Below are 227419 nucleotides of genomic sequence, written 5' to 3'. Positions count from 1 at the left end.
CTCCCGCAACCGGGTCGGATTGACGTTCACCTGCTGAACGGCAACCGTTGAAATGGCCCTCACGCGCTGTCGGATAACCGGATGTTGCAGCCACTCGACCAGATACTCGGGCAGGAGCTTCTCACTGTCCGGATTCAGTCGAACGAGATACGAGGCGAAGCTGGCGGTAGGCAGCTCTTCCCGCCATAGCGCTGCTTTCCCAACATGGTCAATGCTGTTCGTTCGGTTGAACAGAACGTCGCCACGCTTCAGATAGAGGCGCTGCGGGATGGAGACAGGACAGTACCTGAGGTCCGTCACATCCGGTTGCCCATTCTGAAGGTTGTTCATCCGCAGCACTGGAACCCCTGACGGATCATTCACCAACGCTTCCGAGATGCCGTACTCGGTGGAAGGAACCACGTCCTTGAGCGGGACACGAGACCACGACTTAGAGGCAACACCGTGCGCGTCCACTGCCGACATGAGAGACAGGTGAGCGCCTCGTCTCAAGATTCGGAGCTTCGAGATGGAGCCTTCGAGGGCTCGCTCTGCCTCAGCGAACGCAGCAAGCGCCTCAACGATTCGCTGCTGCTCCGTGAGCGATCGCACAGGGAAAAGGAGCTTCGCAAACCGATCCCCTCCTAGATGCGCAATACTTGTGGTCTTCTTGGCGATCGACGCGAACACACCTGTACTCAGCCATCGACTAAAAACAGCCTGGGCATACTCAGGAAGAACCAAATCACGAGCCCGAAACCGCACAAGCGTGTTCTGGAAGAAGAATGCCGCGGCGGGCCCCCGGTAGATGGCACTACGCCCAACGAGTTCGAGACTCTGCCCCTCATTCAGCAGAATATCTCCTGGCTGCAGCGCATACGCCTCGCGTTCGCTCTGCGTAAAGCCCATCAACTTGACGTCGGAATAGTCGATACGGCCGTCAAGCACATTCGCGACCCTCAGATAGGGAAACTGCTCACCGTTGGCCCGACTCGTCGGCGAAAGCTGCTTCCCCATGCGCACATCGCCGACCTCACCCACAGGGAGCCAGCGAATCGAGTCCTCAGCCGACATACCCAAGCTCCTTCAGGAACCCGTCCAACGCCTCCGCAGCCTTCTTCCGCCGCCCCTCAATCTCCCGCAGCGAAACGGCGTACTTCCCCTCCCAAACCCGATACACCTCAGCCAACTCCCGCTGCCGACGCACCACATGCCCACCCAGCTTCCCCGCCAGGTCATCCCGCAAAATCCCGAGCACCACGTCCCACTCCCCCGCGTCCTCGGCCAGCTTCTTCCTGGCCCGCATGAGGCGCGCCTCCTTCACGACGCCGCCGTCACCAGGGCCATCACCGTCGCCGCCGCTCTCCGCATCCGCACCCTCAACCGGGACCGGAACCGGAATCTCCAGCAGCGCCCCCTGCCCAGCCTCCTCCGCAGCCAGAGCCCGCCGCCCCTTGCCTGCGCCCCCAGCCCCCGAACGACCGCCCCTCACCTTCTTCTTGGCCTTCTCTCGCTGTTCGGCCTTCTTCCGCTGGACCGCCGCGACCGGCCAGAAGTCGTCCTCCAACTCCTCGATGGCCTTCTTCGCCTCTGCCCGCTGCTTCGTCAGCTCCCGCATCTCGGCCTTGCTGAGCACCGCCTCGATCAACGCCGGGTCGATCTCGGCAGGCCCCTCCGAGTCGGCGTCCGGTGACTCCGCCGCGGCCCGGGCCTCCGCCAGCGCGGCCTCGGCCTCCTGCGCGGCCTTCACCTTGGCGTCCAGGTCAGCGTGGGTACGCTCCGCGGAGGCCAGGTCGTCCAGGAAGTCGGGCGCGATGGCCGCGACGACCTTGTGGTCGTAGGCCTGCCGCCGCTCCGCCGCCGTACGGTCGCGGGCACCGCCCGTGCGCGGGTCGGGCTCGGGGGCGAGCATCGTCAGGACGGTCTCGACCCAGCCGTCGACGACGCCGCCGAAGCCGTTGACCGACAGGGCCTTGAGGTCGTTCTTGGCTTCGTGCCACCAACCGGCGACCGCACCCGCTAGCGCGTACCGGTCCAGGAGGCCGACCGCGAGCAGACGCTGCCGGAAGGAGTCGATCAAGTCGGCGCGCAGACGGGCGAGTTGGGCCTTGCGTTCGTGCTCCGTGCGTTCGTCGCCCTCGACCGGCTCCAGGTTCGCGATCTGGTCGGCCTCTGCCTTCCACCACTCCTCGAAGGCGGTCCAGAGCTTCTGCTCCCGCCCGCTTGCCAGTTCGGCCAGGCGGGAGGCGTCCGGTCGTTCGCCCTCGGGCAGGAAGTCGACGTACTCAGGATCGTCGGCCCGTACGGCGAACAGGTCCGGCACCTTGATCTCGTACGCGTCGAGGAGTTCCTTCTTCGCCTCGATCTCGGCGACCGGGACACCGCCCACCAGGTGGGCCCGTACGTCCTGCGGCTCGGGCGGCGGGGTGTTGTCGACGTAGCGACGGATGTTGAGGTTGTAGCCGTTCTCCGCCAGGTCGTCGCGCCTGACCGCGCGTGCGAAGCCCTCTACGTCCTCGAAGGTCTCGTCGTCCTGAAACGCGCGGAACGTGGAGACGATCTTTTCGATGTGCTCGGGAAGCAAAACGTTCTGGGCGCGCTCCGCGTGAAACTCGCGGTCCGCGTTGATGAACAGCACCTGGTTACGGCGGTCCGGACGCCTCTGGGCCGGCGGGCGCAGCGCGATCACGCACGCCGGGATGCCCGTCCCGTAGAACAGGTTCGGCGCGAGCCCGATCACCGCTTCGATCAGGTCGGCACCCAGGAGCTTCGCACGGATTTTCTGTTCCTCGCCGCCGCGGAAGAGCACGCCATGCGGCATGACGGTGAAGACCGAGCCGTCCCGCTGCTTCACCATGTCCAGCATGTGCTGGAGGAACATCAGGTCGGCCTTGCCGCGCTCGGAAGTCTGGCCGTGCGGCATGCGGCTCAGCAGGTTCGGTACCTCGGACTGTTTGTAGTCCATGGAGAAGGGCGGGTTGCTGAGCACCAGGTCGAAGTCGCGCTCGGGATGGAGTGGGTTGGTGAGCGTGTCGCCCGTTCTGAGGGAGAAGTGCTTGGCCCCGTGGAAGAGCATGTTCATCGTGGCCATGACCCAGGAGCCACTGTTGGCGTCCTGTCCGGCCAGCCTCAGGTCCTTGGAGTCCTCGCCGTGCTCGTCGACGTACTCCATGGCGTGGATAAGCATGCCGCCGGAGCCCACACACGGGTCGTAGATCCGCATACCGCCGTGGGGGCGCGCCAGCTCGACCATCATGCGGACGACCGCACGCGGGGTGTAGAACTCGCCGCCCTTGCTGCCTGCCGTGTCCGCGAAGTCCTTGATCAGATACTCGTACGCGGCGCCGATCATGTCGGGGAACTCGAAGTCCTCGCCACGCAGCCGGATGCTGCCGAAGTGCTCGATGAGTGACCGGAGCCGGTTGTCGGCCAGGGCGGCGGCTGAGCCCTTGCCGCTGCCTCCACCGCCGATGCGGTTGAAGTTGACGTGCGCGAACAGGCCGCGCAGCTCGCTGTTGCCCTTCTGGCGCTCCAGCGCGTCGAGGGCGGGCTGGAGGTGCTCCGTGGCGACGTCGTCGACGGCCCCGGCGAGCTTCTCCCAGCGGGCCTCCTCGGGCACGAAGATGACTCCGCGCGGGCCGTACCACTCGTACTGCTCTGCCTCGTCCTTCGCGTCCTCCGGGCTGTCGCCGGCCTCCAGCCGCTCCTTGATGATCGCTTGCTGGGCGGCCTCGAACTCGTCGTTCACCCGCTTGAGGAAGAGGAGTACGAAGATGAAGTCGCGGTACTCGGCGGCGTCCATCGTGCCGCGCAGGATGTCCGCCGCCGCGAAGAGATGGCGTTCCAATTGCGCGAGCGTGAGCTTGGCCACGTACGGCACTCCCTGTGGTGACTGACTTGTCCGGCTGCATCGGGAAGCCTACGGCTTCTCGCGAGCCAGGGATCACCACATCCCATCAAGTGCGCATTGTGACCGGATGTGCCTTTCCGTAATCGCGAGATTCTTGGTCCCGTACGTCAACCGGCACCAGATCAGCTCACAAAACCGACCGAGGTCCGGTCGGATTCCAGGTCCTTCATCATGGTCCGCTTGATCAGGTCGATCTTGGCCAGCTGAGCGTGTCGCAGTTCACGCTGATCGGCGAGTGCGGTCACCGCATCGACGATGCGCTGCTGTTCCTCAAGACCCGGCAGTTCGATCTCCACGTTCAGCAGTCGGCCGGCAGGCAAGTCGTACAGCTCGTCGCGACTCTCACGCGCCTGCGCGTAGAGACGGGGGTGCACCGAGCGGTGTGAGAGCCAGGCCGCCAGATATCCCGGCAGGACGCGCGTGGTGTCCGGCGAGAGCCTGAGGACGCTTCCGCCGTATGTGGCGTTGGGAAGCTGCTCATTCCAGACGATCGCACGGTATCCCCGGGCTGCCGTGACACGAGCTGCCAGCAGGACGTCGCCGGCGGTCAGGATCTCCGAGAGTCTCGGTGGGGAGTCGGCACGTCGGTAACGGAGCCCGGCCGCCGCGAAGCCGCGCTCGGTGAGGTGACGAGCCTCGACTGCGGGGACACCGCTCGGCTCCTCACTCAGGCGACCGGATGTTCCGGTCCTGGCGGTCTTGATGACCTCTCCGAGGGTGCGGCGATCAACTCGGCCGTCGGTCTGGGACGCGGCGTCGAGCTCCGGTAGCAGAATCATCAACTCGTCCACGTCCAACTTGGCCAGGGCCCCTTCGACAGTCTTCTCCGTGTCTGTCAGGGCATGGACGCGCTGTGCGGTCTGGCGCCGTCTGTCCGCCACATCCGCGCCGGCCAAGGAGGAGAGATCCCACGCGCTCTGCTGGGACCACGGGTTGTTCTGGAGGAAGCCGGCGCTCGGGCCGGTCAGCTGGGACTCGATCTCACGGAACGACAGCCCGTACTTCTCCTGCCACCTCTCGTACGTATCGACAAGCTCCCTTCGCCTCGACGCGACGAGGGCATCGATCCTGCTCGTCAGACCTTCCCGAAGCGCGGACAGGTCCTCCTCCGGCGGCAGCGGACAGCCACGTCGCGCCAGGGTCCTGAGATGGGGTCCGACCTCACGCCACCAGTCCGTGAATGCCCCGGAGAGGGCATGCGGAGCCAGGATGCTCGGCGCTTCCGTCAACTCGGCGCACGCCTTGAGTAGTTCGCGCTTCACAAGACCTGTCCGGCTGTTGGCCGTCTCACCTCCCCTCTGGGCTGGTGCAAGCCCTGCGATGTGCCTCTGTGCCAGCCCCCACCACTGATCAAAGGCGGTGAGCAGGCGCTGCTCGCTGTCTCGGGCCAGTTCTGTCAGCGTTCGGGGGTCCGGCCGCTCGGGCGGCGGCAGGAAATCCATGTAGGCCGGATCTCCGTATCGCGCGGTGAAGAGCTGTCGTGGCGCGATTCCGTAGGCTCCCAGCAGCGCTTCTTTGTCAATGATCTCGGCTACCGGCATTCCACCGCTCATGTGGGCCTGTATGTCCTGCGGTTCCGGTAGCGGGGCGCTGTCAACGTACCTGCGGATATTGAGACTGTCGTCATTCTCGGAGAGATACGACCGGTCCACGACCCGAGCGAAACGGTGGACGTCTGCGAAACCTCGAACTGCGGAAGCGATCTTCTCGATGTGTTCCGATCGCATCAGGTTCTGCGCGGGCCCACGTTCGTATTCACGAGAGGCATCGATGAACAGCACCTTGCCGCGCCGTTCCGCCGTCTTCTGTCCGGGGGCCCGCAGCAGCAGCACGCAGGGCGCGATCGCCGTCGACGAGAAGAGGTTCGGCGCGAGACCGATGACAGCCTCGACCACGTCGGCGTCCAGCAGTGCCGCGCGCGTGGCCTGGTCTCGCCCGCCACGGAACAGTGGACCGTGCGTAACCACCGTGCAGACCGATCCCCCACGCCGGGTCACCAGTCCGAGCATGTACTGGAGCAAGCCCCAGTCCGCCGGACCCCTTTCGGAAACCGGTCCGTACCGTGCGTACTGTCCCACCGCCTGTGCCTGGTCCGCCCGAAGGGACAGGCCGAACGGCGGCACACTGAGAACGAGGTCGAACTCACCTGACTTCGACGGAGCCGACAACAGGGAATCGCCGCGCTCAACGGCAGGGTCCTGGATCTGGTGAAAGTACAGGTTCAGGCTGGCGAGTTCGGCGGTCGAGGCGTTGATGTCCTGCCCGGCGAGCGCCAACTGTTGGGCATCTACCCCCTGCTCAGCCACGTGCTGCTTGGCATGTAGGAGCATGCCCCCGTCCCGCAGAAGGGGTCATAGATCCGCATGCCCGCCTGCGGCTGGACGACTTCAGTCAGCAGGTGGACCAACTCGCGAGGTGTGTAGTGCTCTCCCGAGTGGCGCATCGACGCCTCGGTCGCCTTGAGGAAGGACTCCACCGCGTCGCCGAGCATCTCCGGATAGGCAAGAGCTGCGAAGTCGAGTCGGACTCCGCGGAATGCCTCGACCAATCTTTCTTGAGCCGCGTCATCCATCCGTCCGACGACGGAGGCCGCCCGTCGAAGGAGTTCGGCGATCAGGGGAGGACGATCGCCCTGCTCGCCGGTCGCGCCCAGCACCCTGAGTGCCTGGTCTTCCAGCATGCGACGCAGAGCACCGCCCGCGCCCGTCCCCCTCGCCCCGGTGATGCGGCGCCGGGACTCAGCCGATCGCTCCTGGTCGAACTCATCGAGCGCGTGCTGCGAGAAGAGCATCGCGAGGACCACGTCTCGCCGGTCCCGGTGATCACTGACAATGCGGGGCACTGCTTCCATGGCGTTACGGAGAGCACGCTCCACGTCATTCGGCACAGTGAAGTTCAAGGCCATGCTTCCCGCCGTCTCTCGCTTCTCCCACGGCGCGGCGCCCCCACCACGCTCGAAGACAGTTGGCTCAGTAGTCGACCACGTCCAGGCCTTCTTCAACGAAGCGCCAGACGTCGGTATAGGGATCCCAGTGGTTCTGGTCAGAGCCGGTGTGCACGGAGTTGATCTGCTGCGCGTACTGGCGAGCCTTCTTGTAGTTGCGCGCCAGCTGCCCCGGTTTGATCCGCTTGGCGTCCTCCGGAGAGACAGTCCGGCAGTTGGGGCCGTATGTCTGGAGAAAGCCGGGCTGCCGCTTGAGGCGGCCGGCGGCGTCGTCGCAGACACCGCCGAAGGTGCTCGTGTAGTTCTGATAATGGAGCAGGCGCCACAGCTCGAAACAGGGGTGAGAGTAGGCGACGTGCACCCCTGCCTTCTTCGCCCGTGAAAATGCCGTGGGGATGTCCTTGTGCTGATCCCGGTCGAACAGACACCAGACCTGGGGCCAGTTCCAGTCCTCGGGTTTCAGGCCGGCCTTTTTGGCGGCCCTCTGCACTTCGATCAGCTTGTCGATGGCGTCTTCCACGAGAGGCAGCGGCTTGCGGCGGCTCGACGAAACTGCGGCGTTCTCGATGTAGTGATTGATCCTGCGCCCCTGCTGCGCGCGGGTCCCGTGCTCCATCACGTACTCGACGAACTCCGGCTCGGTGACCTCGCCCTCCGTGAAGACGTACACCTCACGAGGCCGGTCACCGGCTCGTGGTTTCTTGCCGCGGCTAACGCCGTCCCGCCCCTTGACCCTCGCCATCAGGAACGCTCTGCCTCCCCTGCCAGTGCTGTCAGCACCCTGCGGCCGATTTGCCCTTGAGTCACACGCGGGACCGCGCCGAAGGCGCCCGCGAGGTAGGAGTCGCTCAGGTCTTCTTCAGGCCCAGGGTCGACATCGCTGAGCGGATAAAGCTCCGTGGCTCCGCTGTCGTCCTTCTCCGTCAGCCAGACCTGCCCGGGTTCCAGTGGGCGACCGCCCCTTGGGCTCTTGAGCAGCGACGGGTCGTGTGAGGTGAAGACGAGCTGTGCGCCCTTGGTGTTGACCCACGGAGCTTGGAAGAGCCGAACGACTTCGGCCGCAAAACGGGGGTGGAGGCTGGCGTCCAGTTCATCGATGAGCAGGACAGCACCTCGGTCCAGCGCGAGCAGCAGAGGTCCGATCAGCGCGAACCAAGAGCGCGTGCCGAAGGACTCCCGCTGCCAGTCGAAGGCGACAGGCTCACCTGCGTCGCTTCCGTGGAGAAGACGAACCCGTGGGCTCTGTCCCGGCTGTTGCTCCACTTCGGCGCCTCGAATGCCGAGATCGGCTACCCGGAGCAGTTCCTCGATACGGTCACGGGACGTCTCATTGAGGAGCTCACGAGCCGTGAAGGCTTCGCGCTGAGTGCGCTCGGTCTCCGGGGTGATATCCCACAGGTTCTGGTTGAACCAGCTGTAGATCTGAGTGAGTTGAGGGTGGTTGTCGTTGGCGGCTCTGCTGAGCAAGAGAGCATTGGGCCGCGTCGTACGGGCCAAGAGGGCACGGTCCTGGATGCGGTCGCCCGGGAACTCGAAGACGTTGCCGCGCGTGGCGTCGCGATCCAGCCACACCTGACGTCGTCCCTTGGGATACGAATGCAGCCACTCGGACTCCACCCTCGTCGAGCCGAGCTCGAACCCGTAAGTCCACCGAACCCCGTCTTCCTGGACGAAGTCGGCCTCATAGAAGGTGCTTTCGGCGGCCGACTTGGGATCCAGCGCGAACTCCTCCCTGGGGATTCCCTGGTAGGACGTCCATCCCCCATAGGACCCAAGGACCGCTTCCTTCATCTTCATCAGAGCGGTGATGACGTTCGACTTGCCAGATGCGTTAGCGCCGAAGATGCCGAGCACCGGGTAGACCTGGAGTGACTTCCCGTCGGAGAGTGTCAGCGTGCGCGCCGCGTCCGACTCTTCGCCCTGCGGAACCACGAAGGACAGCTCTTGCTCGTCCCGCAGTGATCGCACATTCGCCGCGCGGAATCTCAGCAGCATGCTGCCCTCCTCTCGTCGCGCACAGCGTAACCGGGTGATCGCGCACGCACCTACCGGATGGTCACACCAGGCGCCGTGCCGTAGCCCACCGGGTCAGCTCGTGCCGGTTGGACAGCTGGAGCTTCCTCAGGACAGCCGAGACATGGGACTCGACCGTCTTGACGGAGATGAAGAGCTGCTTGGCGATCTCCTTGTAGGCATAGCCCCGCGCGATCAGCCGCAACACCTCCCGCTCGCGCTGAGTCAGCCGGTCGAGGTCCTCGTCGACCGGCGGCGCGTCCGTCGACGCAAACGCATCCAGCACGAACCCGGCAAGGCGCGGCGAGAAGACCGCGTCGCCCTCCTGGACCCGGAAGATGGAGTCGACCAGATCGGTGCCGGTGATCGTCTTCGTCACGTAGCCGCGCGCACCACCCCGGATCACCCCGATCACATCCTCCGCCGCGTCCGAGACGGACAGCGCGAGGAAGCGGACGGGCTGCTCGGCGTCCGCCATCAACGGGGCGCAACGGCGCAGGACTTCGACCCCGCCGCCACCGGGGAGGTGCACGTCGAGGAGGACGACCTCGGGCCGGGTCGCGGTGATGACCGTGACCGCCTGGTCGACGTCCGCGGCCTCGCCGACGACCTCGACGCCGGTCTGCTCGGTGCGGCCGATCTCGGCCTGGACTCCCGTACGGAACATGCGGTGGTCGTCGACGAGGACCACGCGCGCGTGCCGCTCGCCCGCGCTCCCGCCGGTCGACTCCACAGGCTCGTTCGCCTCGGTCGGGTCGCTCATGACGTCTTCTCCGCCCTCTCCATCTCCAGCTCGACCTCCGTACCGCCGCCGGGTACCGCCCTCAGCCGGGCCGTACCGCCGTTGCGCTCCATGCGGCCGATGATCGATTCTCTGACGCCCATGCGGTCGGCGGGTATCGAGTCCAGGTCGAAGCCCGGACCGCGGTCCCGGACGGACACAAAGACGGTCTTCCCCTCCACCTCGGCGTAGACCTGCACGGCGCCGCCCTCGCCACCGTACTTCGCGGCGTTCACCATCGCCTCGCGCGCGGCCTGCATCTGTGCGCCGATTTTCTCGTCGAGCGGGCAGTCGCCGACGACGACGACCTCTATGGGGGCGCCGTGCTTGTCCTCCACCTCAGCGGCGTTGCGCCGGACCGCGTCGGCGAGGTTGGCGGGTTCGTCGGCCTCGTCCTTGCCGGTGCCCTCGGGTTTGTAGAGCCAGGTGCGCAGGTCCCGCTCCTGGGCGCGGGCGAGGCGACGCACTTCGTTCGCGTTCTCCGCGTTGCGCTGGATCAGGGTCAGGGTGTGCAGCACCGAGTCGTGGACGTGCGCGGCGACCTCGGCGCGCTCCTGGGCGCGGATGCGCATCAGACGTTCCTCGGAGAGGTCCTGGGTCATCCGGACCAGGTACGGGCCCGCGAGGAGCGTTATACCGACGAGGACCGCCAGGGCCGCCTGCAGGACGGAGCCGAGGTGAGCGGCGGAGCCCTGCAGGACGAAGATGCCGGAGACGCCGGCCGTGACCAGGACGACGCCGCCCGCGGCGCGCAGCAGGGTGAGCGTGCGCCGACGCCGCCCGGCCTCCATCCAGCGGGCCCGCCGCGCGTTGTCCGCCTGTCGCCAGACCAGGGCGACACCCGCGCCGACGAGTACGGCGGGCAGGAGGTAGGCCTTGGCGCCGCTTCCCAGGTCCACGCTGCCGACGAAGACCATCGCCACCACGACCATGAGGAGCAGCGCGACGATCTGCCCCTTGTCCGGCTTGCGGGCGACGAGTCTGCGGCGACCGTCGGCCGCGGTCTCGGTGGCGAAGGGAGAGGGTCTCTGCGCGCCGACGCCGCCGACGCCGAGCGGTACGAAGAACCAGAACGCGGCATACAGCAGCGCGCCGAGGCCGTCCGCCATGAACAGGCCGACGAAGACGAGCCGCACCCAGATGACGGGCAGGCCGAGATGCCCGGCGAGCCCCCGCGCCACGCCCCCGAGCCAGCGTCCGTCGCTGCTGCGGTAGAGCTTGCGCGGCGGCCGCGGTTCGACGAGTGGCGCTGCTGCGGCTTCCGGCATGCCATCGATGTTCACACGGCCGGAGCAGCAGGGCATCAGGGTCGACCCCCGAGACTCCCCTGATCTTCGAACCCCGCCGCGTCGAACGCTTCCCCAGACCCCCGTCAGGGACCGATATCAGGGTCCGACCAGGGTCATTCCGACTCCCGCCACGCCGATCCGCCCGTCACCATGGACACATGACAGATCACCAGCCCGCCGCGGACTCCGTGCCCGAGCCGGACGCCGTGCCCACCGCGGGCACCCCGTCCGGCCCGGCACCCGCGAGCGCCGCGGGTGAGGAACCGCGCGCGCACGCGGGCGCAGAAGCAGGGGTGTCCGCCGAAGCGGGTGCACTCGACCCGCCGCGCAAGTTCCGGCGCAACCGGCGGTACAAGATGCTGGCCGGCGTGTGCGCTGGGCTCGGGCGGCAGTGCGACATGGACCCGGTGATCTTCCGGATCACCCTCGCCGTGCTCTCCGCGACCGGCGGCATCGGCCTCATCTTCTACGGCTTCGCCTGGCTCTTCGTCCCGTACGACGACGAGGACGAGAACGAGGTGCGCAAGCTGCTGACCGGCCGCGTGGACGGCCAGGCGCTGACGGCCGTGCTGTTCGCGCTGGTCGGCTGCGGCGTGTTCCTGACGCTGCTGAGGAACGGCGGTGTGCTGGCCTTCGCCGTCGTCCTGTCCCTCCTCCTCGCGGGCGCCGGCTACTGGTCGCGGCACCGCAGCACCCCCGACCCCGACCCCCTCGCCGCCCAGGCCGTCGCCGACGCCCCACCCGAGGCCCAGGCACCGCCGGTCCCCACCGCCTACCCCTCCTGGTGGCGGGACCCCATCGTCAAGGACGGCACGCACGACGGCGGCACGGGCTATCTCTGGGGCCCGCGCGACTCCCGCGACCGCGACATCGCAGCGGCCGTCAACATCGGCCTCGGCGCCACCTGGAGCAGCCGCCAGGACATACGCACCCGCCGCCCCCACCAGCCCAAGCCACGCGGCCCCCGCTGGATCGGCGGCTGGGTGTTCCTGCTGGCCCTGCTCGCGGGCGCCCTCGGCACCAGCGCGACCTGGGAGGACCACGCGCTCGGCACCAGCCTGCAGACCGGCCTGTCCTGTGCGCTGCTCGTCTTCGGCCTGGGCATAGCGGTCAGCGCGTTCCTGGGCCGCACAGGAGCGGGCTCCATATTCCTGGCGGTCATCACAGCAGGCCTGCTTGCCGCCTCGGCCGCGCTGCCCAAGGACATCGGCACGCACTGGGTCGAGCGGAACTGGCGACCGGCGGCCGTGGCGGACGTACAGCCGCGGTACGACCTCGGCACCGGCGTCGGCACCCTGGATCTGTCCCGGTTGAAGCTCACCGAGGACCGGACGGTGACGACGAGAGCGGACGTGGGCGTGGGCCGACTCAAAGTGATCGTCCCCAAGGACGTGACCGTGGAGGTGAGCATCGACGTGGGGGTGGGAGACATCCAACTGCCGGGCGACGACGAGCAAGACGTGGACGTGGCACCGGGCAAGCACAAGGAGCTGACCCTGACAACAGCCCCGGGCACCAAGGATGCGGGCACCCTGGACCTCGACCTCAGCGTCGGTGTGGGACAGGCGGAGGTGAGCCGTGCTACGTCATGAGTTCCAGCCCGGCAGGCTGGTCGCCGGCACCACCCTGACCCTCGCGGGCATCATCTACGCCGGTGACGCGGGCGGTGCCTGGGAGACACCGTGGTTCGTGGTGATCCCGCTGGTCGTGGGCGGCCTGTGCCTGGCAGGCGCGGTAGCGGTCCTGACCCGGGCGATACGCAGACGCCACCGATCGCCCGGTGAAACGACCCCCGCTCCCCCGGAGCCCCAAACCGACGCACACCCCTGACCCACGGGCCGGCCCCGGCACACACCACCAGCAGCCCCGCCGACTGGACCGGAGCTACCGATAGCCTCCCGTCCGCTGCCTTCGCCGCGTGCGAAGCGCGGCATCCAGGGACAACATGGGGGCGCCCGCAAGCACGAGGGGCAGCCAGGCCATCAGATAAGCCAGGTCATTGCCGTAGTAGTACGGGTCAGAGGCCCAGCTCACCGTCAACCACAGACTCAGCGAGATGAGCGCACCGCCGAGTGCCGCCACCCGGGCGAGCAGCCCGACCAGGGTGCCGATACCGACGGCCAGCTCGCCGAAGGCGATGGCATAGCCGAAAGCGACGGGGTTCTCCAACGACAGGTCGACCATGGCCGGAATGGCCGCCGAGTCACGAACGGCACGCATCATGTCGCCGATCGACCCCGAGCCGGCTTCCTTCATGAAGGCGCTGTCGGTGAGTTTGTCCAGGCCGGCGTAGATGAAGGTGACGCCGAGGAAGACGCGGAGCGGCAGTAGTGCGTACCTGCTGGCGGTATCCCGCCAGTTGCGGTCGCCGTCTAGGTAAGGGGAGTGCGTGCCCGTGTGCATACCGTGAGTCATCGCCCGTAGCCGCCTCTCGCCCGCCGTGCCGTGACCCCTCAGAAGACCATACGTACGCAACGCCGCCGCGGCTCAATCCTGTCCCGCCCGCTTTTTCTGTCTTGGCCCGGCTGGGTGTGCGTTTCAGCCTTCGGTTCCGGTCCCGGGACAAGACCGGTGGCCCCACCGGCCCGCACCCGCGTACGGCGGGAAGGGGACGTGCCGGGGGTGTCCGCCCGCAGCGGCCGGCGTCAACACACAGCACCTCCTGCGCAACCGAGCCGCCGGACCGAGGACGGACACCCCCCGGCACGGCCCCGACCCACCCACCGACCCGCAGGCGCAACGCGAACCCCCACCCCACCCGCACAGGCCGCCGCAGGCACCCCCGCCCCACCGCCGGAGGCACCCCCGCCCAACCGCCGGAGGCCCCGTCACTCAGTCACATCAATGCCGTACCGGTTGGTCTCCACCCCCGCCGCAGTAACCACCTGCACCTCCACCCGCCCCGGCTCCACGTCCGCCGGCACGGGCACCCTCAGCACCGCATCCGTCGGATTGCTGAACCCCCCGCTCACCGGCACCAACGGCACATGCACATGCACCGCCCCGATCCGCACCACCATCCGCGACAACCGATCCGCCGCCTGCGCCCCGGGCGGCACGAACCCAGCCCCCCGGATCTCGATGTCGTCCCCCGTACGGATCGGCCCGTCCAGGTCACCGGCCTCCCGTGCCCGCACCACAGAGAGGATCACCGGCCGACCCCCCTCCGCATACTTCCCGGCCAGATACGTCGCCGCCGAGATCAGCACCACCACAGCCAACCCCCACGGCAGATCGGGCAACTGATCCGGCCGCCGCCCCAACCGCACCGCCGCGAACAGCAAGGCAACCCCGCCGATCACGACGTACTGAATGTCCGCGAACGTCCCCCGCCCCGCATCATCCGTCAGCAGATCCGCCGCCCGAGGCCGACCCGCCCGCACCTTCTGCAGCCGCTGCCCGAACACCCGCACCCCGACCACCCGCCGCACCAGCACCGCGATCGCACACACCACGGCGAGCACGGTCACCACACCGGCCCCCCGCCCGAGTTCAAGACCGGCGATCAGCGCATCGCGCTCCCCGTGCCCGGACGCCGCCACCAGCTGCCCCACCAGCACCAACACGGCGTACGCCACGAACAGCACCCACGCCCCGGCCACCGCACGCGACGTGGACAGCCGGTTGTCCTCACCGATGACCGGCGCCAGCGCCCCGCCCCGCGCCCGGTGGAACCAGGACGCCGCGGTCAGCGCCCCGGCCGTGAGCAGCGCCGCCAGCAACCCGGCCGTACGCGCCGAAGTCCACCCCGCCCCGATCGCCGTGAGCGCCTGCACCAGCAGCAGCACCACGACCAGAACCCAGACCACCGACGTCGTACGCCACCACAGTCGCGCCAGCCACGCCTCGCCCTCGGCCCGCCCTCGCTCGGCGACCAGTTCCGCCGACTGCGTCAGCTCCTCGGAGACCCACTGCCGGGAGGCCGAGGCCGAGTGGGCCACCGCGGCCGGCAGCCCCTGCCCGGCCGCGAACGCGTCCCGTCTCAGCAGGAATTCGGCGACCGCCCGCCGATGCCCCGCACGCGCCCCGTGCGGACAGTCCCCACAGGTGCAGCCGCCCCCATGCGCGCCCACAGCCGCGCCGCCCTGCCCAGCCTCCTGCACCGCCACGCCCGATGCCCGCCTTCCGTACAACGCTCACGACCTGGTACCCCAGCGGCCAGATGGCCTCATAGCCTCATGGCCCTATTGCCTCACGGCACTATCGCCTCATGGCCGTATTGCCTCATGGCCTTATAGCCGCACGACCCCACGACCGGCACCCGGGTCTCACATACCGGCCACCGCACATCGCGGCCGCCGTCCGCACCACCGACAACTCCCTTACGACGACAGCGAATTGTGCCGTACACCGCCCGCGCCCCATCCCGCAGGTCCGGTCGGCGCGGGTGATGAGGGGGCCGTCGTGTTGACCCGGCTGCGAGAATTTCCCTATGGCCGAGATCATCCAGCGCGACGGGACCTGGGCCTTCGACGGCACAACGGTCCGGATCACGCCGGGACTCCATCGCTCCGTACCGCTGTTCCGGCAGACGTACGGGGAGATCGCCGTACCTCTCGAAGCCGTCGCGAGCATCGTCTTCGAGCCCGAACGAAAACGCGGACGACTGCGCATGCGGCTGCGTGAGGGCGCCGACCCGCTGCTCCAGGCGACGGGCGGCCGACTGCCCGACCCGGCGGATCCGTACCGGCTGACGGTGGACATCGACCGTGCCGGGGTCGCCGAGTACGTCGCCGAGGAGATCCGGCACGCACTGCTCCTGGACCAGATCCCCAAGGAAGCGACGAAGACGTATCTTCTGCCCGGCCCGCCCGTCCCCGTCTCCGTCCGCTCCTCCGACGGCACGGTCTCCTTCGACGGCACCCAGGTGCGGATCGACTGGTCCGACACCTCGGACCGGGTCAAACGGGCGACCGGCCCGCGCATCATCAACATCCGCGACCTCGTCCAGGTCGAGTGGCTGCCCAACTCCGGCTACGAGGACGGCTTCCTGCGCTTCGTGACCCGCGAGACGGTGTTCTCCAAACTGCCGCCGGAGAAGGACCCGTACGCCCTGGACCTGTGGGGCAGCGCCCGGCGCGACCTGCTCACGGCCCTGGTCGCCACCGCGGTCACCGCCCGCCTGCCACACCCGTCCACCCGCCCCGGCGTCGACCACGCCGACCGCCCCCAGCTGGCGGCGTCCGTGCCACCCCCGGCCGACCACCACGACGTACTGCTGCGCCGCCTGCGGGAGTTGGGCGAGCTGCACCGGGACGGGGTGCTCACGGACGAGGAGTTCGCGATGACGAAGGCGGTCGTCCTCCGGGGCTTCTGACCCCCAGCCCCCTCAGCCTCTCGGCCCCCTCAGCCCTCCCAGCCCTCCCGGTCCTCCCAGCCCTCCCGGCCTCCCGGCCTCCCAGCCCTCCCGGCCTCCCGGCCTCCCGGCCTCCCGGCCCTCAGCTCAGCAGATCCGGCTCGCTCCGGCTCACGTCCTGCCACAACGGCTGATAGTTGATCCACGCCACCAGATCCCCGCCCAACTGCTCCCGCGTGGCCACGGCCTGCCGATGCTCGATGAGCACCGGACGCCCCGCGGCCTTCGCGGTCAGCTGCACCTGGCAGGACCGTTCCATGGACAGGAACCACCAGGCCGCCGCGTCCACCGAGTCACCGACGGTCAGCAGCCCGTGGTTGCGCAGGACGAGCGCCTTGCGTGAGCCGAGCGCGGCCGCGATCCGGCGGCCCTCCAGGGCGTCGACGGCGACCCCCGAGTAGTCGTCGTAGAGCGCGTGGTCCTCGTAGAAGGCGCAGCTCTCCTGCGTGATCGGGTCCAGCAGTTCCCCCAGCGCCGCGAGCGCCCGCCCGTGGACCGAGTGGCAGTGGGCGACCGCGACGACGTCCGGGCGGGCGGCGTGGACCTGGGAGTGCACGGTGAAGGCCGCCTGGTTCACGTGGTAGCGGCCCTCGATCACCTGGCCCTCGGAGTTGGCGAGCACCAGATCGCTGACGGTGACGTGCTTGAACGGCATCCCGAACGGGTTCACCCAGAAGCAGTCGCTGAACTCGGGATCGCGTGCGGTGATGTGCCCGGAGACCCCGTCCTCGAACCCGAGCCGCCCGAAGAGCCGCAGCGCGCCCGCGAGCCGTTCCTTGCGATGCCGGCGCTCGTCCTCGACCGACTCGTGCATCGGTGGCATCGCGAACTGCAACCGGTCGGTCGGCAGCGGTGAGGGCGGAGTGGGCCCGAGGGGCGTCCCGTGCATGTGTCCTCCCGCACTGGGGTGCTTACGGGGCGGAAGTTACCGTCGGTCAGCGCAGGAGAACAGAGATGTTCTGTAAAGATCCCGCCCTCGTCACGGTCTCCTCACGTCCCCCGGGGTCGCGGAAACCAGACAGCAGATGTCCGGTATCGGCGCCACACTCGCCGTATGACAGTGAACTGGGCAGCCTTCACCGAGGCCGAACCGGACCTCGCCCGCACCGCCGAGGAGCGCTTCGGCGCCTTCACCCACCACGTCCTCGCCACCCTCCGCAAGGACGGCTCCCCGCGCACCACCGGCCTGGAGGTCCGCTTCCTGGGCGGCGAGCTGTGGCTCGGCATGATGCCGAACTCGCTCAAGGCGCTCGACCTGCGCCGCGACCCGCGCTTCGCGCTCCAGGCGAACCCCGGGGAGGGGCAGTCCATGGGCGGCGGTGACGTACGGATCTCCGGGCGGGCGGTCGAGGTCGAGGACCCGGAGGTGAAGGCCGCATACGGCGAAGAGGTGGAACCGCCGGAGCCGTTCCACCTCTTTCGTACCGAGCTGACCGAGGTCGTGAGGACCTACGTCGAGGGCGACAAGTACCTCGTCGTCCAGGTCTGGCAGCCCGGCGAGCCCGTGCGCACGATCAAGCGCACCTAGGGCCTGCCCCACGCGCCCGTGGGGCCTACTCCCACTCGATCGTCCCCGGCGGCTTCGAGGTCACGTCGAGGACGACACGGTTGACGTCATTGACCTCGTTGGTGATCCGGGTCGAGATCCGCGCCAGGACGTCGTACGGCAGCCGCGACCAGTCGGCGGTCATGGCGTCCTCGGACGAGACGGGCCGCAGCACGATCGGGTGGCCGTACGTCCGCCCGTCACCCTGCACACCCACGCTGCGGACGTCCGCGAGCAGGACCACCGGGCACTGCCAGATGTCCCGGTCGAGGCCGGCCGCCGTGAGCTCCTCGCGGGCGATGGCGTCGGCCTCGCGCAGCAGGTCCAGGCGCTCCTTGGTGACCTCGCCGACGATACGGATACCGAGGCCGGGGCCCGGGAACGGCTGGCGCTGGACGATCTCGTCCGGCAGGCCGAGTTCCTGGCCGACCATCCGGACCTCGTCCTTGAACAGCTTGCGCAGCGGCTCGATCAGCTTGAATTCGAGGTCTTCCGGCAGGCCGCCGACGTTGTGGTGGGACTTGATGTTCGCGGTGCCGGTGCCGCCACCGGACTCGACCACGTCGGGGTACAGGGTGCCCTGGACGAGGAACTCCACGGCCGGGCCCTCGTCCGCGATGATCTCGGCCTGGGCCTGCTCGAAGACCCGGATGAACTCGCGGCCGATGATCTTCCGCTTCTCCTCGGGGTCGCTGACCCCGGCGAGCGCCTTGAGGAACCGCTCCTCCGCGTCCACGACCTTCAGCTGTACGCCGGTCGCGGCCACGAAGTCCTTCTCGACCTGCTCGGTCTCGCCCTTGCGCATCAGACCGTGGTCGACGTACACGCAGGTCAGCTGGGAGCCGATGGCCTTCTGGACCAGGGCCGCCGCCACCGCGGAGTCCACGCCGCCGGACAGACCGCAGATGGCGCGCTTGTCGCCGACCTGCTCGCGGATGGCCGCGACCTGCTCCTCGATGACGTTGCCGGTGGTCCAGCTCGGGGTCAGGCCCGCGCCGCGGTACAGGAAGTGCTCCAGCACCTGCTGGCCGTGCGTGGAGTGCATGACCTCGGGGTGGTACTGGACGCCGTACAGCTTCGCCTCGTCGTTCTCGAAGGCGGCGACCGGGACGACGTCCGTGGAGGCCGTCACGGAGAAGCCCTCGGGGGCGGCGGAGCAGGCGTCGCCGTGCGACATCCACACGTGCTGCTCGGCCGGGGTGCCCTCGAAGAGGGTGGAGGACGACTTCGACACGTGCAGATCCGTACGGCCGTACTCGCGCGCACCGGTGTTGTCGACCGTCCCGCCCAGGCTCTGCGCCATGAGCTGGAAGCCGTAGCACATGCCGAAGACGGGGACGCCGGCCTCGAAGAGCGCGCGGTCGAGGCGGGGGGCGCCCTCCTCGTACACGGACGAGGGGCCGCCGGAGAGGATGATCGCCGCCGGGTTCTTGGCGAGCATCTCGGCGACCGGCATGGTGCTCGGCACGATCTCGCTGTAGACCCGGGCCTCGCGGACGCGACGGGCGATGAGCTGGGCGTACTGCGCACCGAAGTCGACGACCAGAACGGTGTCGGGGGCGGCTGCGGGGTTCGCTGATGACACGGGTTGCCTTCCGGCGGTGAGCGAGGTGTGTGTGAGGCCGAGTCTACCGGGCTCGGCGGGAGCCCCCCGGGGCCGAAGCCCGTCTCAGGATGCGAACCGTCTTGGACACCGCTCTCCCCCACGGCATACTGACCCCATGCTCACGCACCCGACCTTCCTCTTTACCTATGGCACCCGGCCCGCCGGCTGCCATGGTCGTGCTGCTTGAGCAACTGACAAGCGACTTCCCAGGCGCCCCGGGCCGACAGGCTCCGGGGCGTCTTGCGTTTCCGGGTCCTGTCGCTCCGGGGCGGCCCCACCCATCCAGCGAGGAGCCCCCGAGATGACCACCACCTCCGCAGCGACCCGGACCCCAGCAGCTGACGCCGGATGCGGCGCACACACCGCCGAGGCCGCCGGCGTGATCACCGGCGCCCGTGAACGCATCGACGCGCTCGACGACCGGATCATCGGCCTGATCCAGGAACGGATGGCCGTCTCGGCCGTCATCCAGGAGGCGCGGATCACCTCCGGCGGACGGCGTGTGAACCTCTCCCGCGAGATGGAGATCCTCAACCACTACAGCGAGGCGCTGGGCAAGCCGGGCACGGCGCTCGCCATGACGCTCCTCGAACTGTGTCGCGGTCGCATCTGAGTTCGGGCCCCCTCTCACCCGTCCGGTGCGTGACGCCTTCCGGACCCCTTCGTTGGTACCGGTGTCCGTGCCAGCCAGGGGCGGGCCCGAAAGAACCACGCGTGGCTCGCTGGAGCGATGAGGCGTACGGATCACCCGTGCGCCGTGGGACCTCGCTCCAGGTAAGTGACCGGACGGCAGGGGACAGCAGCCCGGTCACCCAAGAGAACGGTCGGCTCCGGGGACGCCCGGGGCCGACCGGCGGGAATGCCGGAACGGAGTACAGGGCCGGGTCGAGCGGTTGCGGCGGTCGCGCCCATCCAGCACGATGCGAGAAAGCTCCAAGTCCCGTCTCGGACAGCGGCATTTTTGTTCGTCCTGCCAGGGTCGAGACCGACGGGACCAAAGGACCACACAGGACCACAGACCAGCGGCGCAACCCCCCGGCGCCGCTCCCCAGGCACCGACGCTGCCCTGACGTCGGTGCTGACGAAAGAAGGGCCCCGCGGCTCCGCCCTGCGGGGCCCTTCTCATGTCCGTCGGGCTGCCTGTCTGCCGGGCTACGGCGTCGTCAGGTGCGCGAGACGGTGCCGCACTCGCCCTCGGCCCGCTCCAGTTCCCTGCTGCGGTCGTACGGGTCGAACACCTCGCCGGAGGGCCCGGGACTGGCGTACAGATCGGCCTGGAACAGCGGCTGGATGAGACCGTCACCGTCCCGGCAGTTGTCGTTGGAGATCTCACCGTCGAGGTCGTACACCCAAATGCGCCCCTCGGTTCCCTGGAATTTGGCGGGATCCGAGACGTCCACCTCGACGACCCGGCGGACGATCGTGCGGGCGACCTCGTTTCCGCCGCCGGCCTTGGCCAGCGGATACACGAAGGTGTAGTCGGCCCGGATCCGCGCCTGCCCGGCGTTGTCACCGGGTTCGACGGTCATACGGCCGCGGACCCTGACCTCGGTGCCCACGAGTTCGACCTTGTCGGGGTCGAAGCGGGTGAAGGTCCACGTGGGGTCGTTCTTCGCCGTGGGGTGGCGCAGGGCGGACCGCAGGTCGGACAGGTAGTCCTGCTGCAGCGGGTCGACGAGCGCCAGGGCCTTCTTCGGTTCGGCGCCGTAGAGCGCGTCGCGGTCGAGGTTCGAGGCGACGAGGAAATCCTTGGTCAGCCCCAGTGCCCTCGTGATCCGCGCGGCGGGGACTCCGCCGACGGCCTTCGACACCTTCGGCACCTCGAGGGCGTCCGCACCCGCGGCCCAGCGTTCGGCCGGGGAGCCGGTGAAGGGCCGCTTCCGCGTCGGCAGACCGGCAGCGTCGGCGGGCGCGCCGCTCGGCCGGCTCGTCTCCGGGGCCGGCGGCGACGCCGGAGCGGACGCCCCCGCCGCATCCTGCGAACCGCCGGGCAGCAAGGACAGTGCGGCGGAGGGCTTGAGGGCGATCACGGCCACCGCGACGGCGAGCAGCACGCCGAGGGCGCTCCAGACCTTCCGTCGGCGTGCGCCCCGGCCGTTCCTCTCCTGCCAGGCGGGCCCGGTGCGCCACCCTTCGGGCTGCCAGGGCTCGGCGGGGGTCTTCTTCCTCCCCCAGCGGTGTCCGGCACGCGACTTGCGGGCCTCCGCCTCGTCCAGCGCGCGCAGCCGTTCGGTCACCATCCGCGCCCGCGCCGACGGCTCCTTCGGGGCGGAGGCGCGATCGCGCTCGGCGTCCTGGACGAACTTCTCCCATGCCTCGTCAGATATGGACGAGCCACCGGAGTCACGGTCGGACGTGGATTCCGGTCTGGGCCCTTCGGACGGCTTGTCGGTCACGGCGGTGTGCGCTTCCTCTCAGCGAGTTGTCGGCCGGCTGAGCGTACGTCAGCTCCGGGCCGCCGAGCAGAGCCTCCCGGAATGTGACGCAGGACACATAAGAAACCTGTTAGTGCGGGCACAACCATTCACTGCCGTCGCCGATCAAACCCTGCGTATCAAGGGCCACACCCGCGCCCCACACGCGGAAGCCTTCCTGCCATACGCGTGTTGCGAGGTCGCAGCACTCCGGACTTTCGAGGTCTTCATGAAGCTTCGCCGTGCCCTGGCCGCCGCAGCCACGACGGCTGTCATAGCGCCGATCGCGCTGCTGTCCGCGCCGGCCGCGTTCGCCACGGACGAGACCACCGCGTCGCCGACGGCGTCGGAGACGACGCCGTCTCCCGAGCAGCCGACGCCCACCGAGGAAGTGACCACGCCGGCCACCGACGAGCCGACGCCCACCGAGGACGAGAGCACGCCGGCCACCGAAGAGCCGACGCCCACCGAGGACGAGAGCACGCCGGCCACCGACGAGCCGACGCCCACCGAGGAGCCCACGACCTCCGCCTCCCCGTCGCCGAGCCCCAGCGAGAGCACGCCCGAGGAGGTCGACTACTGCGAGGACGCGGACGAGGAGGCCATCGGCCTCAGCGAGGACCTGCACAGCGGTCTGTCGGGCCTGCCCGAGACGATCGTCGCCGGCAGCGGCTGGACCAACTTCTCGTTCGACGTCTCCAACTCCGGTGACCAGGACATCAAGAACATCAAGCCGCTGATCGGCGTCGCAGCGCTCGGCTGGGACGACGTCGACTACTCCGGCCAGATCAAGGTCCAGGTCTTCAACAAGGAGACCGGCAGCTGGCAGACCCTCGCGGACGCCGCCGGTGAGGGCGCGACCTTCACCGCGTTCGCGCTCGACGCCGGCCAGTCCACCTCGTTCAAGCTGCGGCTGAGCGTCAGCGGCAAGGTGCCGGACTCCATCGGCATCACCGGCGGCTTCGCCACCTACTCGGACGCGGACGGCTGCTGGATCGCCGACGACCCGAACGGCTGGATCTACTTCTTCGACATCCTCGCCGCCGGCTCCGACCCGGGTAACCCGGGCGACGCCAAGCCGCAGACCGGTGGCCAGTCCCCGATCTCCGACGTCAACGAGGTCGACGTCGACGGTGCGCTCGCCGAGACCGGCTCCAGCTCCAACCTCCCGATCATCGCCACCGTCGGTGGCGTCGCGATCGTCGCCGGTGCCGGCGTCGTGTTCGCGATGAGGCGTCGTCGGAGCGGTGTCGAGGCGTAGGTCTCACCAAGGCTCCACCTGAAGCTCTACGCAAGACAGAGAAGGACCTGCGCTCGGAGGGGGGTGCAGGTCCTTCTCTGTTGTTCGTTCGGCCGCGTGGCCTACTTCTGTGGCCTACTTCTTAGGCGGCACCGCCGGCATCCCCAGGAACGGCAACCGCAACGCCCCGAACGCCTCCGCCGGGACCGCCGGTGACTGCGGCTCGACCGGCTTCAGGCGTTCGTATGCCGCCCCCTGCGCCGGGCGCGGGTCGGCCTCGCCCTTGTTGGGCCAGTACGACATCGCCCGCTCGGCCTGTGCGGTGATCGTCAGGGACGGGTTCACGCCGAGGTTGGCAGAGACCGCCGCCCCGTCCACGACCGAGATGCCGGGGTGGCCGTACAGGCGGTGGTAGGGGTCGATCACGCCGGTTTCGGGTGAGTCGCCGATCGGGCAGCCGCCGAGGAAGTGGGCGGTGAGCGGGGTGCCCATCAGCTCGCCGACGTTGGAGCCGGCGAAGCCGTTGATGTCGGCGGCGATCGACGACGCAGCCTCCGAAGCCGCCTTGATCTGCTTGGGGTTGGGGGCACCGTGGCCCTGGCGGGCCGTCAGCAGGCCCTTGCCCACGCCGTCCGGCTTCAGGTACGTCGTCAGCGAGTTGTCCAGCGACTGCATCACCAGGCCGATGATGGTCCGCTCCGACCAGCGGCGGTTGGAGAGGGAACGCAGGACCAGCAGCGGGTGCCGGGCGGCATTGCGGACCCAGGCGGCGACACGCGAGGAGCCCTCCGCGTACGGGACCTGCAGGATCGACAGGCCGCCCATCGAGTTGGAGCCCTTGCCGTAGCGGACCGGCTCGATGTGGGTGTTGGCGTCCGGGTGGATGGACGACGTGATGGCGACTCCGCGCGTGAAGTCGACCTTCGGCTCGCCCGTCACCTTGCGGTAGCGCCGGTTGTCGGTCTGCGCGCCGACCAGTGCCTCCGAGTTGGTGCGGGTCAGCTCGCCCAGCTTGGAGGACAGGTAGGGCAGTTGACCGCCCGCCTTCATGCCGTGCAGCAGGGTCTGGGTGCCGTACGTACCCGCCGCGATCACCACCCGGCGGGCCTTGAACAGCCTGGCCTCGCCCTTCTTCCCGCGGTCGGTCGGCAGCGTCGCCACCGCGTAGCCGCCCTGTGAGTCGTCCGTGACGGAGACGACCGTCGTCAGGGGGTGGACGACCGCGCCCGCCTTCTCGGCCAGGTAGAGGTAGTTCTCGTTGAGGGTGTTCTTCGCGCCGTGGCGGCAGCCGGTCATGCACTCGCCGCACTCCGTGCACGCCTTGCGCGCCGGGCCCGCCCCGCCGAAGTACGGGTCGGACACCTCCTGCCCCGGCGTGGCCCGCGCCGCCCCCTCGGCGTCCTTGCCGTCGCCGAAGAAGACGCCGACCGGCGCCATGTGGAAGCTGTCGCCGACGCCCATCTTCTCGGCGGCCGCCTTCAGGTGGACGTCGGAGGGGGTCATCGTCGGGTTGAGCCGTACGCCGAGCATGCGCTGGGCCTGGTCGTAGTACGGCTTCAGCTCCTCCTGCCAGTCGGTGATGCCACGCCACTGGGGGTCGTCGAAGAAGGCCTTCGGCGGTACGTAGAGGGTGTTGGCGTAGTTGAGGGAGCCGCCGCCGACGCCCGCTCCCGCCAGCACCATGACGTTGCCCAGCAGGTGGATGCGCTGGATGCCGTACATGCCGAGCTTGGGGGCCCAGAGGTAGTTCCTGAGGTCCCAGGAGTTCTTCGGGAGGGACTCGCGGGTCCAGCGGCGGCCCGCCTCCAGTACGCCGACGCGGTAGCCCTTCTCGGTCAGGCGGAGCGCCGTGACGGAACCGCCGAACCCCGACCCGACGACGATGACGTCGTAGTCGTACCCGTCCTCGTCCCCGGTCTGGACAGACTTCTCCTGTGACACGTGCTCTCCTCGTTGAGAACGGGTGGTGCTGACTAGCGGAAGCGGAACGCCTTCATCAACCTCAGGCTCCGGCTCATGAACTGCGCGTACTTCTCGTCGTCCATCCCCAGCGACGGCGCCATCGGCAGCAGCCGCTGCTGGGCGACCGTCTGGGCCTCCGTGTACTTGAGGATGCCCTCGGAGCCGTGGCGGCGGCCGAGGCCGGAGTCCTTCATGCCGCCCATGGGCGACTGGACGCTGCCGTAGGCGGGGGCGTAGCCCTCGTTGACGTTCACCGTGCCGGTGCGCAGGCGGGCGGCGACCGCGCGGCCGCGGCTGCCGTCCTTCGTCCAGACGGAGGAGTTGAGGCCGTACGGCGTGGAGTTGGCGTGCTCGATCGCCTCGTCCTCGGTCTTGAAGCGGTAGATGGAGACGACCGGGCCGAAGGTCTCCTCGGTGCAGACGGTCATCTCCGGCTCGACGTCGTCGAGGATCGTCGGCTCGAAGAAGTACGGGCCGATGTCGGGGCGGGCCGTACCGCCGGCGACGAGCTTCGCGCCCTTGGCGACGGCCTCCTCCACATGCCGGGTGACCGTCTCCAGCTGCCGCTCGCCGACCAGGGAGCCCATGTCCGCGCCGTACGCGAGGGACTTGCCCAGCCGCATCGCCTTGGTGCGGGCGGCGAAGCGCTCGACGAAGGTGTCCGCGACGGACTCGTGGACGTACAGCCGCTCGATGGAGATGCAGAGTTGGCCCGCGGAGGAGAAGCAGGCGCGGACGGCGCCCGCGGCGGCCTTCTCGACGTCCGCGTCCTCCAGGACCAGCATGGCGTTCTTGCCGCCGAGTTCGAGGGAGACGCCGACCAGGCGGGCGGCGGCACCCTGGGCGACCTGGCGGCCGGTGCGGGTGGAGCCGGTGAACGAGACGTAGTCGGCGTGCCTGACGACCTCGGGGCCGACGACCGGGCCCTCGCCGAGGACGACCTGGAAGACGTCGGCGGGCAGACCGGCCTCGATGAGCAGGTCACGGGCCCACAGGGCGGTGAGGCAGGTCTCCGTGTCCGGCTTCATGACGACCGCGTTGCCCGCGACGAAGGCCGGCAGCGCGTCGCCGACGGACAGCTCCAGGGGGTAGTTCCAGGGGGCTATCTGACCGATGACGCCGCGCGGGTGGCGCAGTTCGGTGACCTTCGTGAGCGTGGGCATGGCGCCCGCGTGCCGCTTCGGCTTGAGGTAGGCGGGTGCCTTACGGCCGTAATGGCGGGCCGCGACGGCTACGGCCTGCACTTCCTCGTGGGCGTGCAGACGGGCCTTGCCGGTCTCCAGCTGGATGAGGTCGAGGACCTCGGCCTGGCGTTCGAGCACCAGGTCGTGGAAGCGGAGCAGGACGGCGGCACGCTGCCGCACGGGGACCTGGGCCCAGACGGCCTGGGCCGTGCGGGCCGCCTCGAAGGCCTTCTGCACGTCCTCCGGTGTGGATTCGGGCAGGTCGGCCAGCTTCTCGCCGGTGAACGGCGTGTGGTTGGCGGTACGACCGGAGCCGACCACGCCCTTGGTGAGCTGGGCCACCAGCTCGGGGGTGACCACGTCGGCGGCGGTACGGGCGCCCTCCGGAGCGGGGGCGAGAGGGTTTGTGCCGGTCTTGGCCGGGGCCTGCGCGTCCGTCATGAGCCGCAGGGTATGCCGGAGCGGAGGCTTTGTGTACCCGTCGGTAACGCGGATTCACCGAGTGCTCACACGACGCCAGTGTCCACTGGCAACAAACGCGCTGATCAGGGCGTTGCCGAGTCAGTGCCGAGCCAGTGCCGAGTCACTCGATCTCGAGTCGGTCACGGGCGCCCTTGAAGACCGCGGTGCCCTTCTTCTCCGAGGGCGTGCCCTTGGGCATGTCGACGCGCAGCTCGTACATGCGGTCGTCGCCGGTGACCACGATCAGCTGCATGACGCGGGTCGGGGACTCCTCCTTGTCGTAGGTGGTGTCGACGAGGACGGCGTCGTAGCCCTTGAAGGTCGTGCGTGTGGAATGGCCGCTCGCGTCGTGGTTGTAGCTGTCCCACGTTTCCTGCGCGTCCTGCGCCTGGTCCAGCAACGGGCGGGGCGCCTTGTCCCACTGGGTGAGGCGGACCTGGACGAGGCCGATGTCGTAGACGACGAGCCGGGGCTGGTCGGTGGCACCGCCCTCCCGCGCGGACTCCTTGTACTCGGTCGGGAGGAAGAGGACGGCGTCCATGTCCTTCTCCCGGTGCGCGATCCAGGTGCCGACGGTGGGAGTGGGGCTGGGGGTGGTGGTGCTCGGGGCCAGGGGGGCCGAGGTGTAGACGGGGTTCATCTCCTTGAGGTCGTCGCCCTTGTCGACGAGGAAGGAGGAGGTGGCGAACCAGGTACCGCCGACGAGGAGGACGCCCAGCAGCGCGACGGGAATCGGGCGGAGGAGGAAGCGGCCCTTGTGGTCCGGAGTCGCAGAGGTGAGGTCGGATGTCTCAGCGGGCGACCCGGCGGCCGATCTGGAAGTCGGCTCGGCTATCGGCTCCGGCGTCGCCTTGGCCGGTGGCTCGGGATCCGGGTCACCGGCCGGTTCGGACGCCGCCGCACCTCCCAGCCGTACCGTCCCCGAGTCCTCCGCGAACTCCCGCAGCCCCGAAACATCCTGTGGCCCCGCCGCTGCCGAACCCCCGGCGGGAACCGGCACCGGCCAGCCCTCCGCCACCGCCTCCAACACCGCCCCGGCCTCCTCAGCGCCGGGCCGTGCCTCGGGATCCTTCGCCAGCAGCCGTACGATCAGCGACCCCAGCGGCCCCGCCTGCTTCGGCTCGGGCGGATCGGCGGCGAGGATCGCGGCGAGCGTGGACTCCAGGGTCGTACGGCGGAACGGCGACCAGCCCTCCACGGCGGCGTACAGGAGCACACCCAGCGACCACAGGTCGGAGGCGGGCCCGGCGGCGCCGCGGCCGGACATCCGCTCGGGGGCGATGAACTCCAGGGAGCCGATGAACTCGCCGCTGACGGTGAGGGATTCCTCGCCCTGGATGTGGGCGATGCCGAAGTCGGTGAGGACGACGCGGCGACGGGGGTGCCCGCGCTTGAGCGAATGCGACAGTGGGGCAGGGCCGAGCAGGACGTTGGCGGGCTTGACGTCCCGGTGGACGATGCCGACGGCGTGCGCGGCGCGCAGGGCGCCGAGGACGGCGACGCCGATACGGGCGGCCTCGGCCGCGTCCACCGGGCCGCGCTGGAGGGCCTCGTGCAGGGACTCGCCGCGGATCAACTCCATGACGATCCAGGGCAGTCCGTCCTCGACGACGACGTCGTGGATGGCGACGGCGGCCGGGTGGTCGACGCGGGCGGCAGCGCGGGCCTCACGGTAGAGCCGGTGGGCGGCGCGCTGATGGGCGGCGTCCTCGGGGTCGCCGGGCAACCTCGGCTGCTTGACGGCGACTTCGCGCTCCACCAGTTCGTCGAGCGCTCGCCAGACGGTGCCCATCCCGCCGGAGCCGATGCGCTCGACCAGCCGGTAACGCCCGCCGATCACACGCTCCTTGTGGCCGGTGCCGCCCCCGTCGTTGCTCATGTCCCATGACTACCTTGCGAGGCCGACCCTTGGCCAGTTCAGAGCTTGTCGATCTCCACGTTGTCGATGGCCGTCTGCGCCACTTCACGTCCCCGGCCCGTGAAGTCGCCCTTGCCCGGGTAGCCGATGGTGAGCTTGTACATGTCGCCGGCGGAGGTCTTGTAGTAGAAGATCCGCAGCTCGCGGGGGCGGGGGTTCTGGGTGTCGGTGGTGGTGTAGATGACGGTGTTCTCGGCGGACTTACGGCCCTGGTACGTGGTCTCGTCGGGCGCCGTCTTCGGGTTCGCCGGCATGCTGACGTCGTAGTCGCCGGTCTGCTTGAAGTCGCCGTCGTCGTCGTACATCTCGGCGGCCGCGGAACCGGCGATGTCGCTGCCCGTGTCCTCGGCCTTCTTATCGAGCTTCAGGCCGATCACGATGGCGCCGCTCTCGTCGGTGTACGTCACCCAGTGGCCGTCGTCCGCGTCCTCGGGCACGCCCCGCTTGTAGCCGTCGGGCACCGCCAGCGAGGCGGCGAGGGCCTTCTCCTCGCGGATCTTCCAGTGGTCCGGCAACGGCCCCGCGAACGGGTCGGCGATCACCAGATACGCCGCCACCGCGGCCGCGACGACCGCCGCACCGAGCCCGAGCAACGCCTTGCGCCCCAGCCGGACGCCCCCCTTGACGCCCTCGACGTCCCCGGGGATCCGCACGACCTGCGTGGCGGCCGGCGCCGGCGGGTTGGCGGTCTGTTCCAGCAGCGCGCGCGTCTGCGCGGCGTTCGGGCGGTGCGCCGGGTCCTTCTGGAGCAGGCCGTTGATGGCCTCGGCGAGCGGGCCCTGGGCCGAGGCGGGCGGCGCGGGCGTGGCGTTGAGGACCGACTGGAGGGTCGCCGGGGTGTTGCTGCGGCGGAACGGCGAGACACCCTCCGACGCCGCGTACAGGACGACACCCAGGGACCACAGGTCGCTCGCCGGTCCCGGCCGCTGACCCAGCACCCGCTCGGGCGCGATGTACTCGGGCGAGCCGACGAAGCCGCCGGTGTCGGTGAGGTTGGTCTCGCCCTCGATCTGGGCGATGCCGAAGTCGGTGAGGACGACGCGGTCATGGCGGCCGAGAAGGACGTTGTCCGGCTTGACGTCGCGGTGCAGGATGCCCGCCGCGTGCGCGGCCTCCAGCGCGCCGAGCACTTCGAGGCCGATTCTCGCCGCATCCCGGGCGCCGAGTGTGCCCTCCTGCAGCGCGTCGCCCAGCGAACGGCCCTGCACCAGCTCCATCACGATCCAGGGCTGGCCGTCCACGACGGCGACGTCATGCACGTTCACGACCGCCGGATGATCGAGCCGGGCTGCGGCGCGTGCCTCGCGGCGCATCCGTTCGAAGGCGTTCGCGCGTTCGCGCTCGGGAAGGTGATCCGGTATGCGGGGCTCCTTGACGGCGACCTCGCGGTCCACCGTCTCGTCCTTGGCCCGCCAGACCGTGCCCATGCCTCCGTGCCCGAGCTTGGCGAGCAGCCGGTATCGGCCCGCGATCAGCCGGCCGGTGCCGGGGTCCGGGGCGGTGGTCCGGTCGCCGGGCGCGGCAGGCCGACCGGGCACGGACTTTTGCGGTACCGACTGTTGCGGTACGGCCCGAGTGGGCGCCGCGTACGGGTTGTCGGGGTGGGGAACAGGTCCGGGCGGGTTCGGCTGCGGCGGTTGCAGTTCGAAACTCGTCGGCTCGTCGGACCGGTAAGGGACTCCCCCGTTGTTGCTCATGGTTCCATCAATATCGCGGCAAGCGCTTCGGCATCCAGCGGGAATGCTTTCCAGTCACAGAGCCGTGACTCAGGTCGCCACTTATCTCCCCTTTATTCGGAGTTGGTGGGCGAAAGAGTCGGAGTGCCCGGTGAGGGAGACGTATTCGACGAGGAAGACGTACTGGGCCGCGGGGAAGACGTACTGGGCGCGAGAGACGTACTCGGCGAGGGAGACGTACTCGGCGAGGGAGACACATTGACCCCACCGGACGAACCTGCTGTACCGGACGAACCTGCCGTACCGGACGGCCTCACCGAGTCCTCGGGCACCGAACTGGTCGGCACCACACCCCCTTCCCCGCCCCCGTTCGCCAGCAGCGCCGCCGCCGACACCCCCGCCACCGCCATCGCGGCGACCAGCATCGCGGTGGCCAGCATGCTGCGCGTGGAGTACCGGCGCTCCGCGCTGCCGAACCGTTTCGGCACAGGCAGCGGCGCGAGCCCCGTCTCCAGAAACTCCCGCAGCATCCGCTCCGCCCCCGCCGCGTCCAGCCGCAGCGCCGGATCCCGCTCCAGCAGCCCCTGTACGACGGGCAGGATCGGCCCCGCCTGCGCGGGCGGACGTATCTCGTCGGACACCACGGCGAGCACGATGCCGCTCAACGAGTCGCGCCGGAACGGTGATTCGCCGCTCAGCGCCGCACACAGCAGCGCACCCACCGACCACAGGTCGGCCGCGGGACCGGTCCTGGCCCCGGACATCCGCTCGGGCGCGGTGTACTCCGGCGAGCCGACGAAGGACCCGGACTCGGTGAGCGTGGAAGTGCCCGGCACCTGGGCGATGCCGAAGTCGGTGAGCACGACCCGATCGGTGCCGTCCTCGATGAGCACGTTGGCCGGCGTGATGTCACGGTGCAGGACCCCGGCGGCATGGGCCGTGCTCAGCGCGCTCAGTAGGTCGACGCCGATCCGGGCGGCCTCGTACGCGTCGACGGGTCCGTGCGCGGCGATGCGGTCGGCGAGGGAGTCGCCGTCGATCAACTCCATGACGATGTACGGGCGTTCGTCGTCCTCCAGGATGTCATGCACGACGATGACGTGCGGGTGGCTCAACTGCGCCACCGCCTGGGCCTCGCGCAGTGTGCGCTCGCGCTGCCGCCGGGCCTCGGCCGCGGAGAGCGTCTCGTCGAGGGGGAGCTCCTTGACGGCCACCTGACGTCCGAGCAGTTGGTCGGTCGCCCGCCATACGACGCCCATGCCGCCGCGACCGAGCTTCGCCTCGATGCGGTAACGCCCCGCGATCACACGGAAGTTGGAGCCCTCGGTCCCCATGCGCCCCATCATGCCGCACCGGACGGATCGACTCCGGGGCGCCGATCAGCCAACTATGCAAAGCCGCAAAGCCTCCGCAACACGGCAAAGAGCCTCAGGAGCCGCCCGGCTGCCAGCCCTTCAGCACCGCCGTGAACTGCTTGCGCGTGGCCGCCCAGTCCGTCTCCGGCGAGGACATGTAGATCGCGTACTCCGTGCCGTCCCGGTCGATGTACGCCTGGTCGATGGCGCGGCGCGGCCCGGGGAAGGCTGTGTCCTTGGCCTGCGCGGTCCAGGTGTACTCCCACAGGGAGCCCTCGCGGTCGCGGTAGAGGTTCTTCTTCAGGTACACCGTCTCGTACGCGACCAGCCGCCGCCTCACCTGCTGCTCCAGGTCGCTCTGGTGGTCGTAGGCATTCGCGAAGTCCGGCGAGGTGTCGACGGCGATACGGACGAAGTGCTCGCCGCCGTCGGGCGTGTAGTCGATCTGCTGCAGGCCGTCGACCTCCTTGCCGACCACCTTCCGGTCCCAGCCCTTGGGCAGGTACAGGCTGAACCCCAGGGGGTCGACGACCCGCTCCCAGGAGGCGGGCACGCCACCCTCGGGCCTCTGGTCGTCCGTCGCCGAGGCGCTCGGCGAGGGCCTGGTCGAGCCGGACGTGCCGTCATCGCTCTGCGGCCCCCACCGCTGCAGCACCACCGCGGTGCCCCCGCCGATGATCGCGGCGAGCACGACGACGAGGGCGAGCGAACGCAGCCGACGGCGCCGCCGGGGCGGCCCGGCGGGCGCGGCGCCGGTGCCCGCGATGTCGTACAGCGAGCCGCTCGCCGCCGGACCGCTCATCGGCGGGTACGGCGTTCCGGTCGGGGTCTGGCCGGTCATCGGCGGATACGGCGTGCCCGTCGGAGTCCGGCCGGTCATCGGGGGATACGGCGTGCCGGTCCCCGCCGCCGCCCCGCCGTGTGCGCCCCCCGTGCGCCCTTCCGGCTCGTACTGGGTGTACTGCGTCGGGACGTATGCCTGCGCCGTGCTGGGCCGCCGCCCCTCCGCCGCCTCGGCCAGCATCTGCTCGGCCTCGGCCGCGTCGGGCCGGGTGGCCGGATCCTTGCGCAGCAGCGCGGAGATCACGGGCCCGAGCGGGCCGGCGTGCTGCGGCTGGGCGGGCTCCTCGTCGACGACCGCCTGCATGGTGCCCAGCGGCGAGGTACGGCGGAACGGTGAGCGTCCCTCCACTGCCGTGTACAGCGTCGCGCCGAGGGCCCACAAGTCGGAGGAGGCGCCCGGGTCGTGGCCGCGGATGCGCTCGGGGGCGAGGTAGTCGACCGAGCCGACGACCTCTCCGGTGCGGGTGATGGTGGTGTCGCCCTCGATCTGGGCGATGCCGAAGTCGGTCAGCAGGACGCGGCCGTCCTCGGAGATCAGGACGTTGCCGGGCTTGACGTCGCGGTGCAGGACTCCGGCGGTGTGCGCGGCGCGCAGCGCCCGCAGGACCCACAGGCCGATACGGGCGGCCTCGGTCGGCTCGACGCGTCCGCTCTCCTTGACCGCGTCGGCCAGCGAGTACCCCTCGACCAGCTCCATCACGATCCACGGCCGGCCGTCGTGCTCCAGCACGTCGTGCACGGTGACGACGGCGGAGTGGTTGATGCGGGCGGCGGCACGGGCCTCGGCGCGCGTGCGTACGAGCAGCCGCTCCAGGTCGCTCTCGGAGACGTAGAGCGCTGCGGTCAGCTCCTTGATCGCGACGGCCCGGTGCAGCACCTCGTCATGGGCACGCCAGACACGGCCCATACCGCCGCTGCCGATCGCGTCGGCGAGCCGGTAGCGCCCGGAAACGAGCTGGCCCTGCATCTGATTCACGTTGCCCCGCAATGCTCTTGACAGGGTCAGATTAGGGACCGGCGGAGGGGACGGGAACCGCGGGGGTGCCAAGGAGACCGCACTGTGATGGTTGTCGCTTTCGGGAACGGGACGCAACCATCACGCAGGGTCGACAGGCGCGTTCATCCCGTGACCTGGTACGTCGCCGACGCCTGCTCGAACAGCCGCGTCACCTCGTCCCGCTCCGCCTCCGGCCCGCGCAACTGCACCACGTGGTACCGCCCGCCGATCAGGATCGCGACGTTCCGCACGAACAGCTCGCGCCCCTGGTCGTCGGTCCAGGTGAACTGCCCCTCGGCCATGGTCCGCTCGCCGACCTGAATCGTCTTCAGCCCGCCGGACGAGGCCCAGCTGGAGTCCCGGTACGGCTGCAACTCACGCTCGTGCTCCCGCTGGTAGACCATCGGGTCGTTGCCGTACTCGTCCGCGGTGTCCCGGCCCGGCACGACGATGAGGTCGAAGTCGCCGTGCGCGTACACGACCTGCCCGCGTCCGTTCTCCGGTGTGCGGTTCCAGCCGTTGGCCACGGCGATCTGGAAACCGGCCGCGTCCTCGCGCAGGGTGAAACCGTCGGGGACCTCGGGGCCGGTGGTCTGCGTCTCGGTGGAACCGGCCGACTTCGAGGGGCTGTTGCCGGACTCGGGGGAGGTCTGGTCGGGCCGCGGCTCACTGCTCGCGTCGGCGGACTGCTCGGGCCCCGCCTGAGTGGCCCCGCCCGCGGCTCCGGTGCGATCGGCGTCGGCGGTACTGCCGTTGCTGCTGTCGGCCTTCGGCATGAACAGCATGGCGTACGCGATCGCCGCGGCCATGCCGAGCATGACGAGCAGCAGCAACGTACGCCCGAGTCTGCGTGGCGAGGCGCTCTCCTGCTTGGCCCGCTTGTGCCGCCCGTGATGCGCGGGCAGCCCGGCCCGCCGCCGACGCACCAGCTCGCCCCGCCGCCGTACGATCGGCAGCCGGTTCGGGTCGGCCGGCGGAGCGGCGACGACATGCGCGCCGGCCTCCGGCTCGGGCGCCGACCGCACCAGCGAGCGCAGCCAGCCCCTCAGCTCCTCGAAGTCCAGGCGCTCGGTGGGGTCCTGCCGCAGCAGCGACTCCACGACCGGCCTGAGCGGCCCGCACTCCTCGGCGTAGGCGGGCGGCTCCGCGCAGACCAGCTGCACCAGCTCGGCCGTCGACTCCTCCGGATACGGCGCATGCCCCTGCACGGCCCGGAAGAGCAGCGCCCCCAGCGCCCACAGGTCGGTCGCGGGGCCGATCGGCGCGGCGAGCTGCCAGTTCTCATGCACGGGCCCGGCCTGCTCCGGCGCCCACCGCTCGGTCACGGGCCCGACCACGGCCATCCGAGCCTGCCGTGCCCGCTCCGCGGCGAGCGCGCTGGCGGGGCCTCGGGTGGGGCCTCGGTGACCGGGGGTGCCTGCTACGAGGTCGTCCCAGCGGGTCGCGGCGGGGACGGCCGGGGGTGGGGTGGGGGTGCCTGTGGCGGAGGTGGTGCCGGGCGCGGGGCGGCCCTGAGTGGGGAGGAAACCGCCCTGGCCCGCCGGAGGCAGTGCCGTGCGCTCGGGGCCTTCTTCCGTCGGTGCGCCGCCGACCCCGACGCGCGGCGCGGCGCCGTGCCAGGGTGAGGCCTGCACGCCGTACGGGTCGGCGATCTGCCCCGAGGACGTGGTGACGCCGTTGCCGGAGGGGTACGGCTGCTGCGCCGCGCCGTTGGTCCGGGACGCGGGGTCGCCCTCGGGCGCCGGGCGGGCGCCGGGCAACGCGACGCGCCCGTTCTCCTGGCCCTCCTGCACCCGGGCCGCGGCACGGGCGCCCGCCCGATACGCGGCGATCGCCCCGGCCCGCGCGGCCCTGATGTCCCCGCCGGTCTCCAAGGCACCGCGCGGCGCCGCCGAGTCCGCTGTCCCGTTGTCGGCGTCGGCCACGGGCACCGGCAGCCCCCCGGCCGCACGCGCCTCGATGGCGGCACGCCGAGCGGCCTCGGGATCCGTACCACCGACGCCGGGCCCCTCGCCCGCGGCCGCACCCGTGGGTCGACCGGGAGCCCCGAGACCACCCGCGCCGCCGAAGCCGCCTCCCGGAGCCGGCCCGCCACCCTGGGTCGGCCCGCCACCGAACGCGGCGGTCCCGCCGCCCCCGTCACCGTCCTCGGCCGGCACCGGGTCATACCCGCACAGCGCCTCCTCCGCGGCCCCGACCGCGAGCCCGGTCAGCATCACCCGGCCGTCGTCGCAGACGAGCACCGTACGGGCGGTGATGTTCCGGTGGACCCAGCCATGCGCGTGCAGCACCCGCAGCGCCATGAGGACGTCGGAGGCGACCTCGGCCGCCCGATACGGCGTCAACGGCTGCTCGGCGAGCAATGCGGCCAGCGAACGCGCGGCCACGAACTCACTCACTATCCACAGCGAACCGCCCTCGGCGAACACGTCGAAGACCTGGTCCAGCCGGGGATGGTCGGGGATCCTCGCCGCGGCCTGCGCCGCCTCGACCGCCCGCCGTACGGCGGGATCGCTGGGCCGACGTGTACTCGACCGCGTCGAGGACCGGCGCCCCGCCCCACGCTCCCGCGCGTCCCGGGCGGTGAACCCGTCGGGCAGTCCCTCGGCGTCGAGCACCTCGGCCTCGACGACCTCCGGCAACGGCACCTGCCGGACGAGGACTTCCTGCCCGCTGTAGGTGTCGAAGGCCCGGGTCTCGGTGAGTTCGTACTCGTCGGAGGGCGGCAGCGGCAGGCGGTAGCGGTCGGCCAGTACCCGACCCGCGTAGTCGTCCACGTTGCCTCCCCCGGCCGCCCGGTTGGTCAATTCCGTTCGCCTTGCGTCCCGTTCCGGACGCACGACCAAATGCGTTCGGTCCGCAAGCACTCACGATACGTGCCGGAGGCAACTCACAAAGAGGGGTTGCCGGATCTCACGCCTCAATCCCGGCCGTCACGAACCCAAACCGAATTCCGCTCACTTCACGACTTCGGCTTGAACGAATCCGTCAGCGTCTTCCATGTGTCCTTGCGCAGCTCACTGTCCCAATTCGAAGCTTTCGCGGTGTACATCAGAGCATGTCCGAGTTGGTCGTTCACGACGAACCCCCGGTCGATCGCCCGGTACTTCGTACCGCCCTCGACATAGGTGAACTCCCAGTCGGCCGTGTTCCAACTTCGGTAGTCCACCTCCTCTATGCGGATCCTCTTGTACTGCGAGCGCACCATGCCCCGCTCCTGGTTCTTCCAGTCCGCCACCGGGTCGTCCTTCGGCGTGGACGTCCAGGCGACGAGCAGCTTCTGCCCGTCGGGCCCGGTGAACCGGTCCCCCGCCGACCCCGCGGACTGGAACTTCCACCCCTTGGGCAGCCCGATCGAGTACCCCTGACTCCCCTTGTGGGTCGACGCGGCACCGCTACCGCTCCCGGACCCCGCCTCGGCACCGCTCCCGCCGGTCGCGCTCGCCCCGGCACTCGGCGTACTTTCGGTCTCCTTGCCGGATCCCGACCCCGCACCGGTGTCCGTGGACGCGGTCGCCTCACCGTCCGTGTGCGTGCCGCCCTTCTCGTCCTGCTTGGTGCCCGCGCCCGCGCTCGCCGAAGCTTTGGGCTTGTCCCCGCTCGCGGACGCCTTGGACCCGTCGCCGTCCCCGTCGAACACGAAGGCCAGCACCACTCCGATCACGGCCAGCGCCACGACCACCGCGATGATCACCAGTGTCCGCTTCGGCACCACATCGGTCAGCGGCGCTCTCGGCACCGGCCGCGGCGGCAGATCCGGCGGCGGCACCACGGGCCACCCCGAACTCCGCGCGCCACTCTGCCCGTTCGCCGTCCGAGCATCCCGCTCTGCGGCACCGGAACCGGCCTTGCCACCGGCACCGGCACCGGCGCTGCTGTCGGCCCCGGCAGAGGAGCCGGCAGCCGCTCCGTCCTTGGCCCCGGAAGTCCGGCCCGAACTCCCTGCCGCCGCCGACGACGCCCCGGCCCCGCCCACTCCCGTGGACGAACCCCCGGCCGCGCCGCCGCCGGACCCCGAGACAGCCGTCTCACTCCCGGACTTGGTACGAGCCGCAGCCGCCGCCCCTGCCGCCCCCGCACTCACCGCGGCCTTCCGCACGGAACGCAGCGCCCCGCGCAACCGCTCCCCGGCCTCCTCGGCCCGCTTGCCCCCGGACCCGGCACCGGAACGGCCCTTGTCCGCAGGCGCATCCGGCTGCGGCGCCAACGGCACGACCCTCGTCGCATCCAGCGCCGGCTCCGGCTCGTCCTTGGGCTCGGGCGCATGGATGACGGCGTTGAGCATCGCCCGCGCACCGGCGTCGTCGAGCCGCTTGGCGGGGTCCTTGGTGAGCAGGCCGTAGATGACGTCCTTCAGCGGTCCCGCGTTCTTCGGCTCCTCCAACGGCTCGGTCATCACCGCCGTCAAGGTCGCGATCGCGGAGCCCTTGTCGTACGGTGGTACGCCCTCGACCGACGCGTACAGCAGCCCGCCCAACGACCACAGATCGGCTGCGGGGCCCGGCTTGTGACCGCGGGCCCGCTCCGGGGAGATGTAGGAGGGCGCGCCGACGAGCATGCCGGTCGAGGTGATGGAGGGGTCGCCCTCGACCTGGGCGATGCCGAAGTCGGTGAGCACGACCCGGTCGGTGTCGGACTCCAGCAGGACGTTCGACGGCTTCACGTCGCGGTGCAGGATGCCCTCGCGGTGCGCGGACCGCAGCACGTCGAGGATCGCCAGGCCGACCTCGGCCGCACGCTTCGGCTCGAGCAGGCCGTCCTCGCGGATGACCTCGGCGAGCGACTTGCCCTCGACGAGCTCCATCACGATCCACGGCCGGTCGTCCTCTTCGACCACGTCGAAGACCGTCACCGCACTGTTGTTGCGGATTCGCGCGATCGCCTTGGCCTCACGCAACGTGCGCGTGATCAGGCGCCGCTTCTCCTCCTCGTCGATGTTCGACGGGAACCGCAGCTCCTTGACGGCGACCGTCCGTCCCAGGGTCTCGTCCTCGGCACGCCACACCGTGCCCATGCCGCCTCGGCCCAGCACATCGCCCAGCCGGTACCGCCCGGCGAGGAGACGCTCCCGGTTGTCCTGACGAGTGTCCTGACGAGATGTCCCCGCCCGCTCCGCCTCCGACATGCGTCCCCTCATACAACCCGCCCTGACAGAGGCTCCATTGTCTCTCACCCGACAAGTGCCCAACGCCCAGGGTGCCCGTGACACCCCCACGCCACCGCACGACCCGAACCTCCCGGCCACTACGCACCCGAGCCCAGCTGAATCGAACATTCCGCCGCCCGGCATGATGAGCCGCGACAAGGAAAGGAATCCGCATGGCGCGACCGACGATGCCGCCGTTTCGGACGCTACTGGGCATTCCTGTGTCCTTGTCCCTCCTCGTCCTGCTGTCCGTGGCGCTCCTCGGCCTGGCCCCCATCGCCTCCTCGGCGCCCCCGGTCTGGGCCACGGGCGCCCTCCTTCCGCTGCTCGTCACCCAGGGCGAGGTCCCCGCCGCGGCCCTGCTGGCCCTCGAGGAGACCGGCACCCGCTACGCCCAGGCCGGCCAGGGCATCGCCCCCACCGACCACTTCCGCGCCGGCAGCGTCACGAAGACCTTCATCGCGACGGTCGTCCTTCAACTGGCCGCCGAACGACGACTGTCCCTGTCCGACACGGTGGAGCAGCATCTGCCGGGCCTGGTACGCGGGGCGGGCAACGACGGGCGCGCGCTGACCCTTCGTTCCCTGCTGACCCACACCAGCGGCCTGCACGACTTCACCGCCGAGACCGGGGGCACCGTCCCCGTCACACCGCTTCAGGCCGTACGCATCGCACTCACCCACCCCCCTGCCGATCACGGCAGCTTCTCCTACTCGAACACCAACTACGTCCTGCTCAGCCTGGTCATCGAGCAGGTCACCGGCCGCTCCTACGCCGCCGAGGCCGAGCGCCACATCATCGCTCCGCTGGGCCTGACCGGCACCTCCTTCCCTGGGTCCCGCACCTCTCTTCCCTCCCCGCACGGCCGCGCCTACGCCACCGACGGGACCGACGTCACCGAACTCGACCCGCGGGTGGCCGGCGCCGCGGGCGAGCTGGTGACCACGCTCGCCGACCTCGACCGCTTCTACGCCGCACTGCTCGGCGGCCGACTGCTGCCCCCGCGCTGGCTGCGCGAGATGCTCGACACCCGTGCCGCACATGGCTCGTACGGCATGGGACTCATTCCCGTGAAACTGCCGTGCGGCACCGTCGTATGGGGGCACAACGGGCGCATCTCCGGCAGCTACGTGCGCTCCGCGGCCACCGTCGGCGGTCGTCGTGTCCTCACATTCCGGGTGAACACGACGGCGATCGCAGATCCCGGCCTCGAACCCCGGCTGCTCGCCGCCGAGTTCTGCCCTCGCACCTGATAGAACGGCCGAGGTTCGAGCAGAGATCCCAGCTCCGGCCACTCGTTCGAGTGACGTTCTGCGGCGCGCTACAAGCGGTGCACTACAACGGCACGATGTCCGGCGCCCCCAACCGCGCCGCGTCCGCCGTCAGATCGTCCGGCTGCCGCTGCGACTCCCGCTCGGCCTCCACCCGCTTCCGATAGTGCTCGATCTCGCGCTCGATGTGGTCCTTGCCCCAGCCCAGCACCGGCGCCATCAGTTCGGCGGCCTCGTGCGCGCATCGCGTCCCGCGGTCGAACGTCTCGATCGAGATGCGCGTCCGCCGCGTCAGCACGTCGTCCAGATGCCGCGCCCCCTCGTGCGAAGCGGCGTAGACGATCTCGGCGCGCAGATAGTCGTCGGCGGACTGCAGGGGTTCGCCCAGAGCGGGATTGTCGGCGATGAGTTCAAGCACCTCCTCCGCCAGCGATCCGTACCGGTTCAACAGGTGCTCCACCCGCACGACATGAAGCCCCGTCCGCGCCGCGATCCGCGCCCGCGCGTTCCACAACGCCCGATACCCCTCGGCGCCCACCAGCGGAATGTCCTCCGTCACGCACTCGGCGACCCGCATGTCGAGACCGTGCACGGCGGCGTCCACCGCGTCCTTGGCCATCACCCGGTACGTCGTGTACTTACCCCCGGCCACGACGACGAGCCCGGGCACGGGGTGCGCCACGGTGTGCTCGCGCGACAGCTTGCTGGTGGCGTCCGACTCGCCGGCGAGCAGGGGCCGCAGTCCCGCGTACACGCCCTCCACGTCGTCGCGCGTCAGGGGCACCGCGAGCACGGAGTTCACGTGTTCCAGCAGGTAGTCGATGTCCGCGCTGGACGCGGCCGGGTGGGCCTTGTCGAGGTCCCAGTCGGTGTCGGTCGTGCCGACGATCCAGTGCCGGCCCCAGGGGATGACGAACAGCACGGACTTCTCGGTGCGCAGGATCAGCCCCGTCGTGGAGTGGATGCGGTCCTTGGGTACGACCAGGTGGATGCCCTTGGAAGCGCGTACGTGGAACTGACCGCGCTCCCCCACCATCGACTGGGTGTCGTCGGTCCACACACCGGTCGCGTTGACGATCTGCTGGGCACGGATCTCGTACTCCCCGCCCCCCTCGACGTCCTGCACCCGGGCCCCGACGACGCGTTCGCCCTCACGCAGGAACCCGGTCACGCGCGCGCGGTTGGCGACTTTCGCGCCGTAGGCCGCCGCCGTGCGCACGAGGGTGGCCACATAGCGGGCGTCGTCCATCTGGGCGTCGTAGTACTGCAGCGCCCCGACCAGCGCGTCCTTCTTCAGGGCGGGGGCGACGCGCAGGGCGTGACGGCGGCTCAGGTGGCGGTGCAGGGGCAGGCCGCGCCCGTGGCCGCGGGCCATCGACATGACGTCGTAGAGCGCGACGCCCGAACCGGCGTACAGGCGCTCCCAGCCCTTGTGCTGCAGGGGGTACAGGAACGGAACCGGCTTCACCAGATGCGGGGCGAGCCGCTCCAGCAGCAGGCCGCGCTCCTTCAAGGCCTCCCGGACGAGCACGAAGTCGAGCATCTCCAGATAGCGCAGGCCGCCGTGGATCAGCTTGCTGGACCTGCTCGATGTGCCCGATGCCCAGTCACGTGCCTCGACCAGGCCGGTGGACAGTCCGCGAGTGGCCGCGTCCAGGGCGGTGCCCGCGCCCACGACGCCGCCGCCCACGACCAGTAGGTCCAGCTCGCGCTCGGCCATTGATGCCAGTGACTCGGCGCGCTCCGCCGGCCCCAGTGTCGCTGTCCTCACCGCTGCCTCCCGCTCATCGGTCGCGTAGGCCGCACCCGTCGGGCGAAGCCCGGTTCGTACCCCCCATGCCCAAATTCTGACCGGGTTGCCCGACTTCAGCCACCACGCGCCCCCAGCCTGTGGACAACACTCACGGAAACGCCAACATCCAATCCCGCAAATCGGTCATATTTACTCCTAGTCTGACATTGCGCTCCCTCGTCCTGTCCACAGGGCTTGCGCACCTGCCCCACATCGGTTATCGGGAAGGACGGCCCACGCCATGCCCGCAGATCTCGCCGTCATCGGACTCGGCTTGTACGGCCTGCCCCTGGCCCAGGCCGCCGTCGCCGCCGGCATCCCCACGCTCGGTTACCGGACCGGGCCCGAAGCCGGCTCCCTGAGCCCCGCCGAGCTGCGCCGGATGCTCGCGGGGGGCTTCCGGCACGCCACCAGCCCCGCCGAGCTCGGCCGTGTGCGCACCGCCGTCATCTGCGCGCCCACCCCGCGCGAAGCGGACGGCGGGCTCGACCTGAGCCAGGTGGAGGCGGCCGCCCGCACCCTGGCCGGACGCCTGCGCCCGCACACCACCGTCATCCTGGAGTCGCCCGTCCCCCCGGGCACCACCGAGAACGTCCTGCGCCCGCTCCTCGAAGAGGGCTCGGGGCTGCGCGCCGGCCGCGACTTCCACCTGGCCTACTCCCCCAGCCGCGTCGACCCCGGCAACCGCGACTTCACTCCCGCCAACACCCCCAAGGTGATCGGCGGCCTCACCCCCGCCTGCACCGAGTCGGCCGCGGCCTTCTACGGCCGCCTCACCGACAAGGTGGTACGCGCGCGTGGACCGCGTGAGGCGGAGACCGTGCAGGTGCTGGAGACCAACTTCCGGCACGTCAACATCGCCCTCGTCAACGAAATGGCCGTCCTCTGCCACGACTTGGGCGTCGACCTGTGGGACGTCATCCGCTGCGCGGAGACCAAGCCGTTCGGCTTCCAGACCTTCCGCCCCGGCCCCGGCGTCGGCGGACACGCGGTCCCGCAGGAGCTGACCTCGCGCGGCCGCACCTTGCGGATGGTCGAACTGGCCCAGCAGGTCAACAGCCACATGCCCCGTTACGTCGTCCAGCGCTCCGCCACCCTCCTCAACGAGCACGGCAAGTCCGCGCGCGGCGCCCGCATCCTCCTCCTCGGCGTCACCTACAAGCCCGACGTCGCCGACCAGCAGTCCACGCCCGCCCAGGAAGTCGCGATCCGCCTGATGGAACTGGGCGCCTCCGTGAGCTTCCACGACCCGCACGTCGCGTCCTGGAACATCCTGGACCGCCCGGTGCCGCGCGCGGACTCCCTCTACGACGCGGCCGCCGACGCCGACCTGACGATCCTGCTCCAGCAGCACCGCACCTACGACCTCCAGGGCCTGTCGGTGAAGGCCCAACTCCTGCTGGACACGCGGGGGGCCACGCCGATGGGGGCGGCGCACCGGCTCTGACCGCCGGTGCCACCGGCCGCCCCGCGAAAACACTGGCGAACCGGGGCGGCCGGCCTGTTACTCTTCGGCGTCTCGTCGCACAGTCGTGCGCAGTCACACCGCTCATTCAAGGTCCCGTGGGGGGACCACAGTCCCGTGGGGGGATTCCTGTCATGACCCAGTCAGTTCCGCCGCAGCCCACCGACGGCAACCCGTTCGCCCAGAAGCCGGACGCCGTACCCCCGGCCCCGCCCGCGCGCAACAACATCGCCCTCGGCATCGTCGCCGCCGTCGTCGCGGCCCTGGTCACCGCCGGTATCTACGGCGGCATCGTCGGCGCCACCGAGTACGAGATCGGCTACGCCGCGGTCGGCGTCGGCTTCGTCATCGGATTCGCCGCCGGCAAGATCGGCGGCGCCAACCCGGCGCTGCCCATGGTGAGCGCGATCCTCTCCCTGGGCGCTGTCTACCTCGGCCAGCTCATCGGCATCGCGGCGCTCGGCGCCGACGAGCTCGGCGTCTCCGTGACCACGGTCTTCACCGACTACTTCGACGTGGTGACCAAGGTCTGGAGCGAGGATGCGGACGCTCTGACCTTCGTCTTCCTCGGCATCGGCGCGTTCGCCGCGTTCTCCGGCGCCAAGAAGGCCGCGGCCTGAGCCGTCCCGCACGCATGCGAAGGGGCCCGGAACACCTCTCGGTGGTCCGGGCCCCTTTCGTTCGGGCCGGGCGCGGCGTCAGCGCTGGTGCTGCGAGTCCGCCACCGTCACCTCGACGCGCTGGAACTCCTTGAGCTCGCTGTAGCCGGTGGTGGCCATGGCGCGGCGCAGGGCGCCGAAGAAGTTCATCGAGCCGTCCGGGGTGTGGGACGGGCCCGTCAGAACCTCCTCGATGGTGCCGACCGTGCCGAGGCCGACCTTCTTGCCGCGCGGCAGCTCCTCGTTGACGGCCTCCATGCCCCAGTGGTGGCCCTTGCCCGGCGCGTCGGTCGCGCGCGCGAGCGGAGAGCCCATCATGACCGCGTCGGCGCCGCAGGCGATCGCCTTGGGCAGGTCGCCGGACCAGCCGACACCGCCGTCCGCGATCACGTGCACGTACCGGCCGCCGGACTCGTCCATGTAGTCACGGCGGGCCGCCGCCACGTCCGCGACCGCCGTCGCCATCGGCACCCGGATACCCAGCACGTTGCGCGTGGTGTGCGCGGCGCCGCCGCCGAAGCCCACCAGGACGCCCGCCGCGCCGGTGCGCATCAGGTGCAGCGCCGCGGTGTAGGTGGCACAGCCGCCGACGATCACCGGGACGTCGAGCTCGTAGATGAACTGCTTCAGGTTCAGCGGCTCGTGCGCACCGGAGACGTGCTCCGCCGAGACCGTCGTACCGCGGATGACGAAGATGTCCACGCCCGCGTCGACGACCGCCTTGGAGAACTGGGCGGTGCGCTGCGGGGAGAGCGCGGCGGCGGTGACCACGCCCGAGTCGCGCACCTCCTTGATGCGCTGCCCGATCAGCTCCTCCTTGATGGGGGCGGCGTAGATCTCCTGGAGACGGCGCGTGGCGGCCTCCGTGGGCAGCCCGGCGATCTCGTCGAGCAGCGGCTGCGGGTCCTCGTACCGCGTCCACAGCCCTTCGAGGTTCAGTACGCCGAGGCCGCCGAGCTCGCCGATGCGGATCGCGGTGGCCGGGGAGACGACCGAGTCCATGGGGGCGGCCAGGAAGGGCAGCTCGAAGCGGTAGGCGTCGATCTGCCAGGCGATCGAGACCTCCTTCGGGTCCCGCGTACGGCGGCTCGGGACGACGGCGATGTCGTCGAAGGCGTACGCCCTGCGGCCGCGCTTGCCGCGCCCGATCTCGATCTCAGTCACGTCTGTGGCCTTTCCCTGATGCGTTTCAGCGTCTTCCAGTATCGCCGACGGGTATGACAAGAGCGGCCCCGGAGGTTCCGGGACCGCCCTTGAGCGAGCCTCACGCGTGCGTGGCCGTCACTTGCGGCTGTAGTTCGGCGCCTCGACGGTCATCTGGATGTCGTGCGGGTGGCTCTCCTTGAGACCGGCGGAGGTGATCCGCACGAAGCGGCCCTTGGTCTCCATCTCGCCGATGGTCGCCGCGCCCACATAGCCCATGGTCTGGCGCAGACCGCCGACGAGCTGGTGCAGCACGTTGGCCAGCGGGCCGCGGTAGGGCACCTGGCCCTCGATGCCCTCGGGCACGAGCTTGTCGTCGGAGGCGACCTCGGCCTGGAAGTAGCGGTCCTTGGAGTACGACCGGCCCTGGCCGCGGGACTGCATGGCGCCCAGCGAGCCCATGCCGCGGTACGACTTGAACTGCTTGCCGTTGATGAACAGCAGCTCGCCCGGGGACTCCTCACAGCCCGCCAGCAGCGAGCCCAGCATCACGGTGTCGGCGCCGGCGGCGAGCGCCTTGCCGATGTCGCCGGAGTACTGCAGGCCGCCGTCGCCGATCAGCGGGATGCCCGCGGGGCGGGCGGCGAGGGAGGCCTCGTAGATGGCGGTGACCTGCGGGACGCCGATGCCGGCGACCACGCGGGTAGTGCAGATGGAGCCCGGTCCGACACCGACCTTGATGCCGTCGACGCCCGCGTCGATCAGCGCCTGGGCGCCGTCCCGGGTGGCGACGTTGCCGCCGATCACGTCGACGCCGACGCTGGACTTGATCTTCGACATCCAGCTGAGGGCGTTGCTGTTGTGGCCGTGCGAGGTGTCGACGACCAGGAAGTCCACCCCGGCCTCGGCGAGCGCCTGGGCGCGCTCCAGGGCCTCGGGGCTGGCGCCGACGGCGGCACCGACGAGGAGTCGGCCCTCGGAGTCCTTGGCGGCGTTGGGGTACTTCTCCGCCTTGACGAAGTCCTTGACCGTGATGAGGCCCTTGAGGATGCCCGCCTCGTCGACCAGGGGAAGCTTCTCGATCTTGTGGCGGCGCAGCAGCTCCATCGCGTCGCCGCCGGAGATGCCGACCTGGCCGGTGACCAGCGGCATGGGCGTCATGACCTCGCGCACCTGACGGCTGCGGTCGCTCTCGAAGGCCATGTCACGGTTGGTGACGATGCCGAGGAGCTTGCCGGCCGGGTCGGTGACCGGGACGCCGCTGATGCGGAACTTGGCGCACAGGGCGTCGGCCTCGGCGAGGGTCGCCTCCGGGTGCACCGTGATCGGGTCGGTGACCATGCCGGACTCGGACCGCTTCACCAGGTCGACCTGGTTGACCTGGTCCTCGACGGAGAGGTTGCGGTGCAGCACACCGACGCCGCCGAGGCGGGCCATCGCGATGGCCATGCGGGACTCGGTCACCTTGTCCATGGCCGCCGAGAGCAGCGGGATGTTCACCCGAACGTTGCGGGAGATGCGGGACGAGGTGTCGACCGCGTTGGGGAGCACCTCGGATGCACCCGGCAGCAGCAGCACGTCGTCGTAGGTCAGCCCGAGTGTCGCGAATTTTCCGGGCACTCCGTCGACGTTGGCAGTCATGACACCTTCCCCAAATGGCCTTGATCGGTGCGGATGTCCATGCTAACGGGAAGCATGGCTGACTCATTCCACGGTTCCGGGCGGCTTCAGGCTTCGTATGTTCGTACGGAACCGCGGAGAAGCCTGTTCATTTGGGGCGCGCTCAAGGGAGCTCTACTGCTCGGCCAGCGCGCGCAACCTGCTCAGAGCCCTGTGCTGGGCCACCCGCACTGCGCCGGGTGACATTCCCAACATCTGGCCCGTCTCTTCCGCGGTCAACCCCACCGCGATCCTCAGCAGCAACAGCTCCCGCTGGTTCTCAGGCAGGTTGGCCAGCAGCTTCTTGGCCCACTCGGCGTCGCTGCTCAGCAGCGCCCGCTCCTCCGGGCCCAGGGAGTCGTCCGGGCGCTCCGGCATCTCGTCGGACGGCACGGCCGTCGATCCGGGGTGGCGCATCGCCGCCCGCTGCAGGTCCGCCACCTTGTGCGCGGCGATGGCGAAGACGAACGCCTCGAAGGGGCGGCCGGTGTCCTTGTAGCGCGGCAGCGCGAGGAGGACCGCGACGCAGACCTCCTGGGCGAGGTCCTCGACGAAGTGGCGGGCGTCGCCCGGAAGGCGGGACAGCCTGGTGCGGCAGTAGCGCAGGGCCAGGGGGTGGACGTGCGCGAGCAGATCGTGCGTGGCCTGCTCGTCCCCGTCCACGGCGCGGTGGACGAGTGCACCGATCGCCCCTTGGGCATAAGCCGCCTCGTCGTCGCGCATCGGTCCATGGTGCCCTGCGGCCGTACGGTCCGCGGCATCACGCCCGATGTTGTGCACTGAAGCGTTATGAGCAGGTGCGCCGGCACTCATCCCCTGCGCCCTCCCCTTCCGCTCGACCGACTCGTCCCCGAGAGACTCCACACCTCAAGGATGCGGCATCCGCGCCGAAACGAGCAGCGGGCACCCGGCAGGCCGCTTTGCCACCACCGCTCACCTTGCGGTACACGCGCCGACCCGCGCTGTGAAAAGCAGCCCCGCCCACCACGCGGCGGGCGGGGATCCCCGTGCCCCCGCTGAGGTCCACCTACCGGACCAGGCCCCACCGGAAGCCGAGCGCCACCGCGTGCGCCCGGTCCGATGCGCCGAGCTTCTTGAACAGGCGTCGGGCGTGCGTCTTGACGGTGTCCTCGGAGAGGAACAGCTCGCGGCCGATCTCGGCGTTGGAGCGGCCGTGGCTCATGCCCTCCAGAACCTGGATCTCACGCGCGGTGAGCGTCGGCGCGGCGCCCATCTCGGCGGACCGCAGTCGACGCGGGGCCAGCCGCCAGGTGGGGTCGGCGAGGGCCTGCGTGACGGTGGCGCGCAACTCCGCGCGCGAGGCGTCCTTGTGCAGATAGCCGCGGGCACCGGCGGCGACCGCGAGGGCCACGCCGTCCAGGTCCTCGGCGACGGTGAGCATGATGATGCGCGCACCGGGGTCGGCGGACAGCAGCCGCCGCACGGTCTCGACGCCGCCCAGACCGGGCATGCGTACGTCCATCAGAATCAGGTCCGAGCGGTCGGCGCCCCAGCGGCGGAGGACTTCCTCGCCGTTGGCCGCCGTCGTCACGCGCTCGACGCCGGGCACGGTCGCGACCGCGCGGCGAAGCGCCTCTCGGGCAAGCGGGGAGTCGTCGCAGACGAGGACGGATGTCATGGCCGCCCTCCGCAGCTGATGCACGTCACCTTGAGCCTCCAGGCTGGTACGAAATCGTCACCTGTGCGGTCGACTGTCTCGGACGCCTGCCCGAGCGCTTGTTCCTTCAACCGCCTCCGCCCTCTCAACGACGGTCACTCGAAAGAGTTACGGGGCCGTATGCCATCTTCGGCACTCTACGTGAGGGGTCGGACACGGGGCAGACATGCACGACGGACCCTCAATGTTTCATCACAACCCATGCCCCATTCAGCCCTTTTTCTTCCCATTTATTGGCGTCTGAGGCTAGATTCGCAATGAGTCATATTTTCATCTCCTTAGATCGTAGATGTACGGTCGTGGACACCGTATCCGCCCAGAACGGCTACAAGGGGTCACGCAATGGCAGATTTCTCCCGCCTTCCCGGACCGAACGCGGACCTGTGGGACTGGCAGCTGCTGGCTGCCTGTCGCGGGGTGGACAGCTCGCTCTTCTTTCATCCGGAGGGTGAGCGCGGTGCGGCCCGGAGCGCTCGTGAGAACTCGGCCAAGGAGGTCTGTATGAGGTGCCCGGTGCGCGCGCAGTGCGCGGCGCACGCGCTGGCCGTACGCGAACCGTACGGAGTGTGGGGCGGCTTGACCGAGGACGAACGCGAGGAGCTCATGGGGCGGGCGCGCAACCGGCTGGTCTCGGCATCGACGACCAGCGGAGAGGCCGGTCCCCCCAACTGAAGGAACGTTTCTTCAAACGAGGGCACGCGCACGCGTGCCCTCGTTTTTTCGCGGTGCCCTCGCCTTCGCCAGGCGGTGCCCTCGCCTTCGCTAGCGGGCAGCCGCCCGCGTCAGCTGTTCGAGCGTCGCCGCCACCGCCGGCACCTGCGCGAGGTCGGGAAGGGTGAGGGCGACGATCTCCCGCCGCACCGCCGGCTCCAGCGTCACCATGCGCGCGCCTCGCGGCCGTACGGACTCGACGGCGAGCTGAGGCAGGACGGCCACGCCGAGGCCGGCGCTCACGAGGCCGACGACCGCCGGGTAGTCGTCGGTGGCGAAGTCGATACGGGGCGTGAAGCCCGCGCTCTCGCACACCTCGATCAACTGCCCCCGGCAGCGCGGGCATCCGGCGATCCACGGCTCGGCCGCGAGTTCCCCGATGGCGACAGACCCCGAGGCCGCGGTGCGCGCGAGCCGGTGCCGTTCGGGTACGAGGGCGACGAGACGGTCCGTCAGCAGCGGGCGTACGACAAGGTCGTCCCACTCGCCTTCCGGGGCGCCCGCGGCACCCTCGTACCGGAAGGCGAGGGCCACGTCGCAGTCGCCCTCGCGCAGCAGCTCGACGGACTGCGGCGGTTCGGCCTCCTCCAGGGAGACGCGGGTGCCGGGATGCGCGGCACGCAGGGCGGCGAGGGCGGTGGGGACGAGGGTGGAGCTGCCGCTGGGGAAGGAGACGAGGCGGACGCGCCCGGCCCGCAGCCCGGCGATGGCGGCGACCTCCTCCTCGGCTGCGGTGAGTCCCGCCAGGATCCCGGCGGCGTGCCGCACCAGCGCCGCGCCGGCCTGGGTCAGCCGCATCTCACGCCCGCTGCGGACCAGCAGCGGCGTGCCGACGGACGCTTCCAGGGCCTTCATCTGCTGGCTGACGGCTGGCTGGGTGCAGCCCAGTTCGCGCCCCGCCGCGGAGAAGGAACCGGTGGTGGCGACGGCGCGCAGCACACGGAGATGACGAGCCTCGATCACCCGTCGAGCATAAGCGAACCTTGGACATCGCGCCGAATAATGCATGGACGCTTTGGCTCATGGTCGCCTACCGTGCCGCCATGAAGCTTCTGTCTGTGAACCTGGGCCTCAGGAAGCACGTGCCGTACACCGATCACCCGGACGGCGTGACCGGGATCGACAAGCGGCCGGTGCAGGGGCCGGTGCGGGTGGCGGCACCCGGGCCCAAGGGAATCGGGGCCAGCGGGGTGGCCGGGGACGAGGTGTGCAGCATGCGCCACCACGGCGGCGACGACCAGGCCGTGTACGCGGTGGCGCGCGAGGACCTGGACGACTGGGAGCGCGAGCTGGGGCGGCCGCTGGCGAACGGCGGGTTCGGCGAGAACCTCACGACTTTTGGCCTGGACGTGTCCGGCGCGCTGATCGGCGAGCGCTGGCGGATCGGGTCCGGGGTGGTGCTGGAGGTCACGTGCGGCCGGATTCCCTGCGCCACCTTCCAGGGCCATGTGGGTGAGAAGCAGTGGGTGAAGCGGTTCACGGCGAAGGGCGCGCCGGGCGCGTATCTGCGAGTGATCGAGCCGGGCGAGGTCCGGGCGGGCGATCCGATGGAGATCATCCACCGCCCGGATCACGACGTGACGGTGGCGCTGCAGTTCCGGGCGGTCACGACGGAGCGGACACTGCTGCCGCGGCTGCTGGCGGCGGGTGAGGCGCTGCATCCGGAGTCGCTGGACGCCGCCCGGAAGTACGTGTCACAGCACGGGGCCTGACGGTACGTCAACCGACGATCGGCCGAGCCGATGAGGTGGCGGTCGCCCAGGCCCTAGGGGGAAACCCCGGACGAGCGGCGGGGGTTGACTCGGGGTGGTTCGGGGGACGACCCGGATGTTCGGCGGGCGGCGGACAGGGACGCTCGAAGCATGTCTCGCTTCAAGCGCGTCCTCATCGTTCTCGGCTCTGTCGTCACGGTCCTCGTGCTGGCGGTCGGCGGCCTGTTCGCCTGGCTGTGGACCGGCGCCGACGTCAGCACGGTCGGCAAGGCGTCGTTCGACAACGCGCTGGCGATACCGCCCCTGGCCGAGTCGTCCGTCGACAAGGACGGCACCCGCGTCTTCGACCTGCGCATGCGCGCGGGCGAAACGGAGTTCGAGGCCGGCCGCAAGACGCCGACCTGGGGCTTCAACGGCTCCTACCTCGGCCCGACGCTGCGCGCGGCCCGCGGTGAGAAGGTCCGCGTACGCATAACGAACGGGCTCGACGAGGCGTCCGGCGTGCACTGGCACGGCATGCACCTGCCCGCGCGGATGGACGGCGGCCCGCACCAGATGATCGCCCCCGGCGGCACCTGGACTCCGCACTGGACCGTGGACCAGCCCGCCGCGACGCTCTGGTACCACCCGCACCCGCACGGCGTGACCGAACGGCATGTGCGCAAGGGCCTGGCCGGCATGTTCATCCTCGACGACCAGCGGTCCACGAAGCTCGCCCTGCCGAAGCGGTACGGCGTCGACGACCTGCCCGTCATCGTGCAGGACGTGCGTTTCGACGGCGCGAAGCTCGACGGCGACCACAAGATCATGCAGAACGTGGGCTTCCTCGGCGACCGGACGATGGTCAACGGCACGCTGCGTCCCTACCGGGAGGTCGGCGACGAGCTCATACGGCTGCGGCTGCTCAACGCCTCGACGGCACGCACCTACTCCTTCGGATTCCCGGACGGCCGTGCCTTCTCGCTGACAGCGACGGACGCAGGCCTGCTGGAGCGGCCCGAGTCCATGGACCGTGTCCAGCTGTCGCCGGGCGAGCGAGCCGAGATCGTCGTACGGATGCGGGCGGGTGAGCGCGTGATGCTGCGCAGCTTTCCGCAGGACAACTACGGGGACAGCTGGAATCGGCGGTTCGGTGGGGGCGACGACTCCTTCGACGTACTGGAGCTGCGGGCAGCCGGACAGCTCCGGCCGTCGCCCGCGATACCGCCCGTACTCGGCGAGTTGGAGACACCCGACGGCACTGATGCGGTGCGCGGGCGGCACTTCGACCTGAAGCGGTCCGGTATCAACGGGCGGTCGATGGACATGGGCCGCGTCGACGAGACGGTCACGCGCGGGACCACGGAGGTGTGGACGGTCCGCAACAGCAACGGCATGCCGCACAACTTCCATGTGCACGACGTGCAGTTCCGGGTGCTGGCGGTGAACGGTGAAGCACCGCCGCCGGCGCTGCGCGGGCCGAAGGACACGGTGTTCCTGCCGAACGGGACGACGATGAAGCTGGCGCTGCGCTTCACCGGACCGGCGGATCCGGACACGCCGTACATGTACCACTGCCATCTGCTCTACCACGAGGACGAGGGGATGATGGGTCAGTTCGCGGTGGTGGAGAAGGGGCAGCGGGCGCAGGCGCCGTCGGGTGGCGGCAGGGCGCTCGGTCACTCGGGGCACCAGAACGGCTGAGCAAGGAGCGGAAGCGCGCAGTCCGGGTCACTAACCTTGCGCCATGACAACGGCATTGATTACGGGATCGACCGCGGGCATCGGCGCCGCGTTCGCGCGGCGGCTGGCGGCCGACGGGCATGACCTCGTCCTGGTGGCCCGGGACACCAAGCGGCTGCGGGAGCAGGCCACCGAACTGCACGACCGGCACGGCATCGAGGCGGAGGTGCTGACGGCCGACCTGGCACAGGACAGCGGCATCGAGGCCGTCGCCGCCCGCCTCGGCGACCGCAGGAACCCCGTCGACCTGCTGATCAACAACGCCGGCTTCGGCAACAAGGGCCGCTACCTCGACGTCTCCATGGCCGACGAGCTGATGATGCTCAAGGTGCACTGCGAGGCGGTACTGCGGCTGACCTCGGCGGCGTCGGCGGCGATGCGGGAGCGGGGGCGCGGGGGCGTCGTCAACGTCGCGTCGGTCGCGGCCTTCGTGCCGCGCGGGACGTACGGCGCGTCCAAGGCGTGGGTCGTGCAGTTCACGCAGGGGGCGGCGCGGGATCTGGCCGGCAGTGGGGTGCGGTTGATGGCGTTGTGCCCGGGGTTCGTGCGGACGGAGTTCCATCAGCGGGCGGGGATGGGGACGGACAACATTCCGGGGTGGATGTGGCTGGACGCGGACAAGGTGGCGGCTGCGGCGCTGGAGGATCTGGCGCGGGGGAAGTCCCTGTCCATTCCGGATCCTCGGTACAAGGTGCTGATGGGCGCGACGAAGCTGGTGCCTCGGGGGTTGCTCGGGGGGATCAGTTCGAAGACGGGGCGGAAGTACGGGCCGCAGTAGAAGTACGGGCCGCAGTAGGAGCAGGCTCGTCCGCCGGGCGGCGGCGCAGGAAGCCGACGGCCGGCGGGACAGTGCGGGGCGCGACGCGGATCAGGGCGGGCAGGACCTGCCGGCGGCTCATGCGCTGCGCGGCCCGGGCGGCGGGGATCCGGCCGCGAGCGGGTTCCGCCGCGGGGGCGAGGACATGCCGGAGGCGAGGGGCCGGGGCGTCTGCCGATCGCCCGGATCCTCGACGCGGCCGGCCGGGCGGGACCGTTTTCCGCGCCAGATGGCGGCCGGTTCGTTCAACTCGGCTGTGCCGAGCGGTTCCGGCGGAGGCCGCCCTCATGTCCCGCCCAGCGGTCACCGATCGCCGCCTCCCTCACCGGCGCATGGCGTCATGATGCCGACGCCGACAGGCACAGCGCCCCTGCGGCGGGGAGAATGGTGCTGTTCGGTCGCACCCAGGGGGGCCGGGAGGCGATGACGTCATGACCTTCGTACAGCTCATCGACTGCAGGACCAGCCGCTTCGACGAGATGAACCGGCTGATGGACAGGTGGGTCGAGCAGACCAAGGGGAAGCGGACGGCGACGCACGACATCATCGGGAAGGACCGGTCGGACTCGTCGCACTTCATCGAGATCGTGGAGTTCGCGTCGTACGACGAGGCGATGCGGAACTCCAATCTTCCCGAGACCGATCGGATCTTCCAGGAGATGGTCGCGCTCTGTGACGAGACGCCGACGTTCACCGATCTCGACGTCGTGCGGGACGAGCAGCTGAACGTCCTGGCCGCGCAGACCTTCTTCAAGGCCATGGGCAGGATGGAGCCGGAGGGGATCGGCGAGCACCTCACGGACGACTACGTGGATCACGATCCGTCGTATCCGCAGCCCGTGCAGGGCATCGACGGGGTGCGCGAGCAGTACGCGGGGTGGCGTGCCGCCTTCGACTTCACGTTCCGGATCGACGATCAGCTGGCCCAGAGCGACCAGGTGTGCACGCGGTGGACCTGGACCGCACGGCACAAGGGCGAGTTCCTGGGGATTCCGGCGACCGGGCAGGACGTGGCCATGCAGGGCATGACCTGGCAGCGGTTCCGGGACGGGAAGATCTGCGAGAGCCACTGGCTCTACGACCGGGCGGGGCTGCTGGAGCAGCTGGGGGTACTCGGTCAGTGACCCGGCCGCGAGAAGGCCGGTGAATCGCCCGCGAAGGGAGAAGCCCCCCGATGCGACAGCAACGGGGGGCTTCTTCGGGTGGTGCGTGCCTCAGTGGGCGTGGCCGTGGCCGTGACCAGCGGCGGCCGGCTCTTCCTCTTCCTTCTTCTCGACGACCAGGGTCTCGGTCGTGAGGAGGAGGGAGGCGATGGAGGCGGCGTTCTCCAGGGCGGAGCGGGTGACCTTGACCGGGTCGATGACGCCGGCCTTGACCAGGTCGCCGTACTCGCCGGTGGCGGCGTTGAAGCCCTGGCCCTTGTCGAGCTCGGCGACCTTGGAGGTGATGACGTAGCCCTCCAGGCCGGCGTTCTCGGCGATCCAGCGCAGCGGCTCGACGACCGCGCGGCGGACGACGGCGACACCGGTGGCCTCGTCGCCGGTCTTGCCGAGGCCGCCCTCGAGCACCTTGGCGGCGTGGACGAGCGCGGAGCCACCACCGGAGACGATGCCCTCCTCGACCGCGGCGCGGGTCGCGGAGATGGCGTCCTCCAGACGGTGCTTCTTCTCCTTCAGCTCCACCTCGGTGGCGGCGCCGACCTTGATCACGCACACGCCGCCGGCCAGCTTCGCGAGGCGCTCCTGGAGCTTCTCGCGGTCCCAGTCGGAGTCGGTGTTCTCGATCTCGGCCTTGATCTGGGCGACGCGGCCCGTGACGTCCTCGGCCTTGCCGGCGCCGTCGACGACGGTCGTGTCGTCCTTGGTGACCGTGACACGGCGGGCGGAGCCCAGCACGTCCAGGTCGGCCTGGTCGAGCTTGAGGCCGACCTCCTCCGAGATGACCGTGGCGCCGGTGAGAACCGCCAGGTCCTGCAGCATCGCCTTGCGGCGGTCACCGAACCCGGGAGCCTTGACGGCGACCGCGTTGAACGTGCCGCGGATCTTGTTCACGACCAGGGTCGACAGGGCCTCGCCCTCGACGTCCTCGGCGATGATCAGCAGCGGCTTGGAGGCACCCGACTGGATGACCTTCTCAAGGAGCGGCAGCAGGTCCTGGATGGAGGAGATCTTGCCCTGGTTGATGAGGATGTACGGGTCCTCGAGGACGGCCTCCATGCGCTCCTGGTCCGTCACGAAGTACGGCGACAGGTAGCCCTTGTCGAAGGCCATGCCCTCGGTGAAGTCCAGCTCCAGACCGAAGGTGTTGGACTCCTCGACGGTGATGACACCGTCCTTGCCGACCTTGTCCATCGCCTCGGCGATGAGCTCGCCGACCTGGCTGTCCTGGGCGGACAGGCCGGCCACGGCGGCGATGTCGGACTTCTCGTCGATCGGGCGGGCCGAGGCGAGCAGGTCCTCCGACACGGCCTTGACCGCGGCGTCGATGCCCTTCTTGAGGACGGCCGGGGAGGCGCCCGCGGCCACGTTCTTCAGGCCCTCGCGCACCAGCGCCTGGGCGAGCACGGTGGCGGTGGTCGTACCGTCGCCCGCGATGTCGTTGGTCTTGGTCGCCACCTCCTTCACCAGCTGGGCGCCGAGGTTCTCGTACGGGTCCTCGACCTCGACCTCACGGGCGATGGTGACGCCGTCGTTGGTGATGGTGGGCGCGCCGAACTTCTTGTCGATGACGACGTTGCGGCCCTTGGGGCCGATCGTCACCTTGACCGTGTCGGCCAGCTTGTTGACGCCGCGCTCGAGGGCGCGACGGGCGTCCTCGTCGAACTTCAGGATCTTCGCCATGACAGCGGGAGCCCTCTCGGAATGTGGGTGAAAAAGGCACTGCGCCCCGGGCGCCCGGCTTCTTTAAGTGGTCGCGGGGGCCAGGGGCGCAGCTGGAAGCAAAATGTGCTTCGGAGTGAACTACTTCTCGATGATCGCGAGCACGTCGCGAGCCGAGAGGACGAGGTACTCCTCGCCGTTGTACTTCACCTCGGTGCCGCCGTACTTGCTGTACAGCACGATGTCGCCGGTCTTGACGTCGAGCGGCAGGCGCTCGCCGTTCTCGAAGCGGCCCGGGCCCACGGCCAGGACGACGCCCTCCTGGGGCTTCTCCTTGGCGGTGTCCGGGATGACCAGGCCAGAGGCGGTGGTCTGCTCCGCGTCGAGCGGCTGGACCACGATGCGGTCCTCAAGCGGCTTGATGGCAACCTTGGAGCTGGTGGTCGTCACGATCCGACCTCCCCCTTCGGAGATCTCACGGGGTTAACTGTCTGAGGTGGCGACCAGGTGGATCCGTCGTCGCGGGTGCCGGACCTGCCCGTCGCGTAGTTGGCACTCTCCAGTGGGGAGTGCCAGAGCCGAGACTATGACCGCGATTAGCACTCGGTCAAGCGGACTGCTAATTCGCTGCGCTGACTGAGCCGCGTTCCTGGTCACGTGGCGTTGCCGTGAGCGGGCCGAGATATGCGAACCGGCGCCGGAAGTTCCGTCAGACGTAGTCCTCCAAACGGCCCACCGTCAGCCCCCTCCCCTGGATCCCCCGCAGCAGCCTCGTCGTCCGCTCCCTCAGGCTCAGACCGGTCGGTTCACCCGAAGGGACGGAGACGATGTCGCCGGCGCGCAGCCGGCGGGGCCCCTTCGCATACGTCAGCTCGCCGTCGCCCTCCATCGCCGCCCGCCACAGCACCACCGCCGTCACGCCGCAGTCGGCTGCAGCGCGGAGCGTGGTGGTGTCGTACGTGCCGTAGGGGGGCCGGAAGAGCCGGGGCCGGATGCCGAAGCGGGCCCGGAGTTTGTTCTGCTGGCCGCAGATCTCGGCGCGCTGGCCGGCGTACGGCAGACCGCGCAGGGCGGCGTGGTCCAGGGTGTGGTTCTGCATCGACGCACCCACCGACCGCAGGCGGGCGAAGTGGCCGTAGCCCGGGCCGACCACGCTGTCCGTGAGGAACATGCTGACGGGCAGCCGTAGCTCACGGACCATGTCGACGAAGCGGGGGTCCTTCTCGGCGCCGTCGTCGTAGGTGAGGAACACGACCTGGTCGCGGGTGAGGATGCGGTCGACGACGGGCAGCAGATCGCCCCCGGACGGCCGATCACCCCCGGGCGACACCTGCCGCTGGGCGGGCGGGGACGGGGGCGCGGGCAACGGGGCGGTGAGCCCCCATCGGCGGTACGGCTGTGCCGAGGGCGTCGGGCCTTTCGCCGACCGCGCCCCTTGCACCACCCTCCCGCCGGGACCTCCGCCGGGCTCGACCGACCCGGACGGCTGGGCGCAACCGGCGAGCACGACGGACGCCAGGACGACAGCTGCCAGAGCACGTACGGCCGACAGACCACGTACGGCCGACAGAGCACGTACGGCTGTGAGAAGCCCCGGCTCGGGCGCCGGCATCGGTGCCGGCGCCGGCCTCACAGGTAGTCCTCCAGCCGGGCCACCGCGTACCCCTCGGCCGTCACTTTGTTCAGGAATCGGCGGATCATGTCGGGCATTGTGCCCTTCCAGTCGTCCCTGCCCCGGAAGTGACTGAGGACGATGTCACCCGGGCGGATCTTCCGGTCCCACTCGCGGTAGTCCCAGCGGTCGACGAAGACCTCCTCGTTCCACAGGGGGACGTACTCGATGCCGCAGGACTTCGCGGCGCGCAGGCTGTTCCTGTTGTAGTTGCCGAAGGGCGGGCGGAAGAGCAGCGGGCGCTTGCCGTAGCGCCTCTCGATCACCTCCTGCATGCCGCAGATCTCATGCCTCTGGCGGTAGTAGGAGAGGGCCGGGAGGTAGGGGTGGTGGAGGGTGTGGTTGTTCAGGACCACGCCGCCGCGCTGCATCCGTTTGAAGTAGCCGTAGTCCTCCTTGATCAGGTAGTCGCTGAGGAAGGCGGTGTACGGCACCTGCAGCTCACTCATCATCCGCAGGAACGCCGGGTCCTTCTCGGCGCCGTCGTCGATGGTGAGGAAGACGACCCTCTGCTTGGTGGGGACGGTCGTGAAGACCGGCGGAAGGCCGAGTTCCTCGTGCCCGTCGACCTCGAAGCCGTCGCGGGTGGTGATCTCCGGCTTCCTGGCGGGTGGCGGCGGGGGCGTGAGCGGGACTCGCGCCAGGCGCCAGCGCCTCGCGGCGGCGACCCGGGCGGCGCGGGCGGCCTGGGCGGACCGGAACTTCTTGGCTTGCGGGTCCTTGCCCTGCGGGTGCCTGGCGTGCGGGTCTTCGGCAGGCGCGTCCGAGGTTCCGCCCGGGGGCGGGGCCTTGAGGGGCTGCCGGCTCGGCGTGGGGCGTACGGCCTCATGTCCGCCTCCGCCGCCCTGTCCGCCCCCGCCTCCGCCACCCTGCGCACACCCCGAGGCGATGGCGGCGACGGTGAGCGCGGCGATTCCGCCGCGGATCCGCGAACGCCCGACTGCCCGCCCGACCCGCCCGGCTGCCCGATGACCGCGCCCCGCGGCTACCCCATTGCGGCGACTTTTGTCATTTTGTCGTACTACTCGCATGGAGCCGGATCCTCGCAGGCACCCGCCCCGAAGATCGGCCGACACCGCCGCCGGAAGCGGACCATCCACCGACTGGCCGACAATGACCCGGTGAACGACCTCGCCTCCTTCTCCCGCCTCCTCACCCCCGCGGGCCGCGCCCTCCTCGACGCCGTACGCGACACCGACCCCGCCGACGAACTCGCCGTCGCCACCCGGCTGCGCCGCGAGCACCCCGCCGAGCTGGTGTCGGCGGCGCTCGGACAGGCACGGCTGCGTCAGCGGGCGGTGGCGAAGTTCGGGGCGGCGGACGCGGGGCGGATGTTCTTCACGCCGAACGGGGTCGAGCAGTCGACGCGGGCGAGTGTCGCGTCGTACCGGGCCGGGCGGATGAAGGAACTCGAGGTCGGGTCGGTCGCCGACCTGTGCTGCGGGATCGGGGGCGACGCGATCGCGCTGGCCCGGGCCGGGATCCGGGTGCTGGCGGTGGACCGGGATCCGGTGACGGTGGCGGTGGCCCGGGCGAATGCGGAGGGTCTCGGCCTTGCCGACCTCATCGAGGTACGGGAGGCCGACGTCACCGAGGTGGACACGAACGGCTACGACGCCGTGTTCGTCGACCCCGCCCGCCGGGGCGGTCGCGGGAGGATCTTCGACCCCGAGGCGTACTCGCCCCCGCTGTCCTGGGCCCTCGATGCCGCCCGCAAGGCTCCCCACGCCGCGCTGAAGATCGCGCCCGGCATTCCGCACGAGGCCGTTCCGGGCGAGGCCGAGGCGGAGTGGATCTCGGACGGTGGGGATGTGAAGGAAGCGGTGCTGTGGTTCGGTACGGAGGCCGGGGCGGTCCGGGCCACGCTGCTGCCGGGGCCGCGTTCGCTGCTCTCCCGGGGGCTGCCCGACCCCGAAGTCCGCTCCGTCGGGCGGTACTTGTACGAGCCCGACGGTGCCGCCATCCGGGCGCATCTGGTCGCCGAGGTGGCGGACCAGCTGAACGGCGGGCTGCTCGACGCGACCATCGCGTACATCACCGCGGACGAGTTGCGCGCGACGCCGTATGCCACGGCGTACGAGATCACCGACCAACTGCCCTTCAACGTCAAGAAGTTGAAGGCCCTGCTGCGTGAGCGGGAGGTCGGCACGCTGACGGTGAAGAAGCGCGGGTCGGCGGTCGAGCCGGAGGAACTGCGCAAGAAGGTCAAGCCGCAGGGGCCCAACTCGGCGACCGTGTTTCTGACGCGGGTGGCGGGCGCGCCGACGATGCTCGTCGGGCGGCCGGCCTAGCCGGCCGAGGGGAGCGGGACGATCGTGTGGTCGGGGAGGACTCGGACTCTGGCGCGGCGGCTGACGGCGTAGGCGGCGGAGTGGGCCGCGTCGTGGGGGAACGGCGGCTCCAGCGCCGGATCGATGAACCGCAGCAGCCCGGCGACGGTCTCGGCGTCGTCCGCGACCCCGGCCACTGACCTCAGGAGTGCCTCGTAGGTGTCCGCGGCCACTGGGGAGCCGGCCTCCAGATTGTCCAGGCCGTAGCGCAGGACGGCATGCGCGCGCGAGCGTGGAACCTTGGGAGGAAACGACCCTTCGAGGGCCTGAGTATCCTCTCTCAGCCGGAGAAGACAGGCATCCATCGCGGCTTCTGGAGCGAAGGCCTCCAGCCAGTACGCAGCGTGCCCGTCATGGAATCCCCCGCGGCCCGTGGCGGCCCGGTCGAAGAAGTGCTGTACGACACCGAAGTCTCCATAGGGGGACAGCGTCGTGCCGAGACGGCGGGAGATCCGGCCTCTCCAGGCCCAGGAATGCGACCGGCCGCGCTCGTAGTCCAGGTCCGGGGAGAAGGCGCCGCTCAGGATCGCACGACGGACGGTGTGGAGCCGGAGCGGTGTGCCCCAGGCCGCCGAGGTGGCCGCGGCCGCCGCACAGATGTGCGGGTCCGGGCTGTCGAGGAGCGCTTGCAGCTCCGCGGTGGAGCCCGGGCTGTGGTCGAGGCATTCCAAGGCCAGCCAGCGCAGCTGCCATGCCGCGGCAGTGTCACCGGCGACCGCGAGCAGAGCGTCACGGTGCGCCCAGCCGTGCCCCTGACCGGCGAACACCACGAGCGCGGCCATCATCGGCATCTTCTGGAACTCCGTCACCTGGTCCGACCGGATCAGGTCGAGCAGCGCCCCTGCCCCTCGGTCACCGGCGATGTCCAGATAGACCTCGGCCAGGGTCTGGCGTTCGAAGTACCAGTCGTCGTCCCGTGTCAGGAGCTCCAGCAACCGCTCCTCCGTGTCGGAGTCCCCGACGTCAGGGAGGGAGTCGCGTACCGCCTGTCGGGCCTGCCATCCGCCGAACTTCTCGACGACCGCCCGGAGGAGGACGTCGGCGGGCCCTCCCGCGGCGCCGAGTGCGCGGACGAGCGTGCAGACGTGCTCGATCTCTTCGGAGCCGGTCGGATTCGGACCGGCCATGAGGTCCGTCAACTCCTGGAGCAGTACGGGAACGGCGGCCTCCACGTGCAGTGTGCCGAGGGCCTTGATGAGGTGCCCCCGCACGCGGCCCGACAGGGCCGGCTGCAAGGTGAACACCCCCAGCAGCCGCTCCCCCACCTTCCGGCCGCCGTGCCCCGCCAGCGCGTCGACGAGTGCCGCTCGCACGTCCGGCCCCTTCTGGTCGTCGCCGATGTAGCCGACGACCTCGCTCAACTGCTGCTCCGAGCCCAGCACTCCCACGATCGCCTGGGCCGCCCGCAACCGCTCCTCCTCGTACGGCGACGACTCCAGCAGTTGCCACACGGTCCGGACGATCTGCCGTCGCAGTGCCACATCGGCCACCCGCGGGCTGCCCGTCAGACACCTCGCCGCCAGCAGCAGATCGGTGTGGAACAGATCGTCGTGCGGCAGGTGCAGCAGTTCGGCGTCCGCCTCGCGCCCCTCCGGCTGCAGCACCCCCGACAACAACGGCGTCGCGTCCGGCAACGCCCCGGCCAGCAACAGGATCACCTCCTCCCACCACGGGTCGTACCGTGACGCCACCGCCCGCTCGATCCCGGCCGCCCCCTGCTCCAGCAGCGCTGTGGCCGCGAAGTGCTCCTGCAGGGTCAGGTGCAGGAAGCCGTACCAGCCGTGGGCCTGCGCCTTGAGCAGGCCGTACTGGGCGGCGATCTCGTCGAGGATCGCCCGGCTGTCCGTGCGGGGCAGGTCGATGGTCGGCAGGAAGTCCCCGATCAGGCCCAGCAGATCGTCCTCGGGGAAGTAGCGCCGGCCACGCTGGTGGTAGTGCCAGGCGATCTGCTTGAGCAGGTCCTGTTTGCGGTCAGTCGTGAAGCGGCTGTAGCGGGTGACCTTGCGGTGCGCGTCCCACTCGCGGAGCAGGACCTCGACGCAGCGCCGGTAGAGTGCCGCCCGCCGCTCGGGAAGCTCCAGGTCACGCTCGTAGACGATGGCGATCAGGCTCAGCAGCAGGGGGTTGGCGGCCAGCGTCTGGAGGCGGCCGTTGCCGGACAGGGCGCGGACCAGGCCGCTGCGACGCCGGTCGCGCTCCCCGAACCAGTTGGCGATGAAGGTCTCGATCTGCGCCCACTCGAAGTCCAGCGCCTCCAGGACCTGGAACTGCTGCAGTCCGCCCTGCCAGCCGTGCCGACGGCAGGTGGTGGCGATCAGTGCCCTCGGGAAGCGGGTCGCAAGGCGGGCGATCTCGTCGGTGACGCGGCCGTACGCCCCGGCCGCGTCCTCCGCGCTCTCCCCGCCCAGGACCTCGTCCAGGCCGTCGAGCAGCAGGGCCGCGGTGCCGTCGGCCAGTTTCTCCGCCACGTACTCCCTGGCGTCCGCGAAGCCGTACTGGTCGGCCCAGTGCTCGGCGACGTAGTCGAGCAGCGAGTCGTGGCCGCTCTCGACGAAGCGGAACAGCTCGATGTACGCGGGGAGTTCGGGGAGCGCCTCGCCCTCCGACTGGCTGGCCATGCGCAGGGCCAGGTGGCGGAGCATCGTCGTCTTGCCGGCGCCCGGGTCACCGACGACGACGATGCGCTGGTAGCGCTGGAGTGCGTCGATCGGGGCGTAGGTGTGGGACGACGAGGTGGCCGTGTCGGTGGCCAGGGATTCCCTGCGCGTGCCGTCGCCCGCACGATTGCGGTCCCGCTCGCCGAGTTCCTCCTCACGCACGAACCTGAGGGGCTGCTGCTCCTGGACCCGGACCTGGACGTAGAGACGGTCCAGGCGCAGCGGCCGGGACATGTCCAGGATCTTCAACGTCGACAGCTCCTGCGCGAGCCGCGCGCAGTAGGTGTCCGCCTCGGTGACGAGGCTGCTGCGGCGAGCGGCCGACTGGTCGGCGGCCCGGGCCTGTTCCTGTTCCTCCTCCTGGGCGCGTGCGCGGTCCTCGCGCTCCCACTCGTGCTCCTTCAACCGCCTGTTGGCGGCCTCCTGGAGCTCGATCTTCTCCCGCTCCAGCCTCCTGTTACGGCGTGTCTGCCAGATCGCGAATGCGCCCGCCACCAGCGCGGCAATGACCGCCCCGCCCGCGGTGACGACCGGCGTGTTGATGATCGGCGTGCCGGAGCCCGCCGCGACGACCGCACTCAGCACCGAACCCCCCGTGCCCCGTTTCCTGACCGCCAGTCGATTCTGGCAGCGGCCACTGACACAGGCGGCCTTTTCGCCCTAGGCCCTGTCGTCAAATTCCCGTCGTCCGCCCGGAGCGCAGCAGGCGGGAATTTGACGACAGGGCCTAGGAGACCTCTGCCGCCCGGCGCAGCAGCATCTCCCGCTCCCGCTCGTTGCGGGTCAGCCCCGCCGCCCGCTCGAACTCCGCGCGCGCCTGCGCCGTACGGCCGAGACGCAGCAGCAGGTCGCCGCGCACGCTCGGCAGCAAGTGGTACTCCCGCAGGGCCGGTTCGGTGGCGATCGCGTCGACGATCTCCAGGGCGGGTTCCGGGCCGTCCGCCATCGACACGGCGACCGCGCGGTTCAACTCGACCACGGGGGAAGGGGATCGGGCGGACAGCAGGCCGTACAGGGTGGCGATGGTCTTCCAGTCCGTCTCCTCGTACGTGTACGCGTGCGCGTGGCACGCGGCGATCGCGGCCTGGAGGGCGTACGGGCCCGGGGCACCCGTGGCGGCGGCATCGGCACGGCCCAGCGCCTTGATGCCGCGGGCGATGAGCATGCGGTTCCAGCGGCGGCGGTTCTGGTCCTTGAGCAGGATCGGTTCGCCGGCGGGGCCGGTGCGGGCTGCCGCACGCGACGTCTGGAATTCGAGAAGGGCGGTCAGGCCGTGCACCTCCGGCTCCTTCGGCATCAGTGCCGACAGCACGCGGGCCAGGCGCAGCGCGTCCTCGCACAGGGCGGGGCGCAGCCAGTCGTCGCCGGCCGTGGCGGCGTAGCCCTCGTTGAAGATCAGGTAGATGACGTCGAGGACGGAGCCGAGGCGGGCCTCGCGGTCGGGGCCGCAGGGGACCTCGAAGGCGACGTTCCTCGTGGCGAGCGTGCGCTTGGCGCGGACGATGCGCTGGGCGATCGTCGGCTCCGGGACCAGGAACGCGCGGGCGATCTCCGGTGTCGTCAGGCCACCGAGAAGGCGGAGGGTGAGGGCGATGCGCGCGTCGGGAGACAGCACCGGGTGGCACGCCGTGAAGACGAGCCTCAGCAGGTCGTCGTCGATGTCGTCGGGGTCGGCGGGCTCCTCGGGCGGGGCCGTCGTCTCCAGATCCCGCCCGATCTCCGCCAGCTTGCGGGCGTAGTTCTCGCGGCGGCGGATCAGGTCGACGGCGCGGTGCCGGGCGGTGGCCATGAGCCAGGCGCCCGGGTTGTCGGGGACGCCGTCGCGGGGCCACTGCTCCAGGGCGGCGACGAGTGCGTCCTGGGCGAGTTCCTCGGCGATGCCGATGTCGCGGACGATGCGGGCGACGCCGGCGATGATGCGGGGGGACTCGATACGGAAGACGGTTTCGACGGTACCGCGCGGGTCGGCGGTGGGCTGTGGTTCCACAACCCACCATCGAACACCCCACGCGGCCCCGGGCAAAGGAAGGCTCAGCCCTCCGCGATCTCCCGCACCTCGCAGGTCACCGTCCAGAACTCCTCGTGCACCTTCAGGAACCGCTTGGTCCACTCCAGCGCCTCGGCCTTGTCCTTGCACTGCATGATCGCGTAGCCGCCGACGACCTCCTTGGCCTCGGTGAAGGGCCCGTCGGTGACGGAGATGCTGCCGCCCTCCCAGCGCACGCGGGTGCCCTGCGCGGACGGGGTCAGCCCGGCGGTGTCGAGCATGACGCCGGCCTTGGTGACCTCCTCGATCAGCTCGCCCATGCGCTGCATCAGCTCGGGGCTGGGGCCCTCGGCGGGCATGGTGTTCTCGTCGATCTGCACGAGCGACAGATAGCGGGGCATGGTGACTCCTCGGGTCGGATCGGATGGGCCGGTCCTTCCCGGCCTCTCACCTGTGCGTCGAACGGGAGACACCCGGATCGACACGCTCGCCGGGATTCTTTGAATCTTTTTCTCCGGCGGGCGTTTCCGCAGGCAGGGCCCCCTTCCCATGCAAGGCACCGGCGGCCAGGGCGGCTGCGGCGAGCAGCCCCGCCGCCACCCAGTACGCCGCTGCGTACCCGTCGACGAGTCCCTGGGCCCCGTCCCCGCCGGCACTCGCCGCCACCGTCACCAGCACCCCGAGCCCCACCGCCCCGCCCACCTGCCGCGAACTGTTGAGGAGCCCGGACGCCATCCCCGTCTCGTGCGGCGCGACCCCTTCCGTGGCCGCCGTGCCCAGCGGTACGAAGCACATGCCGATGCCGACCGAGGCGACCGCCGACGGCCCGAGGACGGAGAGCAGGAACCCGCCGTCCACCGCCACCGCCGCCGCGAACCACGCGATCCCGGCCGCCCCGAGCAGCCCACCGACCAGCAGCAACACCCCGGACCCGACCCGCCCGACGGTGCGCGCGGCGATCACCGATCCGACCACGACCCCGACGCAGAACGGCAGGAAGGCACTTCCGGCGGCGGTGGGACCGTACCCCAGCACCTGCTGCATGTAGAGGGAGGTGAAGTAGAAGGCGGCGAACTGGCCGGCCGACATCAGCAGCGCGAAGACGTTCGCCGCGAGCACCGGCCCCTGGGCCAGGATCCCGAGCCTCAGCAGTGGCTGCCGTACGCGCGTCTCCACCACGGCGAAGACCGCCAGCAGGACGACGCCCGCGCCCAGCACCCCGCCGGTCTGCCAGGCCGTCCAGCCGTGGGTCTCGGTCCGCACCAGCCCGAGGACGAGCAGCGAGGTTCCGGCGGTGACGAGGAGCGCACCGAGGGCGTCGAGCCGCGGTCGGCTCCCGCTCCCCCGCCGGTCATCGGCGGGTACACCGGGCCGTACGAGGGCCAGGACGGCGACCACGACCGGCACGTTGACCAGCATGACGGCCCGCCAGCCGAACCAGTCGGTGAGCAGCCCGCCGGCGAGCACCCCGACCGCCCCGCCGGCCGCACCGGCGGCGCCCCAGAGCCCGAGGGCCCGCGAACGGGCGCCCCCCGCCGGGAAGTTGACGGTGATCAGGGCGAGCGCGACCGGCGACAGCAGGGCCGCGCCCATCCCCTGCACCGCCCGTGCCGCGACCAACTGCCACGGCGCCTGGGCGAGTCCGCCGACGAGGCTCGCGACCCCGAAGACGACGAAGCCGACCACGAGCACCCGCCGCCGCCCGGCGACGTCGGCGAGCCGCCCGCCGAGCATGAGCAGCCCGCCGAAGGTGAGGGCGTAGGCATTGACGACCCAGGCCAACGACTCGGCGTCGAACCCGAGCCCGCCGCCGATGTCGGGCAGGGCGACGTTGACGACGGACATGTCGAGGGAGACGAGGAACTGCACGGCGAGCAGCACCGGCAGTAACCAACGGGCGCCCGGCTTCGATGAGTTGACGGTATCCACCATGCCAAGCAGATTAATATACGCGTACATAAAATAACCAGGGCCCGACCCGACCGACATGACCACGAGACAATGCCTCCCGTGGCACCACAGACAGCGAACTCGGAGAGTCGTAAGCGCGGCCGCCCGCCCCGCATCGCGGCGGAGCAGATAGTCGACGCGGCCCGGCGGATCATCCAGGAGGAGGGCGTCGAGGCGGTCAGCATGCGCCGGGTGGCGAAGGAGGTCGGCGCCACACCGATGGCGCTCTACAACCACGTACGCGACAAGGACGAGCTGCTCCTGCTCACCCTGCGGGGCATGGCGGCGGCGTTCCCGCGCCCGCCGCTGCCCGCCGACCCCCGCGAGCGCATCCTCACGACCGCCGTCCACATGCACGCGATCCTCAGCGAGGTGGTCTGGGTCATCGACGTACTGAGCCTCGGCGACCTCACCGACAAGGACGCGCTGTGGATGCCTGAGGAGATCATCGCCTCGGCCATGTCCTGCGGCCTGACTCCCACCCAGGCCCTGCACGCCTACCGCACCATCTGGTACGTCGTCTACGGCGCCCTGGTCTTCCAGCGAGCCGACGCCCGCCGCTCCGCCGACCCCGAACGCCGGCCGTTCTTCCCGGCTCTCCTCACGGAGGAGGACGCGGTGGCGCTGCCGCGCATGACCGCGTTGGCGGCGAACTGGGAGGAGATCAAGGGGCGTTACGACATCGCCGAGCAGTTGGAGGCGGTAGTGGACGGGCTGCTGCGGAAGGGGCGCTGACCCGCCTCACAGCCCATGAACTCCCGTTCGCTCCAGTCGCGCCCAGCCGCTCCCCGCCGCTCCCCGCCACGTCGAAGTCACGACAGGTCACTGACATCCCACACGCGAACGGTCCCGTCAGCACTGCCGGTGGCCAACCAGCGGCCGTCCGAGCTGAAGTCCATGGAGGTGACCGCGGCCATGTGTCCGTGGAGGGTTTTCAGTCGCGCCGGTCTCGCCGAGATCGACCACAGCTCGACCGTCCCGTCGGCCCCCGCACTGAGGGTGTCCTCCACCAGCGGACCGTAGGCGAGCACGGATGCCGTCGGATGGAGCGCGGCGCTGTGCATGCCGGGGAACATCGCGAGGGGCGCCCACCGTCCCTCGGCTCCGAGCCGCCGCAGCTCGCCGCCCCGCTCACTCCACACCAGCAGGCAGTCACCCTGAAGGTTGGCGATCATGGCGGCGTCCGTGTTTTCGAGCCCCTTCCCAGCAGGTTGGAAGAGGTTCCGGGCCTCCGAGAATCCTGGAACCGGGTGCCCCCTGACGCGTTCCCAGTCGAGGACGGCCAAGTCGCCCCCGGAGAGGAAGGCGGCGGCTCGGGCCGGCATCCGTTCCCAGTCCTTCCGGTGCTCGGTCCGCTCAAGCCGGCCTTCGGCGTCGACGCGTCTCAGGAAGAACCTGACCTCGGAGTCGTCCTCGTCGCGGAAAACGGGACCGGCAAGGTAGTCCCCGTTCCGGCTGAACACGAGAGAAAAGGGCGAGTAGACCAAGGCCTCGGCGTGCGACAGCCGCGGTGATCGTCCTCGCACGTCCCAGACCCGCAGCCCCTTCGGGCTCCTGACGGCGAGGAATCCGCCGACTGGATGGAAGGCCATGGATTCGCTGCCCTGGTCCATGAAGTACTCGTCGCTGTCCCGAACCGGGGGCGGCGGTTCGAGCAGCAAGTGCTGTCCCCCGAGCCGGCTGCCCCACCAGACGCTGCCGTCCAAGTCCCCCCAGAACACCTCGCTCGTCCTCGGCCGGAACACCACCGCGGCCACATAGGCCTCCGCAGGCCCCGAAAACGTCACCACGCTCTCGTCCCGGTGATGCCGGACCACCGCCCCCGTCCCGGCAACCGCGGCCGCCGCCCCCGCCGCCAGCACCACGCGACGCCGTACGACCGCCGGCTCCGGCCGACGTGGCGACGTCGGCCGGGGTTCCTCGTACGTCGGTCGGCCCGCGAGTGCCTCCTGGAGGCGGATGTGGCGGAACTGGTAGGCGCCGCCCGACTGCCGGAGGATCTCCCGGCGCCGGGCGTCCGCGAGGAAGGCCATCAGCCGCCATGGCAGCCTGCCGCTGGCCGCGAGCCAGATCCGGGTCAGGAGGAAGCGGGGCCATGCGCGGGACAGCAGGACGAGGAGGGCGAAGAGCGTCGCGGGCAACAGGTACGGCACACCGAAGCCGAACGTCTCCAGGGCGTACTGCTGACCCGACCGCCGCCAGTCGGCCGCGGCGAATTCCTGGGCCTCACCGTCTCTCGGCCAGCCCGGCCAGCCGTTGACCCAGCGGAACACCAGGCCGCCGCCGAGCAGCCCCACTTGAAACCCGGGCAGCGCCGTCGCGCCCATGACCAGGCCGGCCACCAGCGCTCCGGCCAGCGCCGAACGCCGGTCCTGCGCCAGGGATTTCGCGGGGCTCACCTGGGTGGCCCTGGACGGCGGCGCGTTCAGCCAGTTGTGCGCGGCGAGAGAGAGCCCCATGACGACACTCAGTGCGAGGCAGACCATGACCAATATGGCGACCGCCTCGGCGCTCTGCAGTGTCCCCGGCCCCAGCGTGGTACCGAGGATGGTGACGAGGGTGATGGCCGTGGCCACCGGGCCGATGAAGGCCAGGCACAGCACGACACCGTTGCGGAACCCTCGTCGCAGCCGCCCCGCCGAGCCGCGCAGCGACCAGGACAGGCGCCCGGGCAGCGGATCTCCCACCATGTACCAGACGATGGAACCGAACAGCGCGAAGCCCGCGCCGACCGCCAGTGTCAGGCCGGCCACGTCACTGAACGCCTGGGAACCGTCGAACCCCTCCGTCGCGGCGACCCACACCGAGGCCCCGAAGGCGAGTACGAGCCCCAGCAGGAGACCGGTGACCGGTCCGACCCAGGTCGGCAGGAGCCGCCCACCCATCATCCACCAGGCCAGATCACGTTCCCGGTGGTCATGGAGATAGCCGGCGAGGAAGGTCAGCCAGCGCCGCGCCTGTTCGGGTCGCCAGCGCCGCCGTACCGCCGCACCCTCGGGCAGCCTCGGGTCCGGGGCGTACGCCGCGTCCACCACCTGGTGGGTGAGGTGGTCCTCGACCGCGTACCGGCAGTCGAACCGGCCTCGGTCGAGGAGCTCAGCCGGATCCCCGCCGTCCGTGCCACCACGCTGGTACACGAGGCGGGCCGTCGTCACCATCAGCGGTGTGGCCAGAGCCTCCGCCAGCGGGCCGTCCGGCTCGGCGTGCAGGCGGGCGAAAACCCCGTCCCACACCACCCCTTCCGGCCACTGTGTGTCCCGCAGATACGAGATGACGTCCGCGGGCGGTACCGGCAGTACTTCCACCACCGGCGCCCGGCGCAGCCTGGGAGCGCCGCCGCGGATGAGTTCCTCGTATTCCACGGCGCGGCAGGTGACGACGACGGGCCGCTCACCGCCGATGGCGTGGTTGATGCCACGGATCGCGCCGCGCCGCGCGGACTCGGGGATCTCGTCGAGCCCGTCGAGTACGGGGAGCAGCAGGCCGTGGGCCAGGAGGGTGCGCGGGATCTCCTGACGGCCGCTGTAGTACGGGACGGCGAGGGAGCGCACGATCCAGTCGTCCAGGCGCTCCCGCAGGGGGTCCCAGGAGGAGACCGGGAGCAGCACGGGGACGGGTGTGCCAGGCGCGCGGGCTTGCAGGAGGCCCAGCGTCAGCAGCATCGCGAGCACGGTCTTGCCCGCTCCGGGCTCACCGATGACGACCAGTCTGCCCTGCGCCAACTGGCCGTATCCTTCGGCGAGTTGGGCGGTGACGTGCTCGAATCGCCCGGCGAGGCGGCCGTCGAGACGGACCCGCACCACCCGGCCGCCCGTCGGCCCGGGGGCACCCGTGCCCAGCTCGTCGGCGACCTCCCGGTCCGTCGTCGTCCAGGCGAGCGGCAGTACCCGGGGGTCGCGCAGTCGCCTGGCCTCCGCTTCGTCCAGCCACTGCGCCCTGAGCGTCCTGGCGAGGTCGTCCGCGTACTCCACCGGATCGGGCGCCGCCGGCTCCTGGCGGAAGAAGTCCGCGAGGGCCAGCAGCAGCGAGGCGATGCCCACGAAGAACCCTGCCACCGTGGCCAGGTGATCGGCCTTCCCGCCCACCACCATCCACCCGGCGAGACCGGTCGACCCCGCTCCGACGCCGGCGAAGAGGGCGTGGCGGAGGAGGCGCCGACGCGCACGCGCCCGTATCAACGGCCCCCGAAGCACAGCTCGATTATGGGCGTACGCAACTCTCCGCGTCCCTCCGCTCACGCGAGGAAGGAGGGCTCACTGTGAGCGCACGGAGTCATCTCGGGCGCACGGGGCCCCCGGCAGCCCCGGCAACCCGTGCACTCCTACTGCAACGACTCCCACAGCTCGCTCGCCTCCGGCTCGTCCGCCACCACCCGGTTCGCGTCCGATGCCGCCGTGACCACCGGCATCGTCACCGTCTTCACCTCGCCCGCCGACAAGCCCTTCAGGCTCTCGCCGAGGGACATCAGCTCGCTCAGGGAGTCCAGGCCGGTGTCGGTCGTCAGGCTGCCCGTCACCGCGCCGGCGACCTTGTAGAGCTTGGTGGGGTCGGTGAGGAGGTCGGTCGAGGAGATCTGCTCCAGCAGCGCCTTCACCAGCTTCTGCTGCAGGCCTATGCGGCCGAGGTCGCTGCCGTCGCCCAGGCCGTGTCGGGTGCGCGCCAGGGCGAGGGCCGTCTTGCCGTCGAGGTGGTGGGTGCCCGCTTCCAACGTCAGGTGGCTGTCCTGGTCGTCGATGTCCTCGTCCGTCGTGACCGTCACGCCGCCCAGCGCGTCCACCAGCTTCGCGAAGCCCGAGAAGTCGATCTCGATGAAGTGGTCCATGCGGACGCCGGTGATCGACTCGACCGTCTTGACCGCGCATACGGGGCCGCCGATCGCGTACGCGCTGTTGAACATGGTCTGGTACGCCACCTCCGTCGAACCCCCCGATGACAGCGGGCAGGACGGACGCGTGACCAGGGTGTCGCGCGGGATGCTGACGACCGTCGCCTTCGTACGGCCCCCGTCGATGTGCACCACCATCGCGGTGTCCGAGCGGGCTCCGGTGCTGCTGCCCCCGCCGAGTTCCTGGTTCTCCTCGCCGCTGCGCGAGTCCGAGCCCAGGACCAGGATGTTCAGGGACCCCGTGGGCAGGGGGGACGCGGAGGCCGACGGCGACGGTGGGGTGACCGCCTTCGCGGGGCGGTCGTCGCCGAGCGCGTTGTTGATGTCGACGCTCTTGATGTTGGCGTTCAGGTGCCAGAAGGCCCAGCCGGCGGCCCCCACGCCCAGCACCAGGGCGCCCGCGAGGAGGAGGCCGACGGTCTTCAGCGCTCTCGACCGCCGGCCCCTTCGTCTGCCGTCGTCCCCGTTCTCGTCTCGCCCAGTCACGGAGAGGAACGTAAGTCCGAATTATTACGGGCAGGAACGTCAGACCGGGTTTTCTTCGGGAAATCTCATACTTCCCGGCCCGATCCGAACCCCGCGCTCAGCCCAGCGTCACCGTCGGCACCGGATTGCTCCCGCTCCACGACCCGTTGAACCCGAAGGTCACCGAACCGCCGTCGGGAACCGCCGCGTTGTACGAAGCGTTGGAGCAGGTGACCGCCGCCCCCGACTGCACACACGTCGCGTTCCAGGCCTGGGTGATCTGCTGGCCCGCACCGAAGGTCCAGCCGGCCTTCCAGGACGACAGCGCCGCACCCGAGCAGGCGATCTTCACCTGCCCGGTGAAGCCGGTGTTCCACTGGCTGGTGACGCTGTAGGTCGCCGTGCACGCGTCCGTGGGAGGCGGGGTCGTCGTGCCGCCGCCCAGCGACTCGGCGATCGCGTGGTACGCCGGTTTCGGCGCGTAGTTCTCGTCGTACGGCGTCGCCGCGCCCTGTCCGGGGAAGGTGCTCGGGATCCAGGAGTCGGAGTCGGTGAAGCCCCAGACGGTGACGCCGGCGCACCGGGACACCGCGAGGCAGGCGTTCATGACCGCCTTGTAGTCGGCGGCCTGCTGCGTCAGCTTGGCGCTGTCCGAGGGCAGTTGCATACGGATGTCCAGCTCGGTGATCGCCACGTCGACGCCGAGATCGGCGAACCGCTGGATGTTCTGCTGCATGGTCGACGGCACCTGGCCGAGGATCAGGTGGGCCTGGAGTCCCACGCCGTCGATCGGGACGCCGCGCTCCTTCAGGGACCGCACCAGGTTGTACAACGCCGTGCTCTTCGCGCCCACGCCCTCGACGTTGTAGTCGTTGATGTACAGCTTGGCGCTCGGGTCGGCGGCGCGGGCGGCGGTCAGGGCCTGGGCGATGTAGTCGGCGCCGAGGCCGTTGTACCAGAGGGTCTGCCGGTAGGTGCCGTCCTCGTTGAACGGCTCGTTGACCACGTCCCAGGTCGCCAGCCTGCCCTTGTAGCGGCCGACTTCGGTGGCGATGTGGTCGTTCATCAACTGGCTCAGCTCGGCCGGCGTCCAGTTGCCGTTCGTCAGCCAGCTCGGGTTCTGGCTGTGCCAGACCAGGGTGTGGCCGCGCACCTGCTGGCCGTGCGCCTCGGCGAAGGCGACGATCTGGTCGGCCTCGGCCCAGTTGAAGGTGCCACGCGTGGGCTCGACCGAGCCCCACTTCATGGCGTTGCCGGGGGTCAGCGCGTTGAACTCCCGGCCGGCGAGGTCGCCGTAGGTGCCGGTGAGCTTGGAGCCGGTGACGGCCGTACCCATGACCTTGCCCTTGGCGGCGGCGAGGTCGCGCAGCGGTGTGTCAGCGGCGTGCGCCGCGGGTGCCGTGAGCAGAAGGGCCCCGATCGTCGCGACGCCGGTGAGAAGTGAACCGAGGGATAAGCCTGTTCTCAGAGATCTCATGTGCGGGTGCCTCCGAAAGTTTCGGTTGAACAACCGACTGGCTTCGGTGCAGTGTGGGGCGCCGCGGAACACCCGTCAATACAGCAACAGGCCTCTCCCCGCTAAACCGCCGGAGGCTCCCCCGTGCTGCTGCGCACCACCAGGCTGGTCGCCAGCTCCACCCGCGTCGCCGCCGGTGTCCCCTCCTCCCGCGCGAGGTCGAGGACCAGCTTCGCCGCCGCCTCCGCCATCTCCGTCAGCGGCTGTTTTACGGTCGTCAGCGGCGGCCCCACCCAGCGCGCGATCGGCAGATCGTCGAAGCCGACCACGCTCAGGTCCTCCGGGATCCGCAGCCCCAGCTCGCGCGCGGCCTCGTACAGCCCGAGCGCCTGCAGGTCGTTGCCGGCGAAGACGGCGGTCGGCCGGTCCGGGCGGCGCAGCAGTTCCAGGCCCTGCCGGTAGCCGGTCTCGTGGTGGAAGTCGCCGGGCCGGATCAGGTCCTGGTCGACCGGGAGCCCGGCCGTCTCCAGGGCGGCACGGTAGCCGTCGACGCGGGCGCGGCTGCACATCATCCGGGAGGGCCCGGTGATCGCGCCGATCCTGCGGTGCCCCAGCTCGACCAGGTGCCGGGTGGCGGCGAGCCCGCCCTGCCAGTTGGTCGCCCCGATGGACGGCACGTCGGCACCCGGGTCGCCCGCCGGGTCCATCACCACGAACGGGATCGACCGGCTGGTCAGCAGCGCGCGCTGGGACTCGTCGAGGCCGGACAGCACCAGGATCACGCCGTGCGGGCGCCGGGCGGCGACCTGGTCGGCCCAGGTCCGGCCCGGAGTCAGCCGACCGGCGCTCTCGCTCAGCACGACGCTCAGGCCGGCATCCCGGGCGACGTTCTCCACGCCCCGGATGACCTCCATCGCCCACGCGCTCTCCAGCTCGTGGAAGACCAGGTCGATCAGGGGCGAGCGGCTGGCCTCGGCGCGGCGGCGCCGGTAGCCGTGGGCGCGCAGGAGTTCCTCGACGCGGCTGCGGGTGGCCGGGGCGACGTCGGCCCGGCCGTTGAGGACCTTCGAAACAGTCGGTGCGGACACGCCGGCCTCGCGGGCGATCTCGGCGAGTGTGGCGGTCTGCGTGGACCGCCCGGCCGACGGCGATGTCGTCCGGGTTTCACTCTGTGTCGTCCGGGTTTCCCCCGGCGATGTCCGGCTTTCAGCGGGCTCACGGGCAGTCATGGCGGCGATCGTATCCCTGCGCGACCTCTTGACGAACCCTTCTCACCGCGCCTAGGTTCCCGGAACATTCGAGGTGAACAACGAAACATTCGCGAGTGGGCCATCGCCCCGACAGGAGTTTCATGACCACCGCCCCCTGGCGCGACCCCGCCCTGCCCGCCGCCGCCCGCGTCGACGACCTCCTCTCCCGGATGACCCTTCAGGAGAAGACCGCCCAGCTGTACGGCGTGTGGGTGGGCGCCGCCTCGGACGGCGAGGGAGTCGCCCCGCATCAGCACGACATGACCGCCGACTCCTCCGACGAGGAATGGGACGAGCTGATCACCCTCGGTCTCGGCCAGCTCACCCGCTCCTTCGGCACCGCCCCCGTGGACCCGGCGCTGGGCGCGCAGGCACTGGCCCGCGCCCAGCGTCGTATCGCCGCCGCCGGCCGCTTCGGCATCCCGGCGGTCGCCCACGAGGAGTGCCTGGCGGGCTTCACGGCCTGGCAGGCCACGGCCTACCCGGTCCCGCTCGCGTGGGGGGCCACCTTCAACCCCCCGCTCGTCGAGGAGATGGCCCGGCGCATCGGCCAGGACCTGCGCTCGGTCGGCGTCCACCAGGGGCTGGCGCCGGTCCTGGACGTCGTACGCGATCCGCGCTGGGGCCGGGTCGAGGAGACCGTCGGCGAGGACCCGTATCTGGTCGGCACGGTCGGCGCGGCGTACGTCCGGGGCCTGGAGTCGGCCGGCGTCGTCGCGACGCTCAAGCACTTCGCCGGGTACGCGTCCTCGGCCGGTGCCCGCAACCTCGCGCCCGTACGGGCGGGCATCCGCGAGTTCGCGGACGTCACCCTGCCGCCGTTCGAGATGGCGCTGCGCGAGGGCGGGGCGCGCTCGGTGATGGCGGCGTACAACGAGACGGACGGCGTGCCGGCCTCCGCCGACCCGGCGCTGCTGACCGAACTCCTCCGCGAGCAATGGGGTTTCACGGGCACGGTGGTCGCCGACTACTTCGGCATCGGATTCCTTCAGACCCTGCACCGCGTGGCGGGATCACCGGCCGAGGCGGCGCACGCGGCGCTGGCGGCCGGCATCGACGTGGAACTCCCGACCGTGAGGTGCTACGGGAAACCGCTGGTGGAGGCCGTCCGGTCGGGCGAGATCCCTCAGGAGCTGGTGGACCGCGCGGCCCGCCGGGTCCTGCTCCAGAAGTGCGAGCTGGGCCTCCTGGACGAGGGCTGGACGCCGGAGCCGGCCGCGGCACGCATCGACCTGGACTCCCCCGCGAACCGGGCGTTGGCCCGCCGAGTGGCCGAGGAGTCGGTGGTCCTGCTGGACAACCCCGACGGCGTCCTCCCCCTCCCCCCGGACGCCCGTATCGCGGTCGTGGGCCCGCGCGCGGCGGACGCCCTGGCGATGCTGGGCTGCTACTCCTTCCCGTCCCACGTCCTCACGCACCACCCCGAGGTGCCGATGGGCATCGAGATCCCGACGGTCCTGGAGGCCCTGCGCGCCGAACTCCCCGACGCCAAGGTGACGTTCGCGCAGGGCTGCGGCGTCCTGGACCCCGACCCGGCGGGCTTCGAGGAGGCGGTGGCACGGGCGTCGGAGGCGGACGTGTGCCTGGCGGTGCTGGGCGACCGGGCGGGGCTGTTCGGGCGGGGCACCTCGGGCGAGGGCTGCGATGTGACGGACCTCCGGCTGCCGGGTGTGCAGGGAGATCTGCTGGACGCGCTCGTGGCCACGGGCGTCCCGGTGGTGCTGGTCCTGCTCACCGGCCGCCCGTACGCGCTGGGCCGCTGGGACGGGCGGCTGGCGGCGGTGGTCCAGGCGTTCTTCCCGGGCGAGGAGGGCGGCCCGGCGGTGGCGGGAGTGCTGTCGGGGCGGGTCAACCCGTCGGGACGGCTGCCGGTGAGTGTGCCGCGGGTGCCCGGGGGCCAGCCGTGGACGTACCTCCAGCCGCCGCTGGGGCTGGCGGGCGAGGTCAGCAACCTGGATCCGACACCGCTGTACGCGTTCGGGCACGGGCGGTCGTACACGTCGTTCGCGTGGGAGTCCGTGGATTCCGTGGATTCGGCAGAGACGGAGATCGGCACGGACGGGTCGTACGACGTGTCGGTGACGGTCCGCAACACGGGCGAGCGCGCGGGCGCGGAGGTGGTCCAGCTGTACCTGCACGACCCGGTGGCGTCGGTGACCCGGCCGGACGTGCGGCTGATCGGCTACCAGCGGGTGGAGTTGGCGGCGGGCGAGGCGAGCCGGGTGACCTTCCGGTTCCACACCGACCTGTCCTCGTTCACGGACCGCTCGGGCCGACGGGTGGTCGAACCGGGTGTGCTGGAGCTACGGCTGGCCGCCTCCAGCGCGGACGTACGGCACACGGCACGGCTGAAACTCACCGGCCCGGTGCGGGAGCCGGGGACGGACCGGAGGCTGCGGTGCGTCACGGAGGTGTCGGCAGCACCGGAGTGACGCGCGGTGTCCCTCCTGGGAGCTCTTGAGAGCTCCCGAGAGCTCACACCGTCCCCGGCGGAAAGCCATGGTGCTCACCACCGCGGACGAACGCCCGCCAGGCCTCCATCTTGCCCGAACAGTCCGGGAAGGCCTCCAGGCGGAACTCGGGGTCCCAGGTCACCGTGAGGGACCCCGCCGGGCCCACGGTCACGGCCGTGACCGTGGGGTGGGCCTGGGCGAGGGCTTTGTTCAGGGTGCCGGCGCGCCCGTCGTAGACCGTGGCGAACCGGTCGAACGCGTCGGGGCCGGCACCGGGCTGGTCGTACCTCATGTCACGGGAGCCCAGCACCAACCGCCCCGACCACACGATCCGGAACGGGCACTGCAGGTGGACCATGGCGACCTCGCCGTGCGGCCCGGCGAACTCGATCACGCCCATGTCCGCCGCCCGCCCGACGGAGACCACCTCCGCCCCCGTCAGGAGGCGGCCGACCTCCGGCATCGCTTCCTCAGCAGTCGGCACCACCGAACAGCCCCTTACCCTCTTCGACGATGCGATGGTAGCCGTACCCCTGCCCGGTGATCCGGTCGTGCAGGGCACGGCGCTCCGCGGGCGTGATGTCTCGGCCGAGGTTGCGTTCGATCTCCCGCAGGGCGTCCTTGAACTCCCGGTTCTCCGCCTGGTTGCCGCGCGGCGCGTGGTAGCCGTCGTCGTCCAGGTCGCCCGGGTCCCACTCCCCCGAGAGCTCCTCCCAGCGCTTGTCCCAGTCGAATCCGCCCTCGTCGTTGTGGGCCAGGAGGGTCGTGGAACCTGCCAGCACGTAGTACGAGTGGAGGTCGGCGACAGTGAGGTTGTAGACGGTCGCGGGCCGGGCCGAGTGGCGCACGGCCGTGATCTGGACATGCGTTCCGGCGGACGTGCGCAGCCACTGACCGGTGACGGTCTGCTTCTCACCGTCGACGGTCAGGGTGAGGGTGACGAGGTGCTTGGCGCCGGTGCCCGTGATCTGTGCGGTGACCTGTAGGCGGTCGTGGTCGTACGGCCGTCGTTGCGCGCGGTCCGGGTCAGCGTGCCGGACTTCACCGCCACCGTGCCGCTCAGGTCGTTGGTGGTGAGCCCTCGGCCGTAGGTGTCGTAGGTGTGGCTGGTCTCCGTGTACGTGGCCGTGGTGCCGTCGTGGGACTTCAGTATCGCGGTGCGCGTGGCGTCGCCCTTGGTGGGGGCGGCGTCGTAGCCGAGGCCGTCGTAGGCAGTGCGGACGTCGGAGATGACGTCCTTGGAGCGGTCCGTGGTGGCGTCGCAGGCCTTGGCGACCGTCTCGGCCCGGGACGGCAGGGCGAGGATCGCGCCGGCCGCCGGGTAGGCGGTGCGGGTGCACTTGTCGTCGGCCGCGGTCGAGTCGTCACCGCGGTCGTCGACCGTGGTGATCCGTCCGGCAGTGGTCTCGAAGCTGTTCGACGTCGTGGTCGTACGCCACCGGTCGCCCGCCCCGCCGTCCAGCGACGTCCAGGTCCTGGTCTCGCCCGTGCCCGTGAGGCTGGCCGTGATCGTGCCCCAGTCGCGGACCCGCTCGGCGGTCTCGTGGTGCCAGGGCCGGCTGACCGTCTTGGACAGCACCGAGCCGCCGGGACCGGAGTAGTTGACGGTCCGGTACTCGAAGCCCGCCGCCGACTCGTGGTCGGTGATCGCGTCGCCCTCCCCCGAGCCGGGGGAGACGCTGACGCTCTTCGTGCCTCCGCTCGGCGTCTCACGGTCGCCGTGCATGCCGCGCAGGAAGTAGCTGTCGTTCTGCGAGCGCATCGCGGACGCGCCGCCCTGGCCGCCGGTCGTGACGCGGACGTGGCCGTAGCCGCGCCACTGCGACCAGGTCTTCTCCTTCTCCTTCGTCAGGCCGTCATCGTCGTCGTAGTGCCAGGCCGCGCCGTCCAGGTACTCGTACGCGGTGACCTGGTCGGGCGTCCCGCCGGTGCGGTCGGTCAGGGTGACCGTCGAGGTGACGTACTTGTTGAACCAGTGCAGGTCCGGGGCGTCGGTGTCACTGCCGCCGAGCGGAGGGGTGAATTCCATGCACCTGATTGACGAACTCAACTGCGGCTCAGGTGACGGAAAACGAAAGAAGTGGTGAAGGAGTCAGTCCGCCGCCACCGACTCGAACCGCCACCGATGCACCGCCCGAGTCACCAACTCCCCCGTCGGCTCCGGCAGTTCAGGCAGTTCGGCGTCGAACTCCGCGTCCCACCACGTGATGACGAGCACCCGGTCCTGCGGGGCCCGCAGGACCTCCCGGCGCAGGGGCCGTACGGCCAACTCCTGCGCCCGGGCCCAGGCGAGCAGCTCCTCCCCCCGCCCGGGAACCGCCCGCGCCTCCCACATCAACGCGACCGTCACGAGTACAGGTTCTCCTTGCTGACCTCGTGCACATGGTCGTGGTCATGCGAGTGGCCGGTGCCCGGCACATGAGGATCCGTCACCGGCAGCGAGGAGTCCGCCGACAGGTCCCAGCTGGAGGCGGGCCGGCCCCGCGCCACCATCTCCGCGCCCAGCGCCGCCACCATCGCCCCGTTGTCCGTGCACAGCTTCGGCCGGGGCACCCGCAGCCGGATCCCGGCCGCCTCGCACCGCTCCTGGGCCAGCGCCCGCAGCCGGGAGTTGGCCGCCACGCCGCCGCCGATCATCAGGTGGTCGACGCCCTCGTCCTTGCAGGCGCGAACGGCCTTGCGGGTCAGCACGTCCACGACCGCCTCCTGGAACGAGGCGGACACGTCCCGCACCGGCACCTCCTCGCCCGCCGCCCGCTTGGCCTCGATCCAGCGGGCGACCGCCGTCTTCAGACCCGAGAAGGAGAAGTCGTACGCCGGATCGCGCGGCCCCGTCAGACCGCGCGGGAAGGCGATCGCCGCCGGGTCGCCCTCGCGCGCGTACCGGTCGATGACCGGGCCGCCCGGGAAGCCCAGGTTCAGCACCCGGGCGATCTTGTCGAAGGCCTCGCCCGCCGCGTCGTCGATGGTCGCGCCCATCGGGCGGACGTCGGAGGTGATGTCCGACGACAGCAGCAAAGAGCTGTGCCCGCCGCTCACCAGCAGCGCCATCGTCGGCTCCGGCAGCGCGCCGTGCTCCAGCTGGTCCACGCAGATGTGGGAGGCGAGGTGGTTGACGCCGTAGAGCGGCTTGCCCAGCGCGTAGGCGTACGCCTTCGCCGCCGACACGCCGACCAGCAGCGCGCCCGCGAGCCCGGGGCCGGCGGTGACGGCGATACCGTCCAGATCCCTCGCGCTGACCCCCGCTTCCTTCAGCGCGCGGTCGATCGTCGGGACCATCGCCTCCAGGTGCGCCCGGGAGGCGACCTCCGGCACGACGCCGCCGAAGCGGGCGTGTTCGTCGACGCTGGAGGCGATGGCGTCGGCGAGCAGGGTGGTGCCGCGGACGATGCCGACGCCGGTCTCGTCGCAGGAGGTCTCGATGCCGAGTACGAGCGGCTCGTCTCGTGAGTCAGCCATTGATCTCGGTTCCTTGTACGGAAGTTGAACCCGCGGCGGAGCCGCCATCGGGTTTCGTGGTCAGTCTCATCACCAGGGCGTCCACGTTCCCCGGCTGGTAGTAACCGCGCCGGAAGCCGATGGCCTCGAAGCCGAAGCGCTCGTAGAGCTTCTGCGCGCGGACGTTGTCCACCCGGCACTCCAGCATCACTTCGGCGCACTCGAAGGCGGAGGCGGCCTGCAGCAGTTCGGTGAGGAGACGGCCGCCCAGACCCGTCCCCCAGTAGTCGCGGGCGACGGCGATGGTCTGGATGTCGGCCAGGTCCCCGGCGGACGCGAGGCCGGCGTAGCCCACGAGCCGTTCGCCCTCCTCGGCGACGATGTAGCGCCGTGTCGCCTCGGACCCGCGCGAGTGGGCCAGCTCGGACCAGAACATGCCCCGGGACCAGGCGTCCTCGGGGAAGAGCTCCTTCTCCAGGCTCAGTACGCGGTCGATGTCCCACCAGCGCATCTCGCGCAGCACAGGAGTCACGGGCGGCCCGGTCTGCGGTCCGGTCGGCTGTCCTGTCACTTGGGGGTGACCACCTTGTAGTTCTTGGGGACCTGGGCGTCGGGCCGGCGCAGGTACAACGGCCGGGGGGCGGGAAGTTCCTCACCCGCCGCCAGCTTCTCGGCGGCCAGCCCGGCGAGGGCCGCCGCCGACACGTGCTCGGGCTCGTGGGCGCTTGGGAAGGTGTCGGGGTACAGCAGCGCGCCCGCGCCGACGGCGGGCAGGCCGGCGACCTGGTCGGCGATGTCGGCGGGCCGGTCGACGGCCGGGTCGGTCAGGCGCGTACGGGAGTCGGCGTAGCGGGCCCAGTAGACCTCCTTGCGCCGGGCGTCGGTCGCCACGACGAAGGGGCCCTTCTCGATGTCGGCGGCGTACGCGAGGCCGTCGAGCGTGCACACGCCGTGCACGGGGACGCCGAGGGCGAGTCCGAAGGTGTCGGCGGTCATGAGACCGACGCGCAGCCCGGTGTAGGGGCCGGGACCGATGCCGACGACGATGCCGGTGACGGCGTCGAGCTTGAGGCCGGTCTCGGCGAGGATCCGGTCGACGGCCGGCAGCAGCAGCTCGCCGTGCCGGCGCGCGTCCACCTGGCTCGACGAGGCGATGACGTCCGTGCCGTCGTGCAGCGCGACGGTGACGGCGGGGGTGGCGGTATCCAGAGCGAGCAAGAGCACGCAAACAGCCTACGGCGCTCTCGCCCCAGGAAGCGCCGCCCCGGCGGCACGCCTGACGGCTGCTACGGTCGGGCTTGATCACGACGTACGACGCGAACGACGGAGGTGGGCGACGGTGGCAGGCAGCAGCTCCTCATTCGTGGCGGGGCTCACCGTGGCCGCCCTCGCGACCGTCGGCTTCCTCGCCTACCAGGCCCAGGCCGGCGTCCCCGCCGGCCTGGGCAAGCCCCGAGCGAGCAGCTCACCCGCGGTGAGCGCCGCCAAGGGGCCGCGCGAGGGGACGGGCCCCGGCGCGCTGCCCGCCGGGTCGGGTACGGGTGTGCGGGTCGTGTACGCGCTGGACGACGACCGGGTGTGGCTGGTCGGCGAGGGCGACACGGTCAAGCGCACGTTCCGCGTCACCGCCGGAACGGTCGACCCGGCACCGGGCGTCTACTCGGTCACGTCCCGCTCCAACGCGGTCACCGGCACCGACGGCGCCGCCATCGAACACGTCGTCCGCTTCACCAACGTGCAAGGCGTCACCATCGGCTTCAGCGCAGCCGTCGACGGCTCGACCCCCCGACCCAACCCGACCGTGAGGACGGGCGGCATCCGCGAGTCCCGAGCCGACGGAGCCGCGATGTGGGACTTCGCGACGATCGGCCGAACGGTCGCAGTACTCCGCTGACCCAGCACGAGCGAAGCACCCTGAAGGGGCGCGGGGCTCTATCACTACGCGGCTCTACCGCGCGGACGCGACACGACGACGCCACACACGAACGACAACACATCGCGGCTCCACCAGCGGAGCGCTACGCCGCTTCGCGATGCCCGTGATCGGCAGCCGGCCGCGGCGCCTCCGGCTCGGGAAGGCGCGGCGGTGTCGAGATCACGTCCGCGGCGGCACCGGCCGCCAGCAGATCACGCATGGACACCCCGGCGACCACGTGCGGCCGCTGCTGGACCTTGTTCTCCGAAGCCGACATGAACGCCTCCTGGGGCCGGGAGGGGGCGTAGTTAGGTAGACCTAACTACGAACTGGATACCATGTGACCACGCGCAAGACCGCAAAAGCAATATCTTGCCGACGTCTTGTCGGAATGTTCACCCAGCGCCGACTCACGTGGACAGCACGCTGAGGTCCACCGCCGCCCACCGCTCCCCGAGCCCGGTCACGATCACCTGCCGCACCTCGTCGGTCTCCGGGGGTCCGGGGGTCGCCCCCCGGGAAGATGCAGTCCCGACGGCCCGGTGGATCACGACCTGCAGCCGTTCCTCCGTCAGCTCCTCGACCTTGCCCTCGCCCCACTCCACGACGATCACCGACTCGGGCAGCGAGACGTCGAGGTCGAGGTCCTCCATCTCGTCGAGGCCGCCGGACAGCCGGTAGGCGTCGACGTGGACGAGCGGCGGACCGTCGCCGAGGGAGGGGTGCACGCGAGCGATCACGAAGGTCGGGGACGTGACCGCTCCCCTGACTCCCATCCCCTCGCCGAGCCCCCGGGTGAGCGTCGTCTTGCCCGCGCCGAGCTCCCCGCTGAGCATCAGGAGGTCGCCCGCGCGCAGCAGCTTGGCGAGGCGGCGGCCCAGTTCCCGCATCTGGTCGGGAGAAGTGACGGTCAGCTCGAGGTCACCCGCGTTGTGCGGTGCTGCTGGTGCTTCCATAGCCACTTACGGTAGCCCCTGCCGGCACGGCACCCGAGCGGGTGAGCAGGTCGGCCAGGCGGTCGGTGACCACTTCCGGATGCTCCAGCATCACCAGGTGCCCGGCGTCCGGCACCAGGACCAGCTCGGCGTCCGGCAGCCGATCGGCGATCGCCTCGCTGTGCTCACTGGGCGTGACGAGGTCGCCCACACCGGCCAGGACGAGCACGGGCATCTCCGTGAAGAGCCCGAGCGCCTCGGTCTTGTCGTGGTCGGCGAAGGCCGGGTAGAACTCCGCGACCACGTCGATCGGCGTTCCCTCGATCATCCGCTCGGCGAACCGGGCGACGGCCGGGTCGACGTCCCGTGACGAGAACGAGTACCGCTTGATGATCCCCGCGAACAGGTCGGCGGTGGCCCGACGCCCCTTCTCCACCAGCTCGGCCCGCTGCCCCAGCGCCTTGAGCACGCCCGGCAACACGCGCCGTACCGCATTCACACCGGCGACGGGCAGCCCGAAGTTGACCTCGCCGAGCCGTCCGGACGACGTACCGACGAAGGCGGTGGCGACGACCCGGTCGCGGATCAGCTCCGGGTACTGGTCGGCCAGCGCCATCACCGTCATGCCGCCCATGGAGTGCCCGACCAGCACGATCGGCCCCTCGGGCACGGCGGCGTCGATGACGGCCTTCAGGTCGCGCCCGAGCTGCTCGATGTCGACCGGTACCCCGTCCTCGACCTGGGCCACACCCCGGCCGGACCGGCCGTGGCTGCGCTGGTCCCAGTGCACGGTGCGGACGACGCCCCTCAGCGCGGCGCGCTGGAAGTGCCAGGAGTCCTGGCTGAGGCAGTAGCCGTGGCTGAAGACGACAGTGACGGGAGCCGGCGCCTTGCGCCCGAAGAGCCGTCGCCGGCGCGGGGTGAGGGCGGGGGCGGCCTCGGGGTCGATGTCGTCGACCTCGTAGTACAGCTCGGTGCCGTCGTCGGCGTACGCCTTGCCGGGCATGCCGCGCAGCGAGCCGTACGGGCCGGTTGAGTCGAGGGCGAGGCGGGCCTTCTGCCGCATGCCCCGGCCCACGGTCATCCGCTCTATGGCGACGCCGGCGGCCGCCCCCGCCGCGATCACGCCTATCGCCGCACCGGCGATACCGGTCGCCCTGCGCCAGTTCGCGGCCGCCCCCGTGGCGGAGGCGACGGCCGCGATGGCCTCCGCGCTGCTCTCGCTCACGTACCGCTCCTCGTCGCTGGGTCTGGTGGTGCCGGTGTGGCATGAGTGCTGGATGGTGCAGGTGTTGTTCGAAACGGTGTTCCGCTACGGGTTACCCGTCTTGTTCCTCATTCACCTGGATGCATTCGGATAGACGCATCACATGGAGGCATCACAGGGACGCATCACACCGACGCATCACACGGACGCATTCCTATAGACGCGTGGAACGCGCGTTCCGATCCGCGTGACGATTTCGTAGGAGATGGTGCCCGCGGCCTGTGCCCAGTCCATGGCGGTGGACTCGCCCCGGTCGCCGGGCCCGAACAGGAGGGCCTCGCTGCCCGCCGGGGGCTCGTCGCCGCCCAGGTCCAACACGAACATGTCCATGGCGACCCGGCCGGCGATCGTCCGCAACTTGCCGTCGACCAGCACCAGGCTGCTGCCCGAGGCCTGCCGCGGAATGCCGTCCGCGTAGCCGACCGGCATCAGGCCGAGGGTGGTCTCGCCCGGGGTGATGTAGTGATGGCCGTAGCTGACGCCGTGGCCGCCGGGGACGCGCTTGACGAGGGACAGCGAAGCGCTGAGCGTCATCACCGGGCGCAGGCCGAAGTCCGCCGGGGTGCCCAGCTCCGCGCTGGCCGAGACGCCGTACATGGCGATGCCCACGCGGACCATGTCGAAGTGGCTCTCGGGCAGGGTGAGGGTGGCCGCCGAGTTGGCGATGTGCCGCACCTCGGGCCGTACGCCCTGCTGCTCGGCGTAGGCCGTCATCTCCCGGAACAGGGCGAGCTGGGCGGCGATGGACGGGTGCCCCGGCAGGTCGGCACACGCGAGGTGCGAGAACACGCCGACGATCCGGACCAGCCCCTCGGCCTCCGCGCGCAGCGCCGCCGCGACGACTTCGGCCCAGTCCTCGCCGGGCTGGCAGCCGTTGCGGCCGAGGCCGGTGTCGGCCTTGAGGTGCACGCGCGCGGGGCGTCCCGCCGCCCGGGCGGCCTCGGCGACCTCCCGCACGTCCCACATGCTGCCGAGCGAGACGTCGATGTCGGCCTCGATCGCCTGCTGCCAGGGCGCGCCCGGCACCCACAGCCAGGCCAGGATGCGACCGGGAAGCCCGGCCGCGCGCAGTTCGAGGGCCTCTTCGACCGTGGTGGTGCCGAGCCAGCTCGCGCCCGCGGCGAGGGCCTCACGGGCGCAGGTCACCGCGCCGTGGCCGTACGCGTCGGACTTGACGACGGCCATCACGGCGGCACCCTGGGCACGGGCGCGCAGGTTCTGCACATTGGCGCGCAGGGCGCCCAGATCGATCTCGGCGCGTGCGCGCACGGCAGCGGTCGGCACAGCAGCTGTCTCACTCATCGCGTCCCCTAGTCTCTCAGAGGCCGCCAGTCTCTCAGAGGCCGCGAACGGCCCCCGGGCACTTCCCCCCTACGAGCCCTCGGGCGCGCTCAGGCACTGGGCCGCCGCCCCCACACGTAGACCTTGTCGTTCTTCTTCAGCACCCGCCACAGCTTGCGGGCGTCGTCCAGGAGCATATTGACGCAGCCCATCGAGCCGACGGGGGTGAAGATGCTGGCGTAGACGCCGTGGAAGGCCTGTCCCCCGCTGAAGAACTGGGAGTAGGGCATGGGGCTGTTGTACAGCGACGAGACGTGGTTCTTGTGCCGCCAGTAGACCGCGTGCCACCCGGTGCGCGTCCCGTACCCCTCCCGTCCGCTGCGGATGGGCACGGGCCCGAACACGACGTCCTTGCCGTCCTGCACCCAGGTCAGCTGCCGGTCGAGGTCGACACAGGCGACCCGGTACCGCCGTACCGGGCACTTCTTGTCGGCGTTCGGGTTCTTCCCGGCGGTGACGAGCTGCATGGTGGCCCAGGTCACCGGCCCGGCGAACCCGATGGCGGGCTTGATCTTGTGCTTTTCCTGAAAGTCGCGGATGGCCCGGCAGTCGGCGGCCGACTGCTCCCCGTCCACCGGCAGCTTCAGCCACTGCTCGACCTGCCGCTGCCGCGGGCCCGTCTCCTCGCTGCACTTCACGCCCCCGAGGGTGTCGATGGGGTCGACGTACTCCACGCGGTCGTACGCCTCCTGCGGCGCGTCCTGCGGCTCGACGGCGTCCTCCTCGGCGCTGGGCGTGTACACCTCCGGCGCCACCGCCTGGTCGGGCGTGTCCATCTGCCACAGCGGGAGCAGGTCCAGGGGGATCCCGGGCACGAGCTCGGTCTGCGGTGCGGAGTCCGGGGGGACGGGGTCGGCCGACGCGCTGCCCACGGGCAGCAGGGTGGCCGCGGCGAGTACTACGGCCATGCTCCGACATGCGATACGTCCGCTGATCATGCGCACAGGGAAGCGTGAGGGCCCGCCGGGCGGGAGGTGCCGCGCGGCGGCGTCACCCTAACGAGGAGCGGGAGGCCGGCATCGGTGAGCGGGAGGCCGACCGTAAGGTGCTCGGCATGAGCATCATCGGGGTCGGTATCGACGTGGCCGAGATCGACAGGTTCGAGGCGGCGCTGCAACGCACACCTGCGCTGGCCGAACGGCTGTTCCTGGAGAGCGAGTTGCTGCTGCCCAGCGGTGAACGCCGGGGCATCGCCTCGCTCGCCGCCCGCTTCGCCGCCAAGGAGGCCCTCGCGAAGTCACTGGGCGCACCCTCGGGCCTGCTCTGGACGGACGCCGAGGTCTTCGTCGAGGACAGCGGCCGGCCACGCCTGCGGGTGACGGGGACGGTGGCGGCACGCGCGGCCGAACTGGGCGTACGGTCCTGGCACGTGTCGCTGAGCCATGACGCCGGGGTGGCGTCGGCGGTGGTGGTGGCGGAGGGCTGAGCCTGCGCCACCACGCACTCGGCGGTCAGCAGATCGACTGGCTCGTGTTCACGCGGGTGATGTTCCGGAACGTGGTGTTCTCACCACAAGGGCTCTCCCTGATGGCCGAGTTGGTCACGGTCAGGTTCTGGACGGTGATGTCCCGGTTGTTCGGGAACTCCGACCGCGCCGCCAGCCGCAGCTCACCGCCGCCTGTGACGGTGCCGCTCTGGGCGGCGAGGCTGACGTTGTAGCAGTTCTCGATCAGGACCGAGTTGTTGCCGGTGTTGGAGAGGGTGACCCGGTCGATGACGGCCCCGCCGCTCTCGGACACGCAGAACACCCCGCGCCCGCCACCGCGCGCGATGACCTCGCCCACCCGGATGTTGGTCGGATAGGAACTCCCCACCCGCCCGTTCCGGTTGGCCATGCGGAAGGCGGCGTATCCGGTGCCCGCCCCCGCGTTCTCGGCGTCCACCTTGGTGACGGTGGCGTTGATGGTCTGGTTGAGCAGCAGACCCGACTCGCCCACGTTCCGCGCGGTCACCGTCCCGATGGTGAGGCCGTCGACGCCGTACGTCTCCACGGCGTGGCTGGAGGCCCCGGAGACGTACACGTTGTCGATCCGGACGTTCCGCGTCCACTGGCTGGTGTCGCCCCGGTTGTCGATCCGCACGCCCAGCCCCGCGGACAGCCGCATGTCGATCTGCCCGAGAACGACGTTCTGCACGTTCCGCAGGAAGATCCCGTACAGCGGGCTGCCGGTGAGGTTCAGGTGCTGCACCTCGACGTCCCGGGTGCCGCGCGAGTAGACGGGCGCCTGGTCGCCGGAACCGCTGCCGGTGACGTTGATGGTGCCGCAGACGTCGAGCGCGGTGTAGCTCGGCAGGGAGATGCGCGACCCGGCGGACACGGCTCCCGAACCCCGCACCACCACCCGCTCCTTGGCGGTACGCCCGGAGGTGAGGCTGTTGACGGCCGCCTGGACGGCGGCCCGCATGTCACCGCCCGTATAGACGGTGCTGCTGCCGCGCCGCGCGGTCCAGGTGCTGCCGCTGAGGACGGCTTCGGCCTGGTAGGAGCCTTCGCCGCAGGCGGCGGCCACGGCGGGGGCGGGGGCGGTGAGGGTGCCGACGACGGTGAGGACAGCGGTGGCACCGGCGACAGCGAGGAGGGCGGCTCTGCGTCCCATGAATACGGCTCTGCGTCCCATGAGGGGCTTCCTCTCATAGAACCGATCTCATCGAATCCGTTTCGACTGAATCGATTCATCCTGTGGGGGCCGGAGAGTTTGGCAAAGGCACGGCAAAGCGTCAATGGATGCGACGGGCTTCGCCGGGTACGGGAGACTCGGTCGCATGCGGACTGCGTACAGCGTGGAGACGGTAAGGGCGACCGAGCGGGAGCTGATGGCACGGCTTCCGGACGGGGCACTGATGCAACGGGCGGCGGCCGGACTCGCCGCCGCCTGCGCGGATCTGCTGGGCCGGGTGTACGGCAGCCGGATCGTCCTGCTGGTCGGCAGCGGCGACAACGGCGGCGACGCCCTGTACGCCGGGGCCCGACTGGCCAGGCGCGGGGCGGGAGTTACGGCGATCCTGCTGAACCCCGAGCGGGCGCATGCCGGGGGGCTGGCGGCGTTGCGCCGGGCGGGCGGCCGGGCGGCGGGTGTCGATACCGCCGAGGAGTTGATCGAGCGCGCGCATCTGGTCGTCGACGGGATCGTCGGGATCGGCGGCAAGGGCGGGCTCCGTCCGGAGGCGGTACCGCTGGCCGCCGCGGCCGAGCGCTCGCGGGCCGCCGTGGTCGCCGTGGACCTGCCGAGCGGCGTGGACGTGGACACGGGCGAGGTACGCGGCGCCGCGCTGCGGGCCGACCTCACCGTCACCTTCGGCACGCACAAGCCGGGGCTGCTGATCGATCCGGCGCGGGAGTACGCCGGGGTGGTACGGCTGGTGGACATCGGTCTGGCGCTGCCGAACGACGCGGTGGAGCTGGAGGCGCTGCAACACGACGACGTGGCACGGCTGTTGCCGAGGCCGGCGGCGGAGTCGGACAAGTACCGCCGGGGGGTCGTCGGCATCGCGGCCGGTTCGGCTCGCTATCCGGGCGCCGCCGTGCTCGCGGTCGCGGGGGCGCTGCGGGGCGGGGCGGGGGCCGTACGGTACGTCGGTCCGGCCGGGGACGCGGTGATCACCCGCTTCCCCGAGACGCTGGTGTCGGACCGGGGACCGAAGAAGGCGGGGCGCGTGCAGGCCTGGGTGGTCGGCCCCGGCGCCGGAGACGACGCGGCGACGGTGGCGGAGGTGCTGGCGACGGACGTCCCGGTGCTGATCGACGCGGACGGGCTGCGGCTGGCGGACGCCGAGGCGGTACGGGGCCGTACGGCACCGACCCTGATGACCCCGCACGCCGGGGAGGCGGCGGCGCTGCTGGGGGTGGCACGGGAGGAGGTCGAGGGGGCTCGGCTGGCTTCGGTGCGGGAGTTGGCGGCGCGTTATGCGGCCACCGTGCTGCTGAAGGGGTCGACGACGCTGGTGGCCGACGCGGGGGGCACGGGGGCGGTACGAGTGAATCCGACCGGCACGTCCTGGCTGGCCACGGCCGGCAGCGGGGACGTGCTGTCGGGATTGGCGGGATCGCTGCTGGCGACGGGGCTCCCGGCGCTGGATGCTGCGAGCGTGGCGGCGTATCTCCACGGCCTGTCGGCGAGATTCGCGGCGGACGGGGCGCCGGTGGGGGCGCATGACGTGGCCGAGGGGATTCCGGGGGCCTGGCGGGATGTACGGGGCTGAGCAGAGGGCGATACGGCGGCGTTCTGTCTCACGGGGCCGGTGTCCCGTCGGGGGCGTCGCATGAGGGCGATCGTGGTCGGAGCAGGCATCGGAGGACTGGCCGCGACACTGAGCCTGCGCCGCGCGGGTGTCGAGGTGACGCTGGTCGAGCAGACGGCGCGCTTCACGGACGTGGGCGCCGGAATCCAGCTCGCCCCCAACGCCACGCGGGAGTTACGCCGACTGGACGTGCTGGACGCGGTCGCCGCCCGGGCCGCCCGCCCTGCCCACGTGAGCTTTCGCACCTGGTCGGACGGGTCGGAGATCTGCCGCTACGCGCTGGGCCGCGAGGCGGAGGAGGAGTTCGGGGCGCCGTATCTGGTGGTCCACCGGGCGGACCTGCACGGCGCCTTGGCCGCCGCGGTGCCACGGGAGGCGGTACGCCTGAACACGACGGTCGTCGCGATCGGCCAGGACGACGACTACGCCCAGGTGATGACGGCGACGGGCGAGCGCCTGACCGCAGACCTCGTGGTGGCGGCGGACGGCATCCGATCCGCGGCTCGCCAGTGGCTCTTCGGCAAGGACGAGGCGGTCTTCTCGGGAACGGCGGCATACCGGGCCCTGTTGCCGGCCGAGGAAGTGACCGACCTGGGCCTCCCCCCACTCGCCGTCTGGCTCGGCCCGGACCGCCACTTCGTCCACTACTGGGTGCGCCGCGGTGAACTCCTCAACGTCGTGGCCGTGTTCAGCACGAAGGCGCCGGCCCAGGAGTCGTGGACGGCGAAGGCGGATCCCGGCGAGCAAATGCGCGAGTTCGCCGGCTGGGACCCCCGGGTGCTGAGCGTCCTCGAACGCGCGGGCCAGGTGTACCGCTACGGCATCTACACCCGCACCCCGCTCCCCCGCTGGAACGTCGGCCGGGTGACCCTCCTCGGCGACAGTGCCCACGCGATGGTTCCGTTCCAGGCGCAGGGGGCGGCCCAGGCGATTCTGGATGCGGCGGTATTGGGCGATGTCCTGGCGAGGGTGACCCCGGCCGAGGTGCCCGACGCACTCGACGGGTACGTCCGCCGACGGCTGGCGGGGGCCACGGGCATGCAGGCCCGCTCCGCGCGGGCGGGCGGGGAGTTCCATCTGCCGGACGGGCCGGAGGCCGAGGCACGGAACGGGCGTATGGCGGCGTATGCGGCCGAGCACAGGTTCATGCCGCAGGCGTCGGCTTGGCGGGTGGACGTACTGGAGGAAAAGCAGGCGCTATGAGCAGCGCGTGATCGTCAACAGCTCCTCGGCCGTCGTGGCCGTCAGCGATCGGTCGAACCAGAGGGCGAGCGTATCGAGGTCAGTGCACGAGGTGATGCGCTCCCGCGCACCCTCGGGGACGGGGATGCCGTGCTTCTCCAGGACGCGCAAGATCCCCGAGACGCGGGCTTCGGCCAGACCTTCGGCGTACCCGGCGGCCCACTCCTCGGCGTATCCCGGCGGCCAGTTCTCGATCTTGCCCCGCAGATACGCGATGTCCCAAGGAGACAGGCTCTCCCGCTTGAGGATCTCCTTGTACCTTCCGTGAAGTTCGGCCATGGCCTTCTCAGGCGCGAGCCCCAAGGCCATGGCTGCCATAAGCGAAGTGAAAATACCTGCGATTTCCTCTCGCAGTTCCGGGTTCATGTCTTGCTGACTGCCTTGCAGTTCTGTCAATGCTCAGGCCTGTTCAGGACTGGTCCCCGGAACCTCCGGGTCCTCGGCGAACAGGTCCTCGGCCCGCTCGACCGTACGGGACCGCTCCAGCCAGGCGTCCATGCGATCGAGGTCGGTGCAGTTGGTGATGCGCTCACGCACACTGTCCGGTACGGGGATGCCACGTACCTCCAGGACGAGCAGGATTCCCTTGGCCTCGCCTTTGGCCTCGCCTTTGGCCTCGCCTTTGGCCTCGCCGTCGGCCTTGCCTTCCAGGTAAGCCGTCTCACGGACCGTTCCCCGACCGGGGAAGTAGCTGACGAACGTCGACATGATTGCCTTCCATTTCTCTCCGGCTGGAGTCTTACCCAGGGTGACTTCGAGGAAGTCGAAGAAGTACTTGGCGGTGGCAGGATCGGTATCAAGGAGTTCCTGAAGGGCTCTGCTGATGGCCTCCAGTATGGCGTCGCAGTCGCGGCTACGGGCGTGTGCCAAGGCGGAGAGCACTGCCAGTGGGAGGTTCTTCGCCGCGGTCCGGGCGTCGGTGATCACCGGTAGGTTGTCCGGTCCGGCGACCAGCGGATACGTCCGCAGAGCCGTCCAGCCGCTCGTGCCGCAGTCGAAGGGACCGGCCGCCCACTTGGCCGTGGCTCTGTCCTGGCAGACGACGAGAAGCAGTACGGGTAGCCCGTACTTCGCCTGGAGGTAGCCGATGTAGTACGCCCAACTCCACTCCTTGCCCGCGACCTTGCCCGACTGCGCCTCGACGGCAAGCAGGAAGTCCTCGCCGTCGGACGGGCCGATGCGCAGCACGGTGTCCACGCGTCGTTCCAGCGGCCGGGTCTCCGTCACGTCCGTCGTGACGGCGTCCACGGTCGCCTTCGCGGATAAGGGGACGCCCAGCGCCCCGAACACGGGAGCCAGGATCTCGGGCCGCTCCTGAAAGATGCGGTGCATGCCCTCGTGAGCTGATGTGACCATGTGTGCAACCTTGATGGCGTGTTGGACCGTAGATCCAGATGATCGGGATACGTTCACTCTTTCGAGCGGCGAGCAAACGTTCACGCAACCGAGGTCAACTCGCACCACACGTACTTGCCCCGGTTGGCGTCCCTGGTCAGCGGCTGCCACCCCCACAGGTCGGCACACGCCCGGACCAGCGCCAGCCCCCGCCCCTCCTCGACCTCCCCAAGCTTGACCAACTCCCTGGGCGGCTCAGGCGGTTCCGGATCCGCATCCCACGCCCCGATCCGCAGCACACCGGCCGACCAGCGCACGCGCAGGGCAGCAGGGCAGCAGGGCGCCCTTAGTGTGAAGTGAAAGCAGTATCGCTAGGCCCTGAACGGTCGCGTGACTTCATCAACAGCCTGACGAAGGAGCTGTGAGGCACCCCATGGACAACTGGCGGAAGTCGTCCTACTCAGGTCCAGATGACGGCAACAACTGCGTGGAGATCGCAACCTCCCCCACCCACATCGCCGTCCGCGACTCCAAGACCCCGGCCAGGGCAACCCTCACCTTCCCGACCGGAGCCTTCGCCCCCTTCCTCGACGCCCTAAAGTCGGCTCACTCCACCGTCACCGACTTCGCCAGGTTCCGAGGCTGATCCACCTCGTTCCCCCGAGCCGTGGCCAACTCACACGCGAACACCTGCAACGGCACCGTCGCCACAAGCGGCTGGAGCAAGGTCGGCGTAGCCGGAATCCGGATCAGGTGATCCGCATACGGCGCCACCGCCTCGTCCCCCTCCTCCGCGATCACGATCGTCCGCGCACCCCGAGCCCGGATCTCCTGGATGTTGGAGACGATCTTGTCGTGCAGGACGGACCGCCCCCGGGGCGAGGGCACCACCACGACCACCGGCAGGTCGTCCTCGATCAAGGCGATCGGCCCGTGCTTCAGCTCCCCCGCCGCAAACCCCTCGGCGTGCATATAGGCGAGTTCCTTCAGCTTGAGCGCGCCCTCCAGCGCCACCGGATACCCCACGTGCCGGCCCAGGAACAGCACCGTGTTCTTGTGGGCAAGTGACCGGGCCAGCTCCCGCACCGGCTCCATGGTCTCCAGCACCCGCTCGACCTCACCACCGATCTTCGCCAGGTCCCGCACCACCGCGTGGATCTCGTCCCCCCACTTGGTGCCCCGCACCTGCCCCAGATACAGCGCGACGAGATAGCAGGCCACCAACTGCGTCAGGAACGCCTTGGTGGACGCAACCGCAACCTCGGGACCGGCATGCGTGTACAGCACCGCATCCGACTCCCGCGGAATCGTCGACCCGTTGGTGTTGCAGATCGCCAGCACCCGGGCCCCCTGCTCACGGGCGTGCCGTAGCGCCATGAGCGTGTCCATGGTCTCGCCGGACTGGGAGATCGCGATCACCAGGGTCTGCTGATCGAGAATCGGATCCCGGTACCGGAACTCGCTCGCCAGCTCCACCTCGCACGGAATCCGGGTCCAGTGCTCGATGGCGTACTTGGCGATCAACCCGGCGTGAAAGGCCGTACCGCAGGCGACGATGACGACCTTGTCGACCTCCCGCAGCTCGGAGGCGCTGATCCGGACCTCGTCCAGCGTCAGGGAGCCGGCGGTGTCGATGCGCCCCAGCAACGTATCGGCGACCGCCTTGGGCTGCTCGGCGATCTCCTTGAGCATGAAGTAGTCATAGCCCCCCTTTTCCGCCGCGGCGGCGTCCCAGTCGATGCGATACGACCGCACATCCGCCGGCCGCCCGTCGAACCCGGTGACGGTCACCCCGTCCCGCCGCAGCTCCACCACCTGGTCCTGCCCCAGCTCGATCGCCGACCGCGTGTGGGCGATGAACGCGGCGACGTCCGAGGCGAGAAAGGCCTCACCCTCCCCAACGCCCACCACCAGCGGCGAGTTCCGCCGCGCCCCCACCACCACATCGGGTTCGTCCGCGTGCACGGCGACCAGCGTGAACGCCCCCTCCAGCCGCCGGCACACCAGTCGCATGGCCTCGGCGAGGTCGGCACAGGCCGAGAACTCCTCGGCGAGCAGGTGAGCCACGACCTCGGTGTCCGTCTCGGACCCCAGCTCATGCCCCCGCTCCTCCAACTCGGCGCGCAGGCAGGCGAAGTTCTCGATGATCCCGTTGTGCACGACGGCCACGCGCCCGGCGTTGTCGAGGTGCGGATGCGCGTTGGCATCCGTCGGTCCGCCGTGCGTGGCCCACCGCGTGTGCCCGATGCCCGTCGTCCCGGTCGGCAGCGGCCGCTCCGTCAGTTCCTTCTCCAGATTGACGAACTTGCCGGCCTTCTTCGCGGCCGCCAGCCCCCCGTCCGCCAGCACGGCGACACCCGCCGAGTCGTACCCCCGATACTCCAGCCGCTTCAGCCCGGCCATCACGATCTCAAGGGCCGACTGCGACCCCACGTATCCCACGATTCCGCACATGCGCGGCAGCCTACGACCGAACTCCGCTCAGAAAAGGCCGTTGCGTGCCCGATTTCGGAAATTCCCACCTCACTTCGGTAGGGCGGCGGCAGGCCACACGGCCCCTGCTCGCCGCCGGGCATCGATTGCCCGGCCCGGTCGGTCGGTGGTTCGGGCGACCGACCGACCCACGCAGCCTCACGCCTTGGCCCGATAAGCCCTCATGGCCAGCGGATAGAACACCATCGCGATCCCCGCAGCCCACACCAACGACCACAACACCGGCTCCGCCACCGCCCCGCCCAGCAACAGCCCCCGGAACGCGTCGGACAGATGCGTCACCGGATTGACGTCGCTCCACGCCTGCAACCACCCCGGCATGGTGTCCACCATGACGAACGCGCTGCTGGTGAAGGTGATCGGGAAGATGATCGTGAAGGCGAACGCCTGCACCTTCTCCGCATCCCCCGCCAGCATCCCGATCAGCACCGCGCTCCAGGACACGGCCGCGGCGAACACCACCACCAGCAGGGTGCCGAGCAGGAACCCGCCGAGCCCGCCGGTGATCCGGAAGCCGAGCAGCAGACCGAGGCCGATCATCAACAGCAGCGCCCACACGTGCTTGGCGAGATCCGCGGTGATCCGGCCGATGAGCGGGGCGGAGCGGGCTATCGGCAGGCTGCGCAGCCGGTCGAAGACGCCCTTGGTGAGGTCGGTGTTGAGGGCCATCGCCGTGTACATCGTCATGAACAGGGTGTTCTGCACGATGATCCCGGGCAGCGCGTACTTCAGATACGCCTCGGGCGATCCGGCCATCTGCCCGCCCAGCACATACGTGAAGAGGAACACGAACATGATGGGCGTGATGCTGTAGTCGACCAGCTCCAGCGGGTTGTGCTTGACCGCGACCAGGCTCCGCCAGGCCATCGTGAAGGTCTGCCGCAGCCCGTCGAGCGGCCGCACCCGGCCCGACTTGGTGACCGGAGCCGTGACGGTCGTACTCGCGGTGGTGGCGGTCATGGCCGAGTCACCGCCTTCTGAAGCTCGGCGTCCTCGTCCCGTACGGCCGCTCCGCCGTTGCCCTCGGGCGCGCCGGGCTCGGCGCGGTGACCGGTCAGCGCGAGGAAGACCTCGTCGAGCGACGAGCGGCGCAGGGCGAGTTCACCGACCGCTATCCCCTCGCGGTCGAGCGTGCGTACGACCGCCGGCATCAGCTCGGGGTCCTTCACCGGGGCGGTGATCGTCTCGCCCTCGATCCGGGCCTGCGGACCGGCGGCCCCGGCCACCAGCAGATGCGCCCGCGCAAGGTCCTGCTCCGCCACCGGCCGCAGCTCCAGCACCTGCCCCCCGACCTGGGACTTCAGCTGATCCGGGGTGCCCTCGGCGATCACCCGGCCCTTGTCGATCACGACGATGTCGTCGGCGAGTACGTCGGCCTCGTTCAGATACTGCGTGGTCAGCAGGGCGGTCGCACCGTCCGCGACCAGGCCCCGCAGCAGGTCCCACAGCTCACTGCGGCTGTGCGGGTCCAGGCCGGTGGTGGGCTCGTCGAGGAAGAGGATGCTGGGCCGGCCCACGAGGCTGGCCGCGAGGTCCAGGCGCCTGCGCATGCCGCCGGAGAAGGTCTTCACGGCCCGCCCGGCCGCCTGAGTCAGGTGGAAACGCTCCAGCAGCTCACCCGCCCGCGCCCTGGCCGCCCGCCTCGGCAGTCCCAGCAACCGCCCGATGAGCAGCAGGTTCTCCGTGCCGGTCAGGTTCTCGTCCACCGCCGCGTACTGCCCGGTCAGCCCCACCATGGCGCGTACGACCCCGGCCTCCCGGACCACGTCGTGCCCGGCCACCCGCGCGCTGCCCCCGTCGGGCCTCAGCAGCGTGGCGAAGATCCGCACCGCCGTCGTCTTCCCCGCACCGTTGGGCCCCAGCAGCCCGAGCACCGAGCCTTTGCGGGCCCCGAGATCGACACCCGCCAGCGCCTCGGTCTCCTTGAACCGTTTGACCAGACCTTCCGCCTCTATCGCATACGTCATGGGTCGCCCCTCGGGGGTTCGGTTCAGTGGACCCCGGCCCGGGCCCACCCTCCCCACAACTGTGACGCACGCCACTGACATTCCCCTCCTTGTCCCATTTCCTCCCGAAAATGACCGAGACGAGGACCCGCGTGACGGATCCCACCTCACCGCCTGTTCGTACTCCCGTAACAATGGACTGTGATCTCTCCGGTCTCCTCGATGCCCCGGAGCGCCCACCGGCAGCGGCCGGAGGCGACTCCTTACGTCGACCTCACCCGCGCCGAGTGGAGCGCGCTGCGCGACAAGACCCCGCTGCCGCTCACCGCGGAAGAGGTCGAGAAGCTGCGCGGCCTCGGCGACGTCATCGACCTCGACGAGGTCCGCGACATCTACCTCCCGCTCTCCCGCCTCCTCAACCTCTACGTAGGCGCCACCGACGGCCTGCGCGGCGCCCTGAACACCTTCCTCGGCGAACAGGGCTCCCAGTCCGGCACCCCGTTCGTCATAGGAGTCGCCGGTTCGGTCGCCGTAGGAAAGTCCACGGTCGCCCGCCTCCTGCAGGCCCTGCTCTCCCGCTGGCCCGAGCACCCGCGCGTCGAGCTGGTCACGACGGACGGCTTCCTGCTCCCCACCAAGGAGCTTCAGGCCCGTGGCCTGATGTCGCGCAAGGGTTTCCCCGAGTCGTTCGACCGCCGCGCCCTGACCCGCTTCGTCGCCGACATCAAGGCGGGCAAGGACGAGGTCACGGCCCCCGTCTACTCCCACCTGATCTACGACATCGTCCCGGACCAGAAGCTCACGGTCCGCCGCCCCGACATCCTGATCGTCGAGGGCCTGAACGTCCTGCAGCCCGCCCTCCCCGGCAAGGACGGCCGCACCCGGGTCGGCCTCGCGGACTACTTCGACTTCAGCGTGTACGTCGACGCCCGCACCGAGGACATCGAGCACTGGTACCTCAACCGCTTCAAGCGCCTGCGCGAGACCGCCTTCCAGAACCCCTCCTCGTACTTCCGCAAGTACACCCAGGTGTCCGAGGAGGAGGCCCTCGACTACGCCCGCACGATGTGGCGCACCATCAACAAACCCAACCTCGTGGAGAACATCGCCCCCACCCGAGGCCGCGCCGCCCTCGTCGTCCGCAAGGGCCCGGACCACAAGGTCCAGCGCCTGAGCCTGCGCAAGCTGTAGGACCATCGGGGCGTGAGCCCGTAACGCGGGCCTGTTAAAAAGGCGTCATGCTGCATCTGCGCCTGATCACCCCGGCCGACAGGACCGACGACGTGGTCCGCCTGATCGAGAAGACGGTCGGCACCACACACCTCGTCGTACTGCCGGACGCCGCCCGCAACCCCGCGGGGGACCTGGTCCTGTGCGACGTCGCTCGCGAGGCGGGCGACGAACTCCTCACCGGGCTGCAGGAGTTGGGCATCCAGGAGCGCGGGTCCATCGCCGTCGAGAACATCGACCTGTCGCTGTCCAAGCGCGCCGACAAGGCCGAGACGGAGGCGCCCGGCGAAGGCGCGGACGCGGTGCTGTGGGAGCACCTGACCGATGCGACGCACGAGGAGTCGACGCTCTCCATCACCTACCTCGCCTTCATCACCCTCGCCACGATGATCGCGGCCTGCGGTGTCGTCCTCGACAACGCGATCCTGATCGTGGGCGCGATGGCGGTCGGCCCGGAGTTCGGGCCGCTGGCGGGCTTCAGCACGGCGGTCGTACAGCGCCACCCGCGCCTGGCGGTGCGCTCGCTGATCGCGCTGATCGTGGGCTTCGCGGTGGCGATGGCGGTGACGGTCGGATTCAGCCTCTTCATGGACGCGATCGACCTGTTCCACGAGTCCGACCTGGAGGGCGAGCGCCCCAACACCGCCTTCGTCTACGCCCCGGACGCCTTCTCCTTCGTGGTGGCGGTCCTGGCGGGCATCGCGGGCACCCTCTCCCTGACCTCGTCCAAATCCGGCGCCCTGGTGGGCGTGGCCATCTCGGTGACGACGGTCCCGGCGGCGGCCAACGCGGCGGTGGCCCTGAGCTACGGCGACACCAGCCAGACGATCGGCTCCACCAACCAGCTCCTGCTGAACCTGCTGGGCATCGTCCTCGCCGGCACGCTCACGCTGCTGGCCCAGAAGTGGCTGTGGTCCACCCAGCGCGAGCGTCCGGCGAAGACGGGCGGCGTCTAGAAGCGCGATTCGCAGTCCGCGGCGATGATGTCACCGACGTCGCGTTGGACGATGTCGGAGCCGCCGTCACAGGACACCGTGTCGTTGCCGGCCACGCCGTCTCTCACACCGATCGTGTCGTTGGCGCTACCCGTCCTCACGATGTCGCTTCCCGCCCCTGCGTCGACGACAGTGCGGACCGCGAGGCCCTGCCCCCGGAACCTGTCGCTCAGGTCACCCAGCCCGATCGAGAGCCGGACGGTGTTGGCGAGGGAGCCGCATTCGACGGTGGTGGCGGACACCGGAAGACAACCTGGTCCCGCCGCGATACCCGAGGTGTCCGTAAGCCGCAGCCGGCCGTTGACGACGGTGGCCGTCACATCGTTCACCGCGCCGGCGCGCGCACTGAGGATGGCGTTGCCGAAAATATGGAACGCAGTGGAGCCGGGGGTCTGCGCCGCGGCCGGAGTGGCGAACGAGGTGACGAGGAGACCGGCGGCCAAGGCCGGCACGGCCGCGCGTTTCAGGGTGCTGCTCACTGTCTTCATGCTGCGTTTCTCACTTCCGTCGAGGGGCACGCCGCGCAGGGGCGGCCTCGACGCCAGTGAAACAACGCGTGATCATTCCGGCACTCTTTGTTACGGCCATGGGGTGACGGACATCTCGTCGCAGCGGCATGGGGCATCCGGGGCAGAAAGCGGACCTGCCCCGGACGACGTTCCGCGGAACTAACCCAGCGCCGACTTCACCGCATCGGCAAGCCGCCCGGCGACCGACCGTGCCTGGTCGATGTCGGCGGCCTCGACCATCACGCGCACCAACGGCTCGGTCCCCGAAGGCCGAAGCAGCACCCGCCCGGTCTCCCCCAGCTCCCGCTCCGCCTCGGCGACGGCGGCGACAAGGTCGGCCGACGTCTTCACCCGCGCCCTGTCCACATCCGGCACATTGATCAGCACCTGCGGCAGCCGCTCCATCACCGCCGCGAGGTCCCGCAGCGTACGCCCGGTCTCCGCGACTCGCGCGGCCAGCATCAGCCCGGTCAGCGTGCCGTCACCGGTGGTGGCGTGATCCAGCACGATCACATGCCCGGACTGCTCGCCGCCCAGCGCGAAGTCCTTCTCCTTCATCTCCTCCAGCACATACCGGTCGCCGACCGCGGTCTGCACGAGGTGGATCCCCTCGCGCTCCATCGCCAGCTTGAAGCCGAGGTTGGACATGACGGTCGCCACCACGGTGTCGGACCGCAGAACGGACCGCTCCCGCATCGCCAGCGCGAGCACGGCAAGGATCTGGTCGCCGTCGACCTCCGCACCGGTGTGGTCCACGGCGAGGCAACGGTCGGCGTCACCGTCGTGCGCGATACCGAGGGCGGCACCCTGCTCGACGACGGCGGCCTTCAGCTTGTCCAGATGCGTGGACCCGCAACCGTCGTTGATGTTGAGCCCGTCCGGCTCGGCACCGATGGTGACGACCTCGGCCCCGGCCCGCGTAAACGCCTCCGGCGACACGCGCGCCGCAGCACCGTGCGCCTCGTCGAGGACGATCTTCAACCCGTCCAGCCGGTTGGGCAGCACGCCGAGGAGGTGGGCGACGTAGTCGTCGAAGCCTTCCTCGTACGACCGCACGCGCCCGACCGCCGCACCCGTCGGCCGCTCCCACGGCTCACCGTGCCGATGCTCGTCGTAGACGAACTCGATACGGTCCTCCAGTTCGTCCGCGAGCTTGTGGCCACCGCGGGCGAAGAACTTGATGCCGTTGTCGGGCATGGCGTTGTGGCTGGCGGAGAGCATGACACCGAGGTCGGCGCCGAGCGATCCGGTCAGGAAAGCCACCGCCGGCGTCGGCAGCACACCGACCCGCAGCACGTCGACACCCGCACTCGCCAGACCGGCCACCACGGCGGCCTCCAGGAACTCCCCGGACGCACGCGGGTCCCGTCCGACCACCGCCTTCGGCCGGTGGCCCTCGAAGGTGCCCGCCTCGGCCAGTACGTGCGCTGCCGCCACGGACAGACCGAGCGCCATCTCGGCCGTCAGATCCGCGTTGGCGACGCCACGCACGCCGTCCGTGCCGAAGAGTCGTCCCACTTGTCCTCCTGAGGAAGCATCAGTTTCCGGAGATCGTCCGATCATCCCATCGTCCGATCACACGAGCCCACAGGCACACGAGCACATCAGCCTTTGAACACCTTGTGCCGTTATACGCCCAAGCCTGTGAGAAAACGAACGCCCCGGCGGCACTGTGGCGTGCCGCCGGGGCGTTCGGACGTACAGGCAGCGAGGCTTAGCGCTTGCTGTACTGCGGAGCCTTGCGGGCCTTCTTCAGACCGGCCTTCTTGCGCTCGACCGCACGGTCGTCGCGCTTGAGGAAGCCGGCCTTCTTCAGCGGGCCGCGGTTGTTGTCGACGTCGGCCTCGTTCAGGGCGCGGGCGACACCGAGACGCAGCGCACCGGCCTGACCGGAGACACCGCCACCGGCGATGCGGGCGATGACGTCGTAGCGGCCTTCGAGCTCAAGCACCTTGAAGGGCTCGTTGACTTCCTGCTGGTGCACCTTGTTGGGGAAGTAGTCCTCAAGGGTGCGACCGTTGATCTTCCACTTGCCGGTGCCCGGAACGATCCGGACGCGGGCGATGGCGTTCTTGCGACGGCCCAGGCCGGCGGCCGGCTGGGGCTCGCCGAAGCGGGACGCGAGCGACTCCGAGGTGTACTCGCCCTCGACGGGCACCTCGGACTCGGTGGTGTAGCTGTCGATGTCGACAAGCTCAGTCTCTTCGACCGGCTGCTCAACGGTGGTCTCGGCCACGATTCTCCTCAGATTCTCTTCAGTCTTAGGGGGTGGCCGGACTTACTGCGCGACCTGGGTGATCTCGTACGGCTGCGGCTGCTGCGCGCCGTGCGGGTGCTGGTCACCCTTGTAGACCTTCAGCTTCGAGAGCATCTGACGGCCCAGAGTGTTCTTGGGGAGCATGCCCTTGACGGCCTTCTCGATGGCCTTCTCGGGGTTCTTGTCGAGGAGCTCGTCGTAGCGGACGGAGCGCAGACCACCCGGGTAGCCGGAGTGGCGGTACGCCATCTTCTGGGTCCGCTTGTTGCCGGACAGGTGCACCTTGTCGGCGTTGATGATGATGACGAAGTCACCGGTGTCGACGTGGGGCGCGTAGATCGGCTTGTGCTTGCCCCGCAGGATGGAGGCGGCGGTGCTGGCGAGACGGCCCAGGACGACGTCCTGAGCGTCAATGACGTGCCACTGGCGCGTCACATCGCCGGGCTTGGGGCTGTACGTACGCACGGTTCGTAGCCTTCGCTTCGAGTGAATGGTCCTGAACAGGTCACCGAAACGATCACGACAGCCTGAGCCACTGCGGCGACGCATACCGCGTACGTGGGGTTGCTGGTCATCGGCCCGGTGGACCGGTGTAAGGGCCCGTCCCGTGAGAATGAGCAAGCCAATACACAACGAACATGCAGGATACCTGCGGCGCCCGGGCCGGGTCAAAATGGCTTGGCTGCGGCTGGCCCTCGCTGTCCGGTAACCAGCGTAGACGCTCCATCCGGGGGCTGCCGCCCGCAGGCGTGCGGGAAGCGGCCCGCGGGCACTGTGAGGCGACACCGACGCTCATTCCCCCGCCCCGCGCACCCCCGGGGGCCTGGAGGCGGAGCCCCCGGCGGGGTCCAGGGGCTGAGCCCCTGTCGGGGTCGAAGGGGCAGCGCCCCTGGAGGACGGGACGGGTAGGGGCGGCGGGGGCGAGGAAGCCCGGCCGGACCCGAAACAGCGCACCCCCACCGTCACCGCCAACCCGCACAACGTCACCGCATCCCGGAAAGCCCGCCGCTGAACCATCTCCAGATAAGGCCAGGTCACACCGGGAAGCTGCGGCACCAGCGCAAGCCAGAACCAGACCCCCCGGGCAACCGCCCCCTCACACGGCAGCCCCGCAAGCAGCACCGGCACCACGACGAGCAGATAGTGGTCGTACGACGGCCTGGAGACCAAAAACGCCGAGAGCATCAACATCGCCGCGGTCTCCGCGAGACACAGCGAACCGCTCGGACCACTCGGACCGCTCCCCTCACACCCCCGGCGCCACCGCCGATACGCACACCCCACCCCCAGCCCCGCCGCCGCCATCGCGATCCCCCCGGCCACCGCCCCCGGCACCCCCACCCTCGGCAGCACCGCAACCAGCGACGCCTCATACAGCCGCACAAAGCCGTCGTCGCCACGCAACAGAAACGGCAGCGTGCGAGTGAAGAACCCCACAGGATCCGGCAGCAGCAGCGCCGCCCCCACGGATGCCACCACCGGCACCCCGACCATCACCACCAGCCCCCGCCACCGCCCCGCGAACACGAACAACAGCCCCACCGGCGCCAGCAACGGCTTCAGCGCGACCGCCGCTCCGATCACCACCCCCGCCGCCACCCACCGCCCCCGCCCCGCCAGCAACAACCCCAGCGGCAGGGCGAGCGCCGCCGTCGCCGTCCAGTTCCCCAGCAGAACAAGGTGGGCGAACGGCGCGAACCCGACCGCGAGGCCGATCAGACCAAGGACGGCGAAGCGGCTGCGCAGGCCGACGCCGTGCAGACGCAGCGCGCAGCCCCAGCCACCCACCAGGCACCCGGTCACCACCACCGGCACCGCCACGGCCAGCACACTCCGCTCGATCACCGCCTGAGGAGCCGCCGCCAGCACCGCGCTCGGCAAATAGAGGAAGTGGGGGTCGTCATACGGCGAACCCCCGGCCAGCCAGACCCGTGCCGCCCGCACGACGATGGCGTTGTCCATCCCTCCGTCCGAGGTCACACGCGCCGTACGCATCACAAGAGCGCCCAGTACGGCCCCGAGCACCACCCACAGATGCCAGGTCGCCCGCCGCACCAACCACCCAGAGATGTCGCTTTTGTACTCGCTCACCGTGTGAACGCTAGGTGCGCATGGGCCTCTTGAGGCAGACCGGCACGCCCTCGGCCCGTCTAAGATGCGCCCCATGAGCTTTGGGCAGCAGGGGGGACCCCAGTCCCAGTGGGATCCCTGGACACCGCATTCCCAGCAGCCGTGGAACGGCGGCGCCGACGAGACCCCGGACTGGGCCGCGCTCGCCGAGGCCTCCGAGACCCGCAACAAGCGGCGCCGGCTGCTGTTCATCGGCGGCGGCGCACTCGCCACCGTTGCGATCGGCGCGGCCGTCGCCGTGGCCGTGGTGTCGGCGAACGACGACAACTCCGCCTCGAACAAACCGGCTTCCGGGATCCCCGCGACCGGGAACGTGCCGGGCGAGACCACCGGCCCGGCCCCGTCGTTCGCGTCGACGAGCGCTCCGCCGCCGCTGGATCCGAAGGACTTCATCTCCAGCAAGAGCAAGGACACCGCCCCGCTCGGTGCTCAGATCCTCTTCCCGGGCACCCAGCTGACCGTGGCCGACAACACGGTGTACAAGAAGGGCGCCACGGACGACACCAAGAGCTGCTCCGCGGTCACCAAGGGCGGACTCCCGAAGATCCTCACCGACAACGACTGCACCCGCTTCATGCGCGTCTCGTACGCCAAGAACGGCATCGCGACGACGATCGGCGTGGCCGTCTTCGACACCGCGGCGCAGGCCACCAAGGTCAAGAGCCAGGTCGACACCGACGACGACATCATCAGGTCGCTCTCCGGCAAGGGCATCAAGGACTTCTGCACCGCCGCCGTCTGCCTCTCGACCTCCAACTCCTACGGCCGTTACGCCTACTTCACCATCACCGGCTTCACCAACGGCAAGGACATGACGGAGAAGGACACGGACGCCTACCAGGTCAGTGACAACCTGGAACACTTCACGTTCAGTCAGATCCGCAGGCGGGGCGAGACACAGGCGTCGGCGGCGGCCAACGAGTAGCGGCGGCCGACGAACAGCCGGCCGCCGCCGCGGGCTCACCTGTGCTTCAGGCGCAGCCGGATCGGCACGACCGCCGACTCCAGCTGCGTCCTCAGTGTCATCTTCGACACACCCTCGGTCCGTTCCTCGAAGCGGATCGGGATCTCCACGGCGCTGTGCCCGGCCCGTACGGCCTTGTACTTCAGCTCGACCTGGAAGCTGTAGCCCGCGCTGTCCAGGGTGGCCAGGTCGATGTCGCGCAGGGTCGCCGCCGACCAGAGGTTGAAGCCGGCCGTGATGTCCCGGATCTTCGTGCCGAGCACGGTACGGGCGTAGCGGTTGGCGAACCGGGACAGCAGGACGCGGTGCATGCCCCAGTCCTCGTCGAGCGAGCCGCCCTCGACATACCGGCTGCCGACGACCAGCCCCACCCCCGAGGCCACGGCCGTCCCCAGCATCCGCGGTACCGCCTCCGCCGGGTGGCTGCCGTCGGCGTCCATCTGGACGACGTACGCGGCGCCCTCCTCCAGCGCGGCGCTCATGCCCGCGACGTACGCCCGCCCCAGACCGTCCTTCTCGGTGCGGTGCAGCACGCTCATCCGGGGCCGCCCGGCCGGCTGGTCGGCGTTGTACTTCTCGGCGAGCTCCTCGGCGATCCGCCCCGTCCCGTCCGGGCTGGAGTCGTCGACGATCTTCAGGTGCAGCCCGTCGACCGGCAGCCCGAGCACCAGCTCGGCCATCCGCGGCAGGTTCGCGGCCTCGTTGTACGTCGGCATCACCACGGTGACCGGTACGCCCGGGTATCTGTCGTGGCCGTCACGTCCGTCACGTCCCGTCATGGCTTTCTCTTTCCCTCCCCTAGGAGCCCCTACCGAGGCCCCTCCCCAACGGGCGCGGACCTTCCCAGCGCCCGGAACCGCCAGCCCGCCGCGGTCCAGCGGTCCGCGTCGAGCACCCCCCGCCCGTCCACGATCCGCGGACGGGAGACCAGCGACCGGGCCCGCACCGGGTCGATCTCCCGGAACTGCGGCCACTCGGTCAGATGCAGCACGAGATCGGCGCGTTGCAGCGCCTCCTCGGCCGACAGCGCATAGCCGAGGAGCGGGAACGCCTTGCGGGCGTTGTCCATCGCCTCGGGGTCGTAGACCGTGACGTCGCCACCGTCGAGGCGCAGCCGCGCGGCGACATTGAGCGCCGGCGAGTCACGGATGTCGTCGGAGTCCGGCTTGAAGGCGGCGCCGAGTACGGCGATACGGGCGCCCAGCACCGCTCCCCCGCACAGCTCCCGCGCCAACTCGACCACCTTGTCGCGCCGCCGCATGTTGATCGCGTCCACCTCGCGCAGGAACGCCAGCGAGACCCCCAGTTCGTCGGCGCGGTGCGCGAAGGCACGGATGTCCTTGGGCAGACAGCCCCCGCCGAAGCCGACGCCGGCCCGCAGGAACTTGCGCCCGATCCGGTCGTCGTACCCGATCGCCTCGGCGAGTACGCCGACGTCGCCGCCGGCGGTCTCGCAGAGCTCCGCCATGGCGTTGATGAAGGAGATCTTGGTGGCGAGGAAGGCGTTGGCGGCCGTCTTGACCAGTTCGGCGGTCGGGAAGTCGGCGGTGACGAGCGGGGTCCCGGCGGTGAGGACGGGGGCGTACACCTCCCGCAGAATCGTTTCGGCTCGCTCCGACCGCACCCCGAACACCAGCCGGTCCGGCCGCAGCGTGTCCTCGACGGCGAAGCCCTCCCGCAGGAACTCCGGGTTCCAGGCGACCTCCACGCCGTCATGCGCGTCCGCGAGCCGCCCCGCCGTGCCCACCGGCACGGTCGACTTGCCCACCAGCAGCGCGTGCGGCGCGGCGTGCGCGGCGATCGCTGCGAAGGCGGAGTCGACGTACGTCAGCTCAGCCCCCTCGGACCCCTTGAGCTGAGGCGTCCCGACACACACGAAGTGCACGTCGCCGAAGGCGCCGGCCTCCGCGTAGTCGCTCGTGAACCTGAGCCGCCCGCTCGCCGTATGCTTCGCGATCAGCTCGGGCAACCCGGGCTCATGAAACGGCACACGCCCAGCCTGCAGCGCGGCGACCTTCTCGGGATCCACGTCGACACCGAGCACCTCGTGGCCGAGCTCCGCCATACAGGCGGCGTGGGTGGCACCGAGGTAGCCGGTGCCGATGACGGTGAGCCGCATGGGTACGGCCTTTCTTGCTTCAGCGCGGACGCGCTCAGGAGGTCTTGATCCAGATGCGGTACTCGCTCGTGCCGTTAGCGTTGCGGAACGGGATCTCGGCCAGCAGCCGGTAGTGCGAGTTGCCCTTGGTCGCGGCGGCGACGATGTCGTCCACCCTCGGGTTGGTGAGCCCGTCGAGGACGATCAGGTCGAACTTGCCGGCCTTCACCGCCGCCTTGTAGGCCTCGTCACCGCCGTAGTACTTGCCCTTCGCGTCCTTGTACTCCATGCCGAAGAGGCTGTGCCACTGACGGTGGCTCGACCTGTCGTACAGGTAGTAGACGGGCACCTCGGGCGTCGAGGCGAGGTACTCGCCCTTGGAGTCCACATGGGACTCGATGGCGTTGATCATCTTCGTGGAGTCCGGCCAGATGTCGAAGCGCCAGTCCGCCTGCTGAATGCCCAGGCACAGCACGGCGGTCCAGAGCATGATGCCGAGCTGGGGATAGCGGAAGTGCGCGCCCACCAGGCGGGTCACTCCCACACCGGCCATCGGCGCGGCGAAGAGCAGACCGAAGCCGACGTGCTTGAACAGCGAGACCACGGTCCCCAGATGGATCTGGTACGCCGGTGCCAGCACGGCCGTGCCGCACAGCACCAGCCCGAGCAGGGCCCGCCAGCGCCAGCCGGGGCTGCTGAGCCGCAGGGCCAGCGGCGACTCGTTCATACGGCTGCGCCGGACGTACGAGACGGCGCCGCCGACTGCGGCGAGGAACATCAACCCGCCCCACTTGGCGGTCTGCTCCAGCAGGAACTCGACGGAGTCGGTGCCATGGGGACGGTCCGTGGTGGTCTGCCGCACACCGGCCATGAGGTCGGTGGTGTACATCCCCGCCGCCATCAGGCCGCCCATGCCGAGGGCGAGCACCACCATCCGCATGAAGGCCTTGCCGCCCTTGTGCGGCCACGCGGTGAGCAGCGCGAGCACGACGATGGTCGGCAGGTACAGCGCGGACGCGTACTTCACCCCGACCGCCAGCACACCGACGGGCGCGGCCAGCAGCACGGCGACCACGGGCGCCCGGTCGGTGCGTACGACGATCCAGGTGGTCAGGGCCAGCAGGAACACCGCGGCCGCGTCATAGGTGGCGAAGTAGCCCATGACGACGGTCGACTGGAGCACCGCGAACAGGGCGGCGGCGGCCAGCGCGGCCCGCTCGTTGAACAGGCGCCGGCTGAACGAATACAGCAGCCCGGTGGTGCAGAGCATGAAGAACAGGCTCAGGGTGCGCGCCCCGGCGAGCCCGAACTTCGCGTCCACGATCGCGGCGAGCACGGGGTAGAGCTGCGGTGAGCCGGAGAAGTACGCGGCGTAGTCGCGAGGCAGCTCGGTGCCGTTGAGCATGTGGTCCAGGTGGGCATGGCCGGCCGCCAGGTACAGCGCCTCGTCCTGGAACGCGGTGTTCGACAGACGCAGCGACAGCGCCGCCTGGATGGCCATGATGCACAGCAGCACGGCCCGGCTCACCCAGGCCCGCCGCCTGCTCGCCGCCATCTCCCAGCCGGCTTCCGGCGTCTTTGGGATGTGGTACTCGGGCTCGTCGTCCGGCACCTGCTGGTAATGGACCGTGCGCAGCGCGTACGTCGGCTGGTCCTCGTGCTGCCCCTGCGGTTGTTGCGGGACGGCGCCGGCGTACTGCTCGTGCTGCTGGTAGCCGTAGTTCTGGTCGTCGTACCCGTACCCGTACCCGTACCCCTGCCGCGCCTGCGGTGCCTGGCCGTCGGAGTTGAACCAGGTGGAGTCGTCCTCGGCATACGGGTCATAGGGCTGAGGCGTGTAGTGATCGCGTCGGGAGGTCATCACGGCTTCCGTACGTCGAAGCCGAAGCTGTCGTCGGCGGCCAGGCGCTTGAACTCCTTCAGCGCCAGCGGACTCGCCTCCAGCCGCCAGTCGGCACGCTTTTTGTGGTTGAACCAGACGAAGCCGAGCATGTCGTCGTCCGCCGCGACGCCCGCGAACAGATTGCGGATGTCGGCACGGCGCCGCTCACCCGCCATCGCGGCGGTCTCCAGCAGGATCATCGGCTTCTTGGTGAAAGTGCGGACCTGGTCCCGGGTCGCCCCGAAGACGCTGTCGAAGGCGTTGTCCTCCGCGATCGTCCAGTAGCCGATCAACCCGACCCAGTCGACGTAGGCGTCGCCGGGGTAGTACGGCTTGAGCTTCACGCTCTTGACCGGGTTGACGATGTTGGGCGACCAGGCCCAGATGACGTTCGAGGCGCCGACGTCGATGAAGGTCTCGTGGAGGTGCCGCCAGGCGGCCACGTAGTCCTTGGGGGTCACGTTCTTCGTGCCCCACTTCTCCCAGTGGCCGTTGAACTCGTCGGCGAAGGAGATCACGACGGGCAGGTTCAGCTTGCGGACCGCCGTCGCGTACTCCTTGATGTACGCGTCCGACTTGCCCGCCGCGATGTCCGCGATCGGCGTGTCGAAGGGCTCCCACGACATCAGCGTCATGGCGCCCTCACGCCAGGCGTTGCGCACACCGGTGGCGTCGAAGCCGTCGCCCCAGGCGGCGTAGTACTCGATGAGGTTCGGCTGCTTGCCGACCATCTTCGTGTACGTGTCGACGCCCTTCATGGAGATCGGCGCGCCGTCGACAGCGGCGCCGAAGTACTTCTTGCCCGGCTTCAGGAGCGATACGACGTCGTAGGGCACGTCGGCCTCGGAGCCTGCCCCGGCATCGGCGCCGGCCTCGTCCCGCTGCCTGCTCTGCGAGGAACCGTCCGACTCCTCGCCGAGGACCGAGCAACCGGTGAGGGCGAGCGCGCCGGCGAGCAGGCAGGCCGCCAAAGCCGTACGGATACGGGTGAACGACCGCATCAGGCAGCCACCGCCTTCTCGCGGGGCTGGACCAGGACACGGCCCACGACGAGAGCGTAGAAGAGCCCGGAGGACAGGATCAGGGCGAAGTCCGGGGCGTCCATGGTGAAGGTGCGGTAGACCGCTCCCACGACCCAGATCAGCGCGGTGCCGCCGCTCCAGATCCACATGCCGAGCCAGAAGCGCCGGGTCTTGTTCTTCTTGGCGCCGGAGGAGCCGGTGGGCTGCCAGCCCATGCGGTTCTTGCGGAGGATGTCCCAGATGGCGAAGACGTGCGCCCAGCCGTACATCATGCGGGCGGCCCAGGCCTCCAGGCGGTAGGGCGCCTTGTGCCACATCGGGAAGACGATCGTGGTGTAGACGATGCTGGGCAGCACCAGGGCCAGGTGCTCGACCATGAGCTTCTCCGGCATCATCAGCAGCAGCACGATCGGGATGACCGGGGCGGCGAAGGTGAACAGCGCCGTGTGGATGTAGTAGAAGAACCCGGACATGTAGCACAGGCGGCTGGAGAGCCTGATCTTCGCCTGCCAGAACTTCCGGCTGCCGAGCAGGCTCATCGAGCCGGAGCACCAGCGGTACTGCTGGTTGAAGAAGGCGCCCGCGGTGTCCGGGCACACCCCCGTCGACACCGCGACCGGCACGTACCGCAGATCCCAGCCGAGCCCTCGCAGGTCGAAGCCTGTGTGCACGTCCTCGGAGTGCTCGATCAGCGTCGTACCGCCGTTGGTCTCCAGGGCCGCGCGCCGGTACACCGCGCAACTGCCCACGCAGATCGCACCGTCGCTGCCCTGCCTCGACACCTGCACGGACCGGTAGAACAGCTCCTGCACCGCACCCGCGCCGCGCTCGATCCAGTTCTGCGAGTCCAGCACCCGGAAGTACTGCGGCGACTGGACGATCCCGATGCGCGGGTCCGCCTCCATGTACGGCAGCAGCTCCTGGAGCAGGTCGGCGCGCGGCGTGAAGTCGGCGTCCAGGATCAGGATGTACTGACCGTCGGACTGCCCGAACCCGAAGTGCAGGTTGCCGGCCTTCTTGAACCAGCCGCGGTTCTCCCGGGTGCCGTAGCGGAAGCCGAAGTCCCGGGCCATGGCGGCCAGTTCGGGACTGCCACCGTCGTCGAGCACGAAAGGCATGCACACACCCGGATACCGGTCGGCCATCTCCCGCACATGCCGCCAGGTGTTGTGCAGCACCTCGATGGGCTCACCGCACACCGGCAGGAACACATCCACCGTCGGGTACACCTCGGGCCGCCAGTTGTGCACCAGGCGCTTGTGATGCGCGATGTCGAAGTCCCGGGTGAACCCGTTCACCCGCAGCGACACCAGGTAGTAGATGACCGTGAAGACCAGCAGCGGCGTGTAGATCCACAGCACCGGCGTCGACTGGGCCAGCTTGAACTGGCTCATCACCAGGCAGCAGAAGCTGATCAGCGAGCTGATCGTCAGGATCCACAGGTTCCGGCGCGCATAGGAGTACTTCTCCTTGTCCGTCGGCGGCAGCGGCAGCAGCCCCGACGGGGCACCCTCACCCCGCCCCGCCTTCCGCCGTCCACCGGCATTGTTCTGACGCGCGGTTCGGCGCCCCCCAGTCCGCGCAGGACCAATTGAACTCATGCAAAACCCACCCCCGGGCCCGGATACGGCCCGCCGACCCCCACCCCTACTCGGCCCTCCCCATGTCGATTTCTCGAACAACGGCCGAGCAACTCGAACCAGCGATCGAGCGACGAAAGGCTATACGAGAGGTAAGAAGGTCGTAAGGGGGATCAAGAGACTTACGCCTAGTAAGTCCCGACATGGGCACTATCTGCCGTCAAATGTCGGGTAACTAACAGGTTTCGCATCCGGACGTCCCGGGCAAGGACCGCCGGTTTCGCGCTTCCTTGCTCCGCGCCGCGAGCAACTCGTCGGCGGGATACCCGACCTCTTCGAGGGTCAGCCCATGGGGCCGTACGACATGCACGGCCGAGTCCCGTACACCGGCGGCGAGCACCTTGCCGGGCCAGTCGGTGGGGCGATGCCCGTCCCCGACGAACAGCAGCGCCCCGATGAGCGACCGCACCATGTTGTGACAGAAGGCGTCGGCCCGAACCGTCGCGGTGATGATCCCGTCCTCCCCCCGCACCAGGCTCAGCTCCTGCAGCGTGCGGATGGTGGTCGCCCCCTCCCGCTTCTTGCAGTAGGCAGCGAAGTCGTGCTCACCGAGCAGCCGCCGCGCCGCCTCGTTCATGGCGTCGACGTCGAGGGGCCAGTCGTGCCAGAGGACGTGACTGCGCAGCAGCGGATCGACACCGCCGGGATTGTCGGTGACGCGATACGCGTACCGCCGCCAGACGGCGGAGAACCGCGCGTTGAACCCGCTGGGGGCCTCCCTCAGCGCCCACACCCGCACGTCCTTGGACAACCGCCCGGCGAGCCGCTTGAGCAGCTTCTCGTGATGTTCGCGCCAGACCGACTCCGGCAGATCGACATGCGCCACCTGCCCCCGCGCATGCACCCCGGCATCGGTGCGCCCCGCCACGGTCAGCTCATACGTCGTGCCCCCCGACCGCGTGACGGTCCGCAGCGCATCCTCGACCTCCCCCTGCACAGTCCGCCGCCCACCGGCCTGCTTGGCCCAGCCGTGAAACGCGGCACCGTCATAGGACAGATCAAGACGGAGACGGACGTAACCGGCTGCTACTTCATCACTCACACACAGATCCTCTCAGGTACACAAAAGCGGGCCCGCTCCTCGAAAGGAACGGGCCCGCAGTCGCCCCTTCAGGGGCGCGGGGAACTGCGCGAACAACCACGACGAAGCCGCAGCCGCAATACGGCAGCCACCCGGCAGACGCTTAGGCGTCCTTCGACTCCTCGGCGGGAGCCTCAGCAGCCTCGTCGGCCTTGGTCGTGTCGACCTTGGCCTCGGCAACCTCGGCAACCTCGGCGTCCTTGGCGGCACGCTTCGTGGCCGCCTCGGCCTCACCCGTGGCCTCCTGCGCGACCGTCAGCGCCTCGACCAGCTCGATGACAGCCATGGGCGCGTTGTCGCCACGGCGGTTACCGATCTTGGTGATACGGGTGTAGCCACCCGGACGGTTCTCGTACCGCGGGCCGATCTCGGTGAAGAGCGTGTGGACGACGCTCTTGTCCGTGATGACCTGGAGCACCTGACGGCGGTTGTGAAGGTCGCCCTTCTTCGCCTTGGTGACCAGACGCTCGGCGTACGGCCGCAGACGGCGGGCCTTCGCCTCGGTGGTGGTGATACGGCCGTGCTCGAACAGCGCCTTCGCGAGGTTCGCGAGAAGCAGCTTCTCGTGCGCGGCACTGCCGCCCAGACGGGCACCCTTGGCGGGCTTCGGCATGGTGTTTCTCCTCAGTGTCTGCCCCGGCCGTATCAGGTACCGGGGTCAGTATCCGAGCAGGCGGGTTTGCCTGTCGGAGATCCGGGGTCCGCTGACGCGAACCCCGGAGGTGGTGGAGATCAGTACTGCTCGGTCTCCACGAAGCCCGCGTCCGCGTCGTCGTCGGCGCCGAAGGCGTCGGCAGCGGCGGTCGGGTCGAATCCGGGCGGGCTGTCCTTCAGGGCCAGGCCCATGCCGGCCAGCTTCGCCTTGACCTCGTCGATCGACTTCGCACCGAAGTTACGAATGTCGAGCAGGTCGGCCTCAGAACGAGCGACGAGCTCACCCACGGAGTGGATGCCCTCACGCTTGAGGCAGTTGTACGACCGAACGGTGAGCTCCAGCTCCTCGATCGGCAGCGCCAGGTCGGCGGCGAGGGCGGCGTCCGTGGGGGACGGGCCCATGTCGATGCCCTCGGCGTCGATGTTCAGCTCACGGGCCAGACCGAACAGCTCGACCAGCGTCTTACCGGCCGACGCCATGGCGTCACGCGGACGCATCGCCTGCTTGGTCTCGACATCGACGATCAGCTTGTCGAAGTCGGTGCGCTGCTCGACACGCGTGGCCTCGACCTTGTACGTGACCTTCAGCACGGGGCTGTAGATGGAGTCGACCGGGATACGACCGATCTCCTGGCCCACCTGCTTGTTCTGCACGGCCGAGACGTAACCACGGCCACGCTCGACCGTCAGCTCCATCTCCAGCTTGCCCTTGCCGTTCAGCGTGGCGAGGACCAGATCGGGGTTGTGCACCTCGACACCGGCCGGGGGCGCGATGTCGGCGGCGGTGACCAGACCCGGACCCTGCTTACGCAGGTACATCACGACCGGCTCGTCGTGCTCCGAGGAGACGACCAGCTGCTTGATGTTGAGGATCAGGTCGGTGACATCCTCCTTGACGCCCGGCACGGTGGTGAACTCGTGCAGCACACCGTCGATACGGATGGACGTGACCGCCGCACCCGGAATCGAGGACAGGAGCGTACGACGCAGGGAGTTGCCGAGGGTGTAACCGAAACCCGGCTCCAGCGGCTCGATCACGAACCGTGAGCGGAACTCGTCGACGACCTCTTCGGTCAACGAGGGACGCTGAGCGATCAGCATGTGTGGATCAGATCCTTCTTTCGTGGACGCCCGCTATTTGACGCCCGACGGAAACCGCACCCGTGAAAAGTGCGGGTACTGCAAGGGTACGGGCGGTACGGCCCTTACAGAGCCGTACCGCCCGAGACCAAGCCTGCTGCGAAGCAGCCGTACGTCAGACGCGACGACGCTTCGGCGGGCGGCAGCCGTTGTGCGGGGTCGGGGTGACGTCCTGGATGGAGCCGACCTCGAGACCGGTCGCCTGAAGCGAACGGATCGCGGTCTCACGACCCGAACCCGGACCCTTCACGAACACGTCGACCTTGCGCATGCCGTGCTCCTGGGCGCGGCGGGCAGCCGACTCGGCAGCCATCTGCGCGGCGAACGGCGTGGACTTCCGGGAGCCCTTGAAGCCGACGTGGCCGGCGGAGGCCCAGGAGATCACGTTGCCGGACGGGTCCGTGATGGAGACGATCGTGTTGTTGAACGTGCTCTTGATGTGCGCGTGGCCGTGAGCGACGTTCTTCTTTTCCTTGCGGCGCACCTTCTTGGCAGCGCCCTGACGACCCTTGGGGGGCATCTAGTAACTCCTACGGGGAGGTGGTCGGTCCTACAGCGAAGACCGCTGATGAAGCGTTGTCCGCTGAGGACTACTTCTTGCCCGGCTTCTTCTTGCCGGCGATGGCGCGACGCGGGCCCTTGCGGGTACGAGCGTTCGTGCTGGTGCGCTGACCGCGGACGGGCAGGCCGCGACGGTGACGGAGACCCTGGTAGCAGCCGATCTCGACCTTGCGGCGGATGTCGGCCTGGATCTCGCGACGGAGGTCACCCTCGGTCTTGATGTTGTTGTCCACGTACTCGCGGATCGCGACGAGCTGCTCCTCGGAGAGGTCGCGAACGCGGGTGTTCGGGTCGACGCCGGTCGCTGCCAGCGTCTCCTGCGAAAGGGTCCGGCCAATGCCGAACACGTAGGTGAGGGCGACCTCCACGCGCTTGTCGCGCGGGATGTCAACACCGGAAACGCGTGCCATTCAATGGCTCCTGGTGATCTTCGGAGGTCTTCCGCAGAACCGGCTCCCAGCCGCCGTACCAGGTACGAACTGGGTCCCCGGCCTCCGAACCGGGGGTGTCAGGCACGATCGCTCGGCCTGGATTCTGCGTATGAACATATTCAGCTCGCGTCGCGCGAATCCCTGCGATATCGATGCAGAGGGAGTGGACGATCGTGCGTCAGCCCTGGCGCTGCTTGTGGCGCGGGTTCTCGCAGATGACCATGACCCGGCCGTGACGGCGGATCACCCTGCACTTGTCGCAGATCTTCTTGACGCTCGGCTTGACCTTCATTGGTGAGGTTCTCCGGGTCAGTGCCATCGCCTCGGGAGGCCCGGGGCGGGGGCAAGATCTACTTGTACCGGTAGACGATCCGGCCACGCGTCAGGTCGTACGGAGACAGCTCCACCACGACCCGGTCGTCAGGGAGGATGCGGATGTAGTGCATACGCATCTTGCCGCTGATGTGTGCCAGGACCTGGTGGCCGTTCTGGAGCTCGACCTTGAACATGGCGTTCGGCAGAGACTCGACGACAGTGCCCTCGATCTCGATGGCACCTTGCTTCTTGGCCACGCTTTGCCCTTCGGAATCGACTACCTTGATCGACTCCCTTGCGTCCCTTACGGGCGCATGCAGGCATGCGGGTGCACGAGAGCCGACGAGTCAGTCTACGTCAGCGCACCCGGAAAGACGAATCGAGAGAGCCTGCCCCAGAGGACAGATCGTTAAGCGCCCCAAAGGGGCGCGGGGAACTGCGCAAGGGCGTACTCAGACCAACGGATCCGGCGCAGCGACAATCCCGTACTCCGCCAGCTTCGCCTTACCCCCGTCGGGAGCGGTCAGCACCAGCGGCCCCTCCTCGGTCAGCGCGACCGAGTGCTCCCAGTGGGACGACCAGGTGCCGTCGGTGGTGATGACGGTCCAGTCGTCCGAGAGGACCTCCGTCTTCGGCGTCCCCAGCGAGACCATCGGCTCGATCGCGAGGCAGAAGCCGGGAACCAGCTTCGGCCCCTTCCCCCGCCGCCGGTCGACGTAGTTCAGCAGGTGCGGGTCCATGTGCATCTCGGTGCCGATGCCGTGGCCGCCGTAGTCCTCGATGATGCCGTAGCGACCGCCGCCGAGCTTCGGCTGCCGGCGGATGTACGTCTCGATGGCACGGGAGACGTCCACGAGGCGGTTCCCCTGCTTCATGGCCGCGATGCCGGCCCACATCGACTCCTCGGTCACCCGGGAGAGCTCGATCAGCTCCGGGGCGTGACCAGAGCCGACGAAGGCCGTGTACGCGGCGTCGCCGTGCCAGCCGTCGATGATCGCGCCGCAGTCGATGGAGATGATGTCGCCGTCCTTGAGGACGACGTCCTCGGACGGGATGCCGTGGACGACCACGTCGTTCACGGACGTGCAGATCGTCGCGGGGAAGCCGCCGTAACCGAGGAAGTTCGACTTGGCCCCGTGCTCCGCGAGCACCTTGCGGGCCACCTCGTCCAGATCCTTGGTGCTCGCCCCGGGCACCGCGGCCTCACGCGTGGCCGCGTGAATGGCGGCGACGACCAGCCCCGCCTCACGCATCTTGGCGATCTGCTCGGGGCTCTTGATCTGCACCATGGGGACGGGGGCCTTTCTCGGACCGGATAAGGGGACTTCTTCAACCATAAGGGCGGAGCCGGTGCGCCCCACCCCACGCAGCAGCCGCGGCCCCCGACAGGGAACCGCGGCCTGAGCTACGTACGAGCTACGAGCGCTTCTACTTGCCGTCCTCGTCGCGCTGAAGCGCCTCCATCGCGCGACCCGTGACCTCATCGACCTTGCCCAGCGCGGAGATGGTGACCACCAGTCCCTGCGCCTTGTAGTAGTCGATGATCGGCTCGGTCTGCGTGTGGTAGACCTCCAGCCGCTTGCGCACGGTCTCCTCGGAGTCGTCGTCCCGCTGGTACAGCTCGCCGCCGCAGACGTCGCAGACGCCTTCCTTCTTCGGCTGGCTGTACGTGACGTGGAAGACGTGGCTGGAGTCCTTGCGGCAGATCCGCCGCCCGGCGATCCGCTTGACGACCTCTTCCTCGGGGACCTCGAGGTCGAGCACCGCGTCCAGCTTCATGCTCTCGGACTGGAGCATCTCGTCGAGCGCCTCGGCCTGGGACACATTGCGCGGGAAACCGTCCAGCAGGAAGCCACCCTCGGCGTCCGGCTTCTCCATGCGGTCCTTGGCCATCCCGATGGTGACCTCGTCCGGCACCAGGTTGCCCGCGTCCATGTAGGACTTCGCGAGCTTCCCGAGCTCCGTCTGCTGGCTGATGTTGGCGCGGAACAGGTCGCCCGTGGAGATGTGCGGGATCGACAGGTTCTTGGCGAGGAACGCGGCCTGCGTTCCCTTACCGGCGCCCGGCGGCCCGACGAGGACGATACGCATCAGCGGAGGAACCCTTCGTAATTGCGCTGCTGGAGCTGGCTCTCGATCTGCTTCACCGTTTCGAGACCAACACCCACGATGATCAGGATGCTGGTACCACCGAACGGGAAGTTCTGGTTTGCCCCGAAACCAGCCAACGCCATCGTCGGCACGAGAGCGATCAGACCCAAGTACAGCGAGCCCGGCCAGGTGATCCGGTTGAGCACGTACGAAAGGTACTCAGCGGTCGGTCGGCCAGCCCGGATGCCCGGGATGAAGCCACCATACTTCTTCATGTTGTCCGCGACTTCCTCGGGGTTGAACGAGATGGCCACGTAGAAGAACGCGAAAAAGACAATCAGGAAGAAGTACAAAGTGACGTGCACGGGCGCCCCCGTGTCGGCGAGGTTCGCCGTGATCCAACTCGCCCATCCCGATTGGGATCCGGCGAACTGCACGATCAACGCCGGGATGTAGAGCAGCGACGACGCGAAGATGACCGGAATCACACCCGCCTGGTTCACCTTGAGCGGGATGTACGTCGAAGTACCGCCGTAGGAACGGCGGCCGATCATGCGCTTCGCGTACTGCACCGGAATTCGGCGCTGAGCCTGCTCGACGAAGACCACCAGGCCGACCATGAACAGGCCGACGGCGATGACCGTGCCGAATTCGATCCAGCCGCCGGCCAGGTCACCCTGCTGCTTGATGGCCCACAGCGCGGACGGGAAAGTCGCGGCGATCGAGATGAACATCAGGATCGACATGCCGTTGCCGATACCGCGGTCGGTGATGAGCTCACCGAGCCACATGACGGTGGCCGTACCGGCGGTCATCGTGATGACCATCACGATGGTGGTGAAGATCGAGCGGTCCGGCACGATCTGGCCGGCCACCTGGCAGTTCGGGAACAGCGAGCCACTGCGGGCGGTGGCCACCAGGCCGGTGCCCTGCAGGATGGCGAGCGCCACGGTCAGATAGCGTGTGTACTGCGTGATCTTGGCCGTGCCGGCCTGGCCCTCTTTCTTGAGGGCTTCCAGGCGCGGGATCACGACGGTCAACAGCTGCAGGATGATGCTCGCCGTGATGTACGGCATGATGCCGAGCGCGAAGATCGTGATCTGCAGCAGCGCACCGCCACTGAACATGTTGACCAGACCGAAAAGGCCCTGGTTGGTGCTCGCCTGGTCGATGCAGACCTGAACGGCCCTGTAGTCGACGCCGGGGATCGGAATGTGTGTACCGATCCGGTAGATCACGATGATGCCGAGCGTGAAGAGCAGCTTCTTGCGCAGGTCGGGCGTCTTGAACGCCCGGGCGAACGCGGTGAGCACGGTGCCTCCTGCGACCCCCGCGCTACTGCGTCAAGGGTGACGGTCTTGAGGATCGACTAATGGGAACGACTTAGCTAACGGTCAACTGCCGCTCAGAGTGCCCCACAGGAAGCACTCCGTAAAAGTGGGCAGTACAGGCCACCTTACCGGCGAGACCGCCCCCCTTGGAACGACCAACCGGGGATACCCCATTTGTGGGGTATCCCCGGTCGGGATCGCTCAAGTCATCGAGACGCCTGATGTGTTCAGACGAGCTCGGTGACGGTACCGCCGGCGGCGGTGATCTTCTCCTTGGCGGAGCCGGAGACGGCGTCGACCGTCACCTGCAGCGCCACGGAGATCTCGCCCTGGCCGAGGACCTTGACGAGGCTGTTCTTGCGAACGGCACCCTTGGCGACCAGACCCTCGACGGTGACCTCGCCACCCTCGGGGTACAGCGCCGCCAGCTTGTCGAGGTTCACGACCTGGAACTCGGTCTTGAACGGGTTCTTGAAGCCCTTCAGCTTCGGGAGACGCATGTGGAGGGGCATCTGGCCACCCTCGAAGCGCTCCGGAACCTGGTAACGGGCCTTCGTACCCTTGGTACCACGACCGGCCGTCTTACCCTTCGACGCCTCACCACGACCCACACGGGTCTTGGCGGTCTTGGCGCCCGGGGCGGGACGGAGGTTGTGGATCTTGAGCGGGTTGTTCTCCGCCATGATCAGTCGACCTCCTCGACCGTCACGAGGTGGCGGACGGTGTGCACCATGCCGCGGAACTCGGGGCGGTCCTCCTTGACGACCTGCGTGTTGATGCCCTTGAGGCCAAGGGAGCGCAGGGTGTCACGGTGGTTCTGCTTGCTGCCGATGTACGACTTCGTCTGCGTGATCTTGAGCTGCGCCATTACGCACCAGCCCCGGCACGCGCACGCAGCAGAGCCGCGGGAGCGACGTCCTCGAGCGGCAGACCGCGACGGGCCGCGACCTCCTCGGGACGCTGCAGGCCCTTGAGGGCCTCCACGGTCGCGTGCACGATGTTGATCGCGTTGTCGGAGCCGAGCGACTTCGACAGGATGTCGTGGATACCGGCGCACTCGAGCACGGCACGCACCGGGCCACCGGCGATAACACCGGTACCGGGGGACGCGGGCTTGAGCAGCACGACGCCGGCAGCCTTCTCACCCTGGATCGGGTGCGGGATGGTGCCCTGGATACGGGGGACCTTGAAGAAGTGCTTCTTGGCCTCCTCAACACCCTTGGCGATGGCGGCCGGCACCTCCTTGGCCTTGCCGTAACCGACACCCACGGTGCCGTCACCGTCGCCCACCACGACCAGCGCGGTGAAGCTGAAGCGACGACCACCCTTCACAACCTTGGCGACGCGGTTGATCGCGACAACGCGCTCAACGTACGCGGTCTTCTCGGCGGCAGCAGCGCCGCCGTCACGGCCCTTCCGGTCCCGCCGCTCGCCGCCACCGGCACCGCTTCCACGGCGCTGGGGTCCAGCCATTGGATTACCTCTCTCTTTCCGCTAGCTACGGAAGCGGCTCAGAACTTGAGCCCGGCTTCGCGGGCGGCGTCCGCCAGGGCGGCGATGCGCCCGGCGTACTGGTTGCCACCACGGTCGAATACGACAGCCTCGACGCCGGCGGCCTTGGCGCGCTCGGCGACCAGGGCGCCGACCTGCTTGGCCTGCGCCGACTTGTCGCCCTCGGCACCGCGGATCGTGGTGTCCAGGGTGGACGCCGACGCAAGGGTGTGACCCTTGATGTCGTCGATCACCTGGGCCACGATGTGGCGGTTCGAGCGAGTAACGACCAGACGCGGACGCTCCGCCGTACCGTTGATGTGCTTACGGATCCGGATGTGGCGGCGCTTGATCGCGGCGCGCTTGTAGGCGTCGCCCTTAAGGATCTTCTGTCCGTATGCCATGGCTTACTTACCCGCCTTTCCGACCTTGCGGCGGATGACTTCGCCCTCGTACTTGACGCCCTTGGCCTTGTACGGGTCGGGCTTGCGCAGCTTGCGGATGTTGGCCGCAACCTCGCCGACCTTCTGCTTGTCGATGCCCTCGACCGAGAACCGGGTGGGGGCCTCCACCTTGAAGGTGATGCCCTCGGGGGCCTCGACGGTGATCGGGTGGCTGTAGCCGAGAGCGAACTCGAGGTTCGAACCCTTGGCCGTCACGCGGTAACCGACACCGCTGATCTCGAGCTTCTTCACGTAACCCTGGGTCACGCCGGTGATCATGTTCGCCACCAGCGTGCGGGACAGGCCGTGCAGGGCCTTGTTCTGACGCTCGTCGTTCGGACGGGTGACGTTCAGAACGCCGTCCTCGCCCTTAGCGATCTCGATCGGCGCGGCAACGGTGTGGCTCAAGGAACCCTTGGGGCCCTTGACCGAAACCGTACGGCCGTCGATGGTGACGTCCACGCCGGCGGGAACCGTGATGGGGAGCTTGCCAATACGCGACATAGCTGTTTCCTCCGTTCCCTTCCGCTACCAGACGTAGGCGAGGACTTCCCCACCCACGCCCTTCTTGCCGGCCTGCTTGTCGGTCAGGAGACCGTGCGACGTGGAGATGATCGCCACGCCGAGGCCACCGAGGACCTTGGGCAGGTTGGTGGACTTCGCGTAAACCCGGAGACCGGGCTTGGAGATCCGCTTGATGCCCGCGATGGAGCGCTCACGGTTGGGGCCGAACTTCAGCTCCAGGACGAGGTTCTTGCCGACCTCGGCGTCCTCGACCTTCCAGCCCGTGATGAAGCCCTCCTGCTGGAGGATCTCCGCGATGTGCGACTTGATCTTCGATGCCGGCATCGTCACGGAGTCGTGGTATGCCGAGTTCGCGTTCCGCAGACGCGTAAGCATGTCTGCGATCGGATCAGTCATGGTCATGAATTGGCCTTCGGCCTCTCTCGCCGGGGTTTCCTGGTGCGCCATCCCTCTCCCCGATCCGAGACGGGACGGGTGCGGCGCGGTGGACCTACGGCGTAGTAAGTCGTACGGGCGCGACAGGCGCCCAACCCCACAAGCCTAAGCCATGCGGGGGTGGGCCCCTGTCCACCCAGATGCTTACCGAGAGCTTCAGGAATCCCTAAATACAGGGATTACCAGGAGCTCTTGGTCACGCCCGGCAGCTCGCCACGGTGAGCCATCTCACGAAGGCACACGCGGCACAGGCCGAACTTGCGGTACACGGAGTGGGGACGGCCGCAGCGCTGGCAGCGCGTGTAGCCACGCACGCCGAACTTGGGCTTGCGAGCAGCCTTCGCGATGAGAGCCTTCTTCGCCATCTCGCTCACGCCTCCTTGAAGGGGAAGCCGAGGTGACGAAGGAGCGCACGGCCCTCAGCGTCGTTGGTCGCCGTGGTCACCACGGTGATGTCCATACCCCGGACGCGGTCGATCTTGTCCTGGTCGATCTCGTGGAACATGACCTGCTCCGTGAGACCGAAGGTGTAGTTGCCACGGCCGTCGAACTGCTTGGGGGACAGACCACGGAAGTCGCGGATGCGCGGGAGCGCGAGCGACAGGGTGCGGTCCAGGAACTCCCACATGCGGTCGCCACGAAGCGTGACGTGGGCACCGATCGGCTGACCCTCACGCAGCTTGAACTGCGCGATGGACTTGCGGGCCTTGGTGACGGCCGGCTTCTGACCGGTGATGGTGGTCAGGTCGCGGATCGCGCCCTCGATCAGCTTCGAGTCACGGGCGGCGTCGCCGACACCCATGTTGACCACGATCTTGACGAGGCCGGGGATCTGCATGACGTTCTCGTACTTGAACTCGTCACGCAGCTTGCCCGCGATCTCCTCGCGGTACTTCGTCTTGAGACGCGGAGTGGTGGTGGTAGCCATCAGATGTCCTCACCCGTCCGCTTGGCAACGCGGATCTTGTTGCCCTCGTCGTCGAAGCGGTAACCGACACGCGTGACGACCTTGTTGCCGTCCTTCTCAACGACCAGCTGGACGTTGGAGACGTGGATCGGCGCCTCGGTCGTGACGATGCCACCGGCCTGCGAACCCTTGGCGGTCGGGCCGGCCTTGGTGTGCTTCTTGACCCGGTTGACACCCTCGACCAGGACACGCTCGTCGCGCGGGTAAGCGGCAATGACCTTGCCCTGCTTGCCCTTGTCCTTGCCGGTGATGACCTGGACCAGGTCGCCCTTCTTGATCTTCATGCTTACAGCACCTCCGGAGCCAGCGAGATGATCTTCATGAACTTCTTCTCGCGCAGCTCACGCCCGACCGGGCCGAAGATGCGGGTGCCACGAGGGTCGCCGTCGTTCTTCAGAATGACGGCGGCGTTCTCGTCGAAGCGGATGTACGAGCCGTCCGGACGGCGGCGCTCCTTGACGGTGCGAACGATGACCGCCTTGACGACGTCACCCTTCTTCACGTTGCCACCGGGGATCGCGTCCTTGACGGTGGCGACGATGACGTCACCGATGCCCGCGTAGCGGCGACCGGAGCCACCGAGCACACGGATGCAAAGGATTTCCTTCGCACCAGTGTTGTCGGCGACGCGCAGTCGCGACTCCTGCTGGATCACGTCTATCTCCTGTTTGTCTGCCGGTTCCCGGCAGGGGCCTCGGTTACGAGAGCCCCTGCCGAGCCTGGCGGAACTGACCTGCGGGGTTTGCCCCGCAGGAAATTACTTGGCCTTCTCGAGGATCTCGACGATGCGCCAGCGCTTCGTCGCGGACAGCGGCCGGGTCTCCGCGAGGAGGACGCGGTCGCCGACGCCCGCAGCGTTCTGCTCGTCGTGCGCCTTGAGCTTGTTCGTACGGCGGATGACCTTGCCGTACAGCGCGTGCTTGACGCGGTCCTCGACGGCGACGACGACGGTCTTGTCCATCTTGTCGCTGACGACGAGACCCTCACGGGTCTTGCGGAAGCCGCGGGCCTCTGCAGTCTGCTCAGTCACGTTGCTCTCACTCATCAGGCGCTCTCCACCGTCTCGATGCCCAGCTCGCGCTCACGCATCAGGGTGTAGATCCGCGCGATGTCCTTACGGACGGCCTTGAGCCGACCGTGGTTCTCGAGCTGGCCCGTCGCCGCCTGGAAGCGGAGGTTGAACAGCTCTTCCTTGGCCTCGCGGAGCTTGTTCAGCAGCTCCTCGTTGCCCAGCTCGCGCAGCTCGGACGCCTTGGTACCGGCCGACATCACGCTTCACCTGCCTCGCGCTTGACGATCCGGCACTTCATCGGCAGCTTGTGGGCCGCACGAGTCAGCGCCTCACGGGCGATCTTCTCGTTGGGGTACGACAGCTCGAACATCACGCGTCCGGGCTTGACGTTGGCGATCCACCACTCCGGAGAACCCTTACCGGAACCCATGCGGGTCTCGGCAGGCTTCTTGGTGAGGGGACGGTCCGGGTAGATGTTGATCCAGACCTTGCCACCACGCTTGATGTGACGCGTCATGGCGATACGAGCGGCCTCGATCTGACGGTTCGTCACGTACGCCGGGGTGAGCGCCTGGATGCCGTACTCGCCGAACGCAACCTGCGTGCCGCCCTTGGCAGCGCCGCTGCGCTTCGGGTGGTGCTGCTTGCGGTGCTTGACCCTACGGGGGATCAGCATTTCGGTCAGGCCTCCGTTCCGGTGCTCTCAGCCGGAGCGGCGGCGGGAGCCTCGGCCTTGGGGGCCTCGGCGCCGGCAGCCTGCTGCGGCTTGCGACCGCGCCGCTCGCCACCACGGCCACCACGGGCCGGGCGGTCGGCACCACCGCGGGCCGGGCGGTTACCCGCACGGGCCGCAGCGTTCTCGGCGCGGACCTCGGCGATGTTCTTGACGTCGCCCTTGTAGATCCAGACCTTCACACCGATGCGGCCGAAGGTCGTCTTGGCCTCGAAGAAGCCGTAGTCCACGTTCGCGCGGAGCGTGTGCAGGGGCACACGGCCCTCGCGGTAGAACTCCGAGCGGGACATCTCGGCGCCGCCGAGGCGGCCACCGCACTGGATCTTGATGCCCTTGGCGCCGGCCTTCATCGCCGACTGCATGCTCTTACGCATGGCGCGGCGGAAGGAGACGCGGGAGGAGAGCTGCTCGGCAACGGCCTGAGCAACCAGCTGAGCGTCGGTCTCGGGGTTCTTGACCTCGAGGATGTTCAGCTGGACCTGCTTGCCCGTGAGCTTCTCGAGGTCACCGCGGATGCGGTCGGCCTCGGCGCCACGGCGGCCGATGACGATGCCCGGACGAGCGGTGTGGATGTCCACACGCACGCGGTCACGGGTGCGCTCGATCTCCACCTTCGAGATACCGGCGCGCTCCATGCCGGACGTCATCATCCGACGGATGGCGACGTCTTCCTTGACGTAGTCCTTGTACAGCTTGTCGGCGTACCACCGGGACTTGAAGTCCGTGGTGACACCGAGCCGGAACCCATGCGGGTTAACCTTCTGGCCCATTACCGGGTTCCTTCCTTGCTGGCGACGACCACGGTGATGTGGCTGGTCCGCTTGCGGATCCGGTAGGCACGGCCCTGGGCACGCGGACGGAACCGCTTCAGGGTCGGGCCCTCGTCGACGTACGCCTCACTGATGAACAGCGAGGTGGCGTCCGGGTGGTCGTAGTTGTGCGCGGCGTTGGCAATGGCGCTGTCGAGCACCTTGCCGACCGGCACGGAGGCTGCCTGCGGAGCGAATCGCAGAACAGCCTGGGCCTCCGTGGCGTCCATGCCACGGATGAGGTCCACCACGCGGCGGGCCTTCATGGGCGTGACGCGGATGTACCGCGCCTGGGCCCTGGCTTCCATGGTTGTCCCTTCAGTTTCTTACGTGTCTGAATGCGATCCGCTACTAGCGGCGCTTCGACTTCCGGTCGTCCTTGACGTGGCCCCGGAAGGTGCGCGTCGGCGAGAACTCGCCGAGCTTGTGGCCGACCATCGACTCGGTGACGAACACCGGGATGTGGGTCTTGCCGTTGTGCACCGCGAGCGTGTGGCCGAGCATGGCCGGCACGATCATGGAGCGACGGGACCAGGTCTTGATGACGTTCTTGGTGCCGGCTTCGTTCTGGGCTTCCACCTTCTTGAACAGGTGGTCGTCGACGAAGGGCCCCTTCTTGAGACTGCGCGGCATCTAAACCCGCTCCTAGCGCTTCTTGTTCGTCTTGCGGCGGCGGACGATGTACTTGTTGCTCGCCTTCTTGGGAGCACGAGTACGACCCTCCTTCTGACCCCACGGGGAGACCGGGTGGCGACCACCGGAGGTCTTGCCCTCACCACCACCGTGCGGGTGGTCAACCGGGTTCATCGCCACACCGCGAACGGTCGGGCGAACGCCCAGCCAGCGCTTACGGCCGGCCTTACCCCAGTTGATGTTGCTCTGCTCGGCGTTGCCGACCTCGCCGACCGTGGCGCGGCAGCGCTGGTCGACCAGGCGGATCTCACCGGAGGGCATGCGGAGGTGGGCCATCGAGCCCTCCTTCGCGAGCAGCTGCACGGAGGCACCGGCGGAGCGGGCGAACTTGGCGCCGCCACCGGGACGGAGCTCGATCGCGTGGATCGTGGTACCGACCGGGATGTTGCGCAGCGCCAGGTTGTTGCCCGGCTTGATGTCGGCCCCGGGACCGTTCTCGACGCGGTCACCCTGCTGCAGGTTGCGCGGGGCGAGGATGTAGCGCTTCTCGCCGTCGGCGTAGTGCAGCAGCGCGATGCGCGCGGTGCGGTTGGGGTCGTACTCGATGTGCGCGACCTTCGCCGGCACGCCGTCCTTGTCGTGACGACGGAAGTCGATCACGCGGTAGGCGCGCTTGTGGCCACCACCCTGGTGGCGGACGGTCACACGACCGGAGTTGTTACGGCCACCCTTGCTGTGCAGGGGGCGGACCAACGACTTCTCCGGCGTGGACCGCGTGACCTCGACGAAGTCGGCGACGCTGGAGCCACGGCGGCCCGGCGTAGTCGGCTTGTACTTGCGGATTCCCATTTCTCAGTCCTCGTCCGATATCGGACGATCCGGACCGCCCTTAGGCGGTCGGACCGCCGAAGATGTCGATACGGTCGCCCTCAGCGAGGGTCACGATCGCGCGCTTGGTCCCGGCACGCTGGCCGAAGCCGGTGCGGGTCCGCTTGCGCTTGCCCTGGCGGTTGATCGTGTTGACCCCGGTGACCTTGACCTCGAAGACCGTCTCGACGGCCTGCTTGATCTGGGTCTTGTTGGAGCCCGGGGCGACGATGAACGTGTACTTGTTCTCGTCGAGGAGCGCGTAGCTCTTCTCGGACACGACCGGCTTGATCAGGACGTCACGGAGGTCCGTGAAGGCCTTGCTCGCCGGCGTGACGACGGTGTTCTTGCCCTCGGTGGCGTGGCGACGCGCCTTCTTGACGCGCGCTTCCTTGGCCTTCTTCGCGGCCTTCGAGGCAATGGCGGGGTGACGGATAGCCATCAGGCCTCGCTCCCTTCGGTGTCATTGGCCTTCGGGCCGGACACGAAGGACTCGAGAGCGGCCTGGGTGAAGACCACGTCGTCCGAGACGAGAACGTCGTACGTGTTCAGCTGGCCCGGCTCCAGGATGTGGACCTGGGGCAGGTTGCGGGCGGACAGCCACGCGGCCTCGTCGGCGCGCTCGACGACCAGGAGCAGGTTCTTGCGCTCCGAGATCTTGCCGAACAGGCTCTTGGCGGCCTTCGTGGACGGGTTCTCGCCCTCGATGACGCCGGAGACGACGTGGATGCGGTTGTTGCGGGCCCGGTCGGTGAGGGCGTGGCGCAGGGCCGCGGCCTTCATCTTCTTCGGGGTCCGCTGCGAGTAGTCACGCGGCACGGGACCGTGCACGACGCCACCACCGGCGAACTGCGGCGCGCGGGTCGAACCCTGACGGGCGCGACCGGTGCCCTTCTGGCGGTAAGGCTTCTTGCCACCACCACGGACCTCGCCACGGGTCTTGGTCTTGTGCGTGCCCTGGCGGGCAGCGGCCAGCTGCGCGACGACGACCTGGTGAAGCAGCGGAACGCTGATCTTCTCTACGTCGAAGATCTCCGCAGGGAGCTCGACGGTACCGGCCTTGTCGCCCGCCGGCGAAAGGATGTCAACAGTGCTCATCGGTTACCTCAGGCCCCCTTGGCCGCGGTGCGGACCAGGACGAGGCCGCCGTTCGGACCGGGAACCGCGCCCTTGATGAGCAGCAGACCCTTCTCCGCGTCAACGGCGTGGACGGTCAGGTTCTGGGTGGTGACCCGCTCGTTGCCCATGCGACCCGCCATGCGGAGGCCCTTGAACACGCGGCCCGGGGTGGCGCAGCCACCGATGGAACCGGGCGAGCGGTGCTTGCGCTGGGTGCCGTGACCGGCGCCGAGGCCCTTGAAGTTGTGGCGCTTCATGACACCGGCGAAGCCCTTGCCCTTGCTCTTGCCGGTGACGTCGACCTTCACGCCGGCCTCGAACACCTCGGCGGTGACTTCCTGGCCCAGCGTGTACTCGGAGGCGTCCGCGGTGCGGATCTCGACGAGGTGACGACGGGGGGTGACGTCGGCCTTGGCGAAGTGGCCCTTGAGGGGCTTGTTCACCTTGCGCGGGTCGATCTCGCCGAAGGCGATCTGGACCGACTCGTAGCCGTCGACGTCGTTCGTACGGACCTGGGTCACGACGTTGGGGCCGGCCTTGACGACGGTGACCGGAACAACACGGTTGTTCTCGTCCCACACCTGCGTCATGCCGAGCTTCTCGCCCAGGATGCCCTTGATCTGCTTAGCCATCTTTCAGATCACCGGCCTCAGAGCTTGATCTCGATGTCGACACCGGCCGGGAGGTCGAGTCGCATCAGAGAGTCAACGGTCTTGGGGGTCGGGTCGAGGATGTCGATCAGGCGCTTGTGCGTGCGCATCTCGAAGTGCTCGCGCGAGTCCTTGTACTTGTGCGGCGACTTGATGACGCAGTACACGTTCTTCTCAGTGGGCAGCGGCACCGGGCCCGCGACCGACGCACCAGTGCGCGTCACCGTCTCGACGATCTTCTTCGCCGAGGAGTCGATGACCTCGTGGTCGTAGGCCTTGAGCCGGATGCGGATCTTCTGTCCCGCCATGGCTACTCAGTAGTCCTGTCTCTCTTACGCTCTGGAACCCGGTGTCCAAAGTCCCTCTTCTCCGACCCACGCGGTCGGGCGTGTCGCGCTCTCGCTGACACAGATGCCCCTTGTTCGAACATCCCTTGCCGGGGAGCACGGCCCTTCCGGAACCGCAAGCCGGGGGCGAGGAGGCCCACCGGGTGCCTGGCCGGCGCCGCACTGACACTTCCCGAAAGATTCCCGTACGTCCGCCCCAGCGCTGCCTTACGGCAGTTAGGGCGACGAGTACTGTGGGACTCGCTTCCGGTCCTCCCGGCGGGAGGCGCGCAGCATCAACACTCGACCGAGCAACTCGGACAGTCTGCCATATGGGGCAGGGGGCTGGCCAATCGAGCCGGAGAGAATACCCCGAGGGTGACGTAGGTCAAACCCGGGCGGCCGCGCCCTCGGATCGACCCGGTCCCCGCCGCCTGATCGGAGCCGATGCGTCCGCACTGCCGTCCGCCAGCGCCCGGATCACCCCGTGGTCCGGGGACAGCCGACAGGCGGGGTCCGTACGGGCGGCGTCGCCGGTGAGCGCGTACGCCTGGCAGCGGCAGCCGCCGAAGTCCTCGTCGCGGCGGGAACAGCTGCGGCAGGGGTCGGCCATCCAGTCGGTGCCGCGGTAGCGGGTGAACGCCTTGGAGTGGTCCCAGATCCAGTCTGCGCGGGGGCGGTGGTGTGATCCCAGGTGACCTTCGGGTTGGTCATGCCCTTGTCGTCGCAGTGGCCCTCGCAGTGCGGCCAGCCGTAGTTGCGGCCCGGCTCGATCAGGTTGAGTTCGTCCGTCGTTTCCTGGCCGATCTCCACCGACCACAGCCGACCCTTGCGATCCCAGGCCAGGCCCTGCGGATTGCGGTGGCCGTAGCTGTAGCTGTGGTTGCCGAACGGGTTGCCGGGAGCCGGGGCGCCGGACTTGGTGATCCGCAGGATCTTGCCGTTGATCGAGTTCTTGTCCTGCGCGAGCTGGGCCTGCGTGGCCTCACCGGTCGTGACGTAGAGGTACCCGTCGGGCCCGAAGGCGATCTTGCCGCCGTGGTGGTTCGAGCCCCGCCGGAGCCCGCCGAGCACCACGGTGTAGCCGCTGAGCGACTTGCCGTCGTAGTGCATCCGCACGACCCGGGCCTCGGTCGCGGTGGTGTGCATGAAGAACACGCGCTTGTCCTTCGCGCCGTCCCACGTCGGAGACAGCGCGACCCCCAGCAGCCCGCCCTTGGCTCGGTTGGTTGGACCAGCCCGTGGACAACGCGGTGACGCCGGCGGCGGCGCGCGGGGCGCGATCCGTGGCCACGGCGGTGGGGGACGGTACGGGGCCTGCCGATGCCGGCTGCGCCAGGCCTGCCGCCAGCAGGGCGGCCGCGGCGGTGAGCGAGGGTCGGCTGGGACCCCGCCGCCCTGCACAGCAATCTTTACGAGGCGTGAGCGGGCTGCCACTCGTGGTGAGCCGCCCGCGAGGGTGAGGTTCTCATGGTGCGGAATGGGATGTGACGATACGTCAGACGGGGCCGACGGGCCGCCTCGGCAGACCCGTCAGCCACACCAGCACCAGGCCACCGGCCCGGCGTCAGCCCTCTGTACTTCTCGGACCCGGTCCCGCGAGCTGTCCCGAGGCAGGCTCGGAAGGGCTCCGCTGGGCGAGGAGCTGGAGCGCGTCCCGTAGCAGCGTGCTCGAGGTGTGCACGGTGTAGGGGAAGTAGACGACCTTCACCCCCACCCTCGCGAATTCGGTTTCGAGAGCCGTCCAGACCTCCGTGCCGAGCCAGTCGTCACCTTTGAAGATGACGTCGAAGCCGACTTCCTTCCAGATCCCGATCTTGTCGTCCACGGTCGCGACGAACGTCTCGTCCACATAGCGCACACTCTGAACGATCTGCAGCCGCTCGGAGAGCGGGACGACGGGCGGCCTGCCCTTCAGGCGCACCACGAGGTCGTCCGAGCAGACACCGGCGATGAGCCGGTCGCAGTGCCCGCGCGCCCGGCGCAGGATGTTCAGATGGCCCACATGGAAGAGGTCGAAGACCCCTGGCGCGTAGCCGAGACGTTCTCCCATCAACGCTGTTCCTTCGGACGCCCGTCGGCGACCGCTGCGACTACGAGCGCTTTCGACCTGGGCGAGGTGTTCTCGCCGTCGCTGACGGCGATCCGGTAGCGATGGCGCGAGCCGGGGGCGACGGAATCCGTGTACGTCATCGTGGGCCGGTTCCACTCCGCGGACCGCTGCGTCGGCGAGGCCACGAGCTTGCCGTCGCGGTAGACCAGGTACTTCAGCTCCGCGTCGTCCCGGTCCCATGCGGCCCGCCAGCTGAGCGTGACCTTGCCGGCGGCCGAGGCCGAGGCCTGGAGCTGGGGCGGCTCTTCCGGGGCTCCCCGGTCGGGCCCGGGCGAGAAGCGGACCAGGCTCTGCTGCCCCCTGCCGTTGACCGTGGTGAACTCGCCGCCCGCCCAGAGGACTTCACCGGCCATCTTCAGCGCACGAGGGCCGTTGCCCTCGCCGGTGCCGCCGTCCGTGTCGGGGAACCAGTGCAGGATGTGCCGGTTGCGGACCGACTGGGCCAGGAAGTGCTGGCGCTGGTTGTACTCGGGGAAACCGCCCGGTGTGTCCCTGCAGTTGTGGGCGTGGGACCCGCTGTAGAGAACACCGTTGTGCACGGCGACGGCTTGGGTGGCACCCAGGCAGGTGTCCTTCCAGACCATCTCGCCGTTGCCGAGGCGGCCGGCGATGCGGCCGTCGAAGATGCCCGTTCCCTTGCCCTCGGCCGCCAGATAGAAGTTGGTTGCGTCGCGTACCAGCGCCTTTACCTTCGATCGCACGGGCAGCCAGCTCGGGTACGAGGTCACCGTCGTGCCTGTGGCGGGGCGCAGGGCGACGAGCTTGAACTCGAACTCGTCGTTGACCTCGAGGAAGTCGCCGCCGACGATGAGCTTGCCGAACTCGGGCGCGGCGAGGATGGCCCGCACGGGGGCGTCGATCTCCGCCTTGAACGGCAGCAGCGAACCGCTGGGGGTGAACGCCGCGATGCGCTGCCTCTTCTGACCGTTGACGATCGTGAAGTCGCCGCCCAGATAGACCGCGGCGTCCGTGACCTCGATCGCCCGCACGAACGACGACATGTGCGGACGGAAGTCCTTGCGCAGCGAGCAGTCGGCCGTGTTGAGCGCGACCGCACTGGACGCATCGGCCTTGCCGACCTTGCCGAACGAGCCGCCGACGTACAGCACCTCACCGTCCGGCGACGCCTTCAGCGCCCGTACGGTGTCACCCGCGCCGGAGAAGGACTTGGCGCACGGCAGCAGCTTGCCGGTGGCGGCGTCGAACGCGGCGAAGTTCTTGCGTGCGACCTCCCTCTGGCCGGGCTTCGCGCCCGGCGGACGGACCTTGCCGAAGGTTCCGCCGACGTACACGACACCGTCTGCGTACTCGATCGACCAGACGATGCCGTCGGTCTGCCAGGTCGCCAAACGGTCGGCGGTCAGGGTCTTTTCGTCGCCGTCGGCTGCCGAGCTCGAAGCGGTGATGAGCGACGCAGCCGCGAGGAGGGCCACAGCCGAAGCCGTGGTGGCCCCCCTCTTCGTGCTTTTTCTCAGGCGCATGGAACATCCCTGGTTGCAGCAAGTACGGGTGGGAGAAGGGGAGGAGCAGGGGCGGTCTCGGCTCTGAGACGGCCTCAAGTGGCGCGTTCGCGCAGCACACCGACGAGTTCACGCACCCCCAGGGGGGCGCTAAATCGCCACAAACTTATACCGAATACGCAAAATCCCATGGTGATTGCGACGGCAAGTCCGATGGCCGTGTCACCTGCCAGGAGCCTGGCGGGAAGGACCAGCGGCACCGTGAGACACAGGCCGGCGGCGGTCGCCAGGAGATATCCGTGGTCGATGATCGTGAAGCCCGGATGCCGCCGCACCAGCGCGGCGGAGACCAGGTTCTCGACGACGGTCGCCGCTGCCCACGACAGGGCGGCTCCGAGGACGCCCAGGCGGGGTACGGCGAGCAGGCCGACCGTCAGCTGCACCGTGAACGCGACACCGGTGACCGCCAGATGCCACGAGCTCTTGCCTGCCATGAGCAGCACCGTCTGGGCGTTTCCCACCCCCACGTTGACCGCCGAGGCGATACAGAGCACCACCAGCGCGGCCGCCCCCTGCTCGAACTCCGGCCCGAACAAGGACAGGACGGTGCCCGGGAAGCAGGTGAGCAGGACGAGCAGCGGCCAGGAGAACAGCACGATCCAGCGCGTCGAGACCCGGTACAGATGGCGGGCCTGTGGGATGTCGCCCACGGCGAGGAGCCGGCTGATCTCCGGAGCGACGGCCAGCCGGATGGCGAGCTGGAGCAGCGTGGCCGCGATGACGACCCGGCCGACGGCGGTGTAGATGCCCGCCTCTTCGCTCGTCGCCAGGCAGGACAGCAGGACGACGCCCACCCAGACCGCGCTGATGTCGAAGACGGAAGAGATCGCCCGGGGCCCGGCGAATGCCCAGAATCCGTGCCGTGTGGCGGCCGCGTCGGGTGCGGGGGGACGCCCGGGGCTCGTACGGCGGCACCGGCGCAGCGCGTGCCAGGCGACGACGACGCCGGCCAGGGAGGGAATGAGCCAGGCGGCGGCCAGACTCAGCACACCCGGGGCCAGCAGGGCGACCGGTACGGCGATCAGCACGCGCAGGACCGGTTTGCCGATCTGCTCGACCCCGACCAGCGGAATCACCGTGCCGTAGCCCTGGGTCGCGCCGAGCAGAACCAGGGTGACCGTGGCCAGAGGGAGAAACAGGGCGAAGAGCCGGACCAGAGTGACCGCGTCCTGTGGAGCCAGGTTCGGCAGCAGCGAGGTGGCCATCGAGGGAGACAGGAACAGCAGGGCGGCGGCCCCGGTGCTCACCGCGGCTCCCGGTACGACCGCGGTGCGCAGAAGCGCGCCCACCTGCCGGCCGCCGCCTGTGGCCACGTCACGGGAGACGAAGCGCACCAGCCCGGTGTCGGCACCGAGCTTGCAGGTGTTGCTGAGGATGGTGAAGACGGCAACGCCGGTGAACACCGCTCCCGACCCATGCGCCCCCAGGGCACGAGTGACCAGGGTGACGAGGGCGTAGCCGAAGACAGCGCTGACCGCTGCCCCCAGAAAGCCCCACCACCCGCCCCGCGCGGTGGCGGCGACCCCGCTCCGGGCGGCCTTCCCACCGGCGGCGGGAAGGGCCGTTCCGGAGGCGCTCATCCTTTGGAGGCGGTGAGCGTGTCGTCCTGGGCGGACGAGCCCTGCGGCTGGGAGATCAGCTCTTCCTGCGGGTGGCCGCCGGCCTGGTGCGCAGCGCCGGACAGACCCTCGGCACGGGTGGCCGGCATCGCGGACGAGCCCGGCTCCCCCGGCCCGCGGCTGCCGTCCAGGGCACCGCGGAGCAGGCTCCGCCGAGTACCCGGGCAGAGCACCGCGCCCACGATGTGTCCACCCGAGCAGCTGATCAGCTCGCGAACCTGCCTGAGGTCGTCACGTGTGGTGTGCTCCAGGCCGCCCACGATGAGGACGCCGTCCGCGCGTTGGGCGACCGCGAGACCGTCGGCGTGTTCCAGCAGAGGCCGCGTGACGACCACCGAGGACCTTCCGGCAGCGGCACACGACAGAGCACGCACCACCATGGGGGACATCGGGATGTCGCCGGTGGACGCACCCCGTCTGTCGGGGCAGAGCGTGATGCGCCCCGCCGTGCCCGCGTCGACGACGACCCGGCCGTCCAAGGGGCGCAGCGGTTCGGCGTCGTCACCCAAGTCCTCGCTCAGCAGCGGCAGTCGTGCCGCGAGGCCGGGTGTGCTCGCGGTGGCGTCCACCAGCAGTACGTCCTCACCGGACTCGGCGAACACGGCGGCGAGGTTGATGGCGGCCGCCTCGGCCTCGCGGTCGTGCTTCGGGGCCACGACCAGCAGCGTGCCGCCGGCCGTACGGGCATCGCCCTGCCGGAGGTGGAAGGCGACCGTGCGGTACACCTCCGCGCGACTGCTGGCGACCCGGCCGACCTCCAGCAGTTCGCCGTCCTTCCCGGTGCCCGGGAGGATGGCCAGCACCGGGGCGCCCAGTGCGCCTTGGGCCTCGCCGACCGAGCGGACCCGCGGTTCGAAGGCGCACCGCAGCCAGGCGAGCAGGACGGCCAGCACCAGTCCGCCCATCAGGCCGAGGCCGATGAGCGCCACCGGCCCCGGCCCCGCGGGCTGCTCCGGCGGCTCGGCCTTGCGTACGACGTCGCCTCCGGTGGTGTCGCGGGACTCGAAGTCGGAGATCCGCTTCTGCAGCACGTTGATCTGGTCCCGCAGAGCCGCGCTGCCGGGCTTGCCGGCTTCCGCGTTGCTCTTTCTGGTCAGCGGGGCGAGCTGCTTCTTCAGCGCGCTCGCCATCCGCCGCACCGTGGCGTCGGTCCGCTCCTTGCGGTCGGCGAGATAGGCGTCGAGGAACGCGTTGGTGATCCGGGCCGCCCGCTTCGGCGTGCCGGCCGTGTACTCGAACCGGAGAATCTGGGTGTGCGGCGGATTGCTGACCCGCAGCTCCTCCAGCAGCGTGTCGGCGTGGGAGGGTTCACGCAACGCCTTTGCCGCACGGGCCGCGACGGAGGCACTGAGCGCGATCTGCTGCTCGGTGCCCATGCTCACCTGGTTGTCGACGGACACGCCGAAGGTGCTGAACGGGTCCACCGTCGAACGGACGAGGACCTCACCGGTGGAGGTGTAGCTGCCCGCGCGGAGCAGCACCAGCAGCAGTCCCCCGAGCAGCCCGAGGACGATACCCAGCGCGATGGTCACGCGGTACTTCAGCAGCTGGCGCAGCTGGTCGCGGAGCTGGTCCGGTTCGCCGTACCGGTCATCGAAGCTGGTGGAGCTGGTCACGGATGCCTCCTGTTCCAGGGATGGATGCGTGGCTGGCGGTCGCGGGCGGCAGCGCCGGTGAAGGGAACCGGGATGGCCGGGCGGCGGGGCGGGTGATGAACAGCGGGACGACCAGGAGCAGCAGCATCGGCCCCACGATGGCCAGGAGGCTGCCGCGCAGGAAGATCATCTGGTAGAAGGCGAAGGCCGGGACCAGCAGAAACGCCAGCGTCGTCCGCCTGTCCCGGAGCCGTTCCCGGATGTCGTCCATACGGCGCCCGGCCGCACCCAGCAGGCAGAAGACGGCCGCCACCGAGGGAAAACCGGCCCACATGTAGCTCTCGATCCACAGCGGTGCCGAGAGGTTCCAGAAGTCGTAGCCCGCATGCTGGGCGAGCGTGATGCCGACGGCCTGCGGCTTTTCCGGCCACACGGAGCGCGGCACCATGAACACGACGGGACCGAGCGCGTCCGACGGCGAGAAGCCGTGCTCCTTCACATGGTCGACACCCGTCTGCATCTGCTGGAAGGAGTCGTAGTCCATGTTCGAGGTGAGCTGCTCCGTCAGGCTCACCACCTGGACGGCTTCACGTTCGCTGTAGCGGAAGTAGTCGCTGTACGGGAAGACGAGCAGCACCACCGCCGTGAGCGCCGCGGCGGTGATGCGGAAGGCCCGTGGGCGGTTGAACCGGCTCCAGGAGAACAGCAGGACCAGAAGGACGGTGCCGGCCCAGAAGCGCGGCCTGCTGATCGGGTTGTTGACGACCACGTTGAGCCCGAGCAGCAGCGGGAGCAGCAGCCGGCGGGCGCCGCGCAACCACCGGTCGCCCGTCGTGCGGCGGGGCAGGTGGATCAGGCCCACCAAGGCCCAGAAGGCGGGGACGGCGAGGATCCAGGTGCGCAGCGTCCGCTCCGAATCCGTCGCGGACTGCGACTGCCACAGGGCCTGCCTGCTGGTGAAGAAGGCGCCCCACCCTCCCAGCTGGGGAATGAGCACGACCGCGAGCACGAGGGACAGGCCGCTCAGGACGAGCACGGGCAACGGCGCGAGCCTGCGGGAGAGCACCGGTCCGAGAACGACCGAGCGATTCTCTGCCCGCCTGGCGGCCAGGAGCGCTCCGGCGCTGTAGGCGAGGAGCCCGACTTCGGTCAGGACGGTGACGGTGAAGGCGTTGGCCTCGTCGGTCCGGTAGCCGAGGGGGTAGGTGTCGGTGGCGAGCATGGCCAGCGGCGCCAGCCCGAGCCATACATAGGAGAAGAGCCAGAAACCGAACGCGACGAGCCGTACTGACGTATCGGTGAGCACCCACGTGAGCGCGCCACCGGTATGCGCCACGACGACACACTGCACGACGAGTGCGGCGCCGACGTGGCCGTCGGAGGTCTGCAGGACCAGCCCCGGCAGCAAGCCGATGAGTACAGCGGCCCAGGCACAGACCGCGGCCATGCAACGTTCTTGACTGCCCTGCACCTGCACCCCTCTCACGTGAATCTACTTGTATCTCACATGCGATACATATCGGGTGAATCCACGAGCGTTTTGCTTGAGGGCTGCCGCTTCGGCCGACAAACCATGAAGTACTGCGAGCTCAACCACCAGGGCAGGTTCGGCACCGGGCTCATATGCACGGCATCGAGAGAGAACCGCTCCCTCACGACTTCCCGCAGTTCACGAAAATCAAAGCCCTTGTGTGTGGTGCGCGGATTCTGCGGTCGACTCACATGCATTCCGACCAGTGCCTTCAGCACTTCCGTAGGCGTGTACTCCGACTTGAGCGAGCGGCTGCGAATCATCCAGTTCGACACCTTCGGCACGATGGCCAGGCCGCACATGATCGGTACGGAGATCACGAGCGCGCCGTTCGGCTTGAGAATGCGCACCGCGTCTTCGAGCAGATCATCGAGTTCTTTGGCGTAAAGATGCTCGCAGACCTCGAACGCGGTCAGCACATCCACGCTCTGCGCCGCGATGCTTTCCATCGATTCCGCGTACTTCACTTCGGAATACGCCGGTTCCATGTACCGGTCGTATCCGACGAGCGTGACGTCGGGGCGCGCCTCGCCGAGCGTGTGCAGAAAGAGTCCCGGCCCTGCGCCGAAATCGACGACGGTTCCGTTCTTCGCGCATACCCCGGTGACAAGGTCGACCGCCACCGTCATACGAGTACGGTGAGCGAAACGCGCCAGCGGATTGCCGGACTTGACCGTTTGTTCTTCGTAGGAAATTTCGCGCATCGAGAGCTCCCGATGTTGGTTGATGAGAAGACATGCCATGCCGAAAAGGCTCAGCCGGTGTGGGAGCGGCTTACGGTCCTCAGGATGTCCTCGAATTGCGAGGCGCAGCCCTCCAGGGCGAACTCGCGCTCGGCCAGCGCCCGGCTCTCCTTGCCCAGGGACTCCGCACGCGCCGGGTCGTTCAGGACCTCGCGGACCCACGTGGCCGCGTCCGCCAGCGAGGACTCTTCCGGGGCGAACACCACCGAGCCGGCCTTGCGGAGCAGGTGCGCCGCCAGGTTGTCCGCCGGCATCAGGCCCAGCACCGGGCGTCCGGCGCACAGATAGGACAGCGTCTTGGAGGGCACCGAGAACTCCCCGGCGTCCGCCGCCAGCAGCACGACCAGCACATCACCCGTGCCCAGCACCTCGGGCAGCCGCTCGTACGGCTGGAAGGGCAACAGGGTCAGATCGACGCCTCGGGCGGCCGCGGCCTCCTTGATGACCGGGACGGCCGGGCCGTCGTTGACGACGACGAGGCGGACCCGTTCGCCCTGCTCACGCAGCGTCTCGACCAGGCGCACCAGCAGGGCGGGGTTGTGCTTGAGGCCGATCGTGCCCGAGTACAGCACGGTCCTGACGCCGGTGAGGCCGTGCTCCTGCGACCACGCGTTGGTGCGGGCCACGGGGAGGATCTCGTCCAGCGGCGCCCAGTTGGGAATGACGGTGACCTTGTGGGCCGTGCCCCACTCCCGGTGGACCCGCACGAAGGAGTCGGCGATCACCACGATCGCCGAGGCGCGTCGCGCCGACCACTTCTCGCCCTGCTCGAAGACTCTGGCGGCGACGCCCATCAGCCTCGACACACCGGCGGCGGCGAAGCTCCGAAGAGCGATCGCGGTGATGTCCTGGTGCCACAACACCCAGGGGATGCGCAGCATCTTCAGCGCCGACGCGGCCACGACCAGGGTCGGGATCGGCAGATTCCCGAGCATCGCCACGTCCGGTTTCTCGCGCCGCACCTGTCGGGCCAGTTCCAGGCCCAGCCGGGTCTCCTGGAAGAGGCGGCGGACGTAGGCGCCCTTGTCCAGCACGATGTGGTCGCCGATGGTGACGAACCGCAGGCCGGCGACCGCGTTTTCGGCGAGGTTGCCCTTCCCGGAGACGTAGGCCGGGCAGGTCGAGTGAACGACGTCATGACCGCGATGCGCCAGCTCACGGCTGAGCTGTGCCTGGAACGGGTGCCCGCTGTAGTCGTGGACGAGGATCCTCATCGGCTGCTCTCCCTGCCGATTCGAGCGATCACGAGCGATCACGAGCGAGCGAGCTTGACCTGGTCGTAGACCCAGGCGTAGGTCTTCTCGAGGCCCGCGGTGAGGGGGATCGAGGGCTCCCAGCCGTGGAGTTCGCGGATCAGGCTGTTGTCGGAGTTGCGGCCGCGTACGCCCTGCGGCGCGTCCAACTGGTACTTGCGCTCGCAGCGGATGCCCGCGATCTCCTCGACGATGTCGACCAGTTGGTTGATGGTGACGAGTTCGGAAGAGCCGATGTTGACGGGGACACTGCTGGCCCCGTGCATGAGCATCTGCGTGCCGTGGAGGCAGTCGTCGATGTACATGAAGGAACGGGTCTGCCGACCGTCACCCCAGATGTCGATCCGGTGCGACCCGGAGATGGCCGCCTCGGCGATCTTGCGGCACACGGCCGCCGGGGCCTTCTCGCGGCCGCCGGTCCACGTGCCCGCGGGGCCGTACACGTTGTGGTAGCGCGCGACACGACAGGTGAACCCGTAGTCCTCCTCGAAGTGGCGGCACATGCGCTCGGAAAAGAGCTTCTCCCAGCCGTAGCCGTCTTCGGGCTGTGCCGGATACGCGTCCTCCTCCTTCAGCGCGGTGACGTTCGCGGCGGTCTGCTTGCCGGCGGCGTACACGCAGGCGGACGAGGAGTAGAAGTAGCGCTCCACATCGGCCTCGTGGGCGGCCTTGAGCATGTGTGTGCTGATCAGCACCGACATCATGCAGGCGGCCTTGTGGTTCTCGATGAACCCCATGCCGCCCATGTCGGCGGCCAGCATGTACACCTGGCCGGCGCCCCGGACGGCGTCGCGGGCGTTCTCCAGGAGCGACAGATCGGCGACGACGTTCTCGGCGTCGCGGTGCAGTTGGTGCCACTCGTACTGAGGCTTGATGTCGACGCAGCGCACCGACAGCCCCTGCGCCAGGAGGTCGGCAGCGAGATGCCCACCGATGAATCCCCCGCCTCCGGCAACAACGGCGTCCACCTGCTTGGTCATGGCAACTCCTCCAGAAACCCGGAATCAGTGGTCACTGAGACCCGCCTGGTAGGCTATGCACCAATTATCCGAATTAGGCCAATATGCCACGCCCTTGCGCCGCCCCGGGTTACCTGATGCCTCCGTCTGGACCTGTCAGAGATTTCGGTAGAGCTCTTCCAGTCGGTCTGCCACCGCGTGGATGGAGAAGGCTTCCTCCACTGCGCGCGTGCCCGCCTTCACCAGCCCATGTCGTTTGTCCTCGTCGGTGAGCAGCTCGCAGACCGCGTCGGCCATGGCCTGCGGGCTGCCGTCGGTGACGATCGCCGCTCCGCGGCGCGCGAGTTCGTCCGCCATGCCGCAGGTGTCCGTGCACACCACCGGGGTTCCGGCGGACATGGCTTCGATCACGGTCATGGGGAACGGCTCGTCCACGCTCGGCAGCACGTACACCGCCGCTTTCGCGTAGGCACGCACCGCCTCGGCGTACGACAGCGCCCCGCCGTAGGAGACGACATCCCCGAGCCGGTGGATGGCGATGAGCTGACGCACCGTCGGCAGCGAGCCCTCGTCCGGCCCGTGCAGGGTGAACCGCGCGTCGGGCAGCTTCCGGTGGACCAGGGCGGCCATCTCGACGAACGCCTCCGGGCGCTTGCGCGGATGCAGCCGCGCCATGAAGAGCACCTCCGGGGCGTGCGGCCGACGCTCCACCGCCGCGTCGCGCTCGGGCCGCACCCCGTTGGGCAACGTCAGCAGCGGCGGCCCCTGCGGTCCGATGACCTCGGACACGGCCCGCCGCTCCCGCTCGGTGAGCACCAGACAACCGCGCGCCCGGCGCAGGAGAGGTACGTACAGGCTGTCGAAGAGCTTGGCCACAAGCCTGTGGCGTGGCTCCACCATTCCGTGCGTCTGCGTGAAGAACCTCTTTCCCCGCAGCGTCGCCACGGCCAGCGCGGCGAGGGAGACGAGGTCGCGCCCCGCGTGGATGTGCACCACATCGGCCCTGCCCATGGAACGCCACATGTCCCTGACGAGCAGCGGGTGCATGATCCCGGTGAAGCGGCCAGGAAGCAGGGCGCGCGCCGGGCGCGTTCGCAGCGGAACCGAGCCGATGCGTGCCGGTGCCTCGGCTCTGCCTCGCCACAAGGACAGCAGCGTGACCTCATGGCCGCGCGCGGCGCACTCCTCCAGTTGTCCCGTCGCCACGCTCGTGGGACCGCCGTACGCTCCGTCCTCGCTGACGAGCGTCACCACATGAACGAGCCTCATCCCACGCCCCTCGCCGTGACGACCTCGGCCGGTGCGATGTCGCGGTGGGCGATCGCCGCGGCACCCACCACAGCGCCACGACCGACGGTGACCCCTCGCAACACGACGGCCCGCGCCGCCACCCAGGCTCCGGGCTCCAGGCGGATGGGCCCGTTGTCGAACTCGAAGGTGGGGCTGAGGCGCTGGTGGCTGCCGGTGCACAGCAACGCCCCCTGGGAGACACAGACATTGCTGCCGATGCTGATCCGCTCGAGGTTCAGCAACCAGGCGTCCTCGCCGATCCATACGTCGTCACCGATGTCCAGCCGCCACGGCCAGTGCACGCGCACCCGCTGGCGGATCAGCACCCGTTGCCCGATCCGCGCGCCGAAGGCCCGCAGCAGAACGGGCCGCCAGCGGGCCGGGAACCACCACTTCACGAAGACGAGGTTGAGAACCGCGAACCAGGCTGCCTGAACGAGCAGGGGGCGCCCCTTGTCGTAGCCGGCTCCGGTGAAGCCTCGCAGGGAGCGTTCCACGGCGGTCGGCACGGCGGTGTCTGCCATGGGTCGACCCTTCTTTGTGAGGGGAATGAACCGGGTCAGGAGAGTTCCCGGAACCACTTGGCGAAGAATGCGGGCACGAGCATCAGGTGGGCCGCGAGCAGGGCGACATACAGCGTGAAGAAGAGCTTCTGATTTCCCAGGAACAAGAAGATCAGGCAGAGCAGGCCGTAATCCACGGGCAGCAGCGCCATACCGCGAGCAGCGGAGGCCGGGCGCACCGGGCCGACGTGCGCATCGTCCCCTCGCCGTCTCAGCTGTTCCGTCAGGATCCCTCCGAAGAACAGCAGGACAGCGGCGAACTGGAAGGTGATCGGGGTGAGCAGCAGGACGGGACGCGGGAGGTCGAAGAACCGGTAGAACGAAATCAGAACCGCCGCATGGACGCTCAGGATCTTCGCGCAGTCCACCACATGGTCCATCCACGCCCCGGCAGGGCTGGCCGACCCGTGCAGCCGGGCCAGTTGACCGTCCGCGGAATCAAGCGCGAACCCGACGAGCAAGGCGAACGCGACCCATGGTGCGAGCGCGTGTGAGGGGGGGTAAAGGGCGATCGCGGCAATGGCCGGAAAGGTGACCAGGCCGCTTGCGGCGGTCACGTGGTTGGGCGAAAGCCCGATACGGTGAGCCGCGGCCGCGAGCAGCCTTCCGGCCGGCCGATTGACGAATCGTGAGTAGCCGGGGACCCCGCGGGCGGGCTTCTGCGCCTTCGAGAGCTGCTTCAGTGTGCTGGGGAAGTCCACTCTCTCAACCTCATGCCTGAGCAGGCGCAACGATCACCGCTTGCCACATCCTCAATGGCGTCCGTGCGCGAGGATTCCGAAATCACCTGGAGCGACGCGGTCGACCAGCTGGGTGAGGCGAGCCCTTCGCGTAATCGTGTCCCATGCATCTCGCCTATGGATGACTGCCTCGCCATGATCGCCATGTCACGAACGTAAGCGCTCGGGCGCGCCACACCCGATGAGACAAGCGGACTTATCGTGAGATCCACCCGATTGGCCTCGGCTGTGAGCGCGCCCGCGACCGCCGCCCGTTCTGATTGATGGACTATGCCATCGCTGAGTCGAAATTGAATTCCTGAAGGAAAAAGAGCGGGATTCCGACACGAGGACAGACGGCATGCACGCTGGGCAGACGGCACACGATCTCGGCGTCAGCCGCACGACGGACGACCTCGCATCAGCGCCTCGACGGGCAGCCGAAAAGACAGACCGGCCCCTTTCCTACGGCCTGTTCTGCGCGGTCCTTCTCATGCACTCCGCCCTCGCTCTGTTCATCGGGGCGAACGGCTGGGACGACGGATCCATCACCCTTGCGTTTGCACGCACCTTCGCCGAGTCCGGCCAGATTGCGCTGACACCGCTCTCCGAGACGGTCGAGGGATTTTCGAGCCCCTTCTGGTTCTTGCTGATGGCGGGGACCTACCGCTGGCTGCCATTGGAATTCGACGGCATGATCCTGGCCAGCCAGCTGTGGTCCGGCCTCTTCGCAGCCCTCGGTGCCGCCCTGCTGTACATCATGCTGCGACAGTACGGTCGCCTCCAGGCCTGGATCGTCAGCCTGGTGCTCTTCGGGTACGGGCCGTTCCTCAACGAGACCATCAATGGAATGGAGATGACGTCGCTGTCGGCGGCGGCGCTCGCGATCGTATGGCTGCTGCGCAGCGGCCACCGACATGCGTGGATCGGGCTGATGCTGCTGGCTGCCACAGCCCCGTGGATCCGGGCGGAAGCCGTCGGCTACGTCATCGCCGGCGCTGTGGTGCTGGCGCTCTGCTCCAAGGAGTACCGCTCGGCGGTGGCCCTGGCTGCGGGGGCCGTTCTCTCCTTCACGGTGCTCACAGCAGTTCGCCTGGCGCTGTTCGGCTCGCTGCTGCCGAACACGATGACGGCGAAGCGGTCCAGCCCGTACAGCGCGGACTCGCCGATCAAGCACATCCTGCAGGTGTGCGTGGCCGCGGTGGAGGTCCTCTACGTCCTGCTGCCGGCAGCCGTCATCGCCATCACGGCGTTGACCGCCATGCGCAGTGGGTGGCGGTCGGCAGGCACCGAGGCATTCGGGCGCATGCGCTCACGGAGTGTCCGCCCCGTCGCGAGCTTCAGCCTCGGCTACATCGCGGCTGTCGCGGCATTCAACTTGGGGATCGGCCGGAACTGGGGCTACATCGGACGGATGGAGCAGGCCGCGATCGCGCTGGGCGTGGTGGCGGTCGCACTGTCAAAGCCTCATGTCATGCATTTCCTGAAATCCACGCCCCGCCTCTTCGCCGTGATCGCCGCGCTGCTTCTCCTCACGGCCTGCGGCATCGAAAAGCAGTTCATCGCCGCACGGCTCCATCCCGAGACCGAGGTGGCTGTCACCCCAGCGGCATATCGCATGACCGGCGAGGCGATGGATGAGGTGCGGGTGAAGCTGGGACAGCCGGCACTGACCGTGTTGACCCCGGACGTCGGGGGCTCGAGTCTGTGCTGTACGAAATTGAAGATTCTTGACCTTGCCCTGCTGGCCAACGCTGCGCTCGCCCGGGACGGATTCGCTGCGATGCCCTCGTACTTGGCGGCCAGCAAACCCGACCTGGTGGAGACACACGGCATGTGGTCGGAGGCCTCGAAGCTGTACGACATCGCCTACTTCCGGGACAACTACACACCGATCGTCGTCCGCGGAATGTGGATGTACCTGCGTCATGACCTCCGCCTGAAGCTGGACTCACGGTGCACGCCGGGCATCCCCGAGAAGGCACGCCTGCTGCGCTACCGCGGTGCCGAGGTCGACGAGCAGTATGTGCGCTCCCTGAATCTCGATTCGGTGTGCCGGCTTTCCTGACGGGTCGATCCAGGCCACCGGGCCGAACCTTCTCAGTAGGCGCCGCGCCCGTCCAACACGGCGCGAACCGTGCGCGCCATGACCGTCATGTCCCAGGTCCACGACCAGTTGTCGACGTACCGCAGATCGAGCGAGACGGTCTCGTGCCAGGACAGGTCGGATCTGCCGCTCACCTGCCACAGTCCCGTGAGGCCGGGTTTGACACTCAGCCGGCGCATCTCCACCTGGTCGTAGCGGGCGACTTCCTCGGGCAGCGGCGGGCGGGGTCCCACCAGCGACATGTGTCCGAGGAGGACATTGGCCAACTGGGGCAGCTCGTCCAGCGAGTAGCGGCGCAGAAAGCGCCCGGCGGACGTGACCCGCGGATCCCGGCGCAGCTTGAACATATGGCCGTCGTGTTCGTTCGCCGCCGCCAGGTCACCCTTTATCCGGTCCGCGTCCACGACCATGGTCCGGAACTTCCACATGGGGAAAGGCGTCCCGTCCCGGCCGACGCGGACCTGACGGTAGATGACCGGCCCCGGCGAACTCACGCGCACGGCGAGCGCCAGCAGTGCGAACAGCGGAGCCAGCACCATGAGCAGCACGAGCGAGCCTGCCCGGTCCGTGGCGGCCTTCAGCAGCGTCGGCAGCCCACGGCGCGTCGGCGGTGAGACGTCCAGCAGGGTGAGCCCGGCGGCCGAGGCGATACGGACCCTGCGCCGGGCCACTTCGACGATGCCGGGCAGCACCATCAGCCGGCGGCCTCGGTCGTGCAGGGCCCACGACAACCGCCGAAGCCGGTCCCCGCACATGTGCCTGCCCGTGGTGACGAAGACCAGGTCGGCACCGAGCGCCTCAGCCGCCTCCGCCACGGGCACGGCATCCTCGTCCGCGGCGGTCGGCACGCCGACCCGCAGCCGGGCCGGCACGGGCAGGCCGGACAACACGTCGCCCTCGCCCAGCACACAGGCCCCGACCACCACGTACCCGTGGTCCGTACGCTCGGCGAGCTGCCCGACCACGGCGTCCACGGCCCCGGCCTCACCGACGACGAGGACACGTCGAAGCCCTCGGGCGCGGCGTCGGACGGCCAGGATGCGGCGATGGATCGCCTTGCGGCAGACCACGGTGACCGCCAACGACGGGCACAGCGCGGCAAGAACCGCTGCGGGTGGCTCGCCGAGCCCGAATACGGTCCGCAGCACGGCCAGCGCGCCGAGCAGCACCAGCCAGTCCCGCACGACCGGTCCGACCGGGGCGCCTTCGTCCCATGTCCAGGATGCGTAGCGCCTGGCGGCGAGGCCCACGAGCACCCAGACGAACGTGATGGTCACCGCCTGGTGCACGGGGTGGGCCGCACCGATCGCCGCGAAGGTCACCCCGGTCGGCAGCGCCATCCCCAAGGAGTCGGCACCGACCGCGACCGGTACGCACCACCCCTGCGCAGGGCGTTGGGGCGTGGTGGACCGGTGCGGCGTGAGGGGAATCGCCTGCCCTGACGCCGCGCTGGTGAACTGCCGCATGGTTCTCCCTCTGACCCCGGCCCTCGGCGAACACATGGGGCGCGGCTGCGTCGGAGGAGCAGCTCACGCCCTGTGTGAGGGTTATATCAACATTTTTTGAATGTATGTCCTACTTGCATGACTTGATACCGGGCGTTTCCCGTCGCGGGACGACGTGCTCACAGGCGCCGGAAACCGGCCCGCACGGGGGTGTGACGGCCTCGCCGAACGCCCGTGACGACACACCGGCGCTCGGCCTTTCCGGTGCTCCGCAACCCGGACGGCCTAGGCAGAGGAATCCCCCGGGGGTGGCGTTGATCGGATTGTGTAAATGATCAGATGCCCGGCAGCGGATGCGAATCAGCGCTCGAGCCGCCGAAGGAAGAGGCGCGACAGTCCGCGAAGGCCGGTACACCCAGAACAAGAAGGAGTACTCGTCGTGCGAGTGACTACTCGAGCAATGACCCCATCGCGGCGCCCGAGGTGGGGAGCACACCTCGTCGCCCTCGGCCTGTCGACGGCGCTGGCCGTGACCTTCGCCGCCCCCGCGTCGGCGCAGGCGGGGGACCAGCTGGACGCCGCTGTGCCGCCCGTTGAGTACACGGCGGAGGTGAACCCGGACTGCGAGGACATCAACGGGTTCACCCTGGAGGTCGACACGGACGACGAGCCCGCGGACGGAGAGGTGCTCAACTTCTCGTCCGGGGGCCAGAACGGAACGATCACCCTCGGCGTCACGGAGGGCGAGCAGGGGCAGCTTCTCTCGTTCGACTTCAGCGGCCCCTTCGCCGCCGGTGCGGTCATCGTCAAGGGCAGCAACAACGCCAACATCTACGACTACCGGCCCACGATGGCCGGCCAGATCGAGGCCGACGAAACGCTCCATGCCCCGATCAACCCCAGCGGTGGCTTCGCGGACCTCAGCCACGTCGCCTTCTGCATCCTGCCGGACGGCTCCAACACCTGACGCGTCTCCCCTGCCGGAAAGCACCGGAAAGCAAAGGGGCCCGCACGACCGAAGTCGTGCGGGCCCCTTCAGGAGCTCGCGTCGGAGCTACCAGGTCAAGTCAACAAGCTCACTTGTTGATCTTGGTGACCTGGCCGGCGCCCACGGTCCGGCCACCCTCACGGATGGCGAACTTCAGGCCCTCTTCCATGGCGACGGGCTGGATGAGCTCCACCTTCATCTCGGTGTTGTCACCCGGCATGACCATCTCGGTGCCCTCGGGGAGGGTCACCACGCCGGTCACGTCCGTCGTACGGAAGTAGAACTGCGGACGGTAGTTGTTGAAGAACGGCGTGTGGCGGCCACCCTCGTCCTTGGACAGGATGTAGGCCTGCGCCTCGAACTCGGTGTGCGGGGTGACCGAGCCCGGCTTGATGATGACCTGGCCGCGCTCGACGTCCTCGCGCTTGATGCCGCGGAGCAGCAGACCGACGTTCTCACCGGCCTGGCCCTCGTCGAGCAGCTTGCGGAACATCTCGATGCCGGTGACCGTGGTGGTGGTCTTCTCCTGCTTGATGCCCACGATGTCAACGGTCTCGTTGACCTTGAGGACACCACGCTCGATACGGCCGGTGACGACCGTACCGCGACCGGTGATCGTGAAGACGTCCTCGATCGGCATCAGGAACGGCTTGTCGACGTCACGCTCGGGCTGCGGGATGTTCTCGTCGACGGCCTTCATCAGCTCGAGGACGGTGTTGCCCCACTCCTTGTCGCCCTCAAGGGCCTTGAGCGCCGAGACCTTGACGACCGGCAGGTCGTCGCCCGGGAACTCGTACTCGGAGAGCAGCTCGCGAACCTCGAGCTCGACGAGCTCCAGGATCTCCTCGTCGTCCACCATGTCGGCCTTGTTCAGGGCGACGACGATGTACGGAACGCCGACCTGGCGGGCCAGGAGCACGTGCTCCTTGGTCTGCGGCATCGGGCCGTCGGTGGCGGCGACCACGAGGATGGCGCCGTCCATCTGGGCAGCACCGGTGATCATGTTCTTGATGTAGTCCGCGTGACCGGGGCAGTCGACGTGGGCGTAGTGACGCGTCTCGGTCTGGTACTCGACGTGCGCGATGGAGATGGTGATACCGCGCTGGCGCTCCTCGGGAGCCTTGTCGATCTGGTCGAAGGCCGAGGCCTCGTTCAGGTCCGGGTACGCGTCGTGCAGCACCTTGGTAATGGCGGCCGTAAGGGTCGTCTTACCGTGGTCGATGTGACCGATGGTGCCGATGTTGACGTGGGGCTTAGTCCGCTCGAACTTCGCCTTCGCCACGGGGTCCTCCTGTGGAGTGGTTCTGAACGCCTTGCTTCATCGGCGCCAGGTGATCTTTGCTGGAAAGCCCGGGGCCGGGGGCATTCCCCCACGAATGTGGGTGAATACCCCTGGCGGCTCCGGAGTCAAGCCTAAAGCGTGTGAACGCGGAGCGTTACTCGCCCTTGGCCTTCGCGATGATCTCCTCGGCGACGTTCCGCGGAACCTCGGCGTAGGAGTCGAACTGCATGGAGTAGCTGGCACGGCCGGACGTCTTGCTGCGCAGGTCGCCGACGTAGCCGAACATCTCCGAGAGGGGCACGAGGCCCTTCACGACGCGAGCACCCGCCCGCTCCTCCATGGCCTGGATCTGGCCACGGCGGGAGTTGATGTCGCCGATGACCTCGCCCATGTAGTCCTCGGGCGTGGTGACCTCGACGGCCATCATCGGCTCGAGCAGCACGGGGCTGGCCTTGCGCGCGGCCTCCTTGAAGGCCTGCGAACCGGCGATCTTGAACGCGAGCTCGGAGGAGTCGACCTCGTGGTAGCCACCGTCGATGAGCGTGACGCGGACGCCCGTCATCTCGTAGCCCGCGAGGATGCCGAACTGCATGGCCTCCTGCGCACCGGCGTCGACCGAAGGGATGTACTCCTTCGGGATACGACCACCGGTCACCTTGTTCACGAACTCGTACGAGGCGTCGCCGCCCTCGATCGGCTCGATCGCGATCTGCACCTTGGCGAACTGGCCGGTACCACCAGTCTGCTTCTTGTGCGTGTAGTCGACGCGCTCGACGGCCTTGCGGATCGTCTCGCGGTAGGCGACCTGCGGCTTGCCGACGTTGGCCTCGACCTTGAACTCACGGCGCATACGGTCGACCAGCACCTCGAGGTGCAGCTCGCCCATACCACCGATGATGGTCTGGCCGGTCTCCTCGTCCGAGTGGACCTGGAAGGACGGGTCCTCCTCGGCCAGGCGCTGGATCGCGACGCCCAGCTTCTCCTGGTCGCCCTTCGACTTGGGCTCGATGGCGACCTGGATGACCGGCGCCGGGAAGTCCATGGACTCCAGGATCACCGGCTGCTTGTCGTCGCTCAGCGTCTCACCGGTGGTGGTCTGCTTGAGGCCCATGACGGCGACGATGTCGCCGGCGCCCACCGACTCGATCTCCTCACGCTTGTTCGCGTGCATGCGGTAGATCTTGCCGATGCGCTCCTTCTTGCCCTTGACGGAGTTCAGCACGGCGGTGCCGGACTCCAGGCGACCGGAGTAGATCCGGACGAAGGTGAGCTTGCCGAGGTGCGGGTCGCTCATGATCTTGAACGCCAGCGCGGACAGCGGCTCGTCGTCGGACGGCTTGCGCTTGACGACGACCTCGGGGTCCTTCACGTCGTGGCCCTCGATGGCCTCGACGTCGAGCGGGGTCGGCAGGTAGCGCACGACCGCGTCGAGCAGGGGCTGAACGCCCTTGTTCTTGAACGCGGTGCCACAGAACACCGGGGTGACCGTGGTGTCGCTGGACTTGCCGGACGCGATGGTGATGCGACGGATCGCGGCGTACAGCTGCTCCTCGGTGGGCTCCTGGCCCTCCAGGTACAGCTCCATGATCTCTTCGTCGTTCTCGGCGACGCCCTCGATCAGCTTGCCGCGGTACTCCTCGGCAGCCTCGGTGTGCGTGGCCGGAATGTCGACGACGTCGTACATCTCGCCCTTGGCGGCCTCGGCGGACCACACGAGCGCCTTCATGCGGACCAGGTCCACGACGCCCTTGAAGTCGGCCTCGGCGCCGATCGGAAGCTGCATGACCAGCGGCTGCGCACCAAGGCGGTCCGAGATCATGTCGACGCAGCGGTGGAACTCGGCACCGGTGCGGTCCAGCTTGTTCACGAAGCAGATGCGCGGCACGCCGTAACGGTCGGCCTGACGCCACACCGTCTCGGACTGCGGCTCGACACCGGCGACACCGTCGAACACCGTCACGGCACCGTCGAGCACACGCAGGGAGCGCTCCACCTCAACGGTGAAGTCGACGTGCCCCGGGGTGTCGATGATGTTGATGGTGTAGTCGTTGTCCTCGAGCGGCCAGTGACAGGTGGTGGCAGCAGAGGTGATCGTGATGCCACGCTCCTGCTCCTGCTCCATCCAGTCCATGGTGGCAGCGCCGTCGTGGACTTCACCGATCTTGTAGCTGACGCCGGTGTAGAAGAGGATCCGCTCGGTGGTGGTCGTCTTGCCCGCGTCGATGTGGGCCATGATCCCGATATTGCGGACCTTGGCCAGGTCAAGTGAAGTGGTAGCCATAAGGCTTCAGTCTTCTCTCGGTCTCGATGGGGTCTGCGACTACCAGCGGTAGTGCGCGAAGGCCTTGTTGGACTCGGCCATCTTGTGGGTGTCCTCGCGCTTCTTCACAGCGGCACCAAGGCCGTTGGAGGCGTCGAGAAGCTCGTTGAGCAGACGCTCGGTCATGGTCTTCTCGCGACGGGCGCGGGAGTAACCGACCAGCCAGCGCAGCGCGAGCGTGTTGGCACGACCGGGCTTGACCTCGATCGGAACCTGGTACGTCGCACCACCGACACGGCGGGACTTGACCTCAAGGGTCGGCTTGATGTTCTCCAGCGCGCGCTTCAGCGTGATGATCGGGTCGTTGCCCGTCTTCTCACGCAGACCCTCCATGGCGCCGTAGACGATGCGCTCGGCGGTGGAGCGCTTGCCGTTCAGCAGCACCTTGTTGATGAGCGACGTGACAAGAGGAGAACCGTAGACCGGGTCGATGATGACCGGGCGCTTCGGGGCGGGGCCCTTACGAGGCATTCTTACTTCTCCTTCTTGGCGCCGTAGCGGCTGCGGGCCTGCTTGCGGTTCTTGACACCCTGGGTGTCAAGCGAACCACGGATGATCTTGTAGCGAACACCCGGCAGGTCCTTCACACGGCCGCCGCGCACGAGCACGATGGAGTGCTCCTGCAGGTTGTGTCCCTCACCCGGAATGTAAGCGGTGACCTCGATCCCGCTGGTCAGACGCACACGCGCGACCTTACGCAGGGCCGAGTTCGGCTTCTTCGGGGTGGTCGTGAACACACGCGTGCAGACGCCACGACGCTGAGGGGAACCCTCGAGTGCGGGCGTCTTGTTCTTCTCGACCTTGTCCTGCCGGCCCTTACGGACCAGCTGCTGGATCGTAGGCACTACTTCTCCGGTTTCTGTGTGCCGAATGGTGAAGCTAACCTGGAACGTCGCCGACCCACGCGGTCGGGTGTGTCGATCCTGCGGACTCCCGCCGCAAGGCGAAAAGAGCACAGATTACGGTGGCCGCTCACAGCTCGCTATGCGGTCGAAGGCACGCACGAGAGCCAGGGCACACCCCAGGCACAAGGTCTGAGCGTACCTACCTCATTCGCTGCGGTCAAAACAAATGGGCCTCGCCCACCTCGCCGCCCGGCCCATGTCAAGACCACGAGCCGTGTTTGATCTTCGAATCGGCGGTCCCGGCACGTCGGAGCCGTAGCGCACAACCCCCGAACCGGCCACCCGTAGCCCGTCCTCACGCGGACACCGCGGCGGCCACGAGCATCAGCGTCAGCAGGAGCGCCCAGCCCGCGGTCGACAGCCAGCCGAGCACGAGTCCGGTCAGGGCGAGCGCGTCACCGCTCTCCCCGGTACGGCGGATCTCGGAGCGGGCCGCGTGCCCCAGGACCACTGCCGGGATGCCGGTCATCCCGAAGGTCACCAGGCACAGCACCCCGCAGACCGCCGAACCGACGGCCTTGCCATTGGTCTGCGGCCGGGCCGGCAGGAACGTGCGTGGCACAGCCGTGAGGGGCACAGGCTGCGGTACGGGGCCCTGGGGCAGGTCGGCCACGAGCAGGGCCAGCTCACCGACGGTACGGGCCGCGTAGGCCCGCTCGATCCGCTTGTCGAACTCGTCCTTCTCCAGGCGGCCCTCACCGAATCCCGCCCTGAGCACATCCACGGCACGCTCACGGTCGGCGTGCGAGGCGAGCATCGCCGGACTGCTCGGGACAGGCCCCGGCTGCCATGGCTGCCATGGCTGCCACAACGGATGCGTCATGGAGCACCTCCCCCGTACTGGTCGGAGTCCCTCCATGATGCGCCGAACCGGCATTCCCGGCATCGGGGTCCCCCCGGAGAAAACCCGGAGACGACCCCGGGAACGCCGAAGGGCGGCCACCCCGGGAGGTGACCGCCCCTCAGTGCTTCAGACGCACGCCTTACTGGTTGTACGGACCGTAGTCGTAGTCCTCCAGCGGAACGGCCTGGCCGGAGCCCGTGCCGAACGGCGAGTAGTCGATGTCGTCGTAGCCGACGGCCGAGTACATCGCGGCCTTGGCCTCCTCGGTCGGCTCGACCCGGATGTTGCGGTAGCGGGACAGGCCCGTACCGGCCGGGATGAGCTTACCGATGATGACGTTCTCCTTGAGGCCGATCAGGGAGTCGGACTTGGCGTTGATCGCCGCGTCCGTGAGGACCCTGGTCGTCTCCTGGAAGGACGCCGCCGACAGCCAGGACTCCGTGGCCAGCGAGGCCTTGGTGATACCCATGAGCTGCGGACGACCGGAGGCCGGGTGACCGCCCTCCTGGACCACACGACGGTTCTCGGTCTCGAACTTCGAGCGCTCGACCAGCTCGCCGGGCAGCAGCTCGGCGTCGCCGGACTCGATGATCGTCACACGGCGCAGCATCTGCCGGATGATGATCTCGATGTGCTTGTCGTGGATCGACACACCCTGCGAGTTGTAGACCTTCTGGACCTCGCCGACCAGGTGGACCTGGACGGCACGCTGGCCCAGGATGCGCAGCACGTCGTGCGGGTTGGTGGCACCCACGGTGAGCTTCTGGCCCACCTCGACGTGCTCGCCCTCGCTGACCAGGAGTCGGGCACGCTTCGAGATCGGGAACGCCGTCTCGTCGCTGCCGTCGTCCGGGGTGACGACGATCTTCTTGGTCTTCTCGGTCTCCTCGATCCGCACGCGGCCCTGGGCCTCGGAGATCGGGGCGACACCCTTCGGGGTACGGGCCTCGAAGAGCTCGACGACACGCGGCAGACCCTGGGTGATGTCGTCACCGGCCACACCACCGGTGTGGAAGGTACGCATCGTCAGCTGGGTACCGGGCTCACCGATGGACTGGGCGGCGATGATGCCGACCGCCTCACCGATGTCGACCAGCTTGCCGGTGGCGAGCGAACGGCCGTAGCACATGGCACACGTGCCGACGGCGGACTCGCAGGTCAGGACCGAGCGGGTCTTGACCTCCTCGACGCCCGCGCTGACGAGCACGTCGATGAGGACGTCACCGAGGTCGACGCCCGCCGGGGCGAGCACCTTGCCGTCGACGACGATGTCCTCGGCGAGGCAGCGTGCGTACACGCTGGTCTCGGCGTTGTCCGCCTTACGCAGGACGCCGTCGGCGCCGCGCTCGGCGATGGCCAGCTTGAGGCCGCGCTCGGTGCCGCAGTCCTCCTCGCGGATGATGACGTCCTGCGAGACGTCCACCAGACGACGGGTGAGGTAACCCGAGTCGGCGGTACGCAGGGCGGTGTCCGCCAGACCCTTACGGGCACCGTGCGTGGAGATGAAGTACTCCAGCACGGACAGGCCCTCACGGAAGGACGCCTTGATCGGACGCGGAATCGTCTCGTTCTTGGCGTTCGACACCAGACCACGCATACCGGCGATCTGCCGCATCTGCATCATGTTTCCTCGGGCACCCGAGTCAACCATCATGAAGATGGGGTTCGTCTTGGGGAAGTTCTCGTTCATCGCCTCGGCGACCTCGTTGGTCGCCTTGGTCCAGATCGCGATGAGCTCCTGAGTGCGCTCTTCCTTGGTGATCAGACCGCGCTCGTACTGCTTCTGGACCTTCTCGTCCTGCGCCTCGTAGCCGCGGACGATCTCCTTCTTCGCCTCGGGAACGACGACGTCGGAGATGGCCACGGTGACACCGGAACGGGTCGCCCAGTAGAAGCCGGCCGCCTTCAGGTTGTCGAGCGTCGCCGCCACGATGACCTTGGGGTAGCGCTCGGCCAGGTCGTTGACGATCTCGGAGAGCTGCTTCTTGCCCACCGAGTAGTCGACGAACGGGTAGTCCTCGGGCAGCAGCTCGTTGAAGAGCGCACGGCCCAGGGTGGTGCGCAGGCGGAACGTGTCCCCCTGCTGCCACTCCGGCTCGCCCTCCTCCTGCGCCGGCGGGGTCCAGCCACGCGGCGGGATGGTGCCCACCGGGAAGCGGATGTCGATCGGCGACTGGAGCGCGAGCTCACCGGCGTCGAACGCCATGATCGCCTCGGCCGTGGAGCCGAAGGACCGGCCCTCGCCCTTGGTGTCACGCAGCTCGCCGTCGGTGGTGAGGAAGAACAGACCGAGGACCATGTCCTGGGTCGGCATCGTCACCGGACGGCCGTCGGCGGGCTTGAGGATGTTGTTCGAGGACAGCATCAGGATGCGGGCCTCGGCCTGCGCCTCCGCGGACAGCGGCAGGTGCACGGCCATCTGGTCACCGTCGAAGTCCGCGTTGAACGCGGTGCAGACGAGCGGGTGGATCTGGATGGCCTTGCCCTCGACCAGCTGCGGCTCGAAGGCCTGGATGCCGAGGCGGTGCAGGGTGGGAGCACGGTTCAGCAGAACCGGGTGCTCGGCGATGACCTCTTCGAGGACGTCGTACACGACCGTGCGGCCGCGCTCCACCATGCGCTTGGCGCTCTTGATGTTCTGCGCGTGGTTGAGGTCCACGAGCCGCTTCATCACGAACGGCTTGAAGAGCTCCAGCGCCATCGCCTTGGGCAGACCGCACTGGTGCAGCTTCAGCTGCGGACCGACGACGATCACGGAACGCGCGGAGTAGTCCACACGCTTACCGAGCAGGTTCTGACGGAATCGACCCTGCTTACCCTTCAGCATGTCGCTGAGGGACTTCAGCGGGCGGTTACCCGGACCGGTGACCGGGCGACCACGACGACCGTTGTCGAAGAGGGCGTCAACAGCCTCCTGAAGCATGCGCTTCTCGTTGTTGACGATGATCTCGGGCGCGCCGAGGTCGAGGAGCCTCTTCAGACGGTTGTTGCGGTTGATCACACGGCGGTACAGGTCGTTCAGGTCGGAGGTCGCGAAGCGGCCACCGTCCAGCTGCACCATCGGACGAAGGTCCGGCGGGATGACCGGCACGCAGTCGAGCACCATGCCCTTGGGGCTATTGCTGGTCTGCAGGAACGCGGAGACGACCTTCAGCCGCTTCAGCGCACGGGTCTTCTTCTGACCCTTGCCGGTGCGGATGATCTCGCGGAGGCGCTCGGCCTCCTCGTCCAGGTCGAAGGACTCCAGGCGCTTCTGCAGCGCCGCGGCACCCATCGAGCCGTCGAAGTACGTGCCGAAGCGGTCACGCAGCTCGCGGTAGAGCAGCTCGTCGCCCTCGAGGTCCTGGACCTTGAGGTTCTTGAACCGGGTCCACACCTCGTCGAGACGGTCGATCTCGCGCTGCGCACGGTCACGCAGCTGCTTCATCTCGCGCTCGGCACCCTCGCGCACCTTGCGGCGCACGTCGGCCTTGGCGCCCTCGGCCTCCAGCTCGGCCAGGTCGGTCTCGAGCTTCTTGGCGCGGGCCTCCAGGTCGGCGTCCCGGCGGTTCTCGATCTGCTGCCGCTCGACGGAGACGTGCGCCTCCAGGGAGGGCAGGTCGCGGGTACGACGCTCCTCGTCGACGAACGTGATCATGTACGCCGCGAAGTAGATGACCTTCTCGAGGTCCTTGGGAGCCAGGTCGAGCAGGTAGCCCAGCCGGCTCGGGACACCCTTGAAGTACCAGATGTGCGTGACAGGCGCGGCCAGCTCGATGTGGCCCATCCGCTCACGACGCACCTTGGCGCGAGTCACCTCGACGCCGCAGCGCTCACAGATGATGCCCTTGAAGCGGACACGCTTGTACTTGCCGCAGTAGCACTCCCAGTCCCGGGTCGGACCGAAGATCTTCTCGCAGAAGAGTCCGTCCTTTTCGGGCTTGAGGGTGCGGTAGTTGATGGTCTCGGGCTTCTTGACCTCGCCGTGGCTCCACTGACGGATGTCGTCAGCGGTGGCCAGACCGATCCGGAGCTCATCGAAGAAGTTGACGTCGAGCACTATGCGTCAATCCCTCTCAGGGTTGTAAGTCTTGGGGTCTGAAACGGGGGCCTGGGGGTCGGCGGGGCCCTGTGGGTGAGGGCCCCGCCGGACTCCCGTCAGACCTCTTCGACGCTGCTCGGCTCGCGCCGGGACAGGTCGATGCCGAGCTCCTCCGCAGCGCGGAAGACGTCCTCGTCGGTGTCACGCATCTCGATGGACATACCGTCGCTGGACAGCACCTCCACGTTCAGGCAGAGCGACTGCATCTCCTTGATGAGCACCTTGAAGGACTCGGGGATGCCGGGCTCGGGGATGTTCTCGCCCTTGACGATGGCCTCGTAGACCTTCACGCGGCCGGTGACGTCGTCGGACTTGATGGTCAGCAGCTCCTGGAGGGCGTACGCGGCGCCGTAAGCCTCCAGCGCCCACACCTCCATCTCACCGAAGCGCTGGCCACCGAACTGGGCCTTACCACCCAGCGGCTGCTGGGTGATCATGCTGTACGGGCCGGTCGAACGGGCGTGCAGCTTGTCGTCGACCAGGTGGTGCAGCTTCAGGATGTACATGTAGCCGACGGAGATCGGGTCCGGGAACGGCTCACCGCTACGGCCGTCGAACAGCCGCGCCTTACCGGTCGGGAGCACCATGCGCTCGCCGTCGCGGTTCGGGATGGTGTGCTGCAGCAGACCCGCGAGCTCGTCCTCGCGCGCACCGTCGAAGACGGGGGTCGCGACGTTCGTGCCCGGGTCGACCTGGTCGGCGCCGATCGCCTGGAGGCGCTGCGCCCACTCCTCCGCGAGGCCGGAGACGTCCCAGCCGCGGCTGGCGAGCCAGCCGAGGTGGATCTCCAGAACCTGTCCCGGGTTCATTCGGGACGGCACACCCAGCGGGTTCAGGATGATGTCGACCGGAGTTCCGTCCTCGAGGAACGGCATGTCCTCGATGGGCAGGATCTTCGAGATGACACCCTTGTTGCCGTGACGGCCGGCGAGCTTGTCACCGTCGGTGATCTTGCGCTTCTGCGCCACGTACACGCGCACCAGCTGGTTCACACCGGGGGGAAGCTCGTCGCCCTCCTCGCGGTCGAAGACGCGGACGCCGATGACCTTGCCGGTCTCGCCGTGCGGCACCTTCAGCGAGGTGTCACGGACCTCACGGGCCTTCTCACCGAAGATCGCGCGCAGCAGGCGCTCCTCCGGCGTCAGCTCGGTCTCACCCTTCGGGGTCACCTTGCCGACGAGGATGTCACCGGCGATGACCTCGGCACCGATGCGGATGATGCCGCGCTCGTCGAGGTCGGCGAGGACCTCCTCGGAGACGTTCGGGATGTCCCGGGTGATCTCCTCGGGGCCGAGCTTGGTGTCACGGGCGTCGACCTCGTGCTCCTCGATGTGGATCGAGGAGAGGACGTCGTCCTGCACGAGGCGCTGCGACAGGATGATCGCGTCCTCGTAGTTGTGACCCTCCCACGGCATGAACGCCACGAGCAGGTTCTTGCCCAGCGCCATCTCGCCCTGCTGGGTGGCCGGACCGTCGGCGAGGACCTGGCCCTCGATGATCCGGTCGCCCTCGTGGACGATGACCTTCTGGTTGACCGAGGTGCCCTGGTTGGAACGGGCGAACTTGGCCAGGCGGTACGTGATGTACGTGCCGTCGTCGTTGGCGGTGGTGATGTAGTCCGCGGAGACCTCCTGGACCACACCCGCCTTCTCGGCCTTGACCACGTCACCGGCGTCGACGGCGGAGCGGTACTCCATGCCGGTGCCGACGAGCGGGGCCTCGGACTTAATCAGCGGCACGGCTTGACGCATCATGTTCGCGCCCATGAGGGCACGGTTGGCGTCGTCGTGCTCGAGGAACGGGATCATGGCGGTCGCGACCGACACCATCTGGCGCGGCGAGACGTCCATGTAGTCCACGTCGTCACCGGCGACGTAGTCGACCTCGCCACCACGGCGGCGGACGAGGACGCGGTTCTCGGCGAACCGCATGTCGTCGTTGAGCGTGGCGTTGGCCTGCGCGATGACGAAGCGGTCCTCTTCGTCGGCCGTCAGGTAGTCGACCTCGTCGGTGACCTGACCGTCGACGACCTTGCGGTACGGCGTCTCCACGAAACCGAACGCGTTGACGCGGCCGTAGGAGGCGAGCGAACCGATCAGACCGATGTTCGGGCCTTCAGGGGTCTCGATCGGGCACATACGGCCGTAGTGAGACGGGTGCACGTCACGGACCTCGAAGCCGGCCCGCTCACGGGAGAGACCACCCGGGCCAAGCGCCGACAGACGGCGCTTGTGGGTGAGACCCGACAGCGGGTTGTTCTGGTCCATGAACTGCGACAGCTGGCTGGTGCCGAAGAACTCCTTGATGGAGGCGACGACCGGCCGGATGTTGATCAGGGTCTGCGGCGTGATCGCCTCGACGTCCTGGGTCGTCATGCGCTCACGGACGACGCGCTCCATACGAGCCAGACCGGTACGGACCTGGTTCTGGATGAGCTCGCCGACGCTGCGCAGACGACGGTTGCCGAAGTGGTCGATGTCGTCGGTCTCGACGACGATCGTGCCGCCGCTGTCGCCGGTCGTCTCGGTCTCACCGGCGTGCAGCTTGACCAGGTACTTGATCGTCGAGATGACGTCCTCGACGGTCAGGATGCCCGCATCGAGCGGAGCGTCCGCACCCAGCTTCTTGTTGACCTTGTAGCGGCCGACCTTGGCGAGGTCGTAGCGCTTCGGGTTGAAGTAGAGGTTCTCCAGAAGCGTCTGGGCGGCCTCACGCGTGGGGGGCTCGCCCGGACGCAGCTTGCGGTAGATGTCGAGCAGCGCGTCGTCCTGGCCCTGGGTGTGGTCCTTCTCCAGGGTGGCGCGCATCGACTCGTACTCGCCGAACTCCTCGAGGATCTGCTCGGTCGTCCAGCCGAGAGCCTTGAGCAGAACGGTGACGGACTGCTTGCGCTTGCGGTCGATGCGGACACCGACCATGTCGCGCTTGTCGATCTCCATCTCCAGCCAGGCACCCCGGGACGGGATGATCTTGGCGGAGAAGATGTCCTTGTCGGACGTCTTGTCGATGGAGGAGTCGAAGTAGACACCGGGCGAACGGACCAGCTGCGACACCACGACACGCTCGGTGCCGTTGATGACGAAGGTGCCCTTGTTCGTCATGAGCGGGAAGTCGCCCATGAAGACCGTCTGGGACTTGATCTCGCCGGTCTCGTTGTTGGTGAACTCAGCCGTCACGAAGAGCGGGGCGGCGTACGTGAAGTCGCGCTCCTTGCACTCGTCGATGCTGTTCTTCGGCGGCTCGAAACGGTGGTCGCGGAACGTCAGCGACATCGACCCGGAGAAGTCCTCGATCGGGGAGATCTCCTCGAAGATCTCCTCGAGGCCGGACTTGGTGGGGACATCCTGACCGGACTCCAGAGCCGCCTCGACCCGACTCTGCCAGGCGGTGTTGCCGAGCAGCCAGTCGAAGCTCTCGGTCTGCAGCGCGAGCAGGTTCGGAACCTCGAGGGGCTCCTTGATCTTTGCAAAAGAGATGCGCAGCGGGGCGGTGCTGGCGCCGTTGTTCGTATTCGCGGTCGAGGCAGTGCGCGAGGCGGCCAAGAGGGGGTCCTTCCGAGGGCTCGGACTCACTACGCGCGTACCGGCCCCTCACCGGGGCACAGAGACAGGTGTTTCCTTCTCCGACCAAAGAATGGCCAGGTCAGGGATGGTCCGGTCATCGGTGCTCAAGCGAGGGCATGCCCCTGGTGACGGGCAGGGGACAGCTAACAGGCAGCGCAAAGGGTCAGTGTAGCCACTTGGCACACTGATGTCCAGTGCGGGTTTTTCGCGACCCTCGTTGTTCTCAACGCCCTCGGCATGCTCGCCCTCAATGCACGTTGATACTGCCCTCTTCGTCGCCGATCCATGCCTCGGATTCGGATCCTTGTGACGACGCGTCCTGAGAATTGCGCGCTGCGTGCGGTTCGTCAAGGCCCCCATGCCCGAACCCAAGGACTCCCGGAGACACGACGAAGATCACCATACCCCCCGCCGAAGCGGGCGCAAGGTAACCGTGGCCGCGCCCCCAGGAACGCCGAAGAGCGACCACCCGAATGGATGATCGCTCTTCGGTGCGACTGCGTTACAGCCCTACGAGGCTGCTCTCAGCATGCGCGAAGGTCGTACTCGACCGAGAGGTCTTACTTGACCTCGACGGAGGCGCCGGCGCCCTTGAGGGACTCGGCGGCCTTCTCGGCGGCGTCCTTGGCGACCTTCTCGAGAACGGGCTTGGGGGCGCCGTCCACGAGGTCCTTGGCCTCCTTCAGGCCCAGGGAGGTCAGCTCACGCACGACCTTGATGACCTGGATCTTCTTGTCGCCGGCGCCGGTGAGGATGACGTCGAACTCGTCCTTCTCCTCCTCGGCCTCGGCGGCGGCGCCACCAGCGGCACCACCGGCGACGACGACCGGCGCGGCAGCGGCGGCGGTGACGTCGAACTTCTCCTCGAAGGCCTTCACGAACTCGGAGAGCTCGATGAGGGTCATCTCCTCGAACTGCGCGAGCAGGTCTTCCTGGCTGAGCTTCGCCATGATGGCGGTCCTTCCACTAATTCGGCAGGTGCCGGGTGTACTGGGTGAGGCGGGCGTACGTCGGCCCGCTGTGGCCTCCGCGTTCAGGCTGCGGGGGCCAGTGTGCGAGCCGAATTACTCGGCACCGCCCTGCTCGGCCTGCTTGGCGCGGAGCGCGTCCACCGTGCGGACGAGCTTCGACGGCAGCGCCTGGAAGACGGAGGCAGCCTGGGACTGCTTCGCCTTGAAGGCACCGGCCAGCTTGCTGAGCAGAACCTCGCGGGACTCGAGGTCCGCAAGCTTCTTGATCTCGTCGGCGCTCAGCGCCTTACCCTCAAGGACACCGCCCTTGATGACGAGATTCGGGTTGTCCTTGGCGAAGTCACGGAGACCCTTCGCCGACTCCACCGGGTCACCGGTGACGAAGGCGACAGCCGTCGGACCGTTGAACAGGTCGTCCAGCGTCGTGATCCCGGCCTCGTTGGCCGCAATCTTGGTCAGCGTGTTCTTCACCACGGCGTACTGGGCGTTCTCACCGAGCGAACGACGCAGCGTCTTGAGCTGCGCCACGGTGAGACCGCGGTACTCGGTCAGCACGGCAGCGTTGGAGTTGCGGAACTGCTCCGTCAACTCGGCCACTGCGGCAGCCTTGTCGGGCCTCGCCATGAGCCTCGGCCTCCTTCCGGGTGATTCTGACCGCGCGGACCCGAAGGAGGACTGGGGAAAACGAAACGCCCCGGCGCAGGCGCACGGGGCGGACTCGACCGGGCGTACACACTGGACGTGCGCACTCCGGGAGTTCTTCCACAGTCACCTGCGCGGGTCGCCCGCATTTTCAGCGGATCCTTCGGCCACCGCACCCTCTCGCGAGCGCACGGCAACGACCAGCGGTCTTTGGCTTCTGTAGGAGAGTACGGGACGCAGTCGCTGTCGAGCAAATCGGCCCTTACGACCCTCAGCGCCCGTTCTTCTTCAGCGGCTTGCGCAGGTCCGCCGTGTCGTCGGCGCGGGGTGCCCGGATCGTCACCGGCTTGCCGTAGTCGAGGAAGGTGAAGGTGAGGTCGAGCCGGCCGTGCCGGCCGAAGCCCTGGGTGCGGAGCCGCTTGACGCGGTCGTCGCCGTCGACCCAGGCGTCCAGGGTGAGCTCGTCCACGCCCAGCTTCTCGTACTGGTCGAGGCTGTTCTCGCGGCCCTGTCGGGTGGCCTTGTCGTCGATCTTCTTGAGGGAGGCGCGGAGCTCGTCGAGGGTGGCCGTCCCCGCGTAGTGCGTGGTGTCGGCGCCGTCCACCTTCTCGGACCCGATCCGCTTCACGTCCTCCGCGGCGGCCAGGAAGGCCGCTTCCCGTGCCGGGTTGCGGCTCACCTGGTCGCGCAGATCGCCGACGTCCATGCGCAGGCCGCCGTGCGTGGTGAACTTGGCGTTCGGGCCGTAGCTGATCCAGTGCCGGCCGCCCATCTCCTCGACCATGTCGCCGGTCGCGCTGCCGTACAGCACCCCGCCGACCAGGCGCAGCTCGGACTCGCCCTTCTGATCGCCGCTCAGGTTGGCCGTCCTGAGACGCGCCGCCACCGGCTTCGTGGCGACGGTCGCCTCGTCCGCCATCCGCCCCCGCCCCGGGAACTTGCCGGTCACCCGGTAGTGCAGGGACGTGACGCCCTCGGTCTTCTCCATGGCCCGTGCGACGGCATCGGTGGCCGGTGAGTCCGCCGACCGCTCCGGGCCGGCCCCGGCCCCGCAGCCGGCGAGCAGCAGCGCCGCGAGGCCGGCGCCCGCCACCCGACGCGGCACGGAGGCACGTACGGCAAGGCTCATTGATTCCCCCCAAGGAACGCATGGCTGGTGCGTGGTCGGCGCACAGCAAGATCGGGAGCGTAACCCGGGAGGCCTGGACAGTCTTCCGGATTCCGCGTCCTTCAGCGGCGCTCAGGGGCCTTCAGCAGCTCCTTGAAGTCCGCGGTGTCCCCCGCCGGAGGCTTCTCGGTCGCGGCCTTCACGCCGTAGTCGCTGTAGTAGGCGGTCTGGGTCAGCTCTCCCGTGGCCATCCGGCCCTTCTCGACCTTCTTGACCAGCAGGTTCCGGTGGTCGACCCATATGTCGAAGGTCTGCGTGGTCGCGCCCTCACCCTGCACCGTGCCGGAGTAGTGCGTGGTGTGCTCGCCTCTCACCTTCTCCTCGCCGACTTTCCGCACGTCCGTGGAGGACAGCAGCAGCTTCACGGACGTATGCGGCGCGGTGCCGCGCATCTGGTCCGCGAGATCCGCTCCGGAGCCGCCGGCGACGCGCTTGAGGTCTTCGTAGCCGTACTTGATCCAGTGCTTGCCATCGGTCTTCTCGGCGAACGTGTCGCCCATGCGCGCGTAGTAGGCGTCCGGGAGATAGCGGGCCTCCATCGACGTGGTGCCCAGTCGGCGCATGGTCTCGGCCGTCGTGCCGCCGGTGTACGTGATCGTCAGGGTGCCGGTGAGGCCGTCGCCCCAGGCGAGGGTGCCGTCGGCCTTCATGGACAGCGTCGAGCCCATGGTGGTCGTGGAGCTGACGCGGGCGGACTCGGCGGCGTCGGTGGACCGCTCGACGGTGCGCAGGGCGGCCGTCACGGCGCGAGCGGGCTCCTCGTCGGGACGGTCGGAGGACGTGCAGGCGGCCAGGGCCGTCAGCGCGGTCAGCAGCGCGATCCAGAAGACCGACCGGCCCGCCCTCGTGCTCGTCATTCGTCCCCCCTGTGCCCATCCCGTGAATGCACGTTAACCCAGGGCACTGACAAACGGGCCGGAGAACGGGGACGGGCCCCGCACCCGGGAAGGGTGCGGGGCCCGTCTGTGAGCCTGGTGAGCCGTTGGCTCAGACCGCGGCCGGGTCCTCCTCGACGAGGAGGTTGCGGGTGCGGTTCGGGTCGACCAGGATGCCGGGGCCGATCGTGGTGCTGATCGCGGCCTTCTTGATGTAGCGACCCTTGGCGGCGGACGGCTTCAGACGGAGGATCTCCTCCAGCGCGGCGCCGTAGTTCTCCACCAGCTTGGTGTCGTCGAACGACACCTTGCCGATGATGAAGTGCAGGTTCGAGTGCTTGTCGACGCGGAACTCGATCTTGCCGCCCTTGATCTCGGTCACGGCCTTGGCCACGTCCGGGGTCACGGTGCCGGTCTTCGGGTTCGGCATCAGACCACGCGGACCGAGCACGCGGCCGAGGCGGCCGACCTTGCCCATGAGGTCCGGCGTGGCGACGACGGCGTCGAAGTCCAGGCGGCCCTTCGAGACCTCGTCGATCAGTTCGTCGGAGCCGACGATGTCGGCGCCCGCAGCCTCCGCGGCCGCAGCACGGTCACCGGTCGCGAAGACCAGGACCCGGGCGGTCTTACCGGTGCCGTGCGGAAGGTTCACGGTGCCACGGACCATCTGGTCGGCCTTACGCGGGTCAACACCCAGACGGAAGGCGACCTCGACGGTGCCGTCGAACTTGGACGTGGACGTCTCCTTGGCAAGACGGACGGCCTCGAGCGGGGCGTAGAGCTTCTCCCGGTCGATCTTCGCGTCCGCAGCGCGGAGAGTCTTGCTGCGCTTGCTCACTACTGCTCCTGTTGCTTCTTAGGAGTTGTGGTCCGGGCCGAGCAGGCCCTGCCACTCACTTCTGCTTGGGGGTTGGAGGTCAGCCCTCGACCGTGATGCCCATGGAACGGGCGGTGCCGGCGATGATCTTCGCGGCGGCGTCCAGGTCGTTGGCGTTGAGGTCGGGCATCTTGGTGGTGGCGATCTCGCGGACCTGCGCCTCGGTGATCTTGGCGACCTTGGTCTTGTGCGGCTCGCCGGAGCCCTTCTCCACGCCCGCGGCCTTGAGGATCATCTTGGCGGCCGGCGGCGTCTTGGTGATGAAGGTGAAGGAACGGTCCTCGTAGACCGTGATCTCCACCGGGATGACCCAACCGCGCTGCGACTCGGTCGCGGCGTTGTAGGCCTTGCAGAACTCCATGATGTTCACGCCGTGCTGACCCAGCGCGGGGCCGACCGGCGGAGCCGGGTTGGCGGCACCGGCCTGGATCTGGAGCTTGATAAGCCCCGTGACCTTCTTCTTCTTGGGAGGCATGCTCTCTCCGGGTCCTTAGTGAGAGTTTTGCGCCGCCACCCGTACCGCTGACACCTGGAGCGGTGTCCGGATCATCCGGATGGAGGCATACCGCACAACGATAACGGGTAACACGCCAGGGCCAAAACCGGCAGCTCAGGCGCCCGGCCGTCCACAGCCCCCGAACAGGGGCCGACCCCGGCCGCCGCGCGTCGGCCGGGGGCCGCGAGGGGTGGTCAGCAGCGCTTGGCCGTGGTGGCCTGACCCGGCACCGGGTCGCCGGGAGCGCGCAGCGTGCCGATCGCCGCGGTGCACTCCTTCACCGTGTCGGCAGGCAGGGACCAGAACTCCTGGCTGTTGGTGGCGCCACGAGCAGGATGGTTCGAGCACGCTTCGGGGGCGCGGTCTGCACGGAGGCCGACCCGCACGACAAAGGGCCTCCGGCCAGCGGAAACGCTGGTCGGAGGCCCTTTGCGAGAGCTGCTGTGCCGCTAGTTCTTCTGGATCTGGTCGAAGGAGAGCTCGACCGGCGTCTCGCGGCCGAAGATCTCCACCAGGCCCTTGACCTTCTTCGAGTCGGCGTTGATCTCGTTGATCGTGGCCTGCAGCGTGGCGAACGGGCCGTCGGTGACGGTGACCGAGTCGCCGACCTCGAAGTCCAGCACCTGGACCTCGACCTTGCGCTGCGGAGCGGGCTTGCCCTCGGCCTCGGCGGCCTCGCGGGCGGCCTTCTCCTCGGCCTCCGGGGCGAGCATCTTGACGATCTCGTCCAGGGTCAGCGGGTACGGGTCGTAGGCGTTGCCCACGAAGCCGGTGACGCCCGGGGTGTTGCGGACGACGCCCCAGGACTCGTTGGTCAGGTCCATACGGACCAGGACGTAACCCGGCAGCTTGTTCTGCTTGATCGTCTTGCGGTCGCCGTTCTTGATCTGGACGACCTCTTCCTGCGGCACCTCGGCCTGGAAGATGTAGTCCTCGACGTTCAGCGAGACGGCGCGCTGCTCGAGGTTGGTCTTCACGCGGTTCTCGTAACCGGCGTAGGTGTGGATGACGTACCACTCGCCGGGCAGGGTGCGGAGTTCCTCGCGCAGGGCGACGACGGGGTCGACGGGCTCGGCGGGCTCTTCCTCGGCCTCGTCCTCGTCGGCGGCCTCGGCCTCGGCCTCGACGGCAGCCTCGTCCTCGACGTGCAGCGCGGCTTCCTCGGCAGGCTCGCCCGCCTCGGCGTCGGCAGCCTCGACCTCGTCCAGGTCCTCGTCAGCGCCCTCGACGATGTCGAGCTCGTCTTCCACGGACTCGACTTCCTGCCCGTGTGGCTCGATGGCGTCGTTCAGGTTCTGGTCAGACACGGTGGCTGCTTCTTCCTGGATACATAGGGGTGGAACATGCGAAAGGGGCGCCGGTAACCGCGGCGCCCTTCGCTCTTGGCTCAGCCGAAGACGTACTTGGCGGCGTGGTCGAGCCCATAGTCAATCACGGTCACCAGACCGATCATGATGACGACGAAGAGGATCACCACAGTGGTGTACGTCGTCAACTGATTGCGCGTCGGCCAGACGACCTTGCGGAGTTCCGCGACGATCTGGCGGTAGAAGAGCGCGAGTCGCTTCAGCGGGCCCTTCTTGGCGCGCTTGCCACCCTTTCGGGCCTTCTTCTTGGACTCCGGCGCCTCGTCCTGGGCATCAGGCATGTCGATGGAGCCCACGGCGTCCGTCACTCGTCCTCACCTGATTCCGGGTCGTGGCCGTGCCGCGCCCGGTCTGAGCCGCACGGCGGTGCATTGCTGTACGTACATGCGCACACATCCTGGCGAAGGTGTGTGTAGCAGGGCCGGAGGGACTTGAACCCCCAACCGCCGGTTTTGGAGACCGGTGCTCTACCAATTGAGCTACGACCCTTTGTGGTGTCCCCCAACGTACCGCATCCGACCGAGTGCTCGGTGTGCACCGTGCGACCGCGGGCTGCTGAAGGCCAACGAGGTGAGAGTGTACGTGCTCCCGGGCGCCTCGTCGAACAGAAAGTGGCCGATGAGAGCTTGGGCGGCGGAAGATCGCCTGGCGATCGGCCGCGCGACAACGCAAGATCGCCCTGGCCGCGCGCCCGATCCGGACGGTTGTTCAGCTGATGTTCAGTCCGTGAAACCCGCGTGCCGGGCACGTTTCCTGTCTGAAACGATGGGCCCCATGAGCGCTGCAACCCCTCCCACCGAGCGCCGGGTCTCCGCCCGAGTCGGCGCGATCTCCGAGTCCGCCACCCTCGCCGTGGACGCCAAGGCCAAGGCCCTCAAGGCCGCCGGGCGTCCGGTGATCGGCTTCGGCGCCGGCGAGCCCGACTTCCCGACCCCGGACTACATCGTCGAGGCCGCCATCGAGGCCTGCAAGAACCCGAAGTACCACCGCTACACGCCGGCCGGCGGTCTGCCCGAGCTGAAGGCCGCGATCGCCGCGAAGACGCTGCGCGACTCCGGCTACGAGCCCGACGTCTCGCAGATCCTGGTCACCAACGGCGGCAAGCAGGCCATCTACGAGGCCTTCGCCGCGATCCTCGACCCGGGCGACGAGGTCATCGTCCCGGCCCCGTACTGGACGACGTACCCGGAGTCGATCCGTCTCGCGGGCGGTGTCCCGGTCGAGGTCGTCGCCGACGAGACGACCGGCTACCGCGTCTCGGTCGAGCAGCTGGAGGCGGCCCGTACGGAGAAGACGAAGGTCGTCCTGTTCGTCTCCCCGTCGAACCCGACCGGCGCGGTCTACAGCGAGGCCGAGACCGAGGCGATCGGCCGCTGGGCCGTCGAGCACGGCCTGTGGGTGATGACGGACGAGATCTACGAGCACCTGGTCTACGGCGACGCGGTGTCCGTGTCGCTGCCCGCGGTCCTGCCGGAGCTGCGCGACAAGTGCATCGTGGTCAACGGTGTCGCCAAGACGTACGCCATGACGGGCTGGCGGGTCGGCTGGATCATCGGCCCCAAGGACGTGGTGAAGGCCGCGACCAACCTCCAGTCGCACGCCACGTCGAACGTCTCGAACGTGGCCCAGGTGGCCGCTCTCGCCGCCGTCTCGGGCGACCTGGACGCGGTCGCGAAGATGCGCGAGGCCTTCGACCGCCGCCGCAAGACGATCGTGCGGATGCTCAACGAGATCGACGGCGTGGTCTGCCCGGAGCCCGAAGGCGCCTTCTACGCCTACCCCTCGGTGAAGGCCCTGATCGGGAAGGAGATCCGCGGCAAGCGTCCGCAGGACTCGGTCGAGCTGGCCGCGCTCATCCTGGAAGAGGCCGAGGTCGCGGTGGTGCCGGGCGAGGCCTTCGGCACCCCGGGCTATCTGCGGCTGTCGTACGCGCTCGGTGACGAGGACCTCGTCGAGGGCGTGAGCCGGATCCAGAAGCTGCTGGCGGAGGCCAGGGACTGACCACCTGCTCACGTGAGCAGTGGTGGCGGGCCGTTTCCCTCGGGGAGCGGCCCGCTTCGTCGTTTGCGCGTGCGAGCAAGACCACGTTCGGGGAAACCGCTACCGAGGCGGGCGGGGTGTACGGCAGGATCCTGGAATGGAGCGTGTACGTGATGTCTCTGAGCTGCCGAAAGCCCATCTGCACCTGCACTTCACCGGCTCGATGCGGCCGGCGACCCTGCTGGAGCTGGCCGACAAGTACGGCGTGCGTCTGCCCGAGGCGCTGAGCGACGCGCTGACCAGCGGGGAGTCGCCGAAGCTGCGGGCGACGGACGAGCGGGGCTGGTTCCGTTTCCAGCGCCTGTACGACGCGGCGCGCTCGTGCCTGCGGCAGCCGGAGGACATCCAGCGGCTGGTCAGGGAGGCCGCGGAGGAGGATCTGAAGGACGGCTCCGGCTGGCTGGAGATCCAGGTCGACCCCACCTCGTACGCGCCCCGGCTGGGCGGTCTGATCTCGGCGCTGGAGATCATCCTGGACGCGGTGGAGACGGCGTCGCGGGACACGGGTGTCGGAATGCGTGTCCTGGTCGCCGCGAACCGTATGAAGCACCCCCTGGACGCCCGCACGCTGGCGCGACTCGCGGTGCGGTACGCCGACCGGGGCGTGGTCGGATTCGGGCTGTCGAACGACGAACGCCGGGGTATGGCGCGGGACTTCGACCGTGCCTTCCACATCGCCCGCGAGGGCGGCCTGCTGTCGGCCCCGCACGGCGGCGAACTGACTGGCCCGTCCTCGGTCCGTGACTGCCTGGACGACCTGGACGCGAACCGGATCGGCCACGGGGTGCGGGCGGCCGAGGACCCGCGACTGCTCAAGCGCCTCGCCGACCGGGGCGTGACGTGCGAGGTGTGTCCCGCGTCGAACGTCGCCCTCGGTGTCTACGAGAAGCCCGAGGACGTCCCGCTGCGGACGCTGTACGAGGCCGGCGTCCCGATGGCCCTCGGCGCCGACGACCCGCTGCTCTTCGGCTCCCGCCTCGCCGCCCAGTACGACATCGCCCGCCACCACCACGCCTTCACGGACGAGGAACTGGCGGAACTGGCCCGGCAGTCGGTTCGGGCTTCCGCGGCGCCGGAGGAGGTGAAGGCAAAGCTGTTGGCGGGGGTGGACGACTGGCTCGCCTAGCCCGCCTCCCGACGTCGTCGGCGGTACCGGATCAGTCGGCGGTACCGGGTCAGTCGCCGATACCGGCTCAGTCGGCGATACCGGCTCAGTCGGCGATACCGGCCAGCAGCGTACGGGCCAGCCGGGCGGCGAACTCGTCCACCGGCGGCCGTACCGCCTCCTTCGTCGCGTCATAGGCGAACGCCCGCTGCGCGCAGGCTCCCATCAGCAGCGACGCCGCCGCGAACGTGTCCGTGCCCGTACTGACCCGCCCCAGCTCCTGCTCGGCCCGCAGATACGTGTCGAGCTCCTGGATCGGCACGTGCGGTCCCGACCCCATCTGCCGCATGACGTCGTCGTGCCGCTGTTTGAGCTGGGTCTGCGCATACAGCGACGCGGCGATCGGGAAGCTCTGTTCGTAGAACAGCGCCGCCTGGCGGGCGATCTCGGTGAGGTTCTCCTCCAGGGGGTGCCTGCCCGGCTCGGCGGCGAGGCTGCTGAGCAACGGGCGGAGCGGGGGCAGCCGCTCGGTGAGCACCCGGATGAACAGCTCCTCCTTGCTCTCGAAGTGCTTGTACAGCGCCGCCTCGGAACACCCGGCCGCCCGCGCGATCTCCTTCGTCGTGGCCCGCGCCAGGCCGACCGTGAGCATCAGGTCGTGCGCGGCATCGAGCAGGCGAACGCGGGTCGGTCGGTTCTCCATGGCATGTCCAATCGCCCTTGACGGATGGGTGAGTACTTACTCACTCTAGAAGGGAGTGTGGTGAGTGAATACTCACCCACCATTTTCACCCCTGATTCGGGAGGCCCCATGAAACTCACCGTCTTCGGCGCCACCGGAGGCACGGGCAAGGAGATCGTCCGCCAAGCCCTGGACGCAGGGCACCAGGTCACGGCAGTGGTGCGGGATCCGGCGCGGTTCACCGTGACCGGCGAGCAGTTGGAGGTGTTCCGCGCCGACCTGGCCGATCCGCAGGCCCTGCGCCCCGCCGTCGCCGGCCGGGACGCGGTGCTGTCCGGCCTCGGTGCCCGCAGCCGCAAGGACGCCGGGGTCGCGGCGCGCCTGACGCGTACAGTGCTCGGCGCCCTGGAGGCGGAGGAGGTGCGGCGGCTGGTCGTGGTGAGCGCGGCGCCGGTCGGTCCCGAGCCGGAGGGCGACGGGTTCCTCGACCGGACGATGCGCGGCATCGTCTCCGCGGTCCTCAAGGACATCTACGCCGACCTGCGGGAGATGGAGGCCGAGCTGGCCCGCAGCGCCACGGACTGGACGGCCGTGCGGCCGCCGCGCCTGCAGGACAAGCCGCTCACCGGCACGTACCGGAGGGTGGTGGGCGGCTTTCCACGCAGGGGCCGCTTCCTGGCGCGTGCCGATGTGGCGCACGCGATGCTGGACGCGATCGGGGACCGGGCCACGGTGAAGCAGGGCGTGGGCGTCGCCTATTGAGGGCTTGCCCGCAGGGCCTGATTCAGGGCCAGCCCGCCTTCAGGTCCCGCCTTCAGGTCCCGCCTTCAGGGCCTGCCGAGACCCGGCCTACAGGCTCACGCCGACCGTCACCGGCTCGTTGACCAGCGTGATGCCGAAGGTCTCACGGACGCCGGCCACGACCTCGCGGGCGAGCGCGAGGAGGTCCTCGGTGGTCGCTCCGCCCCGGTTGGTGAGGGCGAGGGTGTGCTTGGTGGAGATGCGGGCGGGGCCGGTGCCGTACCCCTTGGTGAAGCCCGCCTTGTCGATGAGCCAGGCCGCGGAGGTCTTGGCGTGCCCCTCCCCCGCCGGGTACGCGGGCGGCTCCACGCCGTCGCCGAGGCGTTCACACACGCGTGCGTGGAACGCGGCGAACTGCTCGTCGGTGAGGATCGGGTTGGTGAAGAAGGATCCGGCCGACCAGGTGTCGTGGTCCTCGGGGTCCAGGACCATGCCCTTGCCGGTACGCAGCTTCAGCACCGTCTCGCGCGCGGCGGCCAGCGGCACGCGGTCGCCGGCTTCGACGCCCAGGGCGCGGGCCGTCTCCGCGTACTTGAGGGGGGCGGAGAGCCCGTCCGCGTCCTCCAGCTGGAAGCGGACGCGCAGGACGACGTAGCGCTCGGGGTCGGACTTGAAGCGGCTGTGGCGGTAGGAGAAGGCGCACTCGGCGTTCGGGATGACGACGGTCTCGCCCGCCCGGCGGTCGTACGCGATCACCTCGGTGATCGTCGAGGAGACCTCCTGGCCGTACGCGCCGACGTTCTGGATCGGCGTGGCGCCTGCGGAGCCGGGGATTCCGGCGAGGCACTCGATCCCGGCGAGCCCGGCCTCGACGGTGCGGGCGACGGCGTCTGTCCACACCTCGCCGGCCGCCAGTTCGAGCGCGGTGCCGTCCAGCTCGACGCCCTTGGTGGCGATGACCAGCGCGGTGCCCGCGAAGCCCTTGTCCCCGATGACCAGGTTCGATCCGCCGCCGATGAGCAGCAGCGGGGTGCCACTGGCATCGGCTTCGCGCACGATGTCGATCACCTCGGCGTCGGTCGTGGCGATGACCAGGCGGGTGGCGGGGCCGCCCAGCCGGAAGGTGGTGAGGGGGGCGAGAGGGGCGTCGTGGAGTTCCTGCACGGGCTCAAGACTACGAGACGGCACTGACAGCCCCGGCACCCCTGCGCGGTGCCGGGGCTCAGGCACGCACCACGCGCGCGTGCCGTTCAGCTCAGCCGCCGGATCGCCTCTGTCCAGCCGAGCGGGAGTTCGTCGCTCGACGCCTGCCAGGTGGTGAACTTCGCGTCCCGCATCTGGGTGGACAGGCCCCGTGAGGTCGGGGCGTGGGTGCCCGAGCGGGCGAAGGCCTTGAGCGCTGCGGGCGACTCCCAGGCGGACAGCGTCCAGAAGGTCCGCTTGAACGGCTCGGCCTTCAAAGATGCCCCATACGCTCCGGGCGCCCGGCTCACCTGCCGCCACACGCCCGGCGTACGGGCGAGGAAGCGGAGCGCTCCCCAAAGGGTGCGGGTCTCGAAGCGGGAGGCGAAGACGTGCACCTCGGTGTGGGGCGGGGCGGGGTTCGGCACGGTCCAGGGAAGGGTGGGCATGACTGCTCCTCGTGGTCCGGGATGTAGGCCAACGGTCCGGGATGTCAGCGGGCGGCCGTCTCGAGCACCGGCTCCGGTGCCTGCTCTGTCGGGTTCTCGGCCCGGTCCCGGTCTTCGCGCCGCCGGGCCGGTATCAGTAGCGCCGCGACACCGGCGAGGGCCACCATCGCGGCGCCGGTGACCAGGGCGGGCCGCAGGCCGTCGACGAAGGTCTGGCCGGTCTCGTAGCCGCCCTGCGCGGAGAAGATGGACCCCATGACAGCGATCCCGAGCGCGCCGCCGACCTCACGCAGGGCGTTGTTGGCGCCGGACGCGATGCCCTGTTCCGAGGTGCGGACGCTGGACATGACCAGGTGGGAGGCCGGCGCGAAGAACAGGGCCATGCCGACGCCGCTGGTGATCAGGCCGGGCAGCTGAGCGGCGTAGGAGACGTCGACGGCGACCACGGACGCCATGTAGGCGAGGCCGGCGGCCTGGAGGAACAGGCCGGTGGCGACGACGGGGCGGCCGCCGATGCGGTCGGCGAGGATGCCCGCGATCGGCGCGACGAGCATCGGCATGCCTGTCCACGGCAGCATCCGCAGCCCCGCCTCGGTGGGCGAGTAGCCGAGCACGCCCTGCATGTACTGGCTGAGCAGGAAGATCGACCCGAACATGCCGAGGAACATCAGCATGCTCGCGGCGTTGATCCCGGAGAAGGCCCGGGAGCGGAACAGCCGCATCGGCAGCATCGGGTTCTTGGCGCGGGTGCTGTAGAGGACGAACCCGACGAGCAGCGCGCCTCCGGCGAACAGGCCGGTCAGGACCAGGGAGCCGGTCCAGCCGTCGGCGGGGCCGCGGACCAGGCCGTACACGATCCCGAACAGGCCGCCGCTGGCGAGCAGCGTGCCGGGGATGTCGAGCGGGGCGCCGGTGCCGTACGACTCGGCGAGGCGCAGGCGGGCGAGCGGCAGCAGGGCGAAGCCCAGCGGAACGTTCAGCCAGAAGATCCACTGCCAGGAGATGTGCTCGGTGAGGCTGCCTCCGATGAGCGGCCCGGACGCGATCGCGAGCCCGTTGACGGCACCCCAGATGCCGTACGCCATCCCGCGCTTGGCCGCGGGCACGGCCGCCGTCAGCAGGGTCAGCGTGAGCGGCATCATGATCGCCGCGCCGGCGCCCTGCACCGCGCGGGCGGCGATGAGGGAGTCGATGCCCGGCGCGAGGGCCGCGGCGGCGGATGCGCCGGTGAAGATCGTGATGCCGACGAGGAAGAGCCGTCGCCGGCCGAAGCGGTCGCCGAGCGCCGCACCGGACATCAGCAGTACGGCGAAGGTGAGCGTGTAGGCGCTCACCGTCCACTCCAGGTCGTGCAGCCCTCCGCCCAGGTCCTCGCGGATGGAGGGCAGTGCGGTGGTGACGACGAGGTTGTCGAGGGCTGCCATGAACCCGGCGACGCTCGTGATGACGAGGGCCCAGGCGGCGCCGCCCCGGCGTCCTGTCCGCGCGTTCTGTTCGGTCTGCTGTGACATCGCTCCCCCAGAGATGATGCGTTCCGGTTGGTATGGGTGTGGAGAGTGCTTGAGGTAGTTATCGATCACTAACTTTCGAGCCCATGAAGGGGCGGGGTGAGCCTCGCCACCCCTCCCCCTACGACGGCCCATCAGCCCGTTCCGGCGGGTCCATCCCCGCCCAGACACGGTGCTCGGGAGGAAAACCCATGGCCACCAGGCAGTTGATGAGCATGCCGTACGCCATGAAGGTCGTCGTCTCGCCGACGTCCGCGCCCAGCGGGATATGGACCGTGTCCCACAGCCGCATCCAGCCGGCGCGCACGACCTCGCCGAACTCGTGGTCACCCTCCTGCTCGGCGGCCGCCACGGCGAGGTACATCTGCATCTGCATCATCAGCCGCTCGGGCTGCTCCGAGACGACCTTCCGGTACGCGTCACCCATGGCACGCAGGGCCTCTTCGCCCTCCAGCCCCTCGGAGGCCTCCGCGAACATCCGGATAGTGTCCTCCACGCAGCGCTCGGCCGCCGCCAGGAAGATCGCCTTCTTGCCCGGGAAGAGCCGGAAGAGATACGGCTGCGAGACACCGACCCGCTTGGCGATCGCCTCGGTCGACGTGCCGTAGTACCCGCCGCGGGCGAACTCGGTCGTCGCCGCGCGGATGACGCTCTCGCGCCTCTCTTCTGCGCTCATCCTGACCATGAGTCGTAAGTTAGTACTCAATCACTAACTAAGTCAAGGACTGGGACTGCTGCCACAAGTAAGGGGCGCCCCACCATGGAGAACGCCCCTTACTTCACGGCACGCGCGTGCCGTTCACCTCGACATTCACGCCAGCTGTACGACCGCCCGCGACATCCCGAGCACCTTCTGCCCGGCGCTCTTCACGGTCAGGTCCACGCGGACCTTGTTGTCGTCGAGCTTGGCCGCGACCTTGCCGCTGACCTCGATCGCGGCGCCCTGGTCGTCGTTCGGCACGATGACGGGCTTGGTGAAGCGGACCCCGTACTCGACGACCGCGGCCGGGTCCCCGGCCCAGTCGGTGACCACACGGATCGCCTCGGCCATGGTGAACATGCCGTGCGCGATGACATCGGGCAGCCCGACCTCCTTCGCGAACTTCTCGTTCCAGTGGATCGGGTTGAAGTCGCCGGAGGCGCCCGCGTACTGGACGAGCGTGGCGCGCGTCACGGGGAAGGTCTGGGCGGGCAGTTCGAGACCGACCTCGACGTCGCCGTACGCAATCTTCGCCGTCATCGGTCAGGCCTCCCCTTCTTCGGAGTCCGCCCCACGGGCGACGAGCTTCGTCCAGGCGGTCACGACGTGCTCCCCCGCCTCGTCGTGAACCTCGCCGCGGATGTCCACGATCTCGTTGCCCGCCATGGACTTGATCGCCTCGATGGTCGAGGTGACGGTCAGCCGGTCGCCGGCGCGCACCGGCCGGGTGTACGCGAACTTCTGGTCGCCGTGCACCACCCGGCTGTAGTCCAGGCCCAGCTGGGGATCGGCGATGACCTGTCCCGCGGCCTTGAAGCTGATCGCGAAGACGAAGGTCGGCGGGGCGATCACATCGGAGTGGCCGAGCGCCTTGGCGGCCTCCGGATCCAGGTACGCAGGGTTGGTGTCCCCCACCGCCTCCGCGAACTCACGGATCTTCTCCCGTCCCACCTCATAGGGCTCGGTGGGCGGGTAGCTCCGCCCCACGAAGGACTGGTCGAGCGCCATGGCTCGGCACCTCCTGCTGTCTCTGCGGTTGACCTGCTGGTTCGCCCGGCCGATCCGCCGAGGGTCGGCCGGAACCGGCCGGTAACCGGGGTGGAAACGACGCGAGGCCGCCCCCCAACGGGGACGGCCTCGTGTACGAGCCTGTTTTATCGCGTTTCGCGGTGCGCGGTGTGCGCGTTGCAACGCGGGCAGTGCTTCTTCATCTCAAGCCGGTCCGGGTTGTTACGCCGGTTCTTCTTGGTGATGTAGTTCCGCTCCTTGCACTCCACGCAGGCCAGCGTGATCTTCGGGCGGACGTCGGTGGCAGCCACGTGAGTGCTCCTTGACGAACGGATAGGACTGATTCAACGCATAAAAGAGTAGCCGATCGAAGGACCGACCCCACAATCGGCTACTGTCAGTAGCGGTGACCGGACTTGAACCGGTGACACAGCGATTATGAGCCGCTTGCTCTACCGACTGAGCTACACCGCTGTGATGCGATCGGAACCCGCCTTGCAGCGGGAACCTCTCACACCAGAGCCCCAATACGGAATCGAACCGTAGACCTTCTCCTTACCATGGAGACGCTCTACCGACTGAGCTATTGGGGCGAGCGATGAAGACATTACACGCTCGGCCGCCGTTCACCCAAATCCGTTTCCCGGCCCCCCTCTGCGGCCGATCGGCGGAGCACACAGGCACCTCGCAGGCCACTGCGGTACCGCGGAGGCGGCTCCGTTCGGCGGACCACACCAGTACGACTATTGCGCTCCTGCACGCCAGGGCCGGATCGCCACCCTAGGCTCGACTCACTCTGCGTGATCTTGCGTGCGCGGCGCAGTTCCCCAGCACCGTTCCCGCAGCCCCCGATGCGCAGCCCCGAGCCCCTGGAACGCGATGCCCGACAGTCAGCCCCAGCCGCCCCACTCGTCGTCCTCGTCGGGTTCGTCCGGCCCGACCGACCCGGGTGCTCTGCTGCTGTGCGGGGCGCGGCTCACCGACGGCCGGACCGTGGACGTACGGCTGGGCGGTGGGCGCATCGAGGCGGTCGGCACGGCCGGGAGCCTGGCGGCGGGAGACACGCGCGCGTGCGGCGCTCGCGTGGACCTCGACGGCTACCTGCTTCTGCCGGCCCCGGCCGAAGCGCACGCCCACGGCGACACCGCGCTCTCCGCCGACGAGGGCGGACCGGTCTCCTACGACCCCCAGGACGTCCAGCGCCGGGCCACCGAGGCCGCCCTGCTCCAGCTCGGGCACGGGGCGACCGCGCTACGGGCACACGTCCGCGTGGGCGACGTTCAGGGGCTGGGCGCACTGGCCGCCGTACTGCAGGCCCGGCGTTCGCTGCGCGGGCTCACCGAGTTGACGACGGTGGCGATGCCGCGGCTGCTGACCGGGGCGGCCGGGGCCGAGGGGCTCGCGATGCTGCGGGACGCGCTGAAGATGGGCGCGAACGTGGTCGGCGGCTGCCCCGACCTGGACCCGGATCCGACGGGTTACGTGGAAGCAGTCCTGGAGGTCGCCTCCGAGCACGGCTGCCCCGTCGACCTGCACACCGACGCCACCGATCCGGCCCGCCTGGCCCGCCTCGCCGCGATGGCCGGCGGGCTGCGCCCCGGCGTGACGCTCGGCCCGTGCGGCGGTCTGGGGCGCCTGCCGGCTCAGGCCGCCTCCCGCACCGCGGACCAGCTCGCGGCGGCCGGGGTGACGGTGGTGTGCCTGCCGCAGGGCGGCTGCGGGGGCGTGGAGCGGCGGGCCACGGCCCCTGTACGACTGCTGCGCGCGGCCGGCGTACGGCTCGCCGCCGGAAGCGGCGCCCTGCGGGACGTGTCGAACCCGGTGGGCCGCGGCGACCCGCTGGAGGCCGCCTACCTGCTGTCCTCGCGCCATGGACTGCGTCCCGAGGACGCGTACGACGCCGTGAGCGCGTCCGCGCGTGCGGTGCTGGGCCTGCCCGAGGTGCGCGTGGAGGCGGGATTCCCGGCCGAGTTGCTGGCGGTGCGCGGGGACCGGCTGGCGGGGGCGCTGTCGCTGGCGTACAGCCGCATCGTGGTGCACCGGGGGCGCGTGGTGGCGCGGACGAGCGCGGTGCGGGAGTACTGCAACTCGGCCGTGGCGGCGGAGTTGGGGTTGCCGCGACAGGGGCGGGGGGAGGTGTCTTGAGGCACGTGGGCGCGTGTGCTTGAGCGGTGGAGGGGCAGGGGGCGGGTTGGCGCGCGTAGAGGTGCGCCGGCTGCTCGTGCGCCCCGCGTCTGTGCGTAAGGCCTGCTCCTGTGGGGACGTGAGGCGTGGCTGAAGTCGTGCGGCGGATGCGGCCGTCCGGGCGTACGGTCGGAAACATGCGCATTGTCATCGCTGGTGGTCATGGTCAGATCGCGCTGCGGCTGGAGCAGCTGCTCGCCGCGCGTGGGGACGAGGTCGCGGGGATCATCCGCAAGGCCGAACAGGGCGACGACCTGCGGGAGGCCGGCGCCGAACCCCTCCTGCTGGACCTGGAGTCGGCCTCGGTCGAGGAGGTCGCGGAGCATCTGCAAGGCGCGGACGCGGCGGTCTTCGCGGCCGGCGCGGGCTCGGGCAGCGGCGCGGCCCGCAAGGACACGGTGGACAAGGGCGCGGCGGTCCTGTTCGCGGACGCGGCGGTCCGGGCGGGCGTACGGCGCTTCGTGGTCGTGTCGTCGATGGGCGCCGACCCGAAGCACGAGGGCGACGAGGTCTTCGACGTCTACCTGCGCGCCAAGGGCGAGGCCGACGAGTACGTCCGCGGCCTGGACGCCCTCGAGTGGACGATCCTGCGCCCCGGAATGCTGACGAACGACGCCGGAACCGGCCTGGTACGTCTGGAGGCCCACACCGGCCGCGGCCCGATCCCGCGTGACGACGTGGCCGCCGCGCTCGCGGAGTTGCTCGACACCCCCGCGACGGCCGGCCTGACCCTGGAACTGATCAGCGGGTCCGCTCCGGTGTCGGTGGCGGTGAAGTCGGTGGCGGGAAACTGAAGTTGGGCCCGGAGGGGATTTCGACCGCGCAGGAGGCGCTGTTGCGGCGCATGTACGAGGTCTTCTCGACGGACGAGCGAGAGGCCTTCATGCAACGGTGCCTCGCGCCCGACGTGGACTGGCCGAACGTCCTGGACGGCGTCCGGCTGCACGGCCGCGAGGCGGTACGCGCGTACTGGGCCCGGCAGTTCACCGCCGGGCATCCCCTCGTACGGCTGGAGGGGCTGCGCCCGGACGAGGACGGCGCGGCCGTGGTGGCGACCGTACGGCCCGGGATGCGCGACGCGTCGGGCGATCGGTGGGCGCAGGAGACGGTCGAGCACGTGTACCGGTTCGACGCGGACGGGCTGGTGACGCGGATGGATGTGCGGGCCGGTGCCTAGGGGGCGGGCCTCGGGGCGGGGGTTTGGTGGGGCTTGGTGGGGATCGGCGGAGCCCGGTCGAGCTCTCGGGCTCCCTGGGCTCGGTCGGGCTCCCTGGAGCCCGGTGGGACTCGGTGGGGCTCGCAGTGCGACTCGGGGCTTTCAGAACAGCGGCAGCTGCCCGGGGAACTCAGGTACGACGTACCCGTCCAATGCGGGCTGGGCGGCCCCCAGTTGCGCCGGCCGACGCGATCCGGGACACGACACGAGTTCCCCGTTCTCCCGTGCGCCGGGCGGATCGTGCCGCGCGAACCGACCTGCAACGACGGCGATCTCCCGACGGCACTCGGGGCAACTTCTGCGACGCATGGCCATGCAGTCAGTGTGCCCTGGGCGTGACCCTGGAACGCGAAAACCCCTCCGATCTACGTTTCCGCAGATCGGAGGGGTTTCCCAGTGTGGCGGCGCCAGGATTCGAACCTGGGAAGGCTGAGCCGGCAGATTTACAGTCTGCTCCCTTTGGCCGCTCGGGCACACCGCCGGGTTTGCTGCCGTTCGAACCGCTTTTTGGCGGTGCTCCCTGGCAACGACGTAAACAATACCCGATGGGTAGGGGTGCTTCGCCACCCGATTGATCGCCGCCCGGGGGACGAGGGGTGGCTAGGCTTGTCCGGATGCGGTCCGGGGCCTGCCCCGGGCTCGGCGGCCACCCCCACGCCCGCCGAAACGCACGTCATACGCACCCCGATACAAGGAGCCACAGGACATGGCCGACTCCAGTTTCGACATCGTCTCGAAGGTCGAGCGGCAGGAGGTCGACAACGCCCTCAACCAGGCCGCCAAGGAGATCTCGCAGCGCTACGACTTCAAGGGCGTGGGTGCCTCGATCTCGTGGTCCGGTGAAAAGATCCTGATGGAGGCGAACTCCGAGGACCGGGTGAACGCTGTCCTCGATGTCTTCCAGTCCAAGCTGATCAAGCGCGGGATCTCGCTGAAGGCCCTGGACGCGGGCGAGCCCCAGCTCTCGGGCAAGGAGTACAAGATCTTCGCGTCGATCGAGGAGGGCATCTCCCAGGAGAACGCGAAGAAGGTGGCGAAGATCATTCGCGATGAGGGCCCGAAGGGCGTCAAGGCGCAGGTGCAGGGCGACGAGCTGCGCGTCAGCTCGAAGAGCCGTGACGACCTGCAGGCCGTGATCGCCCTCCTCAAGGGCAAGGACTTCGACTTCGCGCTGCAGTTCGTGAACTACCGGTGAGCTGCTGATCCGAGCCGGCTACGGCTCCGGGTACGGCTCCGCTGCGACGTCGTACGAGGAAGGGTGGGCACCCCGCGGTGCCCACCCTTCTCGCCTGCTGGCTGCGGTCCGGGGATGTGCGTGCCCCGCGCTCAGCTGCGCGAGTGGCCGAACAGGATGCGGTAGGCGATCAGGAGCACGAGGGAGCCACCGATCGCGGCGGCCCAGGTGGCGCCGTCGTAGAAGTCCTTGGTGATCGGGTGGTCCAGCCAGCGGGCCGAGATCCAGCCACCGATGAACGCGCCCGCGACGCCGATGACAGTGGTGCCGATGAAGCCGCCGGGGTCGCGGCCCGGCAGCAGGAATTTGGCGATGGCCCCGGCCAACAGCCCCAGAATGATCCAGCTGATGATCGTCATGCCGTGAACCTGCCCCTCCGCGCTGTGCCTGCACTTTCCCGGCACTGTGATTTCGGGCGCGCTTGTTCGTGCTCTGTTGACGAAGAAGACGTCACGGTGGCACCCCCCGGTTGCAGCGATCAGTAGGGTTCTGGCCATGACACAGTCCAGCTCCGACTCCTCCGAGCTGCGGCGCACCCTGGGGGTCGGGGACGCCGTGGTCATCGGGCTCGGTTCGATGGTCGGGGCCGGGATCTTCGCCGCGCTCGGGCCCGCGGCGGGTGCGGCCGGGTCCGGGCTGCTGGTCGGACTCGCGATCGCGGCCGTGGTGGCCTACTGCAACGCCACGTCGTCGGCACGACTGGCCGCCCTGTATCCGGCCTCGGGCGGCACATATGTCTACGGGCGCGAGCGGCTCGGGGAGTTCTGGGGGTATCTCGCGGGCTGGTCGTTCGTGGTCGGTAAGACGGCCTCCTGTGCGGCGATGGCGCTCACTGTGGGCGCGTACGTCTGGCCGGGGCAGGCGCACGCGGTGGCGGTCGCGGCCGTGGTGGCGCTGACCGCGGTGAACTACGGCGGCGTCCAGAAGTCCGCCTGGCTGACGCGGGCGATCGTGGCGGTGGTGCTGGCTGTCCTCGCTTGTGTGGTCGTCGTGTGTCTGGGATCCGGGGAGTCCGATGCCGGGCGCCTGGACGTCGGGGCCTCGGACGGCGTGGGCGGGGTGCTGCAGGCGGCGGGGCTGTTGTTCTTCGCGTTCGCCGGGTACGCGCGGATCGCGACCCTCGGCGAGGAGGTGCGGGACCCGGCGCGCACCATCCCCCGGGCGATTCCGCTGGCCCTGGGCATCGCGCTGGCCGTGTACGCGTGTGTGGCGGTGGCAGTCCTTTCCGTACTGGGGTCGGATGGTCTGGGGCAGGCGGGCGCGCCGCTGGCCGACGCGGTGCGGGCGGCAGGGGCACCGGGACTCGTGCCCGTGGTACGGGTGGGCGCGGCCGTCGCCGCGTTGGGCTCGCTGCTCGCCCTGATCCTGGGCGTCTCGCGGACGACGCTGGCCATGGCCCGCGACCGGCATCTGCCCGGCGCCCTGGCAACCGTGCATCCGCGCTTCCATGTGCCGCACCGGGCCGAACTGGCCGTGGGGGCGGTGGTCGCGGTCCTGGCCGCCACGGTGGACGTGCGGGGCGCGATCGGGTTCTCCTCCTTCGGTGTGCTGGCGTACTACGCGGTGGCCAACGCTTCGGCCTGGACTCTCGACTCGGCGCCGACTGCGCGGGTCGTACCGGTGGTGGGGCTTCTCGGGTGCGCGGTGCTGGCGTTCTCGCTGCCGGGGGTTTCGGTTGTGGTCGGTGCGGGTGTGCTGCTGGTGGGGGTGGTCGCGTATGGCGTACGGCGGTGGATGGCGGGGCAGCGGTCGGGTGACCGGGGAAGGTAGGCCGACGCACGCGTATGTGTCGCTTGGATGGGGCAGGTTGGGGCAGGTCGGTCCAGATGGCGCGCCGAGCTCGCTCGGCGCGCTCGGCCCCTCAGCGCACGCAACGCACTCTGCGCCTCAGCTCACTTGCCGCACTGAGGCACTCGCAGACTGTCGATGCACTCCACGGGCCGTCTGTCCACTCGCCGACCGCCGGTCCGCGCACCCTCAGGACGCCTGTGCCGGCGCCGTCCGTATGCGGAAGTCGGCCCAAGGGGCCATTTCCAGCCCTTCGTTCATCTCCACGTACCAGCCCGTGCCGTCGACCCAGGCCCGCAGCCAGTCAGTGAGGCTCGGGGCGTCCACGTACCACGCCTGGTCGGCGTCGTCGGCGTTCGGTTCGAAGAGCAGGACGGTGGCCTGGGGGCTGCGGCAGTCCACGCACGCGTACATCGCGCAGCCCCAGTGGGATATCGGCAGGACGCCTTCGGGCCAGGGCCAGTCGGGGTCCTTGTGGGCTCTCTCGCGGTTGGCGAGGTATTGCGTGACGGCGGCCGGCTCGTCGGCCGGAGGGTTGTCGAGCAGGGGCAACAGGCCGTACTCGGGGCCGAATCCGCCGTCTCCTATGCTCAGGTAGAGGTCGGCGAGCAGCGGGGGCAGGCGGAAGCCGAGGGCGGCCTCGGCTCGGGCCAGGGTCGTCGAGTCCACGGGCTCGGGGAGCGAAGGCCAGCCCCACGGGCGGGTGTTGCGTGCCTTGTCCGCGACCTTCGTCAGCAACTGCTCGATCTCGGTCATGCGTTCATGATGCAAGCCGCCACTGACAGTCGGTCCGGCCTGTGGACAACCGCCGGGTTGTGGATAAACCGGCGGTCACCACACCCCGCCCGCTGCCCTACCAGCGCGACGCGAACGGCTGGTCCGTCGACACGATTTCGCGGCCCAGCGGGAACAGCGACACCGGGATCAGCTTGAAGTTGGCGATACCGAAGGGGATGCCGATGATCGTGACGCACAGGGCAAGGCCGGTGACGATGTGGCCGATGGCCAGCCACCAGCCCGCGAGGACCAGCCACAGGACGTTGCCGACGCAGGAGGGGGCTCCGGCGTCGCGGCGCTCGACCGTGGTGTACCCGAAGGGCCACAGGGCGTAGACGCCGATACGGAAGGCAGCGATGCCGAACGGGATGCCGATGATGGTGATGCACAGCACTAGGCCCGCGACCAAGTAGCCGAGGAACAGCCAGAAGCCGCTCAGGACGAGCCAGATGACGTTCAGGATGGTTTTCACTGGTGGCCTGCCATCTTCTCGAGCCGGGCAATGCGCTCCGACATCGGGGGGTGCGTAGAGAACATCTTGGAGAATCCCTGGCCTGGGCGGAAGGGGTTCGCGATCATCATGTGACTGGCGGTCTCGATGCGGGGCTCGGGGGGCAGCGGGAGCTGCTTCGTGCCGTGCTCGAGCTTGCGCAGGGCGCTGGCGAGGGCGAGTGGATCGCCGGTGAGCTGGGCGCCGGACGCGTCGGCCTCGTACTCCCTGGACCGGCTGATGGCCAGTTGGATGAGCGAGGCGGCGAGCGGACCCAGGATCATGATCAGCAGCATGCCGAGGAGGCCGGGGCCGTCGTCGTCATCGGAACGGCCGATCGGGATCAGCCAGGCGAAGTTGACCAGGAACATGATCACCGAGGCGAGCGCGCCGGCGACCGACGAGATCAGGATGTCGCGGTTGTAGACGTGGCTGAGCTCGTGGCCGATGACGCCGCGCAGTTCGCGCTCGTCGAGGATGCGCAGGATGCCTTCGGTGCAGCACACGGCGGCATTGCGCGGGTTGCGGCCCGTCGCGAACGCGTTCGGCGCCTCCGTCGGGGAGATGTAGAGGCGGGGCATGGGCTGGCGGGCCTGGGTGGAGAGCTCCCGGACCATGCGGTACAGCCCCGGGGCCTCGAACTCGCTGACCGGGCGGGCGCGCATCGCGCGTAGCGCCAGCTTGTCGCTGTTCCAGTACGCGTACGCGTTCGTGCCCAGGGCGATCAGGACCGCGACGACGAGCCCCATGCGGCCGAAGAAACTGCCGATGACGATGATGAGTGCGGACAGTCCCCCGAGGAGTACTGCTGTCCTGAGCCCGTTGTGCCGGCGGTGCACGGTACGCCCTCCAAGTGGTGCGGCAGGGGAACCCTTTGCTGCTCGATCTCCGATGCCACTGGTGCCGTGGTGTCACGTCCAGTGGACCCTTCCGTACTGGTCAACGCCAGGCGAGGGCCACGGGTTCCCTGGTGCCTGGGGCGGCGGGCGTGGGCCGTCCGGGTGAGGGCGCCGGCACGCGGCTGCACGCGCGTGGGGGTCGAGTGCCCCACGCGCGCGTACGGAGTGCGTCAGGGCTCAGAAGAGCCCGGTGTCGGCGAAGCGCAGGATCAGCTGAGGGGCTCCGGACAGGGCGATGCCGACGACGCCGGTGAGGGCCATCGTGGCCGTCACGGGCGCGGGGACGAGGTGCTTGACGGGCTCGCCTTCGGGGGCGCGGAACAGCAGGGCCGTCCACTGGAGGTAGTAGAACAGCGCGATCACGACGTTGACGGCCATGACGACGGCCAGCCAGCCGAGGCCCGCGTCGACGGCGACGGAGAAGACGGTGACCTTGGCGAAGAGACCGATGATGCCCGGCGGGAGCCCGGCGAGGCAGAGCAGGAAGAAGGCCAGGATCAGGGCGGACAGGGGGTTTCGCGCGTACAGGCCGCGGTAGTCGCTGAGGCGGTTGAGGGTCTTCGTACGGCCGACGAGTGCGGCCACCGCGAAAGCTCCGAGGTTCACGGCGGTGTACATGAGGGCGTAGGCGACGGTGGAGCCGATGGACCGCTCACCGTCGTCGGAGTACGCGGCGGCCGCGATCGGCACCAGGAGGTAGCCGGCCTGGCCGACGGAGGACCAGGCGAGCAGGCGTACCGCGCTGTACGCGCGCGTGGCCTGCTGGCGCAGGGCGCCGACGTTGCCGACGGTCATGGTGAGGGCGGCGAGTGCCGCGAGGGCCGGGCCCCAGACGTCGGCGTACGACGGGAGGGCGACGACGGTGACGAGGATCAGGCCGGTGAAGCCGACCGCCTTGCCGACGACCGACAGGTAGGCGGCGACCGGCAGGGGCGCTCCCACGTACGTGTCCGGCACCCAGAAGTGGAAGGGCACGGCTGCCGTCTTGAACGCGAAGCCGACCAGGGTGAGGACGACTCCGGCCTGGGTGAGGGTCTGGAGCTGTCCGTCGACGTTCTGGATGCGGTCGGCGATCTGGGTGAGGTAGAGGGTCCCCGTGGAGGCGTACACGAAGCTGATGCCCATGAGGCTGACGGCGGTCGCGGTGACCGAGGACAGGAAGAACTTCAGGGCCGCTTCGGAGGACTTGCGGTCGCCGTAGCGCAGGCCGACCAGCGCGAATGCGGGGAGTGAGGCGACCTCGAGGGCGACGATGAGGGTCGCCAGGTCTCGGGACGCCGGCAGCAGGGCGGCTCCGGCGGAGGAGGAGAGCAGCAGGAACCAGAACTCCCCTTCGGGGAGTCCCTTGTCGGCGTCCTTGAGGGCGGTGACCGACAGGAGGGCCGCGAGGAGGGCGCCACCGAGGACCAGGAACTGGATGACGAGGGTGAAGCGGTCGGCCGTATAGCTGCAGACGTCGGGGTCACCGGTGAGGCAGAAGGTGGAGCGGTCGCCGTCCAGGAGGGGCAGCAGCAGGAGCCCGGCGGCCGCCAGGCCGACCACGGACGTCCAGCCGAGCAGGGCCTTCTTGTTCTCCGCGACGAACAGGTCGGCGACGAGGACTGCGAGTCCGACGACCGCCGCGATGGTGGGCGGCGCGATGGCGAGCCAGTCGACGGACTGGACCACCGACTCGGCCAGGGGCTGGGCCAGGGAGCTCATCGGGTGCCTCCTGCGAGGAGCTGCTGCACGGCCGGGTCGGTCAGGCCGAGGAGGGTCTTCGGCCACAGTCCGGCGACGACGGTGAGGGCGACGAGCGGGGTCCAGGCGGCGAACTCGTACGTCTGGACGTCGGCGAGCTTCGGGGCATCCTGCGGTGCGGCGCCCATGCAGACGCGGCGGACCACGACGAGCAGGTACGCGGCCGTGAGCAGCGTGCCGAAGGCGCCGATCGCCATGAAGGTGAGGAAGGCCGGGCGGCTGAGCTCAGCGGCGGGCTCGAACGCGCCGAACAGGGCGAGCATCTCGCCCCAGAACCCGGCGAGGCCCGGCAATCCGAGGGAGGCGACCGCGGCGAACGCGAGCAGGCCGCCGAGACGCGGTGCCTTGCCGTAGAGCGCGGCGCCGGTCTGCTCGGCGAGGGCGTCGAGGTCGGTGGTCCCCGTGCGGTCCTTCAGCGCGCCGACCAGGAAGAAGAGAAGGCCGGTGATGAGGCCGTGGGCGATGTTGGCGAACAGGGCGCCGTTCACGCCGGTCGGGGTCATCGTCGCGATGCCGAGCAGGACGAAGCCCATGTGGCCGACAGAGGAGTAGGCGATGAGGCGCTTGAGGTCGCCCTTCGCGCCCTGTTTGGCGAGGGCCAGGCAGGCCAGGGATCCGTAGATGATTCCGACGACGGCGAAGGCGGCGAGGTACGGCGCGAAGTCGGCGAAGCCGTCGGGGGCGATCGGCAGGAGGATCCGGACGAACCCGTACGTGCCCATCTTCAGCAGGACGCCGGCCAGCAGGACCGAACCGACGGTCGGCGCGGCGGTGTGAGCATCGGGCAGCCAGCTGTGCAGCGGCCACATCGGCGTCTTGACCGCGAGCCCGATCCCGATCGCCAAAACGGCGGTGACCTGCACGGATGTGGTCAGCGACCGGCCGTTGTCAGTGGCGAGTGCCACCATGTCGAATGTGCCCGCCTTGATTCCGATCAGGAGCAGGCCGAGCAGCATGACCACGGAGCCGAGCAGCGTGAAGAGGATGAACTTCCAGGCGGCCTCGGCCCGGCCCTCGCCGCCCCAGCGGGCGATGAGGAAGTACATCGGGATGAGGACCATCTCGAAGGCGAGGAAGAAGAGGAGCAGGTCGAGGACGGCGAAGCTGGCGAGGGTGCCGGACTCCAGGACGAGCAGCAGTGCGACGAAGGCCTTCGGAGCCGGGCCCGAGGGTTGCTTGAAGTACGAGTAGAGCGCGCAGAGGAAGGTCAGCAGCGCGGTCAGGACGAGAAGGGGGAGGGAGATGCCGTCGATGCCGAGGTGGATGCGCACGTCGAGTGCGGGGATCCAGCTGATGTCCGTGCTGGCCTGCATCTTCGACGGCTGGTCGTGGTCGAAGCCGAGCGCGAGGACGATCGCGGCGATGAGGACAGCGCCGGTGACGGTCACGCCGTGCCGCAGCACGGCCTGCTCGGGCGACTTCCCCTTCAGCCCGGGCGGGGCGGGCAGGAGAGCGGCGGCGGCGCCGAGGAGCGGGCCGACGACGACGAACGCCAGAAGGAACTGCATCACGGACTCGTTGATATCGATCACGCCTGCTCACGCTCCCGTGGCGACGAGGACGGCGGCGACCGCGAGGACGACGGTGCCGGCGAGCAGCGCGCTCACATAGGTCTGCACATTGCCGGTCTGGGCGCGCCGTACGGCGATGCCGAGCCAGCGGGGTAGAGCACCCGCCCCACGGACGTAGGTGTCGACGACCTCGCGGTCCAGGAACCGGACGAGACTCGCGCCGGCCTGTACCGGGCGGACGAACAACGCCCGGTACACGGCGTCGAGGTGGAAGCCGACGGCCGCGTGGCGGTGCAGTGGGCCGAGCAGCAGCCGACCGGGGTCTGCCGGGTCGGGTGCGTAGGCCACTCCTCCGTACACGGGTGCGTGGCTGGCGATGGCCTCGGCCTCGACCTGGGCGGCATCGCCCTCCGGATGGGCCGCGACCGCGCCGAGCGGGACGCGCGCTGCCACGGCCGTGGTGTGCCGCCAGGCCGCGTAGGTGACGATGCCGCCGACCAGCGCCACGCCCGTGCCGAGGACGGAGGTGGTGAGGGTCGGGGCGAGGTCGCGGCCGTCGAACCAGTCGGGGAGCACGCGGTAGGCGAGCGCGCCGATGGCGAGAGACGGGACGGCGAGCACCCACAGCACCACGGTCATCGTCAGCGGCTGCCTGCCGTGGTCGGGGGCCTCGGCGCCCCGGCCACGGAAGGCCAGCAGCCACAGGCGCATCGCATACGCCGCGGTGAGCAGGGCCGTGAGCAGGCCGGCGACGAGGACGATCCAGCCCGCGGAGCCGGGCACGCGCTCGGCGTGGCCGGTGGCTACGTGCTCGGCGGCGCCGAGGACGGACTCCTTGGAGAAGAAGCCGCTGAACGGCGGGATCGCGGCGAGCGCGAGGAGCGCCACGGTCATCGTCCAGTAGGCGTCGGGCACGCGGTTGCGCAGGTGGGTCATGCGGGACATGGCGGCCAGCGAGTTGGTGCCGGCGGCGTGGATGATCACGCCGGCCGCGAGGAACAGCAGCGCCTTGAAGGCGCCGTGCGAGAGGAGGTGGAAGACGGCGGCACCGCGGTCGGCGACGGCGAGGGCGCCGGTCATGTAGCCGAGCTGGCCGATCGTCGAGTAGGCGAGGACGCGCTTGATGTCGTCCTGGGCGAGCGCGGCGAGGCCCGAGCCGATCATCGTGACGGCAGCCATCACGGCGAGGACGATCATCGCGGCCTGCGAGGCCTCGAAGACCGGGAGGAGACGAGCGATGAAGTAGACACCGGCGGCGACCATCGTCGCGGCGTGGATCAGCGCGGAGACGGGCGTCGGGCCTGCCATCGCGTCGGGGAGCCAGGTGTGCAGCGGGAACTGCGCCGACTTGCCCGCCACGCCCGCGAGGAGCAGCAGGGCGATCAGGGTCGGGTGGTCGAGTCCGCCGCTCGCGACGGTGCCGAGGACCTTCGTGATGCGGAAGGACCCGGCGTCGGTGGCCAGCGCGAACAGGCCGATGAGGAAGGGGACGTCACCGAGCTTGGTCACCAGGAAGGCCTTGATGGAGGCGGCGCGGGCCTCCGGGGTCTCCCAGTAGTGGCCGACCAGGAAGTACGAGCAGATGCCCATGAGCTCCCAGCCGACCAGCAGCACCATCAGGTCGCCGGAGTAGACGACGAGCAGCATCGCGGAGGTGAACAGGGAGACGAGCGCGGCGTAGGAGGGGTAGCGCGGGTCCTCGCGGAGGTAGCCCGTCGAGTAGATCTGCACGCAGGTGGCGACGACGCCGACGAGTACGGCGACGAGGGCGGCGAAGCCGTCGATGTACAGGGCGAGTTCGATCGGGACCGAGCCGGTGGGCGTGAGCTCGGTGGCGGCGTTGATCGCCTGGTCGCCGCCCTGACGCACGGCGACCACCGCGGCGAGCACGAGGGACGCGAGCGTCGGCAGGACGGCGAGCGGGCGGACGAAGCCGGGTGCCGTGCGGCCCAGGAGTAGGCCGGCTGCGGCGCCGAGGAACGGCAGAAGGGGGACGAGGACGGCGAGGGTGGTCGTGGTCACGCGGTGGCCTCAGCCTTCTCGGCCTGCGGGGCCGTGGAGGCGTCGTGGTCGGGGCCGTCGGTGTCGTGGCTCTCGGCGGTGTCGCGGAGCTTGTCGATGTCCGAGGTGCCGCGGTTGCGGTAGACGGCAAGGACGATCGCCAGGCCGATGCCGATCTCGGCGGCGGCGATGGTGATGGTGAACAGGGTCAGGGCCTGGCCGGAGTGCAGGGTCTCCTCGGCGGCCTTGCTGAGCCAGACGTCGAAGGCGACCAGGTTGAGGTTGACGGCGTTGAGCATCAGCTCGACCGACATCAGGACCAGGATCGCGTTGCGGCGGGCGAGGACGCCGTACAGGCCGGTGCAGAAGAGGAGGGCGGAGAGTACTGCGGGATAGGCGAGGTGCATCAGCGCGGCTCCTTCTCGCTCGGGGCGGCGGGAGCGGGGGTGGCGGGAGCGGGGGCGGCGGGAGCGGGGGCGGCGGTCGCCGAGGGCGCGCCCGGCACGGTGCGGTTGCCCGCCCCGGCGCCGGTTCCGGGCCCGTCCGCGGCGGTCTCCTTCGCCTGTCGGGACAGGACGATCGCGCCGACCAGGGCGGCGAGGAGGAGGACGGAGAGGCCCTCGAAGGGGAGGACCCAGTTCTGGAAGAGGCTTTCGCCGGTGGCCCTGGTGGAGCCGGCGGCGGGGCCGTCGAGGTCGATCCAGGTCGTGCGGAAGGCGTCGACGACCACCCAGATCAGGGTGGCCGCGGAGGCGAGAGCCACGGCGAGGGCGGCCCAGCGGTTGCCGGAGTCGGCGTCCGGGGAGCGGCCGATGGGGGCCTTGGTGAGCATCAGTCCGAACAGGAGGAGGACGACGACGGAACCGACGTAGATGAGGACCTGCACCCAGGCGATGAACTCGGCGCTGAGCAGGAGGTATTCCACGGCGAGGCCACCGAGCGTGACCACCAGCCACAGGGCGGCGTGCACCAGCTGCCGGGTGGTGACGGTGACCAACGCGGCGCCGAACGTGACCAGGCCGACGAGGAGGAAGGCGATCTCGACGCCGGTCGGGGAGAGGAAGCCGTGCGTGTCGGCGGCCGTGGTCAGCGCGGCAGAGGAGGCAGGGCTCACGACTCGCCCCCCTGCGGCTCGGTCGGCTCGGTCGGCTCGGCTTGAGCGGCCGCCAGCTTCTCGGCGGTCTTGCGGGCGGCGGCGATCTCCTTGGGTTCCTCCGCGCCGGGGTCGAGGGCGGGCGGGGCCGGGACGGTCCACATCCACTCGCGAAGCTTGTCGCGCTCGTGGGTGAGCTCGCGGATGTCGGTCTCGGCGTACTCGAACTCCGGGGACCAGAACAGGGCGTCGAAAGGACAGACCTCGATGCAGATACCGCAGTACATGCACAGGGAGAAGTCGATGGCGAAGCGGTCGAGGACGTTGCGGCTGCGTTCGCGGCCGCCCGGGGTCGCCGCCGGGACCGTCTCCTTGTGGGAGTCGATGTAGATGCACCAGTCCGGGCACTCGCGGGCGCACAACATGCAGACCGTGCAGTTCTCCTCGAACAGGCCGATCACGCCGCGGGTGCGGGGCGCGAGGTCGGGCTGGGTGTCCGGGTACTGCGCGGTGACGGACTTCTTCGTCATCGTGCGGAGGGTGACGGCCAGGCCCTTGGCCAGGCCACTGCCAGGAATACGGGGCCGGGAGGGCGGGAGAGGCGCAGCCATGGTTACTGGATCACCACCTTGACGATGCCGGTGAGGGCGATCTGGGCGAGGGAGAGGGGGACGAGGAGGGTCCAGGAGAGCTTCTGGAGCTGGTCCTCGCGCAGGCGGGGATAGGTGACACGGAGCCAGATCACGATGAAGGCGAGGACGGCCGCCTTGAGCAGGGTCCACACCCAGCCGAGGCCGTCGGCGCCCCAAGGGCCGTGCCAGCCGCCCAGGAAGAGGACGGTGGTCAGGCCGCACAGGACCACGATTCCGGCGTACTCGGCGAGGAGGAAGAGAGCGAAACGGAGGCCGGTGTACTCGGTGTAGGCGCCGAAGATGATCTCCGAGTCGGCTACGGGCATGTCGAACGGCGGGCGCTGCAGCTCGGCCAGTCCGGCGACGAAGAAGACGATCGCGCCGACGATCTGCCAGGGCAGCCACCACCACTCGAAGGCGTCGAGGATGCCGGGGAGGGAGACCGTACCGGCCGCCATCGCCACGGAGGCGGCGGTGAGCAGCATCGGGAGTTCGTAAGCGAGGAGCTGGGCGGCGGTGCGCAGGCCGCCGAGGAGGGAGAACTTGTTGGCGGAGGCCCAGCCGGCCATGAGTGAGCCGAGGACGCCTACGCCCATGACCGCCAGGACGAAGAAGATGCCCGCGTCGATGACCTCGCCGACCGCGCCCTCGCCCGGGCCGATGGGGATGGCGAGGAGGACGAGCAGGTACGGGAGGAGGGCCACTGCGGGGGCGAGCTGGAAGATACGGCGGTCCGCGCCTGCCGGGACGACGTCCTCCTTCTGCGCGAACTTCACGCCGTCGGCGACGAGCTGGGCCCAGCCGTGGAAGCCGCCGGCGTACATCGGGCCGAGGCGGCCCTGCATGTGGGCCATCACCTTGTGCTCGGTCTGGCCGATGATCAGGGGGAAGGTGAGAAAGACGACGAAGACGATCAGGAGTCGCAGGGTGACGTCGAGCGCGTCGTTCACCGCGGGCCTCCTGCGGGGTTTGTGCGGTCGTCGGTGGGGGCTTCGGAGCCGTCGGGGTCGTCGGAGCCTTCGGAGTCGGAGCGAGGCTCGGTCTCGGCGTCGGCGTCGGGCTGCGGCTCCGGTGCCTCCGATGCATCGCCATCTGCATCGCCATCGGCGGAAGTGGCGGGCTTTGGCTTCGCCGCGGTCTCCGACGCCGACTCGGCCTGGGTCTGCGGCTCAGGATCGGCTCGTCGCCTGGGTTCCGGCTCGTCGAAGGCCGGGCGGGCGTGATGCCACGGGGCGTCCGGGCTGCGGGGGGCCGCGGGGGGCTTCGCGGTGGCCGACGGGGTGGTCGAGGGAGTGGTCGATGGCGTAGCGGCTTCGCCGGCCGAATTCGCCGACGCTGCATCGGACGCAGCTGCGTCAGACGCCGCCACATCGAACGCCGCCGCGTCAGTGGCCGCCGCCTCGGACGCCGCCGCCTCGGACGCCGCCGCATCGGACGCGTTCGCTTCGGAGGCCGCCTGCTGGCTTGCGGAGCCCTGCGAGGCGCTGCGTGATCGGCGGGGGCCGGCGGGGGTGGTGCCCGTTCCGGGGCGTTGCGATGCCGAGCCTTCGCTCACGCTTCGCGCACGCCGTGCCGGTGGGGTGCTGGTCGCGGCCGTCTCCTGCCCGTCACCCGCTCCGCCGGCCGACGTGTCCGCCGGCGCCTCGGTCCGCCGGCTCGCCGAACCCTCGCTCGCGCTGCGTGCGCGACGTGGCGTGGCCGGAGTGCCGGACGTGGTCGGGGACGTGTCGGCTCCCGCCGGAGACACGCCCGTGTCCGCCGAGGGTTCGGTTCCAGCAGCAGCCGCCTGGCTGGCCGAACCCTCCGCCGCCGTACGAGCACGCCGCGCCGCACCGGCTGCAGGCGATCCAGCCGCCGAATCCTCCTCCTGCTGACTTGCCGAACCTTCTGCCGCAGTGCGTGCACGCCGCACCGCACCCGCCGCCGGAACTCCACCAGCCGCTGCTCCGGGCGCCGTTGCCCCAGCCGCCGACGCCTCCCCCTGGCTCGCCGAACCCTCCGCCGCCGTACGCGCACGACGCACCGGCCGTTCACCGGCCGCCCGCACTGGCCGCTCGCCGGCCGCCCGCGCCGGACGTTCCCCTGCGGCGCGCCCCGCGCCCCTGGCCGGGCGGGCCGGGGCAGGGGGGAGTTGGCCCTTCAGGGGGCCCCATTCGTTCGGGTCGGGAACACCGGGGGGCAGCATCTGGCGGCGCTTCGGGCCGCCGTGTTCGGACTCGCCGGGTTCCTTGGCGCCGGGCCAGGCCTTGGCGACGCGGGCCGCCAGGACGAAGTCCTTGCGGAGGGGGTGACCCTCGAAGTTGTCCGGGAGGAGCAGGTGGTCCAGGGCAGGGTGGTCGGTGAACGCCACGCCGAACATTTCGTGCGTCTCGCGTTCGTGCCAGGCCGCGCCCGCGTACACGCCGACCGCGGAGGGCAGCGTCGGCGCCTCGTGCGGGACCGTCGTACGGACCAGCAGGCGTCGTACCGGAGACAGGGCCGCGACGTGGGCCGCGACTCGGAAGCCCGTGCCCGGTTCGTCGACCGCGCTCAGCCAGTCGAAGTAGGTGCAGCCCAACTCGTCGCGGGCCGTCTGCAGCGCCGCGATCCAGGATGCCGGGGGTACGTCGACCGTCAGGACCTCGTACGACTCCTCGGCCGTGGCCTCCGGGCCGAAGAGGTCCTCGACGGGGGCAGGCAGCCAGCCGATCGTCGTCATCGGGCCGCCTCCCCCGTGCCGCCAGTCCCACTGGCGCCGCCGGCACCTTCAGTACCACCAGCACCGCTACCGCTACCGGCCCCCGGCACCTCAGGCCCCCGCACCAGCCCGCTCTGCAGAGCCGCCGTCGACGGACGCCCCGCCCCACTCGCGTACCGCTCCCCCAGCGACTCCCGCGCGATCTTCTCCTGGAGCTTCAGGATCCCCTGGAGCAGCGCCTCGGGGCGTGGCGGGCAGCCGGGGACGTACACGTCCACCGGGATGATCTGGTCGACGCCCTTGGTGACGGAGTAGGAGTCCCAGTACGGGCCGCCGCAGTTGGAGCAGGCGCCGAACGAGATGACGTACTTCGGCTCGGGCATCTGTTCGTACAGGCGCTTCACCGCCGGGGCCATCTTGTCCGTGACCGTGCCGGAGACAACCATCAGGTCGGCCTGGCGCGGGCCGGGCGCGAACGGGATCACGCCGAGGCGGATGAAGTCGTGGCGAGCCATCGACGCGGCGATGAACTCGATCGCGCAGCAGGCGAGGCCGAAGTTGAAGACCCAGAGCGAGTAGCGGCGGCCCCAGTTCAGGATCACCTTCATCGGCTCCGGGGCGAGGCGGGCGAGCGCGCCCAGCCGCTTCGGCTCCGGCAGCAGAACCGGCTGCCCCTCGGTGTCTGGCGTCACGTCCATGCCAGGACGCCCTTCTTGTATGCGTAGAGCAGGCCCACGGCCAGGAAGCCGAGGAAGATGAACATCTCGACGAGCGTGGTCGCGCCGTAGCCCGGGTCGGCGAAGACCGTCGCCCAGGGGAACAGGAAGATCGAGTCGATGGCGAAGATCACATAGAGGAAGGCGTAGACGTAGTAGCGGACCTGCGTGTGGGCCCAGCCCTCGCCGACGGGGTCGACGCCGCACTCGTACGTCAGGAGCTTCTCGGGCGTCGGGACCACGGGGCGCAGCAGGCGGCCCGCCCCGAAGGCGACGGCGACGAACAGCACGCCGACGACGGCGAGCAGTCCGACGACCGAGTAGGACTGGAAGTAGTCCGCCGAGACGACGACGTAGTGCGCATCCGCCGCGACGACGACGGTCTGTTCCGACACGTCCGCCCCTCGCTCCCTGACCTCGTGACCGATACCCCAGGACCAGCCCCGGAACCAGAACCCGAACCGGTCCCTGGAACCAGTGTCCTGCTGCTTGTGATCTCGTGAACACTGCTGTTCGACGATCTGTACGCACGGGAGTCTAGGCCCTGCTAAAGACACCGTAAGCAGCCCGTCACGCGTTGAGATCCCCTCGAGATGCGAGGGTGCGGCGCCCGGCCCGTCACGCGGCCGAATGCCGGGACCGGTCGCGGGGTGGGGATTTCCCCCGTAGACGGAGGCGGCCCGCCTCATGGCGCGGCGGCGCACCGCGCGGCACGCTAGCCCATATGACCGAACGCCCCAGCCCTTCGCGGGACGCCTCCGAGCAGTCCGACAGCGAGCAGCCGCCGCTGCCGCCCGCCCGTTTCGCCTACGACCGGCACACCTGGAAGGAGATCGCGCATCTCCTGGCGAACCTTCCGTTGTCGCTGCTCGGCTTCACCTACGTCGTGGTGGTGCTGTCCACGGGTGCCTTCCTGACCTTGACGGTGATCGGGTTCCCCCTGCTCGCGGCCGGACTGATGGGCGCGCGGCAGCTGGGCAAGCTGGAGCGGGCACGCGCGCGTGCGTTGCTCGGGGTGCGGGTGGACGAGCCGAGTCCGATGCCGTTGCGCGGCGGCAGGGACGGCTTCTTCCCGCAGCTGTGGCTGGCGCTGAAGGACCCGGTCGGCTGGCGCACGATCCTGTACGACTTCATCCGGCTGCCCTGGGGCATCCTCACCTTCACCATCACGCTGACCTCGCTGTTCGTGCTGTGGCCGGTGCTGCCGTTCATCGCGCGGGGCCTGGCGAACGCGGACCGCGCGATGGTGCGCGGCCTGCTGTCGCCCTCCGACGAACTGGAGCGCCGTATCGCCGAGCTGGAGTCGGACCGGGGTGTCGTCGTCGACACGGCCGCCGCCGATCTGCGCCGCATCGAGCGCGACCTGCACGACGGCGCGCAGGCCCGGCTGGTCAACCTCGCCATGGGGCTGGGCCTGGCCAAGGAGAAGCTGCTGGAGGATCCCGATTCGGCGGCGGCGATGGTCGCGGAGGCGCACGGCGAGGTGAAGCTGGCGCTGCAGGAGCTACGGGATCTCGCCCGGGGCATCCATCCGGCCGTGCTGACCGACCGCGGCCTGGACGCCGCCCTTTCGGCGGTCGCCTCACGCTGCACGGTGCCGGTGAAGGTGACCGTGGACCTGCTGTCCAGACCGGTGGCGGCCATCGAGGGCATCGCCTACTTCACCGTCTCCGAGCTGCTGCAGAACATCAGCAAGCACAGCGGGGCGAAGTCGGCGTCGGTCGACGTGTGGCGGTCGAACGACCGGTTGCTCATCCAGGTGTGGGACGACGGCCGCGGGGGCGCGCGCCTCGACGGCGGCACGGGCATGCGCGGGCTCGCCGACCGGCTGGACGCCGTGGACGGCCTGTTCGTCATCGAGTCACCGCAGGGCGGTCCTACGACGGTGACGGCGGAGTTGCCGTGGCGGGACCGCGTCCCCGGGCAGGCATAGGCGCCAGGCAGGGGTAGGCGCCCGGCAGGGGTAGGGAAAACCCCCCGTTCGAGACGCCGACGGCCTCCATGGTCCGCGGACCTGCGGTCGAGCAGGGTGGAGGTACGACGGCACAGCCCCGGCGGCGGGGCTGACGGGACGAGGAGAACGGACGACGCCGATGGCCACGGAGTACGGACAGGGCTACGGGCACGGGCTCGGTTACCCCGAGCGCGGCCTCCCCGAGCACGGCGGCGAGCGACGGCACCGGCTGCCGGCCGGGCTGCGGGCGCCGTTCGAGGCACGCAGCTGGCGCGAGTTCGGGTACGTGCTGCTGAGCCTGCCGATCAGCATCGTGCTGTTCGTGTACGCCATCACGATGGTGTCGCTGGGCGCCGGCCTGCTGGTGACGTTCCTCGGCATCCCGGTGCTGGCGGCGGGGCTCGCCGGCTGCCGTGGCTTCGGAGCGCTGGAGCGGGCACGCGCGCGTGCGCTGCTGGACCTGGAGGTGGCCGACCCGGAGCCGCTGCGGATGCGGCGGCGCGGCTTCATGGCGTGGATGGGCGCCGTACTGAAGAGCGGGACGTCGTGGCGCAGTGCGCTGTACGCGGTGCTGCACTTCCCGTGGGCGGTGTTCTCCTTCGTCGTCGCCCTCAACGTCTGGGCGTACGGCTGGGCGCTGCTGACGTATCCGCTGTGGTTCTGGGTGTTCCCGGTGTGGGCCGGCCAGGACGGTCTTCAGCTGTACGGCGACGAGACCCACCACATCTACCTCGACAACCCCTTCGAGATCACGGTCACCGCGCTGGTGGGCCTGCTGTTCACGCTGGCCACGCCCTGGATCGTGCGGGCGCTGACGATGGTGGACCGGCTGCTGGTGCACGGCCTGCTCGGGCCGTCGCGGCTGGCCACGCGCGTGGTGGAGCTGGAGTCGGACCGCGGTGTCGTCGTCGACACGGCCGCTGCCGACCTGCGGCGCATCGAGCGCGACCTGCACGACGGTGCCCAGGCCCGCCTGGTGGCCCTGGCCATGGACCTGGGCCTCGCGAAGGAGAAGCTGGCGGAGGATCCGCACGCCGCCGCGCAGATGGTGGACGAGGCGCACGGCGAGGTGAAGACGGCGCTGCAGGAGCTGCGCGACCTGGCACGCGGGATCCATCCGGCGGTCCTGACCGACCGGGGGCTGGATGCGGCCCTGTCGGCGGTGGCCTCGCGGTGCACGGTGCCGGTGGAGGTCCAGGTCGACATCGAGGAGCGGCCGGTGCCGGCGATCGAGGGGATCGCGTACTTCACGGTGTCGGAGCTGCTGCAGAACATCAGCAAGCATGCCCGGGCCACATGGGCTGCCGTGGATGTGTGGCGGGTGGAGAACCGGCTGATGTTGCAGGTCGTGGACAACGGGGTGGGGGGTGCCGCCGCCTCCGGGGGGTCCGGGCTGGCGGGGCTGGCCGAGCGGTTGGACGCGGTGGACGGGATTTTGGTCGTGGACTCGCCGGTCGGGGGGCCGACACGGGTTACGGCTGAGCTTCCCTGGCGGACCGTGTAGTTCGGGTGTGCCGTTCGGCCCACTGAGGTGGGGATCCGGCTCCGGTTGGTTCGGGGCCGGACTCCCGTTTGTGCGCAAGCACTCCCTTAGCACTCCCTGAGCACTCTCAGAGCACTCCCCGAACACTCCCTGAGCGCTTCACGAGCATGCGCCCCGGAGTCGCCCCCTTCACGCCCGCGCGATCCGAACTGCGGCGGGCAGGTTATCCACAGGCCCGGTGCGGGAGAGCCGATCGCGGGATACTGAGGGCGCGAGGGACGACAGGGCCGGGGCACGCTCGGCCGAATGCCAAGGCTCGGGGGGCCGAGGATCGTGGAGGACAGGGTGCGGGTGGTCATCGCCGAGGATTCAGTACTGCTCAGGGAGGGGCTGACCCGGCTGTTGACCGACCGTGGGCACGAGGTCGTGGCGGGGGTGGGGGACGGCGAGGCGCTGATCAAGACCATCACGGAGCTGGACGGACAGGGCGAGCTGCCGGACGTGGTGGTCGCGGACGTACGGATGCCGCCGACGCACACGGACGAAGGGGTGCGGGCGGCCGTACAGCTGCGCAAGTCACACCCCGGACTCGGGGTACTCGTGCTGTCGCAGTACGTGGAGGAGCGGTACGCCACGGAGCTGCTGGCCGGTTCCAGCCGTGGAGTCGGCTATCTGCTCAAGGACCGGGTGGCGGAGGTTCGGGAGTTCGTGGACGCGGTCGTGCGGGTGGCCCAAGGGGGTACGGCCCTCGATCCGGAGGTCGTCGCCCAGTTGCTGGGCCGCAGCCGTAAGCAGGATGTGCTCGCGGGCCTCACGCCACGTGAGCGGGAGGTCCTAGGGCTTATGGCCGAGGGTCGGACCAACTCGGCGATCGCCCGGCAGCTGGTGGTGAGCGACGGAGCGGTCGAGAAGCACGTCAGCAACATCTTTCTGAAGCTCGGACTGTCTCAGAGCGATGGTGATCACCGACGTGTTCTGGCGGTGCTCACCTACCTGAACTCCTGACGATCTGACACCGTGTCAGAAAACCGGGATCTGCCGAGACCGAGGCCTAGAACCAAAGAACGAGCGGGGAGCGTCTTCAAAGAAGCGCCGGGGGGCGCGTGAATCATGACAATTCCGGGTGGCGAACCATCTCAAATCCATGTCCGTCATGCGAATGGCCCGGGGAGGGCGACCTTTGCGGACGTAGGGTTGATCCTGGGAAGGCTTGCGGGAAGGCCATGCCCAGACACCCGTCTTAAGGGAGGTCCAGTTCAGTGACCAGCCAGGTCAGTAGCCCAGCGGAGCAGGCCGACGAGGCCGTCGTGGGAGAGCAGCGCAAACCGGCAGGGACGAAGGACGTCCGCCGGCTGGACCGGGTGATCATTCGTTTCGCGGGGGACTCGGGCGACGGTATGCAGCTCACCGGCGACCGCTTCACCTCGGAAACAGCTTCCTTCGGCAACGACCTGTCGACACTGCCGAACTTCCCGGCGGAGATCCGCGCCCCCGCCGGCACCCTCCCGGGCGTGTCCTCCTTCCAGCTGCACTTCGCCGACCACGACATCCTGACCCCGGGCGACGCACCGAACGTGCTGGTCGCGATGAACCCGGCGGCCCTGAGGGCCAACATCGGCGATCTGCCGCGCGGCGCGGAGATCATCGTCAACACGGACGAGTTCACCAGACGGGCGATGCAGAAGGTGGGCTACGACGCCTCACCGCTGGAGGACGGGTCGCTGGACGGCTACAGCCTCCATCCGGTGCCGCTGACGACCCTGACCGTCCAGGCGCTCAAGGAGTTCGACCTCACCCGTAAGGAGGCCGAGCGCAGCAAGAACATGTTCGCGCTGGGCCTGCTGTCGTGGATGTACCACCGGCCCACCGAGGGCACCGAGAAGTTCCTGAAGTCGAAGTTCGCCAAGAAACCCGACATCGCGGCCGCCAACATCACCGCCTTCCGCGCGGGCTGGAACTTCGGCGAGACGACCGAGGACTTCGCCGTCTCCTACGAGATCGCCCCGGCCACCACGGCCTTCCCGGTCGGCACCTACCGGAACATCTCCGGGAACCTCGCCCTGTCCTACGGACTGGTCGCCGCGTCCCGCCAGGCGGACCTGCCGCTGTACCTGGGTTCGTATCCGATCACCCCGGCCTCGGACATCCTGCACGAGCTGAGCCGGCACAAGAACTTCGGCGTACGGACCTTCCAGGCCGAGGACGAGATCGCCGGCATCGGCGCGGCGCTGGGCGCGGCCTTCGGCGGCTCGCTGGCGGTGACCACGACCTCCGGTCCCGGTGTGGCCCTGAAGTCCGAGACCATCGGGCTGGCCGTCTCGCTGGAGCTGCCGCTGCTGGTGATCGACATCCAGCGCGGCGGACCCTCGACCGGCCTGCCGACCAAGACGGAGCAGGCGGACCTGCTCCAGGCGATGTTCGGCCGCAACGGCGAGGCCCCGGTGCCGATCGTCGCCCCGTGCACGCCGGCCGACTGTTTCGACGCGGCGCTGGAGGCGGCGCGGATCGCGCTGACGTACCGCACTCCGGTGATGCTGCTGTCGGACGGCTATCTGGCCAACGGCTCGGAGCCCTGGCGGATCCCGGAGCTGGACGAGCTGCCGGACCTGACCGTGCAGTTCGCGCAGGGGCCGAACCACACCCTGGAGGACGGCAGCGAGGTCTTCTGGCCGTACAAGCGCGACCCGCAGACCCTCGCCCGGCCGTGGGCGATCCCGGGCACGCCGGGCCTGGAGCACCGGATCGGCGGCATCGAGAAGGAGGACGGCACGGGCAACATCTCGTACGCCCCGGCCAACCACGACTTCATGGTCCGCACCCGCCAGGCCAAGATCGACGGCATCGAGGTGCCGGACCTGGAGGTCGACGACCCGCACGAGGCGAAGACGCTGGTGCTGGGCTGGGGATCGACGTACGGCCCGATCACGGCCGCGGTCCGCCGCCTGCGCACGGCCGGCGAATCCATCGCGCAGGCGCATCTGCGCCACCTGAACCCGTTCCCGCGCAACCTGGGCGTGGTACTCGGACGCTACGAGAAGGTGGTGATCCCCGAGATGAACCTCGGCCAGCTCGCCACTCTGGTCCGGGCGAAATACCTGGTGGACGCCCACTCGTACAACCAGGTCAACGGCATGCCGTTCAAGGCGGAACAGCTCGCCAAGGCGCTCAAGGAGGCCATCGATGGCTGAGACGTCCACGGAAGGCACGGGCACGATCGAGGCGCTCTCGCTCGTCCCCAAGGCCGAGGCCCGCCAGTCCATGAAGGACTTCAAGTCCGACCAGGAAGTGCGCTGGTGCCCCGGCTGCGGTGACTACGCGATCCTTGCCGCCGTCCAGGGCTTCATGCCGGAGCTTGGCCTGGCCAAGGAGAACATCGTCTTCGTCTCGGGCATCGGCTGCTCGTCCCGCTTCCCGTACTACATGAACACGTACGGCATGCACTCCATCCACGGCCGCGCCCCCGCGATCGCGACGGGCCTGGCCACGTCGCGGCGGGACCTGAGCGTGTGGGTGGTGACCGGTGACGGTGACGCGCTGTCGATCGGCGGCAACCACCTGATCCACGCCCTGCGGCGCAATGTGAATTTGAAGATCCTGCTGTTCAACAACCGGATCTACGGCCTGACGAAGGGCCAGTACTCCCCGACGTCCGAGGTCGGCAAGATCACCAAGTCGACGCCGATGGGCTCGCTGGACGCGCCCTTCAACCCGGTCTCACTGGCGATCGGCGCGGAGGCGTCCTTCGTGGCGCGCACGGTCGACTCCGACCGCAAGCACCTCACCCAGGTCCTGCGCGAGGCGGCCGCCCACAAGGGCACTGCGCTGATCGAGATCTACCAGAACTGCAACATCTTCAACGACGGCGCCTTCGAGGTCCTCAAGGACAAGCAGCAGGCCGAGGAGGCGGTGATCCGCCTCGAACACGGGCAGCCGATCCGCTTCGGAACCGACGGTGCGCGGGGCGTCGTACGGGACGCGCAGACCGGTGACCTGAGGGTCGTCACCGTGACGCCGGAGAACGAGTCGCAGATCCTGATCCACGACGCCCACTCCACGTCCCCGACCACGGCCTTCGCCCTCTCTCGCCTGGCCGACCCGGACACCCTGCACCACACACCGATCGGCGTGTTCCGCTCGGCGGAGCGCCCGGTGTACGACACCCAGATGTCCGACCAGCTGGACACGGCGATCGAGCAGAACGGCAAGGGGGATCTGGCCGCGCTGCTGGCGGGTGGGGACACCTGGACGGTCGTGGGCTGACGCTCCGGCGACACGTGCGGGCCTGGGTGCGCTGCGGCCACCCAGGCCTTCGTCGTCACGCCTCCCGGGATGTCCTCCCGGGATGTCCTTCTTGGCGCGGGTGCCAGGACGAGCATGCAATTCAGGAGGCACTCCGGCGCGCGTCGTACGCCTCGCGCGCCTTCTGCACCTCCCCCATCCGCTCACTGGTCCACAGCGCCAGGCCCCGTACCTGCTGCGCCGCCTCGCGGCCCAGGTCGGTCAGGGAGTAGTCGACCCTCGGGGGGATCACCGGCTTCGCGTCGCGGTGGACCAGGCCGTCGCGCTCCAGGGTCTGGAGGGTCTGGGTGAGCATCTTCTCGCTGACCCGGCCGATCGCGCGGCGTAGTTCGCTGAACCGGTAAGGGCGTTCCAGGAGTTCGATCAGGACGAGGACGCCCCATCGGCTGGTGACGTGCTCCAGGACGAGGCGGTAGGGGCACATCTCCTCGCCGACGACGTACTTGTCGGTCGTCACGTCGGTCGTCGCGTTCGCCGTCGCGCTCGTCGACGTGCTTGCCACCGTACTGGTACTTACTGCCATGCCAGTACCTTACTTCAAAGTGGGTACTTTCGCTGAGTTAGCGCACCTCCTAGGGTTAGTGCCAACGCACCCCACAAGGAGTTCTGATCATGAGCATCGTCGTCACCGGAGCCAATGGACACCTGGGCCGCCACGTGCTGGAACAGCTGCTGGAGAAGGTTCCGGCCGACCAGGTCACCGCCGTCGTCCGTACCCCCGAGAAGGGCGCCGACCTGGCCGAGCGCGGCGTGAAGATCGCAGTCGCCGACTACAACACCCCCGACACCTTCGACGCACTGTTCGCGGCCGGCGACAAGGTCCTGCTCATATCCGGCAGCGAGGTCGGCAACGACCGCGTCGGCCAGCACACGGTCGTCATCAACGCCGCCAAGGCCGCAGGCGTCGCACTCCTCGCCTACACCAGCGCCCCCGGCAGCCTCACGGCCGCGCTCGCCGACGACCACCGCGGCACCGAGAAGGCGCTCCTGGAGTCCGGCCTGCCGTACGTGCTGCTGCGCAACGGCTGGTACCACGAGAACTACACCGAGAACCTCGCCCCGGTCCTCCAGTACAACGCCGTCACCCACGCCGCCGGCGAGGGCCGCGTCTCCTCCGCCTCCCGCGCCGACTATGCGGCCGCCGCCGTCGCCGTACTGACCGGCGAGGGGCACGAGAACAAGACGTACGAGCTGGGCGGCGACGTCGCGTGGAGCTTCGCCGAGTACGCCGCGGAGCTGAGCCGGCAGAGCGGCAAGGAGATCGCCAACAACGCCGTCTCCGCCGAGGACCTCGTCGGCATCCTGACCGGCGCCGGGCTGCCCGAGCCACTCCCCGCGATCCTGGCCGGCGTGGACACCTCCATCGAGAAGGGTGAGCTGGTCATCGGCAGCGGGGACCTGTCTCGCCTGGCCGGCCGTCCGACCACTCCGATCGCCGAGTCGATCGGAGCCGCGCTCAAGGGCTGAACTCCCCCCAGTGCGCCTTGAGTGCCGCACCCCCGCCTGTCATGACCGTATGGCGATACGGGCATGACAGGCGGGGGTGTTCGGCGTTACCTTCTTGCGAGCCGCCGTGAGGGCGCGGCCGGATGAGGGCGCGAAGGAGGGGCCGTGACGGGGAAATCGGGCGGCGAGCGGCACATAGGAATACTGAACGGCTTCGCGGCCTATGGGATGTGGGGGCTCGTTCCCCTCTTCTGGCCCCTGCTGAAGCCCGCCGGGGCGGTCGAGATTCTCGCCCATCGGATGGTCTGGTCCCTCGCCTTCGTGGCGGTCGCGCTGGTCGTCGTACGGCGCTGGGCCTGGGCGGGTGAGCTGATACGGCAGCCGCGGCGGCTGGCGCTCGTCGCCCTGGCCGTCGGCGTGATCACCGTCAACTGGGGTGTCTACATCTGGTCCGTGAACACGGGTCATGTCGTCGAGGCCTCGCTCGGGTACTTCATCAATCCGCTCGTCACCATCGCGATCGGCGTACTGCTGCTGAAGGAGCGGCTGCGGCCGGTGCAGTGGGCGGCGGTCGGGGTCGGCTTCGCGGCCGTGGTCGTGCTGACCGTCGGGTACGGGCGGCCCCCGTGGATCTCCCTCGTCCTCGCCTTCTCCTTCGCCACGTACGGGCTGGTGAAGAAGAAGGTCAATCTCGGCGGGGTCGAGTCGCTGGCCGCGGAGACCGCGATCCAGTTCCTGCCCGCCGCGGGGTATCTGGCGTGGCTGACGGCGCGCGGGGAGTCGACGTTCACGTCGGAGGGACCCGGGCATGCGGCGCTGCTCGCGGCCACCGGCATCGTCACCGCCGTGCCGCTCGTCTGCTTCGGCGCGGCCGCGATACGGGTGCCGCTGTCGACGCTGGGGCTGCTGCAGTACCTGACGCCGGTCTTCCAGTTCCTGCTCGGCATCCTGTACTTCCACGAGGCTATGCCGGCCGAGCGGTGGGCCGGGTTCGCGCTGGTGTGGCTGGCGTTGACGTTGCTCACGGCGGACGCGTGGCGCGCGGCACGGCGCTTGCGGGCCGCCGAGGTCAGTGTGCCGAAGGCGGAGAAGCCGACGTCCGCCGCAGTGGACGCCTGAGGCTGGGGGGTTGCCAGGGCTACCGCCCCCAGCCCCCCAGCCCCCCAGCCCCCCAGACGGGCTGAAATGCCTGGACCGGCGTTGCGGCATCACCGGCGATTCCCATTGCCACCCCGCTCACGCACCCCTATGAGTGGTCGCATGACTCAGGCACCCGAACCCACGCCTACGCCTACACCCACGCCCACACCCACACCCACACCCACGCCCGCGCCCGCGCCCGCCCCCGCTCCCCTCCACTGGAAGCTGGTCATCGACTCCGCCAACCCCCAGTCGCAGGCCGACTTCTGGGCCGCCGCGCTGCACTACGAGGTCGAGGACAACAACGCCCTCATCGAGCGGCTCCTGGAGCTCGGTGCGCTGCCGCGGGAGGCCGTCGTCGAGTTCCACGCCCGACTCGCCTTCCGGGACCTGGTGGCCGTACGGCATCCGGACGATCCGTATGACAAGGACAGCGGGACCGGGCTCGGGCGGCGGCTGCTGTTCCAGCGCGTGCCGGAGGCGAAGACCGTCAAGAACCGGCTCCATCTCGATCTGCACGCGCCGGCCGGGGAGCGCGAGGCCGAGGTCGGGCGGCTGGAGGGGCTGGGAGCGAGTGTGCTGCGGCACGTGAAGGAGCCGGGCGGGGAGTGGGTGCTGATGGCGGATCCGGAGGGGAACGAGTTCTGCGTGCAGTGAGGAACGCAGGGTTTTCCCTATGCGAACTCCGAGTCCGAATAGCGCTCTTGACGGAGAGTCAGGCTCACCCCACCATCCAGGCACCCCATTCACTGTGGATCCCCTGTGGTCACCCCACGGGGGTCCCCCTGGAATTCGGAGCCCCCCACATGAAGCTCCCCGTCTCCTGGCGCGCGTCGGCGGCTGCCGCAGTCGTGACCGCCACGCTCCTGGCCAGCGGATCCATAGCCGACGCGGCACCCGCGGCCGACGTCGAGGCCGCCGCCGCACCCGACATACCCGTGGCGAACGTCAAGGCCCACCTCACCCAGCTGCAGTCCATCGCCACCGCCAACGGCGGCAACCGCGCCCACGGCCGCCCCGGCTACAAGGCCTCCCTCGACTACGTGAAGGCCAAGCTGGACGCCGCCGGATACACCACGGCCATCCAGCAGTTCACGTCCTCCGGCCGCACCGGCTACAACCTGATCGCCGACTGGCCCGGCGGCGACACCAACCAGGTCGTCATGGCCGGCTCCCACCTCGACAGCGTCTCCTCCGGACCCGGCATCAACGACAACGGCTCCGGCTCGGCGGCCGTCCTGGAGACAGCGCTCGCCGTGTCGCGGGCCGGCTACCAGCCCACCAGACATCTGCGGTTCGCCTGGTGGGGAGCGGAGGAGCTGGGCATCGTCGGCTCCCGCTACTACGTCAACAACCTCTCCACCACCAACCGCGCGAAGATCAGCGGCTATCTGAACTTCGACATGATCGGCTCGCCGAACCCCGGCTACTTCGTCTACGACGACGACCCCGCGATCGAGAAGACCTTCAAGGACTACTACGCCGGCCTCGGCGTCGCGACCGAGATCGAGACCGAGGGCGACGGCCGCTCCGACCACGCACCGTTCAAGAGCGCGGGCGTGCCGGTGGGCGGGCTGTTCACGGGGGCGAGCCGCACGAAGACCGCGGCGCAGGCGGCCAAGTGGGGCGGTACGTCGGGGCAGTCCTTCGACCGCTGCTACCACTCGTCCTGCGACACCACGTCCAACATCAACGACACCGCCCTCGACCGGAACAGCGACGCCATCGCGCACGCGGTCTGGGAGCTGTCGGAGTGACCCGCTGATCCACGGATCTGTTGATCCACACGGATCTGTTGATCCACGGATCTGTTGATCCACGGATCCACCGATTTACTGATCGGCGGAATCAACTCCTGGGCGGTTCGGCCGACTTGGCGGCTCGGGCGGCGAGGCGGCCCATGCGGGCGTGGGCCGCCTCCAGTTCCTCGATGTCCTCGGCGGCCGGACCGCCCTCGGCCGTGAGCTCGGTCCACAGGCCGAGCAGATCCCGGCCCAGGTCGAGACCCTGCGCCGGATCCCGTACGGCCCGCCAGGCCGTGGCCGCGCCCTGGAGGCTGCTGTATGCCGCCTCCGCGTCGTGGGTGTGGTGGTGGGTCCGGGCCACGTCGAGGGAGAGCCCGAACGCGTGCACCAGGTCGCCCGCCAAGTAGGCGACATACGCGGCGAGTTCACGGATCCGGAGCACCTCGGGGTGCGCCGCCCCCAGCACCGCGGAAGCCTGCGCCACGGTCCGCTCCGCAAGCTCCGCCGCCTCCGCCGTCCGCCCCGCCGTCACGGCTTCGTTGAGCCGCGCCAACGGTTCCGCGAAGGGCGAGGCGTCGGTGGTGGTGGTGGCGGGTGCCCCGTCACCAAGGACGGCTTCGGCCACGGCGTCGAAGCCCCGGGGCGGGGTGGGCTTGGGGTCGGGGTCGGGGTCGGGGCCGGGGTCCGAGATGAGCAGGGGCTCGGGGACGGGGCCGGGTTCGCGCACCACGCGGGCCGACGCTTGATCGACCTTCGGTACGCCGGGAATCGGTACGCCGGGAATCGGTACACCGGGAATCGGTACACCGGGAATCGGCAGGTCGGCTTGCGGTACGGCGGCACTCGGCAGGTCGGTGTGCGGTCCGTCGGCCGACATCGGCCTCGCGTCCATCTGTGGCGGTGGGCCGAACTCCCCCAGCGGCGGTGCGACCGTGCCGGGCACGGCGTCCTGCACCGGCTCGGGCAGCGTGCGCAACCGGAACGTGGGCGAGGCGTCCTGCACAGCGCTCGGCAGGGGGCGTAGGACACGCGTGGGTTTGTCCCGATGCGGCGCCGCACCCGGGGCGGGTGGCGTGGAGGGCGCGGGAGACACGGGTGGCGTGGAGGGCACAGGCGGCCCCGCAGGCAGCCGTACGGCATCCCCCGCAACCGTCGGCTCCCCCGGCACCCCCACCCCTCCCGCCGGCGGCATCCGTACGGGCTCGGCGGTGAAGTGGCTGGAGCCGTCCGCGTCCACCCGCAGCGGGACGACGTAACCGATGCGCTCGTCGTGGACCGTGGCGTGCACGGCGTGGCCGGCAGCGAGGGCGATGCGCTGGAGGTGGGTCAGCACGACGTGCTGGATCTCCTCGCCGGGGGCCGCGGTGACGGGGACGCCGCCGATCGACGCGCCGTCGGCGCCCGAACCGACGGCGGGGACGCGCACGTCGATCGGCGCGACCACGGGGGCCGCCGAGGCCGCGGCGCGTTTCTGTTCCCGCTTCTTCGCGCGGCTCAGTAGAGACATCGCTTCCCTCACTCGCATGCGTCGGGGAGTTCGCGGACGGCGCACTCGGGTTCCATGGTGCTCCCTTCCGCCGTCGGGCTCCGCTTCCCCGGCGTCAAGGTCCGGTCGTACACGTCGTACACGTCGTACACGTACTGTCGAGTCTCTCCGGCCGCGCGCGGCGCGGACGTCACCGGGGCGTCACAGACTCGTTCCAGGAGCTTGTGCCACGTCAGAGCATTCTCATGCCTGACGCGAAGATCGGTGGCGTGACGAGGGAGGAGTGCGGGCATGCGGACTGACATGCACGTGCAGCAGGGGCGGCCGGGGCCGGGGCCGGAGATCTGGATCCGCGGGCCCGTGGCCCTGCCGGAGGAACCGCCGCCGCCCTCCCCTTCCGCCGCCGCGCCCCGGCGCTTCTCCTGGGTCGGCACGCACGGTGGGGCGGGTGTCTCCACGCTCGCCGCGGTCTACGGCGGCCACGACTGCGGGCGTAACTGGCCCGGGCCCGCCGATCCGCCGTCGGTGCTGCTCGTCGCCCGTACGCATGCGGCCGGGCTGGCCGCCGCCCTGAACGCCCTTGAGATCTTCCGCCGCGGGGAGGCTCCGCACGGGCTCGACCTCGATGCCGTCGTCCTCGTCGCGGACGCGCCGGGGCGGCTTCCGCGGCGGCTCGCCGAGCACGTCAAGGTGATCGAATCGGCCATCGACGTGTACCGGGTGCCGTGGGTGCCTGCGTGGCGGCTCGGCGACCTGAACGGACAGCCACCTCGGGAGGCCGAGGCGCTGGCGCGACTGACGGGGCGCTCCCGCTGAGCTCGGCCTGACTGACAATCACCCCATGACACCCGCGCCCGACTCCGACCCTGATCCCGACTCCGACCCTGATCCCGGCTCCGGCCCTGATTCCGACTCCGACCCTGGTCCCGGGCCCGAATCCGCCCCTCCGCCCGCCCCTCCGCCCGCCCTTACGCCTCCCGCCTTTACGCCTCTCGCCGTTACGCCTCCGCCTACCGCCCTGTCGGCCGTGGAGATCGCCTCTGCCGTACGCTCGCGGACCCTCCGTGCCGTCGATGTCGTCGCAGCGGCACTCGACCGGATCGAGCGGGCCGACCCCGTCCTGTGCGCCTTCATCGAGGTGTGGGGCGAAGAGGCGCTTCAGCGGGCCCGCGAGGTGGACGCACGGGTCGGCGCGGGTGAGCGGCTGCCGCTGGCCGGCGTGCCGATCGGGGTCAAGGGGCGCCGTGGGCTGCGGACGGCGGGTCCGCTGCTCGCGGCGGGGTGTGTGGCGGTGGGCGCGACATCCGTGCCGGGGCCGGGAACTCCCTGGCAGACCTGGGGACTCGGCCGGTACGGCCGTACGGTCAACCCCTGGCGGCACGACCGTACGCCGGGCGGCTCCTCCGCCGGTTCCGCGGCGGCGGTGGCGGCGGGGCTGGTTCCCCTCGCGACCGGGAGCGACGGGGCCGGGTCGGTGCGGATTCCGGCGGCGTGGTGCGGGGTCGTCGGACTGAAGGTCGGCAACGGACGGTTGCCGTCGGCCGACCGTACGGGGCTCATGGCGCCGGGGGCGCTGGCGCGGTCCGCGGAGGATGTGGCGGCGTACTGGGCAGTCGTGTCGGGGGCAGAACGGCGAGCGGTGCAGGGGAACGGGACGGACACGGCCACAGACACGGATACGGGCACGGGCACGGGCACGGGCACGGGCACGTACACGGACGGGCTACCCGGCGAGTACGACCCCCCGGCCGCCGTATGGTCCCCCGACCTCGGCTTCGCCTCCCCCGACCCGGACATCGTCGCCGTCGCTCACTCCGCGGCCCTACGGCTCGCCGAGGCCGGTGCGATACGGCTCGTCCGCCCACCGGCTCCGCTCCGCCTCGACGACCCGGGCCCGGCATGGCTCGCCCTGCGAACCCCGAGCGCCGACCCCACCCCCACCCCCACCCCCGCCCTCGCCCACCGCATCCGGGCCGCGAACGACAGACGTCTGGCCACCCTCTTCTCCGGCGCCCGGCTGCTGCTGACACCGACCGCCCCCACCCCACCGCACGGCCACGAAGGCCCCGGCGAGCGGTACTCCACCGCGCTCACCTGGGCGTTCAACCTGAGTGGGCATCCGGCGATCAGCATCCCGGCGGGGTTCGGGCCCGACGGATGTCCGGTCGGGCTGCAGGTGGTGGCGGCGCACGGGCGGGAGGGGGTGCTGCTGGACGTGGCGCGGGCGGCGGAGGCGTACGACCGAGGCGGCGGCTGACCCTGGACAGATGCTTGCGCATGCATATAATGCATGTGCGAGTAATTGTTGTACGCCGACCATCTGGGGGATCCCATGACCCGCCGCTTCCTGTTCGTCCTGGGCAGCAGCCGCACCGAGGGCAACACCGAGCTGCTGGCCCGCGCGGCCGCCGAGCAGTTGCCGGAGAGCGTCGAGCAGCAGTGGATCAGTCTCGCCGAGCACCCGCTGCCGGACTTCGTGGACCTGCGGCGCGACAGCGACCATGTGCGCCCTCCCTCGGGAAGCACGCTCTCGCTGCTGCTGGACGCCACGCTCGCCGCCACCGACATCGTGATCGCCTCGCCGTTGTACTGGTACTCGGTGTCCGGTCTCACCAAGCGCTACCTGGACTACTGGTCGGGCTGGCTGCGCACCCCCGGCATCGACTTCAAGGCGACGCTGGCCGGGCGCACCCTCTGGGGCGTCACCGCGCTCGCGCACCCGGAGACCGAGGTGGCCGACCCGCTCGTCGGCACGCTCAACAACTCGGCCGCGTACATGGGGATGCGCTTCGGCGGCGTCCTGTTCGGCAACGGCAGCCGGCGCGGCGACGTACTGAACGACACCGAGGCGCTGGCGCGCGCCAAGACGTTCTTCGCGCAGGAGGCGCCGCTCGCCCGGTACCCCTACGAGGCCGACTGAGCGGCTCTCAGGTTGTGACGTCCTTCGCCGTGAACCGCGCCCACGCCGCCGAGCCGAACACCGCCGCGTACAGGGCCTGGATGCCGAGGTTCTTGACCAGGTCGTCCCAGTAGACGGGGTCGCGCATGAGGTCGGCGAACGACAGCCAGTAGTGGGAGAAGAAGTACGGCTGGATCGCGTGCAGCTGGGGGATCTGGTCGAGGATCTGGACGGTGATCAGCAGGCCGACGGTCGTCGCCATCGCCGCGATACCGCTGTTGGTCAGCGTCGAGACGAACAGGCCGAGGGCCGCCACGCCTATGAGTGACGCGGCGACGACCAAGGCGATCAGCAGGGCGCGGCCCAGGCCTTCGGCGAAGCTGATCCGTGTGCCGGAGATGGTCGTCAGATCGCCGAGGGGGAAGAGCAACGCCCCGACCGCGAGGGCCGAGAGCGCGACCACGAGGGTGGCCACCAGGCAGAAGGCCATCGTGGTCGCGTACTTGGTGAGGAGCAGGCGCGAGCGGCCGGCGGGGGCGACGAGGAGATAGCGCAGGGTGCCGGCGTTGGCCTCGCCCGCTATCGCGTCGCCCGCGATGACGCCGATCGCCATCGGCAGGAAGAACGGGAGCGTCGCGGCCAGTGCGGTGAAGACCAGGAACAGGCCGTTGTTGGTGATCTGCGAGATGAACGCGGGGCCGCCGCCACCGCCACCGGGGCCGCCGGCCCCGCCGTCGCTCGTCTCGATCTTCACGGCGATCCCGACCAGGATCGGTACGGCGGCCAGGACGGCGAGCAGCGCGAGCGTGCGCCAGCGCCGGAAGGTGGTGAGCAGTTCGCTGCGCAGGAGACCGAAGGTCCACAGCGGACTGGCCTTTCGGGCGCCTTCGATCTCGCCGACCTGTCGGACGACTTCAGCCTGCGACATCGAACCCCTCCCCCGTGAGTGCCACGAACGCGTCCTCCAGCGAGGCCCGTTCGACACCGAAGCCACGCACCCGCACTCCGGCGGTCACCAACGCCGCGTTGACGTCGGCGAGATCACGGTCCGGAGGTTCGGCGGTCACCCGGTCGTCGGTGATGACGACGTCACCGGCGCCCTGCTCCTTCAGCACCCGGGCCGCGTCCCCGGTGTCGGGCGTCGTCACGACGAGCCGGCCGCGCATCCCGGCCGCCAGCTCCGCCACCGCGCCCTGGGTGATCAGCCGGCCCTGCGCCATCACCGCCGCATGCGTGCAGACCTGCTCGATCTCGTCGAGGAGGTGGGAGGAGAGGAAGACGGTCGTGCCGTCGGACGCCAACTCCCTGATCAAGGAGCGTATTTCCCGCATCCCCTGTGGATCGAGGCCGTTGGTCGGCTCGTCGAGGACGAGGAGCCGGCGCGGCTGGAGCAGCGCGGCCGCGAGCCCCAGCCGCTGCTTCATGCCGAGCGAGTACGCCTTGGCCTTCTTGCTGCCGGCGGCCGTCAGCCCCACCCGGTCCAGCGCGGCCGCGACGCGGGTGCGCCGGGTGCGCGGATCGGCGGTCGGGTCGGCGGCGTCGTAGCGGATGAGGTTGTCGCGGCCGGACAGGAAGCCGTACAGGGCGGGCCCTTCGATGAGCGCGCCGACGTGCGGCAGTACGGCGCGCGCGGAGCGGGGCATGGGCTGCCCGAGCACGCGCGCTGTGCCGGAGGTGGGCTCGATGAGGCCCATCAGCATGCGGATGGTGGTGGTCTTGCCCGAGCCGTTCGGGCCGAGGAACCCGAAGACGCTGCCCGCCGGGACGGTCAGATCGAGACCGTCCACGGCGAGCTGCCCGCCGCGGTAGCGCTTGGTGAGCGCACGGGTGGCGATCACCGCACCGACGTCGTCGCCCTGGTCGACCCGGTCGGCCTGATCGACCCCGTCGGCCCGGTCGGCCTGATCGGCCTGATCGGCCCCGTCGGCTTCCGCGGCGGGCAGTTCCTCCATGGGCTCCTCAGGCTTCTCGATTCGTGGTGCGTGTACCGCGGTGGTCGGTGACGGGCTACTTCGCCGAGTCGGCCGCCTTCACGAGCGCGTCCTTGTCGACCGCGCCCACGTAGACCTTGCCGTCGTCCGTGATCAGGGCGTTGATCAGGCGGGTCTTGAAGACCGTGCCCGAGCCGAACTTGCCGGTGACCTTGTCGCCCAGGGAGTCGAGGAAGCCGCCCATGTCGCCGCCGACCTCGGCGCCGGAGGGAACGCCCTCGCCGCCGGTGTCGAAGACGGCCACGGAATTCCAGCCCTCGCCTATGACCTCGGGACCGCCCTCGGCCGCCTTGCCCGGCTCGCCCCCGGGCTTCGCGCCACCGAACTCCTTCTCGAGCTCCTTGCCGAACTCGTCCTCGGACTTGGTGCCGCCGTGCGTGCCGCCCTGCTCCGGAGCCGCCCCTTCCAGCTCACCCTCCTCGGTGACCCTCGCGCCCTTGGGCGGGGTGAAGTCGAAGGTGGAGGCGGCCGGCTTGGCGAAGCTGACCTGGGTGAAGCCCGCGTCGATCACGGCCGCGCCGCCGCTGGACGGGGTCAGCGTGAACTTCAGCGGCATGCCGGTCTTGGCGTCCACGGCCACGGTGATCGCGCCGACCGTGGTCCCGGACTGCTTCGGCTTGATGAGCAGCCGGTACGCGTCCCGGCCCGCGACGTGCGCGGTGCCGTCGACGGTGACGGACGTGGTGTCGTCCACCGCCTTGAGGGCTTCCTCGGTGAGGTCCTTGGGAGTGGCGGGCACCTCTTCGGGCCTGCCCTGCTTGTCCTTCCCGGCCTGGGGCTCGTCGGCGGTGCCGTGGAAGACCTCGTTCGACTTGCTGTCGTAGCCCCAGATGTCCTTGCCGTTGTGGATAAGGCTGTACTCGGAGGCGTTCTCCAGCAGGGACAGCTTCTGCTTGTCCTCGCCGTCGAGGGCAACGCGCAGGGTGTGCGTGCCGGACGCGAGCTCGGTGAGCTTGGCGGACGGGTCGGCGGACGATCCGTCGCCCGACCCCGAGCCCATGGCGCCGGATGCGAAGCTCGACTCCAGGCCGCCGAGGTCGGGCAGGCCCAGATCGGTGGTGATCTTGAAGGTGCCGGACAACTGCTGTACGTCCGACTGGGCGATCTTCTCGATGAGTTGCTGCGCGGTGATCTCCGGCAGGTCCGGGTCGCCCGAGTCGGCGATCGCCGGGACGAGCCCGATGGTCGCCACCGCGACTCCCACGACCGCGACCGGGACGACGTACCGCGCGGCCTTGCGCCGCCCGGCGCGCAGGTCGTCGACCTCCGCGGCGGTCGTACTGTCGTCCGATGCATACGGTGCCATGTGTGCCTTACCTCCGTCGTCGGCGGCGGCTGCCCGTCTCGTTTCCTCGCCCGCGAGTCTTTCGACCCCGCACTCGTCCACCCCTGAGCCGCCATTCTCACCCGAATCGGTGAGGAGTGGTGATTTCCGTGGCTTCCATCTGACCAAATCGGCCAGGGAGATTCGTCAGCCTTCGGAGCCAACTCCGCGTACACCTGCGGTATGACACACGACGGCGACGCCTCCCCCGACCCGTAGGGGTTGATGGGGTGGGGAGGCGCCGCCATGCGCTGCCGCGCGGTCAGCCGCTGATGGGACGGATCAGCCGTTGATGAACACGTAGTCGGCCTGGTACGGCACGCCGACGATGGCGCCGGGCGTGCAGGAGCCGGCCGGGGCGACGCCGCCGACGGTGTTCAGACGCAGGATCTCGGCGGTGTCGGCGAGGAGGCCGTGGTGCTTGCCGGACTGAGTGGCCTTCAGGTCGAGCTCGGGGATGTTCCCGTCCCCGTTGGGCGTCCTGGAGAGGACGGCCCCTGTCACAGCACTGCCGTCCCGCGCGATCCACTGCGGCGTACCGGAGTTGGGGGCGACGAAGGAGTGCGCGATATGGCCGCCGAGTACGGCACTGACGTCCCGCTGAGCGAAGGCGTACCCGCCGCCCTCGACCTGCTTGCACTCGTAGATCTGCTTGCCCTTGATGACGGACGCCTGGAAGTTGTCGAGCGCGTCGCGGAAGGCGAACTCGGCGACGGTGACCTTGTGGAGCTGACCTCGGACGGCGCCGCCCGGGAACTCTGCGGTGTGGAGGTTGGCGTAGAACGAACTCGGGTCGGACTTCAGGGCGTTGAGCAGGGCCGGGTCGTTCACGGTGACGGTGCCGGTGAGGCTGCGCCCCTCGCTCTTGCTCTCGCTCGTGCTCTCGCTCGTGCTCGTGCTCTTGCCGAGGAGGCCGCCGAAGTCGACCTTGATGCCGCCGTTGGTGCCCTTGGCGCCCTGGTGGATGTGGAGGGCGGTCGGCTTCCCGGTGCCGCGCCAGGTGACGGCGACGGACACCATGTCGCCCTTGACCTTCACGAACTGCAGGGCGGCACCGTCCTTGTCGCCGACGGCCGGCCCACCTTCGACGGGCACCTCGTTCGCGCCGCGAAGACTGGCGGCGAGGACAGTCCCCCCGGTGCCCCCACCAAGGGCCCCGCTCTGGCTCACGATCCCCTGTGCGTCGCCTCCGGCGGCGAAGGCGGGAATCACCGCGGCGGCGACACCACCGGCGGCGGCCACCGCGACAGCGGTGACGATCAGGCTCTTACGGCGCTTGGAGAACGTCGTCTTCATGCCCATGATTCTGTTTTCTCCCCGTATTGCAGCTGACACCCCCTGCGTCAGCTTCCGGGCATTCATACGGAGGCAATCTCAATTTGGACTCAGTCCAGCTTTGTGGTGTGCGTCACACCCCGGCGGGGTCGAAGGGGCAGCGCCCCTGGGGATGGGACGGGTAGGGGCGGCGGGGGCGAAAAACCTGCCCGGCCCTACCCGGACCTACCCGGACCTACCCGGCCCGATGCACCACCGCGTCGCACAACTCCATCAACGCAGCCTTGGCATCAATGTCCGGCAACGGCGCCAACGCGGCCCGCGCATCCTCCGCATACCGCACCGTGTCCCGACGAGCCTGCTCCAACGCCGGATGCGCCCGAAGCGCAGCCAACGCCTCCGCATGACGCCCGTCATCACTCAGGTCGGAGTCCAGCAGCTCGCACAACGCGACATCCTCCGCCAGCCCCAACCGCTCGGCCCGCTCCCGCAACCGCAGCACCGGCAGCGTAGGAATCCCCTCCCGGAGATCCGTCCCCGGCGTCTTCCCGGACTCATGGGAGTCACTGGCGATGTCCAGCACGTCATCCGCCAGCTGGAAGGCGACCCCCAGCCGCTCGCCGTACTGGGTCAGCACATCGACCACGGTCTCGTCGGCGCCCGACATCATCGCGCCGAACCGGCACGAGACCGCCACCAGCGACCCGGTCTTCCCGCTGAGCACGTCCAGGTAATGCTCCACCGGATCCCGCCCGTCCTGCGGCCCCGCGGTCTCCAGGATCTGCCCGGTGACCAGCCGCTCGAACGCCTCGGCCTGCACCCGCACCGCCTCGGGCCCGAGGTCGGCCAGGATGTGCGAGGCGCGCGCGAACAGGAAGTCGCCGGTCAGTACGGCGACCGAGTTCCCCCAGCGGGTGTTCGCACTGTCGACACCCCGCCGTACCGCCGCCTCGTCCATCACGTCATCGTGGTACAGCGTGGCCAGATGGGTCAGCTCCACCACCACCGCCGACGGCACGACCCCCGGCGCATACCGGTCCCCGAACTGGGCAGTGAGCATCACGAGCAGCGGCCGGAACCGCTTTCCACCCGCCCGCACCAGGTGCTGGGCGGCCTCCGTGATGAAGGGGACCTCACTCTTGGTGGCTTCGAGCAATCCCTCCTCGACAGCCGTCAATCCGGCCTGGACATCGGCTTCCAGAGCCTGGTCCCGCACGCTCAGCCCGAACGGCCCGACGACGGTCACGAGGGGTCTCCTGTCTGCTGGTGTCTTCTGGCGGTTACACGGTTTGTCGATAGGTCGCTGCCCTCACTCAAGTCAGCGTATCCGGTCACGTTTCGATCACCGATGCCGCCCACCCGTCCACCATGGGCGGTATTGGATCACGACCGGTATGTTTTTGATCACGTGATAAGGCCGGATATCTATCGACTTATACGGAAGTAGCGGCCCGTGTCCCGAACCGAAGTCGACGTCGAGCCCGAACGCAGGCCTCCGTCCCGCGACGACCACGCCTTCTTCGGCCAGCCCAAAGGCCTGCTCACGCTCTCCGGCCTCGAGGTCTGGGAACGCTTCTCGTTCCTCGGCATGCAGGCCATCCTCGTGCTGTATTTCGCCGACACGGTCGCCCACGGCGGCATGGGCATGCCGGCCGGAACCGCCGCCTCCATCTCCGCCGCCTACGGCACCCTCGTCTATCTGGTCTCCGTCGCCGGCGGCTGGCTCGCCGACCGCGTCCTCGGCTCGTACCGCGCGGTGCTGTGGGGCGGCCTCCTCATCGCCTGCGGCCATTACGCCATGGCGGTGCCGACCGCCGGCATGACCTGGGCGGGCCTCGGCCTGATCAGCGCGGGCACGGGGCTGCTCAAGCCCAACGTCGCCACCATGGTCGGCAAGCTGTACCGCACCGACGACGACCGCCGGGACGCCGGCTTCGCGCTCTACTACATGGCGATCAACATCGGCGCCTTCGCGGGCCCGCTGGCCACCGGCTGGCTCGGTGACCACAGGGGCTGGCACTGGGGTTTCTCGGCGGCGGCGATCGGCATGACGTTCGGCCTGCTTCAGTACGTCGTCGGCCGCCGTCACCTCGCCGGACGGAAGCACGCCGCCGAGTTCGCGCCGCCCCCGGCCTCCCCCACGCTCGAACGCGCTCGTGCGGGGGGACCCCCATCGCGCCGGGCGATCCGCCTCATCGTCGCGGGCCTCGTCTCCACCGCCGCCGTCGCCGTCCTCCTCGCCTCCGCCGGCCGGCTCACCATGGACCGCTTCGTCGACCTGCTCACCCTCGTCTCGGTGATCGCCCCGATCGTCTACTTCGCGGTGATGTTCGCCAGCCCGCGCGTGACCCCCGAGGAACGCGGACGGCTGCGCCCGTATGTCGTCCTCTTCCTCGCCTCGACGGTCTTCAACTTCATCCTCTTCCAGGCGTACTCGACGATGATGCTGCTGGCCTCGACGAACGCCGAGACGTCGATCCTCGGCTTCGACTTCCCCGCCGGCTGGTACGCCTCCGCCCTCGGTGCCTTCGAGGTCGCCCTCGCGCCCGTCGTCGCCGCGCTCTGGGTCCGCATGGGGCACAGCCAGCCGCACGCGTCCCACAAGATCGCGATCGGGGTCGTACTCGGCGGTCTGTCCTTCCTGCTGATGGTGCTGCCGACCTCCGGGCACTCCTCCGACGACTCCCTCATGTCCGTCTGGTGGATCGTGGGTTCGTACCTGCTGCTCGGCCTCGGCGACGTCCTTCTGGAAACCTCCGGCATGTCGGCCACGAGCAAGCTCGCCCCGGCGGCCTTCGCCAGTCAGACCATGTCCCTCTGGTTCCTGTCCCTGGCGCTCGCCAACGGCATCCAGGCCCAGACGGTCAAGCTCTACGACGACGTCTCCCAGCCCGCCTACTTCGGCGTCAACGGCGCGATCGCGGTGGCCGCGGGGCTGGCCGTGACGGCCGCGGCACGCTGGCTGCGCCGCACGATGCACCCGGTGCACTGACCGCACATGTCGCACCCGGTGCACCGACCAGACGCGTCGCACCCGGTGCACCGACCAGACGGGGATCCCGCTCATGCACATCCGTACGTCCTTTCCCCACGAGACGACTCACGACGACCTCTGGATCCCGCTCCCGGACGGGACTCTGCTGTACGCGCGCGTGTGGCGCCCGCTGACGGACGAGCCCGTACCGGCGCTCCTCGAATACCTGCCGTACCGCCTGACCGACTGGACCGCGCCCCGCGACCACCAACGCCACCCCTGGTACGCCGGCCACGGCTACGCCTCCGTCCGCGTGGACATCCGCGGCCACGGCAACAGCGAGGGCACGCCGACGGACGAGTACTCGGCGACGGAGCTCGCCGACGGGGTCGCAGTGGTCGACTGGCTGGCGGCCCAGCCCTGGTGCAACGGCAAGGTCGGCATGTTCGGCATCTCCTGGGGCGGCTTCAACTCCCTCCAGATCGCGGCGCTCGCGCCCGAACCGCTCAAGGCGATCGTCACGGTCTGCTCCACGGACGATCGCTATGACAACGACGTGCACTACATGGGAGGTTCCGTCCTCGCCGTCGACATGCACGCCTGGGCGTCGACCATGCTCGCCTTCGTCTGCCGTCCGCCGGACCCGCAGTACGTCGGCGACGCCTGGCGCGACATGTGGCTGGGGCGGCTGGAGGCCGTCGACCCGTTCATCCACACCTGGCTGGACCACCAGAGTCGCGACGACTACTGGCGCCACGGCACCGTCTGCGAGGACTACGGCGCGATCGACGCCGCCGTACTTGCGGTGGGCGGCTGGCACGACCCGTACCGCGACACGGTCCTGCGCCTCGTCGAGCACCTGCCCGCCGACCGCGTCCGCGGCCTGATCGGCCCCTGGTCGCACCAGTACCCGGACCGGGGCCTGCCGCCGGGCCCGGCGATCGGCTTCCTCCAGGAGACGCTGCGCTGGTGGGACCACTGGCTGAAGGGCGCGGACACAGGCGTCATGTCCGAGCCCCTGCTGCGCACGTACGTCAGCGACTCCCACCGCCCGGCCACGGTGTACCCCACGCTGCCGGGCCGCTGGGTCGGCGAGCCGGCCTGGCCCTCTCCCCACGTGCGCAGCGTGACGTACGCCTGCCAGGGCGCCCCCGTCCTCGTCCGCTCACCCATGCACACCGGCATCGACGCCGGCCGGTTCTTCCCCTTCGGCAATGACGCCGACCTGCCGCCCGACCAGCGGGAGGAGGACGCGCGGTCGGCCTGCTTCGAGTTCGAAGTGGGCTAGGAGACCTGGGTGTTGGGGCGGCCGAAGGTGCGGTTGCGGCTGACCTCGGAGGTACCGCGCGGGCAGGTCGTCGCCCGGCTCTGCGACGTGGCACCCGACGGCGCCTCGACCCTGGTCACGCGCGGCGTGCTGAACCTGTCGGCGCGCCACGGCCGCGAGCGTGCGGTGCCGTGGGAGCCGGGTGCCACCGAGGACGTGACCTTCGAGCTGAACGGCATCGGCCACGCCTTCCCGCCCGGCCACCGCATCCGCCTCGCCGTCTCCTCCGCGTACTGGCCGTGGATCTGGCCCCAGCCAAAATCGTCGGCGGGCTTCACCCTTGAGCCGGCGGGGAGCTCGCTGGAACTTCCGGTACGCGCGCGTGCGTTGGAGGAATCAGCAGGCGAGACAGTGATCGCCTTCGAGGAACCGGAGCAGGCGGAGCCGCTCGGCGTGAACTCCCCCATCACGCTGGACGAACCGCGCCCCGAGCGGCTCGTCGTGCGCGACGTCGCCAAGGGCGAGTGGCGCCTGGAGGTCGACCCTCGGTACGGCGGCACGCGCGTGTACCCCGACGGCCTGGAGTTCACCGAGGACGCGCTGGAGACGTACACCATCGACGAGTGGGACCCCTTGTCGGCCCGCACCCGCTCGGACTGGTCGATCCGGCTGCACCGCCCGGATCTGGCGTGGGACGCCACGGTGCGGACGCGCTCGGAGATCAGCTGCGACGGGGAGCATTTCGTCACCTCGAACGAGGTGATCTGCCGGGAGGGCGAAGAGGTGCTTTTCCACCGTACATGGGAGAAACGGACTCAACGGACGGCCGGTTAACAGCGAGTTGGAGCCATTGCCCGATTTGCGGCTCTTGTGGATGTCAGTGAATTGGGTCACGCACCCCCAGCCGCAGACCCGACCGGAAGCGCCCCCTCCACCCCTTGCCCCGAGCGCAAGTTGAGGCTTGGCAACCGCAAAGGATCAAGCACCCCATACACACCAGACCATGGTCAACCGGCACGACAGGTGACCATGGCACTTGTTCCGGGCGTGTGCTCTCGCATACGTTCCCGCTCAGTCGGGCGGACGCCTAATCCTGCCGCCGCCCGAGTCATCCACCTACGTACTCACTCACGAACGGCAGGAGCGGGGGACCCAGGTAAGTCGCCGGACCGGACGCCTTGATGGCGCACCGGGCCGGCTAGGGGTGAAGTCCGCGCCGCCACACGGCGGCGCGGCCGGGCATCTCCCGCCCGAACCCGACAGCTCACCTCGCAGGCGTCGGAGAGGAACAGCGCCATGGCCCGAGGCAAGCACCGCCGTCCCAGAACCAACCCGCTCACCCGCCACGTCGTCGCAGCCGGAACCGGTACCGCCGCCCTCGCCCTCCCACTCCTGAGCGCGACCACCGCGAGCGCCGCACAGCCGGCCCAGGCCCCCGCCGCCGCGCAGGCGGCACCGCAGTCCGCGCCGTCCGCGGCGAAGGCCAAGTCCGTCACCTACACCACGAAGAAGGGCGACTCGCTCTACGGCATCGCGGACCGGTACGACGCACAGGGCGGCTGGCGGCAGCTCTACAAGGACAACCGCAAGGCCGTCGGCGACAACCCCAGGCTGATCCACCCGGGCCTCGACCTGAAGGTCCGGGCGACGAAGGCCGGCACCGCGAGCGAGACGGCCGACAAGGCGTCCGCGCCGGCCAAGAAGTCCGCCGTCGCCCACGCCACCACGGCCTCCGTGAAGTCGTACCCGGACAACCTCGACGGCTGGATCCGCAATGCGCTGGACATCATGGCGCAAAACGGAATTCCAGGTTCATACGACGGCATTTACCGCAACGTCATGCGCGAGTCGTCCGGCAACCCGGCCGCCATCAACGGCTGGGACTCCAACGCCGCGGCGGGCACCCCGTCCAAGGGGCTCCTGCAGGTCATCGACCCCACCTTCGCGGCCTACCACGTGCCGGGGACGGTCTACGACCCCTTCGACCCGGTCGCGAACATCACGGCCGCGTGCAACTACGCGGCCGCGCGGTACGGCTCGATCGACAACGTGAACGGCCCTTACTAGGCGAAACCATTCCTTACTGGTCGAAGAACGGGCACTACTGGGCGAAGTCGACCAGGCTCCCCGCGAACAGTCTCTCGAGGACGACGGCGATGCCGTCGTCCTCGTTCGAGAGGGTGATCTCGTCGGCAACCGCCTTGAGTTCGGGGTGCGCGTTGGCCATCGCGACACCGCGGGCGGCCCAGTCGAACATCGGGATGTCATTGGGCATGTCGCCGAAGGCGATGGTCTCGTGCGCGCCGAGGCCCAGATGCTCCGCGGCGAGCGCGAGACCGGTCGCCTTGGTGATGCCGCATGGCTGGAGTTCGACGGTGCCCGGCCCTGACATGGTGACCGTCGCGAGGGATCCGACCACCGCGCGCGCCGTCGCCGCCAACTCGTCGTCCGACAGGGCGGGATGGCGCAGCAGCACTTTGCTGATCGGCTCGCACCACAGGTCGTCGCGGTGCCGCACGCGTACGGCGGGCAGGGTGGGGTGGGGCATCAGATACCCGGGCTCGATGAGCGTGAGTCCGTCGACTCCGTCCTGGTCGACGGCCGCGTAGACCTGACCCACCTCGGCCTCGATCTTGCCGAGCGCGGTCTCCGCCAACTCCCGGTCCAGCGTGACGGACCACAGCAGACGGTCCGCGCCCGCGTCGTACAACTGCGCGCCCTGTCCGCACACCGCGAGCCCCCTGCTGCCCAGGACGTCGAGGAGCGGCCGCACTCTGGGCGCCGGCCGTCCCGTCACGACGAGGTGCTGGGCACCGGCCGCCGCCACCTGCGCGAGCGCGTCGAGGGACCGGTCCGAGAGCGTGTCGTCGCCGCGCAGCAGCGTCCCGTCCAGGTCAGTGGCGATGAGTGAATATGCGATGGGTGGGGCCATGATCAGAGAATACGGACAGGACGCCCCATCGACTCGATGTGAACCGGACGGCTGCTGTGTTCACATGTGTTGACACCCGTTCCGGTTCCGCTGCTGTTTCCGTGTTCGCCTCCGTCCCGCAACTGCCCTCCACTGGTTGCGATTTCACCCCCACGTGGTGCTCGCAGGCTCCTTGATGGTGGTGTTGATGCGGTTGAACATGTCGGGGACGGCGATCGGGGCATGGTTCGTGCCTCCTGCGCCAGGGGCCACCGGAACGTCGCCCGAGTGCGGCGACCAGGAGATTCGTCGCCGAGGGCGACGCGAAACTCCGCACTGCCCAAGACAGGCGACTCACCCGTAACGTGTGGCCCGACCACATGGCATACGGAGCGTATGAGAGTGAGGCAGCACCCCATGCCCCCCTTCGATCTCCCCGAGGGCGACCCCTTCGGCACGCACAACCTTCCGTACGGTGTCTTCTCCCTCCCCGGCTCGGACTCCGCACGCCGGATCGGCGTCCGCCTCGGCGACCACGTCCTCGACGCGGGCAAGGCGGCGTACGCGCTCGGCTCGCCCTACGCCCCGCTGCTCGCCCAGGACTCCCTGAACCCGCTGCTCGCCGCGGGCCGCACCACCTGGTCGGACGTACGGCGCGCGCTGACGGCGTGGGTGACGGTGCCGGCGCACCAAGAGGCCATCGCGGACCTCCTCCACCCGCTGTCCTCGGTGACCCTGCACCTCCCCTTCGAGGTCGCGGACTACGTCGACTTCTACGCCTCCGAGAACCACGCGCGGAACGTCGGCCAGATCTTCCGCCCCGACGCGGCGGACTCCCTGACGCCCAACTGGAAGCACCTGCCGATCGGTTACCACGGCCGCTCGGGCACGGTGGTGGTGTCCGGCACGGATGTCGTACGCCCCTCCGGCCAGCGCAAGGCCGCCGCCGATCCGGCCCCGGTCTTCGGCCCGTCGGTCCGCCTGGACATCGAGGCCGAGGTCGGTTTCGTGGTCGGCGTGCCGTCGGAGATGGGCAGGCCGGTGGCGCTGGGCGACTTCCGGGAGCACGTCTTCGGCCTCTGCCTGTTGAACGACTGGTCGGCGCGCGACATCCAGGCCTGGGAGTACGTCCCCCTCGGCCCGTTCCTCGGCAAGTCCTTCGCCACGTCTGTGTCGGCGTGGATCACCCCGCTGGACGCGCTGGAGGAGGCACAGGTGGCACCGCCGGAGCGGACGCACCCGCTGCTGCCGTACCTGGACGACTCCGGCTCCGAAACGGAACCTGGCGGCTACGACCTGCGGATCTCCGTTTCGATCAACGGCCACGTGGTCTCCGAGCCCCCCTTCTCCACCATGTACTGGACGGCCGCCCAGCAACTCGCCCACATGACCGTGAACGGCGCCTCGCTGCGTACCGGCGACCTGTACGGCTCGGGCACGGTGAGCGGCCCGACGGAAGGCGAGCGCGGGTCACTGCTGGAGCTGACGTGGAACGGGCGCGACGCCCTCGAACTCCCGGACGGCAAGCGGACGTTCCTGGAGGACGGCGATGTGGTGACACTGTCCGCCTGGGCTCCGGGGCCGGGCGGGGTCCGGGTGGGGCTGGGGGAGGTCACCGGGCAAGTTGTAGCAAGTAGTTGACACAAAGCTCCAGGAGACCGCATCTTGTACTCACCACTTGATACAAGCGGTGAGTACAAGCCTGCGCACAAGTCTGCGTACAAGTCGTCTCCACGGGGGTCTGTGTCTCTCATGCTCGAACTCGGTTCGCGCCCTTCCGCGTCGGCACCCGCGTCCCGCGTACCCGTCGACCGCTACGCCCGCTGGACCGGCCTGGCCGTCGGGGCGCTGGCCTCCCGCTGGCTGCTGCCCCTGAACGGCGGGGAGGGCACCCTCTACGCCATCCTCGTGTTCGGCCTCTGCGCGGTGGCCGGGGTGCTGCTGGGCGACGCCCTGACCGCACCGCGCCGGGGCGCCGTACGCACGGCGGCCCTCACTCCACGCCGGGTCCGCGACTACGTACCGCCCCGGATGACCCCCCTGCTGCTCGGCCTCGCGGCCGCACTGGTCGCCCTGCTGACGGCCGCGGCCGCGGTGGCGTCGCCGGACGACCTGGGCCGTGCGGGGCGCGCGCTCACGGTGGCCTGCCGGGGCGTGACTCAGTCGCACTCCCCTTGGCCCGGCCTCTACTACGGCCTTCCCATCCTGACCTCCCTCGCCCTCTCCACGGCCGCCTGCGGCTGGTCCCTGCGGCGCATCGCGACCCGCCCCGGCGACGAACAGTCGCGCCGCGACCGGACGTTGGCGATCGTCGCCGCCTGGGGCCTGGTGGTCTCGTCGTCCCTGTTCGGCGCGGCCTCGATGGTGTCGGGTGCGCTGATGAGCACGACGTGCGACGGCGCGGTGGGAGTCGCGGGGAACTGGACGGTGTGGCCGCTGGGGCTGCTCGCCCTGGTCACGGCGCCGTGGTGCCTGTTCACGATCATCTCGCCGCGGGCGACGGCATGGCGGGGCCGTCGCACCGGCAGCAGCGGAACCGACCGCCGATGAGCGGGGCAGGCCTGCGCGTCGACACGACCAGCCCGGTCCCGCCGTACGAACAGATCCGGTCCCAGCTCGCCACCCTGATCTCCACCGGCCGCCTTCCGGAGGGCGAACGCCTGCCGACGGTGCGGCAGTTGGCCGCCGACCTGGGGCTGGCCACGGGCACCGTGGCACGGGCGTACCGCGAACTGGAGGCGGCGTCCCTGGTCCGCACCCGTCGAGGCGCGGGCACCCGCGTCGCCCCGCTCCCCGCGGGCGTCCACCGCCCCGATCGGGCCGAACTGGCCCGACTGGCACGGCAATTCGCAGATCAGGCGCGTGCACTGGGAGCGGACGACGCAGAGGTGGTGACGGCGGTCCGGGAGGCACTGCGCGCGTAGGCCGTGGCGCACGGCGACGCCGGGCGGCCGGATGACGTCCATATCGGCGTGCGCATGGTGCCCGGTGGCAAGTTCGGCGGCTCTTTCCCGCTGACTGCGGCGACCGTCGCCGTCATACTGGCTGGCGGCGGGTGGTGTGTTCAGCGCCCACCGCCCCGTACAGCCGCCCCCGCACCTTCCCTGACCAGGATCCGGAGCCCTTGGCATGACCGTCTGCCTGCTCCTGTTGAGCATCGTCGCCCTGACGGCCGCCGTGCCCGTTCCCCGGGCACTGACCCGCGCCACCTGGCCCGAACAGGAACCCGTCGTCGCGCTCTGGGTGTGGCAGTGCCTGGTCGCCACCGTACTGCTGTGCTGCCTGACGGCCCTGGCCCTGGGCACCGCCGCAGTCTTCGGCACGGTCCGCGCCCAGCTCTTCGCTCCGGC

The 227419-nt window shown here is 69.5% G+C and carries 207 protein-coding genes, 4 tRNA genes, 6 pseudogenes and 1 riboswitch (2 of these 218 cut by a window edge); of the genes and pseudogenes, 54 read left to right on the top strand and 163 right to left on the bottom strand.

Features of this window, described 5'->3' with window-relative positions; all coding sequences use genetic code 11:
* From PBV52_RS29715 to PBV52_RS29685, 7 genes and pseudogenes are all read right to left on the bottom strand, one after another.
* Positions 1-1053, bottom strand: partial view of a restriction endonuclease subunit S gene (locus PBV52_RS29715; RefSeq protein WP_274242521.1) — the 5' portion only. It extends 177 nt beyond the left edge of the window; only the first 1053 of its 1230 coding nucleotides appear in the window; it begins with the start codon at positions 1051-1053; the stop codon falls past the left edge of the window.
* Positions 1043-3850 carry a class I SAM-dependent DNA methyltransferase gene (locus PBV52_RS29710; protein ID WP_274242519.1) on the bottom strand — a complete coding sequence of 936 codons (2808 nt, stop codon included), beginning with the start codon at positions 3848-3850 and terminating at the stop codon, positions 1043-1045. The genes PBV52_RS29715 and PBV52_RS29710 overlap by 11 nt, the downstream gene beginning before the upstream one ends.
* 161 nt (positions 3851-4011) lie before the next feature.
* Positions 4012-6332 (bottom strand): annotated as a pseudogene (locus PBV52_RS29705) (N-6 DNA methylase).
* A 526-nt stretch (positions 6333-6858) separates the two neighbouring features.
* The gene (locus PBV52_RS29700; protein ID WP_274242517.1) at positions 6859-7575 is read right to left on the bottom strand and encodes an RloB family protein; all 717 of its coding nucleotides are present in this window, start codon (positions 7573-7575) and stop codon (positions 6859-6861) included.
* A complete protein-coding gene (locus tag PBV52_RS29695) occupies positions 7575-8828 on the bottom strand; it encodes an ATP/GTP-binding protein (RefSeq protein ID WP_274242516.1) in 1254 nt (417 codons plus the stop codon). Before PBV52_RS29695 ends, PBV52_RS29700 begins: the two co-directional genes overlap by 1 nt.
* A gap of 61 nt (positions 8829-8889) precedes the next feature.
* On the bottom strand, positions 8890-9609 hold the full coding sequence (locus PBV52_RS29690) for a response regulator transcription factor (protein WP_274242515.1): 720 nt from the start codon (positions 9607-9609) through the stop codon (positions 8890-8892).
* On the bottom strand, positions 9606-10895 hold the full coding sequence (locus PBV52_RS29685; RefSeq protein ID WP_373921922.1) for a PspC domain-containing protein: 1290 nt from the start codon (positions 10893-10895) through the stop codon (positions 9606-9608). The genes PBV52_RS29690 and PBV52_RS29685 overlap by 4 nt, the downstream gene beginning before the upstream one ends.
* Before the next feature lie 179 nt (positions 10896-11074).
* Here PBV52_RS29685 and PBV52_RS29680 point away from each other — a divergent pair, with 179 nt between their 5' ends.
* Entirely contained in the window at positions 11075-12508 is a 1434-nt protein-coding gene (locus PBV52_RS29680; protein ID WP_274242512.1) for a PspC domain-containing protein, read from the top strand.
* Positions 12495-12746 (top strand): hypothetical protein, encoded by a 252-nt coding sequence (locus PBV52_RS29675; protein ID WP_274242511.1) that lies wholly within the window; start codon positions 12495-12497, stop codon positions 12744-12746. Before PBV52_RS29680 ends, PBV52_RS29675 begins: the two co-directional genes overlap by 14 nt.
* A 54-nt stretch (positions 12747-12800) precedes the next feature.
* On the opposite strand, the gene PBV52_RS29670 is transcribed toward PBV52_RS29675, so the two are convergent.
* Both PBV52_RS29670 and PBV52_RS29665 read right to left on the bottom strand, forming a co-directional pair.
* Positions 12801-13331 (bottom strand): DoxX family protein, encoded by a 531-nt coding sequence (locus PBV52_RS29670; protein WP_274242509.1) that lies wholly within the window; start codon positions 13329-13331, stop codon positions 12801-12803.
* 413 nt (positions 13332-13744) lie between these two features.
* On the bottom strand, positions 13745-15025 hold the full coding sequence (locus PBV52_RS29665) for a hypothetical protein (protein WP_274242508.1): 1281 nt from the start codon (positions 15023-15025) through the stop codon (positions 13745-13747).
* A gap of 323 nt (positions 15026-15348) precedes the next feature.
* Here PBV52_RS29665 and PBV52_RS29660 point away from each other — a divergent pair, with 323 nt between their 5' ends.
* On the top strand, positions 15349-16233 hold the full coding sequence (locus tag PBV52_RS29660; protein WP_274242506.1) for a DUF4429 domain-containing protein: 885 nt from the start codon (positions 15349-15351) through the stop codon (positions 16231-16233).
* Positions 16234-16354: 121 nt separating this feature from the next.
* On the opposite strand, the gene PBV52_RS29655 is transcribed toward PBV52_RS29660, so the two are convergent.
* Positions 16355-17161: a class II aldolase/adducin family protein gene (locus PBV52_RS29655; RefSeq protein WP_274242505.1), complete on the bottom strand. Its 807-nt coding sequence runs from the start codon at positions 17159-17161 to the stop codon at positions 16355-16357.
* A 165-nt stretch (positions 17162-17326) separates the two neighbouring features.
* Here PBV52_RS29655 and PBV52_RS29650 point away from each other — a divergent pair, with 165 nt between their 5' ends.
* The gene (locus PBV52_RS29650) at positions 17327-17800 is read left to right on the top strand and encodes a pyridoxamine 5'-phosphate oxidase family protein (RefSeq protein WP_274242504.1); all 474 of its coding nucleotides are present in this window, start codon (positions 17327-17329) and stop codon (positions 17798-17800) included.
* A 25-nt stretch (positions 17801-17825) separates the two neighbouring features.
* On the opposite strand, the gene guaA is transcribed toward PBV52_RS29650, so the two are convergent.
* Positions 17826-19403 carry a glutamine-hydrolyzing GMP synthase gene (guaA, locus tag PBV52_RS29645; RefSeq protein WP_274242502.1) on the bottom strand — a complete coding sequence of 526 codons (1578 nt, stop codon included), beginning with the start codon at positions 19401-19403 and terminating at the stop codon, positions 17826-17828.
* A 322-nt stretch (positions 19404-19725) separates the two neighbouring features.
* Here guaA and PBV52_RS29640 point away from each other — a divergent pair, with 322 nt between their 5' ends.
* Positions 19726-20037 (top strand): chorismate mutase, encoded by a 312-nt coding sequence (locus PBV52_RS29640; RefSeq protein ID WP_274242500.1) that lies wholly within the window; start codon positions 19726-19728, stop codon positions 20035-20037.
* A 550-nt stretch (positions 20038-20587) separates the two neighbouring features.
* On the opposite strand, the gene PBV52_RS29635 is transcribed toward PBV52_RS29640, so the two are convergent.
* Positions 20588-21820 (bottom strand): hypothetical protein, encoded by a 1233-nt coding sequence (locus PBV52_RS29635; RefSeq protein ID WP_274242498.1) that lies wholly within the window; start codon positions 21818-21820, stop codon positions 20588-20590.
* A 247-nt stretch (positions 21821-22067) separates the two neighbouring features.
* On the opposite strand from PBV52_RS29635, the gene PBV52_RS29630 reads away from it, so the two are divergent.
* On the top strand, positions 22068-23099 hold the full coding sequence (locus PBV52_RS29630; RefSeq protein ID WP_274242497.1) for an LAETG motif-containing sortase-dependent surface protein: 1032 nt from the start codon (positions 22068-22070) through the stop codon (positions 23097-23099).
* Between the two features lie 114 nt (positions 23100-23213).
* On the opposite strand, the gene PBV52_RS29625 is transcribed toward PBV52_RS29630, so the two are convergent.
* From PBV52_RS29625 to PBV52_RS29590, 8 genes are all read right to left on the bottom strand, one after another.
* A complete protein-coding gene (locus PBV52_RS29625) occupies positions 23214-25019 on the bottom strand; it encodes a GMC family oxidoreductase N-terminal domain-containing protein (RefSeq protein ID WP_274242496.1) in 1806 nt (601 codons plus the stop codon).
* Positions 25020-25051: 32 nt separating this feature from the next.
* The gene (locus PBV52_RS29620; RefSeq protein ID WP_274242495.1) at positions 25052-26665 is read right to left on the bottom strand and encodes a succinic semialdehyde dehydrogenase; all 1614 of its coding nucleotides are present in this window, start codon (positions 26663-26665) and stop codon (positions 25052-25054) included.
* 142 nt (positions 26666-26807) lie between these two features.
* Positions 26808-28565 carry a serine/threonine-protein kinase gene (locus PBV52_RS29615; protein ID WP_274242493.1) on the bottom strand — a complete coding sequence of 586 codons (1758 nt, stop codon included), beginning with the start codon at positions 28563-28565 and terminating at the stop codon, positions 26808-26810.
* 38 nt (positions 28566-28603) lie between these two features.
* Entirely contained in the window at positions 28604-30301 is a 1698-nt protein-coding gene (locus PBV52_RS29610; RefSeq protein ID WP_274242491.1) for a serine/threonine-protein kinase, read from the bottom strand.
* A gap of 92 nt (positions 30302-30393) precedes the next feature.
* On the bottom strand, positions 30394-31614 hold the full coding sequence (locus tag PBV52_RS29605; protein WP_274242490.1) for a serine/threonine-protein kinase: 1221 nt from the start codon (positions 31612-31614) through the stop codon (positions 30394-30396).
* A gap of 94 nt (positions 31615-31708) precedes the next feature.
* Entirely contained in the window at positions 31709-33445 is a 1737-nt protein-coding gene (locus PBV52_RS29600) for a serine/threonine-protein kinase (RefSeq protein WP_274242488.1), read from the bottom strand.
* A 152-nt stretch (positions 33446-33597) separates the two neighbouring features.
* Positions 33598-36252 (bottom strand): protein kinase, encoded by a 2655-nt coding sequence (locus PBV52_RS29595; protein ID WP_274242487.1) that lies wholly within the window; start codon positions 36250-36252, stop codon positions 33598-33600.
* A 185-nt stretch (positions 36253-36437) separates the two neighbouring features.
* Positions 36438-38600, bottom strand: coding sequence for a protein kinase (locus tag PBV52_RS29590; protein WP_274242486.1), 2163 nt, complete (start codon positions 38598-38600; stop codon positions 36438-36440).
* 209 nt (positions 38601-38809) lie between these two features.
* Between PBV52_RS29590 and PBV52_RS29585 the strand changes: the two genes are divergently transcribed.
* Positions 38810-39874: a serine hydrolase gene (locus tag PBV52_RS29585; RefSeq protein WP_274249664.1), complete on the top strand. Its 1065-nt coding sequence runs from the start codon at positions 38810-38812 to the stop codon at positions 39872-39874.
* Positions 39875-39956: 82 nt separating this feature from the next.
* On the opposite strand, the gene PBV52_RS29580 is transcribed toward PBV52_RS29585, so the two are convergent.
* Positions 39957-41663, bottom strand: coding sequence for a glycerol-3-phosphate dehydrogenase/oxidase (locus PBV52_RS29580; protein ID WP_274242485.1), 1707 nt, complete (start codon positions 41661-41663; stop codon positions 39957-39959).
* A gap of 262 nt (positions 41664-41925) precedes the next feature.
* On the opposite strand from PBV52_RS29580, the gene PBV52_RS29575 reads away from it, so the two are divergent.
* Together PBV52_RS29575 and PBV52_RS29570 are read left to right on the top strand one after the other, a co-directional pair.
* On the top strand, positions 41926-43131 hold the full coding sequence (locus tag PBV52_RS29575; protein WP_274242482.1) for a nucleotide sugar dehydrogenase: 1206 nt from the start codon (positions 41926-41928) through the stop codon (positions 43129-43131).
* A gap of 152 nt (positions 43132-43283) precedes the next feature.
* Positions 43284-43769: a hypothetical protein gene (locus PBV52_RS29570; RefSeq protein WP_274242481.1), complete on the top strand. Its 486-nt coding sequence runs from the start codon at positions 43284-43286 to the stop codon at positions 43767-43769.
* A 78-nt stretch (positions 43770-43847) separates the two neighbouring features.
* Here PBV52_RS29570 and PBV52_RS29565 read toward each other — a convergent pair whose 3' ends face one another.
* The 4 genes from PBV52_RS29565 to PBV52_RS29550 form a co-directional block, all read right to left on the bottom strand.
* The gene (locus tag PBV52_RS29565; RefSeq protein WP_274242480.1) at positions 43848-44972 is read right to left on the bottom strand and encodes a GuaB3 family IMP dehydrogenase-related protein; all 1125 of its coding nucleotides are present in this window, start codon (positions 44970-44972) and stop codon (positions 43848-43850) included.
* Positions 44973-45089: 117 nt separating this feature from the next.
* On the bottom strand, positions 45090-46592 hold the full coding sequence (guaB, locus tag PBV52_RS29560; RefSeq protein ID WP_274242479.1) for an IMP dehydrogenase: 1503 nt from the start codon (positions 46590-46592) through the stop codon (positions 45090-45092).
* A gap of 153 nt (positions 46593-46745) precedes the next feature.
* Complete coding sequence (locus PBV52_RS29555; RefSeq protein ID WP_128433187.1) at positions 46746-47333, bottom strand: sigma-70 family RNA polymerase sigma factor; 588 nt, start codon at positions 47331-47333, stop codon at positions 46746-46748.
* Positions 47334-47637: 304 nt separating this feature from the next.
* The gene (locus tag PBV52_RS29550; protein WP_003948568.1) at positions 47638-48249 is read right to left on the bottom strand and encodes a response regulator transcription factor; all 612 of its coding nucleotides are present in this window, start codon (positions 48247-48249) and stop codon (positions 47638-47640) included.
* A gap of 381 nt (positions 48250-48630) precedes the next feature.
* Between PBV52_RS29550 and PBV52_RS29545 the strand changes: the two genes are divergently transcribed.
* Entirely contained in the window at positions 48631-48960 is a 330-nt protein-coding gene (locus PBV52_RS29545; RefSeq protein ID WP_274242432.1) for a WhiB family transcriptional regulator, read from the top strand.
* Between the two features lie 90 nt (positions 48961-49050).
* Here the strand turns inward: PBV52_RS29545 and PBV52_RS29540 are convergent, their stop codons facing one another.
* The gene (locus PBV52_RS29540; RefSeq protein WP_274242430.1) at positions 49051-49962 is read right to left on the bottom strand and encodes a LysR family transcriptional regulator; all 912 of its coding nucleotides are present in this window, start codon (positions 49960-49962) and stop codon (positions 49051-49053) included.
* An 80-nt stretch (positions 49963-50042) separates the two neighbouring features.
* On the opposite strand from PBV52_RS29540, the gene PBV52_RS29535 reads away from it, so the two are divergent.
* The 4 genes from PBV52_RS29535 (at position 50043) to PBV52_RS29520 (ending at position 54374) form a co-directional block, all read left to right on the top strand.
* A complete protein-coding gene (locus PBV52_RS29535) occupies positions 50043-50711 on the top strand; it encodes an MOSC domain-containing protein (RefSeq protein WP_274242429.1) in 669 nt (222 codons plus the stop codon).
* 150 nt (positions 50712-50861) lie between these two features.
* Complete coding sequence (locus PBV52_RS29530) at positions 50862-52394, top strand: multicopper oxidase family protein (RefSeq protein WP_274242427.1); 1533 nt, start codon at positions 50862-50864, stop codon at positions 52392-52394.
* Between the two features lie 43 nt (positions 52395-52437).
* Positions 52438-53211 (top strand): SDR family oxidoreductase, encoded by a 774-nt coding sequence (locus PBV52_RS29525; protein ID WP_274242426.1) that lies wholly within the window; start codon positions 52438-52440, stop codon positions 53209-53211.
* A gap of 470 nt (positions 53212-53681) precedes the next feature.
* Positions 53682-54374, top strand: coding sequence for an ester cyclase (locus PBV52_RS29520; RefSeq protein WP_274242425.1), 693 nt, complete (start codon positions 53682-53684; stop codon positions 54372-54374).
* A 90-nt stretch (positions 54375-54464) separates the two neighbouring features.
* Here the strand turns inward: PBV52_RS29520 and groL are convergent, their stop codons facing one another.
* The 4 genes from groL to PBV52_RS29500 all read right to left on the bottom strand — a co-directional run bounded on the left by groL (position 54465) and on the right by PBV52_RS29500 (position 58772).
* Positions 54465-56090, bottom strand: coding sequence for a chaperonin GroEL (groL, locus tag PBV52_RS29515; protein WP_274242424.1), 1626 nt, complete (start codon positions 56088-56090; stop codon positions 54465-54467).
* 120 nt (positions 56091-56210) lie between these two features.
* Complete coding sequence (gene groES, locus PBV52_RS29510) at positions 56211-56519, bottom strand: co-chaperone GroES (RefSeq protein WP_003998759.1); 309 nt, start codon at positions 56517-56519, stop codon at positions 56211-56213.
* A 259-nt stretch (positions 56520-56778) separates the two neighbouring features.
* On the bottom strand, positions 56779-57702 hold the full coding sequence (locus PBV52_RS29505; protein WP_274242422.1) for a polysaccharide deacetylase family protein: 924 nt from the start codon (positions 57700-57702) through the stop codon (positions 56779-56781).
* Positions 57699-58772, bottom strand: coding sequence for a polysaccharide deacetylase family protein (locus PBV52_RS29500; RefSeq protein WP_274242419.1), 1074 nt, complete (start codon positions 58770-58772; stop codon positions 57699-57701). Before PBV52_RS29500 ends, PBV52_RS29505 begins: the two co-directional genes overlap by 4 nt.
* Positions 58773-58862: 90 nt before the next feature.
* Between PBV52_RS29500 and PBV52_RS29495 the strand changes: the two genes are divergently transcribed.
* The gene (locus PBV52_RS29495) at positions 58863-60032 is read left to right on the top strand and encodes a methyltransferase domain-containing protein (RefSeq protein ID WP_373921921.1); all 1170 of its coding nucleotides are present in this window, start codon (positions 58863-58865) and stop codon (positions 60030-60032) included.
* On the opposite strand, the gene PBV52_RS29490 is transcribed toward PBV52_RS29495, so the two are convergent.
* The 4 genes from PBV52_RS29490 to PBV52_RS29475 all read right to left on the bottom strand — a co-directional run bounded on the left by PBV52_RS29490 (position 60029) and on the right by PBV52_RS29475 (position 66647).
* The gene (locus PBV52_RS29490) at positions 60029-63313 is read right to left on the bottom strand and encodes an NACHT domain-containing NTPase (protein ID WP_274242416.1); all 3285 of its coding nucleotides are present in this window, start codon (positions 63311-63313) and stop codon (positions 60029-60031) included. The two genes, PBV52_RS29495 and PBV52_RS29490, sit on opposite strands and share 4 nt — an antisense overlap.
* A 142-nt stretch (positions 63314-63455) precedes the next feature.
* Positions 63456-64715 (bottom strand): RNA polymerase sigma factor, encoded by a 1260-nt coding sequence (locus PBV52_RS29485; RefSeq protein ID WP_274242414.1) that lies wholly within the window; start codon positions 64713-64715, stop codon positions 63456-63458.
* A 44-nt stretch (positions 64716-64759) separates the two neighbouring features.
* Positions 64760-65116 (bottom strand): YciI family protein, encoded by a 357-nt coding sequence (locus PBV52_RS29480; protein WP_128433172.1) that lies wholly within the window; start codon positions 65114-65116, stop codon positions 64760-64762.
* Positions 65117-65162: 46 nt separating this feature from the next.
* Complete coding sequence (locus PBV52_RS29475) at positions 65163-66647, bottom strand: MFS transporter (RefSeq protein ID WP_274242411.1); 1485 nt, start codon at positions 66645-66647, stop codon at positions 65163-65165.
* Between the two features lie 69 nt (positions 66648-66716).
* Between PBV52_RS29475 and PBV52_RS29470 the strand changes: the two genes are divergently transcribed.
* Positions 66717-67400: a TetR/AcrR family transcriptional regulator gene (locus PBV52_RS29470; protein WP_373921920.1), complete on the top strand. Its 684-nt coding sequence runs from the start codon at positions 66717-66719 to the stop codon at positions 67398-67400.
* 77 nt (positions 67401-67477) lie between these two features.
* Here the strand turns inward: PBV52_RS29470 and PBV52_RS29465 are convergent, their stop codons facing one another.
* The 4 genes from PBV52_RS29465 to PBV52_RS29450 all read right to left on the bottom strand — a co-directional run bounded on the left by PBV52_RS29465 (position 67478) and on the right by PBV52_RS29450 (position 74700).
* Complete coding sequence (locus PBV52_RS29465; RefSeq protein WP_274242406.1) at positions 67478-70858, bottom strand: NACHT domain-containing protein; 3381 nt, start codon at positions 70856-70858, stop codon at positions 67478-67480.
* A gap of 128 nt (positions 70859-70986) precedes the next feature.
* Positions 70987-72036, bottom strand: a complete 1050-nt coding sequence (locus tag PBV52_RS29460) for an LCP family protein (RefSeq protein ID WP_274242404.1) — start codon at positions 72034-72036, stop codon at positions 70987-70989.
* Between the two features lie 97 nt (positions 72037-72133).
* Positions 72134-73492: an endo-1,4-beta-xylanase gene (locus tag PBV52_RS29455; RefSeq protein WP_274242403.1), complete on the bottom strand. Its 1359-nt coding sequence runs from the start codon at positions 73490-73492 to the stop codon at positions 72134-72136.
* Between the two features lie 101 nt (positions 73493-73593).
* The gene (locus PBV52_RS29450) at positions 73594-74700 is read right to left on the bottom strand and encodes a LacI family DNA-binding transcriptional regulator (RefSeq protein WP_274242402.1); all 1107 of its coding nucleotides are present in this window, start codon (positions 74698-74700) and stop codon (positions 73594-73596) included.
* 122 nt (positions 74701-74822) lie between these two features.
* Between PBV52_RS29450 and PBV52_RS29445 the strand changes: the two genes are divergently transcribed.
* Positions 74823-77153 carry a glycoside hydrolase family 3 N-terminal domain-containing protein gene (locus PBV52_RS29445; RefSeq protein WP_274242400.1) on the top strand — a complete coding sequence of 777 codons (2331 nt, stop codon included), beginning with the start codon at positions 74823-74825 and terminating at the stop codon, positions 77151-77153.
* 43 nt (positions 77154-77196) lie between these two features.
* Here the strand turns inward: PBV52_RS29445 and PBV52_RS29440 are convergent, their stop codons facing one another.
* The 7 genes and pseudogenes from PBV52_RS29440 to tsaB form a co-directional block, all read right to left on the bottom strand.
* Complete coding sequence (locus tag PBV52_RS29440) at positions 77197-77658, bottom strand: hypothetical protein (RefSeq protein WP_274242398.1); 462 nt, start codon at positions 77656-77658, stop codon at positions 77197-77199.
* Positions 77645-78022 carry a hypothetical protein gene (locus PBV52_RS29435; protein ID WP_274242397.1) on the bottom strand — a complete coding sequence of 126 codons (378 nt, stop codon included), beginning with the start codon at positions 78020-78022 and terminating at the stop codon, positions 77645-77647. Before PBV52_RS29435 ends, PBV52_RS29440 begins: the two co-directional genes overlap by 14 nt.
* Positions 78023-78147: 125 nt before the next feature.
* Positions 78148-79242, bottom strand: a pseudogene (locus tag PBV52_RS29430) (sugar-binding protein); the annotation flags it as partial.
* A 24-nt stretch (positions 79243-79266) separates the two neighbouring features.
* Entirely contained in the window at positions 79267-79524 is a 258-nt protein-coding gene (locus tag PBV52_RS29425; RefSeq protein WP_274242396.1) for a hypothetical protein, read from the bottom strand.
* On the bottom strand, positions 79521-80633 hold the full coding sequence (tsaD, locus tag PBV52_RS29420) for a tRNA (adenosine(37)-N6)-threonylcarbamoyltransferase complex transferase subunit TsaD (protein ID WP_274242394.1): 1113 nt from the start codon (positions 80631-80633) through the stop codon (positions 79521-79523). Before tsaD ends, PBV52_RS29425 begins: the two co-directional genes overlap by 4 nt.
* A complete protein-coding gene (gene rimI / locus PBV52_RS29415) occupies positions 80626-81123 on the bottom strand; it encodes a ribosomal protein S18-alanine N-acetyltransferase (RefSeq protein ID WP_274249662.1) in 498 nt (165 codons plus the stop codon). Before rimI ends, tsaD begins: the two co-directional genes overlap by 8 nt.
* Positions 81124-81179: 56 nt before the next feature.
* Positions 81180-81836 carry a tRNA (adenosine(37)-N6)-threonylcarbamoyltransferase complex dimerization subunit type 1 TsaB gene (gene tsaB / locus PBV52_RS29410; RefSeq protein ID WP_274242392.1) on the bottom strand — a complete coding sequence of 219 codons (657 nt, stop codon included), beginning with the start codon at positions 81834-81836 and terminating at the stop codon, positions 81180-81182.
* A gap of 115 nt (positions 81837-81951) precedes the next feature.
* On the opposite strand from tsaB, the gene PBV52_RS29405 reads away from it, so the two are divergent.
* Positions 81952-82506, top strand: a complete 555-nt coding sequence (locus tag PBV52_RS29405; protein WP_274242390.1) for a hypothetical protein — start codon at positions 81952-81954, stop codon at positions 82504-82506.
* A 124-nt stretch (positions 82507-82630) separates the two neighbouring features.
* On the opposite strand, the gene PBV52_RS29400 is transcribed toward PBV52_RS29405, so the two are convergent.
* The 5 genes from PBV52_RS29400 to PBV52_RS29380 all read right to left on the bottom strand — a co-directional run bounded on the left by PBV52_RS29400 (position 82631) and on the right by PBV52_RS29380 (position 86978).
* Positions 82631-82804, bottom strand: a complete 174-nt coding sequence (locus PBV52_RS29400; protein ID WP_274242388.1) for a hypothetical protein — start codon at positions 82802-82804, stop codon at positions 82631-82633.
* A 133-nt stretch (positions 82805-82937) separates the two neighbouring features.
* Entirely contained in the window at positions 82938-83483 is a 546-nt protein-coding gene (gene tsaE / locus PBV52_RS29395; protein ID WP_274242386.1) for a tRNA (adenosine(37)-N6)-threonylcarbamoyltransferase complex ATPase subunit type 1 TsaE, read from the bottom strand.
* Positions 83449-84690: an alpha/beta fold hydrolase gene (locus PBV52_RS29390; protein ID WP_274242384.1), complete on the bottom strand. Its 1242-nt coding sequence runs from the start codon at positions 84688-84690 to the stop codon at positions 83449-83451. Before PBV52_RS29390 ends, tsaE begins: the two co-directional genes overlap by 35 nt.
* 177 nt (positions 84691-84867) lie before the next feature.
* Positions 84868-86031, bottom strand: coding sequence for an alanine racemase (gene alr, locus PBV52_RS29385; protein WP_274242383.1), 1164 nt, complete (start codon positions 86029-86031; stop codon positions 84868-84870).
* Between the two features lie 89 nt (positions 86032-86120).
* Positions 86121-86978, bottom strand: a complete 858-nt coding sequence (locus PBV52_RS29380; RefSeq protein ID WP_274242382.1) for a L,D-transpeptidase — start codon at positions 86976-86978, stop codon at positions 86121-86123.
* A gap of 146 nt (positions 86979-87124) precedes the next feature.
* Here PBV52_RS29380 and PBV52_RS29375 point away from each other — a divergent pair, with 146 nt between their 5' ends.
* Positions 87125-87496, top strand: coding sequence for a holo-ACP synthase (locus PBV52_RS29375; RefSeq protein ID WP_274242381.1), 372 nt, complete (start codon positions 87125-87127; stop codon positions 87494-87496).
* Between the two features lie 25 nt (positions 87497-87521).
* On the opposite strand, the gene PBV52_RS29370 is transcribed toward PBV52_RS29375, so the two are convergent.
* Positions 87522-88667 (bottom strand): hypothetical protein, encoded by a 1146-nt coding sequence (locus PBV52_RS29370; protein WP_274242380.1) that lies wholly within the window; start codon positions 88665-88667, stop codon positions 87522-87524.
* A gap of 166 nt (positions 88668-88833) precedes the next feature.
* Here PBV52_RS29370 and PBV52_RS29365 point away from each other — a divergent pair, with 166 nt between their 5' ends.
* Positions 88834-90270, top strand: a complete 1437-nt coding sequence (locus tag PBV52_RS29365) for an NAD(P)H-hydrate dehydratase (RefSeq protein WP_274242378.1) — start codon at positions 88834-88836, stop codon at positions 90268-90270.
* Positions 90271-90330: 60 nt separating this feature from the next.
* Positions 90331-91512 carry an FAD-dependent monooxygenase gene (locus tag PBV52_RS29360; protein WP_274242377.1) on the top strand — a complete coding sequence of 394 codons (1182 nt, stop codon included), beginning with the start codon at positions 90331-90333 and terminating at the stop codon, positions 91510-91512.
* Here PBV52_RS29360 and PBV52_RS29355 read toward each other — a convergent pair.
* The 3 genes and pseudogenes from PBV52_RS29355 to PBV52_RS29345 form a co-directional block, all read right to left on the bottom strand.
* Positions 91507-91830 (bottom strand): hypothetical protein, encoded by a 324-nt coding sequence (locus tag PBV52_RS29355; RefSeq protein WP_274242376.1) that lies wholly within the window; start codon positions 91828-91830, stop codon positions 91507-91509. The genes PBV52_RS29360 and PBV52_RS29355 overlap by 6 nt on opposite strands.
* A gap of 120 nt (positions 91831-91950) precedes the next feature.
* A complete protein-coding gene (locus PBV52_RS29350) occupies positions 91951-92907 on the bottom strand; it encodes a hypothetical protein (protein WP_274242375.1) in 957 nt (318 codons plus the stop codon).
* A gap of 80 nt (positions 92908-92987) precedes the next feature.
* A pseudogene (locus tag PBV52_RS29345) lies at positions 92988-93218 on the bottom strand (ATP-binding protein); the annotation flags it as partial.
* A 101-nt stretch (positions 93219-93319) separates the two neighbouring features.
* On the opposite strand from PBV52_RS29345, the gene PBV52_RS29340 reads away from it, so the two are divergent.
* Complete coding sequence (locus PBV52_RS29340; RefSeq protein ID WP_274242374.1) at positions 93320-93532, top strand: DUF397 domain-containing protein; 213 nt, start codon at positions 93320-93322, stop codon at positions 93530-93532.
* Here PBV52_RS29340 and glmS read toward each other — a convergent pair.
* From glmS to PBV52_RS29325, 3 genes are all read right to left on the bottom strand, one after another.
* A complete protein-coding gene (glmS, locus tag PBV52_RS29335) occupies positions 93493-95340 on the bottom strand; it encodes a glutamine--fructose-6-phosphate transaminase (isomerizing) (RefSeq protein WP_274242373.1) in 1848 nt (615 codons plus the stop codon). The two genes, PBV52_RS29340 and glmS, sit on opposite strands and share 40 nt — an antisense overlap.
* 177 nt (positions 95341-95517) lie before the next feature.
* Positions 95518-96339, bottom strand: coding sequence for an ABC transporter permease (locus PBV52_RS29330; protein WP_274242372.1), 822 nt, complete (start codon positions 96337-96339; stop codon positions 95518-95520).
* Positions 96336-97346: an ATP-binding cassette domain-containing protein gene (locus tag PBV52_RS29325; RefSeq protein ID WP_274242371.1), complete on the bottom strand. Its 1011-nt coding sequence runs from the start codon at positions 97344-97346 to the stop codon at positions 96336-96338. The genes PBV52_RS29330 and PBV52_RS29325 overlap by 4 nt, the downstream gene beginning before the upstream one ends.
* A gap of 201 nt (positions 97347-97547) precedes the next feature.
* On the opposite strand from PBV52_RS29325, the gene coaA reads away from it, so the two are divergent.
* Together coaA and PBV52_RS29315 are read left to right on the top strand one after the other, a co-directional pair.
* Positions 97548-98516 (top strand): type I pantothenate kinase, encoded by a 969-nt coding sequence (gene coaA, locus PBV52_RS29320; RefSeq protein WP_274242370.1) that lies wholly within the window; start codon positions 97548-97550, stop codon positions 98514-98516.
* A 47-nt stretch (positions 98517-98563) separates the two neighbouring features.
* Entirely contained in the window at positions 98564-99511 is a 948-nt protein-coding gene (locus tag PBV52_RS29315; RefSeq protein ID WP_274242369.1) for a DUF389 domain-containing protein, read from the top strand.
* Here PBV52_RS29315 and PBV52_RS29310 read toward each other — a convergent pair.
* From PBV52_RS29310 to PBV52_RS29290, 5 genes are all read right to left on the bottom strand, one after another.
* The gene (locus PBV52_RS29310) at positions 99508-100029 is read right to left on the bottom strand and encodes a hypothetical protein (RefSeq protein WP_274242368.1); all 522 of its coding nucleotides are present in this window, start codon (positions 100027-100029) and stop codon (positions 99508-99510) included. The two genes, PBV52_RS29315 and PBV52_RS29310, sit on opposite strands and share 4 nt — an antisense overlap.
* Positions 100030-100218: 189 nt before the next feature.
* The gene (glmM, locus tag PBV52_RS29305) at positions 100219-101577 is read right to left on the bottom strand and encodes a phosphoglucosamine mutase (RefSeq protein ID WP_274242366.1); all 1359 of its coding nucleotides are present in this window, start codon (positions 101575-101577) and stop codon (positions 100219-100221) included.
* 196 nt (positions 101578-101773) lie between these two features.
* Positions 101774-102295 (bottom strand): 30S ribosomal protein S9, encoded by a 522-nt coding sequence (rpsI, locus tag PBV52_RS29300; RefSeq protein ID WP_030950653.1) that lies wholly within the window; start codon positions 102293-102295, stop codon positions 101774-101776.
* 42 nt (positions 102296-102337) lie between these two features.
* The gene (gene rplM / locus PBV52_RS29295) at positions 102338-102781 is read right to left on the bottom strand and encodes a 50S ribosomal protein L13 (RefSeq protein ID WP_030046395.1); all 444 of its coding nucleotides are present in this window, start codon (positions 102779-102781) and stop codon (positions 102338-102340) included.
* A 327-nt stretch (positions 102782-103108) separates the two neighbouring features.
* A complete protein-coding gene (locus PBV52_RS29290; RefSeq protein WP_373921919.1) occupies positions 103109-104407 on the bottom strand; it encodes a glycosyltransferase family 87 protein in 1299 nt (432 codons plus the stop codon).
* 73 nt (positions 104408-104480) lie between these two features.
* Here PBV52_RS29290 and PBV52_RS29285 point away from each other — a divergent pair, with 73 nt between their 5' ends.
* A complete protein-coding gene (locus tag PBV52_RS29285) occupies positions 104481-105371 on the top strand; it encodes a hypothetical protein (RefSeq protein WP_274242365.1) in 891 nt (296 codons plus the stop codon).
* A gap of 35 nt (positions 105372-105406) precedes the next feature.
* Here PBV52_RS29285 and PBV52_RS29280 read toward each other — a convergent pair whose 3' ends face one another.
* The 49 genes and pseudogenes from PBV52_RS29280 to PBV52_RS29040 all read right to left on the bottom strand — a co-directional run bounded on the left by PBV52_RS29280 (position 105407) and on the right by PBV52_RS29040 (position 143553).
* Positions 105407-106189, bottom strand: a complete 783-nt coding sequence (locus PBV52_RS29280; RefSeq protein WP_274242364.1) for a polyprenol monophosphomannose synthase — start codon at positions 106187-106189, stop codon at positions 105407-105409.
* A 29-nt stretch (positions 106190-106218) separates the two neighbouring features.
* Positions 106219-107529, bottom strand: a complete 1311-nt coding sequence (locus PBV52_RS29275; protein ID WP_274242363.1) for a UDP-glucose/GDP-mannose dehydrogenase family protein — start codon at positions 107527-107529, stop codon at positions 106219-106221.
* A gap of 34 nt (positions 107530-107563) precedes the next feature.
* A complete protein-coding gene (locus PBV52_RS29270) occupies positions 107564-109369 on the bottom strand; it encodes a glycosyltransferase family 39 protein (protein ID WP_274242362.1) in 1806 nt (601 codons plus the stop codon).
* On the bottom strand, positions 109369-110391 hold the full coding sequence (locus PBV52_RS29265) for a glycoside hydrolase family 26 protein (protein ID WP_274242360.1): 1023 nt from the start codon (positions 110389-110391) through the stop codon (positions 109369-109371). Before PBV52_RS29265 ends, PBV52_RS29270 begins: the two co-directional genes overlap by 1 nt.
* A complete protein-coding gene (locus PBV52_RS29260) occupies positions 110391-112013 on the bottom strand; it encodes a glycosyltransferase family 2 protein (RefSeq protein WP_373921918.1) in 1623 nt (540 codons plus the stop codon). The genes PBV52_RS29265 and PBV52_RS29260 overlap by 1 nt, the downstream gene beginning before the upstream one ends.
* Before the next feature lie 214 nt (positions 112014-112227).
* The gene (truA, locus tag PBV52_RS29255; protein WP_274242359.1) at positions 112228-113094 is read right to left on the bottom strand and encodes a tRNA pseudouridine(38-40) synthase TruA; all 867 of its coding nucleotides are present in this window, start codon (positions 113092-113094) and stop codon (positions 112228-112230) included.
* Positions 113095-113236: 142 nt separating this feature from the next.
* A complete protein-coding gene (gene rplQ, locus PBV52_RS29250; RefSeq protein ID WP_062702560.1) occupies positions 113237-113746 on the bottom strand; it encodes a 50S ribosomal protein L17 in 510 nt (169 codons plus the stop codon).
* Positions 113747-113865: 119 nt separating this feature from the next.
* Entirely contained in the window at positions 113866-114888 is a 1023-nt protein-coding gene (locus tag PBV52_RS29245; protein ID WP_003966937.1) for a DNA-directed RNA polymerase subunit alpha, read from the bottom strand.
* 154 nt (positions 114889-115042) lie between these two features.
* Positions 115043-115447, bottom strand: coding sequence for a 30S ribosomal protein S11 (rpsK, locus tag PBV52_RS29240; protein WP_003956432.1), 405 nt, complete (start codon positions 115445-115447; stop codon positions 115043-115045).
* 70 nt (positions 115448-115517) lie between these two features.
* A complete protein-coding gene (gene rpsM / locus PBV52_RS29235) occupies positions 115518-115898 on the bottom strand; it encodes a 30S ribosomal protein S13 (protein ID WP_030788235.1) in 381 nt (126 codons plus the stop codon).
* Between the two features lie 199 nt (positions 115899-116097).
* The gene (gene rpmJ / locus PBV52_RS29230) at positions 116098-116211 is read right to left on the bottom strand and encodes a 50S ribosomal protein L36 (RefSeq protein ID WP_003998809.1); all 114 of its coding nucleotides are present in this window, start codon (positions 116209-116211) and stop codon (positions 116098-116100) included.
* 58 nt (positions 116212-116269) lie between these two features.
* Complete coding sequence (gene infA, locus PBV52_RS29225) at positions 116270-116491, bottom strand: translation initiation factor IF-1 (RefSeq protein ID WP_003948620.1); 222 nt, start codon at positions 116489-116491, stop codon at positions 116270-116272.
* Positions 116492-116686: 195 nt separating this feature from the next.
* Complete coding sequence (gene map, locus PBV52_RS29220) at positions 116687-117523, bottom strand: type I methionyl aminopeptidase (protein WP_274242338.1); 837 nt, start codon at positions 117521-117523, stop codon at positions 116687-116689.
* 139 nt (positions 117524-117662) lie between these two features.
* Positions 117663-118325 (bottom strand): adenylate kinase, encoded by a 663-nt coding sequence (locus tag PBV52_RS29215; protein WP_274242337.1) that lies wholly within the window; start codon positions 118323-118325, stop codon positions 117663-117665.
* Positions 118325-119638: a preprotein translocase subunit SecY gene (gene secY, locus PBV52_RS29210; protein ID WP_274242336.1), complete on the bottom strand. Its 1314-nt coding sequence runs from the start codon at positions 119636-119638 to the stop codon at positions 118325-118327. The genes PBV52_RS29215 and secY overlap by 1 nt, the downstream gene beginning before the upstream one ends.
* A 245-nt stretch (positions 119639-119883) precedes the next feature.
* Positions 119884-120339 (bottom strand): 50S ribosomal protein L15, encoded by a 456-nt coding sequence (gene rplO / locus PBV52_RS29205; RefSeq protein ID WP_003974249.1) that lies wholly within the window; start codon positions 120337-120339, stop codon positions 119884-119886.
* Between the two features lie 2 nt (positions 120340-120341).
* Entirely contained in the window at positions 120342-120524 is a 183-nt protein-coding gene (gene rpmD, locus PBV52_RS29200) for a 50S ribosomal protein L30 (RefSeq protein WP_005481207.1), read from the bottom strand.
* Entirely contained in the window at positions 120524-121129 is a 606-nt protein-coding gene (rpsE, locus tag PBV52_RS29195; protein ID WP_016434633.1) for a 30S ribosomal protein S5, read from the bottom strand. Before rpsE ends, rpmD begins: the two co-directional genes overlap by 1 nt.
* 38 nt (positions 121130-121167) lie before the next feature.
* A complete protein-coding gene (gene rplR, locus PBV52_RS29190; RefSeq protein ID WP_274242334.1) occupies positions 121168-121551 on the bottom strand; it encodes a 50S ribosomal protein L18 in 384 nt (127 codons plus the stop codon).
* 3 nt (positions 121552-121554) lie between these two features.
* Positions 121555-122094, bottom strand: a complete 540-nt coding sequence (gene rplF / locus PBV52_RS29185; RefSeq protein WP_274242333.1) for a 50S ribosomal protein L6 — start codon at positions 122092-122094, stop codon at positions 121555-121557.
* A 24-nt stretch (positions 122095-122118) separates the two neighbouring features.
* Positions 122119-122517: a 30S ribosomal protein S8 gene (gene rpsH / locus PBV52_RS29180; protein ID WP_007384075.1), complete on the bottom strand. Its 399-nt coding sequence runs from the start codon at positions 122515-122517 to the stop codon at positions 122119-122121.
* Between the two features lie 212 nt (positions 122518-122729).
* A complete protein-coding gene (locus PBV52_RS29175) occupies positions 122730-122915 on the bottom strand; it encodes a type Z 30S ribosomal protein S14 (protein ID WP_003948630.1) in 186 nt (61 codons plus the stop codon).
* A gap of 5 nt (positions 122916-122920) precedes the next feature.
* Positions 122921-123478, bottom strand: a complete 558-nt coding sequence (gene rplE, locus PBV52_RS29170) for a 50S ribosomal protein L5 (protein WP_007494758.1) — start codon at positions 123476-123478, stop codon at positions 122921-122923.
* Complete coding sequence (gene rplX, locus PBV52_RS29165) at positions 123478-123801, bottom strand: 50S ribosomal protein L24 (protein WP_030046380.1); 324 nt, start codon at positions 123799-123801, stop codon at positions 123478-123480. The genes rplE and rplX overlap by 1 nt, the downstream gene beginning before the upstream one ends.
* Before the next feature lie 2 nt (positions 123802-123803).
* Positions 123804-124172: a 50S ribosomal protein L14 gene (rplN, locus tag PBV52_RS29160; protein ID WP_003998823.1), complete on the bottom strand. Its 369-nt coding sequence runs from the start codon at positions 124170-124172 to the stop codon at positions 123804-123806.
* Positions 124173-124274: 102 nt separating this feature from the next.
* Positions 124275-124562, bottom strand: coding sequence for a 30S ribosomal protein S17 (gene rpsQ, locus PBV52_RS29155; protein WP_046263523.1), 288 nt, complete (start codon positions 124560-124562; stop codon positions 124275-124277).
* A complete protein-coding gene (rpmC, locus tag PBV52_RS29150; RefSeq protein WP_010036720.1) occupies positions 124562-124786 on the bottom strand; it encodes a 50S ribosomal protein L29 in 225 nt (74 codons plus the stop codon). The genes rpsQ and rpmC overlap by 1 nt, the downstream gene beginning before the upstream one ends.
* Entirely contained in the window at positions 124786-125205 is a 420-nt protein-coding gene (gene rplP / locus PBV52_RS29145; RefSeq protein ID WP_009327094.1) for a 50S ribosomal protein L16, read from the bottom strand. The genes rpmC and rplP overlap by 1 nt, the downstream gene beginning before the upstream one ends.
* Before the next feature lie 5 nt (positions 125206-125210).
* Positions 125211-126032 (bottom strand): 30S ribosomal protein S3, encoded by an 822-nt coding sequence (gene rpsC / locus PBV52_RS29140; protein ID WP_014674374.1) that lies wholly within the window; start codon positions 126030-126032, stop codon positions 125211-125213.
* On the bottom strand, positions 126032-126379 hold the full coding sequence (gene rplV / locus PBV52_RS29135) for a 50S ribosomal protein L22 (RefSeq protein ID WP_062706767.1): 348 nt from the start codon (positions 126377-126379) through the stop codon (positions 126032-126034). The genes rpsC and rplV overlap by 1 nt, the downstream gene beginning before the upstream one ends.
* A gap of 43 nt (positions 126380-126422) precedes the next feature.
* On the bottom strand, positions 126423-126704 hold the full coding sequence (rpsS, locus tag PBV52_RS29130) for a 30S ribosomal protein S19 (RefSeq protein ID WP_274242328.1): 282 nt from the start codon (positions 126702-126704) through the stop codon (positions 126423-126425).
* A 12-nt stretch (positions 126705-126716) separates the two neighbouring features.
* On the bottom strand, positions 126717-127553 hold the full coding sequence (gene rplB, locus PBV52_RS29125; RefSeq protein ID WP_274242327.1) for a 50S ribosomal protein L2: 837 nt from the start codon (positions 127551-127553) through the stop codon (positions 126717-126719).
* Between the two features lie 40 nt (positions 127554-127593).
* On the bottom strand, positions 127594-128013 hold the full coding sequence (gene rplW, locus PBV52_RS29120; RefSeq protein ID WP_274242326.1) for a 50S ribosomal protein L23: 420 nt from the start codon (positions 128011-128013) through the stop codon (positions 127594-127596).
* Positions 128013-128669 carry a 50S ribosomal protein L4 gene (gene rplD, locus PBV52_RS29115; RefSeq protein WP_128433131.1) on the bottom strand — a complete coding sequence of 219 codons (657 nt, stop codon included), beginning with the start codon at positions 128667-128669 and terminating at the stop codon, positions 128013-128015. Before rplD ends, rplW begins: the two co-directional genes overlap by 1 nt.
* 8 nt (positions 128670-128677) lie before the next feature.
* Positions 128678-129322 (bottom strand): 50S ribosomal protein L3, encoded by a 645-nt coding sequence (gene rplC / locus PBV52_RS29110; protein ID WP_062706771.1) that lies wholly within the window; start codon positions 129320-129322, stop codon positions 128678-128680.
* A 17-nt stretch (positions 129323-129339) separates the two neighbouring features.
* Positions 129340-129648, bottom strand: coding sequence for a 30S ribosomal protein S10 (gene rpsJ / locus PBV52_RS29105; protein WP_003948644.1), 309 nt, complete (start codon positions 129646-129648; stop codon positions 129340-129342).
* Positions 129649-130054: 406 nt separating this feature from the next.
* A pseudogene (locus PBV52_RS29100) lies at positions 130055-130333 on the bottom strand (pyrroloquinoline quinone biosynthesis protein PqqE); the annotation flags it as partial.
* Positions 130334-130392: 59 nt separating this feature from the next.
* Positions 130393-131070, bottom strand: a pseudogene (locus tag PBV52_RS29095) (sorbosone dehydrogenase family protein); the annotation flags it as partial.
* Positions 131071-131233: 163 nt separating this feature from the next.
* The gene (locus PBV52_RS29090; protein WP_274242294.1) at positions 131234-131722 is read right to left on the bottom strand and encodes an adenylyltransferase/cytidyltransferase family protein; all 489 of its coding nucleotides are present in this window, start codon (positions 131720-131722) and stop codon (positions 131234-131236) included.
* Positions 131719-133260 carry a fibronectin type III domain-containing protein gene (locus PBV52_RS29085; RefSeq protein WP_274242292.1) on the bottom strand — a complete coding sequence of 514 codons (1542 nt, stop codon included), beginning with the start codon at positions 133258-133260 and terminating at the stop codon, positions 131719-131721. The genes PBV52_RS29090 and PBV52_RS29085 overlap by 4 nt, the downstream gene beginning before the upstream one ends.
* Before the next feature lie 74 nt (positions 133261-133334).
* Positions 133335-134879: an oligosaccharide flippase family protein gene (locus PBV52_RS29080; RefSeq protein WP_274242290.1), complete on the bottom strand. Its 1545-nt coding sequence runs from the start codon at positions 134877-134879 to the stop codon at positions 133335-133337.
* Positions 134876-136534: a hypothetical protein gene (locus tag PBV52_RS29075; RefSeq protein WP_274242288.1), complete on the bottom strand. Its 1659-nt coding sequence runs from the start codon at positions 136532-136534 to the stop codon at positions 134876-134878. Before PBV52_RS29075 ends, PBV52_RS29080 begins: the two co-directional genes overlap by 4 nt.
* Positions 136509-137960: a hypothetical protein gene (locus tag PBV52_RS29070; protein ID WP_274242286.1), complete on the bottom strand. Its 1452-nt coding sequence runs from the start codon at positions 137958-137960 to the stop codon at positions 136509-136511. The genes PBV52_RS29075 and PBV52_RS29070 overlap by 26 nt, the downstream gene beginning before the upstream one ends.
* Positions 137961-138016: 56 nt before the next feature.
* Positions 138017-138787: a bifunctional 2-polyprenyl-6-hydroxyphenol methylase/3-demethylubiquinol 3-O-methyltransferase UbiG gene (locus PBV52_RS29065; protein ID WP_274242285.1), complete on the bottom strand. Its 771-nt coding sequence runs from the start codon at positions 138785-138787 to the stop codon at positions 138017-138019.
* A gap of 11 nt (positions 138788-138798) precedes the next feature.
* Positions 138799-140001, bottom strand: coding sequence for a glycosyltransferase family 4 protein (locus PBV52_RS29060; RefSeq protein WP_274242283.1), 1203 nt, complete (start codon positions 139999-140001; stop codon positions 138799-138801).
* A gap of 38 nt (positions 140002-140039) precedes the next feature.
* The gene (locus tag PBV52_RS29055) at positions 140040-141020 is read right to left on the bottom strand and encodes an NAD-dependent epimerase/dehydratase family protein (RefSeq protein WP_274242281.1); all 981 of its coding nucleotides are present in this window, start codon (positions 141018-141020) and stop codon (positions 140040-140042) included.
* Positions 141021-141155: 135 nt separating this feature from the next.
* Positions 141156-142268 (bottom strand): glycosyltransferase, encoded by a 1113-nt coding sequence (locus tag PBV52_RS29050; protein ID WP_274242280.1) that lies wholly within the window; start codon positions 142266-142268, stop codon positions 141156-141158.
* Complete coding sequence (locus PBV52_RS29045) at positions 142265-142813, bottom strand: putative colanic acid biosynthesis acetyltransferase (protein ID WP_274242279.1); 549 nt, start codon at positions 142811-142813, stop codon at positions 142265-142267. The genes PBV52_RS29050 and PBV52_RS29045 overlap by 4 nt, the downstream gene beginning before the upstream one ends.
* Before the next feature lie 35 nt (positions 142814-142848).
* Positions 142849-143553, bottom strand: coding sequence for a CDP-alcohol phosphatidyltransferase family protein (locus tag PBV52_RS29040; protein WP_274242278.1), 705 nt, complete (start codon positions 143551-143553; stop codon positions 142849-142851).
* Positions 143554-143932: 379 nt separating this feature from the next.
* On the opposite strand from PBV52_RS29040, the gene PBV52_RS29035 reads away from it, so the two are divergent.
* Positions 143933-145639 carry a hypothetical protein gene (locus tag PBV52_RS29035; protein WP_274242277.1) on the top strand — a complete coding sequence of 569 codons (1707 nt, stop codon included), beginning with the start codon at positions 143933-143935 and terminating at the stop codon, positions 145637-145639.
* Positions 145640-145671: 32 nt separating this feature from the next.
* Here the strand turns inward: PBV52_RS29035 and PBV52_RS29030 are convergent, their stop codons facing one another.
* Positions 145672-147144 carry a sugar transferase gene (locus tag PBV52_RS29030; protein ID WP_274242276.1) on the bottom strand — a complete coding sequence of 491 codons (1473 nt, stop codon included), beginning with the start codon at positions 147142-147144 and terminating at the stop codon, positions 145672-145674.
* A 439-nt stretch (positions 147145-147583) separates the two neighbouring features.
* Between PBV52_RS29030 and PBV52_RS29025 the strand changes: the two genes are divergently transcribed.
* Entirely contained in the window at positions 147584-148090 is a 507-nt protein-coding gene (locus PBV52_RS29025) for a hypothetical protein (protein WP_274242274.1), read from the top strand.
* Between the two features lie 109 nt (positions 148091-148199).
* Here the strand turns inward: PBV52_RS29025 and tuf are convergent, their stop codons facing one another.
* From tuf to PBV52_RS28940, 17 genes are all read right to left on the bottom strand, one after another.
* Positions 148200-149393, bottom strand: a complete 1194-nt coding sequence (tuf, locus tag PBV52_RS29020) for an elongation factor Tu (RefSeq protein WP_030046358.1) — start codon at positions 149391-149393, stop codon at positions 148200-148202.
* A 154-nt stretch (positions 149394-149547) separates the two neighbouring features.
* A complete protein-coding gene (gene fusA / locus PBV52_RS29015) occupies positions 149548-151674 on the bottom strand; it encodes an elongation factor G (protein ID WP_274242271.1) in 2127 nt (708 codons plus the stop codon).
* Positions 151675-151713: 39 nt separating this feature from the next.
* Entirely contained in the window at positions 151714-152184 is a 471-nt protein-coding gene (gene rpsG, locus PBV52_RS29010; RefSeq protein ID WP_003992340.1) for a 30S ribosomal protein S7, read from the bottom strand.
* A 2-nt stretch (positions 152185-152186) separates the two neighbouring features.
* Positions 152187-152558, bottom strand: coding sequence for a 30S ribosomal protein S12 (rpsL, locus tag PBV52_RS29005; RefSeq protein ID WP_003948652.1), 372 nt, complete (start codon positions 152556-152558; stop codon positions 152187-152189).
* Positions 152559-152913: 355 nt separating this feature from the next.
* Complete coding sequence (locus tag PBV52_RS29000) at positions 152914-153441, bottom strand: DUF1707 and DUF4190 domain-containing protein (RefSeq protein WP_274242218.1); 528 nt, start codon at positions 153439-153441, stop codon at positions 152914-152916.
* A gap of 160 nt (positions 153442-153601) precedes the next feature.
* Positions 153602-157501: a DNA-directed RNA polymerase subunit beta' gene (locus PBV52_RS28995; RefSeq protein ID WP_274242217.1), complete on the bottom strand. Its 3900-nt coding sequence runs from the start codon at positions 157499-157501 to the stop codon at positions 153602-153604.
* A 98-nt stretch (positions 157502-157599) separates the two neighbouring features.
* Positions 157600-161085, bottom strand: a complete 3486-nt coding sequence (gene rpoB, locus PBV52_RS28990; protein ID WP_274242215.1) for a DNA-directed RNA polymerase subunit beta — start codon at positions 161083-161085, stop codon at positions 157600-157602.
* A 581-nt stretch (positions 161086-161666) separates the two neighbouring features.
* Complete coding sequence (rplL, locus tag PBV52_RS28985; protein ID WP_274242214.1) at positions 161667-162056, bottom strand: 50S ribosomal protein L7/L12; 390 nt, start codon at positions 162054-162056, stop codon at positions 161667-161669.
* A 114-nt stretch (positions 162057-162170) separates the two neighbouring features.
* Positions 162171-162701 (bottom strand): 50S ribosomal protein L10, encoded by a 531-nt coding sequence (gene rplJ, locus PBV52_RS28980; protein WP_030046352.1) that lies wholly within the window; start codon positions 162699-162701, stop codon positions 162171-162173.
* 289 nt (positions 162702-162990) lie between these two features.
* A complete protein-coding gene (locus tag PBV52_RS28975; RefSeq protein ID WP_274242212.1) occupies positions 162991-163848 on the bottom strand; it encodes a hypothetical protein in 858 nt (285 codons plus the stop codon).
* A gap of 101 nt (positions 163849-163949) precedes the next feature.
* Entirely contained in the window at positions 163950-164744 is a 795-nt protein-coding gene (locus PBV52_RS28970) for a hypothetical protein (protein WP_274242210.1), read from the bottom strand.
* 130 nt (positions 164745-164874) lie between these two features.
* Entirely contained in the window at positions 164875-165600 is a 726-nt protein-coding gene (gene rplA / locus PBV52_RS28965) for a 50S ribosomal protein L1 (RefSeq protein WP_274242208.1), read from the bottom strand.
* A 79-nt stretch (positions 165601-165679) separates the two neighbouring features.
* Positions 165680-166114 (bottom strand): 50S ribosomal protein L11, encoded by a 435-nt coding sequence (gene rplK, locus PBV52_RS28960; RefSeq protein WP_028805116.1) that lies wholly within the window; start codon positions 166112-166114, stop codon positions 165680-165682.
* 215 nt (positions 166115-166329) lie between these two features.
* A complete protein-coding gene (locus PBV52_RS28955; RefSeq protein WP_274242207.1) occupies positions 166330-166521 on the bottom strand; it encodes a hypothetical protein in 192 nt (63 codons plus the stop codon).
* Between the two features lie 63 nt (positions 166522-166584).
* Complete coding sequence (nusG, locus tag PBV52_RS28950; RefSeq protein WP_274242206.1) at positions 166585-167442, bottom strand: transcription termination/antitermination protein NusG; 858 nt, start codon at positions 167440-167442, stop codon at positions 166585-166587.
* An 80-nt stretch (positions 167443-167522) separates the two neighbouring features.
* Positions 167523-167810, bottom strand: coding sequence for a preprotein translocase subunit SecE (gene secE / locus PBV52_RS28945; protein WP_274242205.1), 288 nt, complete (start codon positions 167808-167810; stop codon positions 167523-167525).
* Positions 167811-167918: 108 nt separating this feature from the next.
* A tRNA-Trp gene (locus PBV52_RS28940) sits at positions 167919-167991 on the bottom strand.
* A 285-nt stretch (positions 167992-168276) separates the two neighbouring features.
* Here PBV52_RS28940 and PBV52_RS28935 point away from each other — a divergent pair.
* Positions 168277-169503 carry a pyridoxal phosphate-dependent aminotransferase gene (locus tag PBV52_RS28935; RefSeq protein ID WP_031477886.1) on the top strand — a complete coding sequence of 409 codons (1227 nt, stop codon included), beginning with the start codon at positions 168277-168279 and terminating at the stop codon, positions 169501-169503.
* A gap of 136 nt (positions 169504-169639) precedes the next feature.
* Complete coding sequence (locus PBV52_RS28930; protein ID WP_274242204.1) at positions 169640-170668, top strand: adenosine deaminase; 1029 nt, start codon at positions 169640-169642, stop codon at positions 170666-170668.
* An 85-nt stretch (positions 170669-170753) separates the two neighbouring features.
* Here the strand turns inward: PBV52_RS28930 and PBV52_RS28925 are convergent, their stop codons facing one another.
* Positions 170754-171350, bottom strand: coding sequence for a TetR/AcrR family transcriptional regulator (locus tag PBV52_RS28925; protein ID WP_274242203.1), 597 nt, complete (start codon positions 171348-171350; stop codon positions 170754-170756).
* Positions 171351-171458: 108 nt separating this feature from the next.
* Between PBV52_RS28925 and PBV52_RS28920 the strand changes: the two genes are divergently transcribed.
* Positions 171459-172091, top strand: a complete 633-nt coding sequence (locus PBV52_RS28920; protein ID WP_274242202.1) for an NAD(P)-dependent oxidoreductase — start codon at positions 171459-171461, stop codon at positions 172089-172091.
* Between the two features lie 87 nt (positions 172092-172178).
* Here the strand turns inward: PBV52_RS28920 and PBV52_RS28915 are convergent, their stop codons facing one another.
* From PBV52_RS28915 to PBV52_RS28875, 9 genes are all read right to left on the bottom strand, one after another.
* Positions 172179-173234, bottom strand: a complete 1056-nt coding sequence (locus PBV52_RS28915) for a UDP-N-acetylmuramate dehydrogenase (protein ID WP_274242201.1) — start codon at positions 173232-173234, stop codon at positions 172179-172181.
* A gap of 86 nt (positions 173235-173320) precedes the next feature.
* Positions 173321-173701 carry a DUF3291 domain-containing protein gene (locus PBV52_RS28910; RefSeq protein ID WP_274242199.1) on the bottom strand — a complete coding sequence of 127 codons (381 nt, stop codon included), beginning with the start codon at positions 173699-173701 and terminating at the stop codon, positions 173321-173323.
* 44 nt (positions 173702-173745) lie between these two features.
* The gene (locus tag PBV52_RS28905) at positions 173746-175212 is read right to left on the bottom strand and encodes an MFS transporter (RefSeq protein WP_274242198.1); all 1467 of its coding nucleotides are present in this window, start codon (positions 175210-175212) and stop codon (positions 173746-173748) included.
* Between the two features lie 118 nt (positions 175213-175330).
* The gene (locus PBV52_RS28900; protein ID WP_274242197.1) at positions 175331-175894 is read right to left on the bottom strand and encodes a TetR/AcrR family transcriptional regulator; all 564 of its coding nucleotides are present in this window, start codon (positions 175892-175894) and stop codon (positions 175331-175333) included.
* Between the two features lie 126 nt (positions 175895-176020).
* A complete protein-coding gene (locus tag PBV52_RS28895; RefSeq protein WP_274242195.1) occupies positions 176021-176449 on the bottom strand; it encodes a MaoC family dehydratase in 429 nt (142 codons plus the stop codon).
* Between the two features lie 3 nt (positions 176450-176452).
* On the bottom strand, positions 176453-176917 hold the full coding sequence (locus PBV52_RS28890) for a MaoC family dehydratase N-terminal domain-containing protein (RefSeq protein ID WP_274242194.1): 465 nt from the start codon (positions 176915-176917) through the stop codon (positions 176453-176455).
* A gap of 146 nt (positions 176918-177063) precedes the next feature.
* Positions 177064-177228, bottom strand: a complete 165-nt coding sequence (rpmG, locus tag PBV52_RS28885; protein WP_003948671.1) for a 50S ribosomal protein L33 — start codon at positions 177226-177228, stop codon at positions 177064-177066.
* A gap of 90 nt (positions 177229-177318) precedes the next feature.
* Positions 177319-177391, bottom strand: a tRNA-Met gene (locus tag PBV52_RS28880).
* 46 nt (positions 177392-177437) lie between these two features.
* Positions 177438-177510: transfer RNA gene (locus PBV52_RS28875), tRNA-Thr, on the bottom strand.
* Between the two features lie 286 nt (positions 177511-177796).
* Here PBV52_RS28875 and PBV52_RS28870 point away from each other — a divergent pair.
* The 3 genes from PBV52_RS28870 to PBV52_RS28860 all read left to right on the top strand — a co-directional run bounded on the left by PBV52_RS28870 (position 177797) and on the right by PBV52_RS28860 (position 180278).
* The gene (locus PBV52_RS28870) at positions 177797-179062 is read left to right on the top strand and encodes a hydrolase (RefSeq protein WP_274242154.1); all 1266 of its coding nucleotides are present in this window, start codon (positions 177797-177799) and stop codon (positions 179060-179062) included.
* A gap of 176 nt (positions 179063-179238) precedes the next feature.
* Positions 179239-179895 (top strand): SDR family oxidoreductase, encoded by a 657-nt coding sequence (locus tag PBV52_RS28865; RefSeq protein ID WP_274242152.1) that lies wholly within the window; start codon positions 179239-179241, stop codon positions 179893-179895.
* A gap of 50 nt (positions 179896-179945) precedes the next feature.
* On the top strand, positions 179946-180278 hold the full coding sequence (locus PBV52_RS28860) for a nuclear transport factor 2 family protein (protein WP_274249646.1): 333 nt from the start codon (positions 179946-179948) through the stop codon (positions 180276-180278).
* Between the two features lie 141 nt (positions 180279-180419).
* Here PBV52_RS28860 and PBV52_RS28855 read toward each other — a convergent pair whose 3' ends face one another.
* Both PBV52_RS28855 and PBV52_RS28850 read right to left on the bottom strand, forming a co-directional pair.
* Positions 180420-180632 (bottom strand): hypothetical protein, encoded by a 213-nt coding sequence (locus PBV52_RS28855; RefSeq protein ID WP_274242150.1) that lies wholly within the window; start codon positions 180630-180632, stop codon positions 180420-180422.
* Positions 180633-180716: 84 nt separating this feature from the next.
* Positions 180717-180798: transfer RNA gene (locus PBV52_RS28850), tRNA-Tyr, on the bottom strand.
* 225 nt (positions 180799-181023) lie between these two features.
* Between PBV52_RS28850 and PBV52_RS28845 the strand changes: the two genes are divergently transcribed.
* Entirely contained in the window at positions 181024-181512 is a 489-nt protein-coding gene (locus tag PBV52_RS28845; RefSeq protein WP_128433077.1) for a YajQ family cyclic di-GMP-binding protein, read from the top strand.
* Positions 181513-181643: 131 nt separating this feature from the next.
* Here PBV52_RS28845 and PBV52_RS28840 read toward each other — a convergent pair whose 3' ends face one another.
* Complete coding sequence (locus tag PBV52_RS28840; RefSeq protein WP_274242149.1) at positions 181644-181910, bottom strand: GlsB/YeaQ/YmgE family stress response membrane protein; 267 nt, start codon at positions 181908-181910, stop codon at positions 181644-181646.
* A gap of 136 nt (positions 181911-182046) precedes the next feature.
* Here PBV52_RS28840 and PBV52_RS28835 point away from each other — a divergent pair, with 136 nt between their 5' ends.
* Positions 182047-183321 (top strand): APC family permease, encoded by a 1275-nt coding sequence (locus PBV52_RS28835; protein ID WP_274242148.1) that lies wholly within the window; start codon positions 182047-182049, stop codon positions 183319-183321.
* A gap of 207 nt (positions 183322-183528) precedes the next feature.
* Here PBV52_RS28835 and PBV52_RS28830 read toward each other — a convergent pair whose 3' ends face one another.
* From PBV52_RS28830 to PBV52_RS28770, 13 genes are all read right to left on the bottom strand, one after another.
* Positions 183529-184095: an SMI1/KNR4 family protein gene (locus PBV52_RS28830; RefSeq protein WP_274242147.1), complete on the bottom strand. Its 567-nt coding sequence runs from the start codon at positions 184093-184095 to the stop codon at positions 183529-183531.
* 97 nt (positions 184096-184192) lie between these two features.
* Positions 184193-184588, bottom strand: coding sequence for a YccF domain-containing protein (locus PBV52_RS28825; protein WP_274242146.1), 396 nt, complete (start codon positions 184586-184588; stop codon positions 184193-184195).
* Entirely contained in the window at positions 184585-185445 is an 861-nt protein-coding gene (gene htpX / locus PBV52_RS28820) for a zinc metalloprotease HtpX (protein ID WP_274242145.1), read from the bottom strand. Before htpX ends, PBV52_RS28825 begins: the two co-directional genes overlap by 4 nt.
* A gap of 237 nt (positions 185446-185682) precedes the next feature.
* Positions 185683-187206, bottom strand: a complete 1524-nt coding sequence (locus PBV52_RS28815) for an NADH-quinone oxidoreductase subunit N (RefSeq protein ID WP_274242143.1) — start codon at positions 187204-187206, stop codon at positions 185683-185685.
* Positions 187203-188777, bottom strand: a complete 1575-nt coding sequence (locus tag PBV52_RS28810; protein ID WP_274242142.1) for a NuoM family protein — start codon at positions 188775-188777, stop codon at positions 187203-187205. The genes PBV52_RS28815 and PBV52_RS28810 overlap by 4 nt, the downstream gene beginning before the upstream one ends.
* Before the next feature lie 6 nt (positions 188778-188783).
* On the bottom strand, positions 188784-190778 hold the full coding sequence (locus PBV52_RS28805; protein WP_274242140.1) for an NADH-quinone oxidoreductase subunit L: 1995 nt from the start codon (positions 190776-190778) through the stop codon (positions 188784-188786).
* Positions 190775-191164, bottom strand: coding sequence for an NADH-quinone oxidoreductase subunit NuoK (gene nuoK / locus PBV52_RS28800; protein ID WP_274242138.1), 390 nt, complete (start codon positions 191162-191164; stop codon positions 190775-190777). Before nuoK ends, PBV52_RS28805 begins: the two co-directional genes overlap by 4 nt.
* Positions 191164-191871 (bottom strand): NADH-quinone oxidoreductase subunit J, encoded by a 708-nt coding sequence (locus tag PBV52_RS28795; RefSeq protein WP_274242136.1) that lies wholly within the window; start codon positions 191869-191871, stop codon positions 191164-191166. Before PBV52_RS28795 ends, nuoK begins: the two co-directional genes overlap by 1 nt.
* Positions 191868-192461, bottom strand: a complete 594-nt coding sequence (locus PBV52_RS28790; protein ID WP_274242135.1) for an NADH-quinone oxidoreductase subunit I — start codon at positions 192459-192461, stop codon at positions 191868-191870. The genes PBV52_RS28795 and PBV52_RS28790 overlap by 4 nt, the downstream gene beginning before the upstream one ends.
* 2 nt (positions 192462-192463) lie before the next feature.
* On the bottom strand, positions 192464-193432 hold the full coding sequence (locus PBV52_RS28785) for a complex I subunit 1 family protein (protein WP_274242134.1): 969 nt from the start codon (positions 193430-193432) through the stop codon (positions 192464-192466).
* Positions 193429-195180: an NADH-quinone oxidoreductase subunit C gene (locus PBV52_RS28780; protein ID WP_274242133.1), complete on the bottom strand. Its 1752-nt coding sequence runs from the start codon at positions 195178-195180 to the stop codon at positions 193429-193431. Before PBV52_RS28780 ends, PBV52_RS28785 begins: the two co-directional genes overlap by 4 nt.
* Positions 195177-195857, bottom strand: coding sequence for an NADH-quinone oxidoreductase subunit B (locus PBV52_RS28775; protein WP_274242132.1), 681 nt, complete (start codon positions 195855-195857; stop codon positions 195177-195179). The genes PBV52_RS28780 and PBV52_RS28775 overlap by 4 nt, the downstream gene beginning before the upstream one ends.
* Entirely contained in the window at positions 195848-196270 is a 423-nt protein-coding gene (locus tag PBV52_RS28770; RefSeq protein WP_274242131.1) for an NADH-quinone oxidoreductase subunit A, read from the bottom strand. The genes PBV52_RS28775 and PBV52_RS28770 overlap by 10 nt, the downstream gene beginning before the upstream one ends.
* Positions 196271-196599: 329 nt before the next feature.
* Here PBV52_RS28770 and PBV52_RS28765 point away from each other — a divergent pair, with 329 nt between their 5' ends.
* The 5 genes from PBV52_RS28765 (at position 196600) to PBV52_RS28745 (ending at position 203572) form a co-directional block, all read left to right on the top strand.
* Complete coding sequence (locus PBV52_RS28765; RefSeq protein ID WP_274242129.1) at positions 196600-197808, top strand: sensor histidine kinase; 1209 nt, start codon at positions 196600-196602, stop codon at positions 197806-197808.
* Between the two features lie 160 nt (positions 197809-197968).
* Positions 197969-199333: a sensor histidine kinase gene (locus tag PBV52_RS28760; RefSeq protein WP_274242128.1), complete on the top strand. Its 1365-nt coding sequence runs from the start codon at positions 197969-197971 to the stop codon at positions 199331-199333.
* 285 nt (positions 199334-199618) lie between these two features.
* Positions 199619-200317: a response regulator transcription factor gene (locus PBV52_RS28755; RefSeq protein WP_275947047.1), complete on the top strand. Its 699-nt coding sequence runs from the start codon at positions 199619-199621 to the stop codon at positions 200315-200317.
* Between the two features lie 254 nt (positions 200318-200571).
* Complete coding sequence (locus tag PBV52_RS28750) at positions 200572-202500, top strand: 2-oxoacid:acceptor oxidoreductase subunit alpha (RefSeq protein WP_274242127.1); 1929 nt, start codon at positions 200572-200574, stop codon at positions 202498-202500.
* The gene (locus PBV52_RS28745; RefSeq protein ID WP_274242126.1) at positions 202493-203572 is read left to right on the top strand and encodes a 2-oxoacid:ferredoxin oxidoreductase subunit beta; all 1080 of its coding nucleotides are present in this window, start codon (positions 202493-202495) and stop codon (positions 203570-203572) included. Before PBV52_RS28750 ends, PBV52_RS28745 begins: the two co-directional genes overlap by 8 nt.
* 121 nt (positions 203573-203693) lie before the next feature.
* Here the strand turns inward: PBV52_RS28745 and PBV52_RS28740 are convergent, their stop codons facing one another.
* A complete protein-coding gene (locus PBV52_RS28740) occupies positions 203694-204134 on the bottom strand; it encodes a winged helix-turn-helix transcriptional regulator (protein ID WP_373921917.1) in 441 nt (146 codons plus the stop codon).
* Between the two features lie 89 nt (positions 204135-204223).
* On the opposite strand from PBV52_RS28740, the gene PBV52_RS28735 reads away from it, so the two are divergent.
* The 4 genes from PBV52_RS28735 to PBV52_RS28720 all read left to right on the top strand — a co-directional run bounded on the left by PBV52_RS28735 (position 204224) and on the right by PBV52_RS28720 (position 207954).
* A complete protein-coding gene (locus PBV52_RS28735; RefSeq protein ID WP_274242125.1) occupies positions 204224-205078 on the top strand; it encodes an SDR family oxidoreductase in 855 nt (284 codons plus the stop codon).
* A 144-nt stretch (positions 205079-205222) separates the two neighbouring features.
* Entirely contained in the window at positions 205223-206176 is a 954-nt protein-coding gene (rarD, locus tag PBV52_RS28730; RefSeq protein ID WP_274242124.1) for an EamA family transporter RarD, read from the top strand.
* Positions 206177-206317: 141 nt separating this feature from the next.
* Positions 206318-206854 carry a VOC family protein gene (locus tag PBV52_RS28725; RefSeq protein ID WP_274242122.1) on the top strand — a complete coding sequence of 179 codons (537 nt, stop codon included), beginning with the start codon at positions 206318-206320 and terminating at the stop codon, positions 206852-206854.
* 149 nt (positions 206855-207003) lie between these two features.
* Entirely contained in the window at positions 207004-207954 is a 951-nt protein-coding gene (locus PBV52_RS28720; RefSeq protein ID WP_274242120.1) for a M28 family metallopeptidase, read from the top strand.
* 91 nt (positions 207955-208045) lie between these two features.
* Here the strand turns inward: PBV52_RS28720 and PBV52_RS28715 are convergent, their stop codons facing one another.
* Positions 208046-209449 (bottom strand): tetratricopeptide repeat protein, encoded by a 1404-nt coding sequence (locus PBV52_RS28715; protein WP_274242119.1) that lies wholly within the window; start codon positions 209447-209449, stop codon positions 208046-208048.
* Positions 209450-209719: 270 nt separating this feature from the next.
* Here PBV52_RS28715 and PBV52_RS28710 point away from each other — a divergent pair, with 270 nt between their 5' ends.
* The 3 genes from PBV52_RS28710 (at position 209720) to PBV52_RS28700 (ending at position 212348) form a co-directional block, all read left to right on the top strand.
* A complete protein-coding gene (locus PBV52_RS28710) occupies positions 209720-210244 on the top strand; it encodes a DUF6668 family protein (protein WP_274242118.1) in 525 nt (174 codons plus the stop codon).
* Positions 210245-210455: 211 nt separating this feature from the next.
* Positions 210456-211685 (top strand): amidase, encoded by a 1230-nt coding sequence (locus PBV52_RS28705; protein ID WP_274242117.1) that lies wholly within the window; start codon positions 210456-210458, stop codon positions 211683-211685.
* Positions 211686-211760: 75 nt separating this feature from the next.
* A complete protein-coding gene (locus tag PBV52_RS28700; protein ID WP_274242116.1) occupies positions 211761-212348 on the top strand; it encodes a flavodoxin family protein in 588 nt (195 codons plus the stop codon).
* Between the two features lie 7 nt (positions 212349-212355).
* Here the strand turns inward: PBV52_RS28700 and PBV52_RS28695 are convergent, their stop codons facing one another.
* From PBV52_RS28695 to PBV52_RS28675, 5 genes are all read right to left on the bottom strand, one after another.
* The gene (locus PBV52_RS28695; RefSeq protein ID WP_274242115.1) at positions 212356-213255 is read right to left on the bottom strand and encodes an ABC transporter permease; all 900 of its coding nucleotides are present in this window, start codon (positions 213253-213255) and stop codon (positions 212356-212358) included.
* Positions 213242-214279: an ABC transporter ATP-binding protein gene (locus PBV52_RS28690; RefSeq protein WP_274242113.1), complete on the bottom strand. Its 1038-nt coding sequence runs from the start codon at positions 214277-214279 to the stop codon at positions 213242-213244. The genes PBV52_RS28695 and PBV52_RS28690 overlap by 14 nt, the downstream gene beginning before the upstream one ends.
* 55 nt (positions 214280-214334) lie before the next feature.
* Positions 214335-215624: a DUF2092 domain-containing protein gene (locus tag PBV52_RS28685; protein ID WP_274242112.1), complete on the bottom strand. Its 1290-nt coding sequence runs from the start codon at positions 215622-215624 to the stop codon at positions 214335-214337.
* Positions 215625-215924: 300 nt separating this feature from the next.
* Positions 215925-216938: a CHRD domain-containing protein gene (locus tag PBV52_RS28680; RefSeq protein ID WP_274242111.1), complete on the bottom strand. Its 1014-nt coding sequence runs from the start codon at positions 216936-216938 to the stop codon at positions 215925-215927.
* Between the two features lie 214 nt (positions 216939-217152).
* A complete protein-coding gene (locus PBV52_RS28675; protein WP_274242110.1) occupies positions 217153-218163 on the bottom strand; it encodes a polyprenyl synthetase family protein in 1011 nt (336 codons plus the stop codon).
* A gap of 207 nt (positions 218164-218370) precedes the next feature.
* On the opposite strand from PBV52_RS28675, the gene PBV52_RS28670 reads away from it, so the two are divergent.
* The 3 genes and pseudogenes from PBV52_RS28670 to PBV52_RS28660 all read left to right on the top strand — a co-directional run bounded on the left by PBV52_RS28670 (position 218371) and on the right by PBV52_RS28660 (position 223225).
* On the top strand, positions 218371-219909 hold the full coding sequence (locus PBV52_RS28670; protein WP_274242109.1) for a peptide MFS transporter: 1539 nt from the start codon (positions 218371-218373) through the stop codon (positions 219907-219909).
* Positions 219910-219982: 73 nt separating this feature from the next.
* A pseudogene (locus tag PBV52_RS28665) lies at positions 219983-221992 on the top strand (CocE/NonD family hydrolase).
* A 277-nt stretch (positions 221993-222269) separates the two neighbouring features.
* Positions 222270-222449, top strand: a riboswitch (cyclic di-AMP (ydaO/yuaA leader).
* 5 nt (positions 222450-222454) lie between these two features.
* Positions 222455-223225, top strand: a complete 771-nt coding sequence (locus PBV52_RS28660; protein WP_274242108.1) for a LysM peptidoglycan-binding domain-containing protein — start codon at positions 222455-222457, stop codon at positions 223223-223225.
* 34 nt (positions 223226-223259) lie between these two features.
* On the opposite strand, the gene PBV52_RS28655 is transcribed toward PBV52_RS28660, so the two are convergent.
* The gene (locus PBV52_RS28655; RefSeq protein ID WP_274242107.1) at positions 223260-224090 is read right to left on the bottom strand and encodes an HAD family hydrolase; all 831 of its coding nucleotides are present in this window, start codon (positions 224088-224090) and stop codon (positions 223260-223262) included.
* A gap of 396 nt (positions 224091-224486) precedes the next feature.
* Between PBV52_RS28655 and fahA the strand changes: the two genes are divergently transcribed.
* The 4 genes from fahA to PBV52_RS28635 all read left to right on the top strand — a co-directional run.
* Positions 224487-225710, top strand: a complete 1224-nt coding sequence (gene fahA, locus PBV52_RS28650; protein ID WP_274242106.1) for a fumarylacetoacetase — start codon at positions 224487-224489, stop codon at positions 225708-225710.
* A gap of 111 nt (positions 225711-225821) precedes the next feature.
* Entirely contained in the window at positions 225822-226619 is a 798-nt protein-coding gene (locus tag PBV52_RS28645) for a hypothetical protein (RefSeq protein ID WP_274242105.1), read from the top strand.
* A complete protein-coding gene (locus PBV52_RS28640; RefSeq protein WP_274242104.1) occupies positions 226616-226993 on the top strand; it encodes a GntR family transcriptional regulator in 378 nt (125 codons plus the stop codon). The genes PBV52_RS28645 and PBV52_RS28640 overlap by 4 nt, the downstream gene beginning before the upstream one ends.
* 205 nt (positions 226994-227198) lie before the next feature.
* Positions 227199-227419, top strand: partial view of a M56 family metallopeptidase gene (locus PBV52_RS28635; RefSeq protein ID WP_274242102.1) — the 5' end (the start) only. Its footprint extends 718 nt past the window's final position; only the first 221 of its 939 coding nucleotides appear in the window; the start codon lies at positions 227199-227201; the stop codon falls past the right edge of the window.

The sequence above is a fragment of the Streptomyces sp. T12 genome, from assembly GCF_028736035.1.
Classification (GTDB): domain Bacteria; phylum Actinomycetota; class Actinomycetes; order Streptomycetales; family Streptomycetaceae; genus Streptomyces.
This window is presented reverse-complemented; position numbering and strand designations above follow the sequence as displayed.

Excerpts from the sequence above, each read along its gene's own strand:
- PBV52_RS29380 (WP_274242382.1), bottom strand. The coding sequence starts at position 86,978 with ATGGCCGTAGTACTCGCCGCGGCCACCCTGCTGCCCGTGGGCAGCGCG.
- PBV52_RS29340 (WP_274242374.1), top strand. The coding sequence starts at position 93,320 with ATGGACAACTGGCGGAAGTCGTCCTACTCAGGTCCAGATGACGGCAAC.
- PBV52_RS28740 (WP_373921917.1), bottom strand. The coding sequence starts at position 204,134 with ATGGCAGTAAGTACCAGTACGGTGGCAAGCACGTCGACGAGCGCGACG.
- PBV52_RS28925 (WP_274242203.1), bottom strand. The coding sequence starts at position 171,350 with ATGGAGAACCGACCGACCCGCGTTCGCCTGCTCGATGCCGCGCACGAC.
- rpsQ (WP_046263523.1), bottom strand. The coding sequence starts at position 124,562 with ATGAGTGAGAGCAACGTGACTGAGCAGACTGCAGAGGCCCGCGGCTTC.
- PBV52_RS28745 (WP_274242126.1), top strand. The coding sequence starts at position 202,493 with ATGGCTGAGACGTCCACGGAAGGCACGGGCACGATCGAGGCGCTCTCG.
- PBV52_RS29070 (WP_274242286.1), bottom strand. The coding sequence starts at position 137,960 with ATGGCCGCGGTCTGTGCCTGGGCCGCTGTACTCATCGGCTTGCTGCCG.
- PBV52_RS29545 (WP_274242432.1), top strand. The coding sequence starts at position 48,631 with ATGGCAGATTTCTCCCGCCTTCCCGGACCGAACGCGGACCTGTGGGAC.
- PBV52_RS29640 (WP_274242500.1), top strand. The coding sequence starts at position 19,726 with ATGACCACCACCTCCGCAGCGACCCGGACCCCAGCAGCTGACGCCGGA.
- PBV52_RS28660 (WP_274242108.1), top strand. The coding sequence starts at position 222,455 with ATGGCCCGAGGCAAGCACCGCCGTCCCAGAACCAACCCGCTCACCCGC.
- PBV52_RS29615 (WP_274242493.1), bottom strand. The coding sequence starts at position 28,565 with ATGAGCAACGACGGGGGCGGCACCGGCCACAAGGAGCGTGTGATCGGC.
- rpsE (WP_016434633.1), bottom strand. The coding sequence starts at position 121,129 with ATGGCTGGACCCCAGCGCCGTGGAAGCGGTGCCGGTGGCGGCGAGCGG.
- tsaD (WP_274242394.1), bottom strand. The coding sequence starts at position 80,633 with ATGGCTGACTCACGAGACGAGCCGCTCGTACTCGGCATCGAGACCTCC.
- PBV52_RS28860 (WP_274249646.1), top strand. The coding sequence starts at position 179,946 with ATGTACGAGGTCTTCTCGACGGACGAGCGAGAGGCCTTCATGCAACGG.
- PBV52_RS29530 (WP_274242427.1), top strand. The coding sequence starts at position 50,862 with ATGTCTCGCTTCAAGCGCGTCCTCATCGTTCTCGGCTCTGTCGTCACG.
- PBV52_RS29685 (WP_373921922.1), bottom strand. The coding sequence starts at position 10,895 with ATGCCGGAAGCCGCAGCAGCGCCACTCGTCGAACCGCGGCCGCCGCGC.
- PBV52_RS29280 (WP_274242364.1), bottom strand. The coding sequence starts at position 106,189 with ATGACGGGACGTGACGGACGTGACGGCCACGACAGATACCCGGGCGTA.
- PBV52_RS29370 (WP_274242380.1), bottom strand. The coding sequence starts at position 88,667 with ATGGGACGCAGAGCCGCCCTCCTCGCTGTCGCCGGTGCCACCGCTGTC.
- PBV52_RS29620 (WP_274242495.1), bottom strand. The coding sequence starts at position 26,665 with ATGACGGACGCGCAGGCCCCGGCCAAGACCGGCACAAACCCTCTCGCC.
- PBV52_RS29700 (WP_274242517.1), bottom strand. The coding sequence starts at position 7,575 with ATGGCGAGGGTCAAGGGGCGGGACGGCGTTAGCCGCGGCAAGAAACCA.
- PBV52_RS29260 (WP_373921918.1), bottom strand. The coding sequence starts at position 112,013 with ATGAGTTCAATTGGTCCTGCGCGGACTGGGGGGCGCCGAACCGCGCGT.
- PBV52_RS29000 (WP_274242218.1), bottom strand. The coding sequence starts at position 153,441 with ATGACGCATCCGTTGTGGCAGCCATGGCAGCCATGGCAGCCGGGGCCT.
- PBV52_RS29065 (WP_274242285.1), bottom strand. The coding sequence starts at position 138,787 with ATGGCATGTCTTCTCATCAACCAACATCGGGAGCTCTCGATGCGCGAA.
- PBV52_RS28725 (WP_274242122.1), top strand. The coding sequence starts at position 206,318 with ATGACTCAGGCACCCGAACCCACGCCTACGCCTACACCCACGCCCACA.
- PBV52_RS28855 (WP_274242150.1), bottom strand. The coding sequence starts at position 180,632 with ATGGCCATGCGTCGCAGAAGTTGCCCCGAGTGCCGTCGGGAGATCGCC.
- PBV52_RS28905 (WP_274242198.1), bottom strand. The coding sequence starts at position 175,212 with ATGTCACAGCAGACCGAACAGAACGCGCGGACAGGACGCCGGGGCGGC.
- rpsM (WP_030788235.1), bottom strand. The coding sequence starts at position 115,898 with ATGGCACGCGTTTCCGGTGTTGACATCCCGCGCGACAAGCGCGTGGAG.
- PBV52_RS29650 (WP_274242504.1), top strand. The coding sequence starts at position 17,327 with ATGACAGTGAACTGGGCAGCCTTCACCGAGGCCGAACCGGACCTCGCC.
- PBV52_RS28765 (WP_274242129.1), top strand. The coding sequence starts at position 196,600 with ATGACCGAACGCCCCAGCCCTTCGCGGGACGCCTCCGAGCAGTCCGAC.
- PBV52_RS29330 (WP_274242372.1), bottom strand. The coding sequence starts at position 96,339 with ATGACCGCCACCACCGCGAGTACGACCGTCACGGCTCCGGTCACCAAG.
- PBV52_RS29605 (WP_274242490.1), bottom strand. The coding sequence starts at position 31,614 with ATGGGGACCGAGGGCTCCAACTTCCGTGTGATCGCGGGGCGTTACCGC.
- rplC (WP_062706771.1), bottom strand. The coding sequence starts at position 129,322 with ATGGCTAAGCAGATCAAGGGCATCCTGGGCGAGAAGCTCGGCATGACG.
- PBV52_RS29690 (WP_274242515.1), bottom strand. The coding sequence starts at position 9,609 with ATGAGCGACCCGACCGAGGCGAACGAGCCTGTGGAGTCGACCGGCGGG.
- PBV52_RS28735 (WP_274242125.1), top strand. The coding sequence starts at position 204,224 with ATGAGCATCGTCGTCACCGGAGCCAATGGACACCTGGGCCGCCACGTG.
- PBV52_RS29525 (WP_274242426.1), top strand. The coding sequence starts at position 52,438 with ATGACAACGGCATTGATTACGGGATCGACCGCGGGCATCGGCGCCGCG.
- PBV52_RS29680 (WP_274242512.1), top strand. The coding sequence starts at position 11,075 with ATGACAGATCACCAGCCCGCCGCGGACTCCGTGCCCGAGCCGGACGCC.
- rplB (WP_274242327.1), bottom strand. The coding sequence starts at position 127,553 with ATGGGAATCCGCAAGTACAAGCCGACTACGCCGGGCCGCCGTGGCTCC.
- PBV52_RS28755 (WP_275947047.1), top strand. The coding sequence starts at position 199,619 with ATGCCAAGGCTCGGGGGGCCGAGGATCGTGGAGGACAGGGTGCGGGTG.
- PBV52_RS29555 (WP_128433187.1), bottom strand. The coding sequence starts at position 47,333 with ATGCGCGACGACGAGGCGGCTTATGCCCAAGGGGCGATCGGTGCACTC.
- PBV52_RS28890 (WP_274242194.1), bottom strand. The coding sequence starts at position 176,917 with ATGGCGCTCGACCAGTCCTTCGTGGGGCGGAGCTACCCGCCCACCGAG.
- rplO (WP_003974249.1), bottom strand. The coding sequence starts at position 120,339 with ATGGCGGAGAACAACCCGCTCAAGATCCACAACCTCCGTCCCGCCCCG.
- PBV52_RS29030 (WP_274242276.1), bottom strand. The coding sequence starts at position 147,144 with ATGCGGCAGTTCACCAGCGCGGCGTCAGGGCAGGCGATTCCCCTCACG.
- rpmD (WP_005481207.1), bottom strand. The coding sequence starts at position 120,524 with ATGGCGCAGCTCAAGATCACGCAGACGAAGTCGTACATCGGCAGCAAG.
- PBV52_RS29570 (WP_274242481.1), top strand. The coding sequence starts at position 43,284 with ATGACCCAGTCAGTTCCGCCGCAGCCCACCGACGGCAACCCGTTCGCC.
- PBV52_RS29400 (WP_274242388.1), bottom strand. The coding sequence starts at position 82,804 with ATGTCGGCTTCGGAGAACAAGGTCCAGCAGCGGCCGCACGTGGTCGCC.
- PBV52_RS29275 (WP_274242363.1), bottom strand. The coding sequence starts at position 107,529 with ATGCGGCTCACCGTCATCGGCACCGGCTACCTCGGTGCCACCCACGCC.
- tsaE (WP_274242386.1), bottom strand. The coding sequence starts at position 83,483 with ATGGAAGCACCAGCAGCACCGCACAACGCGGGTGACCTCGAGCTGACC.
- coaA (WP_274242370.1), top strand. The coding sequence starts at position 97,548 with ATGCCCCGGAGCGCCCACCGGCAGCGGCCGGAGGCGACTCCTTACGTC.
- fusA (WP_274242271.1), bottom strand. The coding sequence starts at position 151,674 with ATGGCTACCACTTCACTTGACCTGGCCAAGGTCCGCAATATCGGGATC.
- alr (WP_274242383.1), bottom strand. The coding sequence starts at position 86,031 with ATGAGTGAGACAGCTGCTGTGCCGACCGCTGCCGTGCGCGCACGCGCC.
- rpsK (WP_003956432.1), bottom strand. The coding sequence starts at position 115,447 with ATGCCCCCCAAGGGTCGTCAGGGCGCTGCCAAGAAGGTGCGCCGCAAG.
- PBV52_RS29270 (WP_274242362.1), bottom strand. The coding sequence starts at position 109,369 with ATGACCTCCCGACGCGATCACTACACGCCTCAGCCCTATGACCCGTAT.
- rplR (WP_274242334.1), bottom strand. The coding sequence starts at position 121,551 with ATGGCATACGGACAGAAGATCCTTAAGGGCGACGCCTACAAGCGCGCC.
- PBV52_RS29080 (WP_274242290.1), bottom strand. The coding sequence starts at position 134,879 with ATGAGCGCCTCCGGAACGGCCCTTCCCGCCGCCGGTGGGAAGGCCGCC.
- PBV52_RS29535 (WP_274242429.1), top strand. The coding sequence starts at position 50,043 with ATGAAGCTTCTGTCTGTGAACCTGGGCCTCAGGAAGCACGTGCCGTAC.
- fahA (WP_274242106.1), top strand. The coding sequence starts at position 224,487 with ATGCCCCCCTTCGATCTCCCCGAGGGCGACCCCTTCGGCACGCACAAC.
- PBV52_RS29520 (WP_274242425.1), top strand. The coding sequence starts at position 53,682 with ATGACCTTCGTACAGCTCATCGACTGCAGGACCAGCCGCTTCGACGAG.
- PBV52_RS29655 (WP_274242505.1), bottom strand. The coding sequence starts at position 17,161 with ATGCACGGGACGCCCCTCGGGCCCACTCCGCCCTCACCGCTGCCGACC.
- PBV52_RS28655 (WP_274242107.1), bottom strand. The coding sequence starts at position 224,090 with ATGGCCCCACCCATCGCATATTCACTCATCGCCACTGACCTGGACGGG.
- PBV52_RS29630 (WP_274242497.1), top strand. The coding sequence starts at position 22,068 with ATGAAGCTTCGCCGTGCCCTGGCCGCCGCAGCCACGACGGCTGTCATA.
- PBV52_RS28695 (WP_274242115.1), bottom strand. The coding sequence starts at position 213,255 with ATGTCGCAGGCTGAAGTCGTCCGACAGGTCGGCGAGATCGAAGGCGCC.
- PBV52_RS29600 (WP_274242488.1), bottom strand. The coding sequence starts at position 33,445 with ATGCAGGGCCAGCTCGTTTCCGGGCGCTACCGGCTCGCCGACGCGATC.
- PBV52_RS29315 (WP_274242369.1), top strand. The coding sequence starts at position 98,564 with ATGCTGCATCTGCGCCTGATCACCCCGGCCGACAGGACCGACGACGTG.
- rplL (WP_274242214.1), bottom strand. The coding sequence starts at position 162,056 with ATGGCGAAGCTCAGCCAGGAAGACCTGCTCGCGCAGTTCGAGGAGATG.
- PBV52_RS28970 (WP_274242210.1), bottom strand. The coding sequence starts at position 164,744 with ATGACGAGCACGAGGGCGGGCCGGTCGGTCTTCTGGATCGCGCTGCTG.
- PBV52_RS29585 (WP_274249664.1), top strand. The coding sequence starts at position 38,810 with ATGCCGCCGTTTCGGACGCTACTGGGCATTCCTGTGTCCTTGTCCCTC.
- PBV52_RS28920 (WP_274242202.1), top strand. The coding sequence starts at position 171,459 with ATGAAACTCACCGTCTTCGGCGCCACCGGAGGCACGGGCAAGGAGATC.
- glmS (WP_274242373.1), bottom strand. The coding sequence starts at position 95,340 with ATGTGCGGAATCGTGGGATACGTGGGGTCGCAGTCGGCCCTTGAGATC.
- PBV52_RS29060 (WP_274242283.1), bottom strand. The coding sequence starts at position 140,001 with ATGAGGATCCTCGTCCACGACTACAGCGGGCACCCGTTCCAGGCACAG.
- rplQ (WP_062702560.1), bottom strand. The coding sequence starts at position 113,746 with ATGCCGAAGCCCGCCAAGGGTGCCCGTCTGGGCGGCAGTGCCGCGCAC.
- PBV52_RS29670 (WP_274242509.1), bottom strand. The coding sequence starts at position 13,331 with ATGACTCACGGTATGCACACGGGCACGCACTCCCCTTACCTAGACGGC.
- rplD (WP_128433131.1), bottom strand. The coding sequence starts at position 128,669 with ATGAGCACTGTTGACATCCTTTCGCCGGCGGGCGACAAGGCCGGTACC.
- PBV52_RS28685 (WP_274242112.1), bottom strand. The coding sequence starts at position 215,624 with ATGGCACCGTATGCATCGGACGACAGTACGACCGCCGCGGAGGTCGAC.
- rplV (WP_062706767.1), bottom strand. The coding sequence starts at position 126,379 with ATGGAAGCCAGGGCCCAGGCGCGGTACATCCGCGTCACGCCCATGAAG.
- PBV52_RS28845 (WP_128433077.1), top strand. The coding sequence starts at position 181,024 with ATGGCCGACTCCAGTTTCGACATCGTCTCGAAGGTCGAGCGGCAGGAG.
- PBV52_RS29050 (WP_274242280.1), bottom strand. The coding sequence starts at position 142,268 with ATGAGGCTCGTTCATGTGGTGACGCTCGTCAGCGAGGACGGAGCGTAC.
- PBV52_RS28895 (WP_274242195.1), bottom strand. The coding sequence starts at position 176,449 with ATGACGGCGAAGATTGCGTACGGCGACGTCGAGGTCGGTCTCGAACTG.
- groL (WP_274242424.1), bottom strand. The coding sequence starts at position 56,090 with ATGGCGAAGATCCTGAAGTTCGACGAGGACGCCCGTCGCGCCCTCGAG.
- PBV52_RS29375 (WP_274242381.1), top strand. The coding sequence starts at position 87,125 with ATGAGCATCATCGGGGTCGGTATCGACGTGGCCGAGATCGACAGGTTC.
- map (WP_274242338.1), bottom strand. The coding sequence starts at position 117,523 with ATGGTGCAGATCAAGAGCCCCGAGCAGATCGCCAAGATGCGTGAGGCG.
- PBV52_RS28865 (WP_274242152.1), top strand. The coding sequence starts at position 179,239 with ATGCGCATTGTCATCGCTGGTGGTCATGGTCAGATCGCGCTGCGGCTG.
- PBV52_RS29285 (WP_274242365.1), top strand. The coding sequence starts at position 104,481 with ATGAGCTTTGGGCAGCAGGGGGGACCCCAGTCCCAGTGGGATCCCTGG.
- rimI (WP_274249662.1), bottom strand. The coding sequence starts at position 81,123 with ATGCGCTGGTGGGACATCGACCGCGTACTGAGCCTGGAGAAGGAGCTC.
- PBV52_RS29450 (WP_274242402.1), bottom strand. The coding sequence starts at position 74,700 with ATGACTGCCCGTGAGCCCGCTGAAAGCCGGACATCGCCGGGGGAAACC.
- PBV52_RS28775 (WP_274242132.1), bottom strand. The coding sequence starts at position 195,857 with ATGGACGTGACGCCAGACACCGAGGGGCAGCCGGTTCTGCTGCCGGAG.
- PBV52_RS28910 (WP_274242199.1), bottom strand. The coding sequence starts at position 173,701 with ATGCCCACCCTTCCCTGGACCGTGCCGAACCCCGCCCCGCCCCACACC.
- rplE (WP_007494758.1), bottom strand. The coding sequence starts at position 123,478 with ATGGCTACCACCACCACTCCGCGTCTCAAGACGAAGTACCGCGAGGAG.
- PBV52_RS29035 (WP_274242277.1), top strand. The coding sequence starts at position 143,933 with ATGCACGCTGGGCAGACGGCACACGATCTCGGCGTCAGCCGCACGACG.
- rpsJ (WP_003948644.1), bottom strand. The coding sequence starts at position 129,648 with ATGGCGGGACAGAAGATCCGCATCCGGCTCAAGGCCTACGACCACGAG.
- PBV52_RS29025 (WP_274242274.1), top strand. The coding sequence starts at position 147,584 with ATGACCCCATCGCGGCGCCCGAGGTGGGGAGCACACCTCGTCGCCCTC.
- PBV52_RS29550 (WP_003948568.1), bottom strand. The coding sequence starts at position 48,249 with ATGACATCCGTCCTCGTCTGCGACGACTCCCCGCTTGCCCGAGAGGCG.
- rpsS (WP_274242328.1), bottom strand. The coding sequence starts at position 126,704 with ATGCCGCGCAGTCTCAAGAAGGGGCCCTTCGTCGACGACCACCTGTTC.
- rplX (WP_030046380.1), bottom strand. The coding sequence starts at position 123,801 with ATGAAGATCAAGAAGGGCGACCTGGTCCAGGTCATCACCGGCAAGGAC.
- rplP (WP_009327094.1), bottom strand. The coding sequence starts at position 125,205 with ATGCTGATCCCCCGTAGGGTCAAGCACCGCAAGCAGCACCACCCGAAG.
- PBV52_RS29365 (WP_274242378.1), top strand. The coding sequence starts at position 88,834 with ATGCGGACTGCGTACAGCGTGGAGACGGTAAGGGCGACCGAGCGGGAG.
- PBV52_RS29360 (WP_274242377.1), top strand. The coding sequence starts at position 90,331 with ATGAGGGCGATCGTGGTCGGAGCAGGCATCGGAGGACTGGCCGCGACA.
- rplJ (WP_030046352.1), bottom strand. The coding sequence starts at position 162,701 with ATGGCGAGGCCCGACAAGGCTGCCGCAGTGGCCGAGTTGACGGAGCAG.
- PBV52_RS28900 (WP_274242197.1), bottom strand. The coding sequence starts at position 175,894 with ATGGTCAGGATGAGCGCAGAAGAGAGGCGCGAGAGCGTCATCCGCGCG.
- PBV52_RS28835 (WP_274242148.1), top strand. The coding sequence starts at position 182,047 with ATGACACAGTCCAGCTCCGACTCCTCCGAGCTGCGGCGCACCCTGGGG.
- PBV52_RS29355 (WP_274242376.1), bottom strand. The coding sequence starts at position 91,830 with ATGGCCGAACTTCACGGAAGGTACAAGGAGATCCTCAAGCGGGAGAGC.
- PBV52_RS28840 (WP_274242149.1), bottom strand. The coding sequence starts at position 181,910 with ATGACGATCATCAGCTGGATCATTCTGGGGCTGTTGGCCGGGGCCATC.
- PBV52_RS28645 (WP_274242105.1), top strand. The coding sequence starts at position 225,822 with ATGCTCGAACTCGGTTCGCGCCCTTCCGCGTCGGCACCCGCGTCCCGC.
- PBV52_RS28715 (WP_274242119.1), bottom strand. The coding sequence starts at position 209,449 with ATGTCTCTACTGAGCCGCGCGAAGAAGCGGGAACAGAAACGCGCCGCG.
- guaB (WP_274242479.1), bottom strand. The coding sequence starts at position 46,592 with ATGACTGCCAACGTCGACGGAGTGCCCGGAAAATTCGCGACACTCGGG.
- PBV52_RS28870 (WP_274242154.1), top strand. The coding sequence starts at position 177,797 with ATGCCCGACAGTCAGCCCCAGCCGCCCCACTCGTCGTCCTCGTCGGGT.
- nuoK (WP_274242138.1), bottom strand. The coding sequence starts at position 191,164 with ATGCACCTCGCCTATCCCGCAGTACTCTCCGCCCTCCTCTTCTGCACC.
- rplW (WP_274242326.1), bottom strand. The coding sequence starts at position 128,013 with ATGGCTATCCGTCACCCCGCCATTGCCTCGAAGGCCGCGAAGAAGGCC.
- PBV52_RS28690 (WP_274242113.1), bottom strand. The coding sequence starts at position 214,279 with ATGGAGGAACTGCCCGCCGCGGAAGCCGACGGGGCCGATCAGGCCGAT.
- PBV52_RS28935 (WP_031477886.1), top strand. The coding sequence starts at position 168,277 with ATGAGCGCTGCAACCCCTCCCACCGAGCGCCGGGTCTCCGCCCGAGTC.
- PBV52_RS29045 (WP_274242279.1), bottom strand. The coding sequence starts at position 142,813 with ATGGCAGACACCGCCGTGCCGACCGCCGTGGAACGCTCCCTGCGAGGC.
- PBV52_RS28680 (WP_274242111.1), bottom strand. The coding sequence starts at position 216,938 with ATGAAGACGACGTTCTCCAAGCGCCGTAAGAGCCTGATCGTCACCGCT.
- PBV52_RS29475 (WP_274242411.1), bottom strand. The coding sequence starts at position 66,647 with ATGGTGGATACCGTCAACTCATCGAAGCCGGGCGCCCGTTGGTTACTG.
- PBV52_RS29695 (WP_274242516.1), bottom strand. The coding sequence starts at position 8,828 with ATGCTGCTGAGATTCCGCGCGGCGAATGTGCGATCACTGCGGGACGAG.
- PBV52_RS28930 (WP_274242204.1), top strand. The coding sequence starts at position 169,640 with ATGGAGCGTGTACGTGATGTCTCTGAGCTGCCGAAAGCCCATCTGCAC.
- rpmJ (WP_003998809.1), bottom strand. The coding sequence starts at position 116,211 with ATGAAGGTCAAGCCGAGCGTCAAGAAGATCTGCGACAAGTGCAGGGTG.
- PBV52_RS29610 (WP_274242491.1), bottom strand. The coding sequence starts at position 30,301 with ATGAGCAACAACGGGGGAGTCCCTTACCGGTCCGACGAGCCGACGAGT.
- PBV52_RS29175 (WP_003948630.1), bottom strand. The coding sequence starts at position 122,915 with ATGGCGAAGAAGGCTCTCATCGCGAAGGCTGCTCGCAAGCCCAAGTTC.
- PBV52_RS28710 (WP_274242118.1), top strand. The coding sequence starts at position 209,720 with ATGCGGACTGACATGCACGTGCAGCAGGGGCGGCCGGGGCCGGGGCCG.
- PBV52_RS29265 (WP_274242360.1), bottom strand. The coding sequence starts at position 110,391 with ATGCGGTCGTTCACCCGTATCCGTACGGCTTTGGCGGCCTGCCTGCTC.
- PBV52_RS29500 (WP_274242419.1), bottom strand. The coding sequence starts at position 58,772 with ATGCGAGTAGTACGACAAAATGACAAAAGTCGCCGCAATGGGGTAGCC.
- PBV52_RS28815 (WP_274242143.1), bottom strand. The coding sequence starts at position 187,206 with ATGAGCTCCCTGGCCCAGCCCCTGGCCGAGTCGGTGGTCCAGTCCGTC.
- PBV52_RS29455 (WP_274242403.1), bottom strand. The coding sequence starts at position 73,492 with ATGAGATCTCTGAGAACAGGCTTATCCCTCGGTTCACTTCTCACCGGC.
- PBV52_RS29245 (WP_003966937.1), bottom strand. The coding sequence starts at position 114,888 with ATGCTGATCGCTCAGCGTCCCTCGTTGACCGAAGAGGTCGTCGACGAG.
- PBV52_RS28780 (WP_274242133.1), bottom strand. The coding sequence starts at position 195,180 with ATGACGACGATCGGCTGGCTGCCTGCCCCCGTCGAGGACCTCTTCGGC.
- PBV52_RS28640 (WP_274242104.1), top strand. The coding sequence starts at position 226,616 with ATGAGCGGGGCAGGCCTGCGCGTCGACACGACCAGCCCGGTCCCGCCG.
- PBV52_RS29575 (WP_274242482.1), top strand. The coding sequence starts at position 41,926 with ATGCCCGCAGATCTCGCCGTCATCGGACTCGGCTTGTACGGCCTGCCC.
- PBV52_RS28830 (WP_274242147.1), bottom strand. The coding sequence starts at position 184,095 with ATGACCGAGATCGAGCAGTTGCTGACGAAGGTCGCGGACAAGGCACGC.
- rplF (WP_274242333.1), bottom strand. The coding sequence starts at position 122,094 with ATGTCGCGTATTGGCAAGCTCCCCATCACGGTTCCCGCCGGCGTGGAC.
- PBV52_RS29215 (WP_274242337.1), bottom strand. The coding sequence starts at position 118,325 with ATGCGTATCGTCCTCGTCGGGCCGCCGGGCGCCGGTAAGGGAACGCAG.
- rpsG (WP_003992340.1), bottom strand. The coding sequence starts at position 152,184 with ATGCCTCGTAAGGGCCCCGCCCCGAAGCGCCCGGTCATCATCGACCCG.
- rplK (WP_028805116.1), bottom strand. The coding sequence starts at position 166,114 with ATGCCTCCCAAGAAGAAGAAGGTCACGGGGCTTATCAAGCTCCAGATC.
- PBV52_RS28720 (WP_274242120.1), top strand. The coding sequence starts at position 207,004 with ATGAAGCTCCCCGTCTCCTGGCGCGCGTCGGCGGCTGCCGCAGTCGTG.
- PBV52_RS28975 (WP_274242212.1), bottom strand. The coding sequence starts at position 163,848 with ATGAGCCTTGCCGTACGTGCCTCCGTGCCGCGTCGGGTGGCGGGCGCC.
- PBV52_RS29055 (WP_274242281.1), bottom strand. The coding sequence starts at position 141,020 with ATGACCAAGCAGGTGGACGCCGTTGTTGCCGGAGGCGGGGGATTCATC.
- rpsC (WP_014674374.1), bottom strand. The coding sequence starts at position 126,032 with ATGGGCCAGAAGGTTAACCCGCATGGGTTCCGGCTCGGTGTCACCACG.
- PBV52_RS29470 (WP_373921920.1), top strand. The coding sequence starts at position 66,717 with ATGCCTCCCGTGGCACCACAGACAGCGAACTCGGAGAGTCGTAAGCGC.
- rpsH (WP_007384075.1), bottom strand. The coding sequence starts at position 122,517 with ATGACCATGACTGATCCGATCGCAGACATGCTTACGCGTCTGCGGAAC.
- rpmC (WP_010036720.1), bottom strand. The coding sequence starts at position 124,786 with ATGTCGGCCGGTACCAAGGCGTCCGAGCTGCGCGAGCTGGGCAACGAG.
- PBV52_RS29085 (WP_274242292.1), bottom strand. The coding sequence starts at position 133,260 with ATGCGCCTGAGAAAAAGCACGAAGAGGGGGGCCACCACGGCTTCGGCT.
- PBV52_RS29445 (WP_274242400.1), top strand. The coding sequence starts at position 74,823 with ATGACCACCGCCCCCTGGCGCGACCCCGCCCTGCCCGCCGCCGCCCGC.
- PBV52_RS29590 (WP_274242486.1), bottom strand. The coding sequence starts at position 38,600 with ATGTCGGAGGCGGAGCGGGCGGGGACATCTCGTCAGGACACTCGTCAG.
- PBV52_RS29350 (WP_274242375.1), bottom strand. The coding sequence starts at position 92,907 with ATGGTCACATCAGCTCACGAGGGCATGCACCGCATCTTTCAGGAGCGG.
- PBV52_RS28700 (WP_274242116.1), top strand. The coding sequence starts at position 211,761 with ATGACCCGCCGCTTCCTGTTCGTCCTGGGCAGCAGCCGCACCGAGGGC.
- PBV52_RS29480 (WP_128433172.1), bottom strand. The coding sequence starts at position 65,116 with ATGCCCCGCTATCTGTCGCTCGTGCAGATCGACGAGAACACCATGCCC.
- PBV52_RS28790 (WP_274242135.1), bottom strand. The coding sequence starts at position 192,461 with ATGGCTGCGCCTCTCCCGCCCTCCCGGCCCCGTATTCCTGGCAGTGGC.
- PBV52_RS29325 (WP_274242371.1), bottom strand. The coding sequence starts at position 97,346 with ATGACGTATGCGATAGAGGCGGAAGGTCTGGTCAAACGGTTCAAGGAG.
- PBV52_RS29660 (WP_274242506.1), top strand. The coding sequence starts at position 15,349 with ATGGCCGAGATCATCCAGCGCGACGGGACCTGGGCCTTCGACGGCACA.
- PBV52_RS28760 (WP_274242128.1), top strand. The coding sequence starts at position 197,969 with ATGGCCACGGAGTACGGACAGGGCTACGGGCACGGGCTCGGTTACCCC.